The sequence below is a fragment of the Halomonas sp. MCCC 1A13316 genome, from assembly GCF_014931605.1.
Lineage (GTDB): Bacteria > Pseudomonadota > Gammaproteobacteria > Pseudomonadales > Halomonadaceae > Halomonas.
Genome location: NZ_CP053382.1, coordinates 2,897,739 through 3,122,405, shown reverse-complemented (window position 1 = coordinate 3,122,405; position 224,667 = coordinate 2,897,739). Strand labels below are relative to the sequence as shown.

Sequence of the window (224,667 nt, the reverse complement as noted above, 5' to 3'; positions counted from 1 at the left end):
GGCGCTGTGTCGTGACCTTGTCACGCTGCGCGACTACCTGCGCTGGGCGGCCAGCGAATTCCACCTGGCCGGGCTGTTCCATGGCCACGGAACCGACTCCCCCTGGGACGAAGCCGTCGCCCTCACATTGGGCGCGTTGCATCTGCCCTGGAACGTCGACCCGGCGGTGCTCGAGGCGCGATTGCTGCCCATGGAGCGCGCACGCATCGTCGCCCTGGTGCGCGAACGCATCACCTCGCGCCGGCCGCTGCCCTATTTGCTGGGCGAGGCATTCTTCGCCGGTTTTCCGTTCGACGTCGACGAGCGCGTGTTGATTCCGCGTTCACCCACTGCCGAGCTGATCGAAACCGGCTTCACCGCCTGGTTTCCCGAGGAGCCGCCTGCCCGAGTGCTCGATCTGTGCACCGGCTCGGGCTGCATCGGCATCGCCACCGCACTCAACCTGCCCACCTGCCAAGTGGATCTATCCGACGTCAGCCCCGACGCCCTGGCCGTTGCCAAGCAGAACATTCAGCGCCACGACGTAGGCGTGCGGGTGCGCACCGTTCTCTCCGACCTGTTCGAGGGCCTGGCCGGTCAGCGCTACGACTTGATCGTCTCCAACCCGCCTTACGTGGATGCCCGCGATCTTGCCGCCATGCCTGCCGAGTACCGCCACGAGCCGGCGCTGGCACTGGGTGCCGGTACCGACGGTCTCGACATCGTGCGGCGCATCCTGCGCGACGCGCGGCACTACCTGACCGATCGCGGCGTGCTGATCGTCGAGGTCGGCAACTCCGATCACCACCTGGAGGCGGCCTTCCCTGAGGTCCCCTTCCTGTGGCTCGACTTCGAGCGCGGCGGCCAGGGTGTGTTCGTTCTCACCGCCGAGGAACTCGACGCCCATGCGGCGTCCTTTGCCTGATCCAACACACAAGATATCGGGAGGCACGTCCATGTCCGGCAACACCTTCGGCAAGTTGTTCACCGTCACTACCTTCGGCGAAAGCCACGGTCCGGCGCTGGGTGCCATCGTTGACGGCTGCCCGCCGGGGCTGGCGCTCAGCGAGGAGGTCCTGCAACGCGATCTCGACCGCCGCCGCCCCGGCACCTCGCGGCACACCACCCAGCGTCGCGAGCCCGATCAAGTGCGCATCCTCTCCGGTGTGTTCGAGGGCCTGACCACCGGCACCTCCATTGGCCTGCTCATCGAGAATACCGATCAGCGCTCCAAGGACTACTCTAACATCAAGGATCAGTTCCGCCCCGCGCACGCCGACTATACCTATCATCATAAGTACGGCATTCGCGACTACCGCGGCGGCGGTCGCTCGAGTGCCCGGGAAACCGCCATGCGCGTGGCCGCCGGTGCCATCGCCAAGAAATACCTGGCCAGCCAGGGCGTCACGGTGCGTGGCTACATGAGTCAGCTCGGTCCGCTCGAAATTGCCTTCAAGCAGTGGGCGGCGGTCGACGACAACCCCTTCTTCTGTCCCGACCCCGAGCGTGTGCCCGAGCTAGAGGCGTTCATGGACCAGTTGCGCCGCGACCAGGACTCGGTGGGCGCGAAGATTACCGTGGTAGCCGAAGGACTGCCGCCGGGGCTGGGTGAGCCGGTGTTCGACCGCTTGGATGCCGAGCTGGCTCACGGCCTGATGAGTATCAACGCGGTCAAGGGCGTGGAGATCGGCGACGGATTCGCGGCAGTGGCCAGCCGCGGCAGCGAGCATCGCGACGAGATGACGCCGGAGGGTTTTCTCTCCAATCACGCCGGCGGTGTGCTCGGCGGTATCTCCTCGGGGCAGCCACTGATCGCCCACCTGGCACTCAAGCCTACCTCCAGCATCACCATTCCGGGACGCAGCATCGACGCTCACGGCAACCCGGTCGAGGTGGTGACCAAGGGGCGCCACGACCCCTGTGTCGGCATTCGTGCCACGCCGATCGCCGAGGCGATGATGGCGCTGACGCTGATGGACCACCTGTTGCGCCACCGGGCGCAAAATGCCGGTGTGCGGGTGGAGACGCCAGTGTTGCGCTGAGGCTGATGTCATTGGGTTGAGTCCGGCACCAAGTTGCTACACTGAAGGCACACTGAAGCAGGGATACACCATGAAGATAAACGTCGAGTTCGACCTGACGCCTGAGGAGTTTCGTCGTGCCTTGGGCTTGCCCGATGTCGAGGCTTTCCAGCAGGAGTTGCTGAACCGGATCTACAAGCAGATGGAATCCGGTGTGGAGGGTTACGACCCGATGAGCCTGATGAAGCCCTTCCTGCAACAAGGGATGCCCCAGGACATGAGTCAGGGGCTCTCCCAGGGATTGGCAAGCTTTGGCACCTATCAGCAGATGATGCTCGATATGCTGCGTCAGGCCGGCAGTTCGATGGGCAAGGGGCGTGAGTCCGCCGATGCCAATGAGGCGGAAGCCTCGTCGAAGCCCGCGGGCAAGACCGGCACCGCCAGTGCGCGCTCGCGTTCTCGACGCTCGGAGTGACGCGCCAAGCGGGGCGGGCCGAGCTCTGCTTAAGTGCAAGGGTATTGCAGCGAAGGCTTTGTCAAGCTACGCTTTGTGCGGTGCAGCATGAGTGGCGTGCCGTTCAGTCCGCGCATGAGTGCGGCTAGCACTGACAAGGCGCAGGGAAAGACGCCAGGAAGTCGATGACAGTGGCGCTGCCCCCGCATGTTTCCGGTCCACAGGAGGTCAACCCCATGCAGGACAAGATGCTCGATGAATTCAACCAGCAGACGCGGCGTTTTTTCGAACCCATGCGCAAGCTGAACTCGCTGATGCTCGGCAACATGGAAAAGATGACCGAATATCAGCTCGAGGCGATGAAGCGCTACAGCCAGATGGGCACCGAGCGCATGCGCAGCGCTTCCGAGATCAGCGATGCCCAGGACCTGCAGGCCTTCGGTGCCCAGCAGGCCGAAATGATGAATGAGCTCTCGCGTCAGATGATGGAAGACGCCCAGGCCCTCGGCGAGATGAGCCAGCAGTTCCGCACCGAGCTGGAGCAGCTGTTCGGTGAAGCCAGCCAAGAGCTGAGCGAACAAGCCAAGCAGGCCCAGTCGGGTGAAGCGAGCGCCAAGCCGGCCGCGTCGAGCAAGTCCGATGCCCCGGCCAAGGCCAGCAGCCAGGCCTCGCGCAAGAGCTGATGCCACGGTTGCCCGTGCGGGCGACCGTGGCCGAGGTGGCTTGCGGCCGCCAGGACGGCCGAACCAGGCCGTGTCTGGAGTTGCGTCGAGCGAGGGCCTCCTTTGGCCTTCGCTCGATGACCTGCATAGAACGAACAACAGGTCCAAGTACAGGAGAGGGCGATGCAGTCAGGGGATGCGGTTTCCCAGGTCGAACTGGAAGAGTGGAACGAACAACTACAGGAAATGGGGCAGCATTACCAGGCCCTGTTGCAGGACCTGCTCGAGCGCATGGCGCCCGATGCAGCCGCCGATTCCATCCAGACCGATATGCGCGAAGCCTTCCAGGCCGGGGCCGAATCGCTGATGCGCAATCCGCAGTTGCTGTGGCAGACGCAGGCCCGTCTCGTCCAGGACCAGTACCAGTTGTGGCAGCAGGGGTTGCAGGCACTGAGCGGTAACCTGGTCGAGCCGCTGGTGTCGCCGCTCAAGGGCGATCGTCGCTTCAAGGACGAAGCCTGGCAGCAGGAACCTTACTACCGCGCCATCATGCAGCAATACCTGTTGTTCTCCGGGGCCGTCGAGGAGCTGATCGAGCAGCTCGAGGGCCTGCCCGAGCGGCAGAAGCGCAACCTGGCGTTCTATGCCCGCCAATTGGTCAATGCCATGGCGCCGACCAATTTCGTCACCACCAACCCAGAGGTGATGCGCCGTACGCTAGAGACAAAGGGACAGAATCTGGTCGAGGGTCTCGCCCAACTGCGTCGCGACCTGGCCAACTCGGCCGACGGCCTCAACGTGGCGATGACCGACCGCAGCGCCTTCGAGATCGGGCGCAACATTGCCGTAACGCCCGGCTTCGTGGTCTACGAGAATGACCTGATCCAGCTGATCCAGTACACACCGACCACCGACACGGTATTCAAGACACCGCTGCTGATCGTGCCGCCCTGGATCAACAAGTACTACATTCTCGATCTGCGCCAGGACAACTCACTGGTCAAATGGCTGGTGGACCAGGGGCACACCGTCTTCCTGATATCGTGGCGCAATCCCGGGCCAGAGCAGCGCGACCTGACCTGGGCCGACTACATGCAGATGGGCCCGATCGCCTCGATGGAAGCCATCGAGCAGGCCAGTGGCGAGAAGTCGGTCAATCTGGTCAGCTACTGTATCGGCGGTACGCTGGCAGCATCCACTGTGGCGTATCTCACCAGTACCCGGCGCGGTCGCAAGGTGAAATCGGTCACCTACATGGCTACGCTGCAGGATTTCCGCGATCCCGGTGAGCTCGGAGTGCTGCTCAGCGAGCCGATCCTGCAGGGCATCGAAGCCAGGATGGCGCACGACGGCTACCTGGATGGTCGTTCCATGGCCTACACCTTCAATCTGCTGCGCGAGAACGACCTATTCTGGTCTTTCTACGTCAACAACTATTTGAAGGGCGAGAACCCTGCGGCGTTCGATCTGCTCTACTGGAACACCGACGGGACCAATCTGCCGGCCGGTACCCATGGCTGGTACCTGCGACACATGTACCTGGAGAATCGTCTGGTGGAGCCGGGTGGTATCGAGCTGGATGGGGTGAAGATTGATCTGCGCAAGATCTCCACGCCGAGCTACTTCGTCTCCACTCGCGAGGACCATATCGCCAAGTGGAACAGCACCTACTACGGTGCACTGTTACCAAAAGGACCAGTGACCTTCGTGCTGGGCGGTTCCGGCCATATCGCTGGCATCGTCAACCCGCCACAGCGTAACAAGTACGGCTACTGGACCAACGAGGCGTTGCCGGACGATCACGAAGCGTGGCTGGAAGGGGCCGAGCATCACGAAGGCTCCTGGTGGCCGCATTGGCACCAGTGGATGAGCGAAGGCGGCTATATCGACAGCGACAAGAGAGTTCCCGCCCGACAGCCGGGGGAGGGCGAACTCAAGCTGCTGGAGGAGGCGCCCGGGGGCTATGTGCGCATGACCATCCCCGAGGTGCTGGGTGAAGTGCCGGCCAAGACCGATTGACCCGCAACTGCCCAACGCCCAACGAACGAGGCCCGCATAAGCGGGCCTCGTTGCGTTGGATTGGACGCGATGGCTGTCTGGAACGGCTGGCTGGAACGATAGGTCAGAGCTGGCGATGACGCCGCGACAATTTCACTCCAGGCAGGACCAGCAGCACACTCAGCAGCCAGATCGGCCAACTGCCGGTGCGGGTGAAGGGTGTCAGACCCTGCATGGGCACGGCCTCGGCGAGCAGCGCTACGGTCTCGAACTGGGGGGCGCTGGCAACCGTGCGGCCCTGGTGGTCGATCACGGCAGTGACGCCGTTGCTGGTAGCACGAATCACGTAGCGTCCGTTCTCTAGCGCGCGCAGGCGCGCCATCTGCAGGTGCTGCAGTGGACCGATGGACTCGCCGAACCAGGTATCGTTGGATACCGTCAGCAGCAGCTCGGCATTGCGGGCGCGCTCGGCCACTAGGTTGGCGTAGATGATCTCGTAGCAGATGGCATTGCCGATCACGGTGTCGGCGGCGCGGATCGGCGGCTGGTCGGCAGGGCCCGGGGTCATGGCCGGCATGGGTAGGTCAAAGAAGGCGATGGTGCCACGCAGCCAACGCTCCAGTGGCAGGTACTCACCGAAGGGTACGAGATGCTCCTTGCGGTACTCGCCCTCGGCGTTGCCCACGCCGATTACGCTGTTGTAGTAAAGTCCGCGCCCCTCACGCTGGAGAATACCGGTGAGCAAGGCACTGCCCGGCTCCAGATGGGCCTGGGCTCGGGCAAGCAGCGGTTCGGCCTCGTCCTCGAACATCGGCAGTGCCGCCTCGGGCCAGATAATGAGGTCCGCCTCGTCGGCATACGCGCGGGTCATCTCCAGGTAGGTATTGGCGGCGGTGCGCTGGCCTTCCGGCGTCCACTTGATCAATTGATCCAGGTTGCCCTGCAACAGCGCCACCCGCAACGGCTCGCCGGCGGGCTCGGTCCACTGCACGGGCAGGGCCAGCGGCGCGAGCCACAGTGCCGCAACGGGCATGGCGGCCCACCAGCGACGGCGCAGGAACTCCGCCCCCAGGGTGCCGGTGAGGGCAGTGATCAGCGACAGCAGGTAGACCCCGCCGATGGGCGCCCAGGGCGCCAATGGGGAGTCGACATGCGAGCTGCCCAGCAGCAGCCAGGGGAAGCCCGTGAACAGCCAGGTACGTAGCCATTCGCCGAGCACCCAGGCGCCGGCGAAGGTGAGGAAGGCAAGCCGTGGACCGCACAGCAGGCGGTAGAGCCACAGCGTCACGGCACTGAACAGCGCCATGGCGCAGACGAACAGCGTCGTCAGAAACAGCGCCAGCGGCATTCCGGTGTAGCCGTAGTCGTGGATCGAGACGTAGACCCAGGAAGCCCCCGAGCCGAACAGGCCGACGCCGTAACACCAGCCCAGCAGCGCCGCCTGGCGCGGTCGCAGCGGCTGGATCGCCCAGTAGACGAGGCCCGCCGCGAGCGGTCCCAGCCACCAGAGTTCGTAAGGCGAGGCGGTCAGGGTGGTCAGTATCCCGGCGACGAGCGCAGCCAGGTAGCCGAATGCCGACGGCAGTCGAGATTGGGTCATGGTGTGTCGTATTCCTGAGACGGCCCTGGTCAGTCCTGGGACAATGCCGATTCGTCCTGCAGCACGGCCTCGAGCAAGCGAATGCGGCGGTTGTCCGCATTGAGTACGGTAAAGCGCCAGCCGCCCAGCTCGGCATGCTCGCCGCGGCCGGGGAGGTGGCCGAAACGCTGCATCACCAGTCCGCCCACGGTATCGAATTCGTCATCCGAGAAGCGCGTGCCGAAGCGATCGTTGAAGTCCTCGATGGGCGTCAGTGCGCGAATGGCGTAGCGGCCGTCGCCCAGTTCGCGGATATCGTCCTCTTCTTCGGTATCGTGTTCGTCCTCGATATCGCCGACGATCTGCTCGAGAATGTCCTCGATGGTCACGATACCGGCGGTGCCGCCATACTCGTCGACCACCACTGCCATGTGATTGTGGGTGTCGCGGAACTCCTTGAGCAGGCTGTTGAGGCGCTTGGACTCCGGCACGAACATGGCAGGGCGCAGCACGTCCTCGAGGCGGAATCGCTCGCGCTCCTGCTCAGGGCTGTTGAGCAGTTTCAGCAGGTCCTTGACCAGCAGCAGACCCTTGACCTCGTCGAGGTTCTCGCCGATGACGGGGTAGCGCGAATGGCCGGTCTCGTTGATCAGGGCCAGGTATTCCTCGGCGGGCTGATCCACTGCAATGGCGGCCACTTGGGAGCGCGGGATCAGCACTTCGCGTACCTGCTGATCGCTGATCTGCATTGCGCCCTCAATGATCATCATGGCGTCCTGATCCAGCTTGAGCCGGGTGGCCGCCTCGCGCAGGAACTCCATCAGTTCCTCTCGCGAACTGGGGCTTTCGCTGTCACCCGAGAGGGCGCCGAGCAGCTTGTCGAGCCAGGACCTGCTGCCCTGGCCGTTCGTTCGGTCGTCACTCATCGATTGCGTCTCTCGTCCTTGCGGTCGTCTTGTTGTTCGTCGTCGCCCGGGAGCGGTGCGTAGGGATCGGCGATGGCGAAGTCCGCCAAGATTTCACGCTCCAGCTCTTCCATCACCTCCGCCTCGTCTTCCTCCAGGTGATCGTGACCGAGCAGATGCAGCATACCGTGTATCACAAGGTGGGCGTAGTGATCCACGAGGTGCTTGGCCTGCTCGTGGGCTTCGCGAACCACCACGGGGTGGCACAGCACCAGGTCGCCGAGCAGGGGCAGGATGACACCGGGAGGGCCGTCGAAGGGGAAAGAGAGCACGTTGGTGGGCTTATCGCGACCGCGATAGTCGCGATTCAACGCCTGGCCCTCCTCGGCGTCAACGATGCGCACGGTAACCTCATGGCGCGCTTCCTGCGGGAAACGCACCAGCACGGCGTTGACCCAAGCCTCCAGTTCGGCCCGTGGCGGCAGTTCCTCGCCTGCGGTGGCTAATTGGAGGTCGACGATGGGCGACGGGCGATTCATCTCCTGCCATCTTCCCGGTTGCGCTCGCGCTCCTGGCGCAGCGCCTCGCGCTCACGTTCACGTGCTTCACGGCGGGCGCGTTCCTGTACTTCCTGCTCGGCCTCGAAGCTTTCGTAGGCTTCGATGATGCGCTGTACCAGTGGATGACGAACGACGTCCTTGGCGGCGAAGTGGGTGACCCCGATGCCTGCGGCACCCTTGAGCACCTCGAGCACCTGAATCAGCCCCGAGCTCTGGCCGCGCGGCAGATCGACCTGGGTCACGTCGCCGGTGATCACCGCGGTGGAACCGAAACCGATACGGGTCAGGAACATCTTCATCTGCTCGCGAGTGGTGTTCTGGCTCTCGTCGAGAATGATGAAAGCGTTATTGAGAGTGCGCCCGCGCATGTAGGCCAGCGGGGCGATCTCGATGACCTGGCGTTCGATCAGCTTGCCTACCTGCTCGAAGCCGAGCATCTCGTAGAGGGCATCGTAGAGCGGGCGCAGGTAAGGGTCGATCTTCTGCGCCAGATCGCCGGGCAGAAAGCCGAGTTTTTCGCCGGCTTCTACGGCCGGGCGTACCAGCAGGATACGGCGCACCTCCTGCTGATTGAGCGCCTCCACGGCCGCAGCCACGGCCAGGTAGGTCTTGCCGGTGCCGGCCGGGCCAATGCCGAAATTGATGTCGTGCTGACGAATGCTCGCGACATAGCTCTGCTGATTCTGGCCACGTGGCTTGATCAGTACCTTGGGTGTGCGCAGCAACACCTCATCGTCGGTGGGACCCTCATCCTCGTCGAGCGCCTCGCGCCCCGATTCCTGCAGGAACAGGTGCACGGTATCCGGCGACAGGTCGCTGGCCTCGGCCTCGCGGTAGAGATGTTCCAATACATTGGCGGCGGCCTTGACCCGATGGCCGGGTCCCGCCAACTGAAAGACATTGCCGCGATTGCGCAGGGTGACGCCGAGGCGCGATTCGACCAGCTTCAAATGCTCGTCCCGCTGACCGCAGAGATTGGCGAGACGCTGTGGATCATTGGGCTCGAGGCTCAAGGTAATGATGCGGTTGGCCTGTGCGGCGTGTTGACTCAAAGTGGCAAAGTTCCTGCGTTGCGTGGTTTGGCTCTCAGCTTACTGCCCTGCCTCTCGGCAGGGCAATCCTTGTGGAAACGATCCCCCTGGCAGCGATGCCAGGGGCGACATGACAGGTTTCCTGTGGTCAGTGTAGCGCCGGGGAAGCGAGCTCGCCGCGTAGAGAATTGGGCAGTGCTTCGGTAATCGTCACGTCGACGAAGAAGCCGATCAGCTCGGTGGGATTGGCGGCACGGAAGTTGACCACCCGGTTGTTCTCGGTGCGACCCGACAGCTGGCCCGGATCCCTGGGCGAGAAGCCGCTGACCAGGATGCGCTGGGTAGTCCCCACCATGCGCCGGCTGATCTGCATCGCCTGCTGGTTGATGCGCTCCTGCAGGATTGCCAGGCGCTGCTTCTTGACGTTCTCGGGGGTGTCGTCGGGCAGTGCCGCCGCCGGCGTGCCGGGACGGGACGAGTAGACGAAGCTGAAGGAGTGGTCGAAGCCGATGCGATGGATCAGGTCCATGGTCGCCTCGAAGTCCTCCGCGGTCTCGCCGGGGAAGCCGATGATGAAGTCGGAGGAGAAGCTGATGTCGGGACGCAGGGTGCGGATCCGTTCCATCTTGGCGACGTACTCCTCGGCGGTGTGGCCGCGCTTCATGGCCGCCAGGATGCGGTCGGAACCGGCCTGCACCGGTAGATGAAGATGGCTGACCAGTTCCGGGATCTCGCCGTAGGCTTCGATCAGACTGTCGCTGAACTCCACTGGATGCGAGGTGGTGAAGCGGATTCGGTCAATGCCCTCCACTGCGGCCACGCAGGCGATCAGCTCGGCCAGGTCGATCTCGTCGCCGAGCCGGTTCTCTCCGCGGTAGGCGTTGACGTTCTGGCCCAGCAGGTTGATCTCGCGCACGCCTTGGTCGGCCAAGTGGATCACCTCGTCCATCACCGCCTCGAACGGGCGCGATACCTCCTCGCCGCGGGTGTAGGGCACGACACAGAAGGTGCAGTACTTGGAGCAGCCCTCCATCACCGAGACGAATGCCGTTGCCCCGTCGGAGCTCGGCTTGGGCAGGTGGTCGAACTTCTCGATTTCGGGGAAGGTGACGTCGACCACCGAGATCTGGTCCTGGCGACGGGCGTCGAGCATCGACGGTACCCGGTGCAGGGTCTGGGGACCGAACACCATATCGACATGGGGAGCACGCTTACGCAGCGCCTCGCCTTCCTGGCTGGCCACGCAGCCGCCGACGCCGATCACCAGGTCGGGGTTGGCCTCCTTGAGCTTCTTCCAGCGGCCGAGCTGGTGGAAGACCTTCTCCTGGGCCTTCTCGCGAATCGAGCAGGTGTTGAGCAGGATGACGTCGGCTTCGCCTTCGTCGTCGGTCAATTCGAGCTGGTGCGATTCGCCGAGCAGATCCGCCATACGGGCGGAGTCGTACTCGTTCATCTGGCAGCCGTGGGTCTTGATGAAGAGTTTCTTCGCCATAAGAATTGAGGGTCGGTTACCCGACGCGTGCGTCACCGGTGAGTGGAGTGTCGCGGGAATGGGCTTCGCAAAGCCGTTCTCGAAGGTGACGGCATTATACGTAAGCACGTCCACTGGAACCAGTGGGGGCACCGCGGCGGCGTGCGACTGTGGTACGCTTGCGCCTTGGCAGGCCCCGCCGCGGGGCTTGGAGCGTAACCGAACGTTGAGGACAGACGGCCATATGGCGGCCAAACCGATCTACCGGGTGGTATTTCATCAGCAGGGTGAAATCTGGGAGCTCTACGCAAGGGAGATCTTCCAGAGCGACCTCTGGGGCTTCATCGAGGTCGAGGAGTTCGTCTTCGAGGATGGCTCGAAGCTGGTGGTCGACCCCTCGGCCGACCGTCTGCGACACACCTTCGACGGTGTCAAACGCAGCTATCTGCCGTTGAACGCTATCGTGCGTATCGACGAGGTGGAGCGCGAGGGGCCGGCAAGGGCAGTCAAGAGCGAAGGGCGCGTGGCCGAATTTCCCCGTGGTCCGATGCCGCCCCCCAGGCGCGAACCCTGACGGGTTTCGGCGCATACGGGATGTGGCGACAGGCTGCTCAGGAAACGATCAGCTTGGACCGAGCCCGTGCTGGGGCGCCATGACGCAGCCTTTTCAGCGGTTTTCCCGGGGCTTATCCACAGTTTCTGTGGATAGGCCGCTGAACGACATAAGCCAGGACGACGGCATGAAGCATCGATTCGAGTTTTTGCTTGCGGGCGTGGCGCTGGGCCTCATGGCCTCGCCGCTACACGCCCAGCAGTCGGGTGATGCCACCCACTGGGTTTCCGATGAGCTGACGACCTATGTGCGCAGTGGGCCCACTGACGGCTATCGCATCGTGGGTACCCTGACGGCAGGTGAGCCGGTCACCCTGCTCGAGACCAGTGGCGACTATAGCCGGGTCGAGAGTGACACAGGCGACCGGGTCTGGATACTGAGCAGCGAACTGCAAGAAGCGCCGAGTGCGAGTGAGCAGTTGCCGCAGCTCGAGGAGCAAGTCGCACAGCTCGAGGCGGAGCTCGGCAGTATCAACGAGACTTGGGAAGGGCGTGTCTCGGCCATGACCGAGACACTCGAGACACGTGAGCGACGCATTGCCGAGCTCGAAGCAAGCAGCCACCAGCTCGCCAGCGAGGCGGACAGCTCGCGTCAGACCATTCGGCAATTGCAGGCGCGCCTGGACACCCAGGAGGAGGACCTGCTGATGCGCTACTTCATGTATGGCGGTGGCGTGGCCGGTGCCGGCCTGCTGGTGGGGCTGATCGTTCCACACCTGCCGCGCAGGCGGCGCAAGAGCGACCGCTGGTTCTAAGAGAGAGGGTGACATGGCACGAGAATGGCTCGATCGCTGGCGCGAGGGGCGTATCGGTTTCCATCGCTCTGATACTCACCCGGCATTGTTACGCCACTGGCCCCTGCTCGGTGTACGTCCCGGCACCAAGGTGTTGGTCCCGCTATGCGGCAAGAGCATCGATATGCATTGGCTGGCCCGGCATGACCACCCGGTGCTTGGCATCGAGTTTGCTGAGGAGGCCATCGAGCAATTCGTCGCCGAGGGAACGGGTGACGTCTCGCGCTACCAGCAAGGGCCGTTCGCGATCTGTCGGCAGGGCAGCGTAGAGCTGTGGTGCGGTGATTTCTTCCATTTTCATATCGATCAGGCAGCCGAGATCGGGGCCTTTTACGATCGCGCGGCGCTGATCGCGCTGCCGCCCGCCACACGCCAACGCTACGCCTTCCACCTCGCGCAGTTGATTCTCCCCGGCTCACGCGGTCTGTTGATCTCGCTGTCGCGGGCGCCTGGGGACGAAGCGGCCGGGCCACCCTTTCACGTTCCGGCCGAGGAAGTTCGCGAGCTCTTCGAACCCAATTTCCAGGTCACGCACTTGGAGGATGGCGAGCCCGAAGCGGAAAGTGGCTTTCGCGAAAGCGTCTGGGCATTGGTTCGGCGTGGCCCAGTGACCTAGGGAACACTGGACAAATGCCTGCGCGAGCGAGTCGCAGTGGCTATTTGTCTAGTGCTCCTGCCTGTCCGTACGGCTCAGCGTGCCAGCAGTCGGGCCAGTTCCGGATCGCTGAAGGCGCGGTCCAGAGCAGCGGCGATCAGGTCATTGAGCATGCGTCGGTTGGCGTCGCGGCTCGGGCGCAGGGCATAGCTCTGAGTGCGTCGCGAGGTGTAGGTGCCGGTATAGGTGGTGCCCTGGTTGGTCACCTTGACCTCGAGTACGGCTTCCAGGCGGGCTTCGTCGATGACCGGCTGGCTGTCGCCACGTTCGTAGCCAAGATGCTTAAGCGTCAACGTCAGGCTGGGCTGCCCGCTACCGGGTTGGGTGGTCGGTGAGAATCCCATGTCGCGCACGGCACGCTCGGCTTCGCGCTGCAGGTTCGGCACCAGTTCGTGGGCGCTGACGGTGATCACCGCGGTCGACATGGCGCTGCCGCTGCGGGTACCGACTACGTCGTCCTCTCGCTCGTCCACGGCGGCCACCGTTACGGCCTGGCCGCTGCCGGCCTGCGGTACCGGAACGCTGCGCTGAGGATTCAGCTGCAAGTAATGAGGGCTGGCGCAGCCGGCCAGCAAAACAATTGCCAGCAGGACGGCTGCGGCACCCAGGGCATGACGTCGGTTCATTCTCCCTCCCGGAAGTGGTCGTACGAGGCCAAGGACATGGCCCGGAGATAACGGCACAGGTGCAGTATATCGCCAGGCGCTTGATGGCAACAGCGTAGCGCCATGACGGAATGAACCGGTTACACTGTGTTTTTAAAGCTTTACGCCTCTCGCGCTAGGGAGACGCCTGATGATACGCCCCGCCATTGCCGAGGATATACCGCAGCTCGTCGACATCTGGTTGCGTGCCTCTCTGCTTGCCCACGATTTCATACCCGCGAGCTTCTGGCACGAGCGTGCCGACGCTATGGCAAGCACCTACCTGCCCGGGGCGGAAACCTACATTCTCGAGGCGGCCGGTCGACCTATCGGTTTTGCTGCGCTCAACGGCGAGCATCTGGAGGCGCTGTTCATCGACCCCGAGGTGCAGAGCTTCGGTCATGGCACCCACCTGATGGCGCATGCCATGGGGCAGCGGGAGCGCATTACCCTGTGCGTCTACTCGCGCAACGTGCGCGCCGTCTCCTTCTATCGCCGGCTGGGCTTTCGCGTCGTCGAAGAGCGGCGCGAACCCCTCAGCGGAGAGAATGAAATCCTGATGAGCTGGACGCGCCGACTGCCCCGTCATAAGGACAGTCTGGTAACATGACGCCTCTTTTCGTGCGATGGCTGAGATTTTCGATGAGCGACGCGAACCGCGACTTTCTGATTGCCCCCTCCATTCTCTCCGCCGACTTTGCGCGCCTGGGCGAGGAAGTGGACAACGTGCTGGCGTCCGGCGCCGATATCGTCCATTTCGATGTCATGGACAATCACTACGTTCCCAATCTGACTATCGGCCCCATGGTCTGCGAGGCGCTTCGCAAGCACGGTGTCACCGCTCCCATCGATGCCCACTTGATGGTCAAGCCGGTAGACCGGTTGATCGGGGATTTCATCGATGCCGGGGCAACCTATATCACCTTCCATCCGGAGGCGTCCGAACACGTCGACCGCTCGCTGCAGCTGATCCGGGACGGTGGCTGCAGGGCCGGGCTGGTGTTCAACCCCGCCACACCTCTTTCCTACCTCGACTACGTCATGGACAAGGTCGACATGATCCTGTTGATGAGCGTCAACCCCGGCTTCGGTGGTCAGGCTTTCATCCCCGCTACACTCGACAAGCTGCGCGAAGCACGGCGTCGCATCGATGCGTCGGGGCGTGCCATTCGCCTCGAGATCGACGGCGGCGTGAAGGTCGAAAACATCGCCGAGATCGCGCGTGCCGGGGCCGACACCTTCGTCGCCGGTTCGGCAGTATTCAAGGCCGGCAGCGACAGCGACCCGAACCGCTACGATAGCGTGATGCGCGCCTTTCGCGAGCAGTTGGCCTTGGTGTAGGCCGGCACAATGACCAAACCGTCGACGTTGTGGTACCTGTATATGCTTGAAACGCCCCAAGGGGCGCTCTATACCGGTATCACCACCGACGTGGCCAGGCGCGTGGCGCAGCATGAGTCGGGGCGGGGCGCCAAGGCGCTGCGGGGGCGCGGGCCACTCGCGCTGGTGCATCAGGAGCCGGTGGGCAGCCACGGCGATGCGCTGCGGCTAGAGGCCGAGATCAAGCGTCTTCCAGCCGCGCACAAGCGGAGTTGGTACCAGAGCCGTCAGGGCCTCGAGGAAACATCATGCACCCTATCCTGAACGACATACGCCTGGTCAGCTTCGACCTGGATGGCACCCTGGTCGATTCCGTACCCGATCTGGCGGTGGCGGTGGATGCCAGCCTGGGCGAACTCGGTCTACCAGCAGCAGGCGAAGTACGGGTGCGCGACTGGGTGGGCAACGGCTCGCTCAAGTTGATGGAGCGGGCGCTGAGCTATGCTTTGAGCGGACCGCCCGGTGAGGAGCTTCTGGTCCGTGCCCATGATGCCTTTCTCGAACACTACGGGCGTGACCCCGGCTCGCGTACTCGTCTCTACTCCGGGGTGCGTGAATGTCTGGACGCGCTTTATGCCAGAGGGCTGACGCTGACCCTCGTGACCAACAAGCCGTTCGCCTTCATTCGGCCGATCCTTGCCCAGTTCGGCATCGACCAGCACTTTTCGCTCTGCCTGGGCGGTGACAGCCTGTCGCAGAAGAAGCCCGACCCGGCTCCGCTGCTGCACGTAGCGGCGCATTTCGGCCAGCCGCCCGAGGCCTGCCTGATGGTGGGCGATTCGCGCCACGACGTAGCCGCCGGGCAGGCCGCCGGGTTCCGTACCCTGGCGGTGCCCTATGGCTACAACCACGGCGAGCCGATCCGTAATAGCCGGCCGGATGCGCTGGTTGATTCACTGGCGGAACTCGTTTAGGGTCGATTTTCGAACCCTATCAATAACCTCGGAATCCTTCCGTTTGCCTCCCGCGGGACACGCTTCGATGGACAGCATGATGCTGCATGACCCCTCCTCAATGCGTGGCAGCCTTTGCCAGGCCGCCACTTCGATGGTGCCGTTCGTCGCCGAGCCTGCCGGCTGGCGATGGTGACGCTCACTTGAGCTTCACTCTGATTCGATATTCGCTATCCGACACTGTCCTATCCTCGAGGAAATCGTCATGATGACGTCCGAACGTTTCCGTGCCCTGGCCGAGGCCGGCTATAACCGTATTCCGGTCACCCGCGAGGTGCTGGCCGATCTCGATACACCATTGTCGACCTATCTCAAGCTGGCCGACGAACCCTGGACCTTCCTGCTCGAGTCGGTGCAGGGGGGAGAGAAATGGGGGCGCTACTCGATCATCGGTTTGCCGAGCCACGAGCGTATCGAGGTGCATGGCTTCAGCGTCAGTCATTTCCAACATGGTGAACGATGCGAGCGGGTAGAGGTGGCAGATCCTCTCGAATGGATCGAGCAGTTCCATGGTCGCTTCAGAGTACCCAATCTCGACGATCAGCCGCGCTTCGATGGCGGTCTGGTCGGCTACTTCGGCTATGACACCATCCGCTATATCGAGCCGCGCCTGCGGGGCGTCGAGAAGCCCGATCCTTTGGGTGTTCCCGACATCCTGCTGATGGTCTGCGACGATCTGGTGGTGTTCGACAACTTGTCGGGTCGTCTGACGCTGTGGACCCATGTCGACCCTGTCACCGAGGGGGCCTATACCACGGCGATGGCGCGCCTCGAGGGGCTTGAGCAGCGCCTGCGGACGGCCGTCGTCAAAGCCGCGAGCCCCGGCACCGGGCGCAGCGCGGTGGAAGAGGGGCATTTCACTTCGGGTTTCACCGAAGCCGGCTTCAAGGCGGCGGTGGACAGGATCAAGGAGTACGTACTGGCTGGCGACGTGATGCAGTGCGTGCCCTCGCAGCGCATGTCGATTCCCTACCAGGCGCCGCCGCTCGATCTCTATCGCGCTTTGCGCAGCCTCAACCCCTCGCCCTACATGTTCTTCTTCAATCTGGGCGATCATCACGTGGTGGGCTCGTCACCCGAGATTCTCACGCGGCTCGAGAGTGGCGAGGTCACGGTACGGCCGATCGCAGGCACACGGGTGCGAGGCCACAGCGAGGAGGAGGATCGCGCCCTCGAAGCCGATCTGCTGGCCGACCCCAAGGAGATCGCCGAACACCTCATGCTGATCGACCTGGGGCGCAATGACGTGGGACGCATCTGCGAGACGGGCTCGGTGCAGGTCACCGATCAGATGGCCGTGGAGCGTTACTCCCATGTGATGCATATCGTCTCGAATGTCACCGGGCGGCTGAAGCCGGGTCTTTCCGCAATGGACGTGCTGCGCGCCACCTTCCCGGCGGGCACTCTGTCGGGGGCGCCCAAGATACGGGCGATGGAGATCATCGACGAGCTGGAGCCGGTCAAGCGCGGCGTCTACTCCGGCGCGGTGGGCTACCTGTCTTGGCACGGCAACATGGATACCGCCATTGCCATTCGAACTGCGGTGATCAAGGACGGTACGCTGCACGTGCAGGCCGGGGCCGGTGTGGTCGCCGATTCCGTGCCCGAGCTCGAGTGGCAGGAGACGCTCAACAAGGGGCGAGCCATCTTCCGCGCTGTGGCCATGGCCGAGAGAGGGTTGGACAACCTCTAGGCGTTCTCGAGCGGTAGCGGCGGCCTTGCTTCCCGGTTAGCGGGAAGCAGGGCCGCTTGCGTTCAGGCAGGTGCATGGCTGGCGCTCATTCGACCTCGTCGGTGTCCTGCTGCGCTTCGTGCTGTTTTTCTGCGCCTTGCTCTTCTTCAACAAGGGCGCGGCGGATCAGCTCGGCATTATGGCGCATCATGTCCACGTAGTTGGCGGCGTCGCCATCTGGCTCGCTGAGCGAATCGACATAGAGCGGGCCGACAATCGAAATGTCCGTGTCGGGGGCAATGCTGCGAACGTCACGGTCCGACAGGGTGCTCTCCCAGAACAGGGCGGTCGATCGGGTCTCCTCGATCAGGTCGACGATACGCTCGGCCTGCATGGGCGAGCCATCTGGCTCGAGGTTGCTGCCCCAGACGCCATCATGGCGAAAGCCATAGGCGTCGGCGAAATAGACGAAAGCCGCCTCCGTGGTGATCAGGATGCGCCGCTCCTCGGGGATTCCCGCCAGCATTTCACTGACTTCTTCATGCAGTGCGGCGAGCTTCTCCTGGGCGGCGCTGGCCCGGGCCTGAAAACTATCGGCGGCCTGAGGGTGCAGCTCGGCCAGATGATCGGCTATCACCTGCATGTAGGCTGCGACTGCTTGCGGATCCATCCATAGGTGAGGATCGGGTTCGCCGGTGTACTCACCGGTGACTATCGGCTGGGTTGGGTGTTCCGAGGCCTCGGCGAGAGCTACCAATGGCGCCCGGTTGCCCACCGTGGCATGAACCTGGCGCATCCACTGTTCGAGTTGATAGCCGTTGTAGAAGACGAGATCGGCATCCTCAAGTGCGATGAAGCTATCCGGCGTCAGCTCCCATTGGTGCACATCGGCGCCTTCGGGAGCCAAGACGACCAGCTCGATATCGTTACCGCCGACCTGCTTGACCAGATCGCCCAGGATCGAAAAACTCGCGACCACCTTGGGATTGGCTGATGCTTCTGAAACGCCGCCGGCCATGGCAGCGAAAGGTAGAGCCAGCCAGATCCAGGCACGGCGGGAAAAGCGCATCGTCAATCTCCTTTTTGCGGTTGCGCACGTGCTCCGATGATAGAGATTGGGACGTACGCTTGCCAGCGATGGCGAAGAAGCACCCCTCTCGCGTTCCCCAGTGTCGCGATAAGCCGCCATCATGCGTTGACAGCCCGGCAGCCACGACGGCACTATTGCGTCATGAACGCAAACGCCTACAAGCCAAATACGATCCAGTGGTGGCGCCCCTGAGCGAGGGGCGGCACGCTGACGACTGAAGAAAATGCCGCCGTCGGGGCGGCTTTTTTGTGTCCGAAGCAGACCTGCACGGCTGGCCGAGAAACACGAAACACAGTTAAAAGATTCGCTTTAACAGGACCTAATCGCCATGTCCGTGCTGATGATCGACAACTATGACAGCTTCACCTTCAACGTCGTGCAGTATCTGGGTGAGCTGGGGGCCGAGGTGGTCACCCATCGCAACGATGCCATTACGCTGGAGCAGATCGAGGCGCTGGCGCCTAGCCATCTAGTGATTTCGCCGGGGCCCTGCACGCCCAATGAGTCTGGCATCTCCCTTGCTGCCATCGAGTATTTCGCCGGCCACCTGCCGATTCTCGGCATCTGCCTGGGGCACCAGGCGCTTGGCCAAGTCTATGGCGGCAACGTGGTACGCGCGCCCCAGGTGATGCACGGCAAGACCTCGCGGATACGCCATAATGGTCAGGGCGTGTTCGCCGGGCTCGAGGACCCGCTCGAGGTCACCCGCTATCACTCCTTGGTGGTGGAAGCCGGGACGCTGCCCGACTGTCTCGAGGTCACGGCCTGGACCGATGATGACGATGTCACCCCTGGCCTGATCATGGGGCTACGCCATCGCGAACTGGATATCGAGGGTGTGCAGTTCCATCCGGAGTCGATCCTGACCCGTCAGGGCCACGAGCTGCTGGCCAATTTTCTGAAGCGTCGCTGACCCGCACGAAAGAGGAGTTCCTGCCCATGCAGATGCGAGACGCCATCGCCGCGGTGATGCGCCATGAGAGCCTGAGTTTCGACGCCACCCACTCGGTGATGCAACAGATCATGACCGGCGAGGCCAGCGATGCCCAGATCGGCGGCCTGCTGGTTGGACTGGCCATGAAGGGGGAAACCGCCGAGGAGATAGGGGCCGCGGCCCAGGTAATGCGCGAACTGATGAAGCGGGTGCATGCGGTGGCCGACAACGTGGTAGACATCGTCGGGACCGGTGGCGACGGCGCTAATCTGTTCAATGTCTCGACCGCTTCCAGCTTCGTGGCTGCGGCGGCTGGCGCCCACGTGGCGAAGCACGGCAATCGCAGCGTCTCGTCCTCTTCCGGCAGTGCCGATCTGTTTGACATGGCGGGTATCCACCTGGACCTCAAGCCGGAACAGGTGGCGCGCTGCATCGAGCAGGTGGGGGTCGGATTCATGTTTGCGCCCAATCACCATCCCGCCATGCGTTACGCCATCGGGCCACGCCGTGAGATGGGGGTGCGCACCCTGTTCAATATTCTCGGTCCGTTGACCAATCCCGCCGGCGCGCCGAACCAGGTGCTGGGGGTCTATTCCGCCGAGCTGGTGCCGCTGATGGCCGAGGTGTTGAAGAATTTGGGCAGTCGCCACGTCATGGTGGTTCATGCCGAAGACGGGCTGGACGAGATTTCCTTGGCGGCTCCTACTCGGGTCGCCGAGCTCGTGGAGGGCGAAATCCATCATTACACCATTACGCCCGAAGAGTTCGGCATCGAGCGCCAGGAGCTGGCGCCGCTGAAGGTCGTCAGCGCCGAGGATAGCCTGCGCCTGGTGCGAGAGGCATTGGTCGGCGACGGGCCGGCGGCAGACATCGTCTCGCTCAACGCCGGAGCGGCACTCTACTGCTCCGGCATCGCCGATACGCTGAAGGAGGGTGTTCTGATGGCCCAGGATGCCCAGGCTTCCAAGCTGCCGCTGGAAAAGATGAAGGAACTGGCCGATTTCACCCGCGTACTGGTTTCCTGACGCCCATTCGCGGCACTGCCGCCCGTATCGAGATCTAACACCATGAGCCCCACTCAGGACGCCCCCACCATTCTTACCCGGATCCTGGCCCGGAAGGACGAGGAAGTCGCCGAGCGCAGCCGCGCCGTGCCGGAGAGTGATCTGCTGAAGTTGGCCGAGCAGCAATCTGCACCGCGTGGCTTCGTCGCCGCTCTGGATCGGCGCATCGCGGAGGGCGACCCGGCCGTGATCGCCGAGATCAAGAAGGCTTCGCCCTCCCGAGGCGTGATCCGCGAGGATTTTCGTCCCGCCGAGATTGCCGTCAGCTATGCCGATGGCGGTGCCGCCTGCCTGTCGGTGTTGACCGATGCCGACTTCTTCCAGGGCCGTGAGGATTTTCTGATCGCCGCACGCGAAGCCTGCGAGCTTCCCGTCATTCGCAAGGATTTCCTCGTCCATGGCTATCAGGTCAGTGAGGCGCGCGCCATTGGCGCCGACTGTATCCTGTTGATCGTTGCCGCACTGGACGATGCGCGCATGGCCGATCTCCATCAGCAGGCGCTGGCGCTGGGAATGGATGTACTGGTCGAGGTGCATGATGCGCTGGAGCTCGAACGTGCACTCAAGTTGGGTATCGGCCTAGTGGGTATCAACAACCGTAACCTGCATACCTTCGAGACTCGCCTTGAAACTACGCTGGAGCTGCTGCCACGCATTCCCGCCGGGGTAACCGTGGTAACCGAGTCCGGCATTCATACCCGCAGCGACGTGTTGCGCATGCGTGAGCATGACATACATGGCTTCCTTGTCGGTGAGGTCTTCATGCGCGAGGAGCAGCCGGGCGAGGCGCTGCGGCGTCTGTTCTACTGATCGATTGGTCGTTCACGCCGCAGGCAGCCACGTTGCCTGCGGCGTTTTTTTGAAGCATAAGCACCTACGGTGAGCAGATCACCAACTCAACTGACGCAGGTGGGACAACAGCCCCTGCAGCGGGTGCGGAAGATCCTGGCCGGAAAGCCGCTTGGCCTGGCTGCGACAGGAGTAACCGGTGGCCACTAACCGGCCGTGGTTGGCCTCGTTCTCGACCAGCGGCTGCCATGACTGCGCATAGATGGTCTTGGAGGTCCCGACGTTGCGCGCCTCGTGACCGTAGGTGCCGGACATGCCGCAACAGCCCGTGGCGACGTGTTCCAGCTCGAAGCCGAAGGCGGCAAAGACTTGCTGCCAGGCCTTGGGGCTGCCGGGAGCATTGCTCTTCTCGGTGCAGTGCGAGAGCAGCCGAAAGCCGGGATCACCCAGCCCGCCGAGAACATGGGCCAGGGCTGGTGGTACCAGGCGTTGGCCCAGGGCCACCAGCCACTCCTGCAGCAGCAGCACCTCGGGTACGGCATCGGGCCCCAGCGCCTTTACGTATTCTTGACGGTAGGTCAGGGTCATGGCCGGGTCGATGCCTACCAGTGGCACGCCGAACTCGGCCAGGGCACGCAGGCGGCGCGCCTGTTTCTCCGCGGTACGCTCGAAGGCTCCGAGGAAGCCCTGTATGTGCAGCGGCTTGCCATTCGCCGAGTAGGGTGCGACGAATACCTTCACGTCGAGGCGTGACAGCAGTTCGACGATATCCATCACCCGTTCGGCCTCGAAGTGGCTGGTAAAGGCATCCTGCACGATGACTACGCTTCTGGCCTTCTGCGCCTCGCTGAGCAGACCCAGCGAGACTGGTGTCGCCTCGGCCACACCCCAGGCATGCATCTGCTTGGCCAGCCGCGCACGGGAGAGGTTCGGGCTGTCGACCAGGCCGATAGGACCCGACATCAGCCGATCCACCCAGCGCTGACCCAGTGCAGCGTTATAAAGCGGTGCGGCATAGGCGAGGTAGGGTACGAAGAACTCCATGCCACCGACCAGGTAGTCGCGCAATGGGCGCAGGTAGCGGCCGTGGTAGGCCTCGAGGAACTGCGAGCGTGAATCCGGCACGTTGACCTTCACCGGGCACTGGCCGGCGCAGGACTTGCACGCCAGGCACCCGGCCATGGCCTTGTACACCTCGTGGGAGAAATCGGCCTCGTCGCGACGCTTCAAGGTGTTGCGCACCCGCGCCGGCAGGCGCTTCACAAAGCCCCAGGCGCCCTCGTGGCGTTGCTGGCGCGCCTCTTCCACCAAGTCGATGCCGGCGTTGCCCTGAAGGCGCAGCCATTCGCGCGTCAGGCTGGCCCGGCCCTTGGGCGAGTGGACGCGATCGCGGGTCGCTTTCCACGAGGGGCACATGGCATCGTCGGGATCGTAGTTGTAGCAGGCCCCGTTGCCGTTGCAGTACACCGTGGCGGCGTGGGCCTGCCATGCGCGCTCGTCGATCTGGCGGTCGAACTGGCCGCGGGTGGGTACGCCATCGATGGTCAGCAGGCCCGGATCGACCAGTTTGACCGCCTGTTCCCTAACCGCTTCGGGCGAGATATCTAGCGCCTCTCCTGCGGCCTCGGGTGGGGTATCAAGCGCCTTGCCCGCGGGTTCGGGCGGGATAAACAGCGGCGTCGCGATCTTGCCGGGGTTGAGCTGGTTATAGGGGTCAAAGGCCGCCTTGACGCGCTGCAGGCTGGGGTAGAGCTCGCCGAAGAACCTGGGGGCGTACTCGGAGCGCACTCCCTTGCCGTGTTCGCCCCACAGCAGGCCGCCATGCCGGTGGGTCAGCTCGACGACTTCATCCGAGACCTCGCGGATCAGCCGCTCCTGCTCGGGGTCCTTCATGTCGACGGCGGGGCGCACGTGCAGCACGCCGGCATCTACATGGCCGAACATGCCGTAGCTGAGTCCACGGGCGTCCAGCGCGGCGCGGAAATCGGCGATGAAGTCGGCCAGGTGCTCCGGCGGTACCGCGGTATCCTCGACGAAGGGGATCGGGCGCTTCTCGCCCTTGGCATCGACTCTCGCATTGCCCAGCAGGCCCACGGCGCGCTTGCGCATGGCATAGACCTGCTGAATCTGGGCGCGGCCCTCGGCCAGGGTATAGCCGAGCCGCGGCACGCTGTCGTCGGTCTCCAGATGGCGGCAAAAGGTGGCTACGCGCTCCTCGAGACGCTCAGGGTCGTCGTCGTTGAATTCGATGAGGTTGATGCCACGTATGGCCAGCGTCTGGCGTTCGGCCGTGGCGGCATTGCCCCCGGCAGTCGCCTCGCTGGGGAAGAACTCGGCCACGCTGTCCCAGATGAAATCCTCCATGGCCAGCAGCAGCACCTTGTCGTCTACTGTCTCGATGGAGGTGGGGCGCGGCGCGTGTGGCTGGTCCCGTGAAGTGCCCATCAGCGCCTTGGCGTCGCGCAGGGCATGCATGAAGCCGGCATAGCGCACGTTGACCAGGGTCGAGTACTTGGGAATCGGCAGAACGTTGAGCACGGCTTCGTTGAGCAGAGCCAACGACCCCTCGGAGCCGCACAGCAGGCTGTTGATGTCGAGTCGGCCTTGCGCATCTCTCAAATGCGCCAGGTCATAGCCGGTCAAGCAGCGGTTGAGCGGTGGGAACTTGGCCGTGATCAGCTCGCCCTGGGTGTCGATGATCTTGCGCGCGGTGCGATAGGCGCTGCCGATCACGCCGCTGTGGTGGCACAGCGTCTCCAGCTCGGCGTCGTCGACCGGGTGACTGACCAGGCGCTCGCCGCCGAGCAGCACACTGTCGAGTTCCAGCACGTGGTCGCGAGTCTTGCCGTATTCGCAGCTGCCCTGGCCGCTGGCGTCGGTAGAGATCATGCCGCCGATGGTGGCGCGGTTGGAGGTCGAGAGCTCAGGGGCGAAGAACAGTCCATGGGGCTTCAGGGCGGCGTTGAGCTGGTCCTTTACTACCCCGGCCTGTACCCGCACGCGGCGATTCTCGACGTCGATGTCGAGGATCCGGTTCATATGCCGCGACACATCCACCACCAGGCCGTCGGTGAGCGACTGGCCGTTGGTGCCGGTCCCACCCCCGCGGGGCGTGAGGACCACCTGACGGTGTGTCGCGTCCCCGGCCAGGCGCGCGATACGCTCCAGATCGGTGGCGTGGCGCGGAAACAGCGCGGCCTGGGGCAGGCGCTGATAGATCGAGTTATCGGTGGCCAGCACCGTGCGACTGGCGTAATCCGGGGCGATCTCGCCCTCGAAACCGGTGGCTTTCAGCGCCTCCAGAAAGCGCAGGTAATGGGCGCCGAGCGCGGCGGTGGCACTCGATTCGGTGGTGTCCAAGCGTGCGATCATGATATCGATTCGGTCGTGTAGTGCCGCCCGGCGCGCCGGACAGGCAGGAAAGTGACGCTACTTTACCGCGAGAGGGCGGTGGCGCGCATCCCGACGGGCGTTGCGGCATGGCACCTTGGCGGCCTTTTGCCTACAATGTTTCGCCGTTTTACCCTCTTTCACCGTTTCGCTTTCTTTCAGGGGCTGGATGCCATGCTCGATCCTAAACTGCTGCGCAGCGACCTCGATGCGGTCGCCCAACGACTGGCCAAGCGGGGCTTCGTCCTCGATACCGAGCGGCTCGAGGCGTTGGAGTCCCGGCGGCGAGAGTTGCAGACCGAGACCGAGACCCTGCAGAACGAGCGAAATACTCGCTCCAAGGCGATCGGCAAAGCCAAGGCAGCCGGCCAGGATATCCAGCCGTTGCTCGACGAGGTGAGCGATCTCGGCGATCGGCTCGACACTGCCAAGACGCAGCTGGCCGAGGCTCAGGCCGAGTGGGATGCCTTGATCAGCGGCATTCCCAACTTGCCTCACGACAGCGTGCCGGAAGGTGAAAGCGAAGAGGACAACGTCGAGCTGCATCGCTGGGGCAACCCGCGCGAATATGCCTTCGAGGTGCGCGACCATGTCGACCTGGGCGCGCTCAAGGGGGAGCTCGACTTCGAGCTGGCGGCCAAGCTGACCGGCTCGCGATTCGCCGTGATGCGTGGCGAAATCGCGCGTCTGCACCGGGCGTTAACGCAGTTCATGCTCGATAAGCAGACCCTCGAGCATGGCTACGAGGAGTGCTACGTCCCCTACATGGTCAACGAAGCCTCGCTGTACGGCACCGGCCAACTGCCGAAGTTCGGCGAGGACCTGTTCCGGCTGGATGACGAGCGCAGCTTTCACCTCATCCCCACCGCTGAGGTGCCGTTGACCAACTTCGCTCGCGACGAGATCCTCGACTACAAGGCGCTGCCGCTCAAGCTCACCGCGCATACGCCGTGCTTTCGCAGCGAGGCGGGTTCCCACGGTCGCGATACCCGCGGCATGATCCGTCAGCACCAGTTCGACAAGGTCGAAATGGTGCAGTTGGTCGAGCCGGAGACGAGCTATGCCGCGCTGGAAGAGATGCGTGGCCATGCCGAGGCGATCCTGCAGGCGCTGGAACTGCCGTATCGGGTGGTGACGTTGTGTACCGGCGACATGGGTTTCGGCGCGGCGAAGACCTACGACCTGGAAGTGTGGCTGCCGAGCCAGTCCACCTACCGCGAGATCTCCTCGGTGTCCAACTGCGAAGATTTTCAGGCGCGGCGCATGCAGGCGCGCTTCCGTCATCCCGAGCAGAAGAAGCCGCAACTGCTGCATACCCTCAACGGCTCGGGCCTGGCGGTGGGGCGCTGTCTCATCGCGGTGATGGAGAACCATCAGAATGCCGATGGCTCCATGACCGTGCCCGAGGTGCTGCGGCCTTATCTGGGCGGAATCGCCACCATCAATTCTCGATCTCCCAGCTGACGCTGACGCCCGCCTCGATGACGATGGTTCCGGGGCGGTATTCGACCTGTGAGCCGCTTTCTCGGGCATCGGCGCTCATTGCCATCATCCGCGGCGCGTAGATGGGTGAATTCGTCTCACTGATATTGGCCACGGCGCCGAGCGAAACGCCCATGGTGCGTGCCATGAGCTCGGCCTTGTGCCGCGCCTTCTCGAGTGCCTTAACCAGCGCTTCGTCAGTGGCGGCATCGCGGTCGGCCAGGTCGTAGCTGATCCCATCCAAGGCGTTGACGCCGGCGGCGGTCAGGGCGTCGAGCAGGCGTGGCAGTCGTTCGAGGTCGTCGACACGAACCTGGAAGGGTCGATCCAGCCGCGTACGCATCAGCATGTCACTGTCGTGTTCGTTGTCGCTGCGCCGCGGGGCGGGCAGGTATTCCGGCTGAACGCTCAGTGAGCCTGCACTGATGTCGTCGCGTTCGACGCCGGCCTCTTCCAGTGTTCGGATCAGGGCGGCGGCCCGCTCCTCCAGGCGATCGCGAGCCTTGCGCAAGGCATCGGCATCCGTATCGTCCTCGTGGCGTGCCACGGCAGGGGTGCGCTCCCACAGACGTGCGCTGAGCGTGGCGCGGTCCGGCACCACATCGAGTTGAGCTTCGGCTTGTACGTCCAGCCTTGCGCGGGGTTCGTCGGTCTGTGCAGCGGCTCCCATTAGCGGGATGGCGGTCAGCAGACCGCCCAGCAGCAGGCAACGAAAACGTATCGTGGGCATCAAGCAGGCCTCCTTGCGGCAAACATGCGTAGTCGCGCAGAATCGCGCAGGGCGGGGCAGGCAGGCCAACTGGCATGGCAGCCCCCTGTCGCCCGAACGGCCAAGTTTGTGTGCCCGCCCGGTAAGGGTCATGATAAGCAGGACACGCCAGGCAGGGATAGATGGCATGATTTACCGCGACGACAACGTGCGATACGGACGCCCGCTCACCTTGACGCTGGCCCTGGCGGCGTTGGTAGTGATTATTGCCGGCATACGGGCCGGTGCCGACCTGATCATCCCGATACTGCTGGGTTTGTTCATCGCCGTGATCTGCACCTCCCCGGTGAACTGGCTCCACCGCCTGGGATTGGGGCAACGCCTGGCGGTGGTGGTGACCCTGCTGGTGATCGGGGGGGGGCTCTCCTTGGTGGGGCTGCTGGCAGTCAATGCCTTCGGTACCTTCATCGAAGCGCTGCCTGGCATTGAGGGGCGGCTCTACGACCAGTATCTCAACCTGCTCGACAGCATGGCCTCCATGGGGCTGGCGATCAATCCCGACACGCTGGCCGGCCTGGTCGAAGTCGAAAACGAGGAAGACTGGTTCTCGGCCTTGCTTGAGGGGCTTGGCAACTTGCTGATGCAGAGCGTGGTGGTCGCACTGCTGGTCATCTTCATGCTGTTCGAAACACTCAACTTCCGGCGCAAGGTGGCCCACGCGCTCGACGATCCGGCAGCCAGCCTGCAGCGTTTCCACGAGTTCAGTCAGACTCTCAAGCGCTATCTCGCGGTCAAGACCTTCGTTAGCTTGGCTACGGGTGTCATGGCGTGGCTGGCCTGCATGGTGGCCGGGGTAGATTTTCCTCTGCTGTGGGGCGTGCTGGCCTTTGCGCTCAATTACATTCCTAATATCGGTTCGGCCATTGCGGCCGTGCCGCCGGTGCTGTTGCTGCTGGTGGCTCAAGGCGGTGGCTTGTTGCCGGCCTTCGGCTTGGCGATGGCTTACCTTGCCATCAACTTCGTACTCGGCAACCTGGTCGAGCCACGCCTGATGGGACGTGCGCTGGGACTGTCCGCCTTCGTTGCTTTTCTTTCACTGGTGGTTTGGGGCTGGCTGCTGGGCGTAGTCGGCATGCTGCTTTCGGTGGTGCTGACCATGACACTCAAGATCGCCCTGGACAGCCATCCTCAGACGCGCTGGATGGCCTACCTGTTGGGGCCGGGCAAGCGGCCGCTTGCCGATAGTGCAGTAGCGAAGCGTGAACGGTGGCCGTCTCCAATCGATGATGAAACGAGCACCTAAACGCAAACGCCCCGGCAGGAGCCGGGGCGTTTGCAAACGTTGAGGCCTTGCCTGGAGTATCAGGCGTTCTGGTCGATGAATTGCACCAGTTGCGACTTGGACTGTGCACCTACCAGCGAAGCGACCTTGGAGCCCGACTTGAACAGCATGACGGTGGGAACGCCACGTACACCCTGCTCGGCAGCGATCTCCGGGGCGTCGTCGACGTTGATGCTGACCACCTTGAGGTTGTCGGAACGCTCTTCCGCTACCTCGTCGATCACCGGGGCCATGACCTTGCAGGGACCGCACCAAGGGGCCCAGAACTTCAGCAGTACAGGTTGTTCTGCCTTCAGGACTTCCTGCTCGAAGTTGGCATTGGTGACATCGACATTATTGGCCATGTGAATCTCCAGTTACGTTGCGCTACATCGAGCGGATCAGGGTGACATGCTAGGCATATCCAGTCGGCAGATGTTAGCCGTCGGTAGGGTGTCTGGCAAATGGCAGGTATGCCTGACACCGGGATTTCGACAAGCCTCGAGATCTTGACTACTGTTTCTGGCACGGTAAGGGAGTTATACAGTGGCTCGGCTACGGGCAAATGCCTGGCAGTGAGGGCGTGCTAGGGCAGAAAAGATTGCGAGCCCATCACTGACGTAACGCGAAGAACGGAGTGCCAGGCAGAAGTGTCCTGTCGTCGAGCCTCGACAGGGAGAGTCGGGTCATGACAAAGCAGTGTACGATCGTGCTGGACGGTAAGATGCTGTGCGGTCCGCCAGGCGAGCCATTGATCGATTTTCTCAAGCACCACGGTATCGACCTGCCACATGTCTGCTACCACCCTTCGCTGGGTGCTCTCGAAACTTGCGATGCCTGCTGGGTCGAGGTTGATGGGGAGCTCAAACGCGGCTGTACACTGAAAAGCAGTGAAGGGTTGGAGATCAATACCTTCAGCAAGCATGCCAGGGCGGCCCGCGAAGAGGGCATGGATCGCCTGCTGGCCAAGCATGAGCTCTACTGCACGGTTTGCGAGAACAACAACGGCGACTGCACGCTCCACAACGCTATGGTGGATATGCAGATCCCTATCCAGCGCTACGAGTTCCAGCGCAAGCCCCACGCTAAGGACACATCCAGCCCTTTCTACACTTACGACCCCGACCAGTGCATCCTTTGTGGTCGCTGCGTCGAGGCGTGCCAGAACGTCGAGGTCAACGAGACGCTCTCCATCGATTTCACCAGCGACAACCCGCGCGTGCTGTGGGATGGCGGCAAGGAGATCAATGACTCCAGCTGCGTGCACTGTGGTCACTGCGTCACGGTATGCCCATGCAACGCACTGATGGAGAACAGCATGGAGGGGATGGCGGGGCCATTTACCGCCATGCCCTGGTCGCTCAAGCGGCCGATGATCGAGATCGTCAAAAAGCTCGAGACCACAGTGGGTGCGAAGCCCGTATCAGGTCTCTCGGAAATCGACAGGAACCTGCGTCAGCCCGAGATCAAGCGTACCAAGACGGTTTGTACATACTGTGGCGTGGGCTGCTCGTTCGAGATGTGGACGCGCGATCGTCACATTCTCAAGGTGCAGCCGGTGCCTGAGGCGCCGGCCAACGGGATATCCACGTGCATAAAGGGCAAGTTCGCCTGGGATTTCGTCAACAGCGAGAAACGCCTGACCATGCCGCTGATCCGCGACAACGGTCGCTTTCGCGAAGCCAGTTGGGACGAAGCGCTCGATCTGGTGGCGCGACGCTTGCTCGAGGTGCGTGATCGACACGGCCCCGACAGCCTGGGCTTCATCGGCTCGAGCAAGGGAAGCAACGAGCAGGCCTATCTGGTGCAGAAGATCGCCCGCCTGGTCATCGGTACCAACAGCGTCGACAACTCGTCGCGTTATTGCCAGAACCCGGCGACCAAGGGACTTTTTCGCACCGTCGGGTACGGCGGCGATGCCGGCTCGATCGAGGATATCGAGCAGGCCGAGGTAGTAGTCATCGTTGGCAGCAATACCGCCGAGAACCACCCCGTCATTGCGTCCAGGATCAAGGCGGCACAGAAGCTCCGTGGACAGAAGCTGATCGTGGTCGACCCGCGCAAGCACGAGATGGCCGAACGCGCCGATCTTTTCTTGCGCCCTAACGCCAGCACCGACCTGGTCTGGGCCTCGGCGCTGTCGCGCTACATGTTCGATAACGATCTCGCCGACATGGCGTTTCTTGAGCGCTGGGTAAACCACGTCGATGAATACCGCCAGTCACTGACTCCGTTCACACTGGAGTACGCCGTGTCGATGACCGGCATCGATCGTGACGATCTGATCGAGGCGGCGGAGACGATCGGTCGGGCCAACAGCGTCTGTCTTCTCTGGGCCATGGGCATCACCCAGCACAGCCACGGCTCCGATACCAGTACCGCGCTATCCAACCTGTTGCTGGTCACCGGCAATTACGGCAAACCGGGTAGCGGTGGGTACCCTATGCGCGGCCACAACAACGTCCAGGGCGCCAGCGACTTCGGCTGCCTGCGTAACATGTATCCCGGCTACGAAAAAGTATCAGACCCGGATGCGCGCAAGCGCTGGGCCAAGGGTTGGGGCGTCGATCCCGAACAGCTCTCGGACAAGGTTGGCGAAGGCAATTTCCTGATGGTGCAGTCGGCCGAGCAAGGCGCGATCAAGGCCATGTACGTCGTCGGTGAGGAGACGGCCTACTCCGATGCCAATACCCATAATGTGCACACGGCCTTCGAAAGTCTCGACTTCATGGTGGTGCAGGACGTTTTCCTCAGCCGTACCGCCGAGTTCGCCGACGTCGTGTTGCCCGCCTGTCCCAGCGTCGAGCAGGAGGGCACCTACGTGAATACAGAACGGCGCATCCAGCGCGCCTACAAGGTGCTCGAGCCGTTGGGCGACAGCCGGCCGGATTGGCAAATCCTGACCGACTTGGCGGCGCGCATGGGGTACGACTGGGGTTATACCCATCCCTCTCAGATCATGGACGAGTGTGCACGCATTGCACCGATGTTTGCCGGAGTCACCTATGAGCGGCTGGAGAACTGGAAGTCACAGCAGTGGCCGGTGGCAACTGATGGCACCGATTCGCCGCTGCTGTATACCGACGGTTTTCCCAACGAGGATGGCAAGGCCAATCTGCATCCATTGGAATGGCAAGAGCCGGAGGAGAGTGTCGACGGCGAGTACGACCTGATGCTCGACAACGGTCGCATGCTCGAGCAGTTCCAGGGGGCCAATCAGACGGGGCGTACCGCAGGTATCTGGGAGCAGGTTCCGAATGGTTTCGTCGAGGTCAGCCCGGAACTCGCTGCGGAGCGAGGCATCGAGGAGGGCACCTGGGTGCGGGTGAGCTCGCGACGCGACAGCTTGGAGCTTCCTGCGGTGATTACCGACCGTGTGCGAGGCAGGACGCTATTCATGCCCATCCACTTCGGCAAGCCGGGGGTCAACCTGTTGACCGGCGAGCACAACGATCCGGACGTACAGACGCCGGCCTACAAGGAAACCGCCGTCAAGTTGGAAGTCCTGGACGAACGCGGCGATCCACCTCTGCCCGCAAGCAATTATCGCTATGGCTGTCGCACTCCGACACCGGGTGTCGAAGTCGCGGTGAAGTGGGCGCGAGGAGACTACTCGCCGCCGCCCGCTCAGCAGTCCAACCCGAGGAAGATGTAATGGCCGAACGAATTTCACATGACGTAACGCCGCCCAGGATTGGTCCTGATGCCCGTGAGGAGTTGGAACAATTGCTGCAGATGCTTCACGAGCACGGCGTACTGCGCCTGGCAAAGGACATGGTGGGAGCCAATACTGCAGTTGCCAGTGTCGTCGTGGATGGTCTGGGCAAGGAGTCCACCCTCAACGCCATCCAGAACCTGGCGGTGCTCGGCATGATGCTGTCGGACATCCCGCCGGAGCGTTTCTACCGGGTGGCCTTTGCCGTCAAGGAGGCAATAGACCGGATCGGCCAGCATCAGCCTGGCGAAGAAGGCAGCGATGCACCAGGCGTCAGCGGCGCCTATCGCATGCTCAACGATGACGAGCTATGGCGGGCAGTATCACCGTTGGTCGAAGGCCTCAAAGCGTTCGCCGAGCGCCTGGACAAACCCGTCGACAAGCCGGCCAGCGACTACTTCGGCAAGACGACAAGCGGGCCGTGACATTCCGGGAGCGTAGCCGTGCATAAGCACTCCCGAGCGCCTTCGTTCCTAGCAGCCTGTATGAGCAACTTGGCTGCTTGTGGTCTCGCCGTTTATGCTCAGCCCCCTCATCCGCCGATTATTGCGCTCTCATAGCCGACCTGGCCGTTTAGCGTTATGCTATTTGGTGATTAGACCGTGAATACGACTAATCACGGATGCATATGTCACCGGGCACCAGGGGGTCGAGTCGATTATGAAACTACAGCAGCTGCGCTATGTCTGGGAAGTGACTCGCCACAATCTCAATGTGTCGGCAACGGCCCAGAGCCTGTTCACTTCGCAGCCCGGAATCTCCAAGCAGATTCGCCTGCTCGAGGATGAGCTGGGCGTGGAGATCTTCGCCCGCAGCGGCAAGCATCTGACCCGCGTCACCCCCGCTGGAGAGGCCATCGTCGAGCTGGCCGGAAAGGTGCTGCGGCTGGCCGAGAATATCAAGCAGGTGGCCCAGGAACATAGCGATGAACGCCGAGGCAGCCTCTCCATTGCCACGACACATACCCAGGCCCGCTATGCCCTGCCGCCGGTGATCGGCGAATTCACCCGTAAGTATCCCGATGTCGCCCTGCACATGCAGCAGGGCACGCCCAAGCAGATCGCCCAGATGGTCAGCGATGGCATGGCCGATTTCGCTATCTGCACCGAGTCGCTGGAGCTGTTTACCGACCTGATCTTGTTGCCCTGTTATCGCTGGAATCGCTGCGTGCTGGTGCCGCGTGGGCACCCCTTGGCCGATGGAGGCGAGCTGACCCTCAGTCGCCTGGCCGAGCAACCGATCGTTACCTACGTTTTCGGCTTTACCGGGCGCTCCCAGCTCGATGATGCCTTCCGCGCCGGTGGGCTCACGCCCAATGTAGTGCTCACCGCCGCCGATGCCGACGTGATCAAGACCTACGTCAGGCTGGGCCTGGGGGTTGGTATCGTGGCTCACATGGCCTACGACCCCGAACTCGACGACGACCTGGTTGCCCTTGAGGCAGGTCACCTGTTCGAAAGCTCCGTGACCAAGATCGGTATTCGCCGCGGCACCTTCATGCGCGGTTACATGTACGACTTCGTCAAAGGCTTCGCCGGTCATCTCGAGCGCGATCTTGTTGATGCAGCTCTTGCCGCAGGACCGCGGCACGAGGCCGATCTTTTCGAGCACATCGCCTTGCCGGTGCGCTAGGCCCTGCCTGATGGCCGACCTATGCCGGCCGACTTTTCACACAGCCTAAAAAAGGCGGGCCAAGCTTTGCTCGGTCCGCCTCGAGGGATCTCTGGGAAAGGTCAGTGCTGCAGGTGCAGGCCGCACTCTCTCTTCTCCTCCACCTTGGTGGGGTCAAAGTAATCGAATTCGTTGGGCAGGTCGTGCCGCTGCAAGTACTGGTACATGTCACGGGCACTCCAGTGCAGCAGAGGCGAGATCTTGAGTAGACCACTGGCGTTCTTGCTGGCATGGGCCATGCGGGCACGCTCGGGGGTATCTTCGGCACGCAGCGCCGTGAACCAGACGTCAGGTGCGATCTCGCGCAGCGCACGTTCGAACGGCTCGAGCTTCACTTCACGAGTAAAGGCTTCATGACGTGGGTCGTCGATGCTCGGCATTGGCCCTTCCACGGCTTCACGATGAGCCCGTGTGCGCTGCGGCAAATAGATCACCAGGTTGAGGTCGAGGCGCTTGACCAGCTCATCGGCATACCGATACGTCGCATCGGTGTTGTAACCGTGATCCATCCAGACCACCGGAATGTCCGGTCGCTGACGCGTCACCATATGCAGTATGACGGCCTCGAAGGGACGAAAGTTGGTGGTGACGATAGGGCGCTGGCCCTGCTCCAGGGCCCAGCGGATCAATGCGTCCGGACTACTGCCAAGTTCCTGATTGATAGCGTCGAGTTCTGCCATGGGGGCTCCAAGGGTCGTTGACGGCGATTTGGTCATACCCTATCAAAGGCAACAGATTCGCCCCCAATACCGTTTCATTGGATGTATATTCCAAAAATGATGGATTTTGCCTTTTCTTATTCCATGTCGTGCTTTGTGTTTGACAGGGCCTCCATGAGATGACGAATCTTGTCCAGGGTCTCGGTGTATTCCGCGTCGACGTTGGAATCGGCCACCAATCCTCCTCCGCCCCAGAGATGAATCCGTCCGGCATCGGCAACGGCGGTACGAATAGCGATAGAAGTATCCATATTGCCACGCAAGTCGACGTAGCCCAGGCTGCCGCAGTAGACGCTGCGTCGGCTGGGCTCCAGTTCGTCGATGATCTGCATGGCCCGGACCTTGGGAGCACCGGTAATCGAGCCGCCGGGGAACGCGGCGGACAGCAGGTCGAGAGGACGACGTCCTGCTGCCAGGTCGCCGCACACGATGCTGACCAGATGATGGACGTTGGCATAACTCTCCAGCCCGCACAGCTGCGGCACCCGAACGCTGCCTGGACGACATACGCGGCCCAGATCGTTGCGCAGCAGGTCCACGATCATCACGTTTTCGGCACGGTCCTTGAGGCTGGCAGTCAGCTCACTTGCCAGGCGAGCGTCTTCTTCGGTAGTGCTGCCGCGCGGTCGGGTGCCCTTGATCGGTCGGGCCTCGACATGCCCATCGGCCCTGCAGTGCAGAAAACGTTCGGGCGAAAGCGACAGGATGGCCTGTTCCCCCTGGCTCGTGTGCCAGGCCTGGTAGCCGGCGAACGGTGTCGGTGTGGCCTGGCGCAAATGCAGGTAGGCCGACCACAGATCGCCGCGGTATCGAGCACTGAAACGCTGCGCCAGGTTGATCTGGTAGCAGTCGCCGGCACGGATATAGTTCTGGACAGCAGCGAATCGCTCGGCGTAGCCGTCGCGATCCAGCTCACCTTTGAAAGGGGACTGAAGCTGAAACTCGGCGGCTGGAGGTGTGGGCTGTCGTAGCCGATCCAGCACCTGGTTGCGTCTGACGGAAGTTGCCACCAGCCAGCTTTCTCGTTGCTGATGATCCTGAATCAGCGCCCAGTCGTACAGTCCGATACGGCTGGCGGGCAGGGAGACGACCTCGCTCGACGACTCTCCTATCGGTTCGAGAGATCGGCCGAGATCATAGCCCCAATAACCAATCAGGCCACCCAGGAAGGGCAGATCGCTATCCGGAACTTCGAGTGACAGCCCGTCCAACAGAGCCTGCTGAATCGCGAACGGGTTGCGGCTGACGCGTACTTGGCTGTCTACCCGGACGATGCCTTGCCCGTCTACCGTCAGCACCGACACAGGGTCGCTGCTGATGATGTCGTAGCGACCGCCCGGTGCGGCAGGCTTGCCACTATCGAGCAGGACAGCCCCCGGGCGATGGCGCAAGGACGAAAAATAGTCGAGCGGATCATCCCGATAGGGGAGCGAGCTGATTTGAAGTCTTTCAGTCATCAATGGGGCCTTCCAGAACAGGCCCTCATTCTAGGGGGCAGGATGCGTTTTGTCGTGAGAGTCGTTGCGCTGTTAACGATTCCTCCGTCAACGCTGCTAAGATTGTCGACATCGAAGCCACTGCCTATGTTTCGGATTACAACCAAAGGCGTAGTAAATCGCGCCATCAGGGAGGTTGACCGAAGGTGAGGCAATGTCTAAAGTCTTTTCATCCTCCAATTGTCGACAATTAATATGAACTCAGTCGCTCCTGAACAATCCCAACCAGAAGTACGCACCCTGGCCGAGCGTGTCTTCCACCAACTGCAGGATGCCATCGTACGTGGCGAGCTGGCGCCGGGAAGCAAGATCACCGAGCCGGGCCTGTCCAAGACCTACGGCATTTCCCGTGGCCCGCTGCGCGAAGCGATGCGTCGCCTCGAGGCCCACCGCTTGATCGAGCGGGTTCCGCATGTCGGAGCCCGGGTGGTCAAGCTTTCGATGAAGGAGCTGCTGGAGCTATTCGACGTGCGCGAAGCGTTGGAGAGCATGGCTGCACGACTGGCTGCCGAGAACATGACCCGTGAGGAGATCTCAGGGTTGCGTGAGGTGCTTTCCGTGCACGAGCGCCAGGCGGACCTGAAGAGTGGCGAGGCCTACTACCAGCGCGAGGGCGACCTGGATTTCCACTATCGAATCGTCCAGGGCAGCCACAACCGCATGCTGATGACCATGCTGTGCGACGACCTTTATTACCTGGTACGGCTCTACCGCACCCAGTTCAGCGCCAGCGGTACCCGCCCCCAGCGTGCTTTCGTCGAGCACCATCGCATCGTTGATGCCATCGAAGCGGGCGACGCCGAGCTGGCCGAACTGCTGATGCGTCGCCACGTCAGCGCTTCGCGGGCCAATGTGGCCGACCGCTACGCCGAGATTCTCCAGGAGCAGGCCGAGGCCACAGTCTGAGGCCGGTTCGAACGATCACAGAGGAACCTACCATGACACAACTTACCCCAGGCGCTCGTTTTCGTGCCGCACTCGAGGCCAACCGGCCGCTGCCCATCGTCGGCACCATCAATGCCTATACCGCGATGATGGCCGAACGGGTCGGTCACCAGGCCATCTACCTTTCCGGTGGCGGCGTGGCCAATGCCTCGTTCGGCCTGCCTGACCTGGGCATGACCACCATGAACGACGTGGTCCAGGATGCCCATCGCATTTGTGGCGCCACCGATCTGCCGCTGCTGGTGGACATCGATACCGGCTGGGGCGGGGCCTTCAACATTGCCCGTACCGTCAAGGAGATGCAGCGTGCCGGGGTGGCCGCCGTGCACATCGAGGACCAGGTGGCGCAGAAGCGCTGTGGTCACCGCCCCAACAAGGAGATTGTCACCAAGCCAGAGATGGTCGATCGCATCAAGGCCGCCGCCGACGCCCGCATCGATCCTGACTTCTACTTGATCGCGCGTACCGACGCTTTCCAGAAGGAGGGGCTGGATGCCGCCATCGACCGAGCCAACGCCTGTGTCGAGGCCGGGGCCGATGCCATCTTTGCCGAGGCGGTGCACACCCTCGACGACTACCGGGCTTTCTGCCATCGCGTCGACGCGCCTATCCTGGCCAACATTACCGAGTTCGGCGCCACGCCGCTGTTCAGTCAGCAGGAGCTCGTCGAAGTGGGTTGCCGCATGGTCCTCTACCCGCTGTCGGCGTTCCGCGCCATGAATGCGGCCGCATTGAAGGTCTATCAGAGCATTCACGACAACGGGCATCAGCGCGATGTGGTCGAGCTGATGCAGACCCGTGACGAGCTCTATGACTTTCTCAACTACCACGCCTTCGAGCAGAAACTCGATGCGCTGTTTGCCGAAAAAGGCTCAGACGTCTGATCTTGGCCCGTTTCGAAGACTAGAAAACGCTAGAACAAGGAGACTCCATATGGCTGAGAAAACTGTCAGCAGTACAGGCCTGCGGGGCCAGAGCGCAGGAACCACGGCCCTGTGTACCGTGGGCAAGAGCGGCGCCGGCCTGACCTACCGCGGTTTCGATATCAAGGAGCTCGCCGAGAAGGCGCGTTTCGAGGAGGTCGCCTACCTTCTGCTCAAGGGTAAGCTACCCAATCGGGCCGAATTGGACGCTTACATCACCAAGCTCAAGGGAATGCGGGGCCTGCCGGCACCGCTCAAGGCCGTACTCGAACAGATACCCAAGAATGCCCACCCCATGGACGTGATGCGAACCGGCGCTTCGATGCTGGGTAACCTCGAGACCGAGGAGAGCTTCGACGAGCAGCAGGACGTCTCCGATCGCCTGCTTGCCGTGCTGCCCTCGATCATCTGCTACTGGTATCGCTATAGCCACGATGGCGTGCGCATCGAGACCGAGACCGACGACGAGTCAGTGGGTGCTCACTTCCTACACTTGCTGCGCGGCGAGGCGCCTTCCGAGCTACATGCCCGGGTCATGAACGTCTCGCTGATCCTGTATGCCGAGCATGAGTTCAACGCCTCGACCTTCACCGCTCGCGTATGTGCCTCGACGCTCTCCGACATGCACTCCTGCGTGACCGGTGCCATCGGCTCGTTGCGCGGTCCGCTGCATGGCGGTGCCAACGAGGCGGCCATGGACATGATCGAGAACTGGACGTCGCCGGAAGAGGCCGAGCGCGAGATCATGGGCATGCTCGAGCGCAAGGAGAAGATCATGGGCTTCGGACATGCGATCTATCGCGAGTCCGACCCGCGCAACGCGATCATCAAGCAGTGGTCCCAGAAGCTGGCCGAGGACGTGGGCGACACGGTCCTGTACCCGGTTTCCGAGCGCGTCGAGGAGGTCATGTGGCGCGAGAAGAAACTCTTCTGCAATGCCGATTTTTTCCACGCCAGCGCCTATTACTTCATGGACATTCCCACCAAGCTTTTCACGCCGATCTTCGTCTGTTCGCGCGTCACCGGCTGGTGTGCCCATGTCTTCGAGCAGCGTGCCAACAACCGTATCATTCGCCCTAGTGCCGACTACATTGGTCCAGAGAAGAGCGAGTGGGTGCCGATCGAGGAGCGCGACTGAGTTTCTCCTCCCTCAGCAAGGGCGGCCCAAGGGTCGCCTGTTCCCCCGCCTGACCCAACACCACGCGAAGACCGTCGACTCATGAATACTCAATATCGCAAACCGCTTCCCGGTACCGAGCTGGACTACTTCGACGTGCGTGCGGCCGTCGAGGAGATCCAGCCCGGTGCCTACGACTCCCTGCCCTATACTTCCCGGGTACTGGCCGAGCAACTGGTGCGCCGCTGCGAGCCGGAATTGCTCCCTATGGCTCTCAATCAGCTTATCGAGCGCCGTCGCGACCTGGATTTTCCCTGGTATCCGGCGCGGGTGGTCTGCCATGACATCCTTGGCCAGACGGCGCTGGTCGATCTGGCCGGCTTGCGCGACGCCATCGCCGAGAAGGGCGGCGACCCGGCCAAGGTCAACCCGGTGGTGCCGACTCAGTTGATCGTCGACCATTCGCTGGCCGTCGAATGCGGCGGTGACGATCCCCAGGCGTTCGACAAGAACCGCGCCATCGAGGATCGCCGCAACGAGGATCGCTTCCACTTCATCGACTGGACGCGCACCGCGTTCAAGAACGTCGACGTGATCCCCGCCGGCAACGGCATCATGCACCAGATCAACCTGGAGAAGATGTCGCCGGTAATCCAAGCCCGCGACGGCGTGGCGTATCCGGATACCTGCGTGGGTACCGACAGCCACACCCCGCACATCGATTGCCTGGGCGTGATCGCCATTGGCGTCGGCGGCCTCGAGGCCGAAACCGTGATGCTCGGCCGGCCCTCGATGATGCGCCTGCCCGACATCGTCGGCGTCAAGCTGACCGGCAAGCGCCAGCCCGGCATCACCGCAACCGATATCGTTTTGGCCATCACCGAGTTCCTGCGCCAGGAGCGGGTGGTGGGGGCCTACCTGGAGTTCTTCGGTGAGGGCGCCGAGAGCCTGACCATTGGCGACCGTGCCACGATTTCCAACATGACGCCGGAGTACGGCGCCACCGCGGCAATGTTCTACATCGATGAGCAGACCACCGACTACCTGACCATCACCGGCCGCGAGCCGGAGCAGGTGGCGCTGGTGGAAAACTACGCCAAGACCGTGGGGCTGTGGGCCGATAGCCTTAAGCAGGTCGAGTATGAGCGGGTACTGACGTTCGATCTTTCCACCGTCGAGCGCAACATGGCCGGCCCCTCCAACCCGCACCGTCGCCTGCCCACCTCGGCGCTGGCCGAGCGCGGCATCGCCGCCAACCTGGAGCAGGCGCTGGCCGAGGAGAAGGCCGGTCGAATGCCCGACGGCGCGGTGATCATCGCCGCCATCACCAGCTGCACCAACACTTCCAATCCGCGCAACGTAGTGGCCGCTGGCCTGGTGGCGAAGAAGGCCAATGAACTCGGCCTGATTCGCAAGCCTTGGGTGAAATCTTCCTTCGCGCCAGGTTCAAAAGTTGCGCGGCTCTATCTGGAAGAGGCTGGGCTGCTGCCTGAGCTGGAGAAGCTCGGCTTTGGGATCGTCGCCTACGCCTGTACCACCTGTAACGGCATGTCCGGTGCACTTCGCCCTGAGATCCAGCAGGAGATCATCGACCGCGACCTCTATGCCACCGCGGTGCTCTCCGGCAATCGAAACTTCGACGGTCGCATCCACCCCTATGCCAAGCAGGCCTTCCTGGCCTCGCCGCCGCTGGTGGTGGCCTACGCCATCGCCGGTACCGTGCGCTTCGACATCGAGAAGGATGCGCTGGGCTACGACAGTGATGGCAACCCGGTCACCCTCAAGCAACTGTGGCCCTCGGACGAGGAGATCGATGCCATCGTCGGCAAGTACGTGAGGCCTGAACAGTTCAAGCAGGTCTACATCCCGATGTTCAATCTGGATGAGGTGGAGGAGGCCAAGAGCCCGCTCTACGACTGGCGCCCGCAGAGCACCTACATTCGTCGCCCGCCCTACTGGGAAGGCAACATGGCGCGTGAGAGGGGGCTGAAGGGCATGCGGCCGCTGGCGATCCTGCCGGACAACATCACCACCGATCACCTGTCGCCGTCGAACGCCATCATGCTGGACAGCGCGGCGGGGGAGTATCTGGCCAAAATGGGTCTGCCGGAGGAGGACTTCAACTCCTATGCGACTCACCGCGGCGATCACCTCACCGCCCAGCGCGCGACGTTGGCCAACCCCAAGTTGTTCAACGAGATGGTGCGCGGCGACAACGGCGACGTGATCCAGGGCTCGCTGGCGCGTATCGAGCCGGAAGGCAAGGTGACGCGCATGTGGGAGGCCATCGAGACCTACATGGAGCGCGGCCAGCCACTGATCGTTATTGCCGGCGCCGACTATGGTCAGGGTTCATCACGTGATTGGGCGGCCAAGGGCGTGGCGCTGGCAGGCGTAGAGGCCATTGTCGCCGAGGGCTTCGAACGTATCCACCGCACCAACCTGGTGGGCATGGGCGTGATGCCGCTGCAGTTCGAAGAAGGCACCACGCGCCACACACTGAAGCTCGATGGCACAGAAACCTACGACGTGGAGGGCAAGCCGGTCCCCGGGGCGACCCTCGAGCTGGTCATTCATCGCAAGACCGGTGAGATCGACCGCGTGCCGGTACTCTGCCGGCTGGATACCGCCGAGGAGGTCACGGTCTATTCGGCCGGCGGCGTGCTGCAGCGCTTCGCCCAGGATTTCCTCGAGTCCAAGACCGAGGCGACGGCCTGATCTCAATGTCGCCGAACGCCTCGGCGTAACGCCGGGGCTTCCCGTTCTTTCAGGAAACTAGTTCCATGGCATACGTTCCCCAGATTCGAATTCCCGCCACCTACATGCGTGGTGGTACCAGCAAGGGCGTATTCTTCCGTCTGGACGACCTGCCCGAGGCGGCACGCCGGCCCGGCCCGGCACGTGACGCCTTGCTGTTGCGTGTCATTGGCAGTCCCGATCCCTACCAGAAGCAGATCGACGGCATGGGCGGCGCTACCTCGAGCACCAGCAAGACCGTCATTCTCTCAAGAAGCGATAGCCCCAATCACGATGTCGATTACCTGTTCGGCCAGGTCTCCATCGACAAGCCCTTCGTCGACTGGAGCGGCAACTGCGGCAACCTGTCAGCCGCCGTGGGTCCCTTCGCCATCAGCAACGGTCTGGTGGATCCCTCGCGCGTCCCTGAAAACGGCATCGCTACGGTGCATATCTGGCAGGCCAATATCGGCAAGACCATCGTTTCAAAGGTGCCGATCGTGAATGGTGAGGTGCAGGAGACCGGCGACTTCGAACTCGACGGCGTGACCTTCCCGGCCGCCGAGGTGGCGGTGGAGTTCATGGATCCTGCAGACGGGGATGGTGCCATGTTCCCCACCGGCAATCTGGTCGACATGCTGGAGGTGCCCGGTATCGGTACGCTCGAGGCGACCATGATCAATGCCGGTATCCCGACCGTCTTCGTCAATGCCGATGCCATCGGTTATACCGGCACCGAACTGCAGGAAGCGATCAATGGCGATACCAAGGCGCTGGCCATGTTCGAGTCCATACGTGCCCACGCGGCGGTGCGCATGGGGCTGATCAAGGAAGTCGCCGAGGCGGCAGAGCGGCAGCACACACCCAAGGTCGCCTTCGTCGCACCGCCATCAGATTATGTCGCCTCGAGCGGCAAGGCGATCAAGGCTTCGGACATCGACCTCGTGGTTCGCGCACTCTCCATGGGCAAGCTGCACCATGCCATGATGGGCACGGCGGCGGTTGCCATCGCCACGGCGGCGGCGGTGCCCGGGACCCTTGTCAGCCAGGCCGCGGGAGGTGGCGAGCGTAACTCGGTGCACTTCGGCCACCCATCCGGCACCCTGCAAGTAGGAGCCGAGGCGGCCAGCGTCGGCGGTCAATGGACGGCGACCAAGGCCGTGATGAGCCGCAGTGCCCGTGTTCTGATGGAGGGTTGGGTGCGTATTCCCGGTGACGCCTTCTAAGGCTTCCTGGCAGGATTTTCGCGCCCTGAGTCGCAAGGCTCGGGGCGTTTTCTATAGTGAAGGGAGTCGACAGCGAATCTGAAGCAGGAGAGAGCATGAGCGCCACCGTCGAACGCAACGTCCGCCCCGACTACGACCCCGAGCTACAGAAGATCGCCGATTACGTGCTCGACTACCGTATCGAGAGCGAGGAGGCGCTGGACACCGCACGCAACTGTCTCATTGACTCCCTGGGTTGCGGCCTGCTGGCGCTACGCTTTCCCGAATGTACCAAACATCTGGGACCTCTGGTCGAGGGGACCGTGGTGCCGAATGGTGCCCGAGTGCCGGGCACCTCCTTCCGTCTGGATCCGGTCAAGGCTGCCTGGGACATCGGCTGCATCATCCGCTGGCTCGACTACAATGACACCTGGCTTGCTGCCGAGTGGGGACATCCGTCCGACAACCTTGGCGCAATCCTCGCGGTGGCCGATCATCTTTCACAAAAACGGATCGCTCAGGGGCAGGCACCGCTCACCATGCGCGATGTGCTGGAAGCGATGATCAAGGCGCATGAGATCCAAGGTGTGCTGGCACTCGACAACTCTTTCAACCGGGTCGGACTCGATCACGTGGTGTTGGTGAAAGTCGCTTCCACCGCAGTGGCTGCGCACATGATGGGAGCGGATCGAGAGCAGTTGCTCTCGGCTTTGTCGCATGCCTGGGTGGACGGTCAGAGCCTGCGTACCTATCGCCATGCGCCCAATGCCGGTTCACGCAAGAGCTGGGCAGCGGGGGACGCCACGTCGCGTGGCGTGCGTCTGGCCGATATCGCCCTGCGCGACGAGATGGGTATACCCGGTGTGCTCAGCGCGCCGCAGTGGGGCTTCTACGATGTCCTTTTCTCCAAGACCAATAAGGATCAGAAGCTCAAGCACGAGAGTGAGAGGCGCTTTACCTTCCAGCGCGAGCTTGGCTCTTACGTCATGGAGAACATCCTGTTCAAGATCGCTTTCCCGGCAGAGTTTCATGCCCAGACCGCTTGCGAGGCAGCGGTTCGTCTGCACGCACAGGTCGAGGGCCGTCTGGAGGATATCGAGCGCATCGTCATCACCACGCATGAGTCGGCGATACGGATCATCTCCAAAGAGGGGGACCTGGCCAATCCTGCTGACCGCGACCATTGCCTGCAGTACATGGTGGCTGTGCCTTTGATCTTCGGTGATTTGACCGCCGAGCACTATGAGGACGATTTTCACCATCAGCATCCCCTCATCGATACCCTCAGGGCGAAGATGGAGGTCATTGAAGAGCCTCGCTACACTCAGGACTACCTCGCCTCGGACAGGCGTTCCATCGCCAACGCCATCCAGGTCTTCTTTCGGGACGGCAGCTCCACGGAGTGCATCGAAGTGGAATACCCCATTGGCCACCGGCGTCGGCGCGACGAAGGTATCCCGGTTCTCGAAGAGAAATTCAAGCGCAACTTGGCGACCCGTTTTCCGACTGGACGAAGCGAGAGGATATTTGCTCTATGCAAGGATTCCGATCGCCTCGAGGCAATGCCAGTGAACCGCTTCGTGGACCAATTCGTCATCTGAGGTAACCAAGGGGGGGAATACTTGTTCTCCGTCATGGCAGCGCGCCAAAACCTGAACTATATTTTTTTGACGCCAAGGGTTGCGTGCACCCTCGGTTAACCGTAAAGTACGCATCCGCTGCCGGCAACGGGCAACGTTGTCAGCGGTGGAAAGAGTGGTAAGTGGCTGTCGCGCTTTGGATTTTTCGACTCGCTTCGCAAAATTCCTGCTTGACGCTCACGGCGGATTCGGTAGAATGCGCCCCACTCGAGAGAGGCCCGCCGAGGGCTCTCACGGAAACCGGCGACGCCGGTCTTCGACGCCAGGTTCGCTACGGTGACGGCCTCGAAGGGAGTTGACAGACTCCGCCGAATCGGTAGAATACGCCTTCCTCGCAGGGCGCTGGCGAGGCCGCTGACAGAGTCAGTTGCCACGACAGCAAGCGAGACGCTCCGCGCTTCAGGCAGTGATTGAAGCGAGTGGGAGCCGCTCTTTAACAATCGATCAGGTAATTCATGTGGGCGCTTGTCGACGAGGTGGGTGAGAAGTCACACCCTATCGAGGCAAGCGACTCGTCGAAGACCTTCGGGTCTTTTTGAGAAGCTTTGACCTTGAGCCAAGTTTGGTTCGCTTTTGTCCGTTTCTTCGGAAAGGATGAGTAAGAACCGCAATGATTTGAAACTGAAGAGTTTGATCATGGCTCAGATTGAACGCTGGCGGCAGGCCTAACACATGCAAGTCGAGCGGCAGCACGGGGAGCTTGCTCCCTGGTGGCGAGCGGCGGACGGGTGAGTAATGCATAGGAATCTGCCCGATAGTGGGGGATAACCTGGGGAAACCCAGGCTAATACCGCATACGTCCTACGGGAGAAAGCGGGGGCTCTTCGGACCTCGCGCTATCGGATGAGCCTATGTCGGATTAGCTGGTTGGTGAGGTAATGGCTCACCAAGGCGACGATCCGTAGCTGGTCTGAGAGGATGATCAGCCACATCGGGACTGAGACACGGCCCGAACTCCTACGGGAGGCAGCAGTGGGGAATATTGGACAATGGGGGCAACCCTGATCCAGCCATGCCGCGTGTGTGAAGAAGGCCTTCGGGTTGTAAAGCACTTTCAGTGGGGAAGAAAGCCTTCCGGTCAATACCCGGGAGGAAGGACATCACCCACAGAAGAAGCACCGGCTAACTCCGTGCCAGCAGCCGCGGTAATACGGAGGGTGCGAGCGTTAATCGGAATTACTGGGCGTAAAGCGCGCGTAGGTGGCTTGATAAGCCGGTTGTGAAAGCCCCGGGCTCAACCTGGGAACGGCATCCGGAACTGTCAGGCTAGAGTGCAGGAGAGGAAGGTAGAATTCCCGGTGTAGCGGTGAAATGCGTAGAGATCGGGAGGAATACCAGTGGCGAAGGCGGCCTTCTGGACTGACACTGACACTGAGGTGCGAAAGCGTGGGTAGCAAACAGGATTAGATACCCTGGTAGTCCACGCCGTAAACGATGTCGACTAGCCGTTGGGTCCTTCGCGGACTTTGTGGCGCAGTTAACGCGATAAGTCGACCGCCTGGGGAGTACGGCCGCAAGGTTAAAACTCAAATGAATTGACGGGGGCCCGCACAAGCGGTGGAGCATGTGGTTTAATTCGATGCAACGCGAAGAACCTTACCTACCCTTGACATCCTGCGAACCCTTCGGAGACGAAGGGGTGCCTTCGGGAGCGCAGAGACAGGTGCTGCATGGCTGTCGTCAGCTCGTGTTGTGAAATGTTGGGTTAAGTCCCGTAACGAGCGCAACCCTTGTCCCTATTTGCCAGCGATTCGGTCGGGAACTCTAGGGAGACTGCCGGTGACAAACCGGAGGAAGGTGGGGACGACGTCAAGTCATCATGGCCCTTACGGGTAGGGCTACACACGTGCTACAATGGTTGGTACAAAGGGTTGCAAGCTCGCGAGAGCAAGCTAATCCCAGAAAGCCGATCTCAGTCCGGATCGGAGTCTGCAACTCGACTCCGTGAAGTCGGAATCGCTAGTAATCGTGAATCAGAATGTCACGGTGAATACGTTCCCGGGCCTTGTACACACCGCCCGTCACACCATGGGAGTGGACTGCACCAGAAGTGGTTAGCCTAACCTTCGGGAGGGCGATCACCACGGTGTGGTTCATGACTGGGGTGAAGTCGTAACAAGGTAGCCGTAGGGGAACCTGCGGCTGGATCACCTCCTTAAACGACGTATCGCCACCTCGCGGCAAGTGCTCACAATGAATTACCTGATCGACCAGAGCAAAGACTGTTTGGGTATGGACCCAGCGCGACCAATGGGTCTGTAGCTCAGTTGGTTAGAGCGCACCCCTGATAAGGGTGAGGTCGGCAGTTCAAATCTGCCCAGACCCACCATTCTCGAGCTTCGGCCGGGTCTGTCGCTCAGTTGGTGAGAGCGCACCCCCGGAAGTGCTGTAAGGAGAAGGGTGAGGTCGCCGGGTTTATTTCAAATCTGCCCAGACCCACCAAGTTTGCGTGATACGTCGTTGAAAGAGTCCTCGTATAGCAGGCTATACGTCGTCGTCTTTCGCCTTGTCTCACACAAATTACTTTCGGGGCCATAGCTCAGCTGGGAGAGCGCCTGCCTTGCACGCAGGAGGTCAGCGGTTCGATCCCGCTTGGCTCCACCAAACTTCCTGATGCGTCGTTGAAAGGCGCCTCGCATAGCGAACTATGCGTCGTTACCTTTCGCCTAGCCTCAGATCGTTTGGCTTCGCCACTTCCCCACAGTCTACCCTGATCGGATCTGCAGTCATAAGCCAGCGTCGCGCCTTGCGATGTCGGGTTTATGACTGTCGATTGACAGTCTGCTCTTTAACAATGTGAATCATGCTGACAATTTCTCCGCAAGGAGAAATGCGAGATACGTCTCAAGCGTATCCGGCAATTGTCGTACGTGATCGCGGACCAGACCCTTTCGGGTTATATGGTCAAGCGATTAAGCGCATACGGTGGATGCCTTGGCAGCCAGAGGCGATGAAGGACGTTGTAGCCTGCGATAAGGCTCGGTGAGGTGGCAAACAACCTGTGACCCGGGCATTTCCGAATGGGGAAACCCACCCTGCACAAGCAGGGTATCCCACACTGAATCCATAGGTGTTGGGAGGCGAACCGGGGGAACTGAAACATCTAAGTACCCCGAGGAAAAGAAATCAACCGAGATTCCCCTAGTAGCGGCGAGCGAACGGGGACTAGCCCTTAAGCGACACAACCGATAGGCGAACAGGCTGGGAAGCCTGACCATAGCGGGTGATAGTCCCGTAGCCGAAATCCGAGTGGCGTGAAAACGAGTAGGTCGGGGCACGAGAAACCTTGACTGAACATGGGGGGACCATCCTCCAAGGCTAAATACTCCTGGCTGACCGATAGTGAACCAGTACCGTGAGGGAAAGGCGAAAAGAACCCCGGCGAGGGGAGTGAAATAGATCCTGAAACCGTATGCGTACAAGCAGTGGGAGCCGACTTGTTCGGTGACCGCGTACCTTTTGTATAATGGGTCAGCGACTTATTTTCAGTGGCGAGCTTAACCGAATAGGGGAGGCGTAGCGAAAGCGAGTCTTAACTGGGCGACCAGTCGCTGGAAATAGACCCGAAACCGGGCGATCTATCCATGAGCAGGTTGAAGGTTGAGTAACATCAACTGGAGGACCGAACCAGGATCTGTTGAAAAAGATTTGGATGACTTGTGGATCGGAGTGAAAGGCTAATCAAGCCCGGAGATAGCTGGTTCTCCTCGAAAGCTATTTAGGTAGCGCCTCACGTATCACCATCGGGGGTAGAGCACTGTTTCGGCTAGGGGGCCATCCCGGCTTACCAACCCGAGGCAAACTCCGAATACCGGTGAGTGCGAGCGTGGGAGACACACGGCGGGTGCTAACGTCCGTCGTGAAAAGGGAAACAACCCAGACCGTCAGCTAAGGTCCCGAAATCCTGGTTAAGTGGGAAACGATGTGGGAAGGCTCAGACAGCTAGGAGGTTGGCTTAGAAGCAGCCATCCTTTAAAGAAAGCGTAATAGCTCACTAGTCGAGTCGGCCTGCGCGGAAGATGTAACGGGGCTAAACCAGGTACCGAAGCTACGGGCTTGCCGAATGGCAAGCGGTAGAGGAGCGTCGTGTAAGCCGATGAAGGTGGATTGAGAAGTCTGCTGGAGGTATCACGAGTGCGAATGCTGACATGAGTAACGACAAGGGGAGTGAAAAACTCCCCCGCCGGAAGACCAAGGGTTTCTGTTCGACGCTAATCGGAGCAGAGTGAGTCGGCCCCTAAGGCGAGGCCGAAAGGCGTAGTCGATGGGAAACGGGTCAATATTCCCGTACCTCACTGTATTGCGATGGGGGGACGAAGAAGGCTAGGTGAGCCAGGCGTTGGTTGTCCTGGTGAAAGCCAGTAGGCTGGGGGTTCAGGCAAATCCGGATCCCCAAGGCCGAGAGGCGAGACGAACACCCCACGGGGTGGAAGTCATCGATGCCACGCTTCCAGGAAAAGCCTCTAAGCTTCAGATACAGTGGGACCGTACCCCAAACCGACACAGGTGGTCAGGTAGAGAATACCAAGGCGCTTGAGAGAACTCGGGTGAAGGAACTAGGCAAAATGGTGCCGTAACTTCGGGAGAAGGCACGCCGGCGTAGGGTGAAGGCACTTGCTGCTGGAGCTCGAACCGGTCGAAGATACCAGGTGGCTGCAACTGTTTATTAAAAACACAGCACTCTGCAAACGCGCAAGCGGACGTATAGGGTGTGACGCCTGCCCGGTGCCGGAAGGTTAAGTGATGGTGTTAGCCCTCGGGCGAAGCTCTTGATCGAAGCCCCGGTAAACGGCGGCCGTAACTATAACGGTCCTAAGGTAGCGAAATTCCTTGTCGGGTAAGTTCCGACCTGCACGAATGGCGTAATGATGGCCACGCTGTCTCCACCCGAGACTCAGTGAAATTGAAATCGCAGTGAAGATGCTGTGTACCCGCGGCTAGACGGAAAGACCCCGTGAACCTTTACTATAGCTTCACACTGGACGCTGATGTTGCTTGTGTAGGATAGCTGGGAGGCTAGGAAACCCGGACGCCAGTTCGGGCGGAGCCACCCTTGAAATACCAGCCTGGCATCATTGGCGTTCTAACTCAGGTCCGTGATCCGGATCGAGGACAGTGTGTGGTGGGTAGTTTGACTGGGGCGGTCTCCTCCCAAAGAGTAACGGAGGAGCACGAAGGTACCCTCAGCACGGTCGGAAATCGTGCATTGAGTGCAAGAGCATAAGGGTGCTTGACTGCGAGACAGACACGTCGAGCAGGTACGAAAGTAGGTTCTAGTGATCCGGTGGTTCTGTATGGAAGGGCCATCGCTCAACGGATAAAAGGTACTCCGGGGATAACAGGCTGATACCGCCCAAGAGTTCACATCGACGGCGGTGTTTGGCACCTCGATGTCGGCTCATCACATCCTGGGGCTGAAGTCGGTCCCAAGGGTATGGCTGTTCGCCATTTAAAGTGGTACGCGAGCTGGGTTTAGAACGTCGTGAGACAGTTCGGTCCCTATCTGCCGTGGGCGTTGGATGTTTGAGAAGAGCTGCTCCTAGTACGAGAGGACCGGAGTGGACGCACCTCTGGTGTTCCGGTTGTCACGCCAGTGGCATTGCCGGGTAGCTACGTGCGGACGGGATAACCGCTGAAAGCATCTAAGCGGGAAGCCCCCTTCAAGATGAGACATCCCCGAGGCCTCGAGCCTCCTGAAGGGCCCAGCGAGACCAGCTGGTTGATAGGCCGGGTGTGGAAGCGCTGCGAGGCGTTGAGCTAACCGGTACTAATGGCCCGTGAGGCTTGACCATATAACCCCAAGGGGTCTGCGCATTGCGCACGAAAATTGACGGATACGCCCGGGCACGCCCCGGCGAGACGTATCGCTCAGCATGATTCCAACCGTTTTCGCCTGACGACCATAGCGAGTGGGAACCACCTGATCCCATGCCGAACTCAGCAGTGAAACCACTCAGCGCCGATGGTAGTGTGGGGTCTCCCCATGCGAGAGTAGGTCATCGTCAGGCATCTATCCCAAAACCCCGAGTGCCATAGCGCTCGGGGTTTTTCTTTGTCTGTCGTTTCTCTTCGTACAGCTCGATAGGCGTGCCGTTGACCTTCCCCTGGTTTAGGTCCGCTGGCAGTTCAAAATTTCAGTTTACAGGATTGTCTATGAAGCAAAGCCCCGACCGAGAGGTCGGGGCTTTGTCATCGCTGGCTACGGGAGCGTGGTAGCCTGGCTGGTTCTTATACGACGCCTTGGTCGATCATGGCATCGGCTACCTTGCGGAAGCCGGCGATATTGGCGCCGAGCACCAGGTTTGAGGGTTCGCCGAATTCTTCGGCCGTATTGGCGCACTGCTGGTGGATATTCGCCATGATGGCCTGCAGCTTGGTATCGACCTTCTCCATGGACCATTGTTGCATACTGCTGTTCTGCGCCATCTCGAGCTGGCTAGTGGCGACGCCGCCGGCATTGGCGGCCTTACCTGGGCCGTAGGCAATCCTGGCTCCGAGGAAGCGGTCGACGGCAGTGGCAGTGGAGGACATGTTCGAGCCTTCACTGATGCAATGCACGCCATTGCCGAGCAGGGCGACAGCATCGGCTTCGGTCACTTCGTTCTGCGTGGCGCTGGGGAATGCAACCTCGCCTTTGATACGCCATACGGCGTGACCGTCGCTCGGGTAATCCTGGGCATCGATGTACGTTGCCTCGGGGTGATATTCGACGTATTCACGCAGAGAAGTGCGCTTCACCTCTTTGAGCAACTTGAGCGTGTCGAGATCAATCCCCTCAGGATGGTGGATCGCGCCGCGTGAGTCCGAGCAGGTAACGGGACGAGCACCAAGATGATAGAGCTTCTCTATTGTATATATGGCCACGTTGCCGGCTCCTGACACCAAGCAGGTCTTGCCTGAGATGCTATCGCCACGTGCCTCGAGCATGTTCTGGGCGAAGTAGACCGCGCCGTAGCCGGTGGCCTCCTTGCGGCCGAGCGAGCCGCCCCAGTTCAGCCCCTTGCCGGTGAATACGCCTTCATAGCTTCCTGTGAGACGCTTGTACTGACCGTACATGTAGCCAATTTCCCTGGAGCCTACCCCAATGTCGCCTGCAGGAACATCGACGGTCGGGCCGATATGACGGTACAACTCGTTCATGAACGATTGGCAGAACCGCATGATTTCGCCATCGGACTTGCCCTTGGGATCGAAGTTGGAGCCTCCCTTGCCACCGCCGATAGGCAGTCCGGTCAGGGCATTCTTGAATATCTGCTCGAAGCCCAGGAACTTGATGATGCTGGCGTTGACGCTTGGGTGAAAGCGCAGGCCGCCCTTGTAAGGTCCCAAGGCCGAATTGAACTGGATGCGGTAGCCCTTGTTGACTTGCACCTTGCCAGCGTCATCGACCCAACTGACGCGGAACATGATCTGGCGCTCAGGCTCGACGATGCGTTCGATGATGCTGTGCTGATGGTAGCGCGGCACCGTTTCGAGCAAGGGACGCAGACACTCGAGGACTTCCTCTGCAGCTTGATAAAACTCGCATTGGGCCGGGCTGCTCTTTCTTAGCCCTTCGAGGGTGTCGTGTATGTAGGTCATATGAACGTCCAGTCAGATAGCGATGCGCTCACTATAATTCAGTGCACCATTATGCAGCAAGCACATAGCCTATGTCGGGATTAGACATAGATACGAGCCGAAAATGCTTTATAAATGGCCTTTCTTGTGCACCAAAACTGAGCATTAGACTTAATTAAAAAACGGTGAGCAAACGATTCTGGGTAGCCGACATCTACTTCCAAGGCTGGTAACATGCGAGCCCAAGAACACCGTGAGAGAGATCCGATGTCCCGCTTGGCGAAGCACGTGGTTGCCGATCAGTTGCTCTTCTACTGCCGTCCTGGCTTCGAACACGACGTAGCATCCGAGGTGACGTGCTGGGCCGACCAACTCGGCTGGCACGGCAGGGCGGAGTATTCACCTCAGGAAGGTTTCGTACGCTTCGTCGTGGATGACGTGCGGCCGGCCAACGAGCTGCATAGGGAGATGTGCTTCGATCGGCTCGTCTTTGCGCGCCAGAGCCTGGTGGCGTTGCCGCCGCTGTCTCTGGCTCGGGATGACAGGCTATCCCCCATCGTGGAGCAGGTAGTATCCAGTGGCTGGAGCTTCGAGTCGGTCTGGCACGAAACGCCCGATACCAATGATGGTAAAGCCTTGGCGGGCCTCATCAAGGCACTGACACGTCCGCTAGAGTCGGGGCTGCGTAAGCGTGGCGCTTTACGCCGCAAGGCTGGCGGACGCCGTTTGCATCTGTTCTGGACCGATGGCGATCGCGTGCAGTTGGGCATGAGCTTTCATGGCAATCGCAGCGAACTGCAGGGTGGCATCCGACGGTTGCGCTTTCCCCAGGCAGCGCCGAGTCGTTCGACTCTGAAGTTGGAGGAGGCCTGGCATGAGTTCGTGCCGCGTGAAGAGTGGGGCGGGCGATTGGCAGAAGGCATGCAGGCCGCCGATCTCGGGGCGGCTCCTGGTGGATGGACCTGGCAACTGGTCAAGCGAGGCATGCATGTTTTCGCCATCGACAACGGACCCATGAACAGCGACTTGATGGCGACGGGAATGGTGGAGCATTTGCGCGAGGATGGCTTCATCTGGGAGCCGCCATATCGCCTTGATTGGTTGGTGTGCGACATCGTAGACAAACCGGCAAGGGTGACGGCAATGGTTCAGCGCTGGCTGACCCGCCGCTGGTGTCGGGAAGCGGTTTTCAACCTTAAGTTGCCGATGAAGCGACGCTGGGAGGAAGTCGACCGCTGCCTGGCTCTGCTTGAGGAGGCGCTGCACGATGCCGGCGTTCGTGCCGAGCTGCGTTGCCGACATCTCTATCATGACCGTGAGGAGGTCACGGTGCATGTCAGGCTATTGAATTGACTCGACGCACATCATCGCGATGGCGTCGTGTCAATAAGCGGGCTCATAGATACGGATGGTCTCGTCTTCTGTCAGCAGCGGCAGGATGCGCTGCATGGCGCGCGCGCGCTCTTCGCTGGTGTACCATTCGTTCCAGGCGCTGAGATTGCGCCATTTGACGACCATCAGCCGGCGGTCGCTATGGCCGCGTTCGACCAGGGTCTCGGCGCCAACGAACCCCCTGGCGCCGAGAGAATGGCGCATGGCCTCGCGCGCGGCCTCCTCGTATTCTTCCTCCAGGCCAGGCATGATACGACGTTCGATTATGATCTTGATCATCTAGCAGCTCCCCACACCGAGGTCGATCGATGACGACTACCGCCGACTCGCAGCCCATCTATCAGGACGAACTTGACACGACCGGTCTCTACTGTCCGGAGCCCATCATGCTTATGCACAACAAGGTGCGTGACATGAGTCCCGGTGAGATCCTCAAGGTAATCGCCACGGATCCGGCGACCACTCGGGACGTGCCTAAATTTTGCAGTTTCCTGGGGCACGACCTGATATCGCAGCAGGAGTCGGACGGACGTTACCTCTACTTTATACGCTTGGGCTAATGTAGGGCTAGCCCGAAGGCCTATCAGCCGTCGGCCTCCTTCGCGGTAGCATTGGGAATGACCATCAGTGCCAAGGCTTCGAGCGTGCTGGGGTCCTGTTCGCGAATGCGGTTGGCGATACTGCGCTGGAAGAAGTAGACCATCCGATGACGGCTCTTGCCGGGATAGAGGCAAGCATCGCCGGGCAGGATTGGTGTAGTCTCGACGAGTGACTCGTCCGCCAGCAGGGCCTCCACGTTTCCGTCGCTGTACAGGCGCCAGCCGAATACCTGCTTGAGCTGCCAGGGATGCTGGTCGTCATCAATGCACAGTGCATGGGTGCCCTGGGTGTCGGGGATTTGCTGAATGAGCGTGATGTCGCGCGTTTCTTCATAGTCGAAGTAAGCCGCAGCATGCTCCAGCTCGCAGGTCTTGTGGGGTGGTGGGGACTCCAGTATTTCCTCGGTCTCGGGGTCCCGATAGCCAACGAAGCAACCGTGCTCGGCGTCGTCGAGCTGGTGGCAGGGTGTCAACGTCTCCATCCATGGCACCAGGCCGACGACATCGCCATCCTCGCGCAGCCCCCAGGCAAGGATGGGCATGGCGTAGAGGGAGTCGGGGTCCGAGGCCAGGCTGTAGACCATCTCGAGACCATCAAGCTCGGGGGAGAGGCGGACCAGGCGTCGCTTGGCCTGGAGCTTCTGGCGCATCGTTTCCAGGTCGATGACCCGGGCAGGGCGGGGTGACAGTGACATACCCATGTTTCTCCCTCCAGATTCTGCATGGGCCGAGCGGAAAGGTCACGGCTGCGGCAAGGCTGACGGGATCGACTCCTACCTTCACGGATCACCAATAGCACAGAGTCACCTTTCAAGTTAAGTCTGTCGGAGTGCTTTTTCACGTACAGCGCTCGATCAAAGCCTGCCAATGGCGGCTATGCTCGGCGCGCGCCTGGTGCAAGGCGGGCAATGGAGCGCGTGGGTTTTCCAGAGAGAGCCAGCGCTCGCGATAGGTGGCGACAGCGGCGGGAGGGGGAAGATGGCTCTCGAGCAAGTCGTCGATCGCATGCAGCCATCGCGTTGCCAGTGCCTCGAGTCGGTCGAGCCAATTGAATGCCTCCATACCAGTCATGAGCTGCAGCAACTCTCCCGACGGTGCCGTGAGGGCCTGGCAACCACTCTCCGATTCCAGAGTAGCGGCGAGAAGGAGCGTTGCCTCCTCCATGCGCTGCTCGGCGAGCAGCAGGGCGCGCAGCAGTTCGGCCGTCAAAGGGCGGTTGCGCAGCGACTTGAGGTGCCCTTCCAGCGTTGCCGATTCATGGCCCCACTCGGGGTTGTACTGGTTGATCGTAGCCTGGCGCAGCCACGCCAAGGCCGCTAATTGAGCCTCGATGCCCTGAGTGTCGCCAGGCGTGAGTGGCGAGCTTGCGCGAGAGAAGTTGCCGACCCACTCTTCGGAGCCGAACAGGCTGTTCCAGCTCACCTTTGGCAGCTGTTCGGTCTTGATCCGTGTGAGTCGCTCGAGTAGCTTGCGAGCGGATTCGGAGAGCGAGTCCGGCACTTCGCTGTTCCAGCAGGCATGCAGATGGCGCCAGAGCTCGAGCTCGTAGATCCACTGCTGGCTGGGTGGCGCCACGCGACCGAGCTGATTATTGCGCGCGGCGATGAGTGAAGTGATTCGGCACTCGCGCAGGGCATAGATGTCGAGCATCCCTTCGCGAGTTTCAGTGACTGTGAGGAGGCGTTCGTTGCGATCGGGAAAGGCACCGATATTGGACGGTGCACTTCTTTCGGGGGACGGCTGATCCAGAGCCTTAGCCAATGCCTGTTGGTATTCGACCAGCTTGGTTTCGCCTTCTCCTTCTGCACCACACCCGACCAGCAATACGAGCAAGAGCAGAGCGATACAACGCCTTGCTTCAATCCGGGGCGATGTCCAGCCTGCCATTCGCGACTCCCTTGGTCTTGCGGCGCAGGCGCTCGCCGAGCAACATTGCCGCTACGGTAAGCCCGGCGATCAGGCCGATCCAGTAGCCATGCACCCCCAGCGGTTCGGTCCAGCCAGGCAGGCCCCGGGTACCCAGCCAGTGGCCGCCGGCCAAGCCAACCGCCCAGTAGGCGAACAGGGTGATGAGCATGATGATGCGGGTATCCTTGTAGCCTCTCAGGGCGCCGGCCAGGCTGACCTGGAGAGAATCGGAAATCTGGTAGAGCATAGCCAGCAGGATCAGCGACAGGGCCAGGCGCTGGACGGCCGTATCGTGAGTGTAGAGTGCCATGACCGGCTTTGCCGTGAACCACAGCAGAACGCTATTGAACAGCGCGATCAGCACCGAGACCAGCACGCCGTTCCAGGCCACCATGCGAGCTCGCTCGACCTTGCCTTGGCCGAGCGTATTGCCGACCCTGACGGTCAGCGCCATGCTCAATGCCAATGGCAGCATGAACAGGATCGAGGTGTAGTTGAGGGCGACCTGATGCGCTGCCACCGTTACCTCACCCAGGCTAGCGATGAACAGCGAAATCAACGTGAACAGCGTAACCTCGACGAAGATCGCCACGCCGATGGGCACGCCCACGTAGAGTAGTTCTCCGATCAGGCGCCCGCGCGGCGGGGTGGGTGAGTGCCACAGGCTGACGCTGCCGTAAGCCTGCGAGCGGCGGGTATAGACGGCCATGGCCAGGCACATGACCCACATGGAGAGCGCCGTGGCGATGCCGCAGCCCAGCGCGCCCAGAGCCGGAAGGCCTTGCATCCAGGCTGGCAGCCAATCTCCGAAGAGCCCAGTGAGCCCCTCTCCGCCGTAGATCAGTACGAAGTTGCTGGGTATATTCACGGCGAGCCCCACCAGGCTGATCCACAGCGATGGGCGAGTATGGTTCATGCCGTCGGAGAAGGCGCGCAATGCCTGAAAGAGTGCTACCCCCGGCATACCGAAGGCGACGGCGGACAAGTAGGCGGCCGAGCCCTGGGCGACTTCATGCGGGACGTTCATCAAGCGAAAGATCGGGGTCACCGTCAGCCATAGCAGCAATGCCGACACCAGGCCCAGAGCCAGCGCTACCCACAGCGCCTGGTGTACGCTGGGGCGAATGCGCTCGATTGAGCCCGCTCCCAGCAGGTGGGCGACGATGGGCGTCAGGCCCATCAGTGTGCCAGTCATGAACAGCATCAGCGGCAGCCACAGGCTGGAGCCCACGGAAACGGCCGCCAGGTCGGTGGCACTGACGCGACCCGTCATCATCACATCGGTGACGCTCATGCCGGCCTGGGCCAACTGGGCACCGCAGATGGGCAGGGTCAAGCGGATCAGCGGTCGCGTCTCCGTGCGGCTGACGCTCAGCAGGTCGGTGAGGAACGTTGCCAAGTGAGGTGCTCCATGCATGTCATCACCTTGGCCGTACGCCAAGGAAACCAGATATGTTAGCAACTTCCGGTGAATTTCGCTTCGTGTTCCCCTCACCTATAATGGCCGACCCATTCGCTAGCCTGGAGTGTCCGTGATCCATCGCCTCGAGGACGTGACCGCCCTGTTCGACGGTCTCTTTCAGCAGCGCTTCAATACCCGGCTGGTGCGCGGCGGTGACGAGCCGCTTTATCGCCCTGCCGATGCCGACTGCCCTTACCATCGGGTCGTCTTCGCGCGAGGCTTTTATGCCAGCGCGTTGCACGAGATCAGCCATTGGTGCATCGCTGGTGAGCGGCGACGCCTGTTGGAGGATTACGGTTACTGGTACTTGCCCGATGGACGCGATGAGGAGCAGCAACGGCGCTTCGAGGCGGCAGAAATTGCGCCACAGGCCTTGGAGATGCTTTTTTCGCGCGCCTGTGGGCTGCGCTTCCATGTCAGCGTGGACAACCTGGGAGGCGAAGCGGAGGTCGACAGAGAAGCGTTCCATGGCCGCGTTGCCGCCCGTTCAGCCCGCTATGCACGGGAGGGTTTGCCGCCCAGGGCGGAGGCCTTCCATGCCGCTCTGACGGCGTTCCATCAGTGTGATTCGGCCATCGGTGAGGCTGTGGAAAGCGGCTTGACTATCCTCGATCAGGCGCGCTCCTCGGCTTCCCAGATCTGCCTGCCGAGCTGAAGTAACGGATCGAGCGCCGGCATCGCCTGGCGTGCCGGATAGGCCACGCCGATGGTCTGGCGGATGTCGAGCCCGACCAGAGCACGGCATTGTACGTCCGGGTGCGAGAGGATCTCGGGCCAGGCCGGCACCAGTGAGGCGCCAACCCCTGCCGCCACCAGCCCCAGGGTATATTCGATGGTACGCAGGCGAGCCCTGACCTGGCAGCGGACGCCGGTATCGCTCAGCGCCGAGGCAAGCCGTTCCATGGCGGGGCAGGGATGTCGCCAGATGAATGGCAGCCCGTCGAGCTCGGCCAATGCCACCGTTCCCTTGAGGCCCAGCGGATGACCGCTGGGCAGCGCGAGACGATAGCTGTCATGCCAGATGGGCTGGAAAGCTTCGCCCGGGGTCAGGTCGTGCTCGCCAATGATGCGGGCGTCGCAGCGCTCCTCTGGATTGACCAGAGTCAGCGCCAGGTTGTCGCCCTGGCCAATGTACTCCTTGAGCAGGGCGGTCATGCGGTTGGCGCCCAGCGAGCGCATCAGCCCCAGGCGCACGGGAGTGGCTGGCGCCGGGGTGCGAAACAACCTGCTGATGGCATTCAGGTCCTCGCTCACCTGACGGGCCAGGGGATAGAGCCTGTGCCCCTCCTCGGTAGGTGTGATACCACGCCGATGCCGCTCGAATAGCGGTGACCCCAGGCGCTCCTCCAGTTGCGCCAGCGCAGTCGAGATGGAGGGTTGCGCCACATGGCAGCGGCGGGAGGCCGCGCTGATCGAGCCGCCTTCGTAGGCGGCGATGAAATAACGCAGGCTTCGAACATCCATAACCTTAGCCTATACCAGGGGCAGTATATCGATATTATCTCTTTGCCAACCAGGCGCGCTAGGCTGTAAGTCATCATTCATGCTTGTCGTCGGGAGCCTGCATCGTGCTCGAACCACTACCCCAAGAGCAGCGTTTCTTCGCTGCGCTACGCAGCGGTGATTGGCCCGTGCCAGAGCGAGCGTGGCAGCTCGACGAGGTCGGGCTCTCCGCATATGGCCTCGCCGAACTGTTCGAAACCCAGTTGATGAGCCGCCATCTGGACTTGCACGCGCGACGTCTTCAAGCCCGCGGCGAGGCCTTCTATACCATCGGCAGCGCTGGCCATGAGGGCAATGCCGCCATAGCCCGAGCTTTTCGCACCACGGATCCCGCCTTCCTGCACTATCGCGATGCAGCCTTCCTGCTGCAGCGCAGTCGTGGTTTGCCGGGACAGACACCACTGTGGGACCTGCTGCTGAGCTTTGCCGCCTCGGCTGATGACCCGATCTCAGGTGGGCGGCACAAGGTGTTGGGATCGAAGGCGCTGCACATTCCGCCCCAGACCAGCACCATTGCTTCGCATCTGCCCAAGGCCGTGGGGGCGAGCTACAGTCTGGGCCTGTGGCGGCGGTTAGGCGGCGAGGGTGAGTGGCCGGCCGACAGTGTGGTCCTCTGCAGCTTCGGCGATGCTTCGTTCAACCACTCCACCGCCCAGGGGGCGCTCAACGCCGCCGGCTGGGCTGCCTATCAGGGCTCACCTATGCCGCTGGTAATGGTGTGCGAAGACAATGGCATCGGTATTTCCACACCAACCCCTGACGGCTGGATCGAAGCCAGCATGCGCTCGCGTCCCGGCTTTCATTACCTCAGCTGCGATGGCCTCGACCTGCTCGATACCTGGCGCGCCGCCTGCGAGGCTCAGCGTATCGCCCGGTATCGCAAGCAGCCGGTCTTCCTGCATATGCGCTGCGTGCGGCTCTTTGGTCATGCCGGCTCCGATGCCCAGCAGGCCTACTTGGCCCCGGCCCGCATCAAGGCCGACGAAGCGCGTGATCCGCTGCTGGCCACGGTCGGATTGTTGCTGCGCCATGGCGTGCTCGACACCGAGGAAATCGAACGGCTCTACCACTCGGTCGCCGAGCGGGTGGCGTACGTGGCGGAGGAGGCGATTCGCCGACCCAAGCTGGAAACGGCCGGCGAAGTGATGGCCAGCATCGTGCCGCCGAAGCGACCGGGCAGTTCGCGCCCTTGGCAGGGCAACATCGACCCGACCCCGGCACCCATCGCCAAACTACTCAACCAGGCGCTGACACGGCTGATGGCGAGCTATCCGCACCTGGTCATGGCGGGTGAAGACGTAGGCCGCAAGGGTGGTGTTTACGGCGTCACCCAGCGCCTGCAGGCTCAGTTCGGTCCGCATCGGGTGATCGACACACTGCTCGATGAGCAGAGCATCCTTGGCCTGGGGATCGGCATGGGGCAGAACGGCCTGGTGCCGATACTGGAGATCCAATTCCTGGCCTACCTGCACAATGCCGAGGATCAACTCCGCGGCGAAGCCGCCACGCTCAGTTTCTTCTCCAACGGCCAGTACACCAACCCGATGGTGGTGCGCATTGCCGGACTTGGCTACCAGAAGGGTTTTGGCGGGCACTTCCATAACGACAACGCCATTGCCGTGCTGCGCGACATTCCCGGCTTGTTGGTGGCCTGTCCCTCGAACGCCGCCGATGCCGTGGGGGTGTTGCAGGAAGCGGTGCGCCTGGCCGACGAGGAACAGCGCGTGGTGGTGGTGATCGAGCCAATTGCCCTCTACCACACCCGCGACCTGCACGAAGAGGGCGACCAGCAGTGGTGTTTCGCCGACCCTGGGCCCGAGCATCGGCTGGCACCGGGGGAGCCTGGCCAATGGGGAGAAGGGCGCGATCTCGCCATCATCACCTACGGCAACGGCGCCTATCTGTCGCGCCAGGCAGCGGCGCGGTTGGAGGCAGAGGGCGTGGCACTGCGTATCGTCGACCTGCGTTGGCTGACGGGAATCGATCACGACGCGGTCTACCAGAGGGTTGTCGACTGCGATCAGATTCTGGTGGTAGACGAATGCCGTCGCAGCGGCTCGCCGAGTGAGGAGTTGATTGCCGAACTGGTGGAGCGCGACATAGCAAGCGACAGGTTGCATCGTTTGGCCGCTGAGGACAGCTTCATCCCGCTGGGCCGGGCGGCGACCGTGACACTGCCTTCGGTCGAGTCCATCGTCGAGCAGGGTCGTTGCCTGACGGTAAAAAGAGTGCAGACCATTGAGAGCGCTACGCAGGTAGCTGGCGCGGCGGCAAGGAGCAACGAAGCATGAGTGCAACTCGTATTTCTTCTCCCACAGCTACAGCACGCGAGAGGCTACTGGTCGTCTGCCCCGGGCGCGGCACCTACAACGCGGCAGAGTGGGGTACGCTGAACCGCCTGGCGGGCGGTAGCGACTGGCTGAAACGCTTCGATGCCATGCGCCGCGAGGTCGGCATGCCTACGCTCTCCGAACTGGATGGCGAGACGGCTTTCCGCCAGAGCCTGCATGGCCGCGGCGAGCACGCCTCGCCGCTGATCTATGCCTGCGCCTGGGCCGACCTGCTGGCGATTGACCGCGAGCGCTATGAGGTGGTGGCGGTGACCGGCAACTCCATGGGGTGGTATATCGCCTTGGCGGCGGCCGGCGCACTAAACCCTGACGAGGCACTACACCTGATCAGTACCATGGGCCTGCGTATGCAGGAAACCCTGGCGGGCGGGCAGGTCATCTATCCCTGGGTCGATGATGCCTGGCGGCCCGACTGGACGCTGCGCAATGAGCTGCTGGCGCTGATCGAGGGCATTCACGGCGGGAAGGACGCTGAGCTGTACCTCTCAATCGACCTGGGTGGGATGCTGGTCTTCGGTGGCAACGAGGCGGGTCTGGCGCGTCTGACCGAGGCGTTGCCGCCACGTGAGCGGTTTCCTCTGCGGCTGCATCAGCACGCCGCCTTCCATACACCCCTGCAGGAGGCGGTAAAGCGAGAAGCGCGCCGTGAGCTGGCGAGCCTGCCGCTGCGCGCACCCGAGGTGCCGATGATCGACGGTCGCGGTCATGTCTGGACGCCCTGGAGCACCGATCCCGAACGTCTATGGGACTATACCCTGGGCGAGCAGCTGGTGGCGCCCTACGACTTCACTGCGGCGGTAAAGGTCGGTGTACGCGAGTTCGCACCGGACCGTATCGTCATTCCCGGCCCGGGGGCCACGCTGGGTGGCGCCACGGCGCAGGCGTTGATTCAACTCGGCTGGAAAGGGCTGGACGACAAGGCGGAATTCCAACAGCTTCAGGCTGAGGAGCCACGCTTGATCTGCATGGGGATGCCGGAGCAGCGCGAGTGGCTGCTGGCGGGGGCGCCGGTGCCGTCACTCGGCGCCTAGGCGCTCATGCAGACGTAGCATTACCTCGACCTCATGCTCGGGCCGCAACGGCTCGAGTCCCATTTCACTGAACATTTCATTGCGGGCGCGGCTCCACTCACCGGCCGAAAGGCCGGGGTAGAGGCTATCGGCCGGCGCCAATTCGACGAAGGGATCGATGCCGTAGGTGTCGAATATTCGTGCCAGCGCAGCTTCGTCGCCGCTGATGCCCGCTGTGAACAGCGTGGCGCTGAAGTGGTCGTTTTCCAACTCCCGGATCACATCCAGGGGAGTCGCGCCAAAGTTGTGCAGTTCGTCCAGGCTATAGCCGTTGAGCACATTGAATTCGTCGTCGAGCCAGTCATCGTCGGGTTGTATCAACGTATGCTTGATGCGTCCATCGGGCAGCACCCAGGCAATGGCCAGGGGTAGATCGCTGTCATCGCCTGTTTCCACGGCGATGAATCCGGGTATTTCGGCCATATCACGACTCCTGTTGGTCACGGCCTGTCTCCTGGGCTTCGCTTGCGGTATCCAGGCGGAAGAAGCGTCGGGCGGTTTGTGTGGTGGCATGCGCCAGCTCAGCCTCGTTGTTGCCTCGCCAGGCAGCGATCTCGCGCACGATCCATGGTAGCAGCGACGGCTCGTTGCGCCTGCCCTTGAGTTTGGCAGGTAAATCGCGCGGTAGCAGGTAGGGGCAATCGGTTTCCACCATCAGGCGATCGAGCGGAATATCCCTGACCAGCTCGCGCAGGTGATGGCCGCGTCGCTCGTCGCAGATCCAGCCCGTCAAGCCGATGTGCAGGTCGAGGTCGAGATAGCCGTGGAGAGTAACACGGTCGGCCGTAAAGCAGTGGATCACTGCATCGCTGATGTCATCGCGCCAGGCATGCAGCATGTCGCGCATGCGCTGGCCGGCGTCACGCTCATGGATGAACAATGGCTTGCCGCTCTTCACCGCCAGGCCCAACTGGGCTTCGAAGGCCCGCTCCTGCTCGCTTGGGGTGGAGAAGTTGCGATTGAAATCGAGGCCGCACTCGCCCACGGCCACGACTTCGGCGCGTTGATGCAGCTCGCCCATGGCGGCCGCCAAGGCGTCATCCCAGAGGCTGGCATCGTGGGGATGCACCCCGGCGGTGGCATGCAGCCCCGGGAAGCGCTGGGCGAGTGCCACGGCCTGCTCGGCATGGGTGCGGTCGGTGCCGGTCACGATCAGTGTCGTGACATTGGCTGCTCGCGCCCGGCGCAGTACTGCCTCGAGGTCATGGGCGAAGCTGTCGTGAGTCAGGTTGGCGCCGATGTCCACCAGTGGGGCGGATGCACGAAAGCGCAGCGCCTCGGGCAGTAAATCGTCGCAAGTGTCGGGGTCGACCAAGTGTGCGCTCCTTTGCAGTTACAAGGGGCATTGTAACCAAAGCCACGCCGGGCCAGCCATGCGTTACACTAGCCGCCTGAACGACTGATGAGGTGAACGCGTGACCCTGCTACGTCTGGAAAGCTTGCAACTGGCTTATGGCAACCATGTGCTGCTCGACGGTGCCGACCTGGTGCTGGAGAAGGGGGAGCGCCTGGCGTTGGTCGGGCGCAACGGTACCGGCAAATCGACACTGCTCAAACTGGTGTCGGGTGAAATTCTGCCCGATGACGGTAGCATCTGGCGCGCCCCGGGACTGAAGATCGGCGTGTTGGAGCAGGACCTGCCTTCCGCCACGGGCGAAACCATCTTCGACGTGGTTGCCCAAGGCTTGCCGCAAGCGGGTGAGCTACTGGCCGAGTATCATCATCTGGTGCAGGCCGACGAGCCCGATATGAAGCGCATGGCGTCCCTGCAGAGCCGCCTCGAGGCCATCGACGGCTGGTCGTTCGAACAGCGCATCGACGTCGTGCTGACGCGTCTGGGGCTACCGGCCGACGACTTGATGAGTTCGCTCTCGGGGGGCTGGCGTCGGCGTGTGGCGCTTGCCCGGGCACTGGTTGCCGAACCCGACCTGCTGCTGCTCGACGAGCCCACCAACCACCTGGACCTCGACACCATCGCCTGGCTCGAGGAGCAGTTGCTCGATTTCAACGGTGCGGTGCTGTTCATCACCCACGACCGCGCTTTCCTGTCGAAGCTGGCGACAGCGATTCTCGAGCTCGACCGAGGAAGACTGGGGCGCTATCCGGGCGATTACGCTGCGTACCAACAGCAGAAAACGCATGAGCTCGAGATCGAGGCGCGCGAGAACGCCGAGTTCGACAAGAAACTGGCCCAGGAGGAAGCCTGGATTCGCCAGGGCATCAAGGCGCGGCGCACTCGTAACGAGGGCCGTGTGCGGGCGCTGGAACAGCTGCGTCGCGAGCGCAGCCAGCGGCGCGAGGTGCAGGGGCGGGCGAGTTTCGGTGTCGACAGGGGGGAGCGCAGCGGCAAGCGCGTAGTCGAGCTCGTCGGCGTGACCCATCGCTTTGGCGATGAGACCATCATTCGAGGTCTCGACCTCGAGATCCAGCGCGGCGACCGCATCGGCCTGATCGGACGCAACGGCGCCGGCAAGACCACTCTGCTCAAGATCTTGCTCGGCGAGCTCGAGCCAAGTGAAGGCTCGGTGCGTCTGGGTACCAATATCAAGGTGGCCTATTTCGACCAGCTGCGGGCTGGGCTGGAACCGGAGAAGAGCGTCTACGACAACGTTGCCCAGGGCAGCGACAGGGTCACCGTGGGCGGCAAGGACAAACACGTCATCAGCTATCTGCAGGACTTCCTGTTCACGCCCGAACGGGCGCGCCAACCGGTCAAGGCGCTTTCCGGCGGTGAGTCCAATCGCCTGCTTCTGGCGCGGCTGTTTACCCAGCCGGCCAACGTGCTGGTGCTCGACGAGCCGACCAACGATCTCGACGTCGAAACTCTGGAGTTGCTCGAGGAGCTGCTGCTCGACTTCGACGGCACCCTGCTGCTGGTCTCCCACGACCGCGCCTTCATGGACAACGTGGTGACCGGCGTGCTGGCTTTCGAGGGCGATGGTGTGGTGCGCGAATACGTTGGCGGCTACAGCGACTGGGTGCGGCAGGGTGGCACCCTGCCGCCGGCGCCATGGGAAGGAGCGGCACGCCAGCAGGTGGAGCCGACCGCCAAGTCGGAAACTTCGGCCAAGGCGACTGCGCCGGTATCGCCCGTCGCGAAAAAGCCCGTCAAGCTTTCCTACAAGCTGCAGCGCGAGCTCGACGCGCTACCGGCTCAGATCGAAAGGCTCGAGGCCGAGGTGGCCGAATTCGAGGCTCGGATCAGCGCTCCTGCCTTCTACCAGCAGGAAGCGGAGAAGGTAGCCGAAACGCTACAGGCCATGGGCGACAAGCAGGCCGAACTCGACGCCGTCATGGAGCGGTGGATGGAGTTGGAAGCGATGGCGGCGGGTGAGTAAGCAGTAAGGCGCCCGAGGGGCGCCCTGGCGAGAGATTAGCTCTATTCTGCCGTTTCGCCCTTGTTGCCCACTCGTACCGCGAGCACATCGCACTGGGCGCCGTGAAGGACGCCGGTGGAGGTGGAGCCGAGCAGCAGGGCAAAGCCGTGCCGGCCATGAGAGCCAACCACGATCAGATCGACGCCATTCTCTGCGGCGAAGCGATGGATCTCGGTGTCGGGCATGCCCACCAGGACGTGCTGGTTCTCCTTGGTCACGTGAGGGTCGGCGATCTCGGACAGACGCTGCTTGGCATGCTCGTCCAACTGATCCTGGATGCTGGTGAGGTCCATGGGGATATCGCCACCATAGGCGAAGCCTAGCGGTTCGAGCGTATGCATGATCGACAGCTTGGCCTGGTTGCGCTCGGCGATCTGCAAGGCACGCTCCAGCACTTTGTGGGAATCCTTGGTCAGGTCGACGGCGACCAGGATATGACGGTATTCATTGCTCATGGCAGGGCTCCTGCGTAACGGCATGTGATCGGTATGCCTTCACTCTAGGACGGCTCATGAATCAAGACAACGACTTGCGTCAAGAATCAGGAGAATCCGCATGGTCTGGCTAGTCATTCTTGCGGCACTGCTGTTGGTCATTTCACCGGTAATGTGGCTCAAGCCCAGCCCCCGACAACGCCGTATCGTCCCTCTGCGCAATGCGGCGGCCAAGGCGGGGGTCAAGGTCGTACTGGAAAAGCCGCCGCTGCACGGTATCGAGACCGCCATGCCGGGCTATCGGTGGAGCTACCCGGCCGTCTCCCCCGGGCCACGCTTTCTGCTGGTGCGTGACAGTGAGGCCAGCGACGTACTCAAGCCTTGCGTAGCCGGCTGGCGTTGGCGTATCGAGCCGCTCCGGCCTCTGCCTCCAGCGGCACGCGAGCCGCTCGAGGCGTTGCTGACACGCCTGCCCCAGGATGCGCTGGTCATCGAGTCCAGCGAATTTGCCATCACTCTGTGGTGGTGGGAGTCGCAGACGGCGGAGCGCTTTCTCACCTACCTCGATGATTTCCACCTGCTGCGCAATGCCATGGCCGGGCGTGCCGACCAGCGCAGGGCCAAGTCGGATTTCGGTGAAGGAGCACCACGCGGCTGAATTTGCTCAGCCTTCACTCTCCTTGGCCTGGATCGTCAGGCCATTGTTCTCGATGTGTTCCAGCAGGGCATCGAGGTGCTGTACATCTTCTTCACTCAAACCGGCCAGCATTTCACGCCTGGCCTGGGTGACCACCTCATCGATCTGCTCAAGCAGCGGGGTCGCTGCCGTCGTCAGGAAGACGCGCTTGGTGCGTCGATCCTGATCGCAGGGGCAGCGTTCGATGAGTCCTTGGTCGGAGAGTTGGTCAAGGGTGCGAACCAAGGAGGGCGCCTCTACGCCAATCGCTCGAGCCAGGTCGCACTGTGGCTGTCCGTCGCCGAGCCGCCAGAGATGATAAAGCGTGATCCAGCGTGTCTGCGTCAAGCCCAGCGGGGCGAGGCGTCGATCGATGATGGCACGCCATAGGCGGGGTAGGCGGGACAGTCGGAAGCCAATGTTCTGGTGCATGGGACTCCGCTTTATCGTTGAATTGACTGAATTGTCCGGACCCCTTGCGTGTAATGCAACTTGTCGGGTGCGTGAAGCGTCATGATGTTTCGATTATCCGGCTAATGAAAAGGTTCCGCCACCTCGGATGGCAACTGCCAGCCAGGGCAGCAAGTTTTCGCGTGCCACTGGCGTGTGGCTATGCTGTCAGCGAGTTCAATAATTCTGCACGCTGCGGTCCTGCGCTCGAATCTCAGGGCTACTAAGCCCATCGGGGGCTTGACGTGCCGGCCCGTGTGCACCAAGCTTGCCTGAATCAAACGGCCGTATGAAATCTGGCACTCCTCCAACGCCAACCTCTGTGTGGAGATACGTGGATGATCTATCAAGGCAACGCCATCACGGTGGCACGCGGTACCAAGAACGGGGGCGATGACATCGCCATGCTCACCTTCGATCTGAAGGGCGAGTCCATCAATAAGCTGTCCAGTGCCGTGGTCGCCGAACTGGACGAGGCCGTGCGGGCCATTCGCGACGAGAGTGGCCTCCAGGGGTTGGTGATCGGCAGCGCCAAGGATGTCTTCATCGTCGGTGCCGACATCACCGAGTTTCACGGTCTGTTCGAGAAGGGCGAAGAATACCTGGTCGAGATGAACCTGAAGGTGCATGACATCTTCAATGCCATCGAGGATCTGCCGTTCCCCACGGTAACCGCGATCAACGGCTTGGCGCTGGGTGGTGGCTGCGAGGTCACGCTGACCACCGATTTTCGAGTGATGGGGGAGAAGGCCAAGATCGGCCTGCCAGAGACCAAGCTCGGCATTCTGCCCGGCTGGGGTGGCTGCGTACGCCTGCCGCGAATGATCGGTGCCGATAATGCCGTGGAGTGGATCGCCGGCGGTACCGAGAACCGCGCTGATGCGGCTCTCAAGGTGGGCGCCGTTGACGCCGTGGTATCGAACGAGCAGCTCGAGACGGCGGCGCTGGATATCCTGGCGCGTGCCAATGCCGGCGAGCTCGACTACCAGGCGCGCCGCGCCGAGAAGACCGGGCCGCTCAAGCTCAACGCCATCGAGCAGATGATGGCCTTCGAGACGGCCAAGGGCTATGTGGCCGGCAAGGCGGGCCCGCACTACCCAGCGCCGATCGAGGCGATCAAGGTGATTCAGAAGGGGGCAGGCGAAGAGCGTGCCCGCGCCCAGGCCATCGAGGCCAAGGCCTTCGCCAAGCTGGCGTTGACCGATGTCTGCTACAACCTTGTCGGGCTGTTCCTCAACGACCAGGTGGTCAAGAAGAAAGCCGGCAAATATGAGAAGCAGGCCAAGGCGGTGAAGCAGACCGCGGTGCTGGGAGCCGGCATCATGGGGGGCGGCATCGCTTATCAGAGCGCCTCCAAGGGCACTCCTATCCTGATGAAGGATATCAAGGAGGAGGCCATCGAGCTGGGCCTGAAGGAGTCGCGCAAGCTCTTTTCCAAGCAGGTGGAGCGCGGCAAGCTCACCACCGAGCAGATGGCCGAGAAACTGACCTATATCCGTCCGACGCTCTCCTACGGCGACTTCGGTCACGTCGACCTCGTCGTCGAGGCGGTGGTCGAGAACCCCAAGGTCAAGGACGCGGTACTCAGCGAAGTGGAAGGCCAGGTGGCCGAGGACACCATCCTCACCTCCAACACCTCGACCATTTCGATTACCCGCCTGGCACAGAACCTCAAGCGCCCCGAGAATTTTTGCGGCATGCACTTCTTCAATCCGGTGCACCGCATGCCGCTGGTCGAGGTCATTCGCGGCGAGAAGACCGGCGACGCTGCCGTGGCGGCCACCGTGGCCTATGCTCGCGCCATGGGCAAGACGCCCATCGTGGTCAACGACTGCCCCGGGTTCCTGGTCAACCGCGTGTTGTTCCCCTATTTCGGCGGTTTCAGCCTGCTGGTCGAGCAGGGCGCCGACTTCCAGCGTATCGACAAGGTGATGGAGAAGTTCGGTTGGCCCATGGGCCCCGCCTATCTGCTCGATGTGGTGGGCATGGACACCGCGGTGCACGCCAACGAGGTGATGGCCGAGGGCTTCCCCGATCGTATGGCCCGCGATGGTAAGACCGCCATCCAGGTCATGTACGAGAACGAGCGCTTGGGGCAAAAGAACGACAAGGGCTTTTATGCCTACGAGGAAGACCGCAAAGGCAAGCCGAAGAAGGTCAGCGATGAGCAGGCTTATGCACTGGTCAAGCAGATCGCCAAGGAGGAGAAGGAGTTCTCTGAGGAAGATATTGTCGCCCGGATGATGGTACCGCTGTGCCTGGAGACCGTGCGCTGCCTGGAAGACGGCATCGTCGAGACCCCGGCTGAAGCCGACATGGCGCTGATCTACGGTATCGGTTTCCCGCCATTTCGCGGTGGCGCGCTGCGCTACATCGATGCCATGGGGGTGGCCGAGTTCGTCAAGCTGGCCGAGGGCTTGGCCGAAGAGCTGGGGCCGCTCTACGCCCCGACCGAAAAGCTGCGTCAGATGGCCGATTCCGGCGAGCGTTTCTATTCCACCCAGGCCCAGGGCTGAATCCACCACGAGCAGGAGGTGAGTTGATATGAGTTTGAATCCGAGAGACATCGTGGTGGTTGATGGCGTTCGTACTGCCATGGCCAAGGCCAAGAACGGTGCCTTCCGCAACGTGCGCGCAGAGAACCTCTCCGCCGCGGTGATGCAGGCGCTGTTCGATCGCAACGCGGGCCTCGACCCGGCGGAAGTCGATGACGTTATCTGGGGCTGCGTCAACCAGACCCTTGAGCAAGCGATGAATATCGCCCGCAACGCGGCCATCATGACCGGCATTCCACGCACGGTGCCGGCCCAGACGGTCAATCGTCTGTGCGGCTCTTCCATGACCGCGCTGCATATCGCCGCGGCCAACATCAAGGCCGGCATGGGCGACTTCTACGTCATCGGCGGCGTCGAGCACATGGAGCATGTGCCCATGGCGCACGGCGTCGACGTCAACCCGGCGGCCAGCAAGTATGCCGCCAAGGCGGCCATGATGATGGGGCTGACCGCCGAGCTGCTGGGCAAGATGCACGGCGTGACCCGCGAGGAGCAGGACAAGTTCGGTGTGCGTTCTCATCAGCGCGCCTATGCGGCCAACCAGCAGGGCTACTTCGACAACGAGATCGTCGGCATCGAAGGGCATGATGAACGCGGATTCCGCACGCTGTTCAAGCACGACGAGGTAGTGCGCATCGATGCCAGTCTCGAGGAGATGGCCAAGCTCAAGCCAGTCTTCGATCCGCGCAGCGGCACGGTATCGGCGGGGACTTCCTCGGCGCTTTCCGTGGGTGCCTCGGCGATGGCCGTGATGAGCTACGAGCGTGCCCAGGCGCTGGGTCTCGAGCCCATCGCCAGGGTGCTCTCCACCGGCGTAGCGGGCTGCGATGCTTCGATCATGGGCTACGGCCCGGTGCCGGCCTCCAAGAAGGCACTCAAGGCTGCCGGATTGTCGTCCGAGGACATCCAGACCGTCGAGCTCAACGAGGCCTTTGCCGCCCAGGCGATCCCGGTACTCAAGGACCTCGGTTTTCTCGACGCCATGGACGAGAAGGTCAACCTCAACGGTGGCGCCATCGCCTTGGGTCACCCGCTGGGCTGCTCGGGGTCGCGTATTTGCACCACGCTACTCAACGTGATGCAGCAGCAGGACACCACCCTGGGGCTCGCCACCATGTGTATCGGCATGGGGCAGGGAGTGGCCACGGTTTTCGAGCGCTTGAGATAAGCGCTCAAGCAGGCGCCTGCCTTAGCCAGCGGCCTCGCCCTTTCAAGGGCGGGGCCGTTTTTTGCGTTGACGCCCGGATTGTCGAACAATAAGATGCTTTTGTTTTACATCTTATTAAGTCCACGGCGAGGGTGACTCCATGGGGCTCAAGAATCTGTTCAAGAAAGACAAGACGGAAGACAGGCAAGCCGTTCAGGCTTTTGTGCCTGAGGCGCTGACCTCTGTGGCTGAGGACGCCAGTCCGGGCGAGCCTGCCAGCGCCGACGCTGCAAAGAAGAAAAAACACGGGGAGCCAGGAGTCTGCTGTGGGTCGTGCAGCAACTGACTCGCCTGCGAGCGTCAAGCAACGGACATGTCCATTCGGACAAGTCCGTTTCTTGCGAAACGCCGGGTTGTCTCGGCAGTGGGTCGATGTGTTACAGCACACCCGCTTCGAGCCCTACCGCCAGGTAGAGGCCCAGCTCCTCCACATGATCTACGAAACCATCCTGCCACTCCCCGCGCAGCACTAGCGGCTCTTGCGCCCAGCGCCAGCGCAGCCCTGAGATGATACTTTCTACCGCCCGGCGCGTTCCGGTGCCATCGTGCCCCGCTCGTACGTAGAGTGCGCAGGGCAGGCCCTGTTTCTCTTCCAGGACGGCGTAGTAGCTGCGGTCGAAGAAATCCTTCAGGGCCCCGCTCATGTAGCCCAGGTTTTCGGTGGTGCCCAGCAGAATGGCGTCACACGCCAGCACGTCCTCCGGCCCGGCATCGAGTGGTGGCTTGACCACCACCTCGACGGCATCGATATCGGGATGGCGTGCGCCGCTTTCGGCGGCCTCGCGCAGGCGCCAGGTATTGGGCGAGGGGGCATGCGCCACGATCAGCAGTTGTTTCATGTTTGACAGTCTAACGGCTTTTTCCGACGCTGTTTCGGCACCTTCGCGTTTCCTGCAGACAGGAGGAGTTATTACATGGCCTTTGCACTTTCGGACATGCAGTTGGAGAGCTCTGCTTTCGAGGCGCATGACGCCATTCCCCGCCGCTATTCGGGAGAGGGCAATGACGTATCCCCGGCGCTGAGCTGGCGCGATGCTCCCGAGGGTACCAAGGGGTATGCCATCATCTGCCATGACCCCGATGCGCCCCTCGTCCAGCACGGCAGCTACGGCTTCGTGCACTGGCTGCTCTACAACCTTCCCGGCTCAACGACCTCCCTGCCCGAAGGTGCCAGCGACGGCACGAGTGGCAAGAACGATTTCGGCAAGGTCGGCTACGGGGGGCCGATGCCTCCCGAGGACCACGGTGTGCACCATTATTACTTCTGGGTGCTGGCGCTCGACAAGCCGACCGACCTTCCGGAGGGGCTGGGGCTCGAGGAGTTGCTCAAACAGCTCGAACCGCACCTACTGGGCATGAATCGACTGATCGGCACCTATCGTCGCGTCTGAATAGCGTACCGAAGCGTTCATGGCAGTCAGGGAGGATTGCGATGTTCGATTGGCTCTCCCAGCACGGGGACAAGGTCTCCGTGCTCACCGATATCGGCACTCTGCTCGTATGGGTGGTCTATGCCCAACTGCTCTACTTCAGCTTTCGCCGTCAGCGTCGGCCCCGCCTGTTGATCAACCGGGGCAGGAAGAAGGATATCGACGCCCTTTGCCTCATCAGCAACATGAGCGCCGAACCGATATTCATTCAGCACATCATTGCCGAACTCGTGACCTCACGCGGTTCCGTGCGGCTGGATGTAACCGATTGTACGGAAACTTATGACGAGGATGATCGGAAAGAAGAAGGTGTCCGTAGCGCATCGTCCCGTTCGGTGTATCCCTCTCCCATGGTCCAGGATGGCTCCCACCAAGGCCCTCTAGCACCGGGGAATTTCGTTCATATCGACAGCTTCGGAGCCTTGACCAAGCGCTTGGCGTATGACGGCAGTTTCGAAATGGAGGGGATCCGTCCGCGTAATGGCGTGATATTTCGCTCACTGACCATTCGCATCATTTGTATTTACGGCTCGGAGGATCTGCCGATCGGCGCCGAGCGGTGTTTTGAATTCATCGAGCAACAGCCGGAGTGTGGCCTGGTACCGGCGACATGGGATACCAAGAGGCTCTCGTCGCCCTGGCAGCGGCGTCGCCTGTGCCGGGAAATTCGGCAGTTGAATGACAAGGATGAGAATGACAAGGATGAACTGTCGTCGTTGCCGCCCGAAGCGTGAGCATGCCCCTGACCAGCTCTTCTCTTCCTGAATGATTACGGTCACTTTGCTTGGCGCAATAGGCCGATACAAAGTCGTTTTGCATGCAAACCTTTCCACGTCTAGGGTGAACAATCACCAGTCGGATGATTGGCGTTTCGCTTGGATTCAAGGAGGAGCATGCGATGAAACATGATGTACAGGATCTATTTCCTACGCGATTGGAACGCAAACTTGGCATGTTCGAGCGTATTGACCCCGTCGTCTACACTGAGGGGGCAGCGCGTAGTAACGGACCGCTGAGCGAGGAGCAGGTTAGCGAATACGAGGAGAAAGGGTTCCTTTCTTTCGAAGGCTTCTTCGACCGTGAAGAGATGGAGGCCTTCATTGAGGAATTGCGTGAGTACGAAGAAGATGAAGACCTCAAGCTCTCGGAAGGCACCATCCTTGAGCCGGGGCGAGAGGAGATCCGCTCCATCTTCGGTATCCATGAAATTTCCGAGCGCTTCAGCCGCTTGACCCGCGATCCGCGGCTGCTGGCCATGGTCGAGCAGCTGCTCGGTGAAGGCGTGTACATTCACCAATCGCGCATCAATTACAAGCCCGGCTTCAAGGGCAAGGGCTTCGACTGGCATTCCGACTTCGAGACCTGGCACAGTGAGGACGGCATGCCGCGCATGCGTTCGCTGAGCTGCTCCATCGTGCTGACCGACAATGGCGAGTACAACGGACCGTTGATGCTCATTCCCGGCTCGCACAAGTATTTCGTTCCTTGTGTGGGCCGCACGCCGACCGATAACTACAAGGAGTCCCTCAAGAGCCAGGATGTTGGCGTGCCCGACAATGCCAGCCTGCGTGAGCTGATGCTGAAAGGGGAAATCGAGGCGCCGAAGGGGCCTGCAGGCACCTTGGTCATGTTCGAATGCAATACCATGCACGGTTCCAATACCAACATGTCCTGCTGGCCGCGCAGCAACCTCTTCTTCGTTTACAACAGTGTCGACAACGGCTTGATGAATCCCTTCTGCGGCAACCGCCCGCGTCCTGAGTTCCTGGCCAACCGCACGGACTGGAACCCGCTCGAACCGGTAGGTTAAAGCGCAACGCAGCGATGTGTCGTGGCAGAACCTCCCGTATCGCCATGGCATGCCTCATCAGAGCCAGGCCCCGAGAAACGGGGTCTGGCGTCTCAGCGATGCGCCTTTAAACGCAAACGGACGTAATCGGCCGTCCAGTTGCCATGGCTGTCGCACAGGCTAGGTGCCAGCAAAGCCAAGGCGTCATTCAGCACCGCCTCGCGCACTTCTTCATCCAGCCCATGCAGGAAGGGGTTGGCAAAGGTGGCGAGCCAGCCAGCCATTCCCGTAGGCAAGCGGGTCGGACGCGGAATCAATTCGATGGTTTCGATCGTGAACCCGGCTGTTTCCAGACAATCCCGATACTCCTGGGGAGTAGGAAAGAACCACGGGAAACGGGCCTTGCCGCTGATGCCTCGCGCCTGGAGAGCGGCCAATATGGCAGTGCAGATTGCCGCAACATTGCCGTGACCGCCGAATTCGGCGACGAAACGCCCACCCGGCTTCAGCGAGCGGTAAATGCTGGCTACTACGGCTTCATGGTTGAGCATCCAGTGCAGGGCGGCATTGCTGAACACGGCATCGAATTCATGCTCGAAGGGAAGGTTGTGAGCGTCCTGGACACGGGCGTCCAGCCCCCGTGCTCGGGCGGCTTCGACCATGTCGATGGCTGCATCCACACCGACGATGGTGGCGCCGGACTTTGCCAGCACCTCGGTCAGTGCACCGTCGCCGCAACCCAAGTCGAGAATGCGCTCGCCGGGGCGAGGGTCGAGCAGCCTGGCCACCGTATTGCCCAGCTCGGCAACGAAATCGGCGTTATGGGCATAGGCGGCGGCATTCCAGTGCTGGCCCGGGGCATTATGAGGGGTGTTGGTCATGTCGGTGCTCCAGCAGGAGGACGGTGGCATATCACACATCTCTTCAATATCAGAATACTCCAATCCGATCCTTGCCACCGCCTGTGGAAGCTTCCATAAGAAGGGTGGTTCATTCGGCAGCCGGCATCTCTCCGCGGGCTGCCAATTCCTGGGGTAGCAGGGCGGCATAGATCAGGGAGTGAACCGGTGTCGCTACACCAACCGCTTGGCCCAGGCGCACCACGGCGCCATTCTGCGACTCCAGCTCGGAGGGCTCACCGGCCATGATGTTGCGTTGCATGGAGGAGGTGCTCCCGGCCGGCATGGCATCGATGAACTGCATGGCGCGGGTGACGGCGTAGAGAGGAAAGGCGACGCCATGGCCGCGGGCAACCTGCTCGATCTCCTCGAGCATGGCCAGGATCAGGGCTCGAGTCTCGGGTAGCTGGCGGGTAACGCCTATGGGAGCCCGGCTGATGCTGCCAATGCCGCTCATGGCGCAGATGAACAGGAACTTGCTCCACTGGGCGACGCGCATGTCGTCAGGGATCTCGGCGCTGACGCCATGCGCCTTGTCGAAGATGGCCTTGAGCCGTGCCGTACGTATGCTGCTATGGTTGTCACGCTCGCCGAAGCGAATGAACGGATCCACGCCGGCATGGCGTATCTGGCCCGGTGCTTCTCGCCAGGCCAGGATGCCGCAAAGGCCATCGAGTACTGGAGCGGCACCCAGCACTTCGGCCAGGATATCGGCGGCCTCGACGCCATTCTCCAAAGGCAGCACCAAAGTATCGGATCCAACTATGGGGCGGATCGATTCGGCAGCCTCGCGTACTTGCCATGCCTTGACTGCCACGATAACGCAATCCACTTCCCCGATGCTGGCGGGATCGTCCGTGGCCTTGACCTGGGCCAGCGTGACATCCCCCTTGATGCTGCTCACGCACAGCCCTTGGCGCTGCATGGCGGCCAGGTGCTCGCCGCGGGCAATGAAAGTGACATCTTCACCCGCCTCGGCCAGGCGTGCACCGAAGTAGCCGCCGACACCGCCGCTCCCCATGATGGCGAACTTCATGACTCCTCCTGTCGATCCACTCTCGTTTCTCGGAGCATAGCGGCAAGATAGTATTCGTGTACGCCTCTTATCCCCTGCCTGGGCTGCGATGTGCCGACGGAGTACGGCACGGTGGCGAGCTTGCTCTGGGTCATGTCGGTTGGCCATTGTGCTGCCCAGTCCGATAGAAATGCGGCAGACTGGAGCATATCGATCCAAGTCGGGGCGATTCGCCGGATGAACAGTACTCCACCGCACTCCGAGGCCAGCAACCAACCCAGCGACGAGATGGGGATACCTCTCGCCCTGTGTCGGGTGGCCATCGATACGTACCGGGAGAACGTCGCCTACCTGCACCGTGAGTGCGATCTGTATCGTGCCGAGGGCTTCCAGGCACTGTCCAAAATTGAGGTTCAGGCCAATGGCCGGCGCATCCTGGCGACCCTTAACGTGGTGGACGACATCGCTATCGTCGGTCACACCCAGCTCGGTCTTTCCGAGGATGCCTTCACTTCGCTCGGCGTAGAGGAGGGCCATGCGGTCAGCGTATCCCAGGCGGAGCCGCCAGCGTCGATCCCGGCCCTGCGTCGCAAGATTGCCGGCGACCGCCTTTCACGCCAGGACCTGCGTGAAATCGTGCGGGACATTGCCGAGCTGCGTTATTCGAAGATCGAGTTGACGGCCTTCGTGGTGGCTTGCGAGCTGGGTGAGCTCGACCGCGAGGAGATTTTCTATCTCAGTGATGCCATGGGCCGGGTGGGGCGACGACTCGATTGGCACGAGCAACCGGTGGTCGACAAGCACTGCATTGGAGGGATTCCAGGGAACCGCACCTCCATGCTGGTAGTGCCCATCGTGGCGGCTCACGGTCTGCTGTGTCCTAAGACCTCGTCGCGTGCCATTACTTCGCCCTCGGGCACAGCCGATACCATGGAAGTGCTGGCCAAGGTCGAGGTGCCCTTCGCCGAGCTGGGGGAGTTGGTTCGTACTCATCGTGGCTGCGTGGCGTGGGGCGGCACCAGCGAGCTTTCGCCGGCCGATGACGTGCTGATTGCGGTGGAGCGCCCGCTCTCCATCGACTCGCCGGGGCAGATGGTAGCCTCCATCCTGTCCAAGAAGATGGCGGCCGGCTCGACCCACCTGTTGCTTGACATTCCCATCGGGCCCCATGCCAAGGTGAGGTCCATGCCTGAGGCGCGACGGTTGCGAAAGCTGTTCGAATACGTGGCCGGCCGCATGGGCCTGGTGCTGGAAGTAGTGATCACCGATGGAAGCCAGCCGATCGGTCGCGGCATTGGCCCGGTGCTGGAGGCTCGTGATGTGATGCGAGTGCTCACCAACCACCCAGCTGCGCCTATGGACTTACGTCAGAAATCGCTGCGTCTGGCGGGGCGCATGTTGGAGTTCGATCCCGATATCCGTGGTGGGGACGGCTTCGCCATTGCCCGCGACATCCTCGATTCCGGCCGTGCCCTGGAAAAGATGCAGGCGATCATTCGAGCCCAGGGCGAGAAGCCTTTCGATCTCGACAATCCCGAGTTGGCACCGCATCGGTTTGAGGTTTTGGCACCCCGGACGGGTGTCGTTACCGCCATCGACAACCTGCGGCTGGCGCGGATCGCACGACTGGCTGGGGCACCCAAGGCCAAGGGAGCCGGCGTTGACCTGTTCGCTCAGATCGGCGATTACGTCGAGCAGGGCCAGCCGCTCTACCGGGTGCATGCCGCCTTTCGCAGCGAGCACGGCTTCGCCCTTCAGTGCAGCGAGAGGGAAAGTGGCTACAGTATCGGTCAGCAAGACAAACTCAAGCGCCTGAACGTGGAGTTCTGATGGACGCCGCCCTGCTCTATTTCGATGAGGAGACCCTTCCTGCCAAGCGCCTGGCGGCGGCAGCTGGCCTCGAGGCCCGGCCGGTTGGACTTCACCGCTTTCCGGACGAGGAGCTGTGTCTACGCCTGCCCCTCGCCGAGCTACCCCCCTCCCTGGTCATTTACCGCAGCCTGAATCGTCCCAACGATAAATTGGTCGAGTTGATGCTGCTTGTTCGCCACGCCCGCGAGCAGGGCGTCGAACACTTGGTGTTGGTGGCTCCCTACTTGGCCTACATGCGTCAGGATGTAGCCTTCAACCAGGGCGAGCTGGTCAGCCAGCGGTTAGTAGGAGGATTTCTTGCCGAGCTCTTCGATGCCGTGCTTACCGTTGACCCGCACTTGCACCGCATCGAACGACTCGAACAGGCGGTGCCCGTGCGCCATGCCATTACCCTTTCCGGTGTCCCGCAACTGGCCACGGCGATCGCCGAAAGGCGTCCCGATGCGTTGCTACTGGGTCCCGATATAGAGTCGCAGCAATGGGTGGAGTGCGCTGCTCGGGTGGCAGAACTCGAATACGATGTATGTACCAAGAAGCGTCATGGTGATCTTGATGTCGAGATCGTGTTGCCTTCCCTGGACCTTGCCGGTCGGCGGGTCGTGCTGCTGGACGATATTGCCAGTTCCGGTCATACCTTGGCCGTGGCCACGCAAAAGGTACTGAGCGCTGGGGCGGCCAGCGTAGATGTGGCGGTGACCCATGCCCTGTTTGCGGGCGATGCCTTGAACGTAATTCGCCAGGCCGGAGTGGGAGAGGTATGGAGTACCGACACGATCGCCCACGAGAGCAATACCGTATTCATGGCGCCTGTCATTGCGCGAGCGCTGCGACAAGTGTTCGGGATTTTGATCGGCCAGGGGTAGCCAAGGGCTGCATGAAGGGGTTAAAACGCATCGCAATAATGGCTAATCCAGGGAGGGCGATATGACGGGTTCCAGATTTTTCAGCGCGCTGTTACTACTGCTTTTCTTGGAAGGCTGTGGCGGTCAGGCAGTTCAAAAGGCCGAGCCGGTCGCAGCTGATACGGCTCACGACGAGCCCGAGCAGGTCGTGTCGACCGAGCCGTCTACACCCCTCGTGGCTACCACGCGTCATGATCGCTTCTGGATACCCCCGCTCTTCGCCTCGGAAGAGGACGAGGTTCATTATTACATCAGTCGCATGGCCGACAGGCGCTTCATTGATGTCTACGGCGGTGAAGAACATCCCAGGGTCTGGTACATCGCGGCGGAGCGTCTGGGGCAGATCGGCGAGCCGGCGGTTCCTATGCTGTTTACACTGCTCGACACCCATGACGAATACGAGCTGATGCTGGCACTGTACGCGCTTCAGCTGGCCACTCAGGACCCGCGGTTGATGTCCCAGACCGGTGGCGACTATGTTCGCCTAGCTACGGCGCTCGATGAGGGCGCCAACGCCGAGAACCGGACCATTGCACTGGAGTGGTGGGGACGGCATGGGTGGCGTTGGCAATAAGGCCAGGTCAGCCTCGGTAGCCGGGCCGGTCGGGGTCTCGTGCCGGCAGACAGGCGGGCAGGGCGTCATTCAACGAACGCGGCAGTATACCGAGGTCGGCGAACGTACCCACACTTTCGCCGACCGTATTGTCCTCGGCCATCATGATGACCTGGTCCCGGGTCAGGGGTGGTCCGGGTAACGGCGAAGCCAGCAGGGCGGCAAGGTGCCACAGTGGAAGTGGGACGGGCAGTAGCCTGCGCTCGCACTCCAGATGGGCCATGATCAGCTCGAGTATCTCCCGGTAGCTCAATACTTCCAGGCCGCCCAGCTCGAACAGCCGTCGCTCGGGTGGAGTGGCTCCCATCAGGCACACGATCGCCCTCGCCACATCCACCACATGCACCGGCTGCAGCTTCGTCTCGCCGTGGCCGAAGAGGGGGATGATAGGGAGCCGGGTCAAATCCACCAGGCGGCTGAGGAAGGCGTCATCGGGGCCGAACATGACGCTCGGCCGCAGGATGACCGCCTTCGGAAAGGCATCGATGACAGCCGACTCGCCGCGCCCTCGCGCCCTCACGTAGCGTGAGCGCGACGAGGAGGCGGCGCCGATGCCGGAGAGCTGGACAAAAGATTTGACGCCTTGTGCCCGGGCCAGCCGGGCCAGGCGACCGGCACCTTCTACGTGCACCTGATCGAAGCTCAACTGGCGCTGCTCGACGTAGAGACTCACGGCGTTGACCGCCCCGAGAGCCCCTTCGAGGGCCTGGCTCACGTCGCTCTCGCTGCGGATATCGACGCTGACCGGCTCCAGGGGGTCACCGGGTTCGGCCCATTCGGGGAGCGCAGGCCGGCGTGCCGCGATGCGAACCGCATGGCCGGCATCGAACAGCTCCTGCACCACGTGACGACCGAGAAAGCCAGTTCCGCCAAAGACGGTAATGGGGGCCTTTTTCATGTTGACTCCCTAGGGCTCGCTGGTGCTGAGATAACCGGTGGTTGCCGGATTCACTGGATCGGCAGGGGAAGAGGGCCGTTTTCCTTGATCGCGCGTATCGCGAAGCTGCTATCCACGGTACTGACCATCTTCAACTGGCGAAATTGTCGCAGCCACTGCTCGAAGGCGTCCATATCCGCGATGATCACTTGAAGGAGGTAGTCGAAGTGACCGGAAACGCTATGGCATTGCACCACTTCCGGCATGTCTCGGACGCTCTCCTCGAACTCGTCCACCCGCTCCTGTTGATGCTGGTCGAGCCGTACCTGCACGAAGATGGTAATCGTCAGGCCGAGCCTGACCTTATCCAATTCGGCACGGTAGCGAGTGATCAGCCCGGCCTGTTCGAGCCGGCGAATGCGGCGAGCGCAAGGGGAGGGTGAGAGACTCACGAGTTCTGCCAGTTCGGCAGTGGTCAGACGGGCGTCCTGCTGAAGGGCTTCGAGCAGCATGCGGTCGATGCGGTCGAGTTTGAGATTGCGCATGAGGTGCCTCGTCAATGTGGCGTTCAGTGGTTCCTTGGCCGATGCCGCTAACCATTAATGCAAGTCTGGCGAATCCCGCCCGTACTCGCCAGTTTTCAAGCCAATGCGAGCTCGCGGCGAGTCGCTCGATGCAGCGTGAGGCGCCGACAGCCGTGCGCTGCGAAGCGTTGCGAGTCAAGATCGATCGTGTCTTCGTCGGGGCTGGAGAAGGACGAGCAGGCACGCAAGCTTCCTGATCGAAGTGAGGCATGCGCAGGGATGCTTCGTGGGATGCGTGTCGACAGCAATATAATGAGAACGATTAGCGTTATTGTTGTTAAAGGTGCCGAACGTGCCGTTATCGTGGGGCTTCGGCGCCACTATCCAGCGAGAGGACTTCACATTGAATCCATACAGGACTAAAATGGTCCCCAATGGAGCGCAGGCCTCCGCCACGTGTCCGTGACATTCAGGAGTCAGCATGCTGAAGCTTTCCCGGCTGACAGACTACGCCGCCGTGATTCTGGCACAGATCGCTCGGCATCCCGAGCAGCCCCATGCGGCGGCGGAGCTGGCCGAGACTGTGCAATTACCGCATCCCACGGTCAGCAAGACCTTGAAGATGCTGGTCAAGGCAGGGCTGCTGGAGTCGCATCGTGGCGCTCAGGGTGGCTACTCCCTAGCGCGACCGGCATCGCGGATCACGGCCATCGATATCATCACCGCCATCGAGGGGCCTGTGGCGATGACGGAGTGCAGCCATGCCGAGGGCGACTGCGACCTGCTGGCGACCTGTGGTGTCTCCGATAACTGGCAGCGTGTGTCGCTGGCAGTTCGCACCCTGCTCGACAGCGTGACTTTGGCCCATCTGGCCGACACCGCGCCGATCAAGCTGCCGGTGCAGCTACCCATACAGAGCGTGAGCCTGGCCGTCGATACGGCTTGAGCCACCGAACCGGATTCATTACCCGAGGCGAGCTAGCTCGCCGGCCAACCGCCCGGGAGGGGAGAGACCATGGCAAGTGAGGAAATGGAACAGCTTGTCCGCCGCGAGTACAAAGAAGGGTTCGTGACGGATATCGAGAGCGAGACGGTACCGCCGGGGCTCGACGAAAGCGTCATCGCCTTCATTTCCAACAAGAAGGGCGAGCCCGAATGGATGCTCGAATGGCGTCTCAAGGCCTACCATCAGTGGCTCAAGATGACCTCGCCCTCGTGGGCGCATCTGGACTATCCGCCGATCGACTACCAGGCGATCTCCTACTACAGTGCGCCCAAGCGCCCCGAGGATCGGCCGCAGAGCCTCGACGAAGTCGACCCCAAGCTGCTCGAGACCTACGAGAAGCTGGGCATACCGCTGCATGAACGGGCCGCCCTGGCCGGCGTGGCAGTGGATGCGGTGTTCGACTCCGTGTCGGTGACCACTACCTTCAAGGAGAAGCTGCACGAGGCTGGCGTAATCTTCTGCTCGATCTCCGAGGCGATTCGCGACTACCCGGAACTGATCAAGCAATACCTGGGTACGGTGGTGCCGGTGGCGGACAACTACTTCGCCGCGCTCAACTCGGCGGTCTTCACCGACGGCTCGTTCGTCTTCGTGCCCAAGGGCGTGACCTGCCCGATGGAGCTCTCCACCTACTTCCGCATCAACGCCGCCAACACCGGCCAGTTCGAGCGCACCCTGATCATCTGCGAGGAGGGTGCCCAGGTCTCGTACCTGGAGGGCTGCACCGCGCCGATGCGCGACGAGAACCAGCTCCACGCCGCCGTGGTCGAGCTGGTGGCATTGGACGATGCCTACATCAAGTACTCCACGGTGCAGAACTGGTACCCCGGCGACGAAGACGGCAAGGGCGGTATCTACAACTTCGTCACCAAGCGTGGCGACTGCCGCGGCGACCGCTCGCGCATCAGTTGGACGCAGGTCGAGACCGGCTCCGCCATCACCTGGAAGTACCCTTCCTGTGTGCTGCGCGGTAAGGACAGCATCGGCGAGTTCTACTCGGTGGCAGTGACCAACGGCCGCCAGCAAGCCGACACCGGCACCAAGATGATCCACATAGGCGAAGGCACACGCTCCTATATCGTCTCCAAGGGTATCTCCGCGGGCAGGAGCAACCAGTCCTATCGCGGACTGGTGAAGGTCGGGCCGCGGGCCAAGGGAGCGCGCAACTTCACCCAGTGCGACTCGCTGTTGATCGGCGATCAGTGCGGTGCGCACACCTTCCCGTATCAAGAGATCGGCAACAGCACCGCGACCATCGAGCACGAGGCGACCACCTCCAAGATCGGCGAAGACCAGCTGTTCTACTGCCAGAGCCGAGGTATTTCCGAGGAGGATGCGGTGAGCATGATCGTCAACGGCTTCTGCAAGGATGTGTTCCAGGAGCTGCCGATGGAGTTCGCCGTCGAAGCCGAAGCATTGCTCAACGTGACCCTTGAGGGAGCCGTGGGCTAAGGCCTTTTGGCTCGGTCCCGCTCAGACATTTTTTTCGGGTCGCGTGGCGGCTCGCCAGATTTGAAAAGGTAATGAAGATGCTCGAAGTCAAGGATCTGCACGTCAAGGTGGAAGGCAAGGAAATCCTCAAGGGCCTCTCCCTGACCATCAACGCCGGGGAAGTGCATGCCATCATGGGCCCCAACGGTGCCGGCAAGTCGACCCTGTCGGCGGTGATCGCGGGCAAGGAGGGCTACGAGGTTACCCAGGGTACGGTCACCTTCGAGGGCCGCGACGTGCTGGAGATGGAAATCGAGGAGCGTGCCCAGGCGGGTCTACTGCTGGGCTTCCAGTATCCGGTGGAGATCCCCGGGGTGAAGAATATCTACCTGCTCAAGGCGGCGCTCAACGCCCAGCGCGAGGCTCGCGGCGAGGGGGAGATTCCGGCGCCCGAATTCCTGAAGCTAGTCAAGGAGAAGCTGGCTCAGATGAAAATGGACGCCAGCTTCCTGCAGCGCGCCGTCAACGAGGGTTTCTCCGGTGGCGAGAAGAAGCGCAACGAGATCCTGCAGATGCTGGTGCTGCAGCCCAGGCTCGCCATGCTCGACGAGATCGACTCCGGCCTCGACATCGATGCCATGCGCGTGGTGGCCGATGGCGTCAACTCCCTGCGTGATGAGAAGCGCGCCATCCTGCTGGTGACCCACTACCAGCGTCTGCTCGACTACATCGTGCCAGACCGCGTACACGTGCTGGTCGACGGCCGCATCGCCAAGAGCGGCGACGCCGAGCTGGCCAAGGAGTTGGAAGCCCGCGGTTACGACTGGGTGGTGGAGGAAACTGCCGCATGAGTAATGTTGAACAGCAGTTACGCGAGGTAAATACCTTTCTCGATCGCCTCGCGGAACGCAACGCAAGCCGTGGAGTTGAGCCGACCTGGATTGCCGCCCGCCGTCAGGCCGGTGCGGCTCGCTTCGAAGCGCTCGGCTTTCCCACTCGCCGCGACGAGGCGTGGAAATATACGGACGTGCGTGCCATCGCTCGCGGCGATTTCACGCTGACCGACAGCGCTGATTTTTCACCGGCCTCCGCCGCGGCGTTAACGCTACCCATCGAGGCGCACCGGTTGACCTTCGTCGATGGCGTGTTCTCGGCGGCGCTCTCCGACCTGGGTGAACTGCCTGGCGGCGTAGCGGTTCTACCGCTGTCGCAGGCGCTGGCAGACAACCATGAAGCCGTGGGCGGGGCGCTGGGCCGTTTGACCGGCGTCGAGTTCTCGCCGTTCTCGGCGCTCAACACCGCCTTCGTGGAAGAGGGCGCTGTGGTGCGCCTGGCGCCGGGCAGTGTGGTAGAGAAGCCGATTCTGCTGCAGTTTCTGTCGCGGGCCAATGCCAAGCCGGTAATGAGCCATCCACGCATTCTGGTCGAGGCAGGGGCGCGCAGCCAAGCGACGCTGATCGAGCACCACATCGGCGAGGGCGAGGCGGCTAACTTCACCAACCTGGTGGCCGAGTTGCTGCTCGACCGCGGGGCGATACTCAGCCACTACAAGCTGCAGGAAGCCGCACCCGGGGACGTGCACGTGGCCAGCATCCACGCCGAACAGGGCCGTGATAGCCGCTACACCTCGTTCAACCTGAACCTGGGCGGCAGCCTGGTGCGCAACGACCTCATCAGCGAGCTGAATGGGGAAGGGGCCGAGGCCCATTTCTACGGGTTGTTCTACGGTCAGGGTCGTCAGCACATCGACAATCACACCCTGGCCAATCACAACGCACCGCGTACTTTCTCCAACGAGAATTACAAGGGCATTCTCGACGACCGCGCCCGTGGAGTGTTCAACGGCAAAGTGGTGGTCAAGCGTGACAGCCAGAAGATCGAAGGCTTCCAGAGCAATGCCAACCTGCTGCTCTCCGACCGCGCCGAGATCGACGCCAAGCCGGAGCTCGAGATCTATGCCGACGACGTCAAGTGCTCCCACGGCACCACCACAGGGCAGCTCGACGAGGAAGCCGTGTTCGCCCTGCGCACCCGCGGCATCGACGAACAGACTGCGCGAGGCCTGCTGACCCTGGCCTTCGCCGGCGAAGTGATGGAGCAGGTCGATCTGGATGCGGTAGCTGAACGAGTGGAGCTGGCCGTGGCCGGCAAGCTGCCGGAGCGCTTCAACCTGGCCGGGCTGGTGGAAGCCGCCATGGCCCTGCACGACGAGTAAGCGAGGAGAGAGCGATGAACAACCTGGCCGATAAGCAGCCGCTTGATGCACCGGCCCTCGACGTAGCCGGGATTCGCGCTCAGTTCCCGATCCTCGAGCGGCAGGTCCATGGCCACCCGCTGATCTACTTCGACAATGCGGCGACCAGCCAGACGCCGCTCGCGGTGATCGATACCTTTCGCGACTACTACAGCCGCTACAACGCCAATATCCATCGCGGCTTGCATACCCTGGCCGACGAGGCAACGGCGGCCTATGAAGCGACGCGGGATACGGTACGCGCCTTCCTGGGAGCGGCCGAGCGGCGTGAGATCGTCTTTACCCGCGGCACCACCGAGGCGATCAATCTGGTCGCCCACAGTTGGGGGCGTGCCAACCTGAAGGAGGGCGACGAGGTCCTGGTGTCGCTTCTCGAGCACCACTCCAACATCGTGCCTTGGCAACTGCTGGCCGGCCAGCTCGGTATCGTGGTCAAGGTGATTCCGGTGGACGAGCGCGGCGTGCTCGACCTCGACGCCTATCGTGCGCTCTTCACCGAGCGCACGAAGCTGGTGGCCGTGAATCACGTCTCCAACGCCTTCGGTACCGTCAACCCCGTGCGCGAGATGGCGACCGTCGCCCATGAGCGCGGTGCGCTGATCCTGATCGACGGCGCCCAGGCGGCTCCGCACCAGAAGATCGACGTGCGTGAGATAGATGCCGATTTCTATGCCTTCTCGGGGCACAAGGTCTATGGCCCCACCGGCGCCGGCGTGCTCTACGGCAAGGCCGAGCTACTCGAGGCGATGCCTCCGTGGCAGGGCGGTGGCGAGATGATCAAGAGCGTCTCCTTCGACGTGCCGACCATCTTCGCCGACGTTCCGCACAAGTTCGAGGCGGGCACACCGGCCATCGCCGAGGTAATCGCGCTGGGAGTGGCACTCGATTGGGTCGCCGACGTGGGGATCGAGCGCATCGGCGCCTGGGAGGCAGCGTTGCTCCAGCAAGCCACGGACGCCGTGTCGCGAATCGACGGGCTGCGCATCCTGGGTACGGCACCGGACAAGGCCGGTGTGCTCTCCTTCGTCGTCGAGGGGGCGCACTCGCAGGACATTGCGCTCCTGATCGATCAACTCGGCGTGGCAATTCGGACCGGCAACCACTGTGCCCAGCCGCTGCTGGCGCACTTCGGTGTGACGGCAACCTGTCGTGCCTCGTTCGCCGTCTACAACACGCTGGAGGAGGTCGAGATCTTCACGGCGGCCTTGGAACGCGTCATCGGAATGGTGCGCTGAGATGTCGAGCATCGAACAGATTGCCAGCCTGCAGAAGGGGCAAACGCTTCCGCTGCAGCGTGACGTCGAGGTTATTTCGATCCCTTTCGGCAAGACCGTGACCCTGCCCGAGGACAGCGTGGTCAGCGTGATGCAGGCCAAAGGCAGCTCGGTCAGCGTTGGCTTCGAGGGACGGCTCTACCTGGTCGAGGGCAGCAACCTCGATGCCCTGGGGCTGGAGCCGCTGCCACGTCCGACGTTGCCCGAGGATGCCGGCGATGAAGAGATCGAAGAGTTCGTCTGGGATCAGTTGCGTACCTGCTTCGATCCCGAGATCCCGGTCAATATCGTCGATCTTGGGCTGGTCTACGGATGTCGCATCGAGCGGCTGATCAGCGGGGAGCGGATCGTCACCATCCGTATGACGCTCACTGCGCCGGGCTGCGGCATGGGTGATGTGATTGCTGCCGATGCGCGCAACAAGATCCTCGGCGCGCCCCAGATCAGCCGCGTGCACACCGAGATCGTCTTCGATCCACCCTGGAGCCGTGAGATGATGAGCGATGAGGCGAAACTGGAACTCGGCATGTTCTAGCTGCAAGCCCGGACTTCTCGCTACCGGTAGCGTGTGCGAGGCTTCGTGATTCCTTGCCCGGTGATGGTGAATGCAGGCGCTACTGTGGAAAACCTTCAAATTGTTGCTGATGACGCTCGGCACCCTGTTGTTGCTGGCGCTGCTGCTGTTCGTCGCTGCCAACCTCTGGGTGCTGGGACAGACACATTCACGTATCGAGCACGAGCTACCGCTGTGTGGCCCGGAGCGTGTCGGCATCGTTTTCGGCACCTCGCACTGGACGCGCAGCGGCGTGCGCAATCCGCACTTCGAAGCGCGTATCAACGCCGCTTCTCGACTGATCCGGCTAGGCCGAGTCGAGCACCTGCTGCTTTCCGGTGACAACCGCACCCGCCAGTACAATGAGCCCATCACCATGTGGCGCGATCTGCGTGGCCAATACGTGCGCGATGAGGACATGACCCTCGACTATGCCGGTTTCAGTACCTTCGATACCCTGGTGCGGGCGCGGGAAGTGTTCGGCGTCGACCAGGTGCTGCTGGTTACGCAATCTTGGCACTTGCCGCGTGCGCTGTTCATCGCCGATGCACTAGGTCTCGAGGCACGCGGCTGCAGTGCACCGTCGCGTCCGGTGGCGGGGTTGTGGCGGCTGCAGATGCGGGAGTGGGCGGCGCGGGCGGCAACCGTGGGGGATCTCTATCTCTGGGGGCGCGAACCCTATTTTCTGGGGCCGCTGGAGCCCTTGCAGATCGTGCCGCCGGCTTGGCGGCAACTGCTCGATATAGAACCGCAACCGGAATATCGCTAGCCGACGTTGTCGTCAGCGACGACGTGGCTTTTGCTGCAGGTAGAGTTCGCGAATCAGGGCTCGGCAATCCTTCCAGCACTGTTCGACGACCGGTTCGAGCGGATTGGGCAGCGGGTGGGTATAAAGGGTGGCCAGGGCCTGCATCAGCACGCGCTCCTGCTCGAGCAGTTCGCCGATGACGACCTGGCTTTCATTGCCAACGAAGCTCTTCAGGCGGCTCCAGAGCCACATGTAATCGTCACGCTCGACGTCGGCATCCCGCGGAAGCAACTTGAGGTGCCGCTTGGCCAGTTCCTGCAGCTTGTGCATCGTTTTGGCGCGGGCTTCGTAATGAGGCTTGAGCGTTTCGCGCAGCGAAGGGCGCAGGCGCTCGAGATTGTCCTGAAAATAATCGATGCTGTCAGCCAGCGCTTCCAGAACGCTGTCCATCGCCACTTGGCGATTATCGAGAAACATGAGCGGTCACCTCCTCCGGTGACGCAGATTGTGGCGGGGGAAACACTGTTTTGCTACCCCCGCGAAGAAATTAAGTGACCTTTCTACAAATTATGATGGTTTTCTCGCAATTACCCCTTGGGCTTAGGTGGTGCCTTTCGGGGGGAGGCGGCGTTTTTCTCGATATGCTCGATGATCAAGCCGGCGATGTCCTTGCCGGTAGCGGTCTCGATGCCCTGCAGCCCCGGCGAAGAATTGACCTCCATGATCACCGGACCATGGTTGGACCGCAACAGGTCGACCCCGGCTACCCTGAGGCCCATGGCCTTTGCCGCGCGTATTGCCGTGGAGCGCTCTTCGGGGGTGATACGTATCAGACTGGCCGTACCGCCACGGTGCAGATTGGAGCGGAACTCGCCCTCGGCCGCCTGACGCTTCATCGAGGCGACCACCTTGTCGCCTATCACGAAGCAGCGGATGTCGGCCCCACGGGCCTCCTTGATGTACTCCTGCGCCATGATGTTCGCCTTCATACCCATAAAGGCCTGAATGACGGATTCAGCCGCCTGGTTGGTCTCGGCCAGTACCACGCCGATACCTTGAGTGCCCTCCAGCAGCTTGATCACCAGCGGTGCCCCCTTGACCATGGTGATCAGATCGGGGATATCGTCCGGTGAGTGGGCAAAGCCGGTGATCGGCAGGCCCAGTCCCTTGCGCGACAGCAGCTGCAGCGAGCGTAGCTTGTCACGCGAGCGGGTGATCGCAACCGAGTCGTTGAGCACATAGGTGCCCATCATCTCGAACTGGCGCAGGACGGCGCAGCCGTAGAAAGTAACGGAGGCGCCGATGCGTGGTATCACCGCGTCGAAACGCTCGATCTCCTCGCCCTTGTAATGGATCGAGGGATGATGCGCCGCGATGCTCATGTAGCAGCGCAGGGTGTCGATCACCCGGGCCTTGTGGCCGCGCTGTTCGGCGGCCTCCACCAAGCGTCGCGTGGAGTAGAGATTGCGGTTGCGGGACAGCAGCGCGATATGCATCGTAGGCTCCAGGGCGGTAGGGCCGGGTAGGTCAGGGTTCGCCATGCAGGAAAGTGGCGCCGGGGGCCACCAGTAAACGACGCAATGCGCGTCTGCCGAGCAGCATGGGGTAGCGCATGTCACTGCGGTCGGCCAGGGTCAATTCCACCATGACTTCCAGTTCGCCCAGTTGCATCGGCGTGCGAATCACGTAGCGCCACTCCTTGTGTCCGTTGGAACTCGTCACCTTGCGGCGATCGTGCAAATGAGTGCGGTAAGTGTGCGGTGGCGATTCCAATCCCCCGCTGCGGGTCGTAAAGCTGACCCAGAGGTGGCCCTCTTCTTCGAAGATTTCGATGTCCTCGGCATGCAGGGACGAAGTGCGAGCTCCGGTGTCTATCTTGGCGCAGACGGTCATACCGATGGTCGGTAGAGTCACCATCTCCAGGCGACCGATCACGGCCTTGGGAATATAGGGCAGTTCCTTCATCGAATCATTTCCAGCGGTCCTTGTTGATTGTCAGGCTCACTGGCCCAGGCCGGCCAGGCGTTGGCCGATAGCGGAGTCCTGACCGGCCTGGCGCAACGTCATCAGCACCGGCAGGCGCAGCCGCGGGATCAGTGCAAGATCACGGGCTGCACCGGCAAAATCCGCCTGCGGCTGCTCGGCCAGTCGCTCAAGGAAGCGGGGCAGGCGTTCGCCGTCCTCCAGATGCTCCCAGCCGCGCCCGGCTATCGCCGCCAGCAGGTCGGGGCCACAGGCCGCCGGGTCGGCCAGCAGATCATCAAACCAGGCGCCGGCGATCGTCTCGTCGGCGCCGCCCACGGCACGCACGCAGGCGCACAGCGTTTCCAGGCGACCCATGGCGGCGGCCTGCTCGCCCCGCTCGCGCAGCGCGCTGCCGAGGGTGTCGGATACGGCGAGATGCTCTAGACAGTAACACAGCGAATTCAACACTTCGTCCGGCAGGCTGGGGAGCCTTGCGGCCAGCTGACGGGCGGCCTCGTCGTCCAGGCGCACGGTGAAGTCGGCCAGGCCCTGTAGCCCCAGGAACTGCCAATCCACCTGTTGCCCACTCAGGTAGGCTTCCACCGGCTCCAGGTGCGGGCTTGCCGGTTTGCCAGTGTCGCGTGTGGCATAGGCATGCAGCATCGCCTGGAAGGCTAGCGAAGGGGTGAAGGCGAGTGGGTTGTCGTGCATCAAGTTCTCGATCTCGCCGTCATTACGTGCCTCATGATCCACGCGGTCCACATTTCGCCCCAGGGTGACCAGCAGGCGCTGGAGAAAGGCGTCGCGCATAGGCGGCAACAACTGTCCCTGCTCGTCAAGCGGCATAGCCAGGAACCAGATCAGTGGATCGTCGAGATCCCCGATGCGAAAGACGATGCCCAGGCGAGCCTGCCCTTGCCAGGGGAATGGCCAGGCAATGGCGCCCTCCTCGAAGCGGGACAGGGCATCAAGGGGGCAGGGTTCGACCCGGCGGCCCATATGGTAGAGGCGGACCTCGGCACCGGTACGGACAAAGAAGTCATGAAGCGTGTGGATCGGCTGCATAGGGGCTCCCTTTTGAGCGTGCACTCTACCGTGACGGCCGGGGCCTTGTCAGCCACTCTCCGGCATGGAAATGCTCAAGACTGGTCAAGAAATGAGCATGCCTGGCAAAGCCCCGGTTTGTCTGCTACCTAGGCGGGTTTCCAGAGCTTATCCACAGCCTCTTTCAGTGAATCTGTGCATGATCTTCCAGGGCGCGACTACGCTATGGCTGGCATAGAAAATAGCCATGGGCTAAAAGTGGGCTATTTGATGCCCATCTGGTAAAGTCGAATAAAAAAAGTAAAATTAATTCCAAATTGATATTAGTGGAGGTCGATCATGTCATCGCGCATTCTTGTCGCAGCGGTTCTCTCCGGTGCTCTCTCCTTCATTGGCAGCGCTCAGGCACAGGACGATGTGCTCAAGGTCGGCATGTCGGGGAGTTACTTTCCTTTCACTTTCGTCGAGCAGGACACGCTCAAAGGTTTCGAAGTGGATGTCATGCGTGCCGTAGGCGAAGAGTTGGGCGTAGAGATACAGTTCGAGACCGCCAACTTCTCCGGTCTGTTCGGCATGCTGGAATCCGGCCGTATCGATACCATCGCCAACCAGATCACCATTACCGAAGAGCGTGAGGCGAAGTACCTCTTCACCGAGCCGTACGTCTATGACGGTGCTCAAGTGGTCGTCAAGGCAGGCAACGAGGAGATCGAAGGCGTAGAAGACCTGAAGGGCAAGCGGGTCGCCGTCAACCTCGGTTCGAACTACGAACAGCTGCTGCGCGAGCTGCCCTATGCCGATGAAATCGATATCCGTACTTACGACAGCAACATCGAACAGGACACCGCGCTGGGCCGAGTCGATGCCTTCGTTATGGATCGAGTGAGCGCCAGCCAGGTGATCCAGGAGAAGCCGTTGCCGCTGCAACTGGCCGGAGAACCGTTCTCGAGCATCCGCAATGCCTTGCCTTTCCGCGATACCGAAGCCGATCGCCCGCTACGGGATCGGGTCGACACGGCGCTTGCCACCCTGCGTGAAAACGGCACCCTGGCATCCATCTCGGAGCGCTGGTTCGGTACCGATATCACGCGCCCATGATCCGCTGAGCGCTTGTCATGCGTGTCCTTGATTTCGATTACATGTTGGGGCTGGTGCCCATCCTGCTGCGCTATCTGCCGCTGACGCTGCAGATGGCCGCGGCGGGCATGGCCCTTGCCCTGGTCCTCTCCTGCGGCCTGGCGGTGATCCGGGTGCTGAAGATTCCGGGGCTGAACGCAGCGACGATGCTGTTCATCTCCTTTTTCCGCGGCACGCCGCTGCTGGTGCAATTGTTCCTGTTCTACTATGGATTGCCGCAACTGCTGGCCTTCCTGACCCAGATCAACGGGATCACTGCCACCATCATGGGGCTGACGCTTCACTTTTCGGCCTACATGGCGGAGTCGATACGTGCCGCCATCGTCGGGGTCGACCGTAGCCAGACCGAGGCGGCACTGTCGATCGGCATGACCAATAGCCAATTGATGCGTCGTATTGTGCTCCCACAGGCCACTCGAGTGGCCGTACCCACGCTGATGAACTATTTCATCGACATGATCAAGGCGACCTCGCTGGCCTTCACCTTGGGCGTCACGGAGCTGATGGGCGCGACACAGAAGGAAGCGGCCGGCAGTTTCCTCTATTTCGAAGCCTTCATCACCGTAGCGATCATCTACTGGATCATCGTCGAGCTGCTGGCCTGGTTCCAGAGATGGCTGGAGGTGCGACTCAACAGGGCCTACCGCAGATGATCAAGATCGCCAATCTCGTCAAACGCTTCGGCAACGCAACCGTGCTCGATGGCATCGATCTCGAAATCGAGCAGGGAGAGATCATTGTCGTGATCGGCCCGTCGGGGACCGGCAAGTCGACGCTGCTGCGGTGCTTGAATTTTCTCGAGCGTCCGGATGCCGGACGCCTGGTCATCGGCGACCTGGATGTCGACGTCACCCGGGCAAGCCGGGCCGAGATCCTCGCAGCCCGGCGACGCACGGCGTTCGTGTTCCAGAACTATGCACTGTTCGCCAACAAGACGGCGCTCGAGAACATCGCCGAGGGGCTGATCGTGGTCAATCGCTGGCCCAAGGCCAAGGCGCATGACCGAGCCCGTGAGATTCTTCAGCGCATCGGCCTGGCCGACAAGGCGGACGCCTATCCGGCTTCGCTTTCGGGAGGCCAGCAGCAGCGGGTTGGCATCGGTCGCGCCATGGCCGCCCAGGCCGAAGTGATCCTGTTCGACGAGCCGACCTCCTCGCTGGATCCAGAGTGGGTAGAGGAGGTGCTCGGCCTGATGAAGCAGCTGGCCCGTGAACGTCAGACCATGTTGGTGGTAACGCATGAGATGGGCTTCGCCAGGGACGTGGCGGACCGCGTGGTATTCATGGAAGGCGGGCGAATCGTCGAGCAAGGCCCCCCCTCGCAATTCTTCAATGCTCCCCGGGATCCACGTACGCGCGATTTCCTGCGCAAGATCCTGGCCGGCCAGCCTGCCTGATGAGTGTGTCTACGGCCTGGGCGGAGTTGGCGGCCGGATGAGTTGTGCGATAATGGAGGCATAGCCCAACAGGAGACTCCATGACCGTTCACGATGAGCTCGACGTAGCGCTGCGCCGACTCGAGGCCACCATGAAGGCCACCAACATGTGGCGCATGAGTGCACCGGCGCCCGAGGCATACGAAAGCCAGCAGCCTTTCTGCATCGATACCATGGCGCTGCCCCAGTGGCTGCGCTTCGTTTTCATCGCTCGCCTGGATGCCCTGATCGAGGCCGAAGCCCCGATGCCGGCAAACTGTGACGTGGCGCCCGTAGTCGAGACCTATCTGGCTCAGCAGGGTACCCGAGCCAACGATCGCCTGTTGCTGTGCAAGGCCGTCGAGGAGATCGATCGGCTGGTGAGCGAGAACTGAAGCGGCACGTCCGTGCACGCAACGAGAACGCTATGCCGTACTATTTTGCCTATGGCAGCAACATGAACGTGGCCCGGGTCGAGGCCCGTATCGGTACCACTCGGCGCTGCCTGGCGGGTACGCTGTACGACCATGCGCTACGCTTCGACAAGGCCTCGCGGGTTGCAGGCATCGCCCATGCCAACGTGGTTTCGGTAGCGGGAGAAAGGGTCGAGGGTGCGTTGTTCGAGCTGCTCGAGCCTGCCCAGATCGAGCGAATGGATCCCTTCGAAGGTTACCCGTCGGAGTATGAGCGGCATCGTCTGCCTATCGTTACCCAGGAAGGTCCGGTCGAAGCCTGGGTCTACATTGCTGCCCCCGGCACTACCGCCCAGGCACTCAAGCCGGCCCGAGAATACCTGGACCACCTGTTGGCCGGGGAGCCCTTTCTCAGTGCCGACTACCATCGCCGGCTGGCTCGGGTCGAGGCGGTTAACGGGCTCGAGGATCGCATCCTCACGCTGCTCGGCCTGTCGCGCCACTCCCCGCGCTGAGCTGTGGGAGCAGAGCTGAAGCACGTGAGGCCCGCCAGTTGACGGGCCTCGCGGCGTTCAAGACATATCAGAAGCGGTAGCTGATGCCGGCCATGAACACCCAGGGGTCGACGTTGACCGTGCCGATTTCTTCGCCGTTCAGGCTGGCATCGGTATCGATGTCGACGTACCAGGCCGCGGCGTTGATTCCCCAGTTGTCGTTCATGCGAACGTCGACGCCGAGCTGGCCGGCCAGACCCCAGGAGCTGTCGAGGTCCAGTTCGGCGCCGGGAACATTAACCTCTTCACTGAAGAAGTGGGTGTAGTTGAGGCCGACGCCGGCATAGGGTTGGACCTGCGCGCCGCTGCCGCCCAGCGGGTAGTACTGCAGGCTCAGCGTGGGTGGCAGGTGCTTGGTGGAACCTGTCACAGCACCATCGGCAATCGAGATATCGTGCTTGAACGGCAGCGCGGCCAGCAGCTCGACGCCCAGCTTGTCGTGGAAGAGGTAGGCCAGGGTAAAGCCCAGGTTGGTATCGCTGTCGACCTTGACCTCAAGCCCTGTCAGGCCGAGTGCATCGATACTGCCATTGTCGCTCTTGGGGTCGACATGAGCGACGCCCACGCGGGTGATGAAATCGCCCTGGTTGTAGGCGAGCGCCTGGCTGCTGGCGAGAAGGGCAGTGGCTGCCAAACCGGCGCCAAAGAGAGTGGGAAGTGAAGACTTGCGCATGAGTCGACTCCTGTCGTTTGCAAAGGACAGCCTGGAGCTGCTTACGAAACGAAGCCAGTCTACTCAGTGCCTGGCGGCAGGTTATTGACCCACGACAATAGTTGCTTTCGACAACTAAACAGGTATTTTGAATGCACTTTTGTGCCGTGATGCCCAAGAACGAAGAACGCCGGGCACATGGCCCGGCGTTCGCTTACTGACGCGCTGTCAGCCTTGCTCGGCTCAGAAGCGGTAAGTCACGCCGCCGCCGACGGTGACCGGGTCTACCTTGACTTCAGTCTCGCCGCCACCTGCAGAAATGTCAGAGTGCACTTCGGCATAATTGGCGAAACCATTCAGCATCAGATTATCCGTAATGGCGAGGTCAATCCCGACCTGGCCGGCAGCACCGTAGCTGTTGTCAGCATTGATGCCATCCGGCTCGCCGGAGAAGCGGGTGTAATTCACCCCGGCACCCACGTACGGCTGCACTTTGGAATCCAGCCCACCCAGCGGGTAGTAGTTCACCAGCAGGTTGACCGGCATGCGGTCTATGGAGCCGGCGCCAGCTCCATTGAGCGCAAGATCGTGTTCGATCTTTTCGGAGCTGTTCAGTTCTATGCCGACCTTGTCGTGGAACAGGTAACCGGCACCGAAAGTGAAGCCGTTGGAATCATCGATTGAGAGATCCTGGCCGGCTAGCTCTCCGTTATCGGAACTCGGTTCGGATTTGGCGAAGCCGCCACGCACGAAGACATCGCCGGCGCCATAAGCCAGGACCGCCTGGCTGGCGAAGAGCGCGCTGGCTGCAAGGGCAACCACGGGAATCAGACGGATCGGTTTCATTACAGCGTCCTCCTGGTTTCTAACGCCGGAGGTTCCCGGCAAGCATTTGACGATGTCAACTATACGAACACTGTTTCTAAAAGTCTTGTTTAATTTTGTTATCGTCCTTATTGCCATGATTGATTGCTGCAATCGCAGGTTTACCTAATTTCAAAGCCATGAATATGCCAAACAAAGTGCAACGTGATGTACAATTATTGCTGTATCGCAGCATGGCGTAAGGCAGGTCGAGGAGCTAAGCCTTGTGTAAGGGCAGCACAGGAGAGGGCACGATGCGGACAGAGGTTCAGGATCGCTCGATGTGGTTGACGCTGGCAAACATGCTGGTGGCAGCGGCACTGTCGCTATGGCTGTTGATTCGCCCCGAGCTGATCAGCGGGATGCCGATGATCCTGCGCATGCCGGCCATCGGGCTTGGCGTCTGGGCGCTGGGTACGGCCTTCATGCATCCGCTGGGACTCGAATTTCGCCGTCACTGGTTGCGGCGTGCCACTCGGCCGCCGGTGAGCCTGGCGGTGCTGGTTGTCTTTGCTCTGGTCGTGACCGTTCGCGCCCTATGAGGACAAACGAAAGAGCCGCCCGAGGGCGGCTCTTTCACTACGTGACGCGCCGTTTACCCTGGCGCTGACGGGTCAGGTCTCCTCGAAGGTATCGAAGTCGGCGGTGACCTTGAGGTCGGGCTCTTCGGTGGCCAGGCTTGCTACGATAATGGCGACGTAGGCCAGGATGACGCCGGGCACGATCTCATAGAGGTCGAAGATGCCGCCGGAAAGTTCGGCCCAGACCACTACGGTCACGCCGCCTACTACGATACCGGCCAGTGCTCCCCACTTGTTCATGCGCCGCCAGTAGAGCGACATGATCAGCGCCGGGCCGAAAGCGGCACCGAAGCCGGCCCAGGCGTAGGCGACCAGGTCGAGCACAGTGGCGTCCGGGTTGAGCGCCAGCAGGTAGGCCAGTACGGCAATCCCAATGACGGCGAAACGCCCCACCCATACCAGCTCGGTCTGGGTGGCATTCTTGCGGAAGATCGCCTTGTAGAAGTCATCGGTCAGTGCCGAAGAGGAGACCAGCAGCTGCGAATCGGCCGTAGACATGATTGCGGCCAGGATGGCGGCAAGCAGGATGCCGGCGATTACCGGATGGAAGATCAGGTTGACCATGATCATGAATACCGTCTCGCCGTCGGCCAGGTCGCGTTGAACGAAGCCCACGCCGAGCAGACCCACGGCGATGGAGCTGACCAGGGCAATGGCGGTCCAGATCACCGCGATGCGCCGTGCGGCGGGTATGTCACGGTCGCTGCGGATGGCGGCAAAGCGCGCCAGGATGTGTGGCTGACCGAAGTAGCCCAGACCCCAGGCCAGCGAGCTGACGATACCGATGAAGGACAGCGCCTCGCCGGTGGAGGCATCGCGGAACCAGGCCAACATGTAATCGCTTTCGGCGGCGAGAGCGGCCCCGGCACCCGCAGTACCACCCAGGTCGCTGAAGGCGATGATCGGCACGATGGCCAGCGCCGCGGCCATCATCAGGCCCTGGATCAGGTCGGTCCAGGAGACCGCCAGGAAGCCACCGATGAAGGTATAGGAGATGATCGTCAGTGTGCCAATGGTCACGGCGAGCGTGTAGTCGAACTCGAATACCGTCTCGAATAGCCGGCCGCCGGCGACCAGGCCGGAGCTGGTGTAGAACAGGAAGAACAGCAGGATGAATATCGCCGAGATCACTCGCAGCAGCTGCGATTTGTCACCGAAGCGGTTGGCGAAGTACTCGGGCAGGGTAAGGGCATCGCTGACCTTGAAGCTGTAGAGGCGCAGGCGGCGTGCTACGACCAGCCAGTTGAGCCAGGTACCGATCAGCAGGCCAATGGCGATCCAGCTCGCCGAGATGCCGCTGACGTAGGCGGCACCGGGCAGGCCGAGCAACAACCAGCCCGACATGTCCGACGCCCCGGCGGAAATTGCTGAGGTCCATGGGCCTAGCGAGCGACCGCCGAGGATGTAGTCGGAGAGATTGCTAGTGCGCATATAGGCAACGATACCGATGCCTAGCATCACTAAGAGGTACACCGCGAAGGTGAAGCCGATAGCCATGTTATTCTCGATCATTGGAGGTTCCTTCAATGTTCTTGTGGTAACAGACGAGTCTCGTCACTCGTCTCCCAGCGCAAGCAGTGACGCATTGCCGCCCAGCGCGGCGGTATTGACGGTCACCGTTTTTTCCGTGGCGAAGCGCAGCAGGTAATGCGGTCCGCCAGCCTTGGGTCCGGTACCGGAAAGGCCCTGGCCTCCGAACGGCTGAACGCCCACGACGGCGCCGATGATATTCCGGTTTATGTACACATTTCCAACGCGAATCTTCTGTGCGACGAGTTGCGCAAAGGATTCGTTGCGGCTATGTACGCCGAACGTCAGCCCGTAACCCTTGGCGTTGATCGATTCGAGTACCTGCTCGATCTCGCTGGCCTTGTAGCGCACCACGTGCAGGATCGGGCCGAACTGCTCGCGTTCCAGAGCATCGATGGCATCGATGCTGAAGGCCATCGGCGGCACGAAGGTGCCATCCGCGGTGTGGGCTGGATCCAGGCGAGTCTCGGCCAGCAGGCGGCCTTCGCCCTTGAGCGTCTCGATATGCGCCATCAGGCTCCTGCGGGCGTCTTCATCGATCACCGGGCCGACATCGGTGCCCAGGTCACGGGGGTCGCCGACGTGCAGCTCGTCCATGGCACCGCGCAGAATTTCGATGATCCGGTCGGCTACGTCGTCCTGCAGGTAGAGCACGCGCAGCGCGCTGCAGCGTTGGCCGGCGCTCTGGTAGGCGGACTGGACCACGTCCGCCACGACCTGCTCCGGCAGAGCGGTGGAGTCGACGATCAGTGCGTTCATGCCACCGGTTTCGGCGACCAGTGCCGGCAGTGGTGCGTTCTCGCGCGCGGCCAGGGCGCGGTTGATGATCTGGGCGGTATCGGTACCGCCGGTGAAGACGACACCGGTGATGCGGGGGTCGGAAGTGAGTACGCTGCCCACGGTGGGGCCGTCGCCCGGCAATAGCTGTACCACGTCGCGCGGCATGCCGGCTTCGTGAAGCAGTTCGACCACGCGATGGGCGACGATGGAGGTCTGTTCGGCGGGTTTGGCCAGCACGCTGTTGCCGGCCACGGCGGCGGCCACCATCTGGCCGCAGAAGATCGCCACCGGGAAGTTCCATGGACTGATCGCGGCGAACACCCCCTTGCCGTTCAGCATCAGTCGGTTCGACTCGCCGGTGGGGCCGGGCAGCTCGATAGGCTCGCCGAACTGCTCTTCGGCGCGCATGGCGTAGTAGCGGCAGAAATCCACCGCCTCGCGGATCTCATCGACGCCATCGGTGAGCAGCTTGCCGCCCTCACGGGAGCATAGTGTCATCAGCTCGGCCATGTTCTCTTCCATCAGGTCGCCCAGGCGGCTGATGATGGCGGCTCGCTCGGCTACTGGCGTAGCCTCCCAGCGTGGGAAGGCGGCCCAGGCGGCATCCACCGCCCGCGCTGCCTGATCGCGGCTGGTCCACTGGACGCTACCGACCCGCTGGCGGCGGTCATAGGGGCTGAACACCTCGTGCACGCTGGCCGGGTCGCGTGTCACCTCGAAGGCAAGCAGCGGCCCGACTTCGTAACTGCGCTCCATGTAGCCCGACATGTCCTTCATCAGCGGCTCGTACTGGCTACGTATGTTGAGATTGACGCCACGTGAGTTGCGGCGCTTCTCGCCGTAGATGTCGGTGGGCATGGGAATTCTGGGATTGGCGAAGGTGCGGTACTGGCCCAGGGTTTCCACGGGATGCACGCAGAGCGTTTCCACCGGCACCTTGGGGTCGACCAACTGATGCACGAACGAGGAGTTGGCGCCGTTCTCCAGCAGGCGACGCACCAAGTAGGGCAGCAGGTCCTTGTGTGCGCCCACCGGGGCATAGATTCGGCAATAAGTGCCTTGGGGGGCGCGCTTGAGTGCCGCATCGTAGAGCGCCTCGCCCATGCCGTGCAGGCGCTGGAACTCGAAGGGACGGGTGGCCTCGTTGCCCATCTCCAGTATGGTACTGATGGTATGGGCGTTATGCGTGGCGAACTGCGGGAAGATGCGACCGCGGGTCTGATCCGAGAGCAGGAAACGTGCGCAGACCAGGTAGGCGACGTCGGTGCAGGCCTTGCGCGTGTAGACCGGGTAGCCCTCTACCCCGAGCTGCTGCGACTCCTTGATTTCGCTGTCCCAGTAGGCGCCCTTGACCAGGCGTAGCGGGATCTCGTCGCCCTGACGCTCGGCCAGACGATTGAGGAAATGCAGTACCGGCAGCGCGCGCTTGGAGTAGGCCTGCACCACCAGTCCGAAGTGGCCCCAGCCCTTGCAGGTGCTGCTCTCGTAGACGGCGCGGAACACTTCCAGCGACAGCTCCAGGCGATCGACTTCCTCGGCGTCGATGGTCAGCGCCACGTTGCGCTGGCGTGCCAGGGTGGCCAATTCGCGCACGCTGGCGACCAGTTCTCGCAGGACCTGATCGCGGCGGCCGAATTCGTAACGGGGGTGCAGCGCCGACAGCTTGATCGATACGGAGGGCGCCGGCGTCCGGTCGGAGAGGTTGGTGCTGGTCAGGCCGACCCGCTCGATGGCGCGGGCGTAGTCGTCGAAGTAGCGCCTGGCGTCGTCGCGAGTGCGTGCCGCTTCCCCCAGCATGTCGTAGGAGTAGGTGTAGCCCTTGTCGAATAGTGGCCGGGAGCGCTTCAGGGCCTCGTCGATATCGCGACCGAGCACGAACTGCTTGCCCATGACCTTCATCGCCTCGTACATGGCGCGGCGGATCACCGGCTCGCCCATGCGGTTGACCATGCGGTTGATGAAGCTCGAGGGCTTGCCGTCGCGAGGCTTGTCGAGCGTGACCACGCGGCCGGTCATCAACAGCCCCCAGGTCGAGGCATTGACCAGCCAGGAGTCGCTCTGGCCCATGTGCGCCCTCCAATCGGCAGGGCCCAGCTTGTCTTCGATCAGCGCATCGGCCGTAGCCGTGTCGGGGATGCGCAGCATGGCCTCGGCCAGGCACATCAACATCAGCCCCTCGTGGGTGTCCAGGCTGTATTGCTGAAGCAGTTCGTCGATGGTGTCTACGGCGGTGTCCATCTCACGAACCTCGCGGACGAGTTCGGCGGTCTTGCCTGCGATGCGCCGGAAGTCTTCTGGATCGGCACTGAGTACATTGACCAGTTCCTGGACGAAGGCTTCCTCATCGACGATGTAATGATCGCTGATACGCGAGAACAGGGTATCGAGTTCCTGCTGCCAGGAGGCAGCCTCCAGCATTGTTTTGGCGTTGAGCATTTAAATTCCCCGAATGTCGCCCGTCCTGAAACGGCAAGAGCCATGTGTCAGGCGTTCAGCCCGAACACGGGTGTGTCACCCTTGACTGTAGGGGGCGAACGGCGGTGCTGCTTGTCAAAACCCCGGAAGGATTTACACAATCCGCGGGTTTTGCAGGTAAGGGGATTGTAATTACGACTTAAGTCGTATGTTGTAGGCGGTTTGTGGGGAAGGCGGCGGAACTGCCCAGCTTGTTGCTACGTCGAAGCTGGCTGGGAGGGCAGCCGTAGGCGCCGCGGAACGCATGAGAGAAGGCGCTCTGGTGAGCGAAGCCGGTATTAAGGGCGATCTGTGAAAGCGGCATGTGACCTTCCTCGAGCAACCGCCGAGCTGCTTCCAGGCGACGCCGGCGAACGTACTGCCAGGGGGAGAGTCCGGTCTGCTGGCGAAAGCGGCTACGGAAATGCGCTTCGCTGAGGCACGCCTGTGCGGCAAGGTCGGCGACCGAGATCGGGCAGGACAGGTGTCGATCGATGAAATGGTCGAGCTTGGCCAAGTCGAGCTGGCGCATTGCCGGCTGCGAGGGTGCACCGCCAAGTCTGGCGTGCAGGCAGCCGAGAAAAGTCGCCGCCAGCCGATCGCTCTGGGTGTTGCTCAAGCGCTGCTGGCTGTCGGCTTGCTCGAGCAGCAAAAAATCCAGGTAATGCTTGAGCGGCTTGTCCAGGGCGAAGAAGCGGGGGGCATCGAAAAGCCGCGACAGCTCGTGGTGATAACCGGTGAGCGAGGGGGCATTGGCAGGCAGGTCGAGGATCAGCTGGCGATTGACGCCCTGACCCATGTAGTAGTGCACGTGATTGGCGGGCACGATACAGCCGGAAAACGCCGAGATTGCACCGCCCAGACCCTCGATTTCGAATTCTGCCTGGCCCTGCAAACCGATGACGATCTGGTGAAAGTCATGGACATGATGCTGGGTAGCGGTATCGAGCGGAATCTGGCGTATGACACTGGACATGTAGAACTCCCGCGTGCTGGCTATCGCAACCGAGCATATCACACCCGACGCCCTGTCAACGCTACGGCTGGTTGCGCTGCCGCTCCCGCAGGCGCTGGTGGGAAGCCAAGTGACTGCGCAGGGCGGACAACTCCTCCCGGCCTGTCTTGTCGAGCAGCGGTTTGCCCTGAGCCAGCTGCCAGGGACGCCCATGCTCCTGCATCAAATGCTGGGCCCGGCGCCTCACGCCGTCGAGGTAATCGTCATGGCGAATGGGGTAGGTGATCACGACGTTCCATTCATTTTCTCCCACCTGGTTGGCCAGGGCCTTGTCGAACAGCTCCAGCAGCTGTTCCGGCTCGGTGCGGTAGCGCGGAGTGCGCGAGAACAGCAGGATCAGCACGACGCCGCCGATGACGAACAGGCAGACGGCAAAGATGAGCAGGAAGAGAGCCATGGAAAAGCCACGCTGGGAAGGGACGAGCTGGCCGGCAACCTAAGCTACCTGGCGCAGCGGCCTGCTGCGGGAACTGGAGCGGGTGAAGGGAATCGAACCCTCGTCTTAAGCTTGGGAAGCTTCTGCTCTACCATTGAGCTACACCCGCGAGGCGTTTCGATAGTAAAACCAAGGGCTTGGGCTTTGCAAGCCGTCTTGTGAATTTCCCTTTTTCGGTCGGTTAAGTACTTGTTTTAACGGTTCGATGCGATGCGTCATGCGGCCTTGACGCTGATTCTCGCAGCGAGGTCGGGAGAGGGAGAGAAAAAAATTATCGAACGGTGGCGAACTTTTTTGCTTGCTGCTGTCATATCTGATACAGGCAACAGCGCGATGGCAGTCGCTAACACTGTTGTTCTGGCTTGCAGTTTCGATCTTGCCGCCCATGACATCCCTCATGGGCGGTTTTTTTTGTGCCACGTACAGCAAGCACCCACGACAAGAAACGAGCCTGTCCGTCAGGCTCGTTCGGTTTCTCGAGGGGGAGGCCTGCTATCAGGCCTGCAAGGTGGAGGGGCTCAGCTGTGCCGCATGCGCAGAATGGCGGTCAGCACATCGCGACGGGTCACGATGCCGCACAGGCGGCCCTGTTCCGTCACCGGGAATACCTTGGGTTTCTGGCCTAGCATCTCCTGTGCAAGATCGGTGATGCTCTTGGTAGGCGAAACGGAGAGAACCTCGTTGCGCATCAGTTCCTTCACCAGTGGGGCCTCGTCGTTGAGGTAAGCGCTCTGGAGCAGCTTGCCGAGCACGTCCTGCTCGGAAATGAAACCGATCAGTTGGTCATGATGATCGACGACCGGTACGCCGGGCAGACGATGCAAGGCCAGGCCTTCGGCCAGGGTGGTGATCGACATGTTGCCTGTGACCCGGTAGCAATCCCGGGACATGATCTCGCGAACGATGGTAGGGGCCCGGTTGGGCATGGCGCATCTCCTTGTTCCGAACGCTCTCGGCGGGACACTCTCAGCATAGCCGAGTCGACTCGGATATAAGGAATCCCTTCAACCCCTGGCCAACGCTTGGTTCCCTCCCGAACGGGGGCAGGGGCGGCAGCGGAACATGGCCGGGCGAGATTGGCTCCAAGGCAACGAGACCTGGTCTAGCCTGAAAGCAGGCCCGGCGAACCTGGCGCGACGGTGAGAGCAGGAGGTGGTTTATGGATGCGCGTGAATACTTGGCGAGAAAAGGACTCGATGGCCGCCGGGACGAGGAGCGCCCCAACACGCTGGAGGAGAAAGCGTGGGAGCGTGCCCGTCAGGCAGGTGGGCACCAGCCTCGCGCCGGTACTCCCTATGACTGGGAGGACTGGGAGCGCTATCACGAGGAACTGGCCGAAGGTGCCGAATCCATCGACCAGAAGGTCGATCACGAAGCGCATCGTCAGGCACAGGAGCCCGAGCGCGCGGAGCGCGAGGTGGACGCGGTGGTGCAGGAATACGTGCCGTCGGCTGAGCGCAGTTCAGCCACTGCTGGCACACAGATGGCAACGGCATCCTCGCCATGGCAAGAGTCTGCGACGTTGCGCTTTTCCTACAAGGCGCTAGCCGTGCTTCTACCTCCCTTGGCCGTTGGCCTGGCCCAGGGGGGGAGCGCGCGCGTGCTCGTCAGCCTGCTCCTTACACTGCTGGGTTGGGTGCCGGGCTGCCTCTACGCCTGGTCATGGTTGAGACGCCGGCTGAGGTGAGCCGAGACGCCTGCTTTGGCTGCCGTCCAGCGGCCATTGAAGGGAAGGCGGGACTCCTCAACGTACCCCCGTAATCGCCTTCGGAATCGAACAGCCATGTTGGAAACGAAAGCGAGAGTTCGGGATGATTTTGCTGATACTAGACTATGGTATAAGCGTTTTATCGAACATGAGCGTTGCCGCCTATCGGCCGCTGAGCTAGTCTCGCTATCGTAAATCGAACATTTGAGGTTCGTTTTCGATCAGAATAGAGCATATCGCACCGATACCTTGTTCGTTTCTCTTCGCCACCTCAATGTCTGCGACCCACAAGAATAACAGGGCGAGACCCATGCCTTACCCACTCTCCAGCGACCAAGACACGACCGGTACGTGCGACTCTATTGGGTTGCGCGCCGGTCGGTCATGTCGTAATTCCCACGCGCCGCCTCGCCCAACGACTCGACAACGATGACAAAGAGTTCAGCATGTCCTTGATACTTGAAAACATCGACCATGTGGTCAACGGAGCAACACATATCGAAGGGGTCAACCTCGAGTTGGCGCCCGGCTCCTTCAACGTTTTGCTGGGCCGAACCCTGGCCGGCAAGACGACACTGATGCGGATCATGGCCGGTCTCGAAATACCAACCCGTGGCCGTGTGCTGATGCATGGCGAGGATGTGACGCGCAAATCGGTACGCAAGCGCAACGTCTCGATGGTCTATCAGCAGTTCATCAATTACCCGGGCCTCACCGTCTACGACAACATAGCTTCTCCGCTCAAGCTGGCCCGGGTGCCACGTGAGGAAATTCGCCAGCGGGTCCACGACACGGCCGCAATGCTGCATATCGAGCAATTGCTCGACCGCTACCCGGCGGAGCTTTCGGGCGGCCAGCAGCAGCGCACCGCGATGGGCCGAGCGCTGGTCAAGGATGCCGACCTGATCCTGTTCGACGAACCGCTGGTCAACCTCGACTACAAGCTGCGCGAAGAGTTTCGCGAGGAACTGCGCGAGCTTTTCAAGACGCGCAACTGCATCGCCGTGTACGCCACCACTGAGCCCAACGAGGCGCTGGCGCTGGGTGGGCACGCTGCCGTGCTGCATGAGGGGCGCCTGCTGCAATACGGTCCCACCGAGGATGTCTACCACCGCCCGAGCGATGTGCTCAGCGCCGAGATGTTCTCGGAACCGCCGATCAACGTGATGCCGGCGATGGTGTCAGGCTCGGAAGTGACTTTCGATCGTAACGTGCATTTCCCGCTCAACCGCGATCTGGCCGGCCTGTCCCCGGGCCAGTACCAGTTCGGCGTGCGAGCCTCGCACATCGGTCTCAAGCCTCAGGCGGAAGATGACCTGGAGCTGGATGTAACGGTCGATATCGCCGAGATCAGTGGGGCCGAGACTTTCCTGCACGTGCGCAACGATCGCTTCCAACTGGTACTGCACCTGGGTGGAATACACGAGTTCGCCGTTGATCAGCCGCTCAAGGTCTACCTGCCGACCCACAAGATCTATGCCTTCGACCGACATGGCGACGTCGTGCATATCCCGTCACGGCCAGGAGCGCACTGATGGCCCAGATAACTCTCAAGTCGCTGGCACACAGCTATTCGGCCAGCCCCTCCGGACCCGAGGACTACGCCATCCGTGAAATGGACCACGTATGGAAGCAGGGTGGGGCCTATGCCTTGCTCGGACCGTCGGGCTGCGGCAAGTCGACATTGCTCAATATCATTTCCGGTCTGCTCACGCCCTCGGATGGGCAGGTTCTGTTCGACGATCAGGTAATGAACGAGTTGCCGCCCGAGGAGCGCAACATCGCCCAGGTATTCCAGTTCCCGGTGGTCTACGACACCATGACGGTGTACGACAACCTGGCCTTTCCGCTGCGCAACGTGGGCACTGCCGAAGCCAAGGTGCGCGAGCGCGTGGCCGAAGTGGCCGACATTCTCGATCTCACCTCGCTGCTCCGACGCAAGGCACGCAACCTCACTGCCGATGAGAAGCAGAAGGTCTCCATGGGTCGTGGGTTGGTACGCGACGACGTCTCGGCGATTCTCTTCGACGAACCGCTCACGGTGATCGATCCACAGCTCAAATGGAAGCTTCGACGCAAGCTCAAGGAGATCCACGAGCGCTTCAACATCACCATGATCTATGTGACTCATGACCAGCTCGAGGCTTCGACATTCGCCGACAAGATTGCGGTCATGTATGAAGGCCAAGTGGTGCAGTTCGGCACCCCGCGCGAACTGTTCGAGGCACCGGCCCACACCTTCGTCGGCTATTTCATCGGCAGCCCCGGGATGAATTTCGTCGAGGTGGTACGAACCGATAAGGGGGGCGTGCGTGCCGGCACCGTCGACCTGACTCTACCGCCTGCGCTGCAACGAGCGATCCAACAAACCCGTTCGCGCAACGTCAAGCTGGGCATTCGGCCCGAGTTCGTCGAGATTCTGACCGCTCCCGCCGCAGACGCTTACCCCATCGAGATCGGCAACGTTCAGGATCTCGGTACTTACCGCATCGTGTCGTTCACCTTTGCCGGTGTGGCGTTCCGTGCCCGCCTGGAGGAGGACCAGCCCTTGCCGGAGGGTCAAGCGTTCGTCCGCTTCCCCGAGGCGTGGTTGAGCCTGTACATCGACGAGTTCCGCGTGGAGGTGGGGCAATGAACAAGGTCCAGAACAATCGGGCGTGGTTCCTGATTCTGCCCATGCTGTTGCTGGTGGCGTTCTCCGCCATCGTGCCGCTGATGACGGTGGTCAACTACTCGGTGCAGGACGTGTTCGATGCCAACACGCGCTTTTTCACCGGTACCGAGTGGTTCGAGGTGATGCTCAACGACCGCGCGCTGCAGGCCGCATTGCTGCGCCAATTCGCCTTCTCGTTCACCATTCTGGCGATCGAGGTGCCGCTGGGTATCGGCATTGCGTTGTTGATGCCCAAGCGCGGCTGGCAGGCGTCAGCGGTACTGATTCTGATCACGCTGCCATTGCTGATTCCCTGGAACGTGGTGGGCAGCATCTGGCAGCTTTTTACCCGCAGTGACATCGGCCTGATGGGGGTGAGCATCCGTGAGCTGGGCTACGCCTACAACATCACCCGCAACCCCTCCGATGCCTGGGTTACGATCATCCTCATGGATGTGTGGCACTGGACGCCGCTGATCGCCCTGCTGTGCTATAGCGGCCTGCGAGCGATTCCGGATGCCTATTACCAGGCGGCGCGCATCGACCGCGCCTCCAAGTGGGCGGTGTTCCGCTACATCCAACTGCCCAAGCTGACCAATGTGCTGGTCATCGGCGTGCTGCTGCGTTTCATGCACTCATTCATGATCTACGCCGAGCCGTTCGTGCTGACTGGCGGCGGGCCGGGCAGTTCCACCACCTTTCTCAGCCAAACGCTGACCACCATGGCCATTGGACAGCGTGACCTGGGCCCCTCGGCGGCATTCTCGCTGATCTACTTCCTCATTATTCTGCTGGTCTGCTGGGTGTTCTACACCGCGATCATGAACAGCCAGAAGGACAACACCACTCAGGGAGGAGCCTGACATGACGAGCTCCGTACCGACCACGCCCGATAGGGTACGTCGCCAGGCCGCCGAGGCGGCTGCCAAGCGCCGCAAGCGCACTCGCTCCGCCACCGTCCGCTGGCGTCGCCGTGCACTGCTGGGCTTCTACCTTATCTTCGTGATATTGCCGATCTATTGGCTGCTCAACCTGTCGTTCCAGAGCAACAGCGAAATCCTCGGTACCTTCTCGTTCTGGCCGCGGAGTTTTACCCTAGGTAATTACGTGGGAATCTTCACCGACGCCAACTGGTACATGGGGTACGTCAACTCGCTGGCCTACGTGCTGATGAACATGCTGATCAGCATCTCGGTGGCGCTGCCGGCCGCCTACGCATTCAGCCGCTTCAAGTTCATTGGCGACAAGCATCTGTTCTTTTGGTTGCTGACCAATCTGATGGCACCGCCGGCGGTGTTCCTGCTGCCCTATTTTCAGCTCTACTACTCGGTGGGGTTGTTCGATACTCACATTGCCGTGGCGCTGGCCCACTGTCTGTTCAACATCCCCTTGGCGGTGTGGATCCTCGAGGGGTTCATGAGCGGCGTGCCCAAGGAAGTCGACGAAACCGCCTACATCGATGGCTACAGTTTCCCGGCATTCTTCGTGAAGATCTTCCTGCCTATGATCCGCTCGGGGATCGGGGTAACGCTGTTCTTCCTGTTCATGTTCTCGTGGGTCGAGCTGCTGCTCTCCCGCACTCTGACCGCCACCAATGCCCAGCCGATCGCCTCGATCATGACACGCACCTCGACGGCGTCGGGTATCGACTGGGGCACCCTGGCCGCCGCCGGCGTGCTGACCATCATTCCTGGCATCGTGGTGGTCTACTTCGTGCGTAATCACATCGCCAAGGGCTTCGCCCTGGGCCGGACCTGAACGGGAGGAAACCGCAATGGACTGGATGGTCTGGACCCTGCCCACGGCAATCTTCTTCTCCGTCATCGCCGCCATACTGCTCGGCATGACGGCCTGGGAGCTGGTCTCTCCGACCGTGGAGCGGCGTGGCTTTCTGCCGATCGCCACGACCCGCGGAGATCGGCTCTTCATCGGACTGCTTTCGGCCGCCTATATCCACCTGGTGACGGTCGGCTTTACCGAGCTCTCGATTTGGTTTGCCCTGGGGATTTCCGTCCTCTGGTTGCTGGTGCTGATGCGCTGGGGCTGAACCAAGGCAGTACGGACGATAACCATGTCAAGGATGACGACCACACGCAGAACGAGGTCAACATGAAGAACAACAGGTTAAAACTGACGGCACTGGCGGGCAGTCTTCTGCTTGCCTCGGGTGCCCTGCACGCCCAATCCGACGATGCGCGCGCGATCGCCGAACGGCTCGTCGACGAGCATTTTCAGAACTCGACGCTATCGCGCGAGGAGCAGATCGAGGAGCTGCTGTGGTTCGCCAAGGTCGCCGAGCCATTTCGCGACATGGAGATCAATACCGTCGCCGAGGGCCTCACGACTCACGTCTGGGAGCGCGACGTGCTGGCACCGGCTTTCGAGGAACTCACCGGCATCCGGGTCACCCACAACATCATTGGCGAGGGTGATGTCGTAGACAACATGCAGACCCAGATGCAGACCGGGCGCAACATCTACGACGGCTACGTCAACGACTCGGACGCCATCGGCACGCATATTCGCTACGGGACCACCATCAACCTGAACGAGGCGATGGAGAACGAGTGGGCCGACTACACGCTGCCGACGCTCGATCTGGATGATTTCATCGGTCTGCAGTACGGCACCGGGCCGGATGGCAACCTCTACCAATTGCCCGATCAGCAGTTCGCCAACCTCTACTGGTTCCGCTACGACTGGTTCCAGCGTGAGGATCTGCAGGAGCAGTTCCGCGAGATCTATGGCTACGACTTGGGCGTGCCGACCAATTGGACCGCCTACGAGGACATCGCCGAGTTCTTCACCGAGCACGTGGGTGAGATAGACGGCGAGCAGATCTATGGCCACATGGATTACGGACGTCGTGACCCCTCGCTGGGCTGGCGCTTCCACGACTCCTGGCTCTCGATGGCCGGCATGGGCAGCCCCGGGGTGCCGTTCGGCAACCCGGTGGACGACTGGGGGATTCGCGTCGACGAAGAGAGCCGTCCGGTGGGCGCCAGCGTCAGTCGCGGTGGGGCGACCAACTCGCCGGCCTCGGTGTTCGCCGTGACCAAGATGGTCGAGTGGCTCGACAAGTATGCGCCGCCCGAGGCGCAGGGCATGACCTTCGGCGAGGCCGGGCCTGTGCCCGCCCAGGGCAACATCGCCCAGCAGATGTTCTGGTACACCGCCTTTACCGCCGACATGACCGACCCGGGGCTGCCCGTCACCGACGAAGAAGGCAACCCCAAGTGGCGCATGGCGCCATCACCCACCGGGCCATACTGGGAAGAGGGCATGAAGGTGGGGTACCAGGACGTGGGTTCCTGGACCTTCTTCGACTCCACGCCCGAGGATAGGCGCACCGCGGCCTGGCTGTTCGCTCAGTTCTCAACCGCCAAGACAGTCTCGCTGGAGAAGCTGATGGCCGGCCTCACGCCCATTCGCGAATCTGACATCTTCTCCGAGCAGATGACCGAGATGGCGCCCAAGCTGGGTGGCTTGGTGGAATTCTACCGCAGCCCCAACGAGTCCAATTGGACGCCTTCCTCGACCAACGTGCCGGACTATCCGCGTATGGCACCGCTGTGGTGGCAGAACCTGGCACCCGCGGTCAGCGGCGAAGTGACCCCCAAAGAGGCGTTGGACAACTTGGCCGGGGAACTCGACAACATCATGTCGCGCCTGGCGCGGGCCAACGTGTTCGAGTCCTATCCGCCGTTGCTCAACGAGGAGCGCGATCCGGAGTACTGGCTGTCGCAGGAGGGCTCGCCCAAGGCCGAGCTGGAAAACGAGATGCCGCAGGGAACCACTGTGCCCTACGACCAGATGATGGAGGAGTGGATGGCCGCCGGTACACGTCAATAAAACGTCGATATCGGGCAAGGCGCCCGACTCGGCTCAGGTCCGGCGCAAGTTTGCCGGGCTTGCAACGAAACACGTGTTTCCGGTAGCCCGTCCGGGTCATTCCAGGCCCCGCTCGGCGCTCGCCGAGCGGGGCTTTTGTTTGTAAAAGGTCCGCACATGGAACTGCGTAGCAGCAATATCGACAAGCTGGACGATGAGGTCTTCGACGTTCTGATCGTTGGCGGCGGTATCAACGGCGCCTCGGCGGCGGCGGCCTTGGCCGGCAAGGGAGTTCGGGTCGCCCTGATCGAGCGCGGAGACTTCGCCGGCAGCACCAGCATGCACTCCTCCAATCTGGTGTGGGGCGGTATCAAGTACATGGAGAGCCGCGACTTCGCGCTGGTGCGCAAGTTATGCAAGAGTCGTAACCACTTGATCAGGAGTTATCCCGCCACGGTACAGGAGATCCGTTTCCTGACCACCATTACACGCGGCTTTCGCTATCATCCACGCTACCTGTGGGCCGGGGCCTGGCTCTACTGGCTGATCGGCAACGGCTTTACCCGCATTCCGCGCTTCCTCCCGCCGCAGGCGATCCGTGACAGCGAAGCGATCATCGACATCCGCGATGCCGTAGGAGGCTTCGAGTATTCTGATGCCTACCTTCACGACAATGATGCACGCTTCGTCTTCAACTTCGTTCGCGGCGCACTCAACTACGGCGGCGTGGCTGTGAACTACGTGGAGTCGCTGGGCGCGGAGCGTCAGGGCGGTCTCTGGACCACTCGGGCACGCGACGTAATCGGCGGCAACGATATCGCAATCCGTTCGAAGGTTCTGATCAATGCCGCCGGCCCGTGGGTCGACGAGCACAACGGCTTGACCGGCCAGGCCACCGAACATCGCCATGTCTATTCCAAGGGTATCCACCTGATCGTGCCGCGGCTGACCGACAGCCAGCGGGTGCTGGCGTTCTTTGCCGATGACGGCCGGCTGTTCTTCGTGATCCCCATGGGGCCGAGGACATGTATCGGTACCACCGATACACGCGTCGAGCAGCCCGAGGTGGAGGCGACCGAGGCCGATATTCGCTTCGTGCTCGACAATATCAACAAGCGTCTCGAACTCGACAGACCGCTGGGCAAGGAGGACATCATCTCCATTCGCTGCGGTGTGCGTCCTCTGGTGGTCAGGGCGGGGGGCGGTGGCGAGCGAGATTTCCTGCAGCTATCGCGCAAGCATGCCATTGATCTCAATCAGCGCGATGCCCATCTCAGCATCTTCGGCGGCAAGCTCACCGACTGCCTCAACGTGGGCGAGGAGGTCGTCGCGGCGGTTGGAGGCATGGGGATCGAGGTACCGTACCCGCAGCATCGCTGGTACGGTGAACCGCCCGATCAGGTGCGCCGGGAGTTCCATCATCAGGCGAAGCTGATGCATCTCGACGACATGACCGCAGCCGATGCCTCCGAGCCGCTGTCGAGCCGATTATGGCGGCGCTATGGTACCCATGCGCTGGAGATGCTCGAGGAGATTCGCGAGAACCCGCGACAGGCCGAGGTCCTGATCGAGGGCACCGAGTACCTGCGTTGCGAGCTGCGCTATGCCAAGCGGCGCGAGATGATCACGCGGCTGGAGGATTTCCTGCGCCGGCGCTCGAAGATAGCCTTGGTGGTCCACGAGGAGGCGATGCGCCAATCCCCCGGGCTACGCGAGGCTTGCTCGATCCTGTTCGGCGACCAGGCCGATATTCGGCTCGCCGAGTACTTCGCCACCACGCGGCGCGAGCGCGGCGAGCATGTCGTTGATCTGCCTGGCGAGGCGCTAGGCTCCGCAGCGCCACGGCCTAGCTGAGCTTCACTGCATCGATGCGTTGAAGCGGAGCGCCATGCCGGTATAATGCCCGTCAACTTTCGTGATCAAAGAGGTTAACCGTGGGCTATCTCATCGGCGTCACCGCGCTCTGGGCCTTCTCGTTCTCGCTGATCGGCGTCTACTTGGCCGGCCAGGTAGATAGCTACTTCGCAGTCCTCATGCGCGTTTCGCTGGCGGCGCTGGTGTTCCTGCCGTTCCTGCGACCCTCGTTGCTGGTAGGGCGCCAGCGGCTCGCCCTGATGGGGCTGGGCGCCGTGCAGCTGGGCATCATGTACATCTTTTTCTATCAGTCCTTCCTGCTGCTGACGGTACCGGAAGTGCTGCTGTTCACCATCTTCACGCCGCTCTACGTGACGCTGCTCGACGACGCCCTGTTTGGCCGCTTCACGCCGTTCTACCTGCTCACCGCCGCCCTGGCAGTGCTGGGCGCAGCAGTGATTCGCTACGATGGTCTCGACAGCGGCTTCTGGCTCGGTTTCCTGGTGGTACAGGGGGCGAACATCTGCTTTGCGCTGGGGCAGGTGGGGTATCGGCGGCTCTCCGTGACGCTGCCTGCCGAACTGCCGCGCCACAGCGTCTTTGCCTGGTTCTACCTCGGCGCCTTGATTGTGGTGTTGCCGGCCTTCGCCCTGCTAGGCAATCCCGCCGCGTTGCCGAGTACCGGTGTGCAGTGGGGCGTGCTGGCCTGGTTGGGCCTGGTAGCATCGGGCCTCGGCTATTTCTTCTGGAACCTGGGCGCTACACGGGTCGACGCCGGGGCGCTGGCGATCATGAACAACGCTCTGATCCCCGCCGGGCTCGCAGTCAATCTGGTGATCTGGAACCGCGATGCCGATCTGGTGCGGCTGGCTCTGGGAGGGGCAATCATCGTCGGTTCGCTGTTACTCAACGAGTGGTGGCTGCGTCGCCGGGCGCCAGTCACAGCGTGAGTCGCGTTTGCCCGCCCTGAACCCAGCCTTCATAATGAGCGCCGACGATCCGAGAGGCCAGGGCATGCAAAAAGAGCACGGCGGGTTCAAGAATATCGGTCTGATCGGCCGCCTGGGCAGTACCAAGGTGGTCGAGACCCTCAAGCGCCTGCTGCGCTTTCTCGACGAGCGTGGCTTACATGTCATCGTCGAGGACCGCACCGCCACCGTGCTGCTCGACCATGGCCATCCCGAAGCCAGCCGGCGCACCTTGGGCGAGCTTTGCGATCTCGTCATCGTGGTGGGAGGCGATGGCAGCCTGCTCGGGGCCGCTCGCACGCTGTGTCACAGCGGCACTCTGGTGCTGGGTGTCAATCGGGGGCGGCTGGGCTTTCTCACCGATATCTCGCCCGACGAGATCGAGGAGCGCGTCGGTCAGGTACTCGCCGGCCAGTACGAAGTCGAGGAACGCTTCCTGCTCGATGCCGAGCTGTACCGCGACGGTACTCTGGTGGGCAGCGGCGATGCCCTGAACGAGGTAGTGCTGCATCCGGGCAAGGCAGTGCGCATGATCGAGTTCGAACTGTTCATCGACAAGCAGTTCGTCTGCAGCCAGCGCAGCGATGGCCTGATCATGGCCACGCCCACCGGTTCCACCGCCTATGCGCTGTCCGGGGGCGGCTCGATCATGCATCCCAAGCTGGACGTGATCGAGCTGGTACCGATGTTCCCCCATACCTTGTCGAGCCGGCCCATCGTCATCGATGCCGCCAGCGAGATCCACGTTCACATCGGCGAGACTAACCAGACCTATCCCCATATCAGCTGTGACGGCCAGACACGTGCCGTGGCCAAGCCCGACGATGTGCTGGTGGTGAAGCGCAAGCCTCAGCGGGTGCAATTGGCACATCCTCTCGGTCATAACTTTTACGAGGTCCTGCGCAGCAAGCTGGGCTGGAGCAATCGGCTGGGGGATTGACGTGAGGCAGGCGGCGATAGAGGGCTACGACCTGATTGGTGACGTGCATGGCTGCGGGGCGACCCTGGCGGCTCTGCTGGAGCGGCTCGGCTATCACCAGCGTGGCGGCGTCTACCGGCATCCGCGGCGGCGGGTCGTGTTTCTGGGAGATCTGATCGATCGCGGCCCGCGGATTCGCCTGGCGGTCACTATCGCCCGGCGCATGGTGGAGGAGGGCGAGGCGTATATCGTCATGGGCAACCATGAGTACAATGCCTTGGCCTACTGTCATCGTGCGCCTCGCCAGCATGGTCGCGAGTGGCTGCGCGAGCACTCGCCGCGTCACAACCGCATCATCAAGGAGACCCTCGACCAGTACCGCGATCACCCGGCCGAGTGGGACGAGACTTTGTCCTGGTTCATGGAGATGCCGCTGTATCTGGACTTCGGTGAGTTTCGAGTGGTCCACGCCTGTTGGGACCAGACGCTGGTCGACGCGCTGAATCACGAGTGCCCCGGAGGCGTCATCGACGAACCCTTCCTGCAGCAGTCCGTGGCGCCGGATACGCTGGCCTATCGCATCTTCGATCGCCTGACCCGCGGCGTGCATCTACCGTTGCCGCCAGGCGTGGAAATTCACTCTGGGGATGGTTTCACCCGGCGCAGCTTCAGGGCGCATTTCTGGGCGCGAGAGCCACGCACCTGGGGTGATGTGATCTTCCAGCCCGACAATCTGCCCGACGACCTGGAGGAACGCGAGCTGACAGCGGCCGAGCGTGCACGTTTGCCGTATTACGGTCTCGATCAGTCGCCGCTGTTCATCGGCCACTACTGGTGCGAGGGCATTCCGGCCTTGCCGACGGCCAATATCGCCTGCCTGGACTACAGCGCGGTGAAGTTCGGGCGTCTGGTGGCCTATCGCTGGAGTGGCGAAAAACGGCTCGACGCCAATCACTTCGTCTGGGTTCGGGTGCCCCAAGAGGAGGCGGCCAGGCCGAGGCCTTGGGAAATCGATTTTGATTGAGCATGGCGTTACAAACTTTTACAACATTTTTTTGCTGTCGCCCTGAACTTCCTTTCGCTATGCCCATCTTAATAGGTGTTCCCTTGAATGATCCCTTGCTCTTATCCGGCGGCCCCCTTCCGCCGGATTTTTTATGTGCGCCGTGAGCCGAATTTGAGAAAAGCACCGCTGCAGCGCAAGATGCTTTCAAAAGGTTGGTTCAGGAAGATTTCATGTACCGAATCATGCTGTTTCCCCACGACACGGACACCAGCGAGCTGCGTCGTGCCTTGTGGGCTCACCGAATCGGGCATCGCTTCACTGAGGAGACGGAGGGGCAGGTGCTGTGGCTCGCCGACCCTGCTCAGCATGATGCGATGATACGGCTACTGACGCGCTGGCAGCGCGGCGAGCGGATCATGCCGGAGCGCCGCCAGCGTTCGGTGAGCGGTGCCTCACTGGCTATTTCCCTGCGCCAGGCACCCGTCACGGCCGCGGCGCTGGGTATTTCGCTGCTGGTGTTTGCGCTGATGTCCGTGCTCGGCGACATCGTGGTGGCCATGCTGACCGTCGTGCCAGTCGCCATCGTTGGCGGCGGGCTGGCCTTCGGTAACCTGACCGATGTGCTGGCCTCGGGGCAGGTGTGGCGATTCTTGTCGCCGGCCTTCCTGCACTTCGGTTGGATGCACCTGATCTTCAATATGATGTGGTTGTGGTACTTCGGACGCCAGGTCGAGACGCTGCAGGGCAGCGGGCGCATGCTGATGATTCTGCTGGGGGCGGGTATCGGCGCCAACCTCGCCCAGTACGCCACCGGTACCGCGCTGTTCGGCGGCATGTCGGGCGTCGACTTCGCCCTGCTCGGCTATGTCTGGCTGATGTCGCGCCGGGTGCCGAGTAGCGGTTTCTTCGTGCCGCAGATGCTGGTGGTGTTCATGCTCGGCTGGATGGTCTTCACCATGACCGACATGGCTGAAGCGGTCGGTTTCGGCAACGTCGCCAACGAGGCACACCTGGGTGGGTTGGTCGTGGGGCTGCTGTTGGGGTGGTATTATTCGAGCCGTGCCCGCCGCCTTTGATCAAGAGAGTTTGTATGAGCGATATGACCTTCGAGCGCATGATCCGGCAGATGACGCCGGCCATCTACGACAGCCTCAAGCAGGCGGTGGCGCTGCGCAAATGGCCCGATGGCCGTATGCTGACCGCGGAGCAGACCGAACTCTGCCTCGAGGCGGTGATTCGCTACGAGCACGAGAACCATGTGCCTGAAGAGCAGCGGGTCGGTTACTTGCAGCAGCGTACCTGCGGCAGCGCCAGCAATGGGAGCGACGTGCCGCCCGAGTTGGCGGAGTTAGCCCGGGATGCCGCTCGTGACTGAGTATGCCGTGACTGAATTCGACCGTATCGAAGCCGCTGCCTCGGTGCAGGGCTGCCTGAGCAAGATGACCATCGCGCCGGGCGAGCAGGGTGGGTCAGTGAAATACACGCTGCGCGCCGGCGAGCACCGGCTCGACCTCAATACGCGCCTCGGCCAGTCCCTGCGGCTGACCTGGACCGGAGCGATCGCTTGTACCCATTGCGGCCGGGCGACGAAGAAGAGCTTCGCCCAAGGTTACTGCTACCCCTGCTTCAAGAAGCTGGCCCAGTGCGATACCTGCATCGTCAAGCCCGAGACCTGCCATTTCGACGCCGGCACCTGCCGTGAGCCAGAGTGGGCCGAGCGCCACTGCTTCCAGCCGCACGTGGTCTATCTGGCCAACTCTTCCGGCCTCAAGGTCGGCATCACGCGGGGGACTCAGGTACCGACGCGCTGGCTCGATCAGGGCGCAATCCAGGCGCTACCGATCCTGGTGGTCGAAACCCGTCTGCAGTCCGGCCTGGTCGAAATGCTGTTCAAGGAAGAGGTCGCCGACCGAACCAACTGGCGCGCCATGCTCAAGGGTGAGGTTGAACCGCTCGACCTGGCAGCGGAGCGAAACCGGCTGCTGGCCCGGCTCGAGGGTGGGATCGCCCAGCTGCGCGAGCGTTTTGGCGCCGATACCATTCGCGAATTGGACGAGGCGCCGGTCTGCTTCGAATACCCGGTGCTGGAGTTCCCGCGCAAGATCGTTTCGCATAACTTCGACAAGCAGCCCGAGGTGGCCGGTACGCTGCTGGGCCTCAAGGGGCAGTACCTGATGCTCGATACCGGGGTGATCAACCTGCGTAAGTTCACCGGCTACGAGGTCGTCGTAAGCTGATCCTGCTGGCTCGGCTGCGTTATGCTGGCTCTTGAGCCTTGTATATAACAAGAGGAGCCGGTCATGTCCCAGATGCGTGCCATGCGACTGCATGTTCCAGGCCAGCCGCTGAAATGGGATCTCGTACCCAGACCCTTACCCGGGACGGGGCAGGTGCAGTTTCGCGTCCTGGCCTGTGGCGTATGCCGCACCGATCTGCATGTGGTAGATGGCGAGCTGCCGTCGCCCAGCCTGCCACTGGTGCCGGGGCACGAGATCGTCGCTGAGGTTACCCAATTGGGGGAAGGCATCTCCCACCTGTCACTGGGCATGCGTATCGGCGTTCCCTGGCTGGGCTGGACATGCGGCGAGTGCGAGGCCTGCCAAGCCGGGCGTGAGAATCTCTGTGTCCGCGCGCTATTTACTGGCTATACCCTTGATGGCGGCTATGCCGAATACGGCGTAGCCGATGCCCGCTACTGCTTTCCCTTGATGGCGGAAGATGCCCAGGCCACGGCTCCGCTGCTGTGTGCCGGTTTGATTGGTTATCGAACCTGGCGTCTGGCCGGTGGGGAGCAGAATAGACGTCTGGGGATCTATGGCTTCGGTGCTGCAGCCCATATTCTCGTGCAGCTCGCCGTGGCGTGCGGCCAGCGTGTCTACGCCTTCACTCGCCCGGGTGACGACGCGGCCCAGGCCTTTGCCCGCCGACTTGGCGCCGTGTGGGCCGGTGATGCCGACCAGTCTCCGCCCGAGCCCCTCGATGCCGCGCTGCTGTTTGCGCCGGTAGGAGAGCTGGTCCCGCTGGCGCTGGCCCAGGTGCGGCCGGGTGGGACAGTCGTCTCCGGCGGTATTCACATGTCCGACATCCCCGCTTTTCCCTATCGCCTGTTGTGGCAGGAACGCAGCATTAAATCGGTCGCCAATCTCACCCGGCAGGATGGCGAGGAGTTCCTGGCGTTGGCGCCTACGGTGCCGATACGCACCGAGACCCGCGCCTATCCGTTGGAGCAGGCCAACCAGGCGTTGGCCGACCTGCGCGAGGGTAGGCTGTCGGGGGCTGCGGTGCTGATTCCTTGAATTGGGCTCATGCTGCGAACGCTGGCACAGTTTTCGAATGACTCGCCTGGAAGGAAAAGATATTGGCAGGCTATGCTGTCTTTTCTTTTCCATGCGACGGGTTCCAACATGTATCGCCTTCATATCGCTAACAAGAACTACTCTTCCTGGTCACTACGCCCCTGGGTGCTGATGCGGCAGTTGGACATCCCGTTCGAGGAGCGCCTGACCCCCTTCGAGCCGGGATCGAACTGGACTGCGTTTCGCTCATTCTCGCCTTCCGGACTGGTGCCCTGCCTGGAGGACGGCGAACGCGTCGTATGGGAGTCGCTGGCGATCGTCGAATACCTGGCCGAGCGTCACGCCGGCGTATGGCCTGCCGCTGACGAGGCGCGCGCCTGGGCGCGCTGCGCCAACAGCGAGATGCATGCCGGCTTTTCTCCTTTGCGCAGCCTGTGCCCGATGAACTGCGGGGTCAGGGTGCGGTTGCACGCGATACCGGACGCCCTGGCGCACAACCTGGCCCGCCTCGACGAGCTCTGGCAGCAGGGCCTTGAGCGCTTCGGCGGTCCTTTCCTGGCGGGGGATACGTTCACTGCGGTGGATGCCTTCTTCGCCCCGGTGGCGTTCCGCGTGCAGAGCTTCGCGCTCGACCTCGGTGAACCCTCGATGGCATATGTCGAACGGCTACTGGCGCTACCCGCCATGCAGCAGTGGTACCAGGCGGCGCTGGACGAGCCGTGGCGCGAGGCAGGCCACGAGGCCGAGGTGCAGGAGAACGGCACCGTTATCGAGGATCTGCGGCACCTTTCCTGACACGCCCTCGGGTAGCTTCCCTTCCGTTGTGGCCAGCCCGGCTCAGGCGAACAGGTCGCCCTGAGCCCGGGGTGGCCGGAAGGACGTGGTGTCGAGCTGGCGCGCTTCGCGCTTTTCCGGGTCGTTGAGGCCCAGACGGCGGCAGGCCTTGTCGAAGCGCTGGGCGATGAGCTCGGCAAATATTCCCTCGCCGCGCATGCGCTTGCCGAAGCGGCTGTCGTAGTCGGCGCCGCTGCGACACTGGCGCACCAGGCTCATCACTTTGCCGGCCCGCTCCGGGTAGTGTGCCTGCAGCCAATCCTCGAACAGCGGCGCCACCTCGTGCGGCAGGCGCAGCAACGTCCATCCGGCTGATTCCGCCCCGGCGTCGCGGGCCGCCTCGAGCAGACGCTCCAGCTCGTGGTCGGTCAAGCCCGGGATGATCGGCGCGACCATGACCCCCACCGGTATACCGGCTTTTCTCAACTGCTCGATGGTACGCAGGCGTGCGGCAGGGGAGGCGGTGCGCGGCTCCAGGCTGCGCTTGAGTTCGGTGTCCAGGCTGGTGAGGCTGATCGAGACCCTGGCCAGGCGATGGCGGGCCAGCTCGGAGAGCAGGTCCAGGTCACGCAGGATCAGCGCACTCTTGGTGATGAGGGAAACCGGATGGCGGCACTCGAGCAGGAAGGCGAGTATCTCTCGGGTGCTGCCGCGCTCCGCTTCCAGTGGCTGGTAGCAGTCGGTGTTGCCGGAAAGCGCGATGGGCCGGCACACGTAGCTGCGCTTGCAAAACTCGTCGCGTAGCCGATCGACCAGGCCGCTACGGGCGATCAGACGGGTCTCGAAGTCGATGCCCGGCGACAGGTCCCAGTAGGCGTGGCTGGGCCGCGCATAGCAGTAGATGCAGCCATGCTCGCAGCCGCGGTAAGGGTTGAGCGAGCGGTCGAAGGCAAGATCGGGCGAGTCGTTCCAGGAGAGTGCGCTGCGCGCCTGCTCGTCGCTGACGATCGTGGCCAGCCGCGTTGGCATCTCTTCCTGCCACCAGCCATCGTCCTCCGTTTGGCTTTGGGTAGGGGCGAAGCGGTTGTCGGGGTTGTAGGTGGCGCCACGGCCCTTGCGTAGCTGCTTCTGATCGAATCCAGGCATGGGGCGAGTCCGTTTACTGTACTTGCATACAGTATATGGCCTCATCTGCGTATCGCCAATGCTGATTGATTGCTCAATGACGATTACGCTTCAGGCATGACATCAACTTCCCATCGCGACGCTTCGCGTACCGGCGAGGCGCTCTACTCACTCCAGGGGCTGTGGTGCACCAGCTGCGCGCTGGCCGTCGAGGCCCAATTGATGCGGCTATCCGGTGTGGTGGCTGCCAGCGTGCACTACCCCAGCGCCACCCTGCTGGTGCAGGGCCAGCCGGACGCCCTGGAGGAAACCCGACTGGCCGCCGCCGTGCGCCGGCTCGGCTACTGCCTCGGGCCGCCCGAGGCGATGGGCGATGCGCAGGCGAGGTTGGAGGCCGAAAGCCGCTACCTCACCCTGCGCCTGTTGACGGCAATCGCCTTCGGCATGTGGACCATGATCGCCTCGCTGCTGATCTACGTGGGTGCCATGCCCAGTTCCCGCCTGGAATTGGTCATGGCCTGGGTGTCCGGTGCCTTTGCCCTGCCCGTCGTCACCTACGTGGCACTGCCGTTCTATCGAGCGGGCTGGCGTACGCTGCGGGCATGGCGCCCCGGCATGGATGCCCTGGTATCGCTGGGCGCGCTGACGGCGGTAGGGGTGTCGCTGTGGCTGCTTTCACAGGGTTCGCCGGAGGTCTATTTCGATACTGCGGTGATGCTGGTCTCGCTGCTGCTGGCGGGCCGGCTGGTGGAGACCCTGTGTCGCCATCGCGGGCTGCGCGCACTGCAAGCACTGTACGAACCTTCCACCGAAGTCCAGCGCTGGGAACAGGGCGATTGGCACACCCGCCCCCTGGAGGCGGTGACGGTGGGAGACAGGGTGCGCGTCGAGGGCGGTGAAGCGCTGCCGCTGGATGGCATGCTGTGCGACGACGAAGCCTTGCTCGACCTCTCTCCACTGACCGGTGAGAGCGCCCCTCGGCGCTGCCTGGCGGGCGACCCCATAGCGGCGGGTTGCCGCAATCTTGGCGCGACGTTGGTGCTTGAAGTCACTGCGCCTGCCGGCGAGTGTCGCCTGGACCGCCTGCGCGAACAGATGTGGTGGCAGCAGGCTCGCAAGGGTGAACTGCAACGCCTGGCCGATCGCTTCGCCGGCTGGCTCAGTCCCGTGGCCGTGGTGCTGGCACTGTTGACTCTTGCCGCGACCTGGCTGGCTGGAGTGCCGGCTGAAGAAGCGTGGGTGAGGGCGCTGTCGGTGCTGGTGGTAGCCTGCCCCTGCGCCGTGGGCCTGGCGATACCCCTGGCCGGCCTGGCGGCTAGCGGGCAGGCGTTGGAACATGGCGTTGTCGTCCGTGACCCGAGTGTCTTCGAGGTGCTGGCGACGGTCCGCAGTGTGGCCTTCGACAAGACAGGGACGCTGACGCCGGGGGAGCCCGAAGTATTGGCCGTGCGGCCGGCACACGGTTATCGCGAGGTCGACATCCTTGCGTTGGCGGCGAGTGCGGCGCAGGGCAGTGGTCACCCGCTGGCGCGCGCGGTGTGCAGACACGCCCGGGACGCCGGCGTGGACCGCAGCGAAGAGGTAGCCGAGGCCGAGGAGTTCGGCGGACGTGGACGGCGCGTGGATCTGGCTGACGGTCGTCCGCTGCTGCTGGGTAGCCGCGCCTGGCTGGCCGGGAAGGGCATCGACGTCGATGGCCTGGAAGAAGCCGGCGCAAGTGAAGTGCTGCTGGCCTGCGGCGGGAGCTGGATCGGGCATTTTCGTTTGGGAGAGGCGGCACTGCCCGGCACCGCCGCGACCCTGGCCAGGCTGCGCCGGCAGGGGCTTGTACTGGCCCTGATCAGTGGAGACGGAGCTCAGGCGGTGCGTCGGCTGGGCGAGGCGGTCGGGCTACGCCCCGCAGAGTGCTACGCCGGACGCAGCCCGGAGGCCAAGGCACAGCTGCTCGCGGCCATGCCGCAGCCCTCGCTCTACGTCGGCGATGGGCTAAACGACATGCTGGGGCTGGCGACCGCCAGCGTGGGCGTGGCACCGCTGGGTGCCAGTTCGACGGTACAGGAGGGAGCCAGCGTGGCGCTGATGAGGCCGGGTGTGTCGGGTGTCGAGAACGCTCTGGACCTGGCAAGGCGTACCCGTCGCGTCATGCGTCAGAACCTGCTGCTCTCGGGAATTTACAATCTGCTGGCGCTGGGTCTGGCGGTGGCCATGCCGATACCGCCATGGGTAGCGGTGCTGGCCATGGCGGCAAGCTCGCTGAGCGTGGTGGCGAACTCGGCGCGGCTGGCCTGGAGCGATGAAGGGACCGTAGAGCGACAGGAGGCGCCGCCGGCAGAAGCGCTCGGCACGGCACCGTGACAGCGCGGTCCAGCCTGTTAAGATGGCCACAGCCTTTCGCCCTATCAGGATCTCCTCATGCTTGCCGAAACCCTGGCTTCGATCTCGGCTGTCGATGAATCCCCGTCAGGCCCCGTTCAGGCGCGCCTGGATAGCCTCACCAAGCCCCCCGGCAGCCTTGGCCGTCTCGAATCGCTGGTCCTGGAGCTGTCCGGTATGAGCGGCGAGACCTTGCCGACGGTCACGCCGCCCGGTGTGATCGTGTTCGCCGCCGATCATGGCGTGGCCGAGGAGGGCGTCTCGGCCTTTCCGCAGGAAGTCACCGCCCAGATGGTGGCCAATTTCGTTGGCGGTGGGGCCGCCATTAACGTCTTCGCCCGCCAGATCGGCGCGCGGCTCGAGGTCATCGACGTCGGCGTCAAGGGCGATGTCGAAGGCGCAGGCGTAGTGCACGACAAGGTGCGCCGCGGCACGGCCAACGTTGCCCGTGAGGATGCCATGAGTCTGGCCGAGGCCGAGCGCGCCATCGAGGTGGGCATCCACGCTGCCGAGCGCAGCCACGCCGCCGGCTGCCGCTGCCTGATCGTGGGCGAAATGGGTATTGCCAACACCACCGCGAGCAGCGCCCTGCTGGCTGCCTTGAGCGGTCAACCGGTGAGCCGCCTAGTTGGTCAAGGGACCGGAATTGCCCCCGCGCAGCTGGCGCACAAGGCCGAGGTGATCGCAAATGCGCTAGCCGCTCGTCGCGCAGACTCGTCGCAGCCGCTCGAGCTGCTGGCCAAGCTGGGCGGGCTCGAGATCGCCGCCATGGCGGGTGCCTACCTGGGCGCAGCCGCACGGCGCATGCCGATCCTGGTCGACGGCTTCATTGCCACCGTGGCGGCGCTGCTGGCCTGTCGGCTGGCGCCTGAACTGCGTGGCTACCTGCTGTTCGCTCATCGTTCCTGCGAGCCGGGGCACGACATCGCCCTCGAACTGCTCGAGGCCAGGCCGCTGCTCGACCTGCAGCTGCGCCTGGGCGAGGGCACCGGAGCGGCCTTGGCCTTCCCGCTGCTAGAGGCCGCCTGTCGCATGCTGGCCGAAATGGCCACTTTCGATTCGGCTGGCGTCGCGGATGGTGGCTCGACCGCATGAGCGTCGAGCCCTTGAGCCCCATGCTGCTAGGGCTGTTGTGCGGGGCCATCTTGCTCGACCTGGTGTTCGGCGACCCGCGCTGGTTGCCGCACCCGGTTGTCGCCATGGGACGGCTGATCGACGCTCTGGAGCGCCGCTGGAACCAAGGCTCGTCGCTTGCGCGACGCCTCAAGGGGTTCGTGCTGGCCGGCAGCGTTGTTGTGATCGTCTTCGCGTCGACCTGGGCCACGCTGGCCGTGCTTGCCTGGCTGCACCCTTGGTTGGGGCTTGCCGGTGAGTTGCTGCTGCTGGCGACCGCCCTTGCCATCAAGGGACTGCGTGAGGCGGCGCTGGCCGTGGCAACGCCCTTGGCTCGGGGCGATCTCGTCAAGGCGCATCGGTCCGTAGCGATGATCGTGGGGCGTGACACCGAAGCCCTCGACGAGGCCGGCATCACCCGGGCTACCGTCGAAACCGTGGCCGAGAACAGCGTCGACGGCATCACCGCGCCACTGTTCTGGGCGCTGCTCGGCGGGGCGCCACTGGCGCTGGCCTACAAGGCGGTGAACACGCTTGATTCCATGGTCGGTTACCGTAGTGAGCGCTACGCCGATTTCGGCTACGCCTCGGCCAGGCTCGACGACCTGGCCAACTGGGTCCCGGCCAGGCTCACGGCGTTGGCCATGTGGCTGGCTGCCCTGTCGATTCCCGGCGCGCGCAGGCGAGGGGCGCTGGCCGGGACCTGGCGCGATGCGCCGGGCCACCCCAGCCCCAATGCCGGCTGGCCCGAGGCGATGATGGCGTACCTGCTGGGCGTTCAACTCGGCGGTATCAATCACTATGGCGGACGCATTTCCGAGCGCGCGCCAATGGGTAAACCGCGCGAGCCGCTACGGGTGGCGCATATCGGCCGTGCCGTACGCCATATGCACGGGACCTGGATCGTCTTTTTTCTGCTGATGGCAGGCTTGGTTGTGGCATGGGGGGCAGGCGCATGAACGAGCGGGAGGAAACATGAGAGGCTGGCCCAGCCACGGCGGGCGTCCGGAGCCGGTACTGCATCGCTTCGGCCTCACCGCCGGCAGCGGGATGCTCGACTTCAGCGCCAATCTCAACCCTCTGGGGCCGCCTCCCTGGTTGGCAGAACGGCTCGGGGGCTGCCTGGCCGAGCTCTCCGTCTATCCCGACCCGGACTACACGGCTGCCAGGGAGGCCATTGCCCGGGCCGAAGGGCTTACCCCCGGCCAGGTACGCCTGACCAATGGCGGGGCCGAGGCAATCTTCCTGGCGGCTGCACTGCTGGCAAAGCGTGGCGCGTGCAGGGCCGTCGTTGTACAGCCCACCTTCTGCGAATACGAGCGTGCCTGCCGCCACTACGGCATCGCCGTGCAGCATCTTGAACTGGAAGGCGAGCACTTCGAGCTGGACGAGTCGCGTGCCCTCGACGCCATGGGGGAGGCCGATGCGGTACTCCTGTGCCGGCCCAACAACCCCACCGGCACGCTCGTTGCGTGCGACATGATCGAGCGCATGCTGGTAGTGGGGCAGCAGTACGGCACTACCCTGGTGGTAGACGAGGCCTTCATCGATTTCGTCACCCCAGACGAGCGGCTGACGCCGCTGCTGACCCGCTACGACAACTTGCTGCTGCTGCGCTCCATGACCAAGCTCTACGCCATCCCCGGCCTGCGACTCGGCTACCTGCTGGGCGATGGCCCTTCGGTCGAGCAAATCGCCAGGCTTCAGCTGCCGTGGAGCGTCAATGCGGTGGCGGCAGCGCTGGTCGTGCCGTTGCTGGAAGACCAGGACTACCTGCAGCGAACCCAGTCCTGGCTCGACATCGAGCGACCCTGGTTGCAAGGTGAGCTGGAAACTCAGGGGCTGCGGGTGGTGCCCTCCTGCACCAACTTCCTGCTGCTGCAGGATGGCGGGGCGCGGCCCATGTCGGCACTGCTGGAGCACATGGCACGCTGTGGCGTTCTGGCACGCCATACCTACAACTTCATCGGCCTCGATGGCGCATGGCTGCGCGTCGCGGTGCGTTCGCGGCAGGAAAATACGCAACTGCTCGATGCCATTGCCCGCTGGAGAACGTCATGATCGCTTTCGTCAGCGGTGGGGCGCGTTCCGGCAAGAGTACCCATGGCGAAGCACTGGCGCGGCGCTGGCAGACCGAGCGGGGCGGCAAGCGCTACTACCTGGCCACGGCGAGGAGCGGCGGCGATGCGGAAATGCAGTCCCGCGTCGAGCGGCACCGATGCTCTCGCGGTGAGGGTTGGATTACGCTCGAGGAGCCGTTCGATTTACTGGCCGCCCTCGACCGGGTAGCGCCTGGCAGCACGCTGCTGCTCGATTGCCTGACGCTGTGGGCCAGCCAGCTGTTGTATGCCAGCCCGCTCGACGAGGCGCAAGGCATCGCCATGGTCAAGCGGGCGCTGGCCGAGGCCAGGCAGCGTGACGTTGCGCTGGTGATCGTTTCCAACGACGTCAACGAGGGCATGCCGCCCGATGACGACGAGGTGTGGCGCTACCTCGCCTTCCTGCAGCGCGTTCACTGCCTGGTGGCGCACGAGGCGGACGAGGTGGAGCAGGTCGTTGCCGGCCTGCCCCGGTCATGGAAAAGCCAAGGGCACCTTCGTTCATGAGAAACGCCGCCTACGGCCTGGTATTGGCCGTGCAGTTCCTGACCCGCCTGCCGTTTCCGGTCATCTGTCCCTGGAACGCAGCGACACGGCGCTGGGCGGTTCGTTGCTACCCCCTTGTAGGCGTGCTGATCGGCGGTTTGCTGGCTATTGCCGGCGCGCTTCTGGAGGGCCTTCTTCCCACTCCGCTGCTGGCGCTGTTGCTGCTCACGCTATGGGTGGCACTGACCGGCGGGCTGCACCTGGATGGCTTGATGGACGTCGCCGATGCCCTGGGCAGCAATGCGCCGCTGGAGAAGCGCTGGGCGATCATGAAGGACCCGCACGTAGGCAGCTTCGGCATCCTGGCGCTGGTGTTCCTGCTGCTGTGGAAGGCGGCGCTGCTGTTCGCACTGCTGGAAGCAGGGGCGGGCCTGGCCCTGCTGGTGGTGATTCCGTCGCTGGGACGCCTCGCCGCAGCCGCGCTGCTGGTGCTGGCACCGGCTGCCCACTCGGAGGGCATGGCGGCCAGTTGGAAGCGCGATCTCATCCCGCTCGATCTTGCCCTGGCGGCAGTGCCTCTGCTGCCGTTGGCGATACTGGTATCCGGCGGATGGTGGCTGTGCCTGGCCCTTGTGCCGTTCCTGGCGCTCTACGCCTGGGGCATGGTGCATGCGTTCAAGGGGATCAACGGCGATATCGTCGGAACCGTCATCGAAGGAGGAGAGCTATGGCTGTTACTGGTCGCCTGGAGCTGGTGGTCGTTCGTCACGGCTTGACGCAGTGGAATCGCGAGCGACGCTACCAGGGGCAGCGTGACATCCCGCTGCTGCTGCCTGATGCCGTGGTGGGGCTCGCTCGGCTGCGCGAGGCGCTGGAGACATTCGAGTTCGATACCGCTCACTGCAGTGACCTGACTCGCTGCCGCCAGACCCTGGCGCATGTCATCGAGGGGCGTGCGGCACGCAGTCCGACATGCTTCGATGCGCGCCTGCGCGAGCTCGATTTCGGCGACTACGAAGGGTGTACCTACGACGAGCTCGAGCCACTACCCGCCTACCGCGCCTGGATCGACAGCGCGGGCGAGCAGGCCCCGCCACGAGGGGAGTCTACCGCCGAGCTGCGGCAGCGGCTCGAGGCCTGGTTTGCCGAACTGTTGGCCGGCTGCTCGCCGCACGGCCAGCACCGCGCCCTGGTCGTCACCCATGGTGGCGTGATTCGCGAACTGCGCCGCCGCTTCGAGGGCATCGGCTTCTGGGAGGGCGGGGTCAGTCAGGCCGAGGGGCGCCGGTTCCTATTCACCGTTGACGATCGGGAGTGCTGGCAATGCAGCTCTTCATCGGCGGTACCTGTGCCGGCAAGCGCAGCATCGTAAGGCAGCGCTTCGATACAGCCGTCTGGCATTCGGCCTATATCGGGTGTGCGCTGAAGAAGTGGCCTTCGTCCGCCGCCTCGACTCGCTGCCTGGTGATGGAAGGGTGGGAGCATTGGCTGGCTGCACGACTGGCCGACGAGCCCGACGACGACGGGCTACGCCAGGCCATGGCCATAGAGCTCGATGCACTGCATGCATGGGAAGCCCGGAGCGGCGGCGAGGTAGTGCTGGTCATGCTCGAGATGGGTCGTGGCATCGTGCCGCTCTCGGCCGAGAAGCGGCGCCTACGCGACCTCAACGGCTGGCTCGCCCAGGATGCTGCGGCGCGCTGCGAGCGGGTCTGGTACGTCTGGAACGGCTTGTTGAAACAGCTAAGTTATTGATCTGTCTAATTCTGGGCGCAGCGATGCGTTGACGCCCAGCCTCGCTATTGCTAGTTTACGCCCACTCTCAGGTGCCTCATTCAATTCTCGAGGTTAAACGGGAAGTCGGTGACCTTTCTTCAGGTTTGGGAGAACAGGCATTCCGACGCTGCCCCCGCAACGGTGATCGAGTGTGGGTCCATCATCACGCCACTGTGCCCCGGCATGGGAAGGCGATGGGCCCGAAGCGCGTCATGGCGACGTTGCTTCGCTCGTCAGCCCGGAGACCGGCCCGAGAGAGCGGGAAACGTTTCACAAATCGACGAGTGGGATGAAGCGCAAGGCGCACGCAGCGCAGCGATTCTCTCCGCAAGCATTTGTGCAGCGTTCCTCTCATGCCGGGTTGCGGTGGGTAACCTCGAGGCAGGGCAGACGCTCACAACTCTCCCTTTCTCGATTCCCAAGCCGCCCCGGCTTCGCCTAGAAGACCGTGCGGGTAGGCACGGCGAGCAAGGGAATCAGAATGAAAACCAAGTATCACTTGGCCGCCTTCGGCCTGGCTGCCCTCCCTCTGGCCGTTCAGGCCCAGGCCACCACAAGCGAGAATGTCGACACCGTCGCGCTCAACCCGCTGGTGGTCACCGCCACGTTGGCGCCGCGCACCGCCGACGAGACGCTCTCCTCGGTGACCGTGCTCGACGAGGCCACCCTGCGGCGCCAGGATCCCACCAGCGTTACCGAGATGCTGCGCGGCCAGCCGGGGGTGGATGTCGTCACCAACGGCAGCTTCGGCAAGAACAGCAGCGTCTATCTGCGCGGAACCGGTACCGAATCGGCAGTGTTGATGATTGACGGTATTCGACTGCGCTCCGCCACTGTGGGCGGTGCTGCCTGGCACTATCTCGACCCGCGCATGTTCCAGCGTGCCGAGATCGTGCGCGGGCCCCGCGGCAGCCTGTATGGCGCAGATGCCGTAGGCGGGGTGGTGCAACTCTTCACTCACGAGTCAGAAGAGGGCGGCCCGTATCCATACCTTTCCGCAGGCGGTGGTTCCTTCGACACCCAGCGCTACAGTGCGGGACTTTCCGGTAGCAGTGGTGGCACCCGCTACAGCTTCGCCGGCAGCCGCTTCACCACCGACGGCACACCGGTGCGGCGCGATGGCGAGGACAGAGGCTACGACAATACCTCGGCCTTGGCCCGCCTGGCCCATACCTTCGATAGTGGTGCCGAGGTGGGTCTGCTGGCCATGCGTGCCCGCGGCTATAACGAGTTCGACAGCGGCGAGAGCGATTTCGTCCAGCAAGTGGCTGGTATATACGGCGAGCTGCCTGTGACCGAGCAGTGGACCAGTCGCCTGACCTTGAGTGAAGCGCGTGATGGTCTCGACACCTACAATACGGATTTTCCCTCGATCATCGAAACTCGCACCCAGACCGCTCGTTGGCAGAACACACTGAACTTCGGCCAGCACGAGCTGATAGCGGGTGCCGAATACAGCGAGGATAGGGTTTCCGGCACCACGGATTACGATAGCTCCAGCCGCGACAATGCCGCCGTGTTCGCCCAAGGGCTGCTCGATTTCTCCCCCGTTGCGCTGCAGGCCGGCCTGCGCTACGACGACAACGAGGCCTACGGTGACGAAGTCACCGGCAGCCTGGCGCTGGGCTATGATCTGGATGGTTCTCATACGCTGCGAGCGAGCTACGGCACTGCATTCCGCGCGCCGACGTTCAATGATCTCTACTGGCCGAATTCGGGCAATCCCGAGCTCGACCCTGAATCCTCCGCCACCGTCGAGATGGGGGTGCGCGGCCAGTACCAGCGTTGGTACTGGGATCTCGCGGCCTACCGGACCGAGCTTGAAGACATGATCGACTGGGCGCCGACCGAGGGCGGCATGTGGGCGCCGCAGAACGTGGCCGAGGCGCGTATACGCGGCATCGAGCTATCGGGTGGAGCCGAGCTCGGCGACTGGACGCTGGCTGCCGCACTGACCTGGATCGATCCGGAGGATCGTGAGAGTGGCAATCGACTGCGCCGTCGTGCATCCAAGAGTGCACGTTTTGACGTGGACCGTGCTCTGGGCGAATGGTCCCTGGGCGGCTCTTGGATCCTGCAAGGACATCGCTACGACGATGTGGCCAACCAGGAGCGGTTGGGCGGCTTCGGTCTGGTCAACCTGCGTGCCGGCTGGCAGTTCGCCCCGTTGTGGTCGGCCCGCCTGACGCTGGAGAACGTGCTGGACAAGGAGTACGCGACCGCTCGTGACTACATTAACGCCGGCCGTGCGGCCTTCGTCAGTGTTCACTTTGGCCAGTAACTTCCGTTTCAGTGGGGCCGCTGGTCCCGCTGCCTTTACCGGCGCCTTGCTGGCCCTGGTCCTGTCGGTGCTGGGAGCCGGCGAGGCGCGTGCCGATACGCTCTGTGCCACCGACGACCGTGAACGCGAGGTGTGCCTCGAGGCGCCGGCCAGCCGCATTGCCGCTCTCTCGCCGGGGGCGACGGAGCTTGTCTATGCGGCCGGGGCGGGGGAGAAGGTGGTGGCGGTGGTGGCCTATAGCGACTATCCGCCCGAGGCCAGGGAGGTGGCGTCGGTAGGCAGCCATACCCGCATGGATCTCGAAGCACTGGTCTCGCTGCGCCCGGATCTGGTGATCGGCTGGACCACCGGCAACCCGCCCGAGCAGCTCGAGACCATCGAGTCCCTTGGTGTACCGGTGTTCTATATCGAACCGCGCGAGTTCGAAGACGTCTCCAGCGTCATCGAGCGACTGGCCCTGCTTGCCGATACCAGGGAGGAGGGAGACCGCATTGCCACCGAATTTCGCCAGGGCATGGCAGCGCTCGCCGAGCGCTATGCCGACGCCGAGCCGATGCCGGTGTTCTACCAAGTATGGGACGAGCCGCTGATGACCATCAACGACGAGCACCTGATCGGCAAGGTGCTGACCCTGTGCGGCGGCGTCAACGTTTTCGGCGAGCTGTCGAGACTGGTGCCGCGCATCGACGACGAGTCGGTGCTCGCCGCCGACCCCGAGGCAATCCTGGCCGGCGGCATGGGCGAGGAGAACCGCGAGTGGCTGACTCACTGGGAGCAATACCCGAACCTGACTGCGGTCGAACGCGACAACCTCTACTTCGTACCGCCGTCGCTGATTCAGCGGCCTACGCCGCGGCTGCTGGAGGGCAGCCGGTTGTTATGTAAGAAACTCGACCATGCCCGCGGCAAGCGCTGAAGCGATGACGATTCCCCGCCGCCGCTCGCTGTGGCTGCCGCTGGGCGTGCTTGTCCTGCTGGGACTGGCGGCGCTGCTGCTGTCGGTGACGCTGGGCAGTGCCGCGCTGTCGTTGGGCGATGTCTGGTCGGTGGTAGGCGGAGAGGGCAGCCCGCTGGCGCGTACGCTGATTCTCGAACTGCGCATTCCACGTTCGCTGGCGGCCTTTGCCGTGGGTGGCCTGCTCGCCGTGGCAGGTGCCCTGATGCAGGTGCTGTTGCGCAACCCGCTGGCCGACCCCTACGTGCTGGGCCTCTCCGGTGGAGCCTCGGTGGGCGCGCTGGCGGCGATGCTTGCCGGGTTGGGCGGGGCGCTGATCAGCGGCTCGGCTTTCGCCGGGGCTTTTCTCTCGACGCTGCTGGTCTTCGGACTGGCCCACGGTACCGGCAGCTGGACACCGTCGCGGCTGCTGCTCACTGGGGTGGTAGTCGCCGCCGGCTGGGGTGCGGTGATCACCCTGATGCTGGCACTGAGCCCCGCCGAGCGACTACCCGGCATGCTCTACTGGCTGATGGGGGACCTCTCCTATTCGCGTACGCCCTGGCCACCGCTGGCGCTGCTATTGCTGATCTGCCTGCTGCTGATGCCGCTGGGCCGTAGCCTCAACGTCATGGCGCGGGGCCCGCTGCAGGCGGCAGCGCTGGGTGTCAAAGTGCGCCCGCTGGAATGGACGATCTATCTTGCCGCCAGCGTGCTCACGGCGATGGCGGTGACCACGGCCGGCAGCATCGGCTTCGTCGGTCTGGTAGTGCCGCACATGCTGCGCCTGGTGCTCGGCAACGACCAGCGCCTGATCCTGCCCGCTTGCGCACTGGCAGGCGGCATCCTACTGGTGCTGGCCGATACCTTGGCGCGGACCCTGATCGCGCCGGAACAGCTACCGGTAGGGGTGATCACGGCGCTGCTCGGCGTGCCGACTTTCCTGTTCCTGCTGTATCGGAGCCGCTGATGAATCGTCTCGAGATCAGCGAGCTGGTGGTCGACGTGCCGGGGCGGTGCGACGGTCGCCCGCTTTCGCTCAGCGTCGAGCCGGGGCAGGTGTGGGGCGTGCTCGGCCCCAACGGTGCCGGCAAGACCACCTTGCTTCATACCCTGGCCGGGCTGCGCGCACCCCGCGCTGGCCGGGTACTCGTCGATGGCTGCCCGCTGGCCGCGCTGGGCCGAAGACAGGTGGCGCGTACCCTGGGGCTGGTGTTCCAGGAGCGCCACGATGGTTTTCCCGCCACGGTGCGGGAGACCGTGCTGATCGGCCGTCACCCCTGGCTTTCTCCCTGGCAGATGGAGGGGGCCGTGGACCTGCGCCTGGCCGAGGCGGCGCTGGAACGACTCGACATAGACCACCTGGCCGAGCGGCTGGTGAGCACGCTCTCGGGCGGCGAGCGGCAGCGCCTGGCCATTGCCACGGTGCTGACCCAGGCGCCGAGTATCTGGCTTGCCGACGAACCCACCAACCATCTCGACCTGCACCACCAGACCGCGGTGATGGCTCTGCTCTCCGAACAGGCCGCACAGGGCAAGGCCGTCTTGATGTGCCTGCACGACCTCAACCTGGCGGCACGCTGGTGCGACCACCTGCTGCTGCTCTACCCCGACGGCGAGGCGTGCTGGGGGCCGGCCGAGCGCATGCTGGTGCCCGTCGCCCTGGAGCGGCTCTACGGTCAACGCCTGGCCACCGCCGAGATCGACGGCGCCCCCGTTTTCGTACCCGTGAGGTGATATGACGACTTCGACGATTCGCGGCGAGGCCCATGCCGCCCTGATTACCGCTCCCGGTTCCGGCCAGGGCAAGTCCATGGTCACCGCGGCGTTGGCGCGGCTACACCGCAACGCCGGGCGCCGCGTGCGGGTGTTCAAGCACGGCCCCGACTATCTCGACCCCATGCTGCAAGAGGTGGCCTCGGGCCAACCGGTCTACCAGTTGCACCCCTGGATGACAGGCGAAGACGAGTGTCGCTGGCGCCTGGCCGAGGCTGCCCGTGAGGCCGACCTGATCCTGGTCGAGGGTTCCATGGGGCTGTTCGACGGCGACCCCTCCAGCGCCGACCTGGCGATTCTCGCCGGCCTGCCGGCGCTGCCGGTGATCGATGCCTGGGGCATGGCCCAGTCCTTCGGCGCCGTAGCTCAGGGGCTGGCCAACTTTCATCCCGATCTCGCCATACACGAGGTGATCGCCAATCGCGTCGGCAGCCCCGGCCACGGCAGGCTGTTGGCTGGGAGCATGCCGGCGGGACTCTCGCTGCTCGGTGCCGTTCCGCGCAGCGAGGCGATGAAGATCCCCGATCGCCACCTGGGTCTCGTTCAGGCCGGCGAGCTGGCTGGGCTCGATGCTCAGCTCGATGCCGCCGCCGAGGTGCTGAAAGAAGCCGGCCTCGACCGTCTTCCGGCTCGAGTGGTTCTCGAGGCCGAGACCCCCGAGCCGCCGCCTCGCCTGCTCGAGGGCTTGCGCATCGCCGTGGCCCGGGACGACGCTTTCGCCTTTCTCTACCGGGCCAATCTCGACCTGCTCGATGTCATGGGTGCCGAACTGAGGTTCTTTTCGCCGCTGGCCGATGATGCGTTGCCCGAATGCAATGCCATGTGGCTTCCGGGCGGCTACCCGGAGCTGCATGCGGCGAGATTCGCCGCCAATGCGCCGATGCTTGCCGCCATACGCGACCATCATGACGCCGGCAGGCCGATCCTTGCCGAGTGCGGTGGGCTGATGGCCTGCATGGATTCGCTGACGGATGGCGAAGGCGCCGAACACGCCATGCTGGGACTGCTGCCCGGACGCGCACGCATGGCCGGCAAGCTCAGCGCGCTGGGGTTGCAGAGCCTGGCGGCCGATGCGGGCGAGCTGCGCGGCCACACCTACCACCACTCGCTACTGGAAACGCCGCTGGCGCCGGCGGCCTATGCCCGGCGCCTGGCCGGGAGCCCGGCCGAGCCGGTCTATGTCGAGGGCAGGTTGGTAGCCAGCTATTTCCACAGCTATTTCACCTCGGCGCCGCGACTGGTGGCCGCCATTTTCCGCGGCGAGCCGCTGCGCTTCACTGAGTAATGGGAGATCGTTATGCGAGACAGCGCCAAGGATCCTCAGCGCCACGCCGAGCGCATGGCGCACAAGCAACGCATCATGCGCGAGCGCATAGCCAGGGCCCAGAACGAACAGGGTTTGCTGCTGGTGCTCACCGGCCCGGGCAAGGGGAAGAGTAGCTCCGGCTTCGGCATGCTGGCCCGCGCGCTGGGCCACGGCATGAAGGTAGGCGTGGTGCAGTTCATCAAGGGTCGGCGGGAGACCGGCGAAGAGGCTTTCTTTCGCCGCCAGCCGGGCGTGGAGTACCACGTGATGGGCGAAGGCTTCACTTGGGATACTCAGGATCGTGAGCGCGACATCCAGGCCGCCGAAGCCGCCTGGGAGGTGGTGCATGGCATGCTCCAGGACCCCAGTTTCGATCTGGTGCTGCTCGATGAACTCAACATTGCCCTGCGCTACGAATATCTCGATCTCGACCGTGTGCTCGATGAACTCCAGGCACGGCCTATGATGCAACACGTGGTGGTCACCGGCCGCCATGCCCCGGAGGCGCTGGTCGAGCTGGCCGACACCGCCACCGAGATGCGCGTGGTGAAGCACGCGTTCAAGGAGCAGGGGATCAGGGCGCAGAAGGGCATCGAACTGTGATCCCCGATCACTCCTTTCCCCAAGCGCAACGGGCCGGCCTTTATCGCACCACCTTTGAGCGTCGGGATGTGCGTGCCAATTCCTACCGGACACGATTCCCCCGGAGGTTCTGGCCCGCCTGCTGGAGGCTGCCCATCATGCCCCTTCGGTAGGCTTCATGCAGCCCTGGGACTACTTGCTGATCGCCAGCCTAGAGGTGCGGCGTCGGGTGCATGGCATCTTCGAGCGTGAGAACGCCAAAGCAGCCGAAAACCATGACGGTGAACGCGGGCAGTTGTATCGACGCCTCAAGCTGGAGGGCATCCTGGAGAGCCCGCTCAACCTGTGCATCACCTGCGACCGGACCCGCGGCGGCGTACCTGTGCCTGGGTTATGTCAGCGAGTTCCTGGAGCAGCACGAGCTGGCGCGTAAAGGTTGGCGTCAGCGCCTGCCTCTCACCGAGCTGGTGAATGGCAATGGCTGGGGGCAGGCGCTGGCGGACGAGGCGCTTCGCGAGGCACTGCAAGAGGTGCGCAAGGGCATCGGGCAGTAGCCAATCAGCCTAGCGTGAGCGGCTGGCTTCCAGTAGATAGGCTCGCAGCTGCCGCTCCTCGCGCATGACATGGAGTATGAGCACACCTTCCTCGCTTGCGCGGTAAAAGACACGGCAGGGGGGCACGAGGACTTCCCGATAGACGCTCTCGGGAAGCTCCGTCGGTATTCGCCCTGATTGCGGGAAGGCTTGCAAGCGCTCGGTGGCGTCCAACACGGCCTCGACGAGATGACTGGCGGCGGCAGGATTGTCGAGGGCAATGTGTTCGGCAATGGCGTCCAGATCGGTGAGGGCGGGCTCTGCCCATATCACCTCAGCCATTTGCGCATCTTTTCCTTGGCTTCGTCCTGTCGATAGGTGCGCCCCTCGAGTATGGCCCGCTCCCCGCGGGAGAGCCCTTCCAGCAACGCCAGGCGACGCTGCATGAACTCGTAGTCTTCTACGTCGACAAGGTACGCGGAGGGCTTCCCATGCTCCGTGATGAGCACCGGTTCCTTGGAGCCATGCAGCTCGGCAAGGATGTTGGTGGCCTGGCGCTTCAGGTTGGTAACGAGTTCGACTTTCATGCTGCTCACCGTCAATGGGCGTTGAGTGATACTATAGTGCTACTTTCCTGCCGCGACAAACTGTAATGGAGCGTTCAGCCATGGCCACCCTGATGGTTCAGGGCACCACCTCGGATGCCGGCAAGAGCACGGTAGTGGCAGGGCTGTGCCGGCTGCTGGCGCGGCGCGGAGTATCGGTGGCACCGTTCAAGCCCCAGAATATGGCGCTTAACAGTGCGGTGACGGTGGACGGCGGCGAGATCGGCCGTTCCACGGCGCTGCAGGCGCTGGCAGCGGGTGTTGCACCTCACAGCGACATGAACCCGGTGTTGCTCAAGCCCGAGAGCGACCGCGGCGCTCAGGTGATCCTGCGCGGCCGGGTTCACGGCCACATGGACGCGCTGGATTACCACGCCTACAAGCGCACGGCTCGCGAGAGCGTGCTGGCGGCGTGGCAAGCGCTGTCGTCACGCTTCGATGTCGTCATCGCCGAGGGGGCGGGCAGTCCGGCGGAAATCAATCTGCGCGCGAACGACATCGCCAACATGGGCTTCGCCGAGATGGTCGACTGCCCGGTCATTCTGGTTGGTGACATCGATCGCGGCGGGGTCTTCGCACAGTTGGTGGGCACCCTGGAATTGCTCAGTGAGAGCGAGCGTTCACGTACCCGCGGCTTCATCGTCAACCGCTTCCGCGGCGATATCGCCCTGCTCGAACCAGGCCTCGAATGGCTGGCCGAGCGTACCGGCAAGCCGGTATATGGCACGCTGCCTTATCTGCAGGGATTGCTGCTCGACGCCGAGGACAGCATTGGCCGCAGCGGCCGGATGGGCCAGGGCGCTACGCTCAAGGTGGTAGTGCCAGCACTGCCGCGCATCAGTAATCACAACGACTTCGATCCGCTGCGCCTGCACCCGCAGGTGGACCTGACCTTCGTCGGGCCCGGCCAGGTGATCCCCGCGGCCGACCTGATCATCCTGCCCGGCAGCAAGAGCACTCGCAGCGATCTCGCCTGGCTGCGCGATCAAGGCTGGGACGCCGTTATCCGGCGCCACCTGCGCTATGACGGCTACGTGCTTGGCATCTGCGGTGGGTTCCAGATGCTGGGCCGAGCAGTGCACGACCCGGCGGGCCTGGAAGGCCCGGCCGGCTCGGCGCCGGGATTCGGTCTGCTCGAATTCGAGACGCACATGGTGGCCGGCAAGCAGTTGCGCAACGTAAGCGGTCGCTTGCTAGCCGAGGGTGTGCCGATCGACGGCTACGAGATCCACAACGGCGTCAGCACAGGGCCCGCCCTGGAGCGGCCTCTCTGTAAGTTGGAGGGGAGGTCCGATGGCGCCGTCAGCAGCGACGGTCAGGTCATGGGCACCTACCTGCACGGCCTGTTCGATCGCCTCGAGGCCTGCGAGGTGCTGCTGGCCCGCTGCGGGCTCGAGGTGCAAGATGGCGCAGTGGACTATCAGGTCCATCGTCAGCAGGAACTCGATCGGCTGGCTGATTGCCTGGAAGCGCATCTGGACATGGCGGCCATCGAACGGCTGCTAGGGCTGTGAGCTCGATTGGGTGGGGTTGCCTGTCAAACGGGCCGACACTCGAGTGTCGGCCCGTTCTCTTGTGCGCCAGGCATGGCGCGCAGCGCCTGACTGGCGCTGTTCCCGAGAGTGGTGTCTCGGGATGACTTGGGGGTGAAAGTCCCCTGCACGCCTGGCAAGGGGAAGTGCTAGCCGACGGCAAGGGTGTCTCCCGCGAGGGGGAATCTGGCGCCGGGGGCAACCCCGGCCCCTACCCGATTTGGTGAAGGAGATAGATGTTCAGTCTGGAGCAATTGGCAATTGCCGCTTGTGCTCGGTGCGACGGTAGGTGGTCAAGATGGTATCGAAGGCATCTGCGGAGACGTCTCGGTTTTCCAGGAAGTAATCGATCTCCGCGTAAGTGACACCAAGGGCCACCTCGTCGAGCTTTTGTGGCGCGAGCGATTCGAGATCGGCCGTGGGCGCCTTGTTCACCAGCTCTTCGGGGGCACCGAGGTGCTGGCCGAGCAGGCGCACCTGACGTTTGGTCAGGCCGGTCAGGGGGGCGACGTCGCAAGCGCCGTCGCCATATTTGGTGAAGAAGCCCATCAATGCCTCGGCGGCCTGGTCGGTGCCGATGACCAGGCCGCCGCGGGTACCGGCCACGGCGTACTGAGCGACCATGCGCTGGCGCGCCTTGACGTTACCCAGCACGAAATCGCGCTGGCCGGCGTCCTCGAATATCAGGCCGCCGCTTTCCAGCGATTCCAGCAGCGCATCGCTGGCGCCCTGAATGTTCACATCGAGCACTTCGTCAGGCTGGAGGAACGCCAGGGCCCTGTCGGCATCGTCGGCGTCCTGCTGTACGCCGTAGGGCAGGCGCATGGCAACGAATCTGGCTTGCTCACCCTGCCCTCGCCGCTGCTCAACGGCCAGCTGTGCCAGGCGACCCGCCACCGTGGAATCGACACCGCCGCTGATTCCCAGCACCAGCGTCGTCTGCCCGCTCTCGCTCATGACCCTGCAGAGAAAGTCGCGGCGCCGCTCGAACTCTTGTTGGGCATCGATATCGGCCTTGGCCTGCAGCTGCACGCCTATGGCGCGTTGAACGGCCTGGCGTGAGAGGGATTCTTCCGCCGCCTTCGTTGCGCTCTCTAGACACAGACGGTGGTAGTGGGGCAGGCGTTCCAGCGCGTAGTGGGCCGCGGCCAGGCGCACTTCATTGCGCTCGCCGTCGAAGCGACGGGTCTCGCAGTAGTGATGAAAGTTGCCGTTGTGGCGAAAAGCCCAGGAGAAGCAGACGGTGCCGATGGGCGTATCGTCGTCGCCAGGATTGGGGCCGGCAATGCCGGTGTTGGCCAGTGCCACGTCGGCGTCGTTATTGTTCAAGGCTCCAGCGGCCATCTCGCTGGCCACGGCTTCACTGGTCAAACCATGGCGACCAATGGTATCGAAGCTGACGCCGAGGTAGCGGTTCTTCGACTGGGGCGAATAGACCCCGAGCCCGCAGTCGATGCTTTGTCCACTGCCGGGCACCCTTGCCAGCTCCGATATGATCAGGCCAGCGGTGCAGGACTCGGCGGTGGCGAGCTTGAGGTCGTTGTCGATCAGGTAGTCCGTAATGCGATCCAGCAGCTCCATTGCACTTCCTCCCGGCTGTGCTTCATTTCGTCCGTACCCTCATCAGGCTAGACCACTCGGGGCACGGCTGTTCAGCTTCAACACATCACGTGCCTGGCGGCGGAGCGATACCGGAAAACAGGGCTGGGTCGTCGCTGATCGCGCTGTCGACTCCCCATTCCCAACGCTGAGCGAAGGCGGCCGGATCGTTGGGCGTGTAGCACAGCAGGCGATAACCGGCAGCCTTGATCTCGCGGGTGCGGCGGGCACTGAGTCGCGTCCAGTCGGTATGGATGCTGTAAGCATCGAGCGCCTCGCAGCGGGCACGCCATTTTTCGGGCACGCTCTCGGTGAGCACGCCGATGGGAAGCAGCGAGGCATCGGCCAGGGAGCGGGCGTGCTGCAGGGAGGGCTGGTCGAAGGAGGAGAGAATCAGCCGTTCCGGTGGCAATGACTTGAGCAGGCGTGGGACGACCACCTCGGCCAGTTCGGTGCCACTGCGCTTGCTGGTCACCTTGAGCTCCATGTTGACGCCCATGTCCAGTTCCACCAGCAATTCCAGCATGTCGCTCAGGGTGGCCATGCGTTCGCCGCGGAAGCCGTCGCCGAACCAGGCGCCGACATCGAGTTTGCGCACCGCGGCGAGGTCCAGCGTGGCCAGTCTGCCATGACCGTCGGAGCAGCGCTTGAGCGTAGCGTCGTGCCAGATCACCGGGGTGCCGTCGCCGAGCAACTGGACGTCGAGTTCCACCCACTGATAGCCGGCATCGTGCGCGGCCTTTACGGCCGTCAGCGTATTCTCCGGGGCGTGGGCGGAGAGCCCGCGGTGTGCGATCAGTCTGGGCAGCGCGATAGCGGGGTGCGATGGGGGCATGTCGGGGCTCCGGTGGAGGAACTGGTCAGGCTAACCGATAGTGATGACAAGGTGGCGGCCACCCATGAGCGGCACGCGTGGAATCGACCGCGACTATGCTAGGCTTGCAGGCTTTGACGATGCAACGAGGCAAGGCATGAAGGTGATGACCCCCGAGCGTGACGAGCAGCGCGATGCCTGGCTCGCCCGCCTGTGTGCCGATATTTATGGAAGGGAAGCGGGGCTATCGCCGTTGGTCACGTTCACCGGTACTCGACAGGTGCTTTTCTCCCAGGAAGCTGCACGGCTCTGGGCGCTGGTGGACGACCAAGGCAGGCCCGGCGCGCTGGCACTGCTGGCACTCGACTCATCGGGCTCGGGCATGTCGCTGCGGCTGCATGCCTCGCCCGGCGGTGACCGGGAGAGCCTGCGTCGGTTGATCCGCGAACTGGCTCAGAAGGCGCCGCTGAGGGTCGACGCGGCGGATCAGGAGGAAGAGGCGTTCTTTCGCCGTTGCGGCATCAATCGCTGGTTCGCGGCGCCTGGCGGTCAGCGCGTTGGTCTCTCGTCCCATCACCCCGCGAGTGGCGTGAATGAGCTGGAGCCGGCGCTGGGCTTCGACGACGAAGCGGTGCTGCGACGCTTCAAGCACGATCCGCGCTTCTTCGAACAGGAGAAGGCGCTCTTCGTCGAACGGCTGGCGGCGTTCCCCGGCTGAGCGCCGTGGCGGTACGACTCGCTTGACCGTATGTGCGAACAGCGGTTGGATGGTGCCACTCTATCGTTAGCGAACAAAGGGAAATGACATGGCCAAGCGCATCCAGTTTGCTCGTATCGGTGGCTCCGAGGTGCTCGAGCTCCTCGACGTGACACCGGCCGATCCTGCTTCCGGGGAGGTACGGGTCAAAAACGAGGCCGTCGGTCTCAACTTCATCGACATCTATTTCCGCACCGGCCTCTATCCCGCCCCGGGGCTGCCGTCGGGGCTTGGCACCGAGGGTGCCGGTGTGGTCGATGCCGTGGGCGCAGGCGTGAGCCACCTGAAGGAGGGCGACCGGGTCGCCTATGCCCAGGGGCCGCTCGGTGCCTATGCCGAATATCATGTGCTGCCGGCGGACAAGGTCGTGGCACTGCCAGATGGTATCGGGGCGGAAACTGCCGCGGCCAGCATGCTGAAGGGGCTGACCGTACAGTACCTGCTGCGCCAGACCCGCCCGCTCGAGGGAGGCGAGACGATCCTGTGGCACGCAGCTGCCGGCGGCGTGGGCTCCATCGCCTGCCAGTGGGCCAGGGCGCTGGGTGTAAAGTTGATCGGTACCGTCAGTTCCGAAGAGAAGGCAAAATTGGCCAAGTCCAACGGTGCCTGGGCGACCATCGACTACACCCGCGAGGACGTGGTGGAGCGGGTGCGTGAGCTGACCAACGGCGAGATGTGCGACGTGGTCTACGATTCGGTGGGGAAGGACACCTGGATCACCTCGCTGGACTGCTTGAAGCCGCGTTCGCTGATGGTCAGCTTCGGCAACGCCTCGGGGGCGGTCGAGGGCGTCAATCTCGGCATCCTCAACCAGAAGGGCTCGCTGTTCGTGACCCGTCCCAGCCTCAACGGCTACGCCGACACCCGCGAACGACTGGAGATGATGTGTCGTGACCTGTTCGACATGCTGGGCAGCGGCAAGGTCACGGTCGACATTGGCCAGCGCTTCGCCCTGGCCGACGCCGGCAAGGCGCAGGATGCCCTGGCCGGGCGCAAGACCACCGGTTCGAGCATTCTGCTGCCATAAGCCAACCAACCTCCGCTACGATCCGACGCCCGCCTCCTCGAGGCGGGCTTCGTCGTCTGTGGACCGCAGTTGCAGGTTTTATTCATTGCTGACATAGGCGCCCATGGCACGCATACGCGACTCGAAGCGTGCCACGTTATCGACCAGGTCGTCGGGGCCGAAGGCCACGCATTCGGCCAGCAGGACTTCGATGAGGGTGATGGCGGACAGGATCGAGGGGAAAAAGTGCGGCGTGGCATTGGCCACGGTGAAGGTCATGGCGGCGCCGGGGACCAGCGGCGAGCGCAGGGTGTCGGTAATGACGATGGCCTTGGTCCTGCCCGAGCGGGCAATGTCCAGGGCGCGCACGGTCTCGGCGCAGTAGGGTTCGAAGCCGAAGGCGACCACCACGTCGTCCTCGCCGTAGGGCGCCAGTTCGGTCAGCAGGCCGCCCTCCTGGCCGCGGATCAGTTGGACGTTGGGCATGGCGATGCGACCCACATAGGCGAAGTGATAGGCGCAGGCGAAGGTATCGCGAAACCCCACCACGGCAATCTTCTCGGCTTCCAACAGCAATCGGGCGGCATCGCGTACCCGGGCCTGGTTGTCGGCGGTGAACAGGCGGCCGATGTTGTCGAAGGCGGCATCGCCCACGTCGAGGAATACCTGGTCGTCGGTCTGGCTGGCCAGGGTGCGCAGGTCGCTGGCGCGGCCCGAGAGCTCCACCGGGCCGGCCTGCACGGCTGATTGGAACACTTCGCGAAACTGCTCGTAGCTGTCGAAGCCCAGGCGCTTGGCCAGGCGTACCAGGGTCGAGGCGGTCACCCGGGCGGCGCCGGCTGACTTGCGGATCGACTGGAACGCGATCTCGACCGGGTGCTCGAGCACGTAGCCGGCGGCGAGTTTCAATTGCGGACTGAGCTCGGGGTAGGCGGCGGCCAGTTGCTGATTCACGGCGTCCAGCCCCGTCGCCGGGGCATCCTGGCCGTTTTCCTGATCGGCAATCTGCGGATCATGTTCCAGCACGGCGGATCTCCTCGTTGGATCATGGCCCCGCAGCAGGTCAGATCGGCCGGGGCGAGGCGCATTGTAACGCATGACAATGGTGAATGAACGAAACGAATGTTTCTGTTTTGTTTTCCAGATGGCACGTGCGTATTGACGGCGTGCCGTGCCTTGACTAGGATGCCGAACAAAACAAGTGTGCCGTTTATGTTTTCATAACGGAACGTTTGTTTCTGTTCGGCGTCAACCATGCCGAATGTTATGGAATCCCAGTCAACGATGCGTCGAGAGTGACCGAACCCGACATGAATACAGCCAGCCCCGAAACCCTCATCATTGACCGCCAGGGTGCGGTCATGGAGATCCGCTTCAACCGGCCGCACCGCCTCAACGCCGTGGTGGAAACCTTTTATACCGAGCTGCTTTCGGCCCTGGCCGATGCCGAGGCCGACCCCGGCGTACGCTGCGTGATCCTGACGGGCGAAGGGCGCGCCTTCTGCGTCGGTGCCGATATGAAGGAGCACGGCGGGGCCAAGCGTACGCTGTTCCAGCGCCGCCAGTACCTGCAGCTCGGCAACGACGTGTGCGAGGCGATCCTGCGCCACCCCAAGCCGATCATTGCCGCCGTCAATGGCTACGCCCTGGGGGCGGGGGCCGAGATGGCCGTGAGCTGCGATTTCATCGTCATGGCCGAAGAAGCCCAGATCGGCTTCCCCGAAACCAGCATCGGGACTTGCGTCGGTGGCGGCGTATCGAAGCTGCTGCCACAGCTGGTGGGGCTGAACATGGCGCGACAGCTGCTGTATACGGGGCGGCGCATCGACGGCCGCGAGGCGGCGCGCATCGGCCTGGCGACTTCCACGCATTCAGGCGGCGAACTGAAGCAAGAGACGCATCGCCTGGCCGAGACCCTGGCCAGACAGGCACCGGTGTCGATCGCCATGCTCAAGCGCCTGGTCAACCAGGGCAGCGATACCGGCCTCGAGAGCCAATTGCAGCAGGAACTGGACGCCGTCTTTACCTGCTCGACCACGGATGACTGGCAGGAGGGGGTCGACGCCTTCGCCGAGAAACGCGCCCCCGAGTTCAAGGGCAAATGACAGAGCCAAGGATGCGAGACATGAACCCGATCGAAGGACATCTGCCCATGCGCAGCCCGCTGCACGACATCCTGGCGCCCACCGGCATCGCCGTGGTGGGTGCCTCCAGCGATCCCACCAAGCGTGGCTACAAGGCCATGGTCGGGCTGATCAAGGATGGCTTTAGCGGCGACATCTACCCGGTCAATCCCAAGGCCGACATGATCCTCGGCATCAAGGCCTGGCCCTCGATCGCCGAGATTCCCGGCAACCCGGAGCTGGCGCTGATCTGTACGCCGGCTGCCAGCGTGCCGGGACTGATCGCCGAGTGCGGCCGCCGCGGTATCAAGGGCGCGGTGATACTCGCCAGTGGCTTTGCCGAGATGAGCGAGGAGGGCGCCGACCTCGAGCGCGAGATGATGGCCAAGGCCGAGGCGCACGGGGTGCGCGTCATCGGTCCCAACACCTCGGGGGTCTTCAACCTGCACCACCGGCTCAACCTGCTGGCGCTGGACAACGTCAAGCCCGGTGACGTGGGCATCATCTCGCAGTCGGGCAACATGCTGCTGTCGCTGGCGCTGGAGGCACAGCACAACGGCCAGGTCGGTTTCTCCACCTACGTAGGGCCGGGTAACCAGAGCGACATCGGCTTCAACGACTACCTGCGCTACCTCGGCGAGGACGAGCACACGCGGGTGGCCACGCTCTACGTGGAGGGCTTCCGCGATGGGCGTCGCTTCCTCGAGGTGGCGCGCGACGTCACCGCCATGAAGCCGGTGGTAGTCTACAAGTCCGGTTCCACCGAGGCCGGCCAGAAGGCGGCCAGTTCCCACACCGGGTCGCTTGCCGGCAGCTACGCCATGACCGTGGACCTGCTGCGCCAGGCTGGGGTCAGCGTGGTGCAGCACTCCGACGAGATCCTGCCAGTGGCCGAGGGCCTTGGCCTGCTGCAGAAGGCGCGCGGCAAGCGGGTGGCGGTGGTCTCCGACGGCGGCGGCCAGGCCACCATCGCGTCCGACCGACTGGCCGAGGCGGGGCTGGAGCTGGCCGAGCTTTCCGAAGCGACCAGGCAGAAACTGCGCGACGTGCTCATTCCCCAGGCGTCGACGGTCAACCCGGTGGACGTGGCCGGTTCCACTGACGCCAATCCGTCGCTGCTGGCTACCTGCATGGAGATCGTCGCCGCCGATGACAACGTCGACAGCGTCTTCCTGGTGGGCATGTTCGGCGGCTACAGCCTGCGCTTCGCCGAATCGCTGCTGGGTGACGAGATGCGCGGCGCCGAGGCGATGGTCGACCTGTCGAAGGCCACCGACAAGCCGCTGGTGATCTACAGCCTCTACACACCGATCAAGCCACCTCCCCTGCGTCGCCTGCACGAAGCCGGCCTACCGATCTACGCTTCCATCGAGCATGCGGTGAGAGTGCTGACCGCGCTGGGTGAGCGCGGCGATTACCTGTCACTCGCCGAGACGTATCCGCGTGAGCCGGCACTCTTGCCCAAGTCGGAACTTGGCGAGATGTTCACCCGTGCCCGCGCCGAGGGGCGTGACCTGTTCGAGTACGAGGCCAAGCAGCTGCTGCGCGAGCACGGTATCGAGGTGCCGCGGGAGATCGTGGCACGCAGCGAGACGGAGCTTGACGAGGCAGCGGCTACTTTCGTCGACACGCCGCTGGCAATGAAAGTGGTGTCGAAGGATATCCTGCACAAGTCGGATGCCGGCGGAGTCAAGCTGAACCTGGTCGGTGAGGCGGCCCTGCGTCGTGCGCGGGAGGAGATCTTCGCCTCCTGCCGGGCCTACGATGCCCAGGCCGAGGTCGAGGGCGTGCTGGTCGCACCGATGGCGAAGAAGGGCGTCGAGGTGATCGTCGGGGTGATTCGCGACCCCATTTTCGGCCCGGTGCTGATGTTCGGCCTAGGCGGGATCTTCGTCGAGATTCTCGAAGACGTCGCCTTCCGCTCAATCCCGCTGTCGCGCCACGATGCACGCAGCATGGTGGAGCAGATCAAGGCGCGCAAGATCCTCGAAGGTGCCCGCGGCGAGCCGGCCGTTGACAAGGAGGCGCTGGTCGAGCTGCTGCTCACGGTAGCGCGTATCGCCGATGCCTACCCGCAGCTTGCCGAGCTCGATCTCAACCCGGTGATCGTCAATGCGGATGGCTATGCCGTGGTGGACGCACGCGTTATCGTGGAGCGTGAATTCGCCACCGATGCCAAGGAGCCCGCTGCATGAGCGAGAGCACGAGTCAGCCCCCACAGCCCGTCCTGCAGGATGGGCTTCTCACCCTGGAAGAGGGCGTGGCGACCCTGACCCTGGACCGGCACGACGTACGCAACGCGCTGACCGGCACCGCGCTGGCCGATGATATCGTCGACACGGCCGAGTGGGTCAACCGCTGCGACGAAGTCTCGGTGCTGGTCATTACCGGCGCGGGTTCGGCGTTCTCCGCCGGCGGCAACGTCAAGGACATGGCCAATCGCGGCGGCGACTTCGCCGGCGATGTGGCCGAGGTGGCTGGGCGCTACCGGCGCGGCATTCAGCGTATTCCGCTGGCGCTGCAGGCGGTGGAGGTGCCGATCATCGCCGCGGTCAACGGGCCGGCCATCGGCGCTGGGTTCGATCTCGCCAACATGGCCGATATTCGCATCGCCTCGAGCAAGGCCAAGTTCGGCGAGACCTTCCTCAACCTCGGCATCATCCCCGGTGACGGCGGTGCCTGGTTCATGCAGCGCCTGATAGGCTACCAGCGTGCCTTCGAGCTGACCCTCTCCGGGCGGGTGATCGACGCCGAGGAGGCCAGGGAGTACGGCATAGTGCTCGAAGTGACCGAGCCGGAGTCGCTGATGGAACGGGTGGGCGAACTGACGGCACGCATCGCCGCCCAGCCGCCCAAGGCCACACGCTTGACCAAGCGGCTGATGAAAATGGCCCAGCGCACCGAACTCAAGGACTTCCTCGACATCTGCGCGGTATTCCAGGGCATGTGCCACAACGAACCGGAGCATCTCGAGGCGGTCAACGCCATGCTCGAGAAAATGGCGAAGTAAGCTCCGACATTCCTGCATGAACCCGGCCTTGGCCGGGTTCTTTCGTTGCCGGGCAGATGTCTTGGCTGAGTGCAGGTACTCGGCTCACGAGACATTAGAAAAGGCTGGATTTTCTGGCCCGTCGCTGGTGTGCTGGAAACTCACTTATGAGGGCGGAGCTGCACGCATATGGCCGACCATACGCTGGTATTCATCGTGCTGGGCCTGACACTGGTCGCCTTCGTCTGGGGGCGCTTCCGCTATGACCTGGTGGCGCTGACGGCCCTGCTGGGGTCGGTCATGTTGGGCCTGGTGCCGGGCGACGAGGCGTTTCTGGGCTTTGGTCATCCTGCGGTGATCACCGTTGCTGCAGTACTGGTACTGAGCCGCGGCTTCGAGCGTTCCGGGGTCGTGGACGTGATCGCCGAGCAGGTACTCAAGGTCGGCGACCGCCTCTTCCTGCAACTGGTGGCGCTGAGCGTCACCGTCGTGGTCCTCTCCGGCTTCATGAATAATGTTGGAGCCCTGGCGCTGTTGCTGCCCGTGGCCATGCGCCTGGCGCGAGAGCACGACACCTCTCCCTCACTGTTGCTGATGCCGCTGGCCTTTGGCTCACTGCTGGGCGGGCTCACTACCCTGATCGGCACTCCGCCCAATATCATCATCGCCAGCTACCGTCGCTCGGTCTCCGGCGAGGCATTCGGTTTGTTCTCCTTTTCGCCGGTCGGCGTGGCGGTGGCCTTGGCCGGGCTGGCCTTCATTCTGCTGATCGGCTGGCGGTTGGTCCCCCAGCGCGCCGGCAAGGCGTCCACCGAGGCGATGTTCGATACCGCCAACTACCTGGTCGAACTCAAGGTCGGCGAGGACTCCAAGGCCAACGGGCTGACCCTGCGTGAGCTGCAGCAGGAGCTGGAAGAAACCATCCCGGTGCTGGCGGTAGTCCGCGATGACAAGCGTCGCGCCGGCCATGCCTTTTTCGGCGTGCTCAGGGAGGGCGATATTCTCATGCTGGAGGCGGGTCCCGAGGAGATGAAGCTGTTGGAGGACAAGGCGGGGCTCTCGCTCGGCGCCGAGCCTGAAGAGGTTGATGTATCGGCCGACGAGACGGCTTCTCGGGAAAGCAGTGCGGAGTCGGTGCAGGAGAATCCGGGGAAGAAGCACCGCAAGGAGAAGGAAAAGAAAAAGAAAAAGGAGGTCGATACCGAGGGGCTTGAACTGGTCGAGGCGGTAGTGCGAACCGACTCCATGATGGTTAATCGTACCGTGAGCCAGTTACGCCTGCACAACCAGTTCGGACTGCACCTGGTGGCGGTAGCTCGGGACGGGGGCCGCCTCAAGCAACGCCTTCGTGATATTCGTTTTCGTGCTGGCGACGTCCTGTTGTTACAGGGTGGCGAGAGCGAACTCTCCGAGAGCTTGGCAACGCTGGGGTGCTTGCCTCTGGCGAGCCGCAACCTGGCGCTGGGCCAGCCTCGCATGCTGCTGGTATCACTGGGTATCTTTGCGGCAGGCATCCTGGCCATTCTGCTGGGGGCGCTGCCCGCGGCAGTGGCGCTTTCGAGTGCGGCACTGATCTCGCTGTTGGTGGGAGTGCTGCCGTTGCGTGACGGCTACCAGGCCATCGACGGCCCTGTGATCGTGCTGCTTGCCGCCATGATTCCGGTGGGGCAGGCGTTGGAGACCAGTGGCGGCGCGGCGCTGATCGCAGAGATGATGCTGGTGTGGGGGGGGGAGTGGCCCGCAGTGGTTACCTTGATAGGGCTCTTCGTGATCACAATGATGCTGTCCGACGTGATCAACAACGCGGCTGCGGCGGTGCTCATGGCGCCGATAGCCGTCAGCCTGGCCAACGGTTTCGACGCTTCCATCGATCCTTTTCTCATGACCGTGGCCATCAGTGCTTCCTGTGCTTTTCTGACCCCCATCGGGCACCAGTCCAATACCCTGGTGATGGGGCCGGGCGGCTACCGCTTCGGCGACTACTGGAAGATGGGGTTGCCGCTGGAACTGGTGGTGCTGGCGGTGGCGATACCGATGATACTGCTAGTCTGGCCTCTGTAAGCAAAAGCCCCGGCGCTGGGCCGGGGCGAAGGTTTGCTGCCGTCGAGAGCCGTTACGCCGCGTTATGGCGCAGAATATTGGCCTTGTCGGTGGCGAATTCGTCGTATTCGAAGTCGTCAACGCTGAGCAGCTCCAGCACCTCGGCCTCGAAGCGGCGCATGAAGTCGGCATCCTCCTCGCTGACCAGTCCCTTGTCCCGCGCTGCTTCCAGACGCACTTCGGGGTGCAGCGCCTGACGCGGCAGCTCGCCCTTGGCATAGGCCTTGTTGACCGTACGATAGAGCACCTCGGCGCGGTCGTAGTCGGCCAGCAGGGCGTTGTAGCGGGCCAAGGGGTTTTCCTTCACGCCATCATCTTGCTGCCAGGTCGCCTCGAGCAGCTTGGCGCGCAGCGCCGTATCGCGCGATACCGCCTGGGCGATTTCCCGGGTCAAGTGGTCGGCGGGGCGCTTCCAGCGGCGGCCTAGCGGCATCACCACCGCGCGTAGCACGCCGGCCAGCGGGCGGTTGGGCAGATTGTCGAACAGCTCGTCGAAAGCTTGTTCGGCGCGCTGCAGCAGGTGGGTGCAGCTGTAGTGGAGTAGGGCGGCCTCGCCCTCGACCTTGTCGCCTTCCTGCCAATTCTTGAGGACCATCGAGGCGAGGTAGAGATTGGAAAGCACGTCGCCCAAGCGTGCCGAGATCATCTCGCGCTGCTTTAGGGTCGAGCCCAGGCTCGCCATGGCGGCATCGGCGCACAGGCTGAAACCGGCCGACTGGCGCGCCATGTCGCGGGCGTAGGTTGCGGCGACCGCGTCGAAGGGTACGCTCGGTTTGCCGATGCCGAGCCCCATGGTAAAGGCGCGAGCGGCGTTGCCGAAGACTAGCGCGACGTGGCCGAAGAAGGCACGATCGAAGGCCGGCAGGTCGTTACTGTCCGAGGCGGCCAGTTCCTCGAGCACGAACGGGTGGCAGCGGATGGCGCCCTGGCCGAAGATCATAAGGTTGCGGGTCATGATATTGGCACCCTCGACCGTGATCGCCACCGGATTGGCGCTGTAGCCGATGCCCAGGTAGTTGCGCGGCCCCAGTGTCACCGCCTTGCCGCCATGGATGTCCATAGCGTCGGAGAGCACGATGCGCTGGAATTCGGTGAGCTGGCTTTTGAGAATCGCCGAGGGTACCGCCGGCTTCTCGCCGCGGTCGATGGTATTGGCGGTCTGGTAAACCGCGGCCTGGGCGATGTAGCCCAGCGCAGCCATACGAGCGAGCGGCTCCTGTACGCCCTCCATCTCCACTACCGGGACGTTGAACTGGCGGCGAATACGGGCGAAACCGCCGGTCCAGCCCAGCGCATAGCGCGAGGTGCCGCTGGCGCCGGAGGGCAGGGTGATGCAGCGGCCGATGGAGAGGCACTCCACCAGCATGCGCCAGCCTTGGCCGATCATCTCGGTGCCGCCGATGATAGTGTCGAGCGGCACGAAGACGTCCTTGCCCTTGATCGGACCGTTGAGGAACGGGCTGCCGATGGGGTGATGGCGGCGGCCGATCTCCATGCCGGCGGTATTGCGCGGCACCAGTGCCAGGGTGATGCCGCGGTCCTCTTCCTCGCCCAGTAGATGGTCGGGATCGAACAGGCGGAAGGCCAGGCCCACCACGGTGGCGATGGGCGCCAGGGTGATCCAGCGCTTCTCGAAGTTGAGGCGCAGGCCCAGCACCTCTTCACCGTCGATAACCTCCTTGCACACGATACCGGTATCGGGCAGCGAGGTGGCGTCAGAGCCGGCGCGAGGACCAGTGAGGCCGAAGCAGGGGATGTCACGGCCGTCGGCCAGGCGCGGCAGGTAGTGATCCTTCTGCGCCTGGGTGCCGTATTTGAGCAGCAGCTCGCCCGGGCCCAGGGAGTTGGGCACGCCAACGGTGACCATCAGCGTCTCGCTGATCGAGAGCTTCTGCAACACCAGCGACTGGGCCTTGGCCGAGAAGCCCAGGCCACCGAACTCCTTGGGAATGATCATGCCGAAGAAGCCTTCCTTCTTCAGGTACTGCCACAGTTCCTCGGGAAGGTCGGCGCGTTCCTTGGCGATCTCCCAGGCGTTGCACATGCCGGCAGCGACCGAGCACTGATGGTCGATGAAGGCGCGTTCCTCCTCGCTCAGGCCGTCATCGCGATAGCTCATCAGCCTGTCCCACTGCGGGCGGCCCGAGAACAGCTCGCCGTCCCAGGCTACGGTGCCGGCTTCCAGTGCGGTGCGCTCGGTATCCGAGACCTTGGGCGAGACGCGCTTGAACATGGCGAACAGGCGCGGCGTGAGCCACTGAATACGCAGTGCAGGCAGGCCGGCCACGGCGACTACCGCCGCGCCGAGCAGCAGCAGTACGCCAAGCACGGGGGCACCCAAAAGCACCCCGACCAGACCAAGGCCGCCGAACATGACCAGGGTCGGCACGGCGCCAGCTTCGCGCCGCATTATCGCCAGCAGGCCGACAATAGTGAAAATGAGGAGTATGAGGGTGAGCATTTCGTCAGCGCTCCCTTGGTTCATGTTTAGAACAGTTGTTTGAATGAATCAGCCTAGCCCATCTTGCGACAGGAGACCAGCCCAGGGAAAGGCATGAATGACTGCGCCCCGCTCGATGGCGGGGCGCAAGGGGTTAAAGTACTTTAGGGAAGTGCTGAGCAAATCGGCGAGCGAGATGAAGCGCAAGGAGCGCGGAGTACAGGAACCGGAGCCTATGGTGTATAGGTGAGGATTCCGACGGTCCGACGCTTCGGCTCCGCGCAACGCAGCGATTCGCTTGCGCAGGCATTTGTGCCGTGTTTCCTAGGTCAGGCGGCGCTGGGGCTCGCGTCTGGCCGGGCTGTCACCGGACACGAAGTAGGGCGCGTCGGAAGGCGACAGCGGTTCGCGATCGCGGATGCGGTCGGCGATCTTCTCGGCCAGCATGATGGTCGGTGCGTTGAGGTTGCCGGTGGGGATCACCGGGAACAGCGAGGCATCGACCACGCGCAGTCCTTCGAGGCCGTGCACGCGGCCTTGGCCGTCGACCACCGCGTCTTCGCCTTCACCCATGCGACAGCTACCGCAGGGGTGATAGGCGGTCTCGGCATGTTCGCGTACGAAGGCATCCAGCTCTGCATCGGATTGCACGTCCGGCCCCGGGGAGATCTCGCGTCCGCGATAGGCATCCATGGCGGGCTGGGCGATGATCTCGCGGGTCAGGCGAATGCCGTCACGAAACTCCTGCCAGTCCTTCGGCTTGGACATGTAGTTGAACAGAATGCTGGGGGCCGCCTGGGGGTCGCGTGAGGTGAGGCGGATACGCCCTCGGCTCTCGGAGCGCATCGAACCTACGTGAGCCTGGAAGCCGTGCGCCTGCACTGCGCTCTTGCCGTTGTAGCTGATGGCGATGGGCAGGAAGTGATACTGCAGGTTGGGCCAAGGTTCTTCGCCATGGGTGCGGATGAACGCACACGACTCGAACTGGTTGCTGGCGCCGATGCCGGTGCCCCGCAGCAGCCACTCGGCCCCGATCTTCGGCTGATTGAACCATTTCAGCGCCGGATAAAGCGTGATCGGCTGCTTGCACTCGTACTGGATGTACATCTCCAGGTGATCCTGCAGATTCTCGCCGACGCTGGGCAGGTCGTGGATCACGGGAATGCCGAACTCGCGCAGGTGCTCGGGGTTGCCCACGCCCGAGCGCAGCAGGATCTGCGGCGAGGCGATGGCGCCGGCGCACAGCAGTACCTCGCGGCGGGCACGAACCTGATGCTGCTGGCCGCGGCGCAGGTAGCGTACGCCTACGGCGCGCTTGCCCTCGAACTCGATCACGTCGGTGGTGGCGTGGGTCTCGATGGTGAGGTTGTCGCGCTGCTTGGCCTGGTCGAGGTAGCCGCGGGCAGTGGAGGCGCGGCGCCCCTTGGGCGTGACGAAACGGTCCATTGGGCCGAAGCCCTCCTGCTGGTAGCCGTTGACGTCCTCGGTCTCGGGATAGCCGGCCTGCACGCCGGCATCGACGAAGGCGCGATAGAGCTCGTTGTTGCCCTCCTTGGGCGTGGCCACGCTGACCGGGCCGTCACCGCCGTGGTAGGCGTTGGGGCCGATGTCGCGGCATTCGGCCTTCTTGAAGTAGGGCAGGCAATCGGCGTAGCGCCAGTCCGAGAGGCCGGCCATGCTGGCCCAGTTGTCATAGTCCAGCGCGTTGCCACGGATATAGCACATGCCGTTGATCAGCGACGAACCGCCGAGCCCCTTGCCGCGGCCGCACTCCATACGACGGCCGTCCATATGCGGCTCCGGGTCCGTCTCGAAGGCCCAGTTATAGCGCTTGCCCTGCAGCGGGTAGGCCAGGGCAGCGGGCATCTGGGTACGGAAGTCGAAGCGGTAGTCGGGGCCGCCGGCCTCGAGCAGCAGCACGCTGATCGCCGGATCCTCGGTGAGGCGGGTGGCCAGCACGTTGCCGGCCGAACCGGCGCCGATGATCACGTAGTCGAATTCAGGAATCTGGGACATAACCTCTCTCACTGGTAACGCGACGGTAGCGGGCCTGCTTGCATGCGCAAGGCGTGTCGGTATGACAGGAGCGGCTGGCGGTAGCGAGGGGCGTCGGGGCAAGCCAGCGGCTGAACCGCGGACAGCTCTACGAGGGGCGCTGTGAATTCTTCCCTGGACGCTACCGATGCCATCCCTGGCATCGGACCCCCTCTACGACTTGTCCCCGGTGCCGCTCATCTTGCTGGTTACACATCTCGCGGCCCGTAGCTCGAGATCTGTGGCTTAGAACACCGACTCGAACGGCCCCATCTCCACCTGCACCGACTTGGTCTGCGTGTAGTGAGCCAGGGTCTCGATGCCGTTCTCACGACCCACACCGGACTGCTTGTAGCCACCCACCGGCATCTCGGCCGGCGATTCGCCCCAGGTGTTGATCCAGCAGATACCGGCCTCGAGGCGGTGAATGGTGCGGTGCGCGCGGGCAAGGCTCTCGGTGAACACACCGGCAGCCAGGCCGTAGTGGGTGTCGTTGGCACGCCGGATCAGCTCCTCTTCGTCGTCGAAGACGAGAATCGACATCACCGGGCCGAAGATCTCCTCGCGTACGATGCGCATGTCATCGGTGCAATCGGTGAACACCGTGGCCGGGGCCCAGGCGCCATGGGCGAAATCGCCCTCGGCCAAGGGTTCGCCGCCGACCAGCACGCGCGCGCCGTCCTGCTTGCCGTATTCGATGTAGTCAAGCACCTTGGCCTGGTGTTCGAAGCTCACCAGCGGGCCGAAGTTGACGCTGGGGTCGAGCGGGTCGCCGGCGCGGATACGTCCCACGCGCTCTGCGATCTTCTCCTCGAAGGCCTGCTTCACCGAACGCTCGACGAAGACCCGCGTGCCGTTGGTGCAGATCTGCCCGCTGGAATAGAAGTTGGCCATCATCGCTGCATCGGCGGCGCGGTCCAGGTCGGCATCGGCAAACACGATCAGCGGCGACTTGCCACCCAGCTCCATGGTCACGTCCTTGAGGGTCGAGCCGCCGGCCGCCGCCATCACCTTCTTGCCGGTGCCCACTTCGCCGGTGAACGACACCTTGGCGATATCGGGGTGACCGGTCAGCATCTGGCCGACGCGGGCGTCGCCGTGTACGACGCTGAAAACACCGTCCGGCAGACCCGCCTCGGTGAAGATCTCGGCCAGCTTCATGGCGGTCAGCGGCGTCACCTCGCTGGGCTTGAACACCACGGCGTTGCCCGCGGCCAGCGCAGGCGCTGCCTTCCAGCAGGCGATCTGGATAGGGTAGTTCCAGGCGCCGATGGCGCCGATCACGCCCAGCGGCTCGCGGCGCGTGTAGACGAAGGAGGACTCGCGCAGGGGAATCTGCGCGCCTTCGATGGCCGGCGCCAGGCCGGCATAGTATTCGAGTGCATCGGCACCGGTGACGATATCCACCGCGGCGGTCTCGCTGATCGGCTTGCCGGTGTTGCGCGTCTCGTGCTCGGCCAACTCGTCGTTGCGTTCACGCAGGAGCGCCACGGCGCGCTGCAGGATGCGCCCGCGCTCCATGCCGGTCATGGCGGCCCAGCGCCGCTGGCCCGCGCGCGCGGCGGCAACGGCCTGATCGACGTCGGCCTGGCTGGCCTGGTCGACCTTGGCCAGCAGGCTGCCATCATAAGGGTTGATGACGTCAAACGATTCGCCGGACGTTGCCGGCTCCCGGCGGCCGTCGATGTAGAGGGGCTCGGTGTCGAAAGCTGTCATGCGGTCTCCTTTGAGGTCGCAGGGGAGGTATCGTAGCCGGCGAGCAGCTGGTCGAGATAGCCGTGGGCAATGCGACGTGCACGCTCGGTATCCAGCCCTTCGGGGCTGAGGGTGCCACGCAGCCACAGGCCATCGATCATGGCGGCCAGGCCGCGGGCGGCATCGCGCGCCGCGTGGCGTGGCATCAGGCGGCGAAACTGGCAGCACAAGTTGGAGTAGAGCCTCTGATCGTTGACCTGCTGCAGGCGCTGCAGCTGGGTCTTGTGCATGCTGCTGGCCCAGAAGGCGAGCCAGGTCTTGGCTGCCGGGCCGGAGATCTGGCTGCGGTCGAAGTTGCCGTCGATGATGGCGCCGAGGTGGTCGCGCGGAGAGCCGTTGACCAGTTTGCTTCGTCGTGCCGCTACGGCCTGTCCCAGATCGGAGAGAACCTGGCGCATGGTAGCTTCGAGCAGACCATCCTTGCCGCCGAAATAGTGGCTGATGATACCGGCCGATACGCCGGCATGGCGGGCGATACGCAGCACTGTAGCATCGGCCAGGCCGACTTCGTCGATGGCGGCCATGGTGGCCTTGATGAGCTGGCTGCGCCGGATCGGCTCCATACCTGTCTTGGGCACCGTGGGTTCTCCTGATGCCGGTTACGATTTGCAACTACGGCCTTGCGTAGTTACCTTTAAAATTAGCTTGGCATTTTTTCATTGAACGTTCAATCAATAAAAAGCACAAAGCCTGTCATGGCATCCCCTCGTCCAAACGATACTTCATCCGCAAGAGGAGAACCGAATGAACAAGACGACCGCCATGCATTCCACCGCACTGGGGCTTGGTATGCTCGCTTGTGGGCTTGCGTCTCCCGCCCTGGCCAACGAGCCGCAGAGCTGTGACACGGTGCGCTTTGCCGAGGTAGGCTGGACCGATATCACCGCCACCACCGCCATGGCCAGCGAAGTGCTCGAGGCACTGGGCTACCAGACACGAGTCGACACGGTATCTGTGCCGATTGCCTACTCGGGCATGCGCAACGGCGATTTCGACGTCTTCCTGGGGAACTGGATGCCTTCCATGGCATCGATCAGCGATCCATATATCGAGCGGGGCGAGGTCGATCGCCTGGCACCCAACCTGGAGGGGGCCAAGTACACCCTGGCGGTGCCGCAGTACGTCCATGATGCAGGGGTCACGTCGGTGGCCGACCTCGATGACCATGCCGATCGGTTCGAGTCCAGTCTTCATGGTATCGAGGCTGGCAACGACGGTAACGAACTGATTCAGCAAATGATCGATGACGATGCCTTCGGCCTGGGCGATTGGCAACTGATCGACTCCAGTGAGGCCGGCATGCTGGCCGAACTGCGCGCCCGGGTACCGCGGGAGGAGTGGATGGTATTCCTCGGCTGGGAACCGCATCCGATGAATACCAGCTTCGACATCGCCTACCTGGAAGGCGCCGACGATTACTTCGGGCCTGACCTGGGCGGGGCCACCGTCTATACCAACACGCGCGCCGGTTACGCCGAAGAGTGCGGCAACGTTGGCACCCTGCTGGAAAACCTCACCTTCTCCCTCGAGATGGAAAACCGCCTGATGGACGAGATCATGAACGAGGGGATCGACCCGCGCGAGGCCGCCCGGGCTTACCTTCAAGAGAATCCCGAGGTGGTCGATACCTGGCTGGAGGGGGTCAGCACGCGTCAGGGCGAGCCCGGCGCCGAGGCCGTAAAGGCTGCGCTGGGAATCGATGCCTGAACGCACTTGCCAAGGCCGCGGGGGGCGGGCATAATCCTGCCCCATTGCCGCGCTCAATTGCAGCAAGGTATGAAAAGGCTACGTAGCTCAGCCGGTTAGAGCACATCACTCATAATGATGGGGTCCCCTGTTCGAATCAGGGCGTAGCCACCAGATTGACAGCGACGCCCGTGTGACTTCGGTTGCACGGGCGTCGTTCTTCCGGGGCGTTGCGACATGCAGCGTATCTGTGCCCGACGAGATCCGCCCTTGACCTTATGTGGCCGATCCGTATACTACGCACCGTGTTCAGGGCCATTCCCGGATAGCTCAGTCGGTAGAGCAAGTGACTGTTAATCACTGGGTCGCAGGTTCGAGTCCTGCTCCGGGAGCCAATGAACACTAGCTGATCCTGACGCTCGTCATTCCTCGATAGCTCAGTTGGTAGAGCAAGTGACTGTTAATCACTGGGTCGCAGGTTCGAGTCCTGCTCGAGGAGCCATCAGCTCGCAAAAGTAGGAAAAATTAGAGGCTATTAGCTCTCAGGAAGAGCTACGGCTTTACAACGAAGGAAGTTCTCCACTTCCTTACAGTATCATTCCCGGATAGCTCAGTCGGTAGAGCAAGTGACTGTTAATCACTGGGTCGCAGGTTCGAGTCCTGCTCCGGGAGCCAGCTTCTTTCTATCCTTTTTCAGCCTTGCCATCGATTGTTCTAATCCTGCCGGAGCGTTGACTCACGTGGAGCCGGCCAAGGCATTGTCTTGCCGTATACTCGAGCGCATGTTGTTCGAACGCTTCCAACCCCTGTTGGCTCATCGGCGCAGCGAGGATGATTTGGTAACGGTTGACCTATAGGCCGGTGAAGCGATTCTGACGGGTCGACGCCCGTAGATTTCAGGTCTCGCATTGGCGAGACGCCAACAAGCGGCACGGTTAACGCAGCAGTTAACTCAAGCGCATGTGAGGAGGCCTCGGAACAAACCGTGGACGAGAGGGGTAGGGGCAAGGAGGGCGCCGCGAGGCTGAGCCTCTATCGAAGAGGTGCGGCACGGTACAGGCTATGGGCACCCAGTCAAGCCTTGTCTCTCTGGGTGCCCGGCGGACGTGTCATGGCTGGACCGACCAGCCCTGTTTAGAAGCGGCCGGCCAGGCGCCGTTCGGTCAGCTCGGCATAATCGGCGAGGATGGCGGCAGCTTCGGTCACCTGCACTAGCTCCACGGGCTCGTCGCTCTCGGTTTGCTCTTCGTCTTGCTCACTGCGTGCATCGGCCAGCTCTTCAAGCGGCTCCAGGCCCAGAGCCTTACGGCGGCGATTCTCCAGCTCCAGTTGCTGGGCATCGCGGCTTTCGACCTCTTGCTGGCGTAGCTCCCGATCGAGGCTGACACTGGTGTGCTCCTCGCGCATGCGTCGCGCCAGTTCCACGCGTTCCTTCAGGTAGACGAAGTTGGGGTGGGAGTCGGCCCGCTCACGATGCCGGGAACGCAGGGTCTCGAGATACTCCCACGGCTCGCCGTAATGGCGGTACTGAACGGCCTGGACGGTATCCCATTCCAGCGCATTGTCCAGACTGCTCTCGCCGATCCGCTCCGGGTCGACCATGTCGGGAAACAGAATATCGGGCTCGACGCCCCGATTCTGGGTACTCTCGCCCGAGATGCGGTAGAACTTGGCTCGGGTGAGCTTGATCTGGCCGTAACTGAGTTCGTTCAGGGTCTGCACGGTGCCCTTGCCGAAGGTGGAGCTGCCCAGCACCAGGCCGCGGCCATAGTCCTGGATGGCGCCGGCGAAGATTTCCGAAGCCGAGGCCGACAGGCGGTTCACCAGCACGGCCAGGGGACCATCGTAAATGGTGCCGGTTTCGGTGTCGCCATATAGGCTAATGCGGCCGCGCGCATCGCGCACCTGTACGGTGGGGCCGCGATCGATGAACAGTCCGAGCAGTGAGTTGGCTTCCTGCAGGGCGCCGCCGCCATTGTTGCGCAGGTCGAGCATGATGCCGTCGATACCTTCCGCCTTCAGTCGCTCGACTTCGCGAGCCACGTCGCGAGTGGTGCTGCGGAACTCCTCTTCACCGGCCTGCCAGGCGTCGAAGTCGACATAGAAGGTGGGAACAGTAATCACGCCGATGCGTTGTACGCCCTCGTCGCGCTCCACTTCGATGATCTCGCCCTTGGCCGCCTGATCCTCGAGGTTGACGGTATCCCGGGTGATTTTGACCTCGTGCGAGCGTGTCATGTCCACGGCTTCCGCTGGCACGACATCGAGACGCACCACGGTACCCTTGGCACCGCGGATCAGGGCGACCACTTCGTCAAGCCGCATGCCGACGACATTCACGGTCTCCTTCTCGTCACCCTGGCCCACGCCGACGATGCGGTCGGCGGGTTCCAGCACGCCGGCGCGATCTGCCGGGCCGCCAGGTACCAGGCTGGTGACCTTCACGTACTCGCCATCGGACTGCAGCATGGCGCCGATGCCCTCCAGCGACAGCCGCATCTGGATGTCGAACGATTCGCCCTGACGCGGGGAGAGGTATTCGGTGTGCGGATCCATGCTGCTGGTTACCGCGGCCATGAACAGGCCGAACACATCCTCGGCATTGGTCTGGCGCAGGCGCGAGAGTTGGCCTTCGTAGCGCTGGCGCAGGTTGCTTTCCACCTGCTCCTCGTCCTGGCCGCTGATATCGAGCGTGAGAGCGTCATTCTTCAGGCGCTTGCTCCACAGTTCATCGAGTTCGGCTTCGCTGCTGGGCCAGGGCTCCTCACGGCGATCCAGGTCGAGGCGCTCGTCTGTCTCGTAGGTGAATTCGAGGCCCTCATCCAAGGCGTCGAGCAGCCACTCGAAGCGGTTTTCCGCTCGGTCGTGATAGCGCTGGTAGAGCTGGTAGGCGGGTGCCAGTTCACCTTCGAAGAGCATGTCGTCGATACGCTCCTCTAGGTGGCGAAACTCCTCGACGTCACTCGCGAGCAGGAAGGAACGCTGACCGTCGAGGATGTCGAGATAACGTTCGAAGGCCAGCCGCGACCAGGCATCATCAAGGGCGGTGTCGGCATAGTGGCCATAGCGCAGAGACTCGGCCACCTCCACTGCGGCTTGACGTTGATCGTCGCCGGGCTGGATTTGGGCAAGCGCCAGTTGAGCGAACGACAACAGCAGCGCAAGCGTCAGTACCGCTGTGCGCCGAATAACGACAAACTGGCTCATCAATGAAGCACCCCTGGTTTCGTGTACACTTCCTTCCCTAGACAAGCTTATGCCCTATGAGTTGCCAAAGGCAGACAACGCATTGTAGCAGTTCTTGCCATTACCATGCCCCTTGATGAGGATCCTCATGTCTCGGGAAGCCCGTCTCGAGCGCCTGCTCGACTTTCTGCACCGTTCTCCAACGCCCTGGCATGCCGTCTCGACCATGGCCGAGCGGCTCGATGCCGCTGGTTTCCGCCGACTCGACGAAAGCCAGGCCTGGCAGCTTGCGCCCGGAGAGCGGGTCTACGTCACGCGCAACGACTCCTCCATCGTGGCCCTGCAACTGCCCCATGAAGGGCTCGAGGCGCTGCGCATGGTCGGCGCCCATACTGACAGCCCCGGGCTGCGCTTGAAACCGCATGCTGCCCAGACGGCTGGCGGCTGGCTGCAGCTCGGCATCGAGCTCTACGGTGGCGTGCTACTGGCCCCTTGGTACGATCGCGACCTGGGGTTGGCCGGGCGGGTGCACGTGCGCCATCCCGACGGCCGCCTCGAGGGTGTGCTGCTGCACGTTGACCGGCCGATTGCCATCATCCCCAGTCTCGCCATTCACCTCGATCGCGAGGTCAACAACGGGCGAGCGATCAACGCCCAAACACAAATGCCGCCCGTGTTCCTGCAGGGCGGCGACAAGGCCGACCTGCAGCGGTTACTGCTCGAGTGGCTGGAGGCACAGCACGGTATCGCCGGGGCAGAGATCCTCGACTTCGAGCTGGCGCTGCACGACGTGCAACCCCCGGCCCTGGTCGGTGTCGAGCAAGAGCTTGTCGCCAGTGCACGCCTGGACAACCTGCTCTCCTGTTTCGTTGGGCTGGAAGCGCTGCTGGAGAGCGACGGCAGTCAGGGCGTGGTGCTGGTCGCCAACGATCACGAGGAGGTCGGCAGCGCCAGCGCATGCGGCGCCCAGGGGCCGTTTCTCGGCGATGTACTGCGCCGCGTCAACGCTCAGCTCGGCGAGCCGGGCGATGAGGGCTTCATACGCTTGATCCAGGCCTCGCGCATGATCTCCTGCGACAACGCACATGCCTTGCACCCCAACTTCACCGACAAGCACGATGCCGCCCACGGGCCGGCGCTCAATGGCGGACCGGTGATCAAGGTCAACGCCAACCAGCGCTATGCCACCAACAGTGCTACTTCGGCGCTGTTCCGCGACGTTTGCCGCGAGGCGGGGGTGCCGGTACAGACCTTCGTGACCCGCGCCGACATGGGCTGTGGCAGCACCATCGGGCCGATCACAGCCACTGAGCTCGGCGTACCGACGCTGGACGTAGGGGTGCCGCAGTGGGCCATGCACTCGATCCGCGAAACGGCAGGCGCCAGCGACGTGGAGTACCTGACCCGGGCGCTGGTGGCCTTTGCCAACCGCCCGCAGCTGGCTTGAGCCGCCACCACGAAAAACCCGGCGCCAGGAGGCGCCGGGTTTTTTGATCTTTGGTGGCTACGCCCTGATTCGAACAGGGGACCCCATCATTATGAGTGATGTGCTCTAACCAGCTGAGCTACGTAGCCAATCAACGGGGGCGAAGTTTACGGATTCGCCCCAGCCGGGTCAAGCCTGGAGGTTACACATTGAAGCGGAAGTGGATCACGTCACCATCCTGGATGATGTAATCCTTGCCTTCCAGTCGCCACTTGCCGGCATCCTTGGCACCTTGTTCGCCGCCCAGTGTGACGAAGTCATCGTAGGCGATGACCTCGGCGCGGATAAAGCCCTTCTGGAAGTCGGTGTGGATAACGCCGGCGCCCTCGGGGGCGGTGGCGCCGACCCTGACCGTCCAGGCGCGTACTTCCTTGACGCCTGCAGTGAAGTAGGTCTGCAGGCCGAGAAGCTTGTAGCCGGCGCGGATCACGCGGTCGAGCCCCGGTTCTTCCATGCCCATCTCGCTGAGGAACATGGTGCGTTCCTCGTCGTCAAGCTCGGCGATTTCGGCCTCCAACTGGTTGCACACCGGAACCACCACCGCGCCTTCCTCGGCAGCGATTTCATTGACGATATCGAGGTAGGGGTTGGCGTCGAAGCCGTCCTCGTTGACGTTGGCGATGTACATGGTCGGCTTGAGCGTGAGGAAGCCGAAGCTCTTGAGCTGGCGTTTCTCGTCATCATCGAGGCCGAAGCTTCTCAGCGGCTGGCCCTCAGCCAGATGCGGCTGGATGCGCTCCAGTATCGCCTTGGTGGCGATGGCCTCCTTGTCGCCACCCTTGGCAACGCGTACCAGGCGCTGGATAGCGCGCTCGACCGTGTCGAGATCGGCCAGTGCCAGTTCCATGTTGATGATCTCGATGTCCGCGCGCGGATCGACCTGGTTGGCCACGTGAATGACGTTGTCGTTGTCGAAGCAGCGCACCACATGGGCGATGGCCTGGGTCTCGCGGATATTGGCCAGGAACTTGTTACCGAGTCCCTCGCCCTTGGAAGCGCCCGCCACCAGACCGGCGATATCGACGAATTCCATGGTGGTGGGGAGCACCTTCTGCGGCTTCACAATCTCGGCCAGCCTGTCGAGACGCGGGTCGGGCATCGGCACGATGCCGACGTTGGGCTCGATCGTGCAGAAGGGAAAGTTCTCGGCATCGATGCCGGACTTGGTCAGGGCGTTGAAGAGGGTCGACTTGCCAACGTTGGGCAGGCCGACGATACCGCAGTTAAAACCCATGATGGTGTCCTGAATGTGGTGGCGGGTAGCGCTCGCGAACTAGCGCTATTCTAATTCACCCTTGGAAGCTGTGCAGCCGGCTCATGGCGCGGGCCCAGTCGCCCGACACGGCGAGCGGCAGCGTCGCCAGGCACTCATCGAGCGCAGCCCCGATGGCCTCGAGCTCCGCCTTGCCGGGGCGTCCCAGCACGTAGTTGGTCACCTGGCGCGAGTCGCCAGGGTGGCCAATGCCGATGCGCAGCCGATTAAAGCCCTTGTCGCCCAGCGCGCTGACGATATCACGCAGGCCGTTGTGGCCGCCGTGGCCGCCACCCTGCTTGTAACGCGCGGTTCCGGGGGCGATATCCAGTTCGTCATGGGCCACCAGCAGCTCGTCGGGAGCGATCTTGAAGAATTGGCACAGCGCTGCCACGGCGCCGCCGCTGCGGTTCATGAAAGTAGTAGGTTCGAGCAGGTGCAGTTCGTGTCCGTCGAGCAGGACCTTGGCATAAAGGCCGAGGAACTTCTTTTCGGGGCGTAGCTCGGTGCCGGCCTGGCGAGCCAGGATCTCGACCAGCCAGGCGCCAGCGTTATGGCGCGTGGCGGCATAGTTGTCACCGGGGTTGCCCAGCCCGATGATCGCCTTGACCTGGGGCATGCGGGGCCTCCAAACGAAAACAAGCGCCGCAGCGCTTGATTGGATTGGGGGCTGCCCCAGGGCAGCCCCGACAGCGCGGTTTACTCGGCGCTGTTTTCGCCTTCCTCGCCTTCTTCGCCTTCAGTCTCTTCGCTGCGGACTTTCGGCTTGGTGATGCTCAGCACGGCGTTGTCATGGTCGGCGCCATGGGTCAGCTCGACCAGGGTGATGCCGGCCGGCAGCTTGAGGTCGGAGAGGTGCAGGGTGGTGCCCAGCTCGACTTCGCTGATGTCGACCTCGAGGAAGTCCGGCAGATCCTTTGGCAGACAGCTGATCTGGACTTCGTTGGAGAGCACATGCAGCTCGCCGCCATGGTCCTTGATGCCCTTGGACTTCTCTTCGCCCACCACGTGAAGCGGTACGCTGATGGTGATCTCGTGAGTGGCGTCCACGCGCATGAAGTCGGCATGGGTGACCAGCGGCTTGTACGGGTGACGCTGCAGATCACGCACTACGACCTGCTCTTTCTGGCCGTCGATGACGAGATTGAGCACTGAAGAGAAGAAGGCTTCGTCCTCGATGGCCTTGTAGAAGGCGGACTTCTCGAGGGCGATCGGCTGAGGGGCCTTCTCTCCGCCGTAGATGATTGCCGGAACTTCGAGGTTCGCACGACGCAGGCGGCGGCTCGCACCTTTCCCCAGGTCGTTGCGAACGCTGGCATTGAGTGTGAAATCGGACATGTTGTTGCCTCTTGCTGAAAGTAAGGGAGACGTGCGACCCGCGACCTGATCGCGACGTTCCCGAAAGCCCCGTAGGGGCGCTACACCGGCGCCATCTTCAGTGGAACATGGCGCTGACGGATTCTTCGTTGCTGACGCGGCGGATCGCCTCGGCGATCAGTCCGGCCACGCTGAGCTGACGGATCTTGCCGCTGCGACGGGCGACGTCGGACAGCGGAATGGTATCGGTGACCACCACCTCGTCGAGCACCGAGCCGGTGATGTTCTCCACCGCCGGGCCGGAGAGGATCGGGTGGGTGGCATAGGCCACCACGCGGCGCGCGCCATGGTCCTTGAGCGCGTCGCCGGCCTTGCACAGGGTGCCGGCGGTATCGATCATGTCGTCCACCACCACGCAGGTGCGGTTCTCGATCTCACCGATGATGTGCATCACCTGGGCCTGGTTGGCCTGGGGGCGGCGCTTGTCGATGATGGCGAGATCGGCGTTGAGTTGTTTGGCGATGGCGCGGGCGCGAACCACGCCGCCCACATCGGGCGACACCACCACCAGATCGTCGTAGTTCTGACGCTCGATGTCGTCGAGCAGGATCGGCGAGCCGTAGACGTTGTCCACCGGGACGTCGAAGAATCCTTGGATCTGATCGGCGTGCAGGTCCATGGTCATCACCCGGTCTACGCCGGCCTTGACCATCATGTCGGCGACAACCTTGGCCGAGATGGGAACCCTGGCGGAACGTACCCGGCGATCCTGGCGCGCGTAGCCGAAATAGGGCACCACGGCGGTGATCCGGGTGGCTGAGGCCCGGCGCAGGGCATCCACCATCAGGATCAGCTCCATCAGGTTGTCATTGGTCGGTGCGCAGGTGGACTGCAGAATGAAGACGTCCTTGCCGCGAACGTTCTCGTTGATCTCGACCGCGATCTCGCCATCGCTGAACTGCCCGACCGTGGCATTGCCCATGCGAGTATCGAGACTCTCGGCGATTTTCTGGGCAAGCTCCGGATTGGCATTCCCGGCAAAAACCATCAATTTTGACACGCGCATCCACCTATGCAGTGTTGGGGAGCTCTGTTTGCGATGAGCTGGGGGCAAGCGCTTCGAGTCGGGCGCTCGCTGGCATCATGTTCATCGACCTAGAGCAGCATGTAGCGGGGAGAGATTCAGGCCGCGAGCAATGAAAGCAGTATAGCGACCCGATAGGTCGGCCAATAGACGCCTGGCCGTGTCTTCCGAGTCCAGCCGAGCGAAGAGGCAGGCGCCGGTTCCCGTCAACATGGCGGTTGCCCGGCTGCCAAGCCAGTCGAGCGCTTCGGCGACTTGCGGATAGAGTGACCTGACCGTTGGCTCGCAGTCGTTGTCCCAGCTGGGTGCTCCCCCCTGCAGTGCGCGCGCCATGGTAATCGGGGGAGTGTTACGTGTCAATTGTGCCGCCCCGAACACGGCGGCGGTAGCCACTTCGATGCCCGGGTGCACGACCACGAACCAGGGGGTGTCGAGTTCCACTGGCGTGAGCTTCTCACCCACGCCTTCGGCCCAGGCGGCGCGGCCGCGCACGAATACCGGCACGTCGGCGCCGAGGCGCAGGCCGAGTTCGGCTAGCCGATCGAGCGAGAGGCCGAGCCGCCAAAGACGGTCGAGGCCAAGCAGGGTGGTGGCGGCGTCGCTGCTGCCGCCGCCCAGTCCGCCGCCCATGGGCAGGCGTTTGGTCAGGTGGATGTCGGCGCCCAGCTGGCAGCCGCTCTCGGCTTGCAGAAGGCGGGCGGCGCGCACGATCAGGTTGTCGGTATCGGCCAGCCCGGCGATGGATGGGGTCAGGCGGATCTCTCCGTCCGGCCTGAGACGCAGGCTCAACTCGTCCCCATGGTCGAGGAACTGGAACAGCGTCTGCAGCTCATGGTAGCCGTCTGCCCGGCGGCCGGTGATATGCAGCATCCGGTTGAGCTTGGCCGGCGCCGGCAGTACGAGCTCGCTCGTCGGGTCGATCAACGGCTCGTTGGTCGGTTCAGTCATCAACAACGGGGCGCCACTCGGTGACCACCAGCGTCACGCGCAGGTCATCGTATTCCATGACCAGGCGGCGCGGCAGCCACAACGACTCGACCTGCATCCAGTCGCGATAGACGATCTGCCAGCCATCCTGTTCGAGCTGTTGAGGGAAGCCTCGCTCGTCACGATCGAGCTGATAGCGGCTGTGGTCGGCGGGCAGGCCGCGGATCCAGTCGGCCAGCGAACTGACCGGTAGTGACCAACCCAACTGCTGCTGCATCAAGGCTTCGGGAGTCGCGGCTTCGAAGCGTCCTTCGGCATTGGTCAGCGAGAAGCGGCCTTCGCGCCCTTCCAGCAAGTTGCGGCCGCTACCGAAGGGGCCGCTGATCAGCATGCGGTAATAGTGGGGGTGCTGGCTCCAGTCGAGGTTGGCGCTGGTCGATTCCTGGGCGGTGCGCAGCCCGGTCTTGCCGATCAGGGTCCAGGTGTCCAGGGATTCCAGGCGCTCTTTCTGGGCTTCCCACTGGTCGGACTGGCGCTCACCGTCCGGGGCCGCGCCAGGGGTGGCGCAGCCGGCCAATAGTGTCAGTGCGAGGCTCATGGCAAGCCAACGTGTCGCGAAAATGGGGCGTTTCATGGCATCGTCTCGTTGACAGAGGGTGGTCAGGGTGCCAGTTCGGGAATGCGCTCGAGGAGATCGTCGATCATGGGATGCTCGTCGTGCTGGCGCAGGATGTGTGCCACGACGCGTCGGGCATCGTCATGTCGATCCAGCGTCCAGAGAACCTCGGCCAGATGAGCGGCGATCTCTTGGTCGGGCATGCTGGCATAAGCGCGCTCCAGCCAGGCCAGCGCGCGCTCCGGGTCGCCCATCCGATAGTAGACCCAGCCCAGGCTATCCATGATTGCCGGGCTGCCGGGTTCGAGTTCATGGGCGCGTTCGATGAGCTCGCGGGCCTCCTCCAGGCGCTCGGGGTCGTCGAGGTCCGCCAGCGTATAGCCCAGTGCGTTCAGGGCCGAGGCATTCTCCGGGTTGGCTTCGATGATGCGACCCAGGTCTCGCTCCATGGCTTCGAGGTTGCCATGCTCCCAGGCGCGCATGGCGCGCAGATAAAGTAGCGGTTCGTCATTGGGGGTGCGCGAGAGTTCGCGGTCGAGCAGGCTGTCGGCTTCGGCGCTCAGTCCGGCTTCGTCGAGCAGCTCCACCTCGAGGGCGACCAGATCGCTGAAATGCGATTCATGGCGCAGGCGCTCGATGCGCAAGAAGGCGCGAGCGTCTAGCAAGCGTTCGTCCTCGATCAGCATCTGGGCGGCCCGCAGGCGGGAGCGCAGGAAGTGGCTGCCTGGAGCCACCTGGCGGTAGTAGAGCAGGGCATTGTCGATTTCCCCTTCCTGTTCGGCAATAGTGCCCATCAGGTAGAAGGCCTCGGGAGGGGGTTCGTCGCTGCCGACCAGGGGCAGCAGCAGGCGTCGGGCGGCATCGAGATGGCCACCTTCCAGATAGAGGCGTGCCAGCGAGACGTGCAATTCGTGGTTGCCGACGTGCTCGTCCATCAGCGCCGCGGTGTGTTGCTCGGCGGCGGCGACGTTGCCCAGCATCAGCTCAGCCTGTGCCAACAGTAGTAAGAAGCGCGGATCGCCGGGGGAGACCTCGAGGCCGCGGCGAGCGGACTCACGGGCTTGGCGCGGGCTGTCGGCTTCCAAGGCCAGTTGGGCTCGCGTCAGCCACAGGGCGGGTAGCTCGGAGTGGTTACGCTCGAGCTGGTTCAGGCGCGTCTCGGCCTGCTGACGCTGTCCCGTGGCCGCCTCGAGGATCGCCATGGCCAGCACGGCATCGTGATAGTGAGGGTGGGTGCCAACCCCGGTACGGTCGAGATGTTCCCGCAGCCGCTCGCGCAGAGGCAATGGATCGACGCCTGACTCCAATGCAAGCTCGGCGAACAGTGCCAGTTCGGCATGCTGGCCCTGCTCGGCCAATGCCAGACGCCAATCTAGCGCCTGGGTCCAGTCGCCACGCTGCAGAGCCAAGCCGGCGAGCAGGCGTAGTGGCGCTTCTGCTGCGGGGGCGAGCTCCTGCCAGGTGCCAACGGCCTGCTCGAGCAGCAGGACGTCATTGCTGAAGCGGGCTGCCAGGGTGCCGCGCTCTGCCAGTGGCGCAGCGTTGTAGCGCTCGGCCATGGCCAGGTAGCCCAGTGTGGCGCGGCGATAGTCGCCGCGCTGTCCCGCAAACTCGGCTGTCAACAGCGTGGCCAACCCCTCCGCGTCAAGCCCGTGCTCGATGGGAGGTGCCGAGGCCATGGGGTCTTCTTGAGACTTGGCTGAAGGGATGGGGGCCAGGCCTTGGCAACCGCCCAGCAGAACGGTCAGGCCAAGCACTGCCAGTCCATGGCGTGAGGGGCGTATCAGCGTCGAGGGCATGCGTATCTCATCCGGTGTCCCGAGGTGCCAGCATACCGGCTAGCAGCCTAAGGGCAAAGGGATCGCTGCTTCGGCGATGCGGCTGGGTGAATGACCGCTGCCTTGTCGTGCGTCAATGGCAGGGGTCGTGGGCCTGGCGCCGAGCTCGGAAGGCTGTGATAGAATGCAGCGCCGCAGAGACGGTTTTTTCATTTACGGTGCCGCCGGCCGACATCACCGAAGACGCTTAACGCATGACGCTTCTTGCCCTTGGAATCAACCACAGGACGGCCACCGTCGCGGTGCGCGAACGGGTCGCCTTTACACCCGCGCAACTGGAGTCGGCGCTGGTCGAACTGCGTGGGCTGCCGGAGGTGCACGAAGCGGCGGTGCTCTCGACCTGCAATCGCACTGAGCTCTATTGCGTGACCGAGCCGAGCGGTGAGCGCATCATCCTCGACTGGCTGGGTCGTTTCCACGGGCTGGCGCTCGATGAGCTGACGCCCTGCGCCTATCACTATCTGGACAACGATGCCGCACGTCATCTAATGCGCGTTGCGGTGGGGCTGGACTCGATGGTGCTGGGTGAGCCGCAGATACTAGGCCAGCTCAAGGAGGCCTACCAGTCGGCACGCCAAGCGAGCGGGTTGGGCGGTGAGCTGGAGCTGCTGTTCCAGCATACGTTCGCGGTGGCCAAGCAGGTGCGTACACGCACCGGCATCGGTCAGAACCCGGTTTCGGTGGCTTACGCCGCCGTGAGCCTGGCCAGTCGAATCTTCGATGACTTCGGCCGCTCGCGGGCGCTGCTGATCGGCGCGGGGGAAACCATTGAGTTGGTGGCGCGGCACCTGCGCGAGGCCGGCGTGCGAAATATGATCGTGGCCAACCGCACGCGTGAGCGTGCCGAGGTGCTGGCCAGCGAATTCAATGCCGAGGCGATCTCGCTCAACGAGATTCCCGACGCCCTGGCCCGCGCGGACATCGTCATTTCCTCCACCGCCGCACCGCTCCCGATCTTGGGCAAGGGCATGGCCGAGCGGGCGCTGAAGAAACGCCGCCATCGGCCGATCTTCATGGTCGACATTGCCGTGCCGCGCGACATCGAGCCCGAGGTCGGCGACCTGGACGATATCTTTCTCTATACGGTCGACGACCTCAACGAGGTGATCCAGGAGAACCGACGCCATCGCCAGGCGGCCGCCGACCAGGCGGAATCGCTGATCGAACATGGCGTACATGTCTGGCTGCACGAACGGCGCATCCGCAGCAGTGGAGAGTTGATTCGCCGCTACCGCGACCAGGCGGCCGAATTGCGCGAGTATTCCGAGCGCCAGGCATTGGCAAGGCTGGCACGAGGCGAGGACCCCGAGGAGGTGCTTCGTCTGCTGGCCCACCAGCTCACCAATCGCCTGCTGCATCGGCCCACGGTGGCCCTGCGCGAGGCATCCGGGGGAGAGCGGCGCGATCTGCTCACCGCCGCCGAGGCCCTGCTGCTGGATTCCACATCAACGAAACCCTGACAGGACACGCCATGAAAGCGACCCTGCGCCAGCGTCTCGATGGCTTCGTCGAACGCTTCGAGGAGCTCGCCGCCCTGCTGGCGGAGCCCGAGGTGATCAGCGATCAGCCTCGCTTCCGCGACTACTCCCGTGAATATGCCGAGCTCGAACACCTGGTCGAGGCCTGGCGTGACTATCGGGCGATCGAAAACGAACTGGAGGATGCCGCTCAACTGGCCGATGACAGCGACGCCGAGATGCGCGAGCTGGTCCAGATGGAGCTGGAGGAGGGGCGGGAGCGTCTGGCGGAGCTGGAGGTGCGGCTCAAGCAGTTACTGGTGCCGCGCGACCCCGACGACGGCCGCAACGTCTTCCTCGAGATTCGCGCCGGCACCGGCGGCGATGAAGCGGCACTATTCGCCGGCGACCTGTTCCGCATGTACTCCCGCTATGCCGAGAAGCAGGGCTGGAAGGTCGAAGTGATCAGCGCCAGCCATGGCGAGCAGGGCGGTTACAAGGAGCTCATCTCACGGATAAAGGGCGACGGGGTCTATGCCCGGCTGAAATTCGAATCGGGCGCACACCGCGTGCAGCGGGTGCCAGCCACCGAATCCCAAGGGCGTATCCATACTTCCGCCTGTACCGTGGCGGTCATGCCGGAAGCCGATGCGGTGGGCGACGTCGACATCAATCCCGCCGATCTGCGGGTGGATACCTTTCGCTCCAGTGGCGCCGGTGGTCAGCACGTCAACACCACCGATTCGGCGATTCGCATCACTCACCTGCCCAGCGGCGTGGTAGTCGAGTGCCAGGAGGAGCGCAGCCAACACAAGAATCGGGCCAAGGCGATGTCGCTGCTGGCGGCCCGGCTCAAGCAGAGTGCCGTGGAGGGACGTCAGCGCGAGCAGGCCGATACGCGGCGCAGCCTGGTCGGCTCGGGGGATCGCAGCGAGCGTATCCGGACCTATAACTTCCCCCAGGGCCGGCTCACCGATCACCGCATCAATCTCACCCTCTACAAGCTCGGTGAGGTCATGGCCGGCGAGCTCGACGAGGTCCTCGATCCGTTGATTCACGAGCATCAGGCCGACCAGCTCGCGGCGCTGCAGCAGGAAGCCTGATGCGTCTCGATGCCTTGCTGGCGCGGGCGGCCGAGCGTTTGGCCCGGTCGGGTTCGGCCAGTCCGCGGCTCGATGCCGAGGTGCTGCTCGGCCATGTGCTGGGCGTCGATCGCACCTGGCTCTATACCTGGGGCGACAGAACGGTGCCAACGTACTCGTGGGCCCGCTTCGAGGCCCTGGTGGCTGCCCGCGCGGCGGGCCATCCCGTGGCCTACCTGACCGGCGAGCGGGAGTTCTGGGGGCTCGCCCTGGCTACCTCGCGGCATACCTTGATCCCTCGGCCCGATACCGAAACCCTGGTGGAAGTGCTGCTCGAGCTGGCGCATGAGGCGGCAGGCCGCCTGCTCGATCTGGGCAGCGGTACCGGCGCCATTGCGTTGGCCTTCGCCAGCGAGCGCCCCGGCTGGGAAGCGCTCGGCATCGACCGGGTAGCCGAGGCGGTGACGCTGGCCGAGTCCAATGCGCGTCGGCTGGGCATCGCCAACGCGAGCTTTTCGTTGAGCGACTGGTTTGCCGCCTTGGCCGACGAGCGCTTCACCCTGATCGCGGCCAATCCGCCCTACATCGATGCGCAGGACCCGCACCTGGCGATGGGTGACGTACGTTTCGAGCCCAGCAGCGCACTGGTCGCGGCGGAGGCCGGGATGGCAGATCTGCGTCACCTCGTCGAGGGGAGCATGGCCCATCTGCTGCCGGGAGGCTGGCTTGCCCTGGAGCACGGCCACGACCAGGCGGCTGCCGTACGCAGTCTGCTGGAGGACAGCGGTTATACCTCAGTGGCCAGTCGGCGCGACCTCGGGGGGCGGGAGCGGGTCACCTTTGGCCAGTGTCCTCGGCAGCGTTGAGTCAGGCGTATTGGAGGGAAGTGGTCGCTGTGGTACATCTGTTCAGGAAATAATTCCAAATGTCGGCATGTTTGTGCGACCGAACACCAGCACCGCGCCTGATTCCCGCGCTTTTTCAGGTCGATCTGCTGTCATGGCGACGCTTCACTCACTCTGACTCGGCTTCCCACGACACGATAATGAAAACCAAGACCCGCTCGCTCGACCGTATCGATCTCAAGATCCTGCGCTGCCTGCAGGACAATGCCCGTATCTCCTACGTCGACCTGGCCGCTCAGGTCGGACTTTCCACCACGCCGTGCCTGGAGCGCGTCAAGCGCCTCGAGAAGTCCGGCGTCATTCGCGGCTACAAGGCGATTCTCAACCCGCGCGCGCTCAAGGCCAACCTGCTGGTGTTCGTCGAGATCAGCCTCGAGACGCAATCGCCGGCTGTGTTCGACGAGTTTCGGCGTGCCGTGTCTCGCCTGCCGCAGATTCAGGAGTGCCACCTGGTCTCGGGGCAGTTCGACTACATTCTCAAGTGCCGGATTCCCGAGATGTCCGCCTACCGTCAGCTGCTCGGCGACGTGGTGCTGACCCTTCCCGGCGTCAAGGAGTCGAAGAGCTACGTGGTGATGGAGGAGGTCAAGGAGGAGTTCTCGCTCTACGTACCCGATATCGAGGAGCTCGAGGACAAGTAATGGCAATGAACGACGAGGCGCTGTTGCGTTACAGCCGGCAGATCATGCTCGAGGCGATCGATATAGAAGGCCAAGAGCGCCTGCTGGCCTCGCGTGCGCTGGTGGTGGGCGCCGGTGGGTTGGGTTCGCCGGTGGCGCTCTACCTGGCTGCAGCCGGGGTGGGCCACCTGATCCTGGCCGACGCCGATGAGGTGGAGCTCTCCAATCTTCAGCGCCAGATCGCCCATGGTATGGCCGACCTGGGGCGCAACAAGGCGGAGTCCGCCCGCCAGGCGGCGCTGGCGCTGAATCCGGGCTGTGACGTCCAGGTCATGCAAGTGCATCTGGACGACGAGAAGCTGAATCGGGTGGTCTCCGGCGTCGATCTGGTGCTCGATTGCACCGACCGTTTCTCCAGCCGCTATGCCATCAATGCCGCCTGCCAGCGTGTCGGGGTGCCGCTGGTCTCGGGGGCGGCGATCCGCTTCTCGGGTCAGTTGGCGGTGTTCGACCCCCGCGATTCCTCCTCGCCCTGCTACGCCTGCCTGTATCCGCCCGGAGAGGGCGGTGACGAGGAGTTGCGCTGCGCCGAGAGCGGCGTGGTAGCCCCCTTGGTGGGGCTCATCGGCTGCTTCCAGGCGCTGGAGGCGGTCAAGCTGCTCAGCGGAGCCGGCACGCCGCACCATGGCCTCTCGACCTTCGATGGACTGAGCGGACAGTGGCGTCACTTTCAGGTGCCGCGCGATCCTGCCTGCCCTGTGTGTGCCGTGCGCTGAGTAAGCTTATGATGGTTATTATTTAACATGAAAAACATTGGGGGACAGCTGAAGAGCTTTTTGTTGGGCCTGGGTTTTTTCGTAAACACTTCTTTTAAGTATATTTTTTTGCTGTCTTTGTGGTGTGGCCCATGAGGCTGCCCGTCGCTTTCGTTATTGGATACTTGACATTCCCTGCCGGTATGATGCCAGACTGAACAACATTCAATGAGCTGGTTTACCGCTTCAGGAATATGCAGCATGGCCACTGCCGCCCAGATCGACCAACCCGCATCCTACTACCGCGATTCGATCACGGTGCATCTCGAGCAGGCATGCCCCTCGCTTGTCGGGCATCGACGTGTCGACGTGTGCATCATCGGCGGTGGGATCACCGGCTGTTCCACGGCGCTGCACCTGGCACAGCGCGGCTACTCGGTGACACTGCTCGAAGCCCACGAGATCGGGTTTGGCGCTTCCGGACGCAGCGGTGGCCAGATCCTGCCCGGCCTGGGGACCGATATTGCCACCGTGGAGCAGGCCCTCGGCCGCGAGCGTGCGCGTGAGGTCTGGGAGCTGAGCCGCGAGGCGGTACGCTTGACTACCGAACTCATCGAGCGGCATGCGATTCCCTGCGACCTCGCCTGGGGCTACCTGCATGCCGCAGTGAAGCCGCGCCACGCACGCGAGCTCAAGCAGATGCAGGAGCGCCTGGCTCGCGACTACGGTTACGAGGCGCTCACCTGGCTCGAAGGTGAGGCGCTGCGTGAACGGGTGGCGACCTCGGAATACCCCGGGGCACTTCACGAGAGTGAAGGCGGCCACTTGCATCCGCTCAACTATACCCTGGGGCTGGCACGGGCGGCCCAGCAGGCTGGAGTGACGATTCACGAACATAGCGCGGCCCTGACCGTTCGCCGTGGCCAGCCTGCCACTGTGGTAACCGCGCAGGGCGAGGTCACGGCCGATTTTGTGGTGGTGGGCGCCAATGCCTATCTGGGGCGGCTGTTGCCGGAACTCGAAGGCCGCGTCATGCGCGCAGCCAACTATATCGTCGCCACCGAGCCGTTGGGAGAAGAGCGCGCCTCCCAGGTGCTGCCGCGTAACGATGCCCTTTCCGATGCCAACTTCGTCCTCGACTACTACCGCCTCTCGGCCGACAGGCGGCTGATCTACGGCGGTGAAGTCAGCTACGATGGTCGCGAACCGCGCGGCTTGCAGCAACGCATGGACGCCAAGATCGCGCGTCTGTTCCCGGCACTCGAAGGCGTGCGCATCGACTATCGCTGGGGCGGCGACGTGGCGATCACGCTCAATCGCGCGCCGGATTTCGGCCGCCTTGGCAGCAATGTCTATTATGCCCAAGGCTACTCGGGGCACGGCATGGCGCTGGCCGGGCTGGCCGGAAAGCTGGTCGGCGAGACCATTGCCGGGCAGAGCGAGCGTTTCGATGTCTTTGCCGCCATGCCCCATCGCCGTTTTCCGGGCGGAGAGCGCCTGCGCACGCCGCTGCTGGTACTCGCCACCGCCTTCTACAAGTTGCGCGACCGACTATAACGAACGTGACGCCCGGGACGGGCCACAATGAGGTTCCCCATGAAAGACCTGGAAAGCTGGCTGAAGGAGCGACGCATCACCGAGGTGGAGTGCCTGGTCAGCGACATTACCGGCATCGCTCGGGGCAAGATCACGCCGGTTTCGAAGTTCATGGCCGAGAAGGGCATGCGCCTTCCCGAAAGCGTACTGCTGCAGACCGTGACCGGCGACTATGTCGAGGACGAGCTCTACTACTCGCTGCTCGACCCAGCCGATATCGACATGCTCTGTCGACCCGACATCTCTGCCGTTTATCCGGTGCCATGGGCGCTCGAGCCCACCGCCCAGGTAATCCACGACTGCTATGACAAGATGGGCAATCCCATCGAACTCTCGAGCCGCAACCAGTTGAAGCGAGTGCTGGCGCTCTATGCCGAACAGGGTTGGAAGCCCGTGGTGGCGCCGGAAATGGAGTTCTACCTGACCAAGCGCTGCGAGGATCCCGACCTTCCACTGCTGCCGCCCATCGGCCGTAGCGGGCGCCAGGAAACCGGGCGTCAGTCGTTCTCGATCGATGCGGCCAACGAATTCGATCCCCTCTTCGAGGACATGTACGACTGGTGCGAGGTCCAAGGGCTGGATATCGACACCCTGATTCACGAGGAGGGGACCGCCCAGATGGAGATCAACTTCCGTCACGGCGACCCGCTGATGCTGGCCGATCAGGTGTTCCTGTTCAAGCGCACCCTGCGCGAAGCGGCGCTGAAGCATGATGTGGTGGCCACCTTCATGGCCAAGCCGATCACCAACGAACCCGGCAGCGCCATGCACATCCACCAGAGTGTGTTGGATGCGACGACCGGGAAGAGCATATTCGCCAACGAGGATGGCTCCATGAGCCAGCTGTTCCTCCATCATATCGGCGGCATGCAACGCTTCATTCCCGAGGCGTTGCCGCTGATGGCGCCCAACGTCAACTCCTTCCGCCGCTTCCTGCCTGACACCTCGGCACCGGTCAACGTCGAGTGGGGTGAGGAGAACCGTACCTGTGGCCTGCGCGTACCCGATTCCACGCCTCAGAACCGACGTATCGAGAATCGCCTGCCCGGCGCCGACGCCAATGCCTATCTCGCCATCGCTGCCAGCCTGCTGTGCGGCTACCTCGGCATGATGCAAAAGCTCAACCCTTCTGCCCCGGTGCAGGGCCGGGCGTTCGAGCGTCGTAACCTGCGCTTGCCGTTCACGCTGGAGCAGGCACTGGAGCGCATGGAGCATTGCGCCGAGCTGGAACGCTACATGGGGCATCGTTTCGTCACCGGCTACGTGGCGGTCAAGCGGGTGGAGAACGAGAACTTCAAGAAGGTCATCAGCTCATGGGAGAGGGAGTTCCTGCTGTTGAGCGTCTAGTGGGAAGAGAAGTGCCTGGCCGGGGTCATGGCCGGACTTACGACAACAATGCAAACAAGAGGTGTCATCATGTCACGTCAACGCAAGCTGACTCTAGCCGTCGCCCTGGGTTCCTTGGCCATGGTCGCCAGCGCCGCCCAGGCCAATGAAGTGCGGGTCTACAACTGGTCGGACTACATCGCGCCGGACACCTTGGAGAAGTTCACTGAGGCCACCGGTATCGAGGTGATCTACGACGTCTACGACAGCAACGAGGTACTCGACGCGGCGATGCTCTCGGGCCGCTCAGGCTACGATGTGGTGGTGCCCTCCAACTACTACCTGACCCGCCAGGTCAGCGCCGGGGTCTACCAGGAGTTGGATCACGAAAAGATCCCAAACATGAAGAACCTCAACCCCGAACTGATGGAGCAGCTGGAGTCGATCGATCCGGGCAGCCAGTACTCGATTCCCTACATGTGGGGCACCAACGGGATCGGCTACAACGTCGAACGCGTCACCGAGATCCTCGGCGAGGATGCGCCGCTCGACTCCTGGGCACTGATCTTCGATCCCGAGGTTACCACCGCATTGAAGGAGGGCGGCTGTGGCATCGCCATGCTCGATACCGGCGACGACATGCTCTCCGCCGGCATGGCTTACCTGGGGCTCTCGCCGCTCTCCAGTGAGTCCGCCGATATCGAGGCAGCTGGGGATCTGATTGCTGCGGTGCGCGACAACATCACCTACTTCCACTCGTCGCGCTACATCTCGGACCTCGCCAACGGGGACATCTGCGTGGCGGCGGGTTACTCCGGCGACATCTTCCAGGCCGCCTACCGCGCCGAGGAGGCCGGGCGGGATTTCACCATCGCCTACACCATTCCCAAGGAAGGCGCGGCGCTGTGGTTCGACATGATGGCGATTCCCGCCGATGCGCCCAATCCCGATAACGCCCACGCCTTCATCAACTTCATTCTCGAGCCCGAGATCGCCGCAGCCATCACCGAGTACGTGGTCTACGCCAACCCCAACATCGCCGCCAACGAGTTCCTCGACCCCGAGATCCTCAACGACACCTCTATCTATCCCGATGAGGAGGTGATGGATAACCTGTACGTACAAGAAGAAAAGCCTTTGGCAGTGCAGCGAGTGCGCACGCGCACCTGGAACCGGGTGAAGTCCGGCATTTGATCTCCGTGCCGGCCCTGCTGGGCCGGCAAAGCTGACCAACGCTTGCTTGCCACAGGAGATGCTGTGATGCCGCAAACCCGGATTCAAGCCTCGGAACCTGCGCGACGAACCGTCGAAAGCGCTGTGCATGCCTATGAGGCGCCCGGCAAGCCACGCCAGGCCCGCGGTGAGGAACTGATGGAGATTCGCCGCGTCAGCAAGCGCTTCGACGGCGTCTTGGCGGTGGATGACGTCAGCCTGTCGATTCGTCGCGGCGAGATCTTCGCCCTGCTGGGCGGCTCCGGCTCGGGAAAGTCGACGCTGCTGCGTATCTTGGCCGGCTTCGAGAAGCCCAGCGAAGGGCAGGTCGTGCTCGACGGCGAGGACATCACCGCCATGCCACCCTATGAGCGTCCAATCAACATGATGTTCCAGTCCTATGCGCTGTTTCCGCACATGACGGTGGCACAGAACATCGCCTTCGGTCTCAAGCAGGACAAGCTGCCGCGACGCGAGATCGACGAGCGCGTGGACGAGATGCTCAAGCTGGTCCACATGGAGGCATTCGCCCGGCGCAAGCCGCACCAGCTCTCGGGCGGCCAACGACAGCGCGTGGCACTGGCGCGTTCGCTGGCCAAGCGACCCAAGCTACTGCTGCTCGATGAGCCGATGGGGGCGCTGGACAAGAAGCTGCGTACCGAGATGCAACTCGAGGTGGTGCAGATCCTGGAGCGCGTAGGTGTGACCTGCATCATGGTCACCCACGATCAGGAGGAGGCCATGACCATGGCCGACCGCGTGGCGATCATGGCCGACGGCTGGATCACCCAGGTGGGTACGCCGATGGATGTCTACGAGAGCCCGGCCAATCGCATGGTGGCGGAGTTCGTCGGCACCGTGAACCTGTTCGAGGGCGAAATCGTCGCCGACGAAGCCGATCACTGTGTGATCGACAGCCCGGCGCTGGGTCGCTCGATCCGCATCGACCATGGCGTCAGTACCCAGGCCAACGAACGCCGCGTCTGGGTCGCCGTGCGCCCGGAAAAGACCTGGCTGACCCGCGAGCGGCCAACGGGCGAAGACAACTGGGCGGCGGGCACCATCGAGGATATCGCCTACCTCGGCGGCTTTTCGGTCTACTACGTGCGCATCGAGAGCGGCCAATTGGTCAAGGCCAGTATGGCCAATATCGAGCGGCGCGGTGACAGGCCGCACTGGGACGAGCCGGTTTTCGTCCACTGGGACGCGCACAGCGCGGTCGTCTTGCACGACTGAGCGAATGACTCCGGGAGATCTGCATGACTAACCTCACCGTTCGCCTGCGGCGGCTGCTCAAGCCTGGCCGTGGCTGGGTCATTGCCGCGCCGCTACTGTGGCTGACTCTGTTCTTTCTGCTGCCGTTCGGCATCGTACTCAAGATCAGTCTTTCAGAGGCGGCCATCTCGATACCCCCCTATGGGGCTATCTTCGACTACGCCAACCAGACGCTGAACGTCGTCGTCACCTTCGGCAACTACCTGTTCCTTGCCACCGACCAGCTCTACGTCCTTGCCTACTGGGGCTCGGTGAAGATCGCCCTGCTGGCTACCGTACTTTGCCTCGCGCTCGGCTATCCCATGGCCTACGCCATGGCCCGCGCTCCGGCTCGCTGGCAATTGGTGCTGCTGCTGCTGGTGATGTTGCCGTCGTGGACCTCGTTTTTGATCCGTGTCTACGCCTGGATGGGTATCCTCAGCAACAACGGGCTGGTCAACAATCTGTTGCTTTGGTCGGGGCTGATCGATTCGCCCATTCGCATGCTCAACACCAACTTTGCCGTCATCCTCGGCATCGTCTATGCCTACCTGCCATTCATGGTGCTGCCGCTCTATGCCAACCTGACCCGGCTCGACGGCTCGCTGCTGGAGGCGGCGTCGGATCTCGGTTCGCGCAAGCTCAACACCTTTCTCAAGGTGACCTTGCCGCTCTCCAAGGGCGGCATCATCGCCGGCTCGATGCTGGTCTTCATCCCGGCAGTGGGAGAGTACGTGATTCCCGAGCTGCTCGGCGGTCCCAATACGGTGATGATCGGCAAGGTTCTGTGGGAGGAGTTCTTCCACAACCGCGACTGGCCAGTGGCCTCGGCGCTGGCAATGGTGATGCTGGCGATCCTGATCGTTCCCATCGCCCTGTTCCATCGCTACCAGTCGCGCGAGCTGGAGGAGTGACCATGCGCAAGCCATCATTCACCACGCTGATGCTGGTCGCTGGACTGGTATTTCTCTACCTGCCGATGCTCATCCTGGTGATCTACTCGTTCAATTCGTCGCGGCTGGTCACCGTGTGGGCAGGCTTCTCGGCGCACTGGTACGTGGAGCTGTTCCGCGACGAGCAGATTCTCTCGGCCATCTGGACCAGCCTGCGTATCGCTTTCTTCTCGGCCTCCATGGCGGTGTGTCTGGGCACGCTGGCTGCCTTCGTGATGGTGCGTTTCGCTCGCTTCCGCGGCAAGACCGCACTCTCCAGCATGATCACCGCGCCTCTGGTGATGCCCGAGGTAATCACCGGCCTGTCGCTGCTACTGCTGTTCGTGCACATGGCACAGCTGACCGGTTGGCCGGCGGATCGTGGCATGGTGACCATCTGGATCGCCCATACTACCTTCTGTAGTGCCTACGTGGCGGTGGTCGTGGCTTCGCGTCTGCGTGAGGTAGACATGTCGATCGAGGAGGCCGCCATGGACCTCGGTGCCAGGCCGGTCCGCACCTTCTTCCAGATCACCCTGCCGGTGATGGCGCCGGCCCTGGCAGCAGGCTGGCTGCTGGCCTTCACTCTGTCGCTCGACGACCTGGTGATCGCCAGCTTCGTTTCCGGCCCGGGGGCGACCACGCTGCCCATGGTGGTGTTCTCCTCGGTGCGCCTCGGCGTGTCGCCCAAGATCAATGCCCTGGCCACGCTGATCATCCTGGCGGTATCGCTCGCCACCTTCATTGCATGGTATCTGATGCGGCGCAGCGAGGCGCGGCGGCGCCAGGCGGTGTTGCAGGATATGACGGCTAGTAGGTAAATCTATTACTCAAGTGAGGTGACATTATGTCGACCCGTGCTGCCACCGAGCATGTGGCGTCCTACTATGCCGCGACGGCCAACCCGGCACCCGAGCGTCCCGCCCTCGAGGGTGACGTCGAGTGCGACGTGTGCGTGATCGGAGCGGGCTTTACCGGCATCTCGTCGGCGCTGCATCTCGCCGAACAGGGGGTCGAGGTAGTCGTGCTGGAAGCCGCACGGGTGGGGTTCGGTGCCTCGGGGCGCAACGGCGGCCAGATCGTCAACAGCTACAGTCGCGACATGGACGTGATCGAATCCAGGTATGGGGCCGAGACCGCTCGGGCGCTCGGCGACATGGCCTTCGAGGGCAACCGCATCATACGTCAGCGCATCGAGACATACGGTATCGCCTGCAACCTGAAGGAGGGCAATCTCTTTGCCGCCTGCAACCGCAAGCAGTTCGAGGGGCTGCGCGAGCACAAAGCGCTATGGGAGCGCTATGGCAACCGTCAGCTAGAACTGCTGGAGGGCGAGACGTACAAGCGCGAAGTGGGAAGCGAGCGCTACGTCGGCGCGCTGGTGGATCACTCCGGTGGTCATCTGCATCCGCTCAACCTGGTGCTCGGAGAAGCCGCAGCCTGCGAGTCGCTGGGCGGTATCATCCATGAGCACACGCCGGTGCTCGAGGTGCGTCATGGCGATGCCGTCACGCTGCGCACGCCGCGTGGCAGCGTACGCGCTCGACGCGTGGTAATGGCCGGCAATGCCTACCTGCAAGGAGTGCTGCCGGAACTTGAGGGCAAGTCGATGCCATGCGGCACGCAGGTCATTACTACCGAGCCATTGCCCGATGAGCTGCGTCGTAAGCTGATTCCCCACGACATGGCAGTGGAGGACTGCAACTATCTACTCGATTACTATCGCTTCACCGACGATGGACGCCTGCTCTACGGCGGCGGGGTCAACTACGGCGGCCAGGATCCCTCGGACATCGCCGCGGTGATCCGCCCCAAGATGCTCAAGACCTTTCCGCAGTTGGCCGAGGTACGCATCGACCACGCCTGGAGCGGCAATTTCCTGATGACGCTCAATCGCCTGCCGCAGTTCGGCCGCCTCAACGACAACGTCTACTACGCCCAAGGCTACTCGGGGCATGGCGTGACCTGCTCGCACCTGGCAGGGCGGCTTGTCGCCGAGGTTATGCGCGGCGAGAGCGAGCGCTTCGATGCCTTCGCCGGCCTGCCGCATCTGCCGTTCCCCGGCGGAAGGCTGCTGCGAGTGCCATTCTCGGCTTTGGGGGCCTGGTACTACGCGACGCGGGATCGGCTCGGTTTGTGAAGTGTCGCCGGCGGCGGACACCGGGTCAGAAAATGTGGAAGCCGCTTTGCTGCGCTTAACGGGGGCCAACCTCAGCGTATACTGAAATTCTCTATCGGGTGGCACGGAACCGCTGCTCGTCACGTCTCTTCTCTTGCACATCGTATCGAGCCGAGTCCTATAAGCCCGGGGCGGCATATCGCCCTGCTGGAGGAGTGACATGAACAAGTCGATCGTGATCGGAACCACGCTGAGCGTGCTGGGTCTTGGCGGCCTGGGCTTCGGCGCCTGGCAGGTGCAGCAGGTGTCGAGCGAGAGTGGGCCGCAGTTCGCCGAGGTCGTCGCGGTGCAGCCGGTGACCCGGAGCGTCGAGACGCCGCGTGAAGTGTGCGAAGACGTGGTAGTGCATCAGCAGGCCCAGGCGCCCAGCCGCGATCCGCATCGCATTGCCGGCACCGCGGCGGGGGCCGTGGTGGGTGGCCTGCTCGGCAATCAGGTCGGGGGAGGCAGCGGCAAGACGCTGGCCACCGTGGCAGGCGTGGTCGGTGGTGGCTTTGCCGGGCGCGAGATTCAGGGGCGCATCGAGGCCAACCAGACTCAGACCTACGCCACCACGCAACGCCAGTGCCATACGGTCACGGACAGCTCGGTAGAGACCGTCGGCTATGACGTGACCTGGCGTCGCGGCGAAACGACCCAGGTTTCCCGTCTGGATCACCAGCCCCAGGGCAACCGCGTGCTGCTCGAGGAGGGCCAGCCGCGCTGGGACCTGCCGCTGGCCAGCACCGAGGGCTGACGTTCATCCCCGTGGCCGTCGCCCCGTCCCCGGTCGGGGCGACGGCATTGCATCATACGTTGCGTAGATACCAGGCGTATTCCACCTGGCTCACCATCTGCACCGTGATCGACACCCGTCAGGAGACCGAGGCTATGAGGTCACCTGGCGAGACGGTGGAGACCAGTCGCCAGGACAACCCGCCCCAGGGCGACCGGTCCTGCTCGAGGAGGGGCAGCCGCAGTGGAATGCCGTCTCCTCGCAAGGTGGCTGAGCGAGGTCCATCTCGTCATGAAAGACAGCGCCCCGGCCTGTGATGGCCGGGGCGCTGTCTTTGTCGGGGGCAAGTCGCCCCAGACGTCCGGAGCGAGGGCCGGCGTCGCCGGGAGCGCCGCCGGCCCAGGAGGTGTTCAGTGAGCGTCGTTCACGGCAAGACCTCCTCGTTCACAGATACCCGAGTACCAGGTAGGCGCCGGCGGCCAGGAGGCCCGCCAGTGCCGCATAGGGCAGCTGGGTGAAGGCATGCTGGAAGGGGGTGCAGCCGCTGGCCTGGGAGGTTAGCACCGTGGCATCCGAATAGAAGCAGGCATGGCTGCCGAAGGTGCTGGCCGATAGGGTGGCGCCGATCACCAGCGTCATGTCGGCGCCCAGGTTGTGCCCAAGGGTGGCGACGATGGGCAAGATGATCACGAACACGCCCCAGTTCGAGCCGGTGGCGAAGGAGACGAAGCCCATGATGGTGAAGATGATGAAGGGCAACAACTCGGCGGAGATCAGCGGCTCTACCGTGGTGATGATGTACTCATTGAGGCCCAGCGCCGTGTTGACCTCGTTGAACAGGAAGGCCGCCACCAGCACGGCCAGGGCATCGATCATCGACTTGAAGCCCTCGAGGATATTGTCGAAGGTCTCGCTGGCGGACAGCATCTTCAGGGCGATGAAGGCCACGATCATCCCGGCCAGGGTGACGAAGATGCCCATCAGGAAATCCAGGTCGAACCACCAAGTGAAGAAGGCCAGCGAGGCCATGGGCAGCAGGAAGGACCAGACGCTGCCCTTGTGCCTGGCATCTGCCTCGAGGTGGGCAATGTCCTCGTCGATGTGCTCGGCCCCGGGCGGCACGCATTGTCCCTGTCTTTCAGCGCGACGTTCCGCGCTTCTCATCGGCCCGATCAGAGGAATCTTGCCGTAAATGACCAGCGGCACCATGGCCACAGCAATCCATGGGTAAAACATGAAGGGGATGGCCTGGATATAGGTCATCACGCCCTGACCGTTCTCGGCAACACCGTTCTTCTCGATCAGGGCACCGAAGAATACCGCCCAGGTGGAGATGGGTATCAGCACACTGATCGGTGCCGCGGTGGAGTCGATGACGTAGGCCAGCATCTCGCGTGATGTCTTGAAGTGGTCCGTGATCTTGCGCATCGAGGTGCCCACAGCCAGCGAGTTGAGGTAGTCGTCGACGAACAGCACGATCCCCATGCACCAGCAGCCCATCAGGGCTCGTGGCTTGTCGGTGGTGTAGCGCATCATGGCCCGGGCGAAGGCCTGGGACGAGCCCGATTTCAGCAGCAGGGCGATGATGCTGCCCATCAGGCCGCAGACCATGATGACCCAGGCGACATCCTCATCAGTCATCACGCTCATCAGGCTCTCGGAGAGGCTGCTCAGCGCATTGGTGGGGTTCATCATCAGGGTGCCGGCGAAGGCGCCGAACACCAGCGGCTCAAGCGCGCGCCTGGATAACAGGGCAAGCAGCAGCACGAGGCCCGTCGGGACGAGGATCAAGGGCCCGTCGATAGATTCGGCACCGCTGGTGCCGACCACGGCGCTAATGACGGCGGCCAAGGCGCCGGCCAGCGCTATCATGACCATCCAGCGCTGCCACGGGCGGGCGCCCTGCTTGATCACCTTATCATTGGCTTCCATGAATACCTCCTCGATCTTGTCATTGTGTGAGGGTGGTGGGGGCTCAGCGCAGGCGTTCCAGCAGCTGGTAGTACCACATGCCGGCAGCCAGCAGGGTGTTACCGAGGCGGTCGCTGAACGGGACGCGCCAGTGACGGACATCGGCGAAGGCATCGAACTCCCGAAGGCTGCCGTCGATCGCCTCGGCGAGGATCTCGCCAACGAGATGCGAGGTGGCGATGCCGTGTCCCGAGTAGCCCTGGGCGTAGTAGACATGGGGGGAGAGCTTGCCGAGCATCGGCACGCGGTTGATCACGATCCCGGCGAGTCCCTGCCACTGGAAGTCGAGCGCCACGCCCTCGAGTTGAGGAAAGGTATGCTCCAGCCGCGGGCGCAGCTCGGCGGCAATGTCGGCTGATGTCCTTCCCGAGTAGTTGGCTCCGCCTCCAAAGAGTAGCCGCCTGTCAGCGGTGAGGCGGTAGTAGTCGAGCACGAAGCGAGTATCGTAGACGGCCAGGTCCTGGGGGTTGATCGCGTTGGCGGTGGCCTCGTCCAGCGGGGCGGTCGTGACGATGCCGAGCGAGGCGGGGAAGAGCTTGCCGCCGAGCCGCCGGCGCTCGAGGTGGTGGTAGGCGTTGCCGGCCAGGATCACGCTATCGGCTTCAACGCGGCCATGTTCGCCGATGACGGCGGGGGTTTCACCATGTACCACCTCCACCACAGGGGACGCCTCGAAGATCCTGGCCCCCAGGCTTGCCGCTGCTTGGGCCTCGCCCAGGCAGAGGTTCAGGGGGTGGAGGTGCATGTTGTAGTCGTTGCGGATGGCACCATGGTAGAGCCGCGTGCCGAGCACCTCTTCGACCTCTGCCTTGTCCAGCCAATGGACATGTTCGCCGATCCAGTGGGACTGGGAGGCTTCGTAGTCCCGACGCAATGCCTTCAGGTGGCTCGGCTGGTAGGCCGCCTGAAGATGGCCGTGCTTGAGGTCGCAGGGAATAGCGTACTTCTCGACACGTTCACGGATGATGCGCTGACCGCGCCAGCGCAGGTCCCAGATGAAGTCGGCGGCCTCATCGCCGAGGGTGCGACACATCTGGCGGCGCATGGCATCCTCGCCGGACAAGCTCCCGGTGACCTGGCCGCCGTTGCGCCCACTGGCCCCCCAGCCGATCTTGTTCGCCTCGATTACCGCGACCCGATAGCCCCGCTCGCTTAGCTCGACGGCCATGGCCACGCCCGTGAAGCCGCCACCCACGATGGCGACGTCGACACGGTGGTTGCCCTCGAGGACGGGGTAGTCAGATTCCCTGATGACGGACGCGGAGTAGTAGGAAGGGGGGCGCGATTGGGACATGAAAATACTCGCTAAAAGATGTGATCACATATGTGTGATCACATTAGCAGGGCCTTGCGAGAGTGGCAACCCGGCGCGGGGCGGAGCCGCACTGGGCCAGTTTGGGGTATGCTGGCGGGGTGTATGACAACGACATGGTAAGCCGATGGAGCTACAGACACAGGGCGAAGGGTTCTCGCCGGATACCGCCGCCACTCGGCTGCATCGAGAGCTGCGGAAGAGGCTCTGCGAGGGGGATTTTGCGCCGGGAGACCTGATCTCGATACGCCGTATCGCCACCGAGTACGGGACCAGCGCGATGCCCGCCCGTGAGGCCTTGCGCTGGCTGGTGACAGAGGGGGCACTGGTCTTCTCCGACAGCCGCAAGATCCGGGTCCCCGAACTGAGTCGCGAGCGCTTTCACGAGGTGCTGTTTGCACGCAAGAGCCTCGAGACCGAACTCTCCCGCCAAGCCTTCCCCTGGCTGAACGCCGAGGATCTGGCTGCGCTCGAGAGCATCGATACACGGATCAATGCGGCCATCGAAGCAGGCGATATGCAGGCGTACATGCGTGGCAATCATCGCTTCCACTTCCTGATCTATCGACGCAGCCGCTCCCGGGTCCTGCTGCCCCTGGTCGAGCTCCTCTGGCTGCAGTACGGGCCCAGCATGCGACAGATCGGCACTCGCTGGGGCGCATCAAGCATCGCTGATGACCATCATCGCGACGTGACACAGGCCCTGTCCCGGGGAGACAGGGAGGGATTCTGCAACGCCATTGCCGCCGATATCGAACAGGGAATGCGCCTCCTCGAATAAACCTTCCGCTTCGCGCGGTTGATGTCGCGATGACGCGACAATGCTCTTCCGGCGAGCATGGAGTAGAGGGCGCTCGACGTCACACGTGGCGCAGGTACCAATCGTACTCGAGCTTGCTGACAGACTGCATGGCCTGTTCCCGCTCGGCTCGTCGGTTGGCCAGGAAGACCGCGAGGAAGTCTGCGCCCAGTGCCTCGGCCAAGGGCTCGCTCTGCTCCAGCAGGTCCAGGGCCCGGCACCAGCTGTTGGTCAGGCTGGGCGCCACCTGCTCATAGGCATTGCCGGTGATGGCGGGCGGCGGCGTCAAGCGCTGCTGCAAACCGTGGTCGATGGCGCCGAGCAGGGTCGCCAGCAGCAGATAGGGGTTGACGTCGGCGCCGGCCACGCGGTGCTCGATGCGCCGTGCCGCATTTGGCCCCGAGGGGATACGCAGCGCCACCGAGCGGTTGTCGTAGCCCCAGGTCGGAGCCATGGGCACATAGAGTCCGGGCTGGAAGCGGCGGAAGGAGTTGAGGTTGGGGGCGAAGAGCGCCATGGAGGGAGGCATCAGCTCGAGCAGCCCGGCCACGGCGTGCTGCAGCAGCGGTGTGCCGAGCGGGGCTTCATCCGCGGCCGCGAAGACGTTGTTCCCCGCCTCGTCGAGCAGGCTGATATGGACGTGGGTGCCGTTGCCGGCCTCCTGCCCATAGGGCTTGGCCATGAAGGTGGCCTCGAAACCATGGTGCAAGGCCACTCCCTTGATCAGGCGCTTGAGCATCACCGCGCTATCGCTGGCCGCGAGGGCATCATCGCAGTGGATCAGGTTGATCTCGAACTGTCCCGGGGCGCACTCCTTGAGGGCGGTGTCCAGCGGCAGCTGCTGGGTCCGTGCGGCAGCATGGATCTCCTCGAGCAACTCAGCATATTCGTCGAGCTCGTTGATCGAATAGAGCTGGCTCTGCGCGGCGCGCTCGCCGGTCGCTGGCGAGCAGGGCGGCTGGACCATGCCCAGGGCATCGCGGCGGCGGTCGACAAGGCTGAACTCCATCTCCACGGCCACCACCGGCGTCAGTCCGGCGTGACGCAAGCGCTCCAGCACCCGGGCGAGCACCTGGCGGGGGTCGGCGAAGAAGGGCGCCCCGTCGGCCTCGGTCATGGTCATTAGCAGCTGCGCCTGGCGGCCGTTGCGCAGCCAGGGGCTCGGCATCAGGCTGCCCGACACTGGGCGGCAGACCCGGTCGCTGTCGCCGATTGAGAGGCCCAGGCCCGTGGCCTCGATGGTGTTGCCCAGGATATCCAGCGCGAACACCGAGGCTGGCAGGTTGACCCCGTCACGGAAGGCCTTCTCGAGGTTGTCGGGGGGAATGCGCTTGCCACGCAGCACGCCGTTCAAGTCGCTGATCAGCAGGTCGACGCTGTCCACGTCGGGATTACGGTCGAGGAAGTCGCGGGCTTCATCGGCAGGGGAGGACATGGGGGCCACCTATCGGCTTCGGTTCATTGTTCGATGGCTGTCATCTTTGAAGCACACTCCAATGTTGTCAAATCTTTTACGTATTTCGTTCGTTGCTGTCTGCATGAAGCGCCTTCTTGGTTAAATTTAATCAATTATTACAATCGCCTGAGCGATAGGCGTGGTGGTGGGGTGTCGGAAGGGGTTGGAAAGATTAATCAACGGCGATATGTTGAGCAAAGCATAACTATCATCTTGCGTGTTTCGAGGAGACCGCCATGCGTGCCCGACCCCTGGTAGGCGTGATCGCCTGCCGGCGTGATGTGGAAGGCCACCCCGCCCATATGGTCACCGACAAGTACCTCTCCGCCCTGCGTGCCTATGGCCTGGCGCCAGTGCTGCTGCCGGTATGGCAGGACGCCGTGGATGGCGACCTGCCCGCACATCTGGACGGTCTATTGCTGACCGGCAGCTACACCAACGTCGAACCCTGCCGCTACGGCGCCGAGCGGGCGCCGGAAAACACTCTTGATGACCGGCACCGCGACGCCGCCGCACTGGCCTGGATTCCCGCTGCTATCCGGCGTGGTCTGCCGTTGCTGGGGATCTGCCGCGGCTTTCAGGAGCTCAACGTGGCCTATGGTGGCACGCTGCACCAGGCAGTACAGAACGTGCCCGGCCTAGTCGATCACCGCGAGCCGGACGCCGACTACGCGACTCGCTATGCCCCGGCACATGACATCGAGATTCACCCTCATGGCTGTCTGGTGGCGCTATATGCCGAGCTGCATTCGACGGTCAATTCGCTGCACCAGCAGGGCATCGACCGCTTGGGTGATGGGCTCAGGGTGGAGGCGCTGGCGCCGGATGGGCTGATCGAAGCGATCTCCGTGAGCGAAGCCACGGCCTTCGCTATGGCCGTGCAGTGGCATCCCGAATGGCACCCCCGGGAACATGCTCTCTACGACGCCCTTTTCGATGGGTTCGCCAACGCCTGCCGTGAACACAGCGCCGATCGTGCGGTTGCACCGCAGCCGCTCTCGACCTGAGCTGGAGATCACCATGAACACTGAGGCCTACCGCCAGCTGGATCGGGAGCACCACCTGCATCCTTTCACCGATTTCAAGGCACTGGGCGAGGAGGGCAGCCGTATCGTCACTCACGCTAAAGGTGTTTACATTCACGACAGCGAGGGCCATCGCATCCTCGACGCGATGGCCGGGCTGTGGTGCGTCAACCTGGGCTATGGCCGCGAAGAGCTGGTCGAGGCGGCCACCGTGCAGCTGCGCGAGCTGCCCTATTACAACAACTTCTTCAAGAGCACACACCCGCCAGCGGTGAAGCTGGCCGAGGCGCTGTGCCGGCTGGCTCCGTCGCATATGAACCGCGTCTTCTTCACCGGCTCGGGCTCCGAGGCCAACGACACCGTACTGCGCATGGTGCGCCGCTACTGGACACTCGAAGGCAAACCCGACAAGCAGTGGGTCATCGCTCGCGAGAACTCCTATCACGGCTCCACCGTGGCCGGCATGAGCCTCGGCGGCATGGCGCCGATGCATGCCCAGGGCGGCCCGACGGTGCCCAAGATCGCCCATGTGCGCCAGCCCTACTGGTTTGGGGAAGGGCGGCTTGGCGAGGGGGGCGACGGCGAGGAAAGGCGATTTGGCCCCGAGGCCTTCGGTCGCGAGTGTGCCGCAGCGCTCGAGGCCAAGATCCAGGAGCTTGGCGAGGAGAATGTCGCCGCCTTCATCGCCGAGCCGTTGCAGGGCGCCGGCGGTGCCATTATTCCGCCGGCGAGCTACTGGCCGGCGGTGAAGGAGGTACTGGCCAGGTACAACGTCCTGCTGGTAATGGACGAGGTGATCTGTGGTTTCGGCCGCCTAGGGGAGTGGTTCGGCAGCGTGTATTACGACCTCGAGCCCGACCTGATGTCGATTGCCAAGGGGCTCTCGTCCGGCTACCTACCGATCGGGGGCGTGCTGGTGGGCGATCGCGTTGCCGAGACGCTGATCGAGCGCGGCGGCGAATTTGTCCACGGCTTCACCTATTCGGGGCATCCGGTGTGCGCCGCCGTGGCGCTGAAGAACCTCGAGCTGATGCAGGCCGAGGGCATCGTCGAGCGGGTGCGAGAGGACATCGGCCCCTATCTCTTCGAGCGCTGGACCACCTTGGCCGAACATCCCCTGGTGGGGGAGGCGCGTTCGCTGGGCCTGGTCGGCGCGCTGGAGCTGGTCGCCGACAAGACCCATGGCAAGCGATTTGCTAAGGACCTTGCTGTAGGCAACCTGTGCCGTGACATCAGCTTTGACCTCGGTCTGGTGATGCGCTCGGTGGGTGATACGATGATCATTTCCCCGCCGCTGGTCATCACCCGTGCCGAAATCGATGAACTGGTGCGTCTGGCCGGAGCAGCACTGGACGAAACCGCGCGGCGGCTGGCCGCACGAGAGCAGGCGGATGAGTCAACTTTAAGAGAGGAGTCCCGATCATGAGCCGTTCGCCATCCCCCCGTACCCGAGACGACTGGCAGGCCCTGGCCGAGGGCCTGTCCCTGGAGAGCCGGGCCTTCATCGATGACGCCTTCGTCGATGCCGCCAGCGGTGACACCTTCGAATCGCGGAATCCGGCCACGGGCGAGATCCTGGCTCAGGTAGCGAGCTGTGATGAGCCCGACGCCGAACGCGCCGTGACAACGGCTCGTGAAGCCTTTGTCGGCGGCGAATGGTCTCGCCTGGCGCCAGGCAAGCGCAAGAAGGTGCTGCTGCGCCTGGCCGACCTGATGGAGGCCAACAAGCATGAGTTGGCATTGATCGACACCCTCGACATGGGCAAGCCGGTTTCCAGCTCGCTGGGCGACATGGCCGGTGCCATCGCCTGTCTACGCTACCAGGCCGAGTGCATCGACAAGCTCTACGGCGAGGTGGCGCCCACCGGCGAGGACTCCCTGGCGCTGGTGCTGCGCGAGCCGATCGGCGTGGTGGCGGCCATCGTGCCGTGGAACTTCCCGCTGATGATGACCGCCTGGAAGATCGCCCCGGCGCTGGCCGCGGGCAACAGCGTTATCCTGAAGCCCTCGGAGAAGTCGCCGCTCTCGGCGCTGCGGCTGGCGAGCCTGGCTCGTGAGGCGGGCCTTCCCCGCGGTGTGTTCCAGGTGCTGCCCGGCTTCGGTCATACCGTGGGCAAGGCCTTGGCACTCTCCATGCAGGTCGACTGCCTGGCCTTCACCGGCTCCACCCAGGTGGGCAAGCAGCTGATGCAATACGCCGGCCAGTCCAACCTCAAGCGGGTCTACCTGGAGTGCGGTGGCAAGTCACCCAACCTCGTCTTCGCCGACTGCAGGGACCTGGACCAGGTGGCGAGCCACGCGGCCGCGGCGATCTTCCACAACCAGGGCGAGGTGTGCATTGCCGGTTCGCGCCTGCTGGTGGAGAACTCGATCCGCGAGGAATTCGTCGAGCGCGTCCTGAAGGCGGCGGAGAACATGCAGCCCGGCGACCCGTTGGATCCGCAGAGCTTCATGGGCGCCATCGTCGACGAGACCCAGCATCGCCGTATTCTTGAATACATCCGCCAGGGCGTGGAGGAGGGCGCACGGCTGCGCAGCGGCGGGAAGGCCATCGACGGCCCGGGGTTCTTCATTCCACCGACCATCTTCGACGGCGTGACTCCGGCCATGTCCATCGGCCGCGAGGAGATCTTCGGCCCGGTGCTGGCGGTGTTCGGCTTCGACACGGAAGAGGAGGCCGTGGCCATGGCCAACGACACGCCCTACGGCCTCGCGGCTGGGCTGTGGAGTCAGGACATCGACCGCATCATGCGTGTCACCCGGCGTCTGCAGTCGGGCCAGGTATTCGTCAATAACTGGGCCGGTGGCGATCAGACCATGCCCTTTGGCGGAGTCAAGCAGTCGGGCAACGGCCGCGACAAGTCGCACCACAGCCTGGAGGAGTACTCCGAGCTCAAGAGCGTGTGGATGTCGCTGTCTCTATAGCCACACGCTAAGCTGCAAAACGGGCCGACCGCGCACTTGCCGGTCGGCCCGTATCGTTTCCGCGGCTTGCTTTTCGCTCACGTCAGCCGAGCCTTGGGCTGTTGCTGGGTGATGCAGTGAATATTGCCACCGCCGAGCAGGATCTCCCGGGCCGGCACGCCGATCACTCGCCTGCCGGCAAACAGCCCCTGAAGAATGCCGCGGGCCTGTTCGTCGCGGGCCGGGTCCAGTAGCGGCATGACCACCACCGAGTTGCCGACATAGAAATTGACGTAGGAGCTCGCCATGCGATCCCCGGGACGACGCGGATGGGAGCTGTTGAGGCGATCCAGGCCGCTGGCTTCGTCCTCCTCGATGAACAGCGGGCCGGGTTGGGGCAGCGTGTGCACGCGCAGCTTTCGCCCCTTGGCGTCGGTCGTTGATTCCAGCACGGCAAGGGCTTCTCGGCAGATGGCATGCTGGGGATCGCTCTCGTCATCACACCAGGTCAGCACGACCTCCGGCGATAGAGATTGGCTTCGCTAAGGTGCGTGACCAGATGATCCAGGGTATCGAAGTCCCAGTTGTTGCTCTCGATGCCGGTCAGGGTGGCGGCCAGGTAGGTGGTGCCGTGGTAGGCATTATTGCGCGACAGGATGCGTTTCTTGTTTGGTTTGCCCAGGCGATTGAAGTAGTAGTGCACCAGGCGGATGGTGGCGTCGTTGGCTGCCGAGCCGCCACAGCTGTAGAAGACATGATTGAGGTGGGCCGGGGCCAGCTCGGCGAGCTTGGCGGCCAGCTCCGCCGCCGGGGCGTTGGAGAGGTTGTTGAAAGTGGAGAAATAGGCCATGCGGGTCGCCTGTTCCGCCATGGCCTGGCCGATCTCGGCGCGGCCGTGGCCCACGTTGACGCACCACAGGCCGGCAATGCCGTCGATGAAGCGGTTGCCATGGGCGTCCTCCACGTAGATACCGTCACTGTCGGTGATCAGGTCGCAGCCCTTGTCATGGAACTGGCTGAAATCCGTGAAAGGGTGGATGAAATGGTCCTTGTCCTTCTGCCACATTGCCTGGGCGTCATAGCGCCGCTTCGATTGGGCGGGGCGTGCGGAGGTCGTTGTCGTTGTCATGAGCTGGCTCCTCTCTCGGTGTCTCGGGGTGGCCGACAAGGCCAGCCTAATCAGGGCGAGGGGGCCGCCGGTATATCCTGATTGGGGTATATCGCCGCTGCGACCTTCCCGCCTAGGGTGGCAGGGAACAATCACAAGGGAGGCACCCATGACGGTTTCCATCGATGGACAGCGGCTCTGGTCGAGCTTGATGACCATGGCCGAGATCGGCCCCAGCCCCAACGGCGGCAGTCACCGCTTGGCGTTGACCGCGGAAGACGCCGCCGGGCGTCGCCTGCTGATCGAGTGGTGCCAGACACTGGGCTGTACGCTGCGCGTCGATCGGGTCGGCAATCTGTTCCTGCGCCGCGCCGGTAAGCGTGACGATCTCGATCCGATTGGTATTGGCAGTCATCTGGACACTCAGCCCAAGGGCGGACGTTTCGACGGCGTGCTCGGTGTGCTGGCCGGTCTCGAAGCGTTCCGCACGCTCGACGATCACGGCATCGTCACCGAGCGGCCACTGGAACTGGTGGTGTGGACCAACGAAGAAGGCAGCCGCTTTGCACCGGCCATGGTCGCCTCCGGTACCTATGCGGGGGCATTCAGCGTCGAGTCGACCCTGGCACGCCGCGACCGTGATGGCGTGACCCTGGGCGAGGCGCTTGCGGTCACCGGTTTCGCTGGTGACATGGCTGTGGGTGAGCCGCGCCTGGCGGGCTTCCTCGAGCTGCATATCGAACAGGGGCCCATACTTGAGGAGAATCACGAAGCGATCGGCGTGGTGACCGGCGTGCAGGGCATGCGCTGGTTCGACGTCATCCTGCACGGGCAGTCCTCGCATGCCGGCCCCACACCGATGCGCTACCGTCGCGACGCGCTGGCTGCCGCGGCGCGCCTGATCGATCGCCTACAGGGCCATGCCCTGGCGGACCCCAGCGGGGATACCAAGGTCACCTGCGGTACCCTGGAAATCGACGCGGCATCGCGCAACGTGGTACCCGGCGAAGTGCACCTCTCCATCGACCTTCGCCATGTCGACGAGGGTGAGCTGGACGCTCTGGAAGCGCGCTTCGAGCGCGAACTGGCCGCCGCCAGCGAGGCCTTTGGCGTCGCGACGCACAGCGAACGCATCTGGGCCTCACCAGTGGTGAGTTTCGATAGCGGCTGCATCGACGCTGTGGAGAGAGCCGCCAAGACACGCGGCGTACCTTACCGGCGCATGATGAGCGGCGCCGGTCACGACGCCGTTTATGTGGCTCGGGTCGCGCCGACGGCGATGATCTTTATTCCCTGCCGTGACGGGATCAGCCACAACGAAGCGGAGTATGCTTCCCCAGAGCACTGCGCCCTGGGGGCTCAGGTGCTCTGCGACGCCATGCTGGAACGGGCCAATACCCTGGAGGCGAGCCAATGAATGCCACGACTCCCACCACCAAGGCCGCCTGGCAGGCCATGGCCGAGACGTTGATCCCGCACTTGGAGAGCCGTGCCTTCATCAATGACACCTTCGTCGATACTGCCGGAGGCGAGACTTTCGCCACCGTCAACCCGGCCACCGGCGAGACGCTTGCGCGAGTCGCCAGCTGTGACGTCGCAGATGCCGAGCTCGCCGTGTCGTGCGCCCGGGCCGCCCATATCCGGGGCGAGTGGGCACGGCTGGCACCGGGGCGGCGCAAGCAAACGCTGCTCAGGCTGGCCGAGCTGATGGAAGCGCATCAACACGAACTGGCGCTGCTCGACACCCTCGACATGGGTAAGCCGATCTCCAGTTCGCTGGGCGATATCGACGGCGCCATCGGCTGCCTGCGCTACACCGCCGAGGGCATCGACAAGGTCTTTGGTGAAGTCGCGCCTACCGGCAACGACAGCCTGGGCCTGGTGTTGCGCGAGCCGATCGGCGTGGTGGCGGCCATCGTGCCGTGGAACTTCCCGCTGATGATGACCGCCTGGAAGATCGCCCCGGCGCTGGCCCCGGGCAACAGCGTTATCCTGAAGCCCTCGGAGAAGTCGCCGCTCTCGGCGCTGCGGCTGGCGAGCCTGGCTCGTGAGGCGGGCCTTCCCCGGGGTGTGTTCCAGGTGCTGCCCGGCTTCGGTCATACCGTGGGCAAGGCCTTGGCACTCTCCATGCAGGTCGACTGCCTGGCCTTCACCGGCTCCACCCAGGTGGGCAAGCAGCTGATGCAATACGCCGGCCAGTCCAACCTCAAGCGGGTCTACCTGGAGTGCGGCGGCAAGTCACCCAACCTCGTCTTCGCCGACTGCAAGGACCTGGACCAAGTGGCGAGCCACGCGGCCGCGGCGATCTTCCACAACCAGGGCGAGGTGTGCATTGCCGGTTCGCGCCTGCTGGTGGAGACCTCGATCCGCGAGGAATTCGTCGAGCGCGTCCTGAAGGCGGCGGAGAACATGCAGCCTGGCGATCCGCTGGACCCCGGGAGCTTCATGGGGGCCATGGTGGACGAGACCCAGTATCGGCGCGTGCTCGACTATATCGGCAACGGTCGCGACAAGTCCCTGCACGCCTTGACGGAGTACACCGAACTCAAGACCGTATGGATGGCGCTAGCGCCCTGACGACGAATCAATGGTCAGGCTCAGCCTGCCCGTTGCCGCGACACCAGCGCCACGTAATCGAGGAACTGCCGGAACAGCTGCGATTGGCTGGAGACCTCGAGTCGCTGGTAGATGTGCTTGCGATGCACCTTGACCGTGCCGTCGCTGATATCGAGCTCCCGAGCTGCCGATTTCGTCGAGTGGCCGGCCAGTAGCAGACGCACGATCTCCTGCTCACGCGCGGTCAGCACGCCAGCGCCGAAGCTGGCAAAGGCCGCTTCCACCGGCTCCTGATCCGCCAGACGCTGCTGAAACTGGCTTCCCTGCCATTTCCAGTATTCGACAAGGAGAGCTTCCACCATCGGTGAGAGGTGGCGCAGGGCCTGCATGGCGCGACGGGTCAGCGGCGGCGACTTGATGCCGAAACCGAGCGATACGGCAATCACTACGTCCTCTTCGACTCGGCAGAAGAGGCCCACCTCGTCTACCAGGCCAAGGGAGCGGTAGTAATGGGCATAGTAATCGCTTGCCTCGAAACGATCCGGGGCCAGTTCACGCAGGCGATGGGCGCCTTGATCGAGGCCTTCGCTCACGGCGGCAAAGAACGGGTCGAGCAGATAAGCCTCGCTCAGGTAACGCTCTATGCCCTGCTCGCGACGATGCGGGGGGTAGTCGTCATGGACCAATAACGGCCGACGGCGCCCACGATAAGCATTGATCAGTACGGTTTCGTGACCCACGAGTTCGCGCAGGCAGTGATCGAGCCGGCCGGGGAAGTCGGCCGCTCCGGCACCACGAAGCAGGCGCGCCAACTGCTGGTGCAAGGCGAGGCTTTCAGGGGCGTGCTAGGAAATCGAGCATGGTGGCATCGGGTCGGGAGACGTAGACCTCACCTTATCATGTCCCAGCGTTGGCACCCGTATGCGACGCGCAACGGGTGCAAGACAGCAGCATGACGATCGGAAGCAGGGCGTTTACCAGTAGGCCGTGACAAGCCGGTTCATTTTGAGGAGACTCTGGCTCGATCCTTTGCATACCGCCGTTGGAGTCCCCTTGACCGATCTTTTGACGCTGCTGGTTTCCCTTCCCACCGGATACGTCATGGCGCTTTCGGCGCTGCCGGCGTTCCTGCTCGCCTTCGGCTTGGCCGGTCTGCTTGCCGCCCGCCGCCAGCGTGCCGATGCGCAGCGTCACGAGGCGGCGCTGGGCGCGCTGCGTGAGCGTCTCGCCGAGCGTGAGCGACGCCTCGACGAGCAGCAGCGTACGCTTGGTGAGGTGCAGGTAAACGAGGCGCGGCTGGCCACGACCCTGGAGCAGAAGCAGCAACACTTCGACGCGCAGTTGGCCCTGCTGCGCGACAGTCGCGAGCAGCTGCGCCAGGAGTTCGAAAACCTGGCCAACGAGATCATCGAACGCAAGGGCCGTGCCTTCAGTGAACTCTCACAGCAGCGCATCAGCGGGCTGTTGCAGCCGATCCAGGCCGAGATGAAGGGCTTTCGCGAAAAGGTCGAGACGATTCACCGCCACGATACCGAGCAGCGTGCCGGGCTGCGCGCCGAACTCAGAAACCTGCAGTCTCTCAACCGCGAGATCACCGACCAGGCCGAGCGCCTGACCCAAGCGCTGCAAGGACAGAAGAAGGTCCAGGGCAACTGGGGGGAACTGATGCTGGAGAACGTGCTGGAGGGCTCAGGGCTGCGCCCCGGCAAGGATTATCAGCGCGAGGTCAGCTTCACCACGGCCGATGGGCGGCGCCGGCCCGATGCGGTGGTCTATCTACCCCAGGGGCGTCACCTGGTGATCGACGCCAAGACCTCGCTTGTCGCTTACGTGCGCTACGTCAATGCCGAGGACGAGTGCGAACGTGAGCTGGCCCTGGCGGCCCATGCCACGGCGGTGAGCGAGCGCATCAATGAGCTTGCCGACAAGCACTACTACGACCTGCCGGGACTCAACTCACCGGACGTGGTGATCATGTTCGTGCCGGTGGAGTCGGCCTACGTCGAGGCGCTGAAATACGACGAGACGCTCTACCAGCGCGCCATCGAGAACAACGTGCTGGTGGCTACCCCCACCACGTTGCTGACCAGCCTCAACGTGGTGCGCCAGCTTTGGCGTTTCGAGGACCAGAGTCGCCACAGTGCAGAACTGGCCAGCCGCGCCGAGAAGTTCTACAACAAGCTGCGTTCGTTTCTCGAGAGCATGCAGGAAGTACAGGCCCGCCTCGACGGCGCGCGCGACAGCTACGACCGTGCCATGAGCCAACTGGTCAACGGTCGCGGGAACCTGATCAAGCAGGCCGCCGAGTTTCAGGAGCTGGGTGTGGCGGTGAAGAAGGAGTTGCCCGCCGAGCTGGTCGAGCGGGCGGGACTGGAACTCGAGGCCGAGCGCCCCCGTTCGGCGTTACCGGACGGGGGCGATGCAAGCTGAGTCTCGCTCTGAGAGAGCGCGGCGTTAGAAGTTGGCCCACTCCGGCTGACGCTCCCTGGTGGGTAGCTTCAACTGAGCCATCAGCGGCTGTGACTCGCTTTCTGGCCAGCTACGGTTCGCGTGGTGGCCATGGGAGGGCAGCTGGAAAGCCGCCATGGCAGTCATCAGCTGTTGCGCATGCTCGCGCAGATTGCCAGCGGCCGTGGCACTTTCGTTCACCAGCGTGGCGTTCTGCTGCGTGACCCGGTCCATCTCGGCCACGGCGGTACCGGCTTCCTGGACACCGGCGCTCTGTTCGACGCTGGCCTGGCTGATCTCGCGCATCAGCTGGCTAACCCGTGCGATGGCTTCGACGATTTCCTCGGTGGCCTGGCGGGCCTCGGCGGCGCGGTTATTGCCACTCCTCACACGCTCCACGTTACTGGTGATCAGCTCATTGATCTCTTTGGCGGCATCGGCGCTCTTTTGGGCCAGCTTGCGCACTTCGGCGGCAACCACGGCGAAGCCGCGACCGTGTTCTCCGGCACGTGCCGCTTCTACAGAGGCGTTGAGCGCCAGGATATTGGTCTGGAAGGCAATGTCATCAATGGTCGAGATGATGCTGGCGATCTCTCCGGCACTCCTGTCAAGCTCGTTCATGGTGGACGCCATTTGTTCTACCGCTACGCCGCCCTGTCGTGCCGTATGCGAAGCGCTTTCCGCTTCGCGGCTGGCCTGGCCGGCGTTCTCGGTATTCTGAACGACGGTGCCGTTGAGCTCTTCCATGGCCGAGGCTGTCTGGGTCAGGGCGCTGGCCTGCTGCTGGGTACGCGAGGCGAGTTCGGTATTGCCTTCGGCGATCTGCTCGCTGTTGCTGGCCACTGCCTCGGCGGCGGCCCGTACTTGGGCAACGATGTCCTGTAGCTGGCGTGCCATGCCGACCTGGGCGGCCATGATGCTGTGTTCGTCGTTCTTGCGCAGGCGGCCGGCCGCGGCCAGCTCGCCACGGCCGATCGCCTCGGCGAAGGCGCGCACCTCATGCGGTTCGGCGCCCAGCTCGCGCAGCAATTGACTGGCGAGAAGATAGGCAATGCCGCCACCCAGGAGCAGTGCCGCGAGACACAGGGCCAGCATCAGGATCTGGAATCCGGCCGCGGTATCGCGTGCCAGGGCACTATCGGCGGCGCTTTCGGCCTCCTGGTGGTCGATGAAGGCGTTGATGCTGTCGAGCCAGGCGAAGAAGGCCGGACCGGCAGCATCTAATAGGCGCTCACGCGCGCCGCTGAGGTCGCTTTGCTCGCGGTTTTCCATCACCTCGTTCGCCAGGCGTTCGGTCGTGTCGGCTTGGCGCTCTATGGCAGCCAGCAGTTCCCGCTCGCGTGGCGTGACGTTTTCTCGGGTCATTTCGGCCATGCCGGAGGCAGCGAGTTGGTAGTCATCTGCCAAAGCCTGATAGTCGCGCTTGAGAGCGGCGAGGGCCGAGGATGACCCGACCAGGGTCATGTCGCGCAGCAGGATGGCGCGGTCATGCACGCTGCCACGCCAGTCGATGGCGTGACGCAGCTTGACACCGTTGATGTCGTTGATGGTCGTCAGGCTGCGATCAATGCGGTTGACCTGGAGGATGCCGATGACGGTGAGCAGGACGATCAGGATGAGTACGACAGAAAAGCCGCCGACCAGACGGGTGCGGATGCCGAGTCGGGAGAGGCCTGACGGAATTGCCTTCATGTTGTGGTTCCTTGTACTGGCGTGACGCTTCCCGCGGGGAGCGATGAAGTCACGAGTACGTTAATAATTGTACTTTACTTGTACAAACGAAATTTATCTTTGCCAAGCATCGAAAAAATCAATCGACGGTTCTTCTTATTGATATCAATGAGAGTTATCGATAACGGGGCCATGAAGCGCTTGTCAAGGAAGGTGCAGCTGACCTCTTCAGGAGGTATGCTGTCACGACTTGTACAAGAATTCTTGTGCAGATCATGACGAGGAAGAGGCGATGTTCGACTGGTTTCGGCGCGACCCGACGAAGAAGTTGCAGAAGGCCTATGAGCGCAAGCTCGAGGAGGCGATGGTGGCATCTCGAAACGGTGATATGCGCACCAACGCGACGCTGACGGAGCAGGCCGAGGCTCTGCGCTTGGAAATCGAACGCTTGAAGGAAGGTTGACTCAGAAGGTGCGGGCCGGCGTACAGCAACTCACCAGCCGGCAGGGATCGCTGCCGGGATTGCGAAAGCGGTGGGGCACGTTGGTATCGAAATAGTAGGCCTCGCCGGGGCCGAGCAGGCGGGACTCGGCGCCGATGGTGATCTCGATTTCGCCTTCCAATACCACGCCGGCTTCTTCGCCTTGGTGGGCGATCATCTCACGACCAGTGTCGGCCCCGGGGGGGTAGGTCTCGATCATGAAGGCCAGTGCACGGGTGGCCCGGTTCGCACCGACCAGCTTGTAGACGACTTCACCGCTGCCCATGTCGGCCAGTTCGTCGGCGGAGTAGAACACCTGGTTACGGCTCTCCAGGTCCATAGTGAAGAAGTCGCCGACGCTGATGGGGATGGCGTCGAGGATCTTCTTCAGTGAGCTGACCGAGGGGCTGACCTTGCCCTGCTCGATCAACGACAGGCTGGAGTGGGTTACGCCGCAGCGCTTGGCCAGCTCGCGCTGGGAAATACCACGCAGGGTGCGCAGGGCGCGCAGACGTGTGCCTACGTCGTCCGACATGCCGGTTTCCTCGTCATGGGGAGCCGGCGCTGTCGCCGCAGCGACAGCACCTCGTTACCTAGCAGAGAGCGTCGAGCTTCTGCTTGAGTAGCGCATTGACCTGCTGGGGGTTGGCGGTGCCCCGAGAGGCCTTCATCACCTGGCCAACGAAGTAGCCGATCATCTTGCCGCGCTTGTCCGGCTCGGCGTCGCGGTACTGTGCTACTTGGGCCGGGCTGTCGCTGATCACCTGGTCGATCATCGCCTCGATGGCGCCGGTATCGGTGACCTGCTTGAGGCCCTGGGCCTCGATGATGTCGTCCGCGTTCGTCCCCTGGCCGTTCCACAGCGCCTGGAACACCTGCTTGGCGGCCTTGCCGTTGATGGTGTCGTCAATTACGCGGGCGACCAAGTCGCCGAGCTGGCGAGCCGACAACGGGCTGTCCTTGATCGACAAGTTCTCGCGGTTCAGGGCACCGGAAAGCTCGCCCTGTACCCAGTTAGCGGCCTGCTTGGCATCGCCGCAGACATCCTTCACTTCCTCGAAGTAGTCGGCCATCTCACGGGTGGCGGAGAGCACGCTGGCGTCGTAGGCGGACAGGCCGAGTTCGCCCTCGAAGCGGGTGCGCTTGTCGGCGGGCAGCTCCGGCAGGTTGTCGCGCAGGTGGTCGATGTAGGCTTGATCGAGTACGACCGGCAGCAAGTCGGGGCAGGGGAAGTAGCGATAGTCGTTGGCCTCTTCCTTGGTTCGCATGCTGCGGGTCTCATCGCGCTCGGGGTCGAACAGCCGAGTCTCCTGGACTATCTTGCCGCCATCCTCGAGCAGCTCGATCTGGCGCTCCACCTCGAAGGCAATGGCACGCTCAACGAAGCGGAAGGAGTTGACGTTCTTGATCTCAGCGCGGGTGCCGAGCTTTTCCTCTCCTTCGGGCCGTACCGAGACGTTGACGTCGCAGCGCATCGAGCCTTCGGCCATGTTGCCGTCGGAGATGCCGAGGTAGGTGACGATCGAGTGGATCGCCTTGAGGTAGGCGGCAGCCTCCTTTGCCGAGCGCATGTCGGGCTCGGAGACGATCTCCAGCAGCGGCGTGCCGGCGCGGTTGAGGTCGACACCGGTCATGCCGTGGCCTCTTCCACTGGAGAAGAGTTCGTGCAGCGACTTGCCGGCATCCTCTTCCAGGTGCGCGTGGTGCACGCGGATCGGCTTGGTCGTGCCATCATCCAGTGTGATCTCGACCATGCCGGCGCCGACGATAGGCTGGTACATCTGGCTGGTCTGGTAGCCCTTGGGCAGGTCGGGGTAGAAGTAGTTCTTGCGATCGAACACCGAGATCTCGGGAATTTCGGCGTGTATCGCCAGGCCGAACTTGACTGCCATGGCCACTGCGGCCTCGTTCAATACAGGCAGCACCCCCGGCAGGCCCAGGTCGACGGCGCAGGCCTGGGTGTTGGGCTCGGCGCCGAAGGCGGTGGAGGCGCCGGAGAAGATCTTGGAGCGGGTGGCGAGCTGGACGTGGACCTCCAGCCCGATCACGGTTTCCCATTGCATCAGGCGTTCTCCTCGGCAAAGGCGGGGCGTTGACGGTGCCAGTCGGTAGCCTGCTGGAACTGGTGGGCGACGTTGAGCAGGCGGGCCTCGGTGAAGTGGCTGCCGAGAATCTGCAGGCCCACCGGGCGGTTGCCGACGAAGCCGGCCGGCACGCTCATGCCGGGAATGCCCGCCAGGTTGACGGCAATGGTGTAGATGTCCTGTAGGTACATCGACACGGGATCCTTGTTGGCGCCGAGATCGAAGGCCGGCGTGGGCGAGGCGGGGCCCATCAGTACGTCGACCTCCTCGAAGGCGTCGAGGAAGTCCTGGCGGATCAGGCGGCGCACCTGCTGGGCCTTCTTGTAGTAGGCGTCGAAGAAGCCTTCGGAGAGCGTATGTGTGCCGATCAGAATGCGGCGCTTGACCTCGTCGCCGAAGCCCTCCGCGCGGCTGCGCTTGTAGAGGTCGATCAAATCGACGGGATTTTCGCAGCGATGGCCGAAGCGCACGCCATCGAAGCGCGACAGGTTCGACGAGGCTTCCGCCGGGGCGATGACATAGTAAGCCGGAATGGCATAGTGGGTGTGCGGCAGGCTTACCTCACGGATGCTGGCGCCCAGCGACTCGAAGACCTTGATGGCGTCGCGTACCGCTGCCTCCACCTGTGGGTCCAGGCCGTCGCCGAAATATTCGCTGGGCAGGCCGATCTTGAGCCCCGCAAGCGCAGTGCCGAGTTCCTCGGTGTAGTCGGGTACGCCGCGCTGCACGCAGGTGGAATCACGCAGGTCGTGACCGGCCATGGCGTTGAGCAGCAGTGCGCAGTCCTCGGAGGAGCGGGCCATGGGACCGGCCTGATCGAGGCTCGAGGCGTAGGCGATCATCCCGTAGCGCGACACGCGGCCGTAGGTGGGCTTGAGCCCGGTGATACCGCAGAAGGCGGCGGGCTGGCGAATCGAGCCACCGGTATCGGTACCGATGGCGGCCGGCACCAGGCCGGCGGCCACCGCTGCCGCACTGCCACCCGAGGAGCCGCCGGGTACTGCGGCAAGATCCCAGGGGTTCTTCACCGGGCCGTAGTGGCTGTTCTCGTTGGAGGAGCCCATGGCGAACTCATCCATGTTGGTCTTGCCCAGGCTCACCGTGCCGGCGGCGGCGAGTTTCTCGACCACGCTGGCGTCGTAGGGCGAGATGAAGTTGTCGAGCATCCGCGAGCCGGCGGTGGTTTTAACGTCGCGGGTGCAGAAGATGTCCTTCAGCGCCAGGGGCAGACCGGTCAGCGGGCCGGCCTGGCTCGCGGCGCGAGTGGCGTCGGCGGCATCGGCCGCAGCCAGGGCCTGATCGTAGGTGACGGTGATGAAGCTGTTCAGCTTGCCGTCGAGACGATCGATGCGGCCCAGCAGGTGCTGGGTCAGTTCGCGGCTGGAGAACTCGCGGGTTTCGAGCGAGTGGGTCAGTTCGGCAAGAGTCTTGTCATGCATGCGGCATGGCTCCATGAAGGCGTGCCGTTAGAGAGAAATCGGATCCAGAGGTGGCTGGCAGCCACTCGAGCCGCCGGTTGAAGCTCATTCGACGACGCGGGGGACCAGGTAGAGCCCGTCTTCCACGGCCGGAGCGCAGCGCTGGAAGCGGCTGCGCTGGTCGCTCTCGGTGACCTCGTCGGCGCGCAGGCGCTGGGTAACGTCGAGTGGGTGGGCCAGCGGCGCGACCCCCTCGGTGTCGAGCGCCTGCAGCAAGTCGACCATCTCGAGAATGCGGCCAAGGTCGTCCACGTAGCGGGCGGCTTCGTCGTCGGTCAGGCCGAGGCGGGCCAGGTGGGCGGCCCGCTGCACGTCTGCGTGTTCAAGCGCCATGAGCTGAGTGTCCTCGCACGGAATGGAGTGTTATGCACAGCGGGAAAAGGTACCATATCCGACGCGTGGCGGGCACTCTTCTCGCACCCATGGCGGCACCATGTCGCTTGCTGCACGGGGGCCGCGATGATACCGTTTGCCTCCGCACTGCTCCCGGTCTGCACTAGGTAACGACGTCCATGTTCAAACGTTTGAGGGGGCTGTTCTCCAGCGATCTTTCCATCGATCTGGGTACGGCCAATACGCTGATTTATGTTCGCGGTCGCGGCATCGTGCTCGATGAGCCGTCGGTAGTGGCCATCCGCCAGTCCGGCAACATGCGCAGCGTGGCCGCAGTAGGCGCCGATGCCAAGCGCATGCTGGGCCGGACGCCGGGCAACATCACCGCCATTCGTCCGATGAAGGATGGCGTGATCGCCGACTTCACCGTTACCGAACAGATGCTGCAGCACTTCATCCGCAAGGTGCATCAGAGCACTTTCCTTACGCCGAGCCCGAGGGTGCTGGTCTGCGTGCCCTGCATGTCGACCCAGGTCGAGCGTCGGGCGATCAAGGAGTCCGCCGAGGGCGCTGGCGCCCGAGAGGTGTTCCTGATAGAGGAACCCATGGCCGCTGCCATCGGTGCTGGTCTGCCGGTAGACGATGCCCAGGGTTCCATGGTGGTTGACATCGGTGGCGGTACCACCGAGATCGCCATCATCTCGCTCAATGGTGTGGTCTACTCCGAGTCGATCCGTGTCGGTGGCGACCGCTTCGACGAAGCCATCTCCGCCTACGTGCGCCGCCATTATGGCAGCCTGATCGGCGAAGCCACCGCCGAGCGCATCAAGGAGGAGATCGGCTGCGCTTACCCCGGTGGCGAGCTGCGCGAGATCGACGTGCGCGGGCGCAATCTGGCCGAGGGTATCCCACGCAGCTTCACCCTCAACTCCCACGAGATACTCGATGCTCTGCAGGAGACGCTCTCTTCGATCGTGGCCGCGGTCAAGAGCGCACTGGAGCAATCGCCGCCCGAACTGGCCTCGGATATTGCCGAGCGCGGGCTGGTGCTGACCGGTGGTGGCGCCTTGCTGCGCGACCTCGACAAGTTGATTGCCGAGGAAACCGGTCTGCCGGTGATCGTCGCCGAGGATCCGCTGACCTGCGTCGCACGTGGCGGTGGCAAGGCGCTCGAGATGATCGACCGGCATACCTTCGAGCTGCTCTCGAGCGACTGACGGCGCGCTACCGGTTACCAGTGCGAACCGACGTATGAACAGGCGCGGCCAACTGGCATGCTGCGCCCGGTGCGGGGGGGGACGTCTATTAAACCGCTGTTCTCGCACGGTTCTGTGCCTGGCTACCGCATGCTGTTATGTGCGGTGGCTGCTTCTGCTCTAATGTTCGTCGATCATCGTTTCACCCGTATGGAAGAGGTGCGCGCACAGCTCACCACCATCGTTGCGCCGGTCCAGTGGCTGGTAGCCGTGCCTAGCGACGTACTGGCCTGGGGCTCGCTGGCGCTTTCCGATCAGCGTGCCCTGGTGGAGGAGAACCGCCGCCTGCGCGAGCAGATCCTGCATCTGTCCCATCGGGTACAGCACATGTCGAGCCTGACGGCGGAAAACGTGCGCCTGCGTGAGCTGCTGGGTGCCGCTGAGCGCGCGGAGGCGGAGTACATCACTGCCGAGCTGTTATCTCTGGATTCCGACCCGTTCACCCACCAGATGGTGATCGACCGTGGACGTCGCAACGGTGTCTTCGTGGGCCAGCCGGTGCTGGACGCGTCGGGCCTGGTGGGGCAAGTGACGGCCGTTTCGGCCTACTCCAGCCGGGTGCTGATGCTAGCGGATGCAAGCCATGCGTTGCCGGTCCAGGTCAATCGCAACGGGCTGCGTTTCGTGCTTCAAGGGAGCGGACAGTACGACTCCCTGCGCGTCGTGCACGTGCCTGACACTGCCGATATCCGTGAAGGCGACCTGTTGGTGACCTCGGGCCTGGCGGGTCGATTTCCACCAGGCTACCCGGTGGCGAGAGTCACCGAAGTGGTTCACGACCCGGGGCAGCCGTTCGCGCGGGTGACGGCCGAGCCCGTGGCGCGCCTTCAGCGGTCGCGCCATTTTCTATTGATCTTTCCGCCTGAGCCGGCACCGGTTCCCGACGACGAAATGTGGGATCTCGAACTGCCCGAAGAGGCCGAGGTCGACGCTCTCATCACCCCCGACATGGAGGGATCGGACTGATGCCGAGCGGACCTCGAACGCCTCTTGCCTGGGTGTGGCTCACGCTGCTGTTGGCGCTATGCCTGCAGGTGATGCCCCTGGCCGAAGGCTGGCAGATCTGGCGCCCCGACTGGCTCGGCCTGATGCTGATCTACTGGTGCATGACCACTCCCGATCGAGTCGGAGTCTTCCACGGCTTCGTGCTCGGCATTCTGCTCGACCTCATCGAGGGGGCGCCACTTGGGCAGAACGCCCTGACCCTGTCATTGCTGGCCTTTCTCTCGGCGCTGGTCTATCCACGCTTTCGTACCTACTCCCTCGTGCAGCAGGCGCTGCTGATACTGGTGTTGCTGGGGTTGGTGCAACTGGTCGAGCAGTGGTTGCGTACGCTGTTCGGTCCCTTCTCGATGCACCTTGCTTTCTTGCTGCCCTCGTTGATCGGGGCGGTGCTATGGCCCTGGCTGGTCACCATGTTTCAGGCCTTCGAGCGCCGTCTGGCACGAAACGACTGATGGAGCGCCGGCTATGATCGATAGTTCGAGCCCTGCCGTGCTGTGTCTGGCATCGTCTTCGCCGCGCCGACGAGAGCTGCTGGCCGGTATCGGTGTGGTGGTTGATGTGCAACCGGTTGATATCGACGAAACGCCTCTCCATGAAGAGCGTCCTGACGCGTATGTCCTGCGGCTGGCGCGCGAGAAGGCCATGGCAGGAAGTCGGCGCACGACGCTGCCGACGCTGGGGTCGGATACCGCCGTGGTGTGCGATGGGCGGATCCTGGGCAAGCCCGCCGATCAGGCCGAAGCCGCCGCCATGCTGCAAATGCTGTCGGGTCGCGCCCATGAGGTGCTCACCGCCGTAGCCGTGACGGGACCCGCCGGGTTGCTCGACGTGTGCGTGGCCACGCGGGTTTTCATGCGCCGGATAGACGATAGGGAAATGGCGGCCTACTGGGCGACCGGTGAGCCCGTCGACAAGGCGGGTGGCTATGCCATCCAGGGACTGGCGGCGGTCTTCGTCGAACGAATCGAGGGCAGCCACTCGGCGGTGGTCGGGTTGCCGTTGTTCGAGACGGCGCAGCTGCTGACGCGACAGGGCGTGCCACTGTGGCATGCAGTCGGAAATGCTGTCTAGCCGCATCACTATGTCATAATGCGGCGAGACGAAACTGGACAAGGATTTCCGCATGAGCGGCGAAGTACTGATCAACCTGACGCCGATGGAAACCCGCGTGGCGGTGGTGGAGAACGGCGTGCTGCAGGAGGCGCTGATCGAACGTACGCGTCGCCGTGGCATTGTCGGCAATATCTACAAGGGCCGCGTGGTTCGGGTGCTCCCCGGTATGCAAGCTGCCTTTGTCGATATCGGCCTCGACCGGGCGGCCTTCATCCATGCCCACGAAGTCATGCCGCCCGGCACTCCGCCGGAGGAGCAGGCTTCCATCGGCCAGTTGCTTCACGAGGGGCAAGCCCTGGTGGTTCAGGTCACCAAGGATCCCATCGCTTCCAAGGGCGCGCGGTTGACCACCCACCTGTCGGTGCCGTCGCGCTATCTGGTCTACATGCCCGACTCGCCTCATCATGGGGTTTCCCAGCGCATCGAGGACGAGCGTGAGCGCGAGCGATTGCGCGAGCTTCTCGAGCTCTGTCAGGGCGAGCAGGAGATCGAGATCACCGGCGGTTTCATCGTGCGCACGGCGGCGGAGAACGTGGGCAAGGACGAGCTCTACGCCGACATGCACTTTCTCTTGCGATTGTGGCGCAAGGTCAGCGAGCGCAAGGTGACCGCTCCGGCGCCCAGCGTGATCTACGACGACCTGCCGCTGTTCATCCGCACCCTGCGCGACTTGATGCGCGACGAGATCGAGAAGGTGCGCATCGACTCGCGGGAGAACTACGTCAAGCTGCTGGAGTTCGCCGAGGAGTTCATGCCCGATTCCTCGGCACGTATCGAGTACTATCCCGGAGAGCGCCCGATCTTCGACCTCTACAGCGTCGAGGACGAGATTCAGAAGGCGCTGGGGCGCAAGGTGCAGTTGAAGTCCGGTGGATACCTGGTGATCGATCCTACCGAGGCAATGACCACCATCGATGTCAATACTGGTGGTTACGTGGGCCATCGCAACCTTGAGGAAACCATCTTCAAGACCAACCTCGAGGCGGCCAACGCCATTGCCCGCCAGCTGCGATTGCGTAATCTGGGTGGCATCATCATCATCGATTTCATCGACATGGAGGACACGGAGCATCAACGTCAGGTGCTACGAGTACTCGAAAAGGCACTCGAGCGCGACCACGCCAAGACCAAGTGCACCGGTGTCACTGAACTCGGACTGGTGCAGTTGACCCGCAAGCGCACCCGCGAAAGCTTGGAGCAGACCCTGTGCGAATCGTGCCCCACCTGCGGTGGCCGCGGCACGCTGAAGACCGCCGAGACGGTATGCTACGAGATTTTTCGTGAGATCCTGCGCGAAGAGCGCGCCTACAGCGCCGAAACCTACATGGTGCTGGCCTCTCAGCAGGTGGTGGATCGCTTGCTCGACGAGGAGTCCGCGGCGGTCGCCGACCTGGAGGCGTTCATCGGTAAGACCATTCGCTTTCAGGTCGAGGGCCACTACTCCCAGGAGCAGTACGACATCGTGCTGATGTGAGTGGCCGATGCATCCTTTTCGTCAGGTAGGACGCTGGGTCCTCACCCTGCTGGCCGTAACGCTGGCGCTGGTGGCCGTGCTGCTGCTGGCGCTGCGCCTGGCTCTGACTCAGGTCGACCAGTTGGCTCCTCGCGTCGAGCGTCTGCTCGAGGCGCGCTCGGGGGCGGCAGTACGGCTGGATGAGTTCGATGCCAGGCTGGCCCGGCTCGATCCGATCGTGGAGGGCGGCGGTCTTACCATTACTACCCGCGAAGGAGATGCCGGCTTGCCACTGCTCGAGGTCGAGCATGCTCGCTTGCGTCTGGATAGCGCGGCAAGCCTGCTTAGCGGAGTGCCGGTAGTCGAGGATGCGCGCCTGACGGGGCTCACGCTTCACCTCTATCAGGATGAACAGGGCGGCTGGCACTGGCCGGACCCGGCCAGGATTCCCCCCGCACTGTTGGAAGGCGAGTTCAATCTCGAACAGCTCGATTCCTGGGTCGGAATGCTGCTGCAGCAGCGTGCCTGGGTAGAAAACGTTCGGCTGATACTGCACGGCCGCAAACGCCGGGTCGACATGCTGGCAACGCGTTTGTTGCTCACCGGTGACGAACGGCGAGCGCACCTGGAGGGTGAGGTTCACCTGGAGGGGCAGGAAGAGGCTACGCTGCAGGCCGTCCTGGAGGTCTTGCCGGGCCCTGCCGGTTTGCGTGACTTCAGCGCCGCGCTTCAGGCCGAAATGAAGCTCGGTACGCTGATCGATCTGGTCGAGGTCTTCACCCCCGACGACCCCCTGCGCCTGGAGGATGCCAGCGGTGACGTCACCCTCTGGGGGCGCTGGCATCGCGGTGAGCTGGCCGATGCGCGGATCGATGTCGACGTGCCTCGGCTGGCGCTGCGTCGTGACGATGCGCCGATCGTGCTGGAACCGTTCAAGGCACGTGGCCAGTGGCTGCGTAGCGATCAAGGATGGGAAGCCTGGCTGCAGGGTGATGCCTCGGCCGCCGACTGGGCTGAGCCGCGCGAGCTCGAGGAGGAAAAGGAGCCGGCATTGCCACATTTCTGGCATATTCGCAGCGATGGGGAAGGCTGGTGGCTGACGACCAGCCGCTTCGAGCTGGCTTCCCTTGCCGCCTGGCGCGAGCGCATCCTGCTTCCCGAGAGCCTGGTTCGAACCATCGATGCCCTCGATCCCCGCGGCCTGGTGTCTGGGCTCGGAGTCGGGCGGCGCAATGGACATTGGATCGCACAGGCTGCCGTGCACCAGGTCGAGGTGGATCCTTGGGAAGAAGTGCCGGGAGGTGGCCCGCTGGATGCCTGGGTCGAGGCACAGGACTTTTCGGGGCGTGTCGAATTCGTTGGCGTGGGTGAGCCGACGTTCAAGATACCGCAGCTCTACGAGGCCCCGATGGCACTCTCGCATGCCAGCGGTGAGGTGCGCTGGACCTATGAAGGGCCGCGTACTTTCGTCAGCGGGCGCCAGCTCAGGGCGGGTTGGCAAGGCGCCGAGGTGGCGGGAAGTTTCGGCCTGGCGCTTGGCGGCGATGTGCATGGTGGCCTGGGGCTCGACCTGAACTTCCGCAACGTCGATGCCTTGGAACGGCCGCTGGTGGATTGGTTGCCCGGCGACGTGATAGGAGAAGAGCTTTATGCCTGGCTGGCCGGGGGGGTAGCTGGGCGTGTGCCATCTGGCGATCTCAAGCTACACCTGCCGCTGCGGCGTGGCGGCAGTGGCCTCGGGCCTCGATTGCAGCTCGATCTGGCAATCGAGGACGGTCGACTGCCTTTCGATCCGCAGTGGCCGGTAATCGAGTCGATCGAGGGACGCCTGAGGGCGGGCATCGGTACTCTGGATGCCGAGGTGCGCCGTGCCGAGAGCCTGGGCGTCGAGGGCAGCAATGGGCAGGTCGTCATCGAGAATGACGTGCTTCGCGTGACCGGAGACCTGGCTGCCGATGGCGCTGCGCTGCGCCGCTACCTGCGGGCGCTACCCGTCGACGGCATGGAGCAGGTCGAGGACTGGCGCGGAGAGGGCGGAGCCGGCGGCCGGATCGAGCTGGCAACGAAGCTCGGCGAAGAGGAGGACTTTCGACTCGATCTCGACACCGAGGTGGCCATGGAGCAGCTTGCCTACCTGCCGCTGGAAGTGCCTATCGTGAACGTTCGCGGCCCGCTTGCGTGGCGGCAGCGCGATGATGAGGGTGGGCTTGAGGGTCAACTGGAGGCACGCCTGTTCGGCGGGCCGATCAATGCCGATATCGACACTCTCGCTGGATACATTGAACTCGACGGCGCTACCGAGATCGCGAACATACTGCAGCATTTCGAGATCGCCGATCTCGGTTCCAAAGTCTCGGGGCGCCTGCCTTGGCAGGGCCGGTTCTCGCTCGATGAGGCGGGCAATACCTTTCGTTTCGACAGCAACCTGCAGGGCGTGACCGTCGAGCTGCCTGAGCCGCTGGGCAAGGCAGAGGGAGAGGCACGACCGCTGTGGCTGACGGCAGATCTCGACCAGCGGCAGGTCGAGGCCGAGCTGGACGGGGATGCACGTCTGCGCTGGCGAGGCCTGCCGTGGTCGAACCTGGGCCAGGGTCAAGTGTGGTTGGGGCGCTCGCCCGACTCTCCCGAGTGGCCTGAGGAGGAGGGATGGTCAGCAACGCTCTATCATCCTCGGCTCGATCTGGTGGCGTGGGGTGAGGCGTTGGCGCCGCTGCTCGATGGAGGGACGTCGGGGTCCATTGAGAGACCTGCTTTATTACGCCTGTTGCGGGTGGAAACCGCTTGTCTCGCTGGTCCTGAAAGCTGCTTGGGAGGTATGTCCGCCGAGGCGCGTCCGCACGCCGGTGGCGGTTGGCGCGTGGGGCTGCAGGGCGATTTGCTCGAAGGGGGGCTCGATTACCGTCCTTCCCTCGCCGATCCGCTGGATATAGCGCTGGAGCGCCTGACCCTCGATGGCCTGCTGCCGGCCCAGGTGGAAGGCGCCGGCAATCTGCTCGAAGAGCTCGATGTGCCACCCGATCCGGCGCCGCTGCCCGACTGGCTAACCGAGCTGCCAGATGGGCGACTGCGAATCGCCGACATCCTCTACCAGGGGCGTCAGATCGGCCCGCTGACCGCGCACTGGGAAGGTGGGCCTCAGCAGCTACGGGTGGCCCCTCTGGGGCTGACCTTGGGGCAGGTCTCGGCGCGAGGGGAGATCGTCTGGGAGTCGGCCGGTGCCGGCGACAGCCTGACCCGCTCGCGGGTCGATCTCGATGGGCGCGATCTGGGCACTGCGCTGGAACGACTCGGCCAGCCGGTCTCGATCCGCAGCAGCGAGACGCGTGTTCGCAGTCAGTTGGCCTGGCCGGGGGCGCCCTGGCAATTCGCCCTGGCGCGCTCGCGCGGTAGCATCGAGGTCGAGCTGCGCGATGGCCGCTTTGCCAACCTCGAATCGCCTACGGCGCGGTTGGTGGGTCTGCTCAACGTCGATAACCTGGTACGCCGCCTGCGCATGGATTTTTCCGACGTGACCGGCCAGGGCACGGCTTTCGATCGAGTGAGTGGGGCTGCTACCCTTTATGAGGGCGTACTCGAGACCAATGGCCCGGTAACGATAGACGGCCCGGCTACTTCTTTCACATTGGACGGCACTGTCGACCTCGTCCGGCGGGAACTGGATCAGCGCCTGGGGGTCACGGTGCCCGTCAGCAGCAGCCTGCCGTTGGCCGCGGTAATCGCCGGGGCGCCCGTGGTGGGTGGTGCACTGTTCATTGCCGACCGTCTCTTCGGCAGGGCCATCGACAAGGTCACTCGAATTCATTATCGCGTGCGGGGTCCGTGGATCTCGCCGGACATCACACTGGAAACCGCCGAATGACGACATCTTCAACTCTTTTGCTCGATACTGCCGCCGAAATCCTGTTGCACCCGGGCGGGCTGGATATCGAGGCACTCGATGCAGGCCTCGGCCACGTGCTGGCGCCCGGCGTCGATTACGCCGATCTCTATTTCCAGAGGAGCTGGCACGAGAGCTGGGTACTTGAGGACGGCGAAGTCAAGGAGGCCGGCTACAATATCGACGGTGGCGTCGGCGTGCGTGCCATGGCGGGCGAAAAGACCGGCTTCGCTTATTCCAACCAGATTACCCTCGACGCCTTGGCCGAGACGGGACGCACGGCTTCGGGCATCGTGCGTAGCGGTGCCACCCTGCCGGTCGGCTCGCGGGTCGTGAGTCACGCTGCGCCGCGCTATGCCTCGATCGATCCTCTTTCGGGCCTTTCTGCCGAGGACAAGATCGCCCTGCTCAAGCAGGCCGACCGCGTGGCACGGGCCGCCGATCCGAGCATCAGCCAGGTTAGCGCATCTCTGACCGGCGTGCACGAAGTCGTTCTGGTGCGCGCCAGCGACGGCACCCTGGCGGCCGACATCCGTCCGTTGGTTCGCTTCAACGTCAGCGTTATCGCGGTGAAGAACGGCCGACGAGAGCGCGGCAGTGCCGGTGGCGGCGGGCGCTATGCCATGGCACGTCTGCGCGACGACAACGTCGCCGAGCGTTTTGCCAAGGAAGCCGTGCGCCAGGCCTTGGTCAACCTGGACGCCGTCGACGCCCCGGCCGGCCAGATGCCGGTGGTGCTCGGGCCAGGCTGGCCCGGCATCCTGCTGCACGAGGCGGTGGGACATGGCCTTGAAGGCGATTTCAACCGCAAGGGCAGTTCGGCCTTCGCCGGACGCATGGGGCAGCGGGTGGCCGCGCCTGGCGTGACCGTGGTGGACGATGCCACCCTGGCCGATCGGCGCGGTTCCATGAGTGTGGATGACGAAGGCACGCCGGGCCAGTACACGCCGCTGATCGAGGATGGCATTCTCACCGGCTACATGCAGGACAAGCTCAACGCCCGGATGATGGGCATGCAGCCCACCGGCAACGCCCGGCGCGAGTCGTTCGCACATATGCCGATGCCGCGCATGACCAACACTTACATGCTGGCCGGCCAGGACGATCCGGCGGACATCCTCGCCAGCGTCAAGCGAGGCATCTACGCGGTCAGTTTCGGCGGTGGCCAGGTGGATATCACCTCGGGCAAGTTCGTGTTCTCGGCAAGCGAAGCCTACCTGATCGAGGACGGCAAGATCACCGCGCCGGTCAAGGGGGCGACCCTGATCGGCAACGGGCCGGAGGCGATGGGCCGGGTGTCGATGATCGGTCACGACCTGGAGCTCGACACCGGTATCGGCGTTTGCGGCAAGGAGGGGCAGGGCGTTCCCGTGGGCGTGGGCCAGCCGACGCTCAAGCTGGATGAGCTCACTGTCGGCGGCACTGCGTCGTGAACGAACGTGCCTGCCGCCGGTTCAGCCACGAGCGGCGGGAGTCTTACAGCCCCGCCGTATCGCGGATCAGCTTGAACAGTTTGCGCGCATTGGCCGGGGGTTTGCCGCGTTCGCGCTCGCTCTTGGCGTTGCGGATCAACTGACGCAGCGCCTGGCGATCGACATCGGGATGCTCCTCGATGAAGGCCTCGACGGCGCCGTCGCCATCTTCGATCAGGCGATCGCGCCACTTCTCGAGGCGATGAAAGGCGAGGTCGCGATGGCGATTTTCCTGCTCGACTTCGTCGAATACGGCCTGAATCGCTTCGAGGTCCTCGCGCCGCATCAGTTTGCCGACATACTGCATATGGCGCCGGCGCCCTTCGTGGGAGCGGATGCGGGAGGTTTCCTCGACGGCTGCGAGCAAGTCTTCCGACAGCGGGAAGCGTGCCCGCTCGGTAGGCGTCATGGCGATGATCTGTTCGCCCAGTGCCTGCAGCGCATGCATTTCACGCTTGAGCTGGGACTTGCTGGGCCGTTCGTCGAAGGAAGAGGGAGTATCCTGGGTCATGCCGCGTCCAAGTGATGAGAGGTCAGAGTCATCCTGGCCAGTGAAGCGATCAGGCTCGAATGACAGCAGTATATCAGTCCGTCGCCGGGCGACGGGAAATGACATGTTGGAGGCCGGCGCGGTCGGTCAGTGAAGGAGAGACACATGAGCAAGGCTTTCGATGCCGCCGCCCAGCAGGCACTGCTTGAATCGCGGGCCGAGCAGGCGCTGGCCCTGGCGAAACACTTGGGGGCCGACGCCTGTGAGGTGGGGGCCAGCGTCGACCAGGGAACCGGTATCAGCGTGCGTGAGGGCGAGGTGGAATCCGTCGAACTCTCCCGTGACCAGGGGATCGCCGTGACGGTCTACCTGCGTGGTCACAAGGGCAGCGCTTCTTCCACCGATGCCGGTGAGGCTTCGATCCGTGAGGTCGTGGAGAAGGCCATGGCCATCGCGCTCTATACCGGTGAAGATCCCGCCGCCGGCTTGGCCGATCCCGAGCTGATGGCCACCGACCTGCCTGATCTCGACGTGCATCATCCCTGGCCGCTTTCCACCGAGCAGGCTATCGAATTGGCGCTGGCTTGCGAAGCGGCCGGTCGCAGTGAGCCCGGTATCCGCCAGTCGGAAGGAGCTTCGCTCTCCAGCGGTGAGGGAGTGCGAGTCTACGCCAACAGCCATGGTTTTCTGGGCAGTCAGCGTGGCAGCCGCCACTCGCTCTCCTGCATGTTGATCGCCGAGGACGAGGGCGGCATGCAGCGCGATTATGATTATACCAGCGCGCGCAACCCGCAGGACCTGCTGAACGCCGATGCGGTGGGCAGGAGCGCCGCCCAACGCACCCTGAGCCGGCTGGGAGCTCGACGGCCCGCCACCGGTCGCTTGCCGGTGCTGTTCGACGCCACCGTGGCCAGCGGCCTCGTCGGCCACCTGATGAGTGCCATCGCCGGCGGCTCGCTCTATCGCCAGGCCTCGTTCCTCTGCGATCGACTGGGTGAGCCGCTGTTTCCTGGCTGGTTCACTCTCGGCGAGCGCCCCATGGAGCGAGGAGCCATGGCCAGTTCGCCATTCGATAACGATGGCGTGCAGACCCGCGACAACGTCTACATCGAGGGGGGGCGGCTGGCGAGTTATATGCTGTCGGCCTACAGCGCGCGGCGCCTTGGCATGCAGACCACCGCTAACGCCGGCGGTGCACGCAATCTGCGCATCACGGCACCGCTCGACTCACGCGAGGAACTGCTCGCGCGCATGGGGCGCGGCTTACTGGTCACCGAGCTGATGGGACAGGGTGTCAATGGCGTGACCGGCGACTACTCACGCGGTGCGGCCGGCTTCTGGGTCGAGAACGGCGAGATTCAGTACCCGGTGGAGGAGTTCACCATTGCCGGCAATCTGGAGGCGATGTTCAAGGGGCTGTTGGCCGTGGGCAGCGATATCGATACCCGCGGCAGCATTCACACCGGCAGCTGGCTTGTCGACGAGATGACCGTAGCCGGCTCATGAGCTGAATGGACGCTTTACGCCTTTCCATCAAGTTGTCGGGGACGAGCGCAGCCATTCCCCTAGGTATCCTCTTCGAAGCGGGCCTCGAATAGTGCCTCGATGGCCTCCAGCACCGCCTCGGCATCCTCCCCTTCGGCGCTGACATCGAGTTCGGTGCCGCAGGGGGCGCCCAGCATCAGTAGCGCCATGATGTTGCTGGCATCGGCCTGCTGCTGCCCTCGGCTGACGAACACGCGCGCGTGAAAAGGCTGGCAGCACTGCACCAGCTTGGTGGCAGCTCGGGCGTGAAGGCCGCGTTTGTTGGTCAGGGTCAGCTTGCGGCAGGGCACGCTCAGGTTTCCTTGCGTTCGGGCGTCTCTTCGGTCACGTCACGGGCGGAGGTGACCGGTGTGTGGATGCCTAGCTCTCGATGGCGCAGGCGCACGTCGGGCTGTTGCCGGGCCAGATGTTTGGCGAGGCGCTCGGCCAGGTACACCGAGCGGTGCTGGCCACCGGTGCAACCGATGGCAACGGTCAGATAGCTGCGGTGTGTATCGCGGTAGGCGGGAAGCCAGCGTTCTACCCAGGCGACGATATCGTCGAGCATCTGCTGTACCAATGGGTACTGTTCAAGGAATGCCACAATGCTAGGTTCTCGGCCGGTAGCCGAGCGCAGGCGTGGGTCCCAGTAGGGGTTGGGCAGACAGCGTGCGTCGAAGACGATATCGGCGTCGAGGGGTACGCCACCCTTGAAGCCGAACGACTCCACGGTCAGGGTAAGTTGGTCCGCGCGATGACTGGCCACCTGTTCGGTGATTCGCCCGCGCAGGTCATGTACCGACAGCCGTGAGGTGTCGATGATCAGGTCCGCCAGGTTGCGAATGTCACTCAGCGTCACGTCTTCCGACTCGATGGCTTCGCCCAGGGTCATGTCCCGGCCACGGGTCAGGGGATGGCGACGCCGGGTAGCGGAGTAGCGTTCGAGCAAGATGCGTGCATCGGTGGTCAGGTAGATGACCTGACAGTCGACCTGCTTGATACGCAGCTCTTCCAACAGGCGTGGGAAGCGCTCCAGGGCATGGGGCAGGTTGCGCGCGTCGATACTGACGGCGATCGAGGTCTGGATGGTGGGCGAGTTGCGTAGCTCATCAACCAAGGACCCGAGCAGCATCGCCGGCAGGTTGTCGATGGCGTAGTAGCCGATATCCTCGAGCGCTTGCAGCGCGATCGATTTTCCAGAGCCGGAGCGGCCGCTGATGATCACAAGCTGCATGAGAGTTCTCCTGATCAGGGCTGGCCGAACGGCGAGGTGAGTGTCAGGCCGAGGACTGTCGTCGAATCGCTTCGATGAGACGCTCATGGAGCTCGCGCTGGCTTGCGCATTTGCGCAGTCGCGCCCGCGTCTCGGCGTCGTTCATGACGCTAGCCACCTGGCTCAGCAGCGACAGATGCGTATCGTCGGCTTCTTCCGGTACCAAAAGCACGAACACCAGATCGACCGGCTCGCCGTCGATGGCGTCGAAGTCGATGGGTTCGGCAAGTTTGAGAAAGGTCGCTACGGGGTTATGACAGTGCGGGCTACGGGCATGGGGAATGGCCACACCATTGCCGATGCCGGTACTGCCCAACCTCTCACGACCGACGAGTCTGCCGAAGACCTCCTGACTGTCGAGGCTCGGAGTATTCTGCGCAATGAAGGTGCTGAAGAACTCCAGCACCCTCTTCTTGCTGCCCCCGGGAACGTCGAACAGAGCGCGTTCCGGAGGCAGGATGGTTTCCAGTGTCATGGCAACTCAGCGAATGCCGGCGCCCTGGGCGCGAGCCTGGGCCTTTTCCTTGTGTTTAACCAGTTGACGATCGAGCTTGTCGGTCAGCGCATCAATTGCGGCGTACATGTCCTGATCGGAAGCTTCGGCATGCAGATCGGCGCCGGCGGCATGCAGCGTGCAGGCGGCCTGCTGACGCTCCTTCTCGATCGAGAGCGTGACTTGCACATTGGTAATGTTGTCATAGTGTCGCTGGACGCGGCTCAGCTTCTCGCTCACATAGTCACGCAGTGAATCGGTCAGCTCAACATGATGGCCGGTGATGTTGACTTGCATGACAAGCTCCTTCGTCCTTCGGGTGGTAGCTCGATTGTAACCCTTTTTACTGCCCTGCATACCCCCTCGAGCGGCGGGATTGTCGGGGATCAAGGTTGATTCGAGGCATCAGCGAAAACGCTTGCGCTCGCTCGAGGAAGGAATTCCCAGAGCTTCACGGTACTTGGCAACCGTGCGGCGGGCGACTTGAATGCCATCCGCGGCCAGCAGGTCGACCAAGCGGCTGTCGGAGAGCGGCTTGCGCGGCGTCTCTTCGGCGATCAGCTTGCGGATACGGGCGCGGATCGCCGTGCTCGAGTGGACGTCGCCGTCACCGTTGCCGCCGACATGACTGGAGAAGAAGTACTTCAGTTCGAAAACGCCGCGGGGCGTATGGATGAACTTCTGTGTCGTCACCCGCGAAATGGTCGATTCGTGCATCTCCACCGCCTGGGCAATGTCGGCCAGCACCAGTGGTTTCATTCCCTCCTCGCCGTGTTCGAGAAAGTCGATCTGGCGGGCCATGATCTCGCGCCCAACCCGCAGCAGGGTGTCGTTGCGGCTGGCGAGGCTTTTCATCAGCCAGCGGGCTTCCTGCAGGTGATCCTTGAGAAATTGGTTGTCCTGACTCTTGTCGGCACGGCGCACCAGCGCCACGTAGTCGGGCTGGAGGCGTAGCCGGGGCAGGGCCTCGGCATTGAGTTCCACGCGCCAGCCGGATTCATCGTGGTAAGCGACCAGGTCCGGCGTGACGTAGCTGCTGCCGACATCGGCATAGGCGCTGCCGGGACGCGGATCGAGCGAGCGAACCAGGGCAATGACCTCGTCCAGCGATTTGTCGTCCAGACCCAGACGACGCTTGAGCAGGCGACGATCATCAGCGGCCAGTGCCTCGAGAAACTGGCGCACCAGCCGACGAGTCTGGGGCAGCAGCGGTGTATCGTCAGGCAGCGCAGCCAGCTGTAGCATCAGGCACTCGCGCAGGTCGCGAGCGAACACGCCGGTCGGCTCGAACTGCTGCAGACGCAGCAAGACCTGCTCGACTTCCCGTGTGGGCAAGCCTTCTAGTCCTTGCCGGCGCAGGCCGTCGCGAATCTCTTCGAGGGGCTGGGCCAGGTAACCCGTGCCGTCGACGGCATCGATCAGGCTTTCGGCAATCTGACGCTGACGGTCGCTCAAGTCGGTCATCGCCAGTTGCCAGATCAGATGGCCGGTCAGCGTCTGCGCCGAGGCCTGGCGCTCGAAATCCGGGCCTTCGCCGGTGGCGCTGCCTGAGCTCGTACCATGGTCGGGATAGGTATCCGTCCAGTCGCTGTCGGTGGAAAGCTCACTGGGTATCTCGTCGGCCCAATCATCGCTCTGGATTTCGCTGGCGGCCTGCTCGCCGAAGCCGTCGTCGAGCTCCAGCATAGGGTTGGATTCCAGCGCCTGCTGGATCTCCTGGCGAAGATCGAGGGTCGAGAGCTGCAGCAGGGCAATGGCCTGCTGCAGTTGGGGAGTCATGGTCAGCTGGGTGCCGACGCGCAATTGCAAGGATGCTTTCATGGCCATGAGGGTAAGGGCTCATTTGCCGGAAAGACTCTACCCTAGACTGGCGGACGCTGACTTGCAAGAGGGGTGGGTGCAATAAGCATGCCATTGGCAATATGCATGCCTAATACAAATAATTAATTAGAGATCATGCGCTTGCATGATGAGAAAAAGTGCGTTATAGGCGGAAGTCTTCCCCGAGGTAAACTTCCCGGACCCGCCTGTTGGCCAGGATCGCCTCGGCGTCCCCTTCGGCAATGATCTGGCCGTCGCCGACGATGTAAGCCGAATCACAGATATCGAGGGTCTCGCGGACGTTGTGGTCGGTGATCAGCACACCGATGTCGCGCGACTTGAGCTGGCGGATGATCCCCTTGATTTCGCCCACCGAGATCGGATCAACCCCGGCGAAGGGTTCGTCGAGCAGAATGAAAGCCGGCTCGGTGGCCAGCGCCCGGGCGATTTCGACGCGCCGCCGCTCGCCGCCGGACAGGCTCATGCCAAGGTTGTCGCGAATGTGGGTGACATGGAATTCCTCCAGTAACTGCTCGAGCCTCGCCTGCCGCGCGTGGTGATCGAGATCCTTGCGCGTTTCGAGGATGGCCATGATGTTATCGGCCACCGAGAGTTTGCGGAAGATCGATGCCTCCTGGGGCAGGTAGCCGATACCTGCCCGTGCGCGCTCGTGCATTGCGCTGCGCGAGAGATCCTGGTCGTCGATATGGACTTCACCGGCATCCGCCTTCACCAGGCCGACGATCATGTAGAACGAAGTGGTCTTGCCGGCTCCATTAGGCCCGAGCAGGCCGACCACGCGGCCTTGTTCGATGGAGAGGCTGATGTCGTGCACCACGCGGCGGCGCTTGTAGCTCTTGGCCAAATGCCGGGCGTATAAGGTCTTCATCGGCACTCAACGCTCCGGCTGCAGGGTCATGCGAATGCGCTGGCTGCCTTCGACGCCCTCGCCCTGGGCGCGCGCCTGGACCACGCGACGATCGAGGAAATACTCGAGATAGCCCCCGTCGAAGGTGTCGCCACCCTGGTGCAGCTCGGCGCGGTCGATCAGTTCCACTCTGCGCTCGGCCACATGATAGATGATGGTACGCCCCCAGCCGCGAACCACGGGCTGGTCGGGGTCGGGCTGCTGTTCGATGTAGGCGCGTTCGCCGTGGGCCGTGGCACGCGAAAGCTCGCCGGCCGCATTGCGCTGAAACTCGACTCGGTCGCCGGTGAGTCGCATGCTGCCCTGACGAATATCGACGTCGCCTGTGTAGACCGCAGTGCCGGCGCGATCGTCGAGTTCGAGTTGGTCGGCCTCTACCTCGATGGGCTGCTCGGCATCACTCTGCTGCGCCATGATCGAACCGCTACCCGCCAGGCCGATCAACGCCATGCCAACCAGCGCCAGGGTGAGTGGCATACGTATGGTCGGGAGCCTGCATCGCTTCATGGCGTGAAATCCTCTAGGTTGGCGGCGTCGGCCTGCTCTGGCTGGGCGACTTCCGGGACATGGTGGCCGCGCACATTGTCGGTCAAACGCGCCCGATTGTCATGGATCCAGGCGTCGAAGCGCTCGCCGCGCATGCGCTGTGGCGGCTGCTGCAGCAGGGCGGGCGTGTCGCTCCAGGCGTGCCCCACATTGGCGTCGAAATGCAGGGTTTCTGTGTCGAGCTGCCAGCGCTCTTCGGGGGCGAACAGGCGGGCGTCACCCGAGAGCGTGAGTGGATTGCCGCCCGGGCCGAGGCGGCCTTCCGTGCCGCTTGCCACCCATAGCCGGCCCTCGCGGTCGATCAGATGGGCCAGCGGCGTGACGGCGCGGGTGACATCGTCGTGGGGCGTATGCACCAAACGCGGGCTCTCCAGGCGTTGGTGGGCTCTGCCTTCGGCATCGAAGCGGGTCAGTTGCGCCTGCTTCAGGTAGTAGTCGGGCTCGCCGGCTTCGTCGGTAGGTACCGGTCCGGGAGTGGGCTCTCGCCAAGGATCCAGCCAGGCGATCAGGCCGCCGAGCGCCAACAGCAGCAGGAATAGCCAGACTCGGAACGAGGGGCGTGGCAGCCGCTTCAGCATATCCGGACAGCCTCAGCGCTTACCGTGGAGGTAGGTATCGACCAGCGCGTCGCGATGCCCCTGCGCTTCGAGCAGCATGTCGCAGATCTCGCGCACCGCGCCATGCCCTCCGCGGCGCTCGGTGACGTAGTCGGCCAGCGCACGCAGGTAGGGTGGGGTGTCGGGGACGGTGATACCGATACCGGCACGCTGGATGGCCGCCAGGTCGGGCAGGTCGTCGCCGCAGTAGGCGACTTGCTCCAGCTCGATTCCCTTGCGCGTGCATAGCTCGCGCAGGGTGGCCAGCTTGTCTTCGCAGCTCTGGAAGACATGATCGATGCCCAGGGCGGCGGCGCGGTGGCTGACCATGGGCGATTCGCGACCGGTCAGGAAGGCCACTTGCAGGCCGGCACGCCTGAGCAGCTTGAGACCCAGGCCATCCTGGGTATGAAACGCCTTGATCTCGACGCCGTCGGCCTGGAAGTAAAGGCGGCCGTCGGTGAGTACGCCATCCACGTCCAGCGCCAGCAGGCGAACCTGACGCAGGTGGTCGACAAGGCGTGGGTCGATGGTAGGGGTGGCCAGAGCCATGGGCTCTCCTTGGTCAGGGTAATGTCAGATCACGCCGCTTCGCAGCAGGTCGTGCATGTGCAGCGCACCGATCGGGTGGCCTGCTTCGTCAACGACGGCAAGCGCCGTTATCAGACTGTCCTCCATTATGCGCACCGCTTCGGCTGCCAGCATATCGGGGGCGATGCGCTTGCCGGGGCGTGTCATGACGTCATCCACCTTCAGCTGGCTGAGGTCCTGATACTGATCGAGCGTGCGGCGCAGGTCGCCGTCGGTATAGACACCGATCAGGAGATTGTGCTCATCGACGACACAGGTGAAACCGAGCCCTTGGCGAGTAATCTCGAGCAGGGCGTCGCGCAGAGGGCTTCCCAGCGGCACGCTAGGCAGTCGCTCGCCCTGGTGCATCAAGTCGCCGACGCGGAGCAGCAAACGCTTGCCCAGGCTTCCTCCCGGATGCGAGAGGGCGAACTCCTCGGCGGTGAAGCCGCGCGCCTCGAGCAGGGCCACGGCCAGGGCGTCGCCCAGCGCCAGTGACGCGGTGGTCGAAGCGGTCGGTGCCAGGTCCAGCGGGCAGGCCTCGCGCTCGACGCCGGCATCGAGATGCGCATCGGCGTGGCGGGCCAGCGTCGAGTCGGGGCGTCCTGTCATGCTGATCAGCGGCGTACCGATGCGCTTGAGCAATGGTAGCAGCGCGGTGACTTCGGCGGTTTCGCCGGAGTTCGACAGGGCCAGCACCACGTCGCCCCGTGTGATCATGCCCAAGTCGCCGTGGCTGGCTTCGCCGGGATGCACGAAGAAGGCCGGCGTGCCGGTGCTGGCGAGGGTGGCGGCGATCTTGCCGGCGATATGTCCCGACTTGCCCATTCCGGTCACGACCACGCGGCCCTGGCAGGCGAGTATCAGCTCGCAGGCGCGGTCGAAATGGCTGTCGAGCCGCTCGAAGAGCGCTGCGATGGCCTGCTCCTCGACCTTGAGCGTGCGGCGTGCGCTTTCCCTCAGCGGTGAGGCACCTGGGGTGCCGTCGGAAGAGAGGGTGGATTCGTCTGAGTTCATGGCGATGATTGTTGCCCGATGTGAGGTTTCACTCAAGGGCGGCGCCGCCACTGAGGCCGAGCCAGACCAGATAGGCGGCATAGCTGGCCAGGAAGGCGGCGCCGATGGGCCGGCCGAGGCGGCCCTGGCGCTGCCATAACAGCAGGATG

General features: G+C 63.2%; 204 protein-coding genes, 9 tRNA genes, 3 rRNA genes, 1 pseudogene and 1 riboswitch (2 of these 218 running past the window's edge). Of the genes and pseudogenes, 135 read left to right on the top strand and 82 right to left on the bottom strand.

Annotation, left to right across the window (positions count from 1 at the left end; all coding sequences use genetic code 11):
- The 5 genes from prmB to phaC form a co-directional block, all read left to right on the top strand.
- On the top strand, positions 1 to 904 hold the 3' portion of the coding sequence (gene prmB, locus HNO52_RS14465; protein ID WP_197565959.1) for a 50S ribosomal protein L3 N(5)-glutamine methyltransferase. The gene continues 50 nt to the left of window position 1, outside the view; the window shows 904 of its 954 coding nt (coding positions 51–954); the start codon falls outside the window, past its left edge; the stop codon is at positions 902 to 904.
- Positions 905 to 935: 31 nt separating this feature from the next.
- Positions 936 to 2,021 carry a chorismate synthase gene (gene aroC / locus HNO52_RS14460; protein ID WP_197565958.1) on the top strand — a complete coding sequence of 362 codons (1,086 nt, stop codon included), beginning with the start codon at positions 936 to 938 and terminating at the stop codon, positions 2,019 to 2,021.
- A 70-nt stretch (positions 2,022 to 2,091) separates the two neighbouring features.
- A complete protein-coding gene (locus HNO52_RS14455) occupies positions 2,092 to 2,475 on the top strand; it encodes a DUF6489 family protein (protein WP_197565957.1) in 384 nt (127 codons plus the stop codon).
- 215 nt (positions 2,476 to 2,690) lie between these two features.
- Positions 2,691 to 3,137 carry a phasin family protein gene (locus tag HNO52_RS14450; protein WP_197565956.1) on the top strand — a complete coding sequence of 149 codons (447 nt, stop codon included), beginning with the start codon at positions 2,691 to 2,693 and terminating at the stop codon, positions 3,135 to 3,137.
- A 162-nt stretch (positions 3,138 to 3,299) separates the two neighbouring features.
- A complete protein-coding gene (gene phaC, locus HNO52_RS14445) occupies positions 3,300 to 5,135 on the top strand; it encodes a class I poly(R)-hydroxyalkanoic acid synthase (protein WP_197565955.1) in 1,836 nt (611 codons plus the stop codon).
- Between the two features lie 103 nt (positions 5,136 to 5,238).
- On the opposite strand, the gene lnt is transcribed toward phaC, so the two are convergent.
- The 5 genes from lnt to miaB all read right to left on the bottom strand — a co-directional run bounded on the left by lnt (position 5,239) and on the right by miaB (position 10,681).
- A complete protein-coding gene (gene lnt / locus HNO52_RS14440) occupies positions 5,239 to 6,714 on the bottom strand; it encodes an apolipoprotein N-acyltransferase (RefSeq protein WP_197565954.1) in 1,476 nt (491 codons plus the stop codon).
- Between the two features lie 29 nt (positions 6,715 to 6,743).
- Positions 6,744 to 7,619 carry a CorC family transporter gene (locus HNO52_RS14435; protein ID WP_197565953.1) on the bottom strand — a complete coding sequence of 292 codons (876 nt, stop codon included), beginning with the start codon at positions 7,617 to 7,619 and terminating at the stop codon, positions 6,744 to 6,746.
- The gene (ybeY, locus tag HNO52_RS14430; RefSeq protein WP_197565952.1) at positions 7,616 to 8,137 is read right to left on the bottom strand and encodes an rRNA maturation RNase YbeY; all 522 of its coding nucleotides are present in this window, start codon (positions 8,135 to 8,137) and stop codon (positions 7,616 to 7,618) included. Before ybeY ends, HNO52_RS14435 begins: the two co-directional genes overlap by 4 nt.
- Positions 8,134 to 9,210 (bottom strand): PhoH family protein, encoded by a 1,077-nt coding sequence (locus HNO52_RS14425; RefSeq protein ID WP_197565951.1) that lies wholly within the window; start codon positions 9,208 to 9,210, stop codon positions 8,134 to 8,136. Before HNO52_RS14425 ends, ybeY begins: the two co-directional genes overlap by 4 nt.
- 127 nt (positions 9,211 to 9,337) lie before the next feature.
- A complete protein-coding gene (gene miaB, locus HNO52_RS14420) occupies positions 9,338 to 10,681 on the bottom strand; it encodes a tRNA (N6-isopentenyl adenosine(37)-C2)-methylthiotransferase MiaB (protein ID WP_197565950.1) in 1,344 nt (447 codons plus the stop codon).
- Between the two features lie 223 nt (positions 10,682 to 10,904).
- Between miaB and HNO52_RS14415 the strand changes: the two genes are divergently transcribed.
- The 3 genes from HNO52_RS14415 to HNO52_RS14405 all read left to right on the top strand — a co-directional run bounded on the left by HNO52_RS14415 (position 10,905) and on the right by HNO52_RS14405 (position 12,682).
- Complete coding sequence (locus tag HNO52_RS14415) at positions 10,905 to 11,234, top strand: DUF1820 family protein (protein WP_167119851.1); 330 nt, start codon at positions 10,905 to 10,907, stop codon at positions 11,232 to 11,234.
- Between the two features lie 166 nt (positions 11,235 to 11,400).
- Positions 11,401 to 12,027, top strand: a complete 627-nt coding sequence (locus HNO52_RS14410) for a TIGR04211 family SH3 domain-containing protein (RefSeq protein ID WP_197565949.1) — start codon at positions 11,401 to 11,403, stop codon at positions 12,025 to 12,027.
- A gap of 13 nt (positions 12,028 to 12,040) precedes the next feature.
- On the top strand, positions 12,041 to 12,682 hold the full coding sequence (locus HNO52_RS14405; RefSeq protein ID WP_197565948.1) for a class I SAM-dependent methyltransferase: 642 nt from the start codon (positions 12,041 to 12,043) through the stop codon (positions 12,680 to 12,682).
- A gap of 74 nt (positions 12,683 to 12,756) precedes the next feature.
- Here HNO52_RS14405 and HNO52_RS14400 read toward each other — a convergent pair whose 3' ends face one another.
- Positions 12,757 to 13,347 carry a YajG family lipoprotein gene (locus HNO52_RS14400; protein ID WP_197565947.1) on the bottom strand — a complete coding sequence of 197 codons (591 nt, stop codon included), beginning with the start codon at positions 13,345 to 13,347 and terminating at the stop codon, positions 12,757 to 12,759.
- Positions 13,348 to 13,516: 169 nt separating this feature from the next.
- On the opposite strand from HNO52_RS14400, the gene HNO52_RS14395 reads away from it, so the two are divergent.
- The 5 genes from HNO52_RS14395 to trpE all read left to right on the top strand — a co-directional run bounded on the left by HNO52_RS14395 (position 13,517) and on the right by trpE (position 17,391).
- A complete protein-coding gene (locus HNO52_RS14395) occupies positions 13,517 to 13,975 on the top strand; it encodes a GNAT family N-acetyltransferase (protein WP_197565946.1) in 459 nt (152 codons plus the stop codon).
- A 32-nt stretch (positions 13,976 to 14,007) separates the two neighbouring features.
- Positions 14,008 to 14,706 carry a ribulose-phosphate 3-epimerase gene (gene rpe / locus HNO52_RS14390; protein ID WP_197565945.1) on the top strand — a complete coding sequence of 233 codons (699 nt, stop codon included), beginning with the start codon at positions 14,008 to 14,010 and terminating at the stop codon, positions 14,704 to 14,706.
- Between the two features lie 9 nt (positions 14,707 to 14,715).
- Positions 14,716 to 15,009, top strand: coding sequence for a GIY-YIG nuclease family protein (locus tag HNO52_RS14385; protein ID WP_232090310.1), 294 nt, complete (start codon positions 14,716 to 14,718; stop codon positions 15,007 to 15,009).
- The gene (locus HNO52_RS14380) at positions 14,994 to 15,659 is read left to right on the top strand and encodes a phosphoglycolate phosphatase (RefSeq protein ID WP_197565944.1); all 666 of its coding nucleotides are present in this window, start codon (positions 14,994 to 14,996) and stop codon (positions 15,657 to 15,659) included. The genes HNO52_RS14385 and HNO52_RS14380 overlap by 16 nt, the downstream gene beginning before the upstream one ends.
- A gap of 247 nt (positions 15,660 to 15,906) precedes the next feature.
- Positions 15,907 to 17,391, top strand: a complete 1,485-nt coding sequence (gene trpE / locus HNO52_RS14375; protein ID WP_197569241.1) for an anthranilate synthase component I — start codon at positions 15,907 to 15,909, stop codon at positions 17,389 to 17,391.
- Between the two features lie 85 nt (positions 17,392 to 17,476).
- Here the strand turns inward: trpE and HNO52_RS14370 are convergent, their stop codons facing one another.
- Positions 17,477 to 18,439, bottom strand: a complete 963-nt coding sequence (locus tag HNO52_RS14370; protein WP_197565943.1) for a metal ABC transporter solute-binding protein, Zn/Mn family — start codon at positions 18,437 to 18,439, stop codon at positions 17,477 to 17,479.
- A 349-nt stretch (positions 18,440 to 18,788) separates the two neighbouring features.
- Between HNO52_RS14370 and HNO52_RS14365 the strand changes: the two genes are divergently transcribed.
- The 3 genes from HNO52_RS14365 to trpC are packed head-to-tail and all read left to right on the top strand — an operon-like array spanning position 18,789 to position 21,268.
- Positions 18,789 to 19,373, top strand: coding sequence for an anthranilate synthase component II (locus HNO52_RS14365; RefSeq protein ID WP_197565942.1), 585 nt, complete (start codon positions 18,789 to 18,791; stop codon positions 19,371 to 19,373).
- 26 nt (positions 19,374 to 19,399) lie between these two features.
- Positions 19,400 to 20,419, top strand: coding sequence for an anthranilate phosphoribosyltransferase (trpD, locus tag HNO52_RS14360; RefSeq protein ID WP_197565941.1), 1,020 nt, complete (start codon positions 19,400 to 19,402; stop codon positions 20,417 to 20,419).
- Between the two features lie 42 nt (positions 20,420 to 20,461).
- On the top strand, positions 20,462 to 21,268 hold the full coding sequence (gene trpC, locus HNO52_RS14355) for an indole-3-glycerol phosphate synthase TrpC (RefSeq protein WP_197565940.1): 807 nt from the start codon (positions 20,462 to 20,464) through the stop codon (positions 21,266 to 21,268).
- A gap of 78 nt (positions 21,269 to 21,346) precedes the next feature.
- Here trpC and HNO52_RS14350 read toward each other — a convergent pair whose 3' ends face one another.
- Positions 21,347 to 24,619, bottom strand: a complete 3,273-nt coding sequence (locus HNO52_RS14350) for an FAD-binding and (Fe-S)-binding domain-containing protein (RefSeq protein WP_197565939.1) — start codon at positions 24,617 to 24,619, stop codon at positions 21,347 to 21,349.
- Positions 24,620 to 24,811: 192 nt separating this feature from the next.
- Between HNO52_RS14350 and serS the strand changes: the two genes are divergently transcribed.
- Positions 24,812 to 26,101, top strand: a complete 1,290-nt coding sequence (gene serS, locus HNO52_RS14345; protein ID WP_197565938.1) for a serine--tRNA ligase — start codon at positions 24,812 to 24,814, stop codon at positions 26,099 to 26,101.
- Here the strand turns inward: serS and HNO52_RS14340 are convergent.
- The gene (locus HNO52_RS14340; protein ID WP_197565937.1) at positions 26,079 to 26,849 is read right to left on the bottom strand and encodes an SIMPL domain-containing protein; all 771 of its coding nucleotides are present in this window, start codon (positions 26,847 to 26,849) and stop codon (positions 26,079 to 26,081) included. The genes serS and HNO52_RS14340 overlap by 23 nt on opposite strands.
- Positions 26,850 to 27,015: 166 nt before the next feature.
- Here HNO52_RS14340 and HNO52_RS14335 point away from each other — a divergent pair, with 166 nt between their 5' ends.
- Positions 27,016 to 28,131 (top strand): AI-2E family transporter, encoded by a 1,116-nt coding sequence (locus HNO52_RS14335; RefSeq protein WP_197565936.1) that lies wholly within the window; start codon positions 27,016 to 27,018, stop codon positions 28,129 to 28,131.
- A 59-nt stretch (positions 28,132 to 28,190) separates the two neighbouring features.
- Here HNO52_RS14335 and trxA read toward each other — a convergent pair whose 3' ends face one another.
- Complete coding sequence (gene trxA / locus HNO52_RS14330; protein ID WP_167120343.1) at positions 28,191 to 28,514, bottom strand: thioredoxin; 324 nt, start codon at positions 28,512 to 28,514, stop codon at positions 28,191 to 28,193.
- 323 nt (positions 28,515 to 28,837) lie between these two features.
- On the opposite strand from trxA, the gene fdhF reads away from it, so the two are divergent.
- The 3 genes from fdhF to cysB all read left to right on the top strand — a co-directional run bounded on the left by fdhF (position 28,838) and on the right by cysB (position 33,496).
- The gene (gene fdhF, locus HNO52_RS14325) at positions 28,838 to 31,804 is read left to right on the top strand and encodes a formate dehydrogenase subunit alpha (protein WP_197565935.1); all 2,967 of its coding nucleotides are present in this window, start codon (positions 28,838 to 28,840) and stop codon (positions 31,802 to 31,804) included.
- Positions 31,804 to 32,289, top strand: a complete 486-nt coding sequence (locus HNO52_RS14320) for a helical membrane plugin domain-containing protein (RefSeq protein ID WP_197565934.1) — start codon at positions 31,804 to 31,806, stop codon at positions 32,287 to 32,289. Before fdhF ends, HNO52_RS14320 begins: the two co-directional genes overlap by 1 nt.
- Before the next feature lie 235 nt (positions 32,290 to 32,524).
- Positions 32,525 to 33,496: an HTH-type transcriptional regulator CysB gene (cysB, locus tag HNO52_RS14315; protein ID WP_197565933.1), complete on the top strand. Its 972-nt coding sequence runs from the start codon at positions 32,525 to 32,527 to the stop codon at positions 33,494 to 33,496.
- A gap of 101 nt (positions 33,497 to 33,597) precedes the next feature.
- Here cysB and HNO52_RS14310 read toward each other — a convergent pair whose 3' ends face one another.
- Positions 33,598 to 34,215: a phosphoadenosine phosphosulfate reductase domain-containing protein gene (locus HNO52_RS14310; RefSeq protein ID WP_197565932.1), complete on the bottom strand. Its 618-nt coding sequence runs from the start codon at positions 34,213 to 34,215 to the stop codon at positions 33,598 to 33,600.
- A 116-nt stretch (positions 34,216 to 34,331) separates the two neighbouring features.
- Positions 34,332 to 35,711 (bottom strand): aminodeoxychorismate synthase component I, encoded by a 1,380-nt coding sequence (pabB, locus tag HNO52_RS14305; RefSeq protein ID WP_197565931.1) that lies wholly within the window; start codon positions 35,709 to 35,711, stop codon positions 34,332 to 34,334.
- 234 nt (positions 35,712 to 35,945) lie between these two features.
- Between pabB and HNO52_RS14300 the strand changes: the two genes are divergently transcribed.
- From HNO52_RS14300 to rrf, 12 genes are all read left to right on the top strand, one after another.
- Positions 35,946 to 36,656, top strand: coding sequence for a GntR family transcriptional regulator (locus HNO52_RS14300; RefSeq protein WP_197565930.1), 711 nt, complete (start codon positions 35,946 to 35,948; stop codon positions 36,654 to 36,656).
- Between the two features lie 32 nt (positions 36,657 to 36,688).
- On the top strand, positions 36,689 to 37,579 hold the full coding sequence (prpB, locus tag HNO52_RS14295; protein WP_197565929.1) for a methylisocitrate lyase: 891 nt from the start codon (positions 36,689 to 36,691) through the stop codon (positions 37,577 to 37,579).
- Positions 37,580 to 37,628: 49 nt separating this feature from the next.
- Positions 37,629 to 38,756: a bifunctional 2-methylcitrate synthase/citrate synthase gene (gene prpC / locus HNO52_RS14290; protein ID WP_197565928.1), complete on the top strand. Its 1,128-nt coding sequence runs from the start codon at positions 37,629 to 37,631 to the stop codon at positions 38,754 to 38,756.
- 81 nt (positions 38,757 to 38,837) lie between these two features.
- The gene (gene acnD / locus HNO52_RS14285) at positions 38,838 to 41,453 is read left to right on the top strand and encodes a Fe/S-dependent 2-methylisocitrate dehydratase AcnD (RefSeq protein ID WP_197565927.1); all 2,616 of its coding nucleotides are present in this window, start codon (positions 38,838 to 38,840) and stop codon (positions 41,451 to 41,453) included.
- 65 nt (positions 41,454 to 41,518) lie between these two features.
- Positions 41,519 to 42,697 carry a 2-methylaconitate cis-trans isomerase PrpF gene (gene prpF / locus HNO52_RS14280; protein WP_197565926.1) on the top strand — a complete coding sequence of 393 codons (1,179 nt, stop codon included), beginning with the start codon at positions 41,519 to 41,521 and terminating at the stop codon, positions 42,695 to 42,697.
- A 95-nt stretch (positions 42,698 to 42,792) separates the two neighbouring features.
- Positions 42,793 to 44,277 (top strand): 2-methylcitrate dehydratase, encoded by a 1,485-nt coding sequence (prpD, locus tag HNO52_RS14275; protein WP_197565925.1) that lies wholly within the window; start codon positions 42,793 to 42,795, stop codon positions 44,275 to 44,277.
- 657 nt (positions 44,278 to 44,934) lie between these two features.
- Positions 44,935 to 46,474 (top strand): 16S ribosomal RNA (locus HNO52_RS14270).
- A gap of 94 nt (positions 46,475 to 46,568) precedes the next feature.
- A tRNA-Ile gene (locus HNO52_RS14265) sits at positions 46,569 to 46,645 on the top strand.
- Positions 46,646 to 46,661: 16 nt separating this feature from the next.
- Positions 46,662 to 46,758: transfer RNA gene (locus HNO52_RS14260), tRNA-OTHER, on the top strand.
- Positions 46,759 to 46,844: 86 nt separating this feature from the next.
- A tRNA-Ala gene (locus HNO52_RS14255) sits at positions 46,845 to 46,920 on the top strand.
- 298 nt (positions 46,921 to 47,218) lie between these two features.
- Positions 47,219 to 50,108, top strand: a 23S ribosomal RNA gene (locus HNO52_RS14250).
- 100 nt (positions 50,109 to 50,208) lie between these two features.
- A 5S ribosomal RNA gene (gene rrf / locus HNO52_RS14245) occupies positions 50,209 to 50,324 on the top strand.
- Together the 16S, 23S and 5S rRNA genes with 3 tRNA genes alongside form the textbook arrangement of a ribosomal RNA operon.
- A gap of 220 nt (positions 50,325 to 50,544) precedes the next feature.
- Here rrf and gdhA read toward each other — a convergent pair.
- Positions 50,545 to 51,897, bottom strand: coding sequence for an NADP-specific glutamate dehydrogenase (gene gdhA, locus HNO52_RS14240; protein WP_197565924.1), 1,353 nt, complete (start codon positions 51,895 to 51,897; stop codon positions 50,545 to 50,547).
- Between the two features lie 246 nt (positions 51,898 to 52,143).
- Here gdhA and rlmM point away from each other — a divergent pair, with 246 nt between their 5' ends.
- Positions 52,144 to 53,229: a 23S rRNA (cytidine(2498)-2'-O)-methyltransferase RlmM gene (gene rlmM, locus HNO52_RS14235; RefSeq protein ID WP_197565923.1), complete on the top strand. Its 1,086-nt coding sequence runs from the start codon at positions 52,144 to 52,146 to the stop codon at positions 53,227 to 53,229.
- A gap of 30 nt (positions 53,230 to 53,259) precedes the next feature.
- Here rlmM and HNO52_RS14230 read toward each other — a convergent pair whose 3' ends face one another.
- Positions 53,260 to 53,547: an antibiotic biosynthesis monooxygenase family protein gene (locus HNO52_RS14230; protein WP_197565922.1), complete on the bottom strand. Its 288-nt coding sequence runs from the start codon at positions 53,545 to 53,547 to the stop codon at positions 53,260 to 53,262.
- A 29-nt stretch (positions 53,548 to 53,576) separates the two neighbouring features.
- Here HNO52_RS14230 and tusA point away from each other — a divergent pair, with 29 nt between their 5' ends.
- Positions 53,577 to 53,828: a sulfurtransferase TusA gene (gene tusA / locus HNO52_RS14225; RefSeq protein ID WP_197565921.1), complete on the top strand. Its 252-nt coding sequence runs from the start codon at positions 53,577 to 53,579 to the stop codon at positions 53,826 to 53,828.
- Between the two features lie 23 nt (positions 53,829 to 53,851).
- Here the strand turns inward: tusA and HNO52_RS14220 are convergent, their stop codons facing one another.
- The 3 genes from HNO52_RS14220 to HNO52_RS14210 all read right to left on the bottom strand — a co-directional run bounded on the left by HNO52_RS14220 (position 53,852) and on the right by HNO52_RS14210 (position 57,192).
- Positions 53,852 to 54,568: a hypothetical protein gene (locus HNO52_RS14220; protein ID WP_197565920.1), complete on the bottom strand. Its 717-nt coding sequence runs from the start codon at positions 54,566 to 54,568 to the stop codon at positions 53,852 to 53,854.
- A gap of 136 nt (positions 54,569 to 54,704) precedes the next feature.
- Entirely contained in the window at positions 54,705 to 55,691 is a 987-nt protein-coding gene (locus HNO52_RS14215; RefSeq protein ID WP_442907181.1) for a DUF3080 family protein, read from the bottom strand.
- Positions 55,692 to 55,725: 34 nt separating this feature from the next.
- Complete coding sequence (locus HNO52_RS14210; protein WP_197565918.1) at positions 55,726 to 57,192, bottom strand: MATE family efflux transporter; 1,467 nt, start codon at positions 57,190 to 57,192, stop codon at positions 55,726 to 55,728.
- 115 nt (positions 57,193 to 57,307) lie between these two features.
- Here HNO52_RS14210 and HNO52_RS14205 point away from each other — a divergent pair, with 115 nt between their 5' ends.
- A complete protein-coding gene (locus tag HNO52_RS14205; RefSeq protein WP_197565917.1) occupies positions 57,308 to 57,892 on the top strand; it encodes an elongation factor P hydroxylase in 585 nt (194 codons plus the stop codon).
- Here HNO52_RS14205 and HNO52_RS14200 read toward each other — a convergent pair.
- Positions 57,850 to 58,701, bottom strand: coding sequence for a LysR family transcriptional regulator (locus HNO52_RS14200; RefSeq protein ID WP_197565916.1), 852 nt, complete (start codon positions 58,699 to 58,701; stop codon positions 57,850 to 57,852). The two genes, HNO52_RS14205 and HNO52_RS14200, sit on opposite strands and share 43 nt — an antisense overlap.
- 104 nt (positions 58,702 to 58,805) lie before the next feature.
- On the opposite strand from HNO52_RS14200, the gene HNO52_RS14195 reads away from it, so the two are divergent.
- Both HNO52_RS14195 and HNO52_RS14190 read left to right on the top strand, forming a co-directional pair.
- Positions 58,806 to 61,031 (top strand): dehydrogenase E1 component subunit alpha/beta, encoded by a 2,226-nt coding sequence (locus HNO52_RS14195; protein ID WP_332107638.1) that lies wholly within the window; start codon positions 58,806 to 58,808, stop codon positions 61,029 to 61,031.
- Positions 61,028 to 62,122 carry an ACP S-malonyltransferase gene (locus HNO52_RS14190; protein WP_197565915.1) on the top strand — a complete coding sequence of 365 codons (1,095 nt, stop codon included), beginning with the start codon at positions 61,028 to 61,030 and terminating at the stop codon, positions 62,120 to 62,122. The genes HNO52_RS14195 and HNO52_RS14190 overlap by 4 nt, the downstream gene beginning before the upstream one ends.
- Here the strand turns inward: HNO52_RS14190 and HNO52_RS14185 are convergent.
- Together HNO52_RS14185 and HNO52_RS14180 are read right to left on the bottom strand one after the other, a co-directional pair.
- A complete protein-coding gene (locus tag HNO52_RS14185) occupies positions 62,108 to 62,584 on the bottom strand; it encodes a hypothetical protein (RefSeq protein WP_197565914.1) in 477 nt (158 codons plus the stop codon). The two genes, HNO52_RS14190 and HNO52_RS14185, sit on opposite strands and share 15 nt — an antisense overlap.
- Before the next feature lies 1 nt (position 62,585).
- On the bottom strand, positions 62,586 to 63,476 hold the full coding sequence (locus HNO52_RS14180) for a TatD family hydrolase (RefSeq protein WP_197565913.1): 891 nt from the start codon (positions 63,474 to 63,476) through the stop codon (positions 62,586 to 62,588).
- A 100-nt stretch (positions 63,477 to 63,576) separates the two neighbouring features.
- On the opposite strand from HNO52_RS14180, the gene HNO52_RS14175 reads away from it, so the two are divergent.
- The gene (locus tag HNO52_RS14175) at positions 63,577 to 65,499 is read left to right on the top strand and encodes an ATP-binding cassette domain-containing protein (protein ID WP_197565912.1); all 1,923 of its coding nucleotides are present in this window, start codon (positions 63,577 to 63,579) and stop codon (positions 65,497 to 65,499) included.
- Between the two features lie 41 nt (positions 65,500 to 65,540).
- Here HNO52_RS14175 and HNO52_RS14170 read toward each other — a convergent pair whose 3' ends face one another.
- The gene (locus tag HNO52_RS14170; protein WP_197565911.1) at positions 65,541 to 65,993 is read right to left on the bottom strand and encodes a universal stress protein; all 453 of its coding nucleotides are present in this window, start codon (positions 65,991 to 65,993) and stop codon (positions 65,541 to 65,543) included.
- Positions 65,994 to 66,093: 100 nt separating this feature from the next.
- Between HNO52_RS14170 and HNO52_RS14165 the strand changes: the two genes are divergently transcribed.
- Positions 66,094 to 66,630 carry a preprotein translocase subunit YajC gene (locus tag HNO52_RS14165; RefSeq protein ID WP_197565910.1) on the top strand — a complete coding sequence of 179 codons (537 nt, stop codon included), beginning with the start codon at positions 66,094 to 66,096 and terminating at the stop codon, positions 66,628 to 66,630.
- 6 nt (positions 66,631 to 66,636) lie between these two features.
- On the opposite strand, the gene slyA is transcribed toward HNO52_RS14165, so the two are convergent.
- Positions 66,637 to 67,080 carry a transcriptional regulator SlyA gene (slyA, locus tag HNO52_RS14160; protein ID WP_197565909.1) on the bottom strand — a complete coding sequence of 148 codons (444 nt, stop codon included), beginning with the start codon at positions 67,078 to 67,080 and terminating at the stop codon, positions 66,637 to 66,639.
- Between the two features lie 356 nt (positions 67,081 to 67,436).
- Here slyA and fadB point away from each other — a divergent pair, with 356 nt between their 5' ends.
- The 3 genes from fadB to HNO52_RS14145 all read left to right on the top strand — a co-directional run bounded on the left by fadB (position 67,437) and on the right by HNO52_RS14145 (position 71,146).
- Entirely contained in the window at positions 67,437 to 69,614 is a 2,178-nt protein-coding gene (gene fadB, locus HNO52_RS14155) for a fatty acid oxidation complex subunit alpha FadB (protein ID WP_197565908.1), read from the top strand.
- A gap of 28 nt (positions 69,615 to 69,642) precedes the next feature.
- Positions 69,643 to 70,821, top strand: a complete 1,179-nt coding sequence (gene fadA / locus HNO52_RS14150) for an acetyl-CoA C-acyltransferase FadA (RefSeq protein ID WP_197565907.1) — start codon at positions 69,643 to 69,645, stop codon at positions 70,819 to 70,821.
- A 139-nt stretch (positions 70,822 to 70,960) separates the two neighbouring features.
- Positions 70,961 to 71,146 carry a CCGSCS motif protein gene (locus HNO52_RS14145; protein ID WP_197565906.1) on the top strand — a complete coding sequence of 62 codons (186 nt, stop codon included), beginning with the start codon at positions 70,961 to 70,963 and terminating at the stop codon, positions 71,144 to 71,146.
- Between the two features lie 91 nt (positions 71,147 to 71,237).
- Here HNO52_RS14145 and HNO52_RS14140 read toward each other — a convergent pair whose 3' ends face one another.
- The gene (locus HNO52_RS14140; protein WP_197565905.1) at positions 71,238 to 71,699 is read right to left on the bottom strand and encodes a flavodoxin family protein; all 462 of its coding nucleotides are present in this window, start codon (positions 71,697 to 71,699) and stop codon (positions 71,238 to 71,240) included.
- Positions 71,700 to 71,774: 75 nt separating this feature from the next.
- On the opposite strand from HNO52_RS14140, the gene HNO52_RS14135 reads away from it, so the two are divergent.
- From HNO52_RS14135 to thpD, 3 genes are all read left to right on the top strand, one after another.
- The gene (locus HNO52_RS14135; RefSeq protein WP_197565904.1) at positions 71,775 to 72,251 is read left to right on the top strand and encodes a YbhB/YbcL family Raf kinase inhibitor-like protein; all 477 of its coding nucleotides are present in this window, start codon (positions 71,775 to 71,777) and stop codon (positions 72,249 to 72,251) included.
- Between the two features lie 41 nt (positions 72,252 to 72,292).
- A complete protein-coding gene (locus tag HNO52_RS14130; protein ID WP_197565903.1) occupies positions 72,293 to 73,024 on the top strand; it encodes a hypothetical protein in 732 nt (243 codons plus the stop codon).
- Positions 73,025 to 73,188: 164 nt separating this feature from the next.
- Positions 73,189 to 74,100, top strand: a complete 912-nt coding sequence (gene thpD, locus HNO52_RS14125) for an ectoine hydroxylase (protein ID WP_197565902.1) — start codon at positions 73,189 to 73,191, stop codon at positions 74,098 to 74,100.
- Between the two features lie 92 nt (positions 74,101 to 74,192).
- On the opposite strand, the gene HNO52_RS14120 is transcribed toward thpD, so the two are convergent.
- Both HNO52_RS14120 and HNO52_RS14115 read right to left on the bottom strand, forming a co-directional pair.
- Positions 74,193 to 74,960 carry a class I SAM-dependent methyltransferase gene (locus HNO52_RS14120; protein WP_197565901.1) on the bottom strand — a complete coding sequence of 256 codons (768 nt, stop codon included), beginning with the start codon at positions 74,958 to 74,960 and terminating at the stop codon, positions 74,193 to 74,195.
- 109 nt (positions 74,961 to 75,069) lie between these two features.
- The gene (locus tag HNO52_RS14115; protein WP_197565900.1) at positions 75,070 to 76,014 is read right to left on the bottom strand and encodes a 2-dehydropantoate 2-reductase; all 945 of its coding nucleotides are present in this window, start codon (positions 76,012 to 76,014) and stop codon (positions 75,070 to 75,072) included.
- Positions 76,015 to 76,230: 216 nt separating this feature from the next.
- Between HNO52_RS14115 and HNO52_RS14110 the strand changes: the two genes are divergently transcribed.
- The 3 genes from HNO52_RS14110 (at position 76,231) to HNO52_RS14100 (ending at position 79,341) form a co-directional block, all read left to right on the top strand.
- The gene (locus HNO52_RS14110) at positions 76,231 to 77,823 is read left to right on the top strand and encodes a thymidine phosphorylase family protein (protein WP_232090309.1); all 1,593 of its coding nucleotides are present in this window, start codon (positions 76,231 to 76,233) and stop codon (positions 77,821 to 77,823) included.
- On the top strand, positions 77,823 to 78,728 hold the full coding sequence (locus HNO52_RS14105) for a ribose-phosphate diphosphokinase (protein WP_197565899.1): 906 nt from the start codon (positions 77,823 to 77,825) through the stop codon (positions 78,726 to 78,728). The genes HNO52_RS14110 and HNO52_RS14105 overlap by 1 nt, the downstream gene beginning before the upstream one ends.
- 61 nt (positions 78,729 to 78,789) lie before the next feature.
- Positions 78,790 to 79,341: a hypothetical protein gene (locus tag HNO52_RS14100; RefSeq protein WP_197565898.1), complete on the top strand. Its 552-nt coding sequence runs from the start codon at positions 78,790 to 78,792 to the stop codon at positions 79,339 to 79,341.
- Positions 79,342 to 79,348: 7 nt separating this feature from the next.
- Here HNO52_RS14100 and HNO52_RS14095 read toward each other — a convergent pair whose 3' ends face one another.
- Together HNO52_RS14095 and HNO52_RS14090 are read right to left on the bottom strand one after the other, a co-directional pair.
- Entirely contained in the window at positions 79,349 to 80,278 is a 930-nt protein-coding gene (locus HNO52_RS14095) for a complex I NDUFA9 subunit family protein (RefSeq protein WP_197565897.1), read from the bottom strand.
- Positions 80,279 to 80,328: 50 nt separating this feature from the next.
- Positions 80,329 to 80,802: an Lrp/AsnC family transcriptional regulator gene (locus HNO52_RS14090; RefSeq protein WP_197565896.1), complete on the bottom strand. Its 474-nt coding sequence runs from the start codon at positions 80,800 to 80,802 to the stop codon at positions 80,329 to 80,331.
- Positions 80,803 to 81,262: 460 nt separating this feature from the next.
- On the opposite strand from HNO52_RS14090, the gene HNO52_RS14085 reads away from it, so the two are divergent.
- The 7 genes from HNO52_RS14085 to HNO52_RS14055 all read left to right on the top strand — a co-directional run bounded on the left by HNO52_RS14085 (position 81,263) and on the right by HNO52_RS14055 (position 88,068).
- Positions 81,263 to 81,727, top strand: coding sequence for an SUF system Fe-S cluster assembly regulator (locus tag HNO52_RS14085; RefSeq protein WP_197565895.1), 465 nt, complete (start codon positions 81,263 to 81,265; stop codon positions 81,725 to 81,727).
- A 69-nt stretch (positions 81,728 to 81,796) separates the two neighbouring features.
- The gene (gene sufB, locus HNO52_RS14080; protein WP_197565894.1) at positions 81,797 to 83,239 is read left to right on the top strand and encodes a Fe-S cluster assembly protein SufB; all 1,443 of its coding nucleotides are present in this window, start codon (positions 81,797 to 81,799) and stop codon (positions 83,237 to 83,239) included.
- Positions 83,240 to 83,316: 77 nt separating this feature from the next.
- Positions 83,317 to 84,069 (top strand): Fe-S cluster assembly ATPase SufC, encoded by a 753-nt coding sequence (gene sufC / locus HNO52_RS14075; protein WP_197569238.1) that lies wholly within the window; start codon positions 83,317 to 83,319, stop codon positions 84,067 to 84,069.
- Positions 84,066 to 85,433: a Fe-S cluster assembly protein SufD gene (gene sufD, locus HNO52_RS14070; RefSeq protein WP_197565893.1), complete on the top strand. Its 1,368-nt coding sequence runs from the start codon at positions 84,066 to 84,068 to the stop codon at positions 85,431 to 85,433. The genes sufC and sufD overlap by 4 nt, the downstream gene beginning before the upstream one ends.
- A gap of 14 nt (positions 85,434 to 85,447) precedes the next feature.
- Entirely contained in the window at positions 85,448 to 86,707 is a 1,260-nt protein-coding gene (locus HNO52_RS14065) for an aminotransferase class V-fold PLP-dependent enzyme (RefSeq protein ID WP_197565892.1), read from the top strand.
- A gap of 1 nt (position 86,708) precedes the next feature.
- Positions 86,709 to 87,281, top strand: coding sequence for a putative Fe-S cluster assembly protein SufT (gene sufT / locus HNO52_RS14060; protein ID WP_197565891.1), 573 nt, complete (start codon positions 86,709 to 86,711; stop codon positions 87,279 to 87,281).
- Positions 87,282 to 87,351: 70 nt separating this feature from the next.
- Complete coding sequence (locus HNO52_RS14055) at positions 87,352 to 88,068, top strand: SanA/YdcF family protein (RefSeq protein WP_197565890.1); 717 nt, start codon at positions 87,352 to 87,354, stop codon at positions 88,066 to 88,068.
- Between the two features lie 12 nt (positions 88,069 to 88,080).
- Here HNO52_RS14055 and HNO52_RS14050 read toward each other — a convergent pair whose 3' ends face one another.
- The 4 genes from HNO52_RS14050 to HNO52_RS14035 all read right to left on the bottom strand — a co-directional run bounded on the left by HNO52_RS14050 (position 88,081) and on the right by HNO52_RS14035 (position 91,077).
- Positions 88,081 to 88,524, bottom strand: a complete 444-nt coding sequence (locus HNO52_RS14050) for a hypothetical protein (RefSeq protein ID WP_197565889.1) — start codon at positions 88,522 to 88,524, stop codon at positions 88,081 to 88,083.
- A gap of 110 nt (positions 88,525 to 88,634) precedes the next feature.
- On the bottom strand, positions 88,635 to 89,543 hold the full coding sequence (rimK, locus tag HNO52_RS14045) for a 30S ribosomal protein S6--L-glutamate ligase (RefSeq protein WP_197565888.1): 909 nt from the start codon (positions 89,541 to 89,543) through the stop codon (positions 88,635 to 88,637).
- Between the two features lie 31 nt (positions 89,544 to 89,574).
- Positions 89,575 to 90,012: an ATP-dependent zinc protease family protein gene (locus HNO52_RS14040; RefSeq protein WP_197565887.1), complete on the bottom strand. Its 438-nt coding sequence runs from the start codon at positions 90,010 to 90,012 to the stop codon at positions 89,575 to 89,577.
- Between the two features lie 36 nt (positions 90,013 to 90,048).
- Entirely contained in the window at positions 90,049 to 91,077 is a 1,029-nt protein-coding gene (locus HNO52_RS14035) for a DUF3549 family protein (RefSeq protein WP_197565886.1), read from the bottom strand.
- Positions 91,078 to 91,395: 318 nt separating this feature from the next.
- Between HNO52_RS14035 and HNO52_RS14030 the strand changes: the two genes are divergently transcribed.
- From HNO52_RS14030 to HNO52_RS14010, 5 genes are all read left to right on the top strand, one after another.
- On the top strand, positions 91,396 to 92,154 hold the full coding sequence (locus HNO52_RS14030) for an amino acid ABC transporter substrate-binding protein (protein WP_197565885.1): 759 nt from the start codon (positions 91,396 to 91,398) through the stop codon (positions 92,152 to 92,154).
- Positions 92,155 to 92,171: 17 nt separating this feature from the next.
- Positions 92,172 to 92,846 (top strand): amino acid ABC transporter permease, encoded by a 675-nt coding sequence (locus tag HNO52_RS14025; protein ID WP_197565884.1) that lies wholly within the window; start codon positions 92,172 to 92,174, stop codon positions 92,844 to 92,846.
- Positions 92,843 to 93,589 carry an amino acid ABC transporter ATP-binding protein gene (locus HNO52_RS14020; protein ID WP_197565883.1) on the top strand — a complete coding sequence of 249 codons (747 nt, stop codon included), beginning with the start codon at positions 92,843 to 92,845 and terminating at the stop codon, positions 93,587 to 93,589. Before HNO52_RS14025 ends, HNO52_RS14020 begins: the two co-directional genes overlap by 4 nt.
- Before the next feature lie 80 nt (positions 93,590 to 93,669).
- Complete coding sequence (locus tag HNO52_RS14015) at positions 93,670 to 94,002, top strand: YqcC family protein (RefSeq protein WP_197565882.1); 333 nt, start codon at positions 93,670 to 93,672, stop codon at positions 94,000 to 94,002.
- A gap of 32 nt (positions 94,003 to 94,034) precedes the next feature.
- Complete coding sequence (locus HNO52_RS14010) at positions 94,035 to 94,535, top strand: gamma-glutamylcyclotransferase family protein (protein WP_197565881.1); 501 nt, start codon at positions 94,035 to 94,037, stop codon at positions 94,533 to 94,535.
- Between the two features lie 67 nt (positions 94,536 to 94,602).
- Here HNO52_RS14010 and HNO52_RS14005 read toward each other — a convergent pair whose 3' ends face one another.
- Together HNO52_RS14005 and HNO52_RS14000 are read right to left on the bottom strand one after the other, a co-directional pair.
- On the bottom strand, positions 94,603 to 95,247 hold the full coding sequence (locus HNO52_RS14005; RefSeq protein WP_197565880.1) for an OmpW/AlkL family protein: 645 nt from the start codon (positions 95,245 to 95,247) through the stop codon (positions 94,603 to 94,605).
- Positions 95,248 to 95,469: 222 nt separating this feature from the next.
- Complete coding sequence (locus HNO52_RS14000) at positions 95,470 to 96,072, bottom strand: OmpW/AlkL family protein (protein ID WP_197565879.1); 603 nt, start codon at positions 96,070 to 96,072, stop codon at positions 95,470 to 95,472.
- Between the two features lie 272 nt (positions 96,073 to 96,344).
- On the opposite strand from HNO52_RS14000, the gene HNO52_RS13995 reads away from it, so the two are divergent.
- Positions 96,345 to 96,632 (top strand): hypothetical protein, encoded by a 288-nt coding sequence (locus tag HNO52_RS13995; RefSeq protein ID WP_197565878.1) that lies wholly within the window; start codon positions 96,345 to 96,347, stop codon positions 96,630 to 96,632.
- A 72-nt stretch (positions 96,633 to 96,704) separates the two neighbouring features.
- On the opposite strand, the gene putP is transcribed toward HNO52_RS13995, so the two are convergent.
- The 7 genes from putP to HNO52_RS13960 all read right to left on the bottom strand — a co-directional run bounded on the left by putP (position 96,705) and on the right by HNO52_RS13960 (position 103,812).
- On the bottom strand, positions 96,705 to 98,183 hold the full coding sequence (gene putP, locus HNO52_RS13990; RefSeq protein WP_197565877.1) for a sodium/proline symporter PutP: 1,479 nt from the start codon (positions 98,181 to 98,183) through the stop codon (positions 96,705 to 96,707).
- A gap of 42 nt (positions 98,184 to 98,225) precedes the next feature.
- Entirely contained in the window at positions 98,226 to 101,417 is a 3,192-nt protein-coding gene (gene putA, locus HNO52_RS13985) for a bifunctional proline dehydrogenase/L-glutamate gamma-semialdehyde dehydrogenase PutA (protein WP_197565876.1), read from the bottom strand.
- 178 nt (positions 101,418 to 101,595) lie between these two features.
- Complete coding sequence (locus HNO52_RS13980) at positions 101,596 to 102,411, bottom strand: helix-turn-helix transcriptional regulator (RefSeq protein WP_197565875.1); 816 nt, start codon at positions 102,409 to 102,411, stop codon at positions 101,596 to 101,598.
- 61 nt (positions 102,412 to 102,472) lie between these two features.
- Complete coding sequence (locus tag HNO52_RS13975; protein WP_197565874.1) at positions 102,473 to 102,847, bottom strand: hypothetical protein; 375 nt, start codon at positions 102,845 to 102,847, stop codon at positions 102,473 to 102,475.
- A gap of 74 nt (positions 102,848 to 102,921) precedes the next feature.
- Positions 102,922 to 102,995 (bottom strand) — tRNA-Gly (locus tag HNO52_RS13970).
- Positions 102,986 to 103,273, bottom strand: a complete 288-nt coding sequence (locus HNO52_RS13965) for a hypothetical protein (protein WP_197565873.1) — start codon at positions 103,271 to 103,273, stop codon at positions 102,986 to 102,988. The genes HNO52_RS13970 and HNO52_RS13965 overlap by 10 nt, the downstream gene beginning before the upstream one ends.
- A gap of 131 nt (positions 103,274 to 103,404) precedes the next feature.
- Complete coding sequence (locus HNO52_RS13960; RefSeq protein WP_197565872.1) at positions 103,405 to 103,812, bottom strand: CBS domain-containing protein; 408 nt, start codon at positions 103,810 to 103,812, stop codon at positions 103,405 to 103,407.
- Between the two features lie 233 nt (positions 103,813 to 104,045).
- Between HNO52_RS13960 and HNO52_RS13955 the strand changes: the two genes are divergently transcribed.
- The 16 genes from HNO52_RS13955 (at position 104,046) to HNO52_RS13880 (ending at position 119,916) form a co-directional block, all read left to right on the top strand.
- Positions 104,046 to 104,573: a YqaE/Pmp3 family membrane protein gene (locus tag HNO52_RS13955; RefSeq protein ID WP_197565871.1), complete on the top strand. Its 528-nt coding sequence runs from the start codon at positions 104,046 to 104,048 to the stop codon at positions 104,571 to 104,573.
- 467 nt (positions 104,574 to 105,040) lie between these two features.
- Positions 105,041 to 106,129: an ABC transporter ATP-binding protein gene (locus tag HNO52_RS13950; RefSeq protein WP_197565870.1), complete on the top strand. Its 1,089-nt coding sequence runs from the start codon at positions 105,041 to 105,043 to the stop codon at positions 106,127 to 106,129.
- Complete coding sequence (locus HNO52_RS13945; RefSeq protein ID WP_197565869.1) at positions 106,129 to 107,229, top strand: ABC transporter ATP-binding protein; 1,101 nt, start codon at positions 106,129 to 106,131, stop codon at positions 107,227 to 107,229. The genes HNO52_RS13950 and HNO52_RS13945 overlap by 1 nt, the downstream gene beginning before the upstream one ends.
- Positions 107,226 to 108,110, top strand: coding sequence for a carbohydrate ABC transporter permease (locus HNO52_RS13940; RefSeq protein WP_197565868.1), 885 nt, complete (start codon positions 107,226 to 107,228; stop codon positions 108,108 to 108,110). The genes HNO52_RS13945 and HNO52_RS13940 overlap by 4 nt, the downstream gene beginning before the upstream one ends.
- A 1-nt stretch (position 108,111) precedes the next feature.
- Positions 108,112 to 109,005, top strand: coding sequence for a carbohydrate ABC transporter permease (locus HNO52_RS13935; protein WP_197565867.1), 894 nt, complete (start codon positions 108,112 to 108,114; stop codon positions 109,003 to 109,005).
- Between the two features lie 16 nt (positions 109,006 to 109,021).
- On the top strand, positions 109,022 to 109,294 hold the full coding sequence (locus HNO52_RS13930; RefSeq protein WP_197565866.1) for a DUF2160 domain-containing protein: 273 nt from the start codon (positions 109,022 to 109,024) through the stop codon (positions 109,292 to 109,294).
- 62 nt (positions 109,295 to 109,356) lie between these two features.
- The gene (locus HNO52_RS13925) at positions 109,357 to 111,099 is read left to right on the top strand and encodes an ABC transporter substrate-binding protein (RefSeq protein WP_197565865.1); all 1,743 of its coding nucleotides are present in this window, start codon (positions 109,357 to 109,359) and stop codon (positions 111,097 to 111,099) included.
- 156 nt (positions 111,100 to 111,255) lie between these two features.
- Complete coding sequence (locus HNO52_RS13920) at positions 111,256 to 112,932, top strand: glycerol-3-phosphate dehydrogenase/oxidase (protein WP_197565864.1); 1,677 nt, start codon at positions 111,256 to 111,258, stop codon at positions 112,930 to 112,932.
- 80 nt (positions 112,933 to 113,012) lie between these two features.
- The gene (locus HNO52_RS13915; protein WP_197565863.1) at positions 113,013 to 113,882 is read left to right on the top strand and encodes a carboxylate/amino acid/amine transporter; all 870 of its coding nucleotides are present in this window, start codon (positions 113,013 to 113,015) and stop codon (positions 113,880 to 113,882) included.
- 64 nt (positions 113,883 to 113,946) lie between these two features.
- On the top strand, positions 113,947 to 114,840 hold the full coding sequence (locus HNO52_RS13910; protein ID WP_197565862.1) for an NAD(+) kinase: 894 nt from the start codon (positions 113,947 to 113,949) through the stop codon (positions 114,838 to 114,840).
- A gap of 16 nt (positions 114,841 to 114,856) precedes the next feature.
- Entirely contained in the window at positions 114,857 to 115,843 is a 987-nt protein-coding gene (locus HNO52_RS13905) for a metallophosphoesterase (RefSeq protein ID WP_197569237.1), read from the top strand.
- Between the two features lie 212 nt (positions 115,844 to 116,055).
- Complete coding sequence (locus HNO52_RS13900; protein ID WP_197565861.1) at positions 116,056 to 116,901, top strand: rhomboid family intramembrane serine protease; 846 nt, start codon at positions 116,056 to 116,058, stop codon at positions 116,899 to 116,901.
- Between the two features lie 14 nt (positions 116,902 to 116,915).
- A complete protein-coding gene (locus HNO52_RS13895) occupies positions 116,916 to 117,200 on the top strand; it encodes a YeaC family protein (protein ID WP_197565860.1) in 285 nt (94 codons plus the stop codon).
- Positions 117,184 to 118,062, top strand: coding sequence for a DUF2797 domain-containing protein (locus HNO52_RS13890; RefSeq protein WP_197565859.1), 879 nt, complete (start codon positions 117,184 to 117,186; stop codon positions 118,060 to 118,062). Before HNO52_RS13895 ends, HNO52_RS13890 begins: the two co-directional genes overlap by 17 nt.
- 63 nt (positions 118,063 to 118,125) lie before the next feature.
- Positions 118,126 to 119,121, top strand: a complete 996-nt coding sequence (locus HNO52_RS13885) for a zinc-dependent alcohol dehydrogenase family protein (RefSeq protein ID WP_197565858.1) — start codon at positions 118,126 to 118,128, stop codon at positions 119,119 to 119,121.
- A 108-nt stretch (positions 119,122 to 119,229) separates the two neighbouring features.
- Positions 119,230 to 119,916, top strand: a complete 687-nt coding sequence (locus tag HNO52_RS13880; RefSeq protein ID WP_197565857.1) for a glutathione S-transferase family protein — start codon at positions 119,230 to 119,232, stop codon at positions 119,914 to 119,916.
- A gap of 42 nt (positions 119,917 to 119,958) precedes the next feature.
- Here the strand turns inward: HNO52_RS13880 and HNO52_RS13875 are convergent, their stop codons facing one another.
- Complete coding sequence (locus HNO52_RS13875) at positions 119,959 to 121,041, bottom strand: PA0069 family radical SAM protein (RefSeq protein WP_197565856.1); 1,083 nt, start codon at positions 121,039 to 121,041, stop codon at positions 119,959 to 119,961.
- 96 nt (positions 121,042 to 121,137) lie between these two features.
- On the opposite strand from HNO52_RS13875, the gene HNO52_RS13870 reads away from it, so the two are divergent.
- The 15 genes and pseudogenes from HNO52_RS13870 to HNO52_RS13800 all read left to right on the top strand — a co-directional run bounded on the left by HNO52_RS13870 (position 121,138) and on the right by HNO52_RS13800 (position 136,300).
- A complete protein-coding gene (locus HNO52_RS13870) occupies positions 121,138 to 123,375 on the top strand; it encodes a heavy metal translocating P-type ATPase (protein ID WP_197565855.1) in 2,238 nt (745 codons plus the stop codon).
- 57 nt (positions 123,376 to 123,432) lie between these two features.
- Positions 123,433 to 124,488: a nicotinate-nucleotide--dimethylbenzimidazole phosphoribosyltransferase gene (cobT, locus tag HNO52_RS13865; protein WP_197565854.1), complete on the top strand. Its 1,056-nt coding sequence runs from the start codon at positions 123,433 to 123,435 to the stop codon at positions 124,486 to 124,488.
- Positions 124,485 to 125,465, top strand: a complete 981-nt coding sequence (gene cbiB, locus HNO52_RS13860) for an adenosylcobinamide-phosphate synthase CbiB (RefSeq protein ID WP_197565853.1) — start codon at positions 124,485 to 124,487, stop codon at positions 125,463 to 125,465. Before cobT ends, cbiB begins: the two co-directional genes overlap by 4 nt.
- A 16-nt stretch (positions 125,466 to 125,481) precedes the next feature.
- On the top strand, positions 125,482 to 126,567 hold the full coding sequence (gene cobD, locus HNO52_RS13855) for a threonine-phosphate decarboxylase CobD (protein ID WP_197565852.1): 1,086 nt from the start codon (positions 125,482 to 125,484) through the stop codon (positions 126,565 to 126,567).
- The gene (locus tag HNO52_RS13850; protein ID WP_197565851.1) at positions 126,564 to 127,112 is read left to right on the top strand and encodes a bifunctional adenosylcobinamide kinase/adenosylcobinamide-phosphate guanylyltransferase; all 549 of its coding nucleotides are present in this window, start codon (positions 126,564 to 126,566) and stop codon (positions 127,110 to 127,112) included. The genes cobD and HNO52_RS13850 overlap by 4 nt, the downstream gene beginning before the upstream one ends.
- Positions 127,109 to 127,867 (top strand): adenosylcobinamide-GDP ribazoletransferase, encoded by a 759-nt coding sequence (gene cobS / locus HNO52_RS13845; protein ID WP_197565850.1) that lies wholly within the window; start codon positions 127,109 to 127,111, stop codon positions 127,865 to 127,867. Before HNO52_RS13850 ends, cobS begins: the two co-directional genes overlap by 4 nt.
- The gene (locus HNO52_RS13840) at positions 127,819 to 128,463 is read left to right on the top strand and encodes a histidine phosphatase family protein (RefSeq protein ID WP_197565849.1); all 645 of its coding nucleotides are present in this window, start codon (positions 127,819 to 127,821) and stop codon (positions 128,461 to 128,463) included. The genes cobS and HNO52_RS13840 overlap by 49 nt, the downstream gene beginning before the upstream one ends.
- Positions 128,415 to 128,846 (top strand): bifunctional adenosylcobinamide kinase/adenosylcobinamide-phosphate guanylyltransferase, encoded by a 432-nt coding sequence (locus HNO52_RS13835; RefSeq protein ID WP_197565848.1) that lies wholly within the window; start codon positions 128,415 to 128,417, stop codon positions 128,844 to 128,846. The genes HNO52_RS13840 and HNO52_RS13835 overlap by 49 nt, the downstream gene beginning before the upstream one ends.
- A gap of 52 nt (positions 128,847 to 128,898) precedes the next feature.
- A riboswitch (cobalamin riboswitch) is annotated at positions 128,899 to 129,135 on the top strand.
- Positions 129,136 to 129,348: 213 nt separating this feature from the next.
- A complete protein-coding gene (locus tag HNO52_RS13830) occupies positions 129,349 to 131,148 on the top strand; it encodes a TonB-dependent receptor domain-containing protein (RefSeq protein WP_197565847.1) in 1,800 nt (599 codons plus the stop codon).
- A complete protein-coding gene (locus HNO52_RS13825) occupies positions 131,093 to 132,064 on the top strand; it encodes a cobalamin-binding protein (RefSeq protein ID WP_232090308.1) in 972 nt (323 codons plus the stop codon). Before HNO52_RS13830 ends, HNO52_RS13825 begins: the two co-directional genes overlap by 56 nt.
- Complete coding sequence (locus HNO52_RS13820; RefSeq protein ID WP_197565846.1) at positions 132,045 to 133,052, top strand: FecCD family ABC transporter permease; 1,008 nt, start codon at positions 132,045 to 132,047, stop codon at positions 133,050 to 133,052. The genes HNO52_RS13825 and HNO52_RS13820 overlap by 20 nt, the downstream gene beginning before the upstream one ends.
- The gene (locus tag HNO52_RS13815; protein WP_197565845.1) at positions 133,052 to 133,819 is read left to right on the top strand and encodes an ABC transporter ATP-binding protein; all 768 of its coding nucleotides are present in this window, start codon (positions 133,052 to 133,054) and stop codon (positions 133,817 to 133,819) included. The genes HNO52_RS13820 and HNO52_RS13815 overlap by 1 nt, the downstream gene beginning before the upstream one ends.
- 1 nt (position 133,820) lies before the next feature.
- Positions 133,821 to 135,143, top strand: a complete 1,323-nt coding sequence (locus HNO52_RS13810) for a cobyrinic acid a,c-diamide synthase CobB (protein WP_197565844.1) — start codon at positions 133,821 to 133,823, stop codon at positions 135,141 to 135,143.
- A gap of 12 nt (positions 135,144 to 135,155) precedes the next feature.
- A complete protein-coding gene (cobO, locus tag HNO52_RS13805) occupies positions 135,156 to 135,767 on the top strand; it encodes a cob(I)yrinic acid a,c-diamide adenosyltransferase (RefSeq protein WP_197565843.1) in 612 nt (203 codons plus the stop codon).
- Positions 135,764 to 136,300: pseudogene (locus tag HNO52_RS13800) on the top strand (nitroreductase family protein). The gene cobO and the pseudogene HNO52_RS13800 overlap by 4 nt, the downstream one beginning before the upstream one ends.
- A 9-nt stretch (positions 136,301 to 136,309) precedes the next feature.
- Here HNO52_RS13800 and HNO52_RS13795 read toward each other — a convergent pair.
- Complete coding sequence (locus HNO52_RS13795; RefSeq protein WP_197565842.1) at positions 136,310 to 136,621, bottom strand: type II toxin-antitoxin system RelE/ParE family toxin; 312 nt, start codon at positions 136,619 to 136,621, stop codon at positions 136,310 to 136,312.
- Positions 136,609 to 136,866 carry a type II toxin-antitoxin system Phd/YefM family antitoxin gene (locus HNO52_RS13790; RefSeq protein ID WP_197565841.1) on the bottom strand — a complete coding sequence of 86 codons (258 nt, stop codon included), beginning with the start codon at positions 136,864 to 136,866 and terminating at the stop codon, positions 136,609 to 136,611. Before HNO52_RS13790 ends, HNO52_RS13795 begins: the two co-directional genes overlap by 13 nt.
- A gap of 80 nt (positions 136,867 to 136,946) precedes the next feature.
- Between HNO52_RS13790 and HNO52_RS13785 the strand changes: the two genes are divergently transcribed.
- On the top strand, positions 136,947 to 138,398 hold the full coding sequence (locus tag HNO52_RS13785) for a cobyric acid synthase (RefSeq protein ID WP_197565840.1): 1,452 nt from the start codon (positions 136,947 to 136,949) through the stop codon (positions 138,396 to 138,398).
- A gap of 258 nt (positions 138,399 to 138,656) precedes the next feature.
- On the opposite strand, the gene nadE is transcribed toward HNO52_RS13785, so the two are convergent.
- Entirely contained in the window at positions 138,657 to 139,997 is a 1,341-nt protein-coding gene (gene nadE / locus HNO52_RS21350) for an NAD(+) synthase (protein ID WP_332107637.1), read from the bottom strand.
- An 85-nt stretch (positions 139,998 to 140,082) separates the two neighbouring features.
- Positions 140,083 to 140,850 carry a glycerophosphoryl diester phosphodiesterase gene (locus tag HNO52_RS13770; RefSeq protein WP_197565839.1) on the bottom strand — a complete coding sequence of 256 codons (768 nt, stop codon included), beginning with the start codon at positions 140,848 to 140,850 and terminating at the stop codon, positions 140,083 to 140,085.
- Between the two features lie 136 nt (positions 140,851 to 140,986).
- Here HNO52_RS13770 and HNO52_RS13765 point away from each other — a divergent pair, with 136 nt between their 5' ends.
- Entirely contained in the window at positions 140,987 to 141,547 is a 561-nt protein-coding gene (locus tag HNO52_RS13765; protein ID WP_197565838.1) for a hypothetical protein, read from the top strand.
- Positions 141,548 to 141,635: 88 nt separating this feature from the next.
- Positions 141,636 to 142,613, top strand: coding sequence for an NADPH:quinone reductase (locus tag HNO52_RS13760; protein WP_197565837.1), 978 nt, complete (start codon positions 141,636 to 141,638; stop codon positions 142,611 to 142,613).
- 78 nt (positions 142,614 to 142,691) lie between these two features.
- Here HNO52_RS13760 and HNO52_RS13755 read toward each other — a convergent pair whose 3' ends face one another.
- Positions 142,692 to 143,618, bottom strand: a complete 927-nt coding sequence (locus HNO52_RS13755) for a MurR/RpiR family transcriptional regulator (RefSeq protein ID WP_232090307.1) — start codon at positions 143,616 to 143,618, stop codon at positions 142,692 to 142,694.
- 284 nt (positions 143,619 to 143,902) lie between these two features.
- Between HNO52_RS13755 and HNO52_RS13750 the strand changes: the two genes are divergently transcribed.
- From HNO52_RS13750 to HNO52_RS13735, 4 genes are all read left to right on the top strand, one after another.
- Positions 143,903 to 144,697 carry an enoyl-CoA hydratase/isomerase family protein gene (locus HNO52_RS13750; RefSeq protein WP_197565835.1) on the top strand — a complete coding sequence of 265 codons (795 nt, stop codon included), beginning with the start codon at positions 143,903 to 143,905 and terminating at the stop codon, positions 144,695 to 144,697.
- 20 nt (positions 144,698 to 144,717) lie between these two features.
- Complete coding sequence (locus HNO52_RS13745) at positions 144,718 to 146,910, top strand: acetate--CoA ligase family protein (RefSeq protein ID WP_197565834.1); 2,193 nt, start codon at positions 144,718 to 144,720, stop codon at positions 146,908 to 146,910.
- Positions 146,907 to 147,725, top strand: a complete 819-nt coding sequence (locus tag HNO52_RS13740) for an enoyl-CoA hydratase-related protein (protein ID WP_197565833.1) — start codon at positions 146,907 to 146,909, stop codon at positions 147,723 to 147,725. The genes HNO52_RS13745 and HNO52_RS13740 overlap by 4 nt, the downstream gene beginning before the upstream one ends.
- Before the next feature lie 168 nt (positions 147,726 to 147,893).
- Positions 147,894 to 149,765 carry an SLC13 family permease gene (locus HNO52_RS13735; protein WP_197565832.1) on the top strand — a complete coding sequence of 624 codons (1,872 nt, stop codon included), beginning with the start codon at positions 147,894 to 147,896 and terminating at the stop codon, positions 149,763 to 149,765.
- A 52-nt stretch (positions 149,766 to 149,817) separates the two neighbouring features.
- Here the strand turns inward: HNO52_RS13735 and HNO52_RS13730 are convergent, their stop codons facing one another.
- From HNO52_RS13730 to betI, 4 genes are all read right to left on the bottom strand, one after another.
- Positions 149,818 to 152,265 (bottom strand): acyl-CoA dehydrogenase, encoded by a 2,448-nt coding sequence (locus tag HNO52_RS13730; RefSeq protein ID WP_197565831.1) that lies wholly within the window; start codon positions 152,263 to 152,265, stop codon positions 149,818 to 149,820.
- Between the two features lie 303 nt (positions 152,266 to 152,568).
- Positions 152,569 to 154,260, bottom strand: coding sequence for a choline dehydrogenase (betA, locus tag HNO52_RS13725; RefSeq protein ID WP_197565830.1), 1,692 nt, complete (start codon positions 154,258 to 154,260; stop codon positions 152,569 to 152,571).
- Between the two features lie 264 nt (positions 154,261 to 154,524).
- Positions 154,525 to 155,994, bottom strand: a complete 1,470-nt coding sequence (gene betB / locus HNO52_RS13720) for a betaine-aldehyde dehydrogenase (protein WP_197565829.1) — start codon at positions 155,992 to 155,994, stop codon at positions 154,525 to 154,527.
- Positions 155,991 to 156,611, bottom strand: coding sequence for a transcriptional regulator BetI (gene betI / locus HNO52_RS13715; protein WP_197565828.1), 621 nt, complete (start codon positions 156,609 to 156,611; stop codon positions 155,991 to 155,993). The genes betB and betI overlap by 4 nt, the downstream gene beginning before the upstream one ends.
- Positions 156,612 to 156,777: 166 nt before the next feature.
- On the opposite strand from betI, the gene HNO52_RS13710 reads away from it, so the two are divergent.
- From HNO52_RS13710 to HNO52_RS13690, 5 genes are all read left to right on the top strand, one after another.
- Positions 156,778 to 157,740, top strand: coding sequence for a choline ABC transporter substrate-binding protein (locus HNO52_RS13710; RefSeq protein WP_197565827.1), 963 nt, complete (start codon positions 156,778 to 156,780; stop codon positions 157,738 to 157,740).
- A 76-nt stretch (positions 157,741 to 157,816) separates the two neighbouring features.
- A tRNA-Met gene (locus HNO52_RS13705) sits at positions 157,817 to 157,893 on the top strand.
- Between the two features lie 145 nt (positions 157,894 to 158,038).
- A tRNA-Asn gene (locus tag HNO52_RS13700) sits at positions 158,039 to 158,114 on the top strand.
- Between the two features lie 31 nt (positions 158,115 to 158,145).
- A tRNA-Asn gene (locus tag HNO52_RS13695) sits at positions 158,146 to 158,221 on the top strand.
- Positions 158,222 to 158,318: 97 nt separating this feature from the next.
- Positions 158,319 to 158,394: transfer RNA gene (locus HNO52_RS13690), tRNA-Asn, on the top strand.
- A gap of 459 nt (positions 158,395 to 158,853) precedes the next feature.
- On the opposite strand, the gene HNO52_RS13685 is transcribed toward HNO52_RS13690, so the two are convergent.
- Positions 158,854 to 160,926: a carboxy terminal-processing peptidase gene (locus HNO52_RS13685; protein WP_197565826.1), complete on the bottom strand. Its 2,073-nt coding sequence runs from the start codon at positions 160,924 to 160,926 to the stop codon at positions 158,854 to 158,856.
- Between the two features lie 127 nt (positions 160,927 to 161,053).
- On the opposite strand from HNO52_RS13685, the gene HNO52_RS13680 reads away from it, so the two are divergent.
- Positions 161,054 to 162,352 carry a M18 family aminopeptidase gene (locus tag HNO52_RS13680; protein ID WP_197565825.1) on the top strand — a complete coding sequence of 433 codons (1,299 nt, stop codon included), beginning with the start codon at positions 161,054 to 161,056 and terminating at the stop codon, positions 162,350 to 162,352.
- Between the two features lie 51 nt (positions 162,353 to 162,403).
- On the opposite strand, the gene HNO52_RS13675 is transcribed toward HNO52_RS13680, so the two are convergent.
- From HNO52_RS13675 to HNO52_RS13640, 8 genes are all read right to left on the bottom strand, one after another.
- A tRNA-Met gene (locus HNO52_RS13675) sits at positions 162,404 to 162,480 on the bottom strand.
- Positions 162,481 to 162,533: 53 nt separating this feature from the next.
- Complete coding sequence (ychF, locus tag HNO52_RS13670) at positions 162,534 to 163,625, bottom strand: redox-regulated ATPase YchF (protein ID WP_197565824.1); 1,092 nt, start codon at positions 163,623 to 163,625, stop codon at positions 162,534 to 162,536.
- A 55-nt stretch (positions 163,626 to 163,680) separates the two neighbouring features.
- The gene (pth, locus tag HNO52_RS13665; protein WP_197565823.1) at positions 163,681 to 164,262 is read right to left on the bottom strand and encodes an aminoacyl-tRNA hydrolase; all 582 of its coding nucleotides are present in this window, start codon (positions 164,260 to 164,262) and stop codon (positions 163,681 to 163,683) included.
- Positions 164,263 to 164,342: 80 nt separating this feature from the next.
- Entirely contained in the window at positions 164,343 to 164,981 is a 639-nt protein-coding gene (locus HNO52_RS13660) for a 50S ribosomal protein L25/general stress protein Ctc (protein WP_197565822.1), read from the bottom strand.
- Between the two features lie 97 nt (positions 164,982 to 165,078).
- Entirely contained in the window at positions 165,079 to 166,020 is a 942-nt protein-coding gene (locus HNO52_RS13655; protein ID WP_010629229.1) for a ribose-phosphate pyrophosphokinase, read from the bottom strand.
- An 87-nt stretch (positions 166,021 to 166,107) separates the two neighbouring features.
- Positions 166,108 to 166,992, bottom strand: coding sequence for a 4-(cytidine 5'-diphospho)-2-C-methyl-D-erythritol kinase (gene ispE / locus HNO52_RS13650; protein ID WP_197565821.1), 885 nt, complete (start codon positions 166,990 to 166,992; stop codon positions 166,108 to 166,110).
- Positions 166,985 to 167,605 carry a lipoprotein insertase outer membrane protein LolB gene (gene lolB / locus HNO52_RS13645; RefSeq protein ID WP_197565820.1) on the bottom strand — a complete coding sequence of 207 codons (621 nt, stop codon included), beginning with the start codon at positions 167,603 to 167,605 and terminating at the stop codon, positions 166,985 to 166,987. Before lolB ends, ispE begins: the two co-directional genes overlap by 8 nt.
- A gap of 26 nt (positions 167,606 to 167,631) precedes the next feature.
- The gene (locus HNO52_RS13640; protein WP_232090305.1) at positions 167,632 to 169,386 is read right to left on the bottom strand and encodes a tetratricopeptide repeat protein; all 1,755 of its coding nucleotides are present in this window, start codon (positions 169,384 to 169,386) and stop codon (positions 167,632 to 167,634) included.
- Positions 169,387 to 169,619: 233 nt separating this feature from the next.
- On the opposite strand from HNO52_RS13640, the gene hemA reads away from it, so the two are divergent.
- The 13 genes from hemA to HNO52_RS13575 all read left to right on the top strand — a co-directional run bounded on the left by hemA (position 169,620) and on the right by HNO52_RS13575 (position 183,479).
- Positions 169,620 to 170,885, top strand: a complete 1,266-nt coding sequence (hemA, locus tag HNO52_RS13635) for a glutamyl-tRNA reductase (RefSeq protein ID WP_197565819.1) — start codon at positions 169,620 to 169,622, stop codon at positions 170,883 to 170,885.
- An 11-nt stretch (positions 170,886 to 170,896) separates the two neighbouring features.
- A complete protein-coding gene (gene prfA, locus HNO52_RS13630; protein WP_197565818.1) occupies positions 170,897 to 171,985 on the top strand; it encodes a peptide chain release factor 1 in 1,089 nt (362 codons plus the stop codon).
- Positions 171,985 to 172,830, top strand: coding sequence for a peptide chain release factor N(5)-glutamine methyltransferase (gene prmC, locus HNO52_RS13625; protein ID WP_197565817.1), 846 nt, complete (start codon positions 171,985 to 171,987; stop codon positions 172,828 to 172,830). Before prfA ends, prmC begins: the two co-directional genes overlap by 1 nt.
- Positions 172,831 to 173,009: 179 nt before the next feature.
- On the top strand, positions 173,010 to 173,510 hold the full coding sequence (locus tag HNO52_RS13620) for an Lrp/AsnC ligand binding domain-containing protein (RefSeq protein ID WP_167111239.1): 501 nt from the start codon (positions 173,010 to 173,012) through the stop codon (positions 173,508 to 173,510).
- Positions 173,511 to 173,515: 5 nt separating this feature from the next.
- A complete protein-coding gene (locus HNO52_RS13615; protein ID WP_197569233.1) occupies positions 173,516 to 174,265 on the top strand; it encodes a HesA/MoeB/ThiF family protein in 750 nt (249 codons plus the stop codon).
- Positions 174,266 to 174,505: 240 nt separating this feature from the next.
- The gene (locus HNO52_RS13610) at positions 174,506 to 175,801 is read left to right on the top strand and encodes an NAD(P)/FAD-dependent oxidoreductase (RefSeq protein ID WP_197565816.1); all 1,296 of its coding nucleotides are present in this window, start codon (positions 174,506 to 174,508) and stop codon (positions 175,799 to 175,801) included.
- Positions 175,802 to 175,840: 39 nt separating this feature from the next.
- Positions 175,841 to 177,187 (top strand): glutamine synthetase family protein, encoded by a 1,347-nt coding sequence (locus HNO52_RS13605; protein WP_197565815.1) that lies wholly within the window; start codon positions 175,841 to 175,843, stop codon positions 177,185 to 177,187.
- Between the two features lie 69 nt (positions 177,188 to 177,256).
- Positions 177,257 to 178,360, top strand: coding sequence for a polyamine ABC transporter substrate-binding protein (locus tag HNO52_RS13600; RefSeq protein WP_197565814.1), 1,104 nt, complete (start codon positions 177,257 to 177,259; stop codon positions 178,358 to 178,360).
- 177 nt (positions 178,361 to 178,537) lie between these two features.
- A complete protein-coding gene (locus HNO52_RS13595) occupies positions 178,538 to 179,614 on the top strand; it encodes an ABC transporter ATP-binding protein (RefSeq protein ID WP_442907179.1) in 1,077 nt (358 codons plus the stop codon).
- A 23-nt stretch (positions 179,615 to 179,637) separates the two neighbouring features.
- On the top strand, positions 179,638 to 180,546 hold the full coding sequence (locus tag HNO52_RS13590) for an ABC transporter permease subunit (protein ID WP_197565812.1): 909 nt from the start codon (positions 179,638 to 179,640) through the stop codon (positions 180,544 to 180,546).
- Between the two features lie 2 nt (positions 180,547 to 180,548).
- A complete protein-coding gene (locus tag HNO52_RS13585) occupies positions 180,549 to 181,385 on the top strand; it encodes an ABC transporter permease subunit (protein ID WP_232090304.1) in 837 nt (278 codons plus the stop codon).
- 26 nt (positions 181,386 to 181,411) lie between these two features.
- Positions 181,412 to 182,704: an NAD(P)/FAD-dependent oxidoreductase gene (locus tag HNO52_RS13580; protein WP_197565811.1), complete on the top strand. Its 1,293-nt coding sequence runs from the start codon at positions 181,412 to 181,414 to the stop codon at positions 182,702 to 182,704.
- 199 nt (positions 182,705 to 182,903) lie between these two features.
- The gene (locus tag HNO52_RS13575) at positions 182,904 to 183,479 is read left to right on the top strand and encodes a glycine zipper 2TM domain-containing protein (RefSeq protein WP_197565810.1); all 576 of its coding nucleotides are present in this window, start codon (positions 182,904 to 182,906) and stop codon (positions 183,477 to 183,479) included.
- A 423-nt stretch (positions 183,480 to 183,902) separates the two neighbouring features.
- Here HNO52_RS13575 and HNO52_RS13570 read toward each other — a convergent pair whose 3' ends face one another.
- Complete coding sequence (locus HNO52_RS13570) at positions 183,903 to 185,390, bottom strand: Na+/H+ antiporter NhaC family protein (RefSeq protein ID WP_232090302.1); 1,488 nt, start codon at positions 185,388 to 185,390, stop codon at positions 183,903 to 183,905.
- 43 nt (positions 185,391 to 185,433) lie between these two features.
- Positions 185,434 to 186,723 (bottom strand): NAD(P)/FAD-dependent oxidoreductase, encoded by a 1,290-nt coding sequence (locus HNO52_RS13565; protein WP_197565809.1) that lies wholly within the window; start codon positions 186,721 to 186,723, stop codon positions 185,434 to 185,436.
- Between the two features lie 145 nt (positions 186,724 to 186,868).
- Between HNO52_RS13565 and HNO52_RS13560 the strand changes: the two genes are divergently transcribed.
- Complete coding sequence (locus tag HNO52_RS13560) at positions 186,869 to 187,522, top strand: GntR family transcriptional regulator (RefSeq protein WP_197565808.1); 654 nt, start codon at positions 186,869 to 186,871, stop codon at positions 187,520 to 187,522.
- Positions 187,523 to 187,601: 79 nt separating this feature from the next.
- Here the strand turns inward: HNO52_RS13560 and HNO52_RS13555 are convergent, their stop codons facing one another.
- Positions 187,602 to 188,975: a glutamine synthetase family protein gene (locus HNO52_RS13555; RefSeq protein ID WP_197565807.1), complete on the bottom strand. Its 1,374-nt coding sequence runs from the start codon at positions 188,973 to 188,975 to the stop codon at positions 187,602 to 187,604.
- 257 nt (positions 188,976 to 189,232) lie between these two features.
- On the opposite strand from HNO52_RS13555, the gene HNO52_RS13550 reads away from it, so the two are divergent.
- From HNO52_RS13550 to HNO52_RS13540, 3 genes are read left to right on the top strand one after another with little or no spacing between them, the layout of a single operon-like run.
- Positions 189,233 to 190,003, top strand: a complete 771-nt coding sequence (locus tag HNO52_RS13550; protein ID WP_197565806.1) for a gamma-glutamyl-gamma-aminobutyrate hydrolase family protein — start codon at positions 189,233 to 189,235, stop codon at positions 190,001 to 190,003.
- A 13-nt stretch (positions 190,004 to 190,016) separates the two neighbouring features.
- Complete coding sequence (locus tag HNO52_RS13545; RefSeq protein WP_197565805.1) at positions 190,017 to 191,447, top strand: aspartate aminotransferase family protein; 1,431 nt, start codon at positions 190,017 to 190,019, stop codon at positions 191,445 to 191,447.
- Entirely contained in the window at positions 191,444 to 192,946 is a 1,503-nt protein-coding gene (locus HNO52_RS13540; RefSeq protein WP_197565804.1) for an aldehyde dehydrogenase, read from the top strand. Before HNO52_RS13545 ends, HNO52_RS13540 begins: the two co-directional genes overlap by 4 nt.
- 77 nt (positions 192,947 to 193,023) lie before the next feature.
- Here the strand turns inward: HNO52_RS13540 and HNO52_RS13535 are convergent, their stop codons facing one another.
- Both HNO52_RS13535 and HNO52_RS13530 read right to left on the bottom strand, forming a co-directional pair.
- Positions 193,024 to 193,440: an agmatine deiminase family protein gene (locus HNO52_RS13535; protein WP_197565803.1), complete on the bottom strand. Its 417-nt coding sequence runs from the start codon at positions 193,438 to 193,440 to the stop codon at positions 193,024 to 193,026.
- Entirely contained in the window at positions 193,434 to 194,054 is a 621-nt protein-coding gene (locus HNO52_RS13530) for an aminotransferase class III-fold pyridoxal phosphate-dependent enzyme (RefSeq protein ID WP_232090300.1), read from the bottom strand. Before HNO52_RS13530 ends, HNO52_RS13535 begins: the two co-directional genes overlap by 7 nt.
- A 148-nt stretch (positions 194,055 to 194,202) precedes the next feature.
- Here HNO52_RS13530 and HNO52_RS13525 point away from each other — a divergent pair, with 148 nt between their 5' ends.
- The gene (locus tag HNO52_RS13525) at positions 194,203 to 195,450 is read left to right on the top strand and encodes a M20 family metallo-hydrolase (protein ID WP_197565802.1); all 1,248 of its coding nucleotides are present in this window, start codon (positions 194,203 to 194,205) and stop codon (positions 195,448 to 195,450) included.
- Positions 195,447 to 196,610 (top strand): aldehyde dehydrogenase family protein, encoded by a 1,164-nt coding sequence (locus HNO52_RS13520; protein ID WP_197565801.1) that lies wholly within the window; start codon positions 195,447 to 195,449, stop codon positions 196,608 to 196,610. The genes HNO52_RS13525 and HNO52_RS13520 overlap by 4 nt, the downstream gene beginning before the upstream one ends.
- A 20-nt stretch (positions 196,611 to 196,630) precedes the next feature.
- On the opposite strand, the gene HNO52_RS13515 is transcribed toward HNO52_RS13520, so the two are convergent.
- Positions 196,631 to 197,413, bottom strand: coding sequence for a helix-turn-helix transcriptional regulator (locus HNO52_RS13515; RefSeq protein WP_197565800.1), 783 nt, complete (start codon positions 197,411 to 197,413; stop codon positions 196,631 to 196,633).
- Positions 197,414 to 197,642: 229 nt separating this feature from the next.
- On the opposite strand from HNO52_RS13515, the gene HNO52_RS13510 reads away from it, so the two are divergent.
- On the top strand, positions 197,643 to 199,019 hold the full coding sequence (locus HNO52_RS13510) for a DNA recombination protein RmuC (protein ID WP_197565799.1): 1,377 nt from the start codon (positions 197,643 to 197,645) through the stop codon (positions 199,017 to 199,019).
- 24 nt (positions 199,020 to 199,043) lie between these two features.
- Here HNO52_RS13510 and HNO52_RS13505 read toward each other — a convergent pair whose 3' ends face one another.
- On the bottom strand, positions 199,044 to 200,729 hold the full coding sequence (locus HNO52_RS13505; protein WP_197565798.1) for a methyl-accepting chemotaxis protein: 1,686 nt from the start codon (positions 200,727 to 200,729) through the stop codon (positions 199,044 to 199,046).
- A 271-nt stretch (positions 200,730 to 201,000) separates the two neighbouring features.
- Here HNO52_RS13505 and HNO52_RS13500 point away from each other — a divergent pair, with 271 nt between their 5' ends.
- A complete protein-coding gene (locus tag HNO52_RS13500) occupies positions 201,001 to 201,171 on the top strand; it encodes a DUF6435 family protein (protein ID WP_197565797.1) in 171 nt (56 codons plus the stop codon).
- Position 201,172: 1 nt separating this feature from the next.
- On the opposite strand, the gene HNO52_RS13495 is transcribed toward HNO52_RS13500, so the two are convergent.
- The 4 genes from HNO52_RS13495 to gatC all read right to left on the bottom strand — a co-directional run bounded on the left by HNO52_RS13495 (position 201,173) and on the right by gatC (position 205,084).
- On the bottom strand, positions 201,173 to 201,724 hold the full coding sequence (locus HNO52_RS13495) for a cupin domain-containing protein (RefSeq protein WP_197565796.1): 552 nt from the start codon (positions 201,722 to 201,724) through the stop codon (positions 201,173 to 201,175).
- A 58-nt stretch (positions 201,725 to 201,782) separates the two neighbouring features.
- Positions 201,783 to 203,252 (bottom strand): Asp-tRNA(Asn)/Glu-tRNA(Gln) amidotransferase subunit GatB, encoded by a 1,470-nt coding sequence (gene gatB / locus HNO52_RS13490; protein ID WP_197565795.1) that lies wholly within the window; start codon positions 203,250 to 203,252, stop codon positions 201,783 to 201,785.
- Entirely contained in the window at positions 203,252 to 204,712 is a 1,461-nt protein-coding gene (gene gatA / locus HNO52_RS13485; RefSeq protein ID WP_197565794.1) for an Asp-tRNA(Asn)/Glu-tRNA(Gln) amidotransferase subunit GatA, read from the bottom strand. Before gatA ends, gatB begins: the two co-directional genes overlap by 1 nt.
- An 84-nt stretch (positions 204,713 to 204,796) precedes the next feature.
- Positions 204,797 to 205,084 carry an Asp-tRNA(Asn)/Glu-tRNA(Gln) amidotransferase subunit GatC gene (gene gatC / locus HNO52_RS13480; protein WP_197565793.1) on the bottom strand — a complete coding sequence of 96 codons (288 nt, stop codon included), beginning with the start codon at positions 205,082 to 205,084 and terminating at the stop codon, positions 204,797 to 204,799.
- Between the two features lie 179 nt (positions 205,085 to 205,263).
- Here gatC and HNO52_RS13475 point away from each other — a divergent pair, with 179 nt between their 5' ends.
- The 7 genes from HNO52_RS13475 (at position 205,264) to tldD (ending at position 215,221) form a co-directional block, all read left to right on the top strand.
- Positions 205,264 to 206,301, top strand: coding sequence for a rod shape-determining protein (locus tag HNO52_RS13475; protein WP_104201758.1), 1,038 nt, complete (start codon positions 205,264 to 205,266; stop codon positions 206,299 to 206,301).
- A gap of 129 nt (positions 206,302 to 206,430) precedes the next feature.
- Positions 206,431 to 207,306 carry a rod shape-determining protein MreC gene (gene mreC / locus HNO52_RS13470; RefSeq protein WP_232090298.1) on the top strand — a complete coding sequence of 292 codons (876 nt, stop codon included), beginning with the start codon at positions 206,431 to 206,433 and terminating at the stop codon, positions 207,304 to 207,306.
- A complete protein-coding gene (gene mreD / locus HNO52_RS13465) occupies positions 207,306 to 207,797 on the top strand; it encodes a rod shape-determining protein MreD (RefSeq protein WP_197565791.1) in 492 nt (163 codons plus the stop codon). Before mreC ends, mreD begins: the two co-directional genes overlap by 1 nt.
- Before the next feature lie 13 nt (positions 207,798 to 207,810).
- On the top strand, positions 207,811 to 208,416 hold the full coding sequence (locus HNO52_RS13460) for a Maf family protein (RefSeq protein ID WP_197565790.1): 606 nt from the start codon (positions 207,811 to 207,813) through the stop codon (positions 208,414 to 208,416).
- 52 nt (positions 208,417 to 208,468) lie between these two features.
- Entirely contained in the window at positions 208,469 to 209,932 is a 1,464-nt protein-coding gene (gene rng / locus HNO52_RS13455) for a ribonuclease G (protein WP_197565789.1), read from the top strand.
- 7 nt (positions 209,933 to 209,939) lie between these two features.
- The gene (locus tag HNO52_RS13450) at positions 209,940 to 213,770 is read left to right on the top strand and encodes a YhdP family phospholipid transporter (protein ID WP_197565788.1); all 3,831 of its coding nucleotides are present in this window, start codon (positions 209,940 to 209,942) and stop codon (positions 213,768 to 213,770) included.
- Positions 213,767 to 215,221, top strand: coding sequence for a metalloprotease TldD (gene tldD / locus HNO52_RS13445; RefSeq protein ID WP_197565787.1), 1,455 nt, complete (start codon positions 213,767 to 213,769; stop codon positions 215,219 to 215,221). The genes HNO52_RS13450 and tldD overlap by 4 nt, the downstream gene beginning before the upstream one ends.
- Positions 215,222 to 215,264: 43 nt before the next feature.
- Here the strand turns inward: tldD and yjgA are convergent, their stop codons facing one another.
- On the bottom strand, positions 215,265 to 215,771 hold the full coding sequence (yjgA, locus tag HNO52_RS13440) for a ribosome biogenesis factor YjgA (protein WP_197565786.1): 507 nt from the start codon (positions 215,769 to 215,771) through the stop codon (positions 215,265 to 215,267).
- 144 nt (positions 215,772 to 215,915) lie between these two features.
- Between yjgA and pmbA the strand changes: the two genes are divergently transcribed.
- Positions 215,916 to 217,256, top strand: a complete 1,341-nt coding sequence (gene pmbA, locus HNO52_RS13435) for a metalloprotease PmbA (RefSeq protein WP_197565785.1) — start codon at positions 215,916 to 215,918, stop codon at positions 217,254 to 217,256.
- Between the two features lie 59 nt (positions 217,257 to 217,315).
- Here pmbA and HNO52_RS13430 read toward each other — a convergent pair whose 3' ends face one another.
- The 11 genes from HNO52_RS13430 to HNO52_RS13380 all read right to left on the bottom strand — a co-directional run.
- A complete protein-coding gene (locus tag HNO52_RS13430) occupies positions 217,316 to 217,585 on the bottom strand; it encodes an HPr family phosphocarrier protein (RefSeq protein ID WP_197565784.1) in 270 nt (89 codons plus the stop codon).
- A gap of 2 nt (positions 217,586 to 217,587) precedes the next feature.
- Positions 217,588 to 218,508 carry an RNase adapter RapZ gene (rapZ, locus tag HNO52_RS13425; protein ID WP_197565783.1) on the bottom strand — a complete coding sequence of 307 codons (921 nt, stop codon included), beginning with the start codon at positions 218,506 to 218,508 and terminating at the stop codon, positions 217,588 to 217,590.
- 43 nt (positions 218,509 to 218,551) lie between these two features.
- Positions 218,552 to 219,022, bottom strand: a complete 471-nt coding sequence (ptsN, locus tag HNO52_RS13420) for a PTS IIA-like nitrogen regulatory protein PtsN (RefSeq protein WP_197565782.1) — start codon at positions 219,020 to 219,022, stop codon at positions 218,552 to 218,554.
- Between the two features lie 6 nt (positions 219,023 to 219,028).
- Positions 219,029 to 219,337: a ribosome hibernation-promoting factor, HPF/YfiA family gene (gene hpf / locus HNO52_RS13415; RefSeq protein WP_197565781.1), complete on the bottom strand. Its 309-nt coding sequence runs from the start codon at positions 219,335 to 219,337 to the stop codon at positions 219,029 to 219,031.
- 108 nt (positions 219,338 to 219,445) lie between these two features.
- Positions 219,446 to 220,867 (bottom strand): RNA polymerase factor sigma-54, encoded by a 1,422-nt coding sequence (locus tag HNO52_RS13410; protein ID WP_197565780.1) that lies wholly within the window; start codon positions 220,865 to 220,867, stop codon positions 219,446 to 219,448.
- Between the two features lie 157 nt (positions 220,868 to 221,024).
- Positions 221,025 to 221,750 carry an LPS export ABC transporter ATP-binding protein gene (gene lptB / locus HNO52_RS13405; protein WP_197565779.1) on the bottom strand — a complete coding sequence of 242 codons (726 nt, stop codon included), beginning with the start codon at positions 221,748 to 221,750 and terminating at the stop codon, positions 221,025 to 221,027.
- Positions 221,751 to 221,756: 6 nt separating this feature from the next.
- Positions 221,757 to 222,296 (bottom strand): lipopolysaccharide transport periplasmic protein LptA, encoded by a 540-nt coding sequence (gene lptA, locus HNO52_RS13400; RefSeq protein WP_197565778.1) that lies wholly within the window; start codon positions 222,294 to 222,296, stop codon positions 221,757 to 221,759.
- Positions 222,293 to 222,913: an LPS export ABC transporter periplasmic protein LptC gene (lptC, locus tag HNO52_RS13395; protein WP_197565777.1), complete on the bottom strand. Its 621-nt coding sequence runs from the start codon at positions 222,911 to 222,913 to the stop codon at positions 222,293 to 222,295. The genes lptA and lptC overlap by 4 nt, the downstream gene beginning before the upstream one ends.
- Positions 222,914 to 222,925: 12 nt before the next feature.
- On the bottom strand, positions 222,926 to 223,483 hold the full coding sequence (locus HNO52_RS13390) for a KdsC family phosphatase (RefSeq protein ID WP_197565776.1): 558 nt from the start codon (positions 223,481 to 223,483) through the stop codon (positions 222,926 to 222,928).
- 24 nt (positions 223,484 to 223,507) lie between these two features.
- The gene (locus HNO52_RS13385; RefSeq protein ID WP_232090296.1) at positions 223,508 to 224,518 is read right to left on the bottom strand and encodes a KpsF/GutQ family sugar-phosphate isomerase; all 1,011 of its coding nucleotides are present in this window, start codon (positions 224,516 to 224,518) and stop codon (positions 223,508 to 223,510) included.
- 28 nt (positions 224,519 to 224,546) lie between these two features.
- Positions 224,547 to 224,667, bottom strand: the final stretch of a protein-coding gene (locus HNO52_RS13380; protein WP_197565775.1) for a calcium/sodium antiporter. Its footprint extends 830 nt past the window's final position; 121 of the gene's 951 nt are visible here — the last part of the coding sequence; its start codon lies beyond the right edge, outside the window; it ends in the stop codon at positions 224,547 to 224,549.

What these genes read in the sequence shown, in the direction of transcription:
- aroC (WP_197565958.1), top strand. Translation starts at nt 936, where the DNA reads ATGTCCGGCAACACCTTCGGCAAGTTGTTCACCGTCACTACCTTCGGC.
- HNO52_RS14455 (WP_197565957.1), top strand. Translation starts at nt 2,092, where the DNA reads ATGAAGATAAACGTCGAGTTCGACCTGACGCCTGAGGAGTTTCGTCGT.
- HNO52_RS14450 (WP_197565956.1), top strand. Translation starts at nt 2,691, where the DNA reads ATGCAGGACAAGATGCTCGATGAATTCAACCAGCAGACGCGGCGTTTT.
- phaC (WP_197565955.1), top strand. Translation starts at nt 3,300, where the DNA reads ATGCAGTCAGGGGATGCGGTTTCCCAGGTCGAACTGGAAGAGTGGAAC.
- lnt (WP_197565954.1), bottom strand. Translation starts at nt 6,714, where the DNA reads ATGACCCAATCTCGACTGCCGTCGGCATTCGGCTACCTGGCTGCGCTC.
- HNO52_RS14435 (WP_197565953.1), bottom strand. Translation starts at nt 7,619, where the DNA reads ATGAGTGACGACCGAACGAACGGCCAGGGCAGCAGGTCCTGGCTCGAC.
- ybeY (WP_197565952.1), bottom strand. Translation starts at nt 8,137, where the DNA reads ATGAATCGCCCGTCGCCCATCGTCGACCTCCAATTAGCCACCGCAGGC.
- miaB (WP_197565950.1), bottom strand. Translation starts at nt 10,681, where the DNA reads ATGGCGAAGAAACTCTTCATCAAGACCCACGGCTGCCAGATGAACGAG.
- HNO52_RS14415 (WP_167119851.1), top strand. Translation starts at nt 10,905, where the DNA reads ATGGCGGCCAAACCGATCTACCGGGTGGTATTTCATCAGCAGGGTGAA.
- HNO52_RS14410 (WP_197565949.1), top strand. Translation starts at nt 11,401, where the DNA reads ATGAAGCATCGATTCGAGTTTTTGCTTGCGGGCGTGGCGCTGGGCCTC.
- HNO52_RS14405 (WP_197565948.1), top strand. Translation starts at nt 12,041, where the DNA reads ATGGCACGAGAATGGCTCGATCGCTGGCGCGAGGGGCGTATCGGTTTC.
- HNO52_RS14400 (WP_197565947.1), bottom strand. Translation starts at nt 13,347, where the DNA reads ATGAACCGACGTCATGCCCTGGGTGCCGCAGCCGTCCTGCTGGCAATT.
- HNO52_RS14395 (WP_197565946.1), top strand. Translation starts at nt 13,517, where the DNA reads ATGATACGCCCCGCCATTGCCGAGGATATACCGCAGCTCGTCGACATC.
- rpe (WP_197565945.1), top strand. Translation starts at nt 14,008, where the DNA reads ATGAGCGACGCGAACCGCGACTTTCTGATTGCCCCCTCCATTCTCTCC.
- HNO52_RS14385 (WP_232090310.1), top strand. Translation starts at nt 14,716, where the DNA reads ATGACCAAACCGTCGACGTTGTGGTACCTGTATATGCTTGAAACGCCC.
- HNO52_RS14380 (WP_197565944.1), top strand. Translation starts at nt 14,994, where the DNA reads ATGCACCCTATCCTGAACGACATACGCCTGGTCAGCTTCGACCTGGAT.
- trpE (WP_197569241.1), top strand. Translation starts at nt 15,907, where the DNA reads ATGACGTCCGAACGTTTCCGTGCCCTGGCCGAGGCCGGCTATAACCGT.
- HNO52_RS14370 (WP_197565943.1), bottom strand. Translation starts at nt 18,439, where the DNA reads ATGCGCTTTTCCCGCCGTGCCTGGATCTGGCTGGCTCTACCTTTCGCT.
- HNO52_RS14365 (WP_197565942.1), top strand. Translation starts at nt 18,789, where the DNA reads ATGTCCGTGCTGATGATCGACAACTATGACAGCTTCACCTTCAACGTC.
- trpD (WP_197565941.1), top strand. Translation starts at nt 19,400, where the DNA reads ATGCAGATGCGAGACGCCATCGCCGCGGTGATGCGCCATGAGAGCCTG.
- trpC (WP_197565940.1), top strand. Translation starts at nt 20,462, where the DNA reads ATGAGCCCCACTCAGGACGCCCCCACCATTCTTACCCGGATCCTGGCC.
- HNO52_RS14350 (WP_197565939.1), bottom strand. Translation starts at nt 24,619, where the DNA reads ATGATCGCACGCTTGGACACCACCGAATCGAGTGCCACCGCCGCGCTC.
- serS (WP_197565938.1), top strand. Translation starts at nt 24,812, where the DNA reads ATGCTCGATCCTAAACTGCTGCGCAGCGACCTCGATGCGGTCGCCCAA.
- HNO52_RS14340 (WP_197565937.1), bottom strand. Translation starts at nt 26,849, where the DNA reads ATGCCCACGATACGTTTTCGTTGCCTGCTGCTGGGCGGTCTGCTGACC.
- HNO52_RS14335 (WP_197565936.1), top strand. Translation starts at nt 27,016, where the DNA reads ATGATTTACCGCGACGACAACGTGCGATACGGACGCCCGCTCACCTTG.
- trxA (WP_167120343.1), bottom strand. Translation starts at nt 28,514, where the DNA reads ATGGCCAATAATGTCGATGTCACCAATGCCAACTTCGAGCAGGAAGTC.
- fdhF (WP_197565935.1), top strand. Translation starts at nt 28,838, where the DNA reads ATGACAAAGCAGTGTACGATCGTGCTGGACGGTAAGATGCTGTGCGGT.
- HNO52_RS14320 (WP_197565934.1), top strand. Translation starts at nt 31,804, where the DNA reads ATGGCCGAACGAATTTCACATGACGTAACGCCGCCCAGGATTGGTCCT.
- cysB (WP_197565933.1), top strand. Translation starts at nt 32,525, where the DNA reads ATGAAACTACAGCAGCTGCGCTATGTCTGGGAAGTGACTCGCCACAAT.
- HNO52_RS14310 (WP_197565932.1), bottom strand. Translation starts at nt 34,215, where the DNA reads ATGGCAGAACTCGACGCTATCAATCAGGAACTTGGCAGTAGTCCGGAC.
- pabB (WP_197565931.1), bottom strand. Translation starts at nt 35,711, where the DNA reads ATGACTGAAAGACTTCAAATCAGCTCGCTCCCCTATCGGGATGATCCG.
- HNO52_RS14300 (WP_197565930.1), top strand. Translation starts at nt 35,946, where the DNA reads ATGAACTCAGTCGCTCCTGAACAATCCCAACCAGAAGTACGCACCCTG.
- prpB (WP_197565929.1), top strand. Translation starts at nt 36,689, where the DNA reads ATGACACAACTTACCCCAGGCGCTCGTTTTCGTGCCGCACTCGAGGCC.
- prpC (WP_197565928.1), top strand. Translation starts at nt 37,629, where the DNA reads ATGGCTGAGAAAACTGTCAGCAGTACAGGCCTGCGGGGCCAGAGCGCA.
- acnD (WP_197565927.1), top strand. Translation starts at nt 38,838, where the DNA reads ATGAATACTCAATATCGCAAACCGCTTCCCGGTACCGAGCTGGACTAC.
- prpF (WP_197565926.1), top strand. Translation starts at nt 41,519, where the DNA reads ATGGCATACGTTCCCCAGATTCGAATTCCCGCCACCTACATGCGTGGT.
- prpD (WP_197565925.1), top strand. Translation starts at nt 42,793, where the DNA reads ATGAGCGCCACCGTCGAACGCAACGTCCGCCCCGACTACGACCCCGAG.
- gdhA (WP_197565924.1), bottom strand. Translation starts at nt 51,897, where the DNA reads ATGACCTACATACACGACACCCTCGAAGGGCTAAGAAAGAGCAGCCCG.
- rlmM (WP_197565923.1), top strand. Translation starts at nt 52,144, where the DNA reads ATGTCCCGCTTGGCGAAGCACGTGGTTGCCGATCAGTTGCTCTTCTAC.
- HNO52_RS14230 (WP_197565922.1), bottom strand. Translation starts at nt 53,547, where the DNA reads ATGATCAAGATCATAATCGAACGTCGTATCATGCCTGGCCTGGAGGAA.
- tusA (WP_197565921.1), top strand. Translation starts at nt 53,577, where the DNA reads ATGACGACTACCGCCGACTCGCAGCCCATCTATCAGGACGAACTTGAC.
- HNO52_RS14220 (WP_197565920.1), bottom strand. Translation starts at nt 54,568, where the DNA reads ATGGGTATGTCACTGTCACCCCGCCCTGCCCGGGTCATCGACCTGGAA.
- HNO52_RS14210 (WP_197565918.1), bottom strand. Translation starts at nt 57,192, where the DNA reads ATGCATGGAGCACCTCACTTGGCAACGTTCCTCACCGACCTGCTGAGC.
- HNO52_RS14200 (WP_197565916.1), bottom strand. Translation starts at nt 58,701, where the DNA reads ATGGATGTTCGAAGCCTGCGTTATTTCATCGCCGCCTACGAAGGCGGC.
- HNO52_RS14190 (WP_197565915.1), top strand. Translation starts at nt 61,028, where the DNA reads ATGAGTGCAACTCGTATTTCTTCTCCCACAGCTACAGCACGCGAGAGG.
- HNO52_RS14185 (WP_197565914.1), bottom strand. Translation starts at nt 62,584, where the DNA reads ATGGCCGAAATACCCGGATTCATCGCCGTGGAAACAGGCGATGACAGC.
- HNO52_RS14170 (WP_197565911.1), bottom strand. Translation starts at nt 65,993, where the DNA reads ATGAGCAATGAATACCGTCATATCCTGGTCGCCGTCGACCTGACCAAG.
- HNO52_RS14165 (WP_197565910.1), top strand. Translation starts at nt 66,094, where the DNA reads ATGGTCTGGCTAGTCATTCTTGCGGCACTGCTGTTGGTCATTTCACCG.
- slyA (WP_197565909.1), bottom strand. Translation starts at nt 67,080, where the DNA reads ATGCACCAGAACATTGGCTTCCGACTGTCCCGCCTACCCCGCCTATGG.
- fadB (WP_197565908.1), top strand. Translation starts at nt 67,437, where the DNA reads ATGATCTATCAAGGCAACGCCATCACGGTGGCACGCGGTACCAAGAAC.
- fadA (WP_197565907.1), top strand. Translation starts at nt 69,643, where the DNA reads ATGAGTTTGAATCCGAGAGACATCGTGGTGGTTGATGGCGTTCGTACT.
- HNO52_RS14145 (WP_197565906.1), top strand. Translation starts at nt 70,961, where the DNA reads ATGGGGCTCAAGAATCTGTTCAAGAAAGACAAGACGGAAGACAGGCAA.
- HNO52_RS14140 (WP_197565905.1), bottom strand. Translation starts at nt 71,699, where the DNA reads ATGAAACAACTGCTGATCGTGGCGCATGCCCCCTCGCCCAATACCTGG.
- HNO52_RS14135 (WP_197565904.1), top strand. Translation starts at nt 71,775, where the DNA reads ATGGCCTTTGCACTTTCGGACATGCAGTTGGAGAGCTCTGCTTTCGAG.
- HNO52_RS14130 (WP_197565903.1), top strand. Translation starts at nt 72,293, where the DNA reads ATGTTCGATTGGCTCTCCCAGCACGGGGACAAGGTCTCCGTGCTCACC.
- thpD (WP_197565902.1), top strand. Translation starts at nt 73,189, where the DNA reads ATGAAACATGATGTACAGGATCTATTTCCTACGCGATTGGAACGCAAA.
- HNO52_RS14120 (WP_197565901.1), bottom strand. Translation starts at nt 74,960, where the DNA reads ATGACCAACACCCCTCATAATGCCCCGGGCCAGCACTGGAATGCCGCC.
- HNO52_RS14115 (WP_197565900.1), bottom strand. Translation starts at nt 76,014, where the DNA reads ATGAAGTTCGCCATCATGGGGAGCGGCGGTGTCGGCGGCTACTTCGGT.
- HNO52_RS14110 (WP_232090309.1), top strand. Translation starts at nt 76,231, where the DNA reads ATGAACAGTACTCCACCGCACTCCGAGGCCAGCAACCAACCCAGCGAC.
- HNO52_RS14105 (WP_197565899.1), top strand. Translation starts at nt 77,823, where the DNA reads ATGGACGCCGCCCTGCTCTATTTCGATGAGGAGACCCTTCCTGCCAAG.
- HNO52_RS14100 (WP_197565898.1), top strand. Translation starts at nt 78,790, where the DNA reads ATGACGGGTTCCAGATTTTTCAGCGCGCTGTTACTACTGCTTTTCTTG.
- HNO52_RS14095 (WP_197565897.1), bottom strand. Translation starts at nt 80,278, where the DNA reads ATGAAAAAGGCCCCCATTACCGTCTTTGGCGGAACTGGCTTTCTCGGT.
- HNO52_RS14090 (WP_197565896.1), bottom strand. Translation starts at nt 80,802, where the DNA reads ATGCGCAATCTCAAACTCGACCGCATCGACCGCATGCTGCTCGAAGCC.
- HNO52_RS14085 (WP_197565895.1), top strand. Translation starts at nt 81,263, where the DNA reads ATGCTGAAGCTTTCCCGGCTGACAGACTACGCCGCCGTGATTCTGGCA.
- sufB (WP_197565894.1), top strand. Translation starts at nt 81,797, where the DNA reads ATGGCAAGTGAGGAAATGGAACAGCTTGTCCGCCGCGAGTACAAAGAA.
- sufC (WP_197569238.1), top strand. Translation starts at nt 83,317, where the DNA reads ATGCTCGAAGTCAAGGATCTGCACGTCAAGGTGGAAGGCAAGGAAATC.
- sufD (WP_197565893.1), top strand. Translation starts at nt 84,066, where the DNA reads ATGAGTAATGTTGAACAGCAGTTACGCGAGGTAAATACCTTTCTCGAT.
- HNO52_RS14065 (WP_197565892.1), top strand. Translation starts at nt 85,448, where the DNA reads ATGAACAACCTGGCCGATAAGCAGCCGCTTGATGCACCGGCCCTCGAC.
- sufT (WP_197565891.1), top strand. Translation starts at nt 86,709, where the DNA reads ATGTCGAGCATCGAACAGATTGCCAGCCTGCAGAAGGGGCAAACGCTT.
- HNO52_RS14055 (WP_197565890.1), top strand. Translation starts at nt 87,352, where the DNA reads ATGCAGGCGCTACTGTGGAAAACCTTCAAATTGTTGCTGATGACGCTC.
- HNO52_RS14050 (WP_197565889.1), bottom strand. Translation starts at nt 88,524, where the DNA reads ATGTTTCTCGATAATCGCCAAGTGGCGATGGACAGCGTTCTGGAAGCG.
- rimK (WP_197565888.1), bottom strand. Translation starts at nt 89,543, where the DNA reads ATGCATATCGCGCTGCTGTCCCGCAACCGCAATCTCTACTCCACGCGA.
- HNO52_RS14040 (WP_197565887.1), bottom strand. Translation starts at nt 90,012, where the DNA reads ATGAAGGAACTGCCCTATATTCCCAAGGCCGTGATCGGTCGCCTGGAG.
- HNO52_RS14035 (WP_197565886.1), bottom strand. Translation starts at nt 91,077, where the DNA reads ATGCAGCCGATCCACACGCTTCATGACTTCTTTGTCCGTACCGGTGCC.
- HNO52_RS14030 (WP_197565885.1), top strand. Translation starts at nt 91,396, where the DNA reads ATGTCATCGCGCATTCTTGTCGCAGCGGTTCTCTCCGGTGCTCTCTCC.
- HNO52_RS14025 (WP_197565884.1), top strand. Translation starts at nt 92,172, where the DNA reads ATGCGTGTCCTTGATTTCGATTACATGTTGGGGCTGGTGCCCATCCTG.
- HNO52_RS14020 (WP_197565883.1), top strand. Translation starts at nt 92,843, where the DNA reads ATGATCAAGATCGCCAATCTCGTCAAACGCTTCGGCAACGCAACCGTG.
- HNO52_RS14015 (WP_197565882.1), top strand. Translation starts at nt 93,670, where the DNA reads ATGACCGTTCACGATGAGCTCGACGTAGCGCTGCGCCGACTCGAGGCC.
- HNO52_RS14010 (WP_197565881.1), top strand. Translation starts at nt 94,035, where the DNA reads ATGCCGTACTATTTTGCCTATGGCAGCAACATGAACGTGGCCCGGGTC.
- HNO52_RS14005 (WP_197565880.1), bottom strand. Translation starts at nt 95,247, where the DNA reads ATGCGCAAGTCTTCACTTCCCACTCTCTTTGGCGCCGGTTTGGCAGCC.
- HNO52_RS14000 (WP_197565879.1), bottom strand. Translation starts at nt 96,072, where the DNA reads ATGAAACCGATCCGTCTGATTCCCGTGGTTGCCCTTGCAGCCAGCGCG.
- HNO52_RS13995 (WP_197565878.1), top strand. Translation starts at nt 96,345, where the DNA reads ATGCGGACAGAGGTTCAGGATCGCTCGATGTGGTTGACGCTGGCAAAC.
- putP (WP_197565877.1), bottom strand. Translation starts at nt 98,183, where the DNA reads ATGATCGAGAATAACATGGCTATCGGCTTCACCTTCGCGGTGTACCTC.
- putA (WP_197565876.1), bottom strand. Translation starts at nt 101,417, where the DNA reads ATGCTCAACGCCAAAACAATGCTGGAGGCTGCCTCCTGGCAGCAGGAA.
- HNO52_RS13980 (WP_197565875.1), bottom strand. Translation starts at nt 102,411, where the DNA reads ATGTCCAGTGTCATACGCCAGATTCCGCTCGATACCGCTACCCAGCAT.
- HNO52_RS13975 (WP_197565874.1), bottom strand. Translation starts at nt 102,847, where the DNA reads ATGGCTCTCTTCCTGCTCATCTTTGCCGTCTGCCTGTTCGTCATCGGC.
- HNO52_RS13965 (WP_197565873.1), bottom strand. Translation starts at nt 103,273, where the DNA reads ATGGGCGGCAAGATCGAAACTGCAAGCCAGAACAACAGTGTTAGCGAC.
- HNO52_RS13960 (WP_197565872.1), bottom strand. Translation starts at nt 103,812, where the DNA reads ATGCCCAACCGGGCCCCTACCATCGTTCGCGAGATCATGTCCCGGGAT.
- HNO52_RS13955 (WP_197565871.1), top strand. Translation starts at nt 104,046, where the DNA reads ATGGATGCGCGTGAATACTTGGCGAGAAAAGGACTCGATGGCCGCCGG.
- HNO52_RS13950 (WP_197565870.1), top strand. Translation starts at nt 105,041, where the DNA reads ATGTCCTTGATACTTGAAAACATCGACCATGTGGTCAACGGAGCAACA.
- HNO52_RS13945 (WP_197565869.1), top strand. Translation starts at nt 106,129, where the DNA reads ATGGCCCAGATAACTCTCAAGTCGCTGGCACACAGCTATTCGGCCAGC.
- HNO52_RS13940 (WP_197565868.1), top strand. Translation starts at nt 107,226, where the DNA reads ATGAACAAGGTCCAGAACAATCGGGCGTGGTTCCTGATTCTGCCCATG.
- HNO52_RS13935 (WP_197565867.1), top strand. Translation starts at nt 108,112, where the DNA reads ATGACGAGCTCCGTACCGACCACGCCCGATAGGGTACGTCGCCAGGCC.
- HNO52_RS13930 (WP_197565866.1), top strand. Translation starts at nt 109,022, where the DNA reads ATGGACTGGATGGTCTGGACCCTGCCCACGGCAATCTTCTTCTCCGTC.
- HNO52_RS13925 (WP_197565865.1), top strand. Translation starts at nt 109,357, where the DNA reads ATGAAGAACAACAGGTTAAAACTGACGGCACTGGCGGGCAGTCTTCTG.
- HNO52_RS13920 (WP_197565864.1), top strand. Translation starts at nt 111,256, where the DNA reads ATGGAACTGCGTAGCAGCAATATCGACAAGCTGGACGATGAGGTCTTC.
- HNO52_RS13910 (WP_197565862.1), top strand. Translation starts at nt 113,947, where the DNA reads ATGCAAAAAGAGCACGGCGGGTTCAAGAATATCGGTCTGATCGGCCGC.
- HNO52_RS13900 (WP_197565861.1), top strand. Translation starts at nt 116,056, where the DNA reads ATGTACCGAATCATGCTGTTTCCCCACGACACGGACACCAGCGAGCTG.
- HNO52_RS13895 (WP_197565860.1), top strand. Translation starts at nt 116,916, where the DNA reads ATGAGCGATATGACCTTCGAGCGCATGATCCGGCAGATGACGCCGGCC.
- HNO52_RS13890 (WP_197565859.1), top strand. Translation starts at nt 117,184, where the DNA reads ATGCCGCTCGTGACTGAGTATGCCGTGACTGAATTCGACCGTATCGAA.
- HNO52_RS13885 (WP_197565858.1), top strand. Translation starts at nt 118,126, where the DNA reads ATGTCCCAGATGCGTGCCATGCGACTGCATGTTCCAGGCCAGCCGCTG.
- HNO52_RS13880 (WP_197565857.1), top strand. Translation starts at nt 119,230, where the DNA reads ATGTATCGCCTTCATATCGCTAACAAGAACTACTCTTCCTGGTCACTA.
- HNO52_RS13875 (WP_197565856.1), bottom strand. Translation starts at nt 121,041, where the DNA reads ATGCCTGGATTCGATCAGAAGCAGCTACGCAAGGGCCGTGGCGCCACC.
- HNO52_RS13870 (WP_197565855.1), top strand. Translation starts at nt 121,138, where the DNA reads ATGACATCAACTTCCCATCGCGACGCTTCGCGTACCGGCGAGGCGCTC.
- cobT (WP_197565854.1), top strand. Translation starts at nt 123,433, where the DNA reads ATGCTTGCCGAAACCCTGGCTTCGATCTCGGCTGTCGATGAATCCCCG.
- cbiB (WP_197565853.1), top strand. Translation starts at nt 124,485, where the DNA reads ATGAGCGTCGAGCCCTTGAGCCCCATGCTGCTAGGGCTGTTGTGCGGG.
- cobD (WP_197565852.1), top strand. Translation starts at nt 125,482, where the DNA reads ATGAGAGGCTGGCCCAGCCACGGCGGGCGTCCGGAGCCGGTACTGCAT.
- HNO52_RS13850 (WP_197565851.1), top strand. Translation starts at nt 126,564, where the DNA reads ATGATCGCTTTCGTCAGCGGTGGGGCGCGTTCCGGCAAGAGTACCCAT.
- cobS (WP_197565850.1), top strand. Translation starts at nt 127,109, where the DNA reads ATGAGAAACGCCGCCTACGGCCTGGTATTGGCCGTGCAGTTCCTGACC.
- HNO52_RS13840 (WP_197565849.1), top strand. Translation starts at nt 127,819, where the DNA reads ATGGCTGTTACTGGTCGCCTGGAGCTGGTGGTCGTTCGTCACGGCTTG.
- HNO52_RS13835 (WP_197565848.1), top strand. Translation starts at nt 128,415, where the DNA reads ATGCAGCTCTTCATCGGCGGTACCTGTGCCGGCAAGCGCAGCATCGTA.
- HNO52_RS13830 (WP_197565847.1), top strand. Translation starts at nt 129,349, where the DNA reads ATGAAAACCAAGTATCACTTGGCCGCCTTCGGCCTGGCTGCCCTCCCT.
- HNO52_RS13820 (WP_197565846.1), top strand. Translation starts at nt 132,045, where the DNA reads ATGCCCGCGGCAAGCGCTGAAGCGATGACGATTCCCCGCCGCCGCTCG.
- HNO52_RS13815 (WP_197565845.1), top strand. Translation starts at nt 133,052, where the DNA reads ATGAATCGTCTCGAGATCAGCGAGCTGGTGGTCGACGTGCCGGGGCGG.
- HNO52_RS13810 (WP_197565844.1), top strand. Translation starts at nt 133,821, where the DNA reads ATGACGACTTCGACGATTCGCGGCGAGGCCCATGCCGCCCTGATTACC.
- cobO (WP_197565843.1), top strand. Translation starts at nt 135,156, where the DNA reads ATGCGAGACAGCGCCAAGGATCCTCAGCGCCACGCCGAGCGCATGGCG.
- HNO52_RS13795 (WP_197565842.1), bottom strand. Translation starts at nt 136,621, where the DNA reads ATGGCTGAGGTGATATGGGCAGAGCCCGCCCTCACCGATCTGGACGCC.
- HNO52_RS13790 (WP_197565841.1), bottom strand. Translation starts at nt 136,866, where the DNA reads ATGAAAGTCGAACTCGTTACCAACCTGAAGCGCCAGGCCACCAACATC.
- HNO52_RS13785 (WP_197565840.1), top strand. Translation starts at nt 136,947, where the DNA reads ATGGCCACCCTGATGGTTCAGGGCACCACCTCGGATGCCGGCAAGAGC.
- nadE (WP_332107637.1), bottom strand. Translation starts at nt 139,997, where the DNA reads ATGGAGCTGCTGGATCGCATTACGGACTACCTGATCGACAACGACCTC.
- HNO52_RS13770 (WP_197565839.1), bottom strand. Translation starts at nt 140,850, where the DNA reads ATGCCCCCATCGCACCCCGCTATCGCGCTGCCCAGACTGATCGCACAC.
- HNO52_RS13765 (WP_197565838.1), top strand. Translation starts at nt 140,987, where the DNA reads ATGAAGGTGATGACCCCCGAGCGTGACGAGCAGCGCGATGCCTGGCTC.
- HNO52_RS13760 (WP_197565837.1), top strand. Translation starts at nt 141,636, where the DNA reads ATGGCCAAGCGCATCCAGTTTGCTCGTATCGGTGGCTCCGAGGTGCTC.
- HNO52_RS13750 (WP_197565835.1), top strand. Translation starts at nt 143,903, where the DNA reads ATGAATACAGCCAGCCCCGAAACCCTCATCATTGACCGCCAGGGTGCG.
- HNO52_RS13745 (WP_197565834.1), top strand. Translation starts at nt 144,718, where the DNA reads ATGAACCCGATCGAAGGACATCTGCCCATGCGCAGCCCGCTGCACGAC.
- HNO52_RS13740 (WP_197565833.1), top strand. Translation starts at nt 146,907, where the DNA reads ATGAGCGAGAGCACGAGTCAGCCCCCACAGCCCGTCCTGCAGGATGGG.
- HNO52_RS13735 (WP_197565832.1), top strand. Translation starts at nt 147,894, where the DNA reads ATGGCCGACCATACGCTGGTATTCATCGTGCTGGGCCTGACACTGGTC.
- HNO52_RS13730 (WP_197565831.1), bottom strand. Translation starts at nt 152,265, where the DNA reads ATGCTCACCCTCATACTCCTCATTTTCACTATTGTCGGCCTGCTGGCG.
- betA (WP_197565830.1), bottom strand. Translation starts at nt 154,260, where the DNA reads ATGTCCCAGATTCCTGAATTCGACTACGTGATCATCGGCGCCGGTTCG.
- betB (WP_197565829.1), bottom strand. Translation starts at nt 155,994, where the DNA reads ATGACAGCTTTCGACACCGAGCCCCTCTACATCGACGGCCGCCGGGAG.
- HNO52_RS13710 (WP_197565827.1), top strand. Translation starts at nt 156,778, where the DNA reads ATGAACAAGACGACCGCCATGCATTCCACCGCACTGGGGCTTGGTATG.
- HNO52_RS13685 (WP_197565826.1), bottom strand. Translation starts at nt 160,926, where the DNA reads ATGAGCCAGTTTGTCGTTATTCGGCGCACAGCGGTACTGACGCTTGCG.
- HNO52_RS13680 (WP_197565825.1), top strand. Translation starts at nt 161,054, where the DNA reads ATGTCTCGGGAAGCCCGTCTCGAGCGCCTGCTCGACTTTCTGCACCGT.
- ychF (WP_197565824.1), bottom strand. Translation starts at nt 163,625, where the DNA reads ATGGGTTTTAACTGCGGTATCGTCGGCCTGCCCAACGTTGGCAAGTCG.
- pth (WP_197565823.1), bottom strand. Translation starts at nt 164,262, where the DNA reads ATGCCCCAGGTCAAGGCGATCATCGGGCTGGGCAACCCCGGTGACAAC.
- HNO52_RS13660 (WP_197565822.1), bottom strand. Translation starts at nt 164,981, where the DNA reads ATGTCCGATTTCACACTCAATGCCAGCGTTCGCAACGACCTGGGGAAA.
- ispE (WP_197565821.1), bottom strand. Translation starts at nt 166,992, where the DNA reads ATGACTGAACCGACCAACGAGCCGTTGATCGACCCGACGAGCGAGCTC.
- lolB (WP_197565820.1), bottom strand. Translation starts at nt 167,605, where the DNA reads ATGAAACGCCCCATTTTCGCGACACGTTGGCTTGCCATGAGCCTCGCA.
- HNO52_RS13640 (WP_232090305.1), bottom strand. Translation starts at nt 169,386, where the DNA reads ATGCCCTCGACGCTGATACGCCCCTCACGCCATGGACTGGCAGTGCTT.
- hemA (WP_197565819.1), top strand. Translation starts at nt 169,620, where the DNA reads ATGACGCTTCTTGCCCTTGGAATCAACCACAGGACGGCCACCGTCGCG.
- prfA (WP_197565818.1), top strand. Translation starts at nt 170,897, where the DNA reads ATGAAAGCGACCCTGCGCCAGCGTCTCGATGGCTTCGTCGAACGCTTC.
- prmC (WP_197565817.1), top strand. Translation starts at nt 171,985, where the DNA reads ATGCGTCTCGATGCCTTGCTGGCGCGGGCGGCCGAGCGTTTGGCCCGG.
- HNO52_RS13620 (WP_167111239.1), top strand. Translation starts at nt 173,010, where the DNA reads ATGAAAACCAAGACCCGCTCGCTCGACCGTATCGATCTCAAGATCCTG.
- HNO52_RS13615 (WP_197569233.1), top strand. Translation starts at nt 173,516, where the DNA reads ATGAACGACGAGGCGCTGTTGCGTTACAGCCGGCAGATCATGCTCGAG.
- HNO52_RS13610 (WP_197565816.1), top strand. Translation starts at nt 174,506, where the DNA reads ATGGCCACTGCCGCCCAGATCGACCAACCCGCATCCTACTACCGCGAT.
- HNO52_RS13605 (WP_197565815.1), top strand. Translation starts at nt 175,841, where the DNA reads ATGAAAGACCTGGAAAGCTGGCTGAAGGAGCGACGCATCACCGAGGTG.
- HNO52_RS13600 (WP_197565814.1), top strand. Translation starts at nt 177,257, where the DNA reads ATGTCACGTCAACGCAAGCTGACTCTAGCCGTCGCCCTGGGTTCCTTG.
- HNO52_RS13595 (WP_442907179.1), top strand. Translation starts at nt 178,538, where the DNA reads ATGGAGATTCGCCGCGTCAGCAAGCGCTTCGACGGCGTCTTGGCGGTG.
- HNO52_RS13590 (WP_197565812.1), top strand. Translation starts at nt 179,638, where the DNA reads ATGACTAACCTCACCGTTCGCCTGCGGCGGCTGCTCAAGCCTGGCCGT.
- HNO52_RS13585 (WP_232090304.1), top strand. Translation starts at nt 180,549, where the DNA reads ATGCGCAAGCCATCATTCACCACGCTGATGCTGGTCGCTGGACTGGTA.
- HNO52_RS13580 (WP_197565811.1), top strand. Translation starts at nt 181,412, where the DNA reads ATGTCGACCCGTGCTGCCACCGAGCATGTGGCGTCCTACTATGCCGCG.
- HNO52_RS13575 (WP_197565810.1), top strand. Translation starts at nt 182,904, where the DNA reads ATGAACAAGTCGATCGTGATCGGAACCACGCTGAGCGTGCTGGGTCTT.
- HNO52_RS13570 (WP_232090302.1), bottom strand. Translation starts at nt 185,390, where the DNA reads ATGGAAGCCAATGATAAGGTGATCAAGCAGGGCGCCCGCCCGTGGCAG.
- HNO52_RS13565 (WP_197565809.1), bottom strand. Translation starts at nt 186,723, where the DNA reads ATGTCCCAATCGCGCCCCCCTTCCTACTACTCCGCGTCCGTCATCAGG.
- HNO52_RS13560 (WP_197565808.1), top strand. Translation starts at nt 186,869, where the DNA reads ATGGAGCTACAGACACAGGGCGAAGGGTTCTCGCCGGATACCGCCGCC.
- HNO52_RS13555 (WP_197565807.1), bottom strand. Translation starts at nt 188,975, where the DNA reads ATGTCCTCCCCTGCCGATGAAGCCCGCGACTTCCTCGACCGTAATCCC.
- HNO52_RS13550 (WP_197565806.1), top strand. Translation starts at nt 189,233, where the DNA reads ATGCGTGCCCGACCCCTGGTAGGCGTGATCGCCTGCCGGCGTGATGTG.
- HNO52_RS13545 (WP_197565805.1), top strand. Translation starts at nt 190,017, where the DNA reads ATGAACACTGAGGCCTACCGCCAGCTGGATCGGGAGCACCACCTGCAT.
- HNO52_RS13540 (WP_197565804.1), top strand. Translation starts at nt 191,444, where the DNA reads ATGAGCCGTTCGCCATCCCCCCGTACCCGAGACGACTGGCAGGCCCTG.
- HNO52_RS13530 (WP_232090300.1), bottom strand. Translation starts at nt 194,054, where the DNA reads ATGACAACGACAACGACCTCCGCACGCCCCGCCCAATCGAAGCGGCGC.
- HNO52_RS13525 (WP_197565802.1), top strand. Translation starts at nt 194,203, where the DNA reads ATGACGGTTTCCATCGATGGACAGCGGCTCTGGTCGAGCTTGATGACC.
- HNO52_RS13520 (WP_197565801.1), top strand. Translation starts at nt 195,447, where the DNA reads ATGAATGCCACGACTCCCACCACCAAGGCCGCCTGGCAGGCCATGGCC.
- HNO52_RS13505 (WP_197565798.1), bottom strand. Translation starts at nt 200,729, where the DNA reads ATGAAGGCAATTCCGTCAGGCCTCTCCCGACTCGGCATCCGCACCCGT.
- HNO52_RS13500 (WP_197565797.1), top strand. Translation starts at nt 201,001, where the DNA reads ATGTTCGACTGGTTTCGGCGCGACCCGACGAAGAAGTTGCAGAAGGCC.
- HNO52_RS13495 (WP_197565796.1), bottom strand. Translation starts at nt 201,724, where the DNA reads ATGTCGGACGACGTAGGCACACGTCTGCGCGCCCTGCGCACCCTGCGT.
- gatB (WP_197565795.1), bottom strand. Translation starts at nt 203,252, where the DNA reads ATGCAATGGGAAACCGTGATCGGGCTGGAGGTCCACGTCCAGCTCGCC.
- gatA (WP_197565794.1), bottom strand. Translation starts at nt 204,712, where the DNA reads ATGCATGACAAGACTCTTGCCGAACTGACCCACTCGCTCGAAACCCGC.
- gatC (WP_197565793.1), bottom strand. Translation starts at nt 205,084, where the DNA reads ATGGCGCTTGAACACGCAGACGTGCAGCGGGCCGCCCACCTGGCCCGC.
- HNO52_RS13475 (WP_104201758.1), top strand. Translation starts at nt 205,264, where the DNA reads ATGTTCAAACGTTTGAGGGGGCTGTTCTCCAGCGATCTTTCCATCGAT.
- mreC (WP_232090298.1), top strand. Translation starts at nt 206,431, where the DNA reads ATGCTGTTATGTGCGGTGGCTGCTTCTGCTCTAATGTTCGTCGATCAT.
- mreD (WP_197565791.1), top strand. Translation starts at nt 207,306, where the DNA reads ATGCCGAGCGGACCTCGAACGCCTCTTGCCTGGGTGTGGCTCACGCTG.
- HNO52_RS13460 (WP_197565790.1), top strand. Translation starts at nt 207,811, where the DNA reads ATGATCGATAGTTCGAGCCCTGCCGTGCTGTGTCTGGCATCGTCTTCG.
- rng (WP_197565789.1), top strand. Translation starts at nt 208,469, where the DNA reads ATGAGCGGCGAAGTACTGATCAACCTGACGCCGATGGAAACCCGCGTG.
- HNO52_RS13450 (WP_197565788.1), top strand. Translation starts at nt 209,940, where the DNA reads ATGCATCCTTTTCGTCAGGTAGGACGCTGGGTCCTCACCCTGCTGGCC.
- tldD (WP_197565787.1), top strand. Translation starts at nt 213,767, where the DNA reads ATGACGACATCTTCAACTCTTTTGCTCGATACTGCCGCCGAAATCCTG.
- yjgA (WP_197565786.1), bottom strand. Translation starts at nt 215,771, where the DNA reads ATGACCCAGGATACTCCCTCTTCCTTCGACGAACGGCCCAGCAAGTCC.
- pmbA (WP_197565785.1), top strand. Translation starts at nt 215,916, where the DNA reads ATGAGCAAGGCTTTCGATGCCGCCGCCCAGCAGGCACTGCTTGAATCG.
- rapZ (WP_197565783.1), bottom strand. Translation starts at nt 218,508, where the DNA reads ATGCAGCTTGTGATCATCAGCGGCCGCTCCGGCTCTGGAAAATCGATC.
- ptsN (WP_197565782.1), bottom strand. Translation starts at nt 219,022, where the DNA reads ATGACACTGGAAACCATCCTGCCTCCGGAACGCGCTCTGTTCGACGTT.
- hpf (WP_197565781.1), bottom strand. Translation starts at nt 219,337, where the DNA reads ATGCAAGTCAACATCACCGGCCATCATGTTGAGCTGACCGATTCACTG.
- HNO52_RS13410 (WP_197565780.1), bottom strand. Translation starts at nt 220,867, where the DNA reads ATGGCCATGAAAGCATCCTTGCAATTGCGCGTCGGCACCCAGCTGACC.
- lptB (WP_197565779.1), bottom strand. Translation starts at nt 221,750, where the DNA reads ATGAAGACCTTATACGCCCGGCATTTGGCCAAGAGCTACAAGCGCCGC.
- lptA (WP_197565778.1), bottom strand. Translation starts at nt 222,296, where the DNA reads ATGAAGCGATGCAGGCTCCCGACCATACGTATGCCACTCACCCTGGCG.
- lptC (WP_197565777.1), bottom strand. Translation starts at nt 222,913, where the DNA reads ATGCTGAAGCGGCTGCCACGCCCCTCGTTCCGAGTCTGGCTATTCCTG.
- HNO52_RS13390 (WP_197565776.1), bottom strand. Translation starts at nt 223,483, where the DNA reads ATGGCTCTGGCCACCCCTACCATCGACCCACGCCTTGTCGACCACCTG.
- HNO52_RS13385 (WP_232090296.1), bottom strand. Translation starts at nt 224,518, where the DNA reads ATGAACTCAGACGAATCCACCCTCTCTTCCGACGGCACCCCAGGTGCC.